The organism is Tritonibacter sp. AK171, assembly GCF_030127025.1.
GTDB classification, from domain to species: domain Bacteria; phylum Pseudomonadota; class Alphaproteobacteria; order Rhodobacterales; family Rhodobacteraceae; genus Epibacterium; species Epibacterium mobile.
The window spans coordinates 1,069,532-1,298,705 of sequence record NZ_CP126134.1 but is presented as its reverse complement, the minus strand read 5'-3'; the positions used below and the strand labels follow the sequence as shown (position 1 = coordinate 1,298,705).

The window sequence follows — 229,174 nt, the reverse complement described above, 5'->3', positions numbered from 1 at the left end:
AACCGGCACGCGTCAATTATGCTAGCCTTAGAGGCCACGCTGGAGGCGATGCAAACCGCACAAAAGGCCGACTGCGCCTGACCTGCCGCGGTGCCATTCTCTCCTAAACAGCAGTAAACAAGAAAAAACCGCCGCACATCCGGGCAGATGGCGGCGGTAAGTCAAAGCGCAGTCATGCGGGACCCGGGAGACACCAAACACCGGAGGGAAAACTCTGGTGCGGATCGAACAGGCAATCGATCCTTACGGGACTTGAGGCTGGTGCCCCCGGCATGACAGCACAAAGGAAACTGTGAACGGGTTACAAAAGGCGTGAAGACGTCGTTTAGATCAGGCCCGGCAGATGCAGTCCGACGATCAGCATGACAACCAGAGACGCCGCGCCCAGAGCATCCTGCAACAGGGTGGACTGTGAATTGCGCAGTGCGGATTTGAATTGCGTAACCATCTGGAAACCTCCTCGATCTCTGTCATGCGTCCGCGACGCCTTGTTGTCCTTTTGTTCTCATTTTGCGCGAGTCGTGTAAAGAACTTTTTAAGAACATCTGCGAACAAAGTAGAACAAAGATGAGAACACATTCCCAGAGGAACGAATTATCCCACTGAAATCAGGCGGATAGCCTCATCCTGACGCAACAGCCACAATAGCGTGCGCGCCGCGCGCCCCCGGTCGCTGGTCAGATCCGGATCAGAGGTCATCAGGGCGCGTGCGTCGCTCTGGGCGATTGCCATCAGATCCGCCTGCCGTTCCAGATCCGCGATCCGGAAACGCGGCAGGCCGGATTGGGCGGTGCCGATCACATCACCTGCACCGCGCATTTGCAGGTCGGTTTCGGCGATGACAAAACCATCCTCGCTTTCGCGCAGTACCTCAAGCCGCCTGCGCCCGCCCTCGGTGAGCGGTGGCTGATACATCAACAGACAGGTGGATTGGGCCGTTCCACGCCCGACACGTCCGCGCAACTGGTGCAATTGCGCAAGGCCAAAGATCTCGGCGCGCTCAATTACCATGATGGAGGCATTGGGCACATTCACCCCCACCTCGATCACCGTCGTTGCCACCAGAACCCGGGTACGCCCTTCCTGGAAGGCGGTCATGGCGGCGTCTTTTTCTGCGGGGGGCATCTGACCATGCACCAGCCCCACCACATCATCGCCCAGCACCGCCCGCAGGTGTTTGAAACGCTCATCCGCAGCGGTCAGATCCATGACCTCGGATTCTTCGACCAGCGGACAGACCCAATAACACTGCCGTCCCTCGGCAATAGCGCGGCGCAGATGGTCCACCACCTCGGACATACGTTCGGTGCTGAGGATCGCGGTCTTGATCGGTTTGCGTCCCGGTGGTTTCTCGTCGAGGATCGAGACCTCCATATCACCGTATTGGGTCAGCGCCAGCGAGCGCGGGATCGGCGTCGCGGTCATCACCAGCACATCGGCACGCTTGCCCTTTTCAGCCAGTTCCATCCGTTGCCGCACACCAAAGCGGTGCTGTTCGTCGACAATGACCAACCGCAAATCGTCAAAGACAACATCCTGCTGAAACACCGCATGGGTGCCGACAAGGATATGAATATCGCCACGTTGCAGCGCCTCGGTCTTGGCGCGCCGGTCCTTGCCCTTGTCACGCCCTGTCAGGATCTCAAGCACCACACCGGCGTCATCGGCCAGGGGTTTCAGCCCCTCAAGATGTTGACGCGCAAGGATTTCTGTCGGCGCCATCATCACGCCCTGGCCACCGGCCTCCACGGCCACCAGCAGCGCCATAAAGGCCACCAGCGTCTTGCCCGCCCCGACATCGCCTTGCAGCAACCGGTTCATACGCCGCCCGGAGGCCATATCGGCTGTGATCTCTTCGATCGCGCGCCCCTGTGCGCCCGTGGGCTTATACGGCAGTGCAGAGAGCACTTTGCTTTGCAGTTTTCCCGTGGCGACAGAGCTGCGTCCCGGCTGTTCACGCTCCACCGAGCGGGCAATGGCCAGCGTCAGTTGATGGGCGAACAACTCATCATAGGCAAGCCGGGCCCGCGACGGGGCTTCGGGCTCCAGATCGCTCAGATGCCCCGGCGCATGGGCTGTGGCGATGGCCTCGTGCCAATCCGCCCAGCCCCGTTTGGCCTTATAGGATGCGTCCATCCATTCGGTGAGTTCGGGCACCCTTTGCAAGGCACTCTGCACCGCCTTGAACATGGTTTTCTGCGTGATGCCGTGGGTCAGGTGATACACCGGTTCGAAATCCGGAATATCGCCCGCCTCCTCCAGCGGCAGCATGTGATCCGGGTGGACCATCTGCGCCATGCCGTCGAACAGCTCCAGCTTGCCCGAAACCACACGGCGGGACCCTTCCGGCAATTGCGCGGTTAGATAGCGGCTCCGCCCGTGGAAAAAGACCAGTTGAAACTCCGTTTCCTGATCCGTCACATCGATCCGGTAGGCCCCGCCCTTATTGCGTGCGGGGCGATGGCGTCCGACCGTGATCTCAACCGTCGCCGTGGTGGGCAACTCAAGCCCCCGAATGGTCTCGCGCCGACGCCGATCCACGAGGCTATAGGGCAGAGAGAACAACAGATCCCGCGGTGCCGTGATCTGCAACTGTGCAAAGTGTTCGGCGGTTTTTGGACCGACACCTTGCAAAGTCTCCAATTCCGCAAAAAGCGGGAACAGTTGTTCCGGACGTCCGCTCATGATGCGCTCACGCCTGCCCGATCAAATCCAGCCATTGATCCTCATCCATGGTACGAACGCCAAGCTCAGCTGCTTTGGTCGCCTTGGACCCTGCCCCCGGACCAGCCACCAGAATATCGGTCTTTTTGGACACTGACCCGGATACCTTCGCACCCAAGGCTTCGGCACGGGCCTTGGCTTCGGCGCGGGTCATTTTCTCCAGCGTGCCGGTAAACACCACGGTTTTGCCCGCAACGGGGCTGTCCTCTGTCGGGGCGTCCGGTTCGATCACCTCCAGATGCGATATCAGCCGGTCAAAGGCCGCGCGTTCTTCGGGGTTGGCAAAGGCATCGGAGAGCGACAGCGCGACAGTCGGGCCAAGCCCATCGACGCTGATCAAATCATCCCAAGCCGCCTGCGCATCGGGGGCAACATCACAGGTGGCAATCGCCGCTTTGCGCACTTCGGAAATCCTGGCGCGGCGTTCCTCAGCCTGAGCGGTCTGCCGTTCCAACAGTTCCGCCTCATCTGCGGCCCGATGCGCCAGCGCTGCCGGGCGTGCCAGATCTGCGGCCTCGGCAAGCGCAGCCCAAGTGCGGAAATGCAGGGCAAGATCTTTCGCGGCCACCTCGCCCACATGGCGTATGCCGAGGCCAAAGATCAGCCGCGCAAACTCTATGCGCCGCTTGTCCTCAATGGCCGCAAACAAGGCGGATGCAGATTTGTCGCCCCAGCCTTCGCGGTTCTTGAGCTGCTGCATCCCGCTGCCATATCTTTCTTTTAGTTCAAAGATATCGGCGGGCTCTTTGATCCAACCGTCGCTGTGAAACTGCTCGACCTGCTTGGCGCCCAAGCCTTCGATGTCAAAGGCCGCGCGGGAGACAAAATGTTTGAGCTTTTCGACGGCCTGTGCCGGGCAGATCAACCCGCCGCTGCACCGCCGCACCGCGTCGCCCTCCTCACGCACTGCAGGGCTGTTGCAGCGCGGACAATGGGTCGGGAATGCATACACTTCTGCGCTGTCGGGACGCCGGTTCAAGTCGACATCAGCAACCTTCGGGATCACATCGCCCGCGCGATAGATCTGCACCCAATCGCCGACGCGGATGTCCTTGCCCTCCCGGATTGTCGCTCCCTTGGAGTCGAGGCCCGCGATGTAATCCTCGTTGTGCAACGTCGCGTTGGACACGACCACACCGCCCACCGTCACCGGCTGCAATCGCGCCACCGGGCTAAGCGCCCCGGTCCGCCCCACCTGAATGTCGATACCGTCGAGGCGTGTCCAGGCCAGTTCGGCCGGGAATTTATGCGCAATGGCCCAACGTGGTGTGGTGGAGCGAAAGCCGAGACGCTCCTGAAGCGCAAGGTCGTTTACCTTGTAGACCACGCCATCGATGTCATAGCCCAGATCCGCGCGCTGTTCCTCGATGCTATGATAATGCGTCAGTAATTCCGCAATGGTCTGACAGCAGCGGGTCAGCGGGTTGGTCTGGAAACCGAGGGGTTTAAATCTCTCAATCGCGTCAATTTGCGTTTCTGCGAGAGGTTCGGACAGTTCACCCCAGCTGTAGGCAAAGAACCGCAAAGGTCTGGCGCGGGTGATCTCGGCGTCAAGCTGGCGCAGGGACCCGGCGGCCGCGTTGCGCGGGTTGGCAAAGATCTTGCCACCGGTTTCCGCGTGGCGGGCGTTCAGCGCCTCAAAATCCGCGTGGCTCATATAGACTTCGCCACGCACCTCCAGCACCGCCGGTGCGCCGGTGATCTGCTGCGGAATATCTTCGATGGTGCGGGCATTCTCGGTGACATTTTCACCCACAGCACCGTCCCCCCGCGTCGCCGCCTGCACCAGCGTGCCATTCTCATAGCGAAGAGAAAGCGACAGACCGTCAATTTTAGGCTCTGCCGTAAAGGCAAGCGGGGCGTCGGAGGACAGGCCAAGGTAGCGGCGCAACCCGGCGGCAAAATCCTCAACATCCTGATCTTCAAACGCATTTCCCAGCGACATCATGCGCACAGCATGCGCAACCTTGCCAAATCCGGAAGCGGCGGGCGCACCTACGCTCTCAACACGCGTGCCTTCTTCGGCGAGTTCTGGAAAGGCCTCAGCAAGCGCCAGATATCGCCGTTTCAGACGGTCATACTCCGCATCCGACAGAGTGGGCGCGTCTTTTTGGTGATAGTCGAGATCCGCGGCTTCAATTTTGGTTTGAAGCGCCTCAAATTCTTTGCGCGCGTCGGTCACATTCATCGACCGGGGATCCTGCTCTGTCATCCTGGCTCCGCCCTTCGGGGTATCTGTCTTATCTTGGTGATAGTGCCCGATATGGAGGAGGTCCAGTGCCAGATCCAAGACACGAAAAACCCCGCCGGGATGCTCAGCCCGGCGGGGTTTAGAAAACGAATGCTCGCTAATGCGCGGTGCGCTTAGGCGCCTACTGCCATCCGTGGACCACCTGTGGCGTGATCTTCTTGCGGATCGCGCAGCACATAGCCACGGCCCCAAACGGTTTCGATGTAGTTGTCACCATCGGTTGCCGTACTGAGTTTCTTACGCAGCTTACAGATAAAGACGTCGATGATTTTCAGCTCTGGCTCATCCATGCCACCGTAGAGGTGGTTCAGGAACATTTCCTTGGTAAGGGTTGTGCCCTTCCGCAGGGAGAGAAGCTCCAGCATCTGGTATTCTTTACCAGTCAGATGCACGGATTTACCTTCAACGTCCACAGTCTTGGCATCAAGGTTAACCGAGATTTTGCCCGTCTTAATGATCGACTGGGAATGTCCCTTAGAGCGACGGATGATCGCGTGGATACGCGCCACCAGTTCTTCGCGATGGAAAGGTTTGGTCAGATAATCATCCGCCCCAAAACCAAAGCCCTTGATCTTATTCTCGGTGTCATCAGCGCCAGAGAGGATCAGGATCGGGGTCTCGATGCGCGACAAACGCAGCTGACGCAGAACCTCATGACCGTTCATATCTGGCAGGCCCAGATCCAGCAGGATCAGGTCATAATCGTAAAGTTTTGCCAGATCGATGCCCTCTTCGCCGAGGTCAGTCGTGTATACGTTCAAGTTTGCATGAGTCAGCATCAGCTCGATGCTTTTCGCCGTCGTGGGATCATCCTCGACCAGAAGAATGCGCATATTGGGTCTCCGCCTGTACTCTGTTGTCCTCAGGTTGCGTTAACCTTGCTGGGAAAAGGTTAATGTCCCGTTACCATGTTGGTTAATTTTCGCAATTCGTACAAGTTAACACGGCGGTTTTTACCTTAGGGATTACGATAATCCTTCAACCGGGTGGTTTTCAGCGCGTCTTCTCCATGGTCTGCAACCGCCGCGACCCAGCTTCTGAACTCTTCTTCGCTCAGATTATAGAGACGTAGCGCTTCGGTTTGGGGAATCAATCCATACAAAACGCCACGAACGACCGCCGCTTTACGCGACGCCACCCATCGTTTTGTTGTCTGAGGCGGCAAATCCGCACGAGTCATGACTGTTCCGTCCGGTAGAGTGACCGCACGGGGGCCATCAACTTTCTTTAAAAACATCGCTATGCCCTTACTAGGATGCGTATTCAGCTTGGTCAGGGCAGAGTGGCGTGGAGGCATTAACGGTAAGTGAAATCGGCCCCTTGAGAATACTTAGCATTTTCCTATATTCTTCGATGCTTTCCATCTCCTCTTCCGGACCCGTAAGGAGTACGCCATGGCACTGGACAATGAGGCACCAGTGAATTCGCTAGGTTTTGCAAAATCTCCCGCCGAGACGCGCGTCGTCGTTGCTATGTCTGGCGGCGTCGATAGCTCTGTTGTGGCGGCATATCTGGCGGAACAGGGCTATGATGTGGTCGGAGTGACGCTACAGCTTTATGACCACGGGGCGGCGCTCGCCAAAAAAGGCGCGTGTTGCGCCGGCATTGATATTCACGACGCCCGCCGGGTCGCGGAGGAGCGCGGCTTTCCACATTATGTTCTGGATTATGAGAACATTTTTAAGGATGCCGTGATTGACGAGTTCGCCGACAGCTATTTGGCCGGGGCGACGCCGGTGCCCTGCATCCGCTGCAACGAGCGCGTGAAGTTCAAGGATCTGCTGGAAACCGCCAAGGATCTGGAGGCCGACTGCATGGCAACCGGTCACTATATCCAGCGCAAGATGGGCGAACATGGACCGGAGCTGCATTCCGCTGAGGATGCCAACCGCGATCAGAGCTATTTCCTGTTCTCCACCACGCCCGAGCAGCTCGATTTCCTGCGCTTTCCGCTGGGCCACCTACCATCCAAGGACGCAACGCGTGAGATGGCGGCGCAATACGGCCTGTCGGTTGCGGATAAACCGGACAGTCAGGACATCTGTTTTGTGCCCAATGGCGACTACGCCTCGGTGATCGAGAAACTGCGCCCTGGCGCGGCGGAGCCGGGACAGATCGTGCATGCCGATGGCCGCGTGCTGGGCGATCACAACGGTGTCATTCACTACACCATTGGTCAACGTCGCGGCCTTGGCATCGGCGGGCTGAGCGAGCCGCTTTATGTGGTAAAGCTCGATGTGGACCAAAAGCAGGTCATCGTCGGACCAAAGGACATGCTGGCCACCCGCCGGGTGCCGGTGCGCGAGATTAACTGGCTGGGGGATGAGCCTTTTACCAGCCGCACGGAATGGCATCTGAGCGTCAAGGTGCGCTCTACCCGCCCCCCGCGCGATGCGATCATTCGGCCGATCTCGGACACCGAGGCGGAGGTGGAGCTGTTCTCCGCTGAGGAAGGCATTTCGCCCGGTCAGGCCTGTGTGTTCTATGATCCAAACGGCAGCCGCATTTTTGGCGGTGGCTGGATCTGGAGAGGTCACTAAAACGAGGGAGCCTCCGGGCTCCCTTTTGATTTGTTCAGACCCTTTAGTGTCGCCTCAAACCTGCGGCAATCGCTCAAGGACCGCACGCGCGGCACGCAGGCCGGGGGCATCGCCGCCCTCGCCAACCCGGTCCATCGTCAGGCGCATAGCATCCTGTTGTGCGTCAGGCGCGTTCAGCACCTGATCGAGACGTGCCGCAATATTTTCGGCGGTGCATTCGGGACCAAGGCATTCCGGCACCACGCGGGTTTCGCTCACCAGATTGACCAATGTCACCGTATCAATCAGCGCCATGCGCTTCATGATCTGCCACGTGAGCCAATTGAAGCGATAGGCAATCACCATCGGCGTGCGCGCGGCGGCAAGTTCCAAAGACACCGTTCCCGATGCGGCCAGTGCCAGCCCCGCGGAGGCAAAGGCAGCGCGTTTATGCGCGGCGAACTCAGCGACCGCATGATCAGCAGGATCGAGCACGATGCAGCCCTCTGGCCAATCCACGAGTTTTTCACGCACCAAGGACGCCACATGCGCGGCCGCCGGAACAACGATCCGGTGCTCCGGGTGTTTGGCGTGGAACTCACGCAGGGCTGCGCCGAACACATCCGCAAGCCGTGCAACCTCGGAGCGGCGCGACCCCGGCAGGGCCAGCAGAACCGGCGCATCGCCCAGATCGAATGCCGCACGGAACGCCGCAATCTCAGCCTCTGTCGCCTGAGGTTCCGCCACCACCGGATGGCCGACAAAATCGCACTCCATCCCGGCGGCTTCCATATAGGGCGGCTCGAACGGCAACAGCGCCAGCACATGGTCGATGACCTTCGCCATCTTTTTCGCGCGCCCCGGACGCCAGGCCCAGACGGAGGGCGCAACATAGTGCACGGTGCGAATATCGCTGGCGTCTTTCACCAGCTTTGCAACGCGCAGGGAGAAATCCGGGCTGTCGATGGTGATCATCACGTCGGGCTGCATTGCCACCACCGCATCGGCGGTTTCCTGAATACGGCGCTTGAGGTCAAAATACTTTGGCAGAACCTCGGCGATCCCCATGACGGAGAGTTCCTCCATCGGGAACTGCGACCTGAGCCCCTCGGCCTGCATCAGGCTGCCGCCGATGCCTTCAAAGGACACAGCCGGAGACAGGTCCTTGAGACCGCGCATCAATGCGGCACCAAGCCGGTCGCCCGAAGGCTCACCAGCGAGGATAAAGACCCGAAGGCTCATGCGATCAGGCCTGACGCAGCCAGAGGAACATGCCCCGGCGGTCGCAAGCGGCGATGACCTCTTCGCGGTCCAGAACGATCACGCCCTCAGCCTCGAGGACAATGCCGTTCAGACCAGCCATGGCCGCACCTTCGACGGTGGCCGGGCCGATGGTCGGCAGATCGGCGCGCCGGTCCTGCCCGGCTTTTGGGGCCTTGTAGAACAGACCACCCTGCCCGTCCGGACGATTGGCGAGGCTCGCGAGCATCCAATCCGTGCCAAACAAGGTCTCGATTGCAATCGCCTGACCAGACCGCACCGCGCAGGCCTGCCCGATGTCGGCGGCACTCAGGCCAAAGGCGATGACCGAGGCACGCTCTGCATCCGCCTTGTCGATCTCGCCCGGCTGCACCTTGGTCGGAACACCCTCATCCATCAACAGATCCGGCGCAATCTCATGGGCGGCCTTCACGGCAAAGCCGCTCTGTTCGAGAATACCGATCACCGCCCGCAGCGCCCCATCGTCGCCTGCGGCAATGGCCGCCTGCAACACCGGCACCAGTGGCAAAGTGGCAGCATCAATCGCACCCGGATCAATCTGAGGTCGCGTCACGGCACCCGCCAGGCAGACCTCGCTCACACCTTGGCTTTTTAGCTGTTCCAGAAAGCTGCCGAGTTGTTCGAGGCGAAAGGTAATGTCCGCCTCGACGAGGTCGGGTTCAGACCCTGCCATGGCACACACCATGGGGCGCTCCGGCAAACGTGCAATCAATTCTGCGGGCAAGGCCCCGCGTCCGGCAATCAGTGCAATCATGTCGGGACCTTTCTCAGCCGCCGGGGGTCAGAAAATGGCGGTCGCTCTGACCGGTAATAAAGGCGACGATTTCCTGCACATATTCGCTGTCATTTTCGTCGCCCAATCGGCGGGCGCGTTCGGAAAACGTCCCCTCGCCCTGCGCCAGCATCTGAAACGCTGCCCGGAGCGCGGTGATGTCGGCACGACTCACCCCACGACGTTTGAGGCCAACAAGGTTCAACCCGTCAAGCTCCCCGCGTGAGGCCTGCACCAGACCGTAGGGAATGACGTCATTGGTCACCATGGTCACAGCGCCGATGATGGCGCCACGGCCGATGCGCACCCATTGGTGAATGCCCGAAAGCCCCCCAATGATAACATCGTCCTCGAGCACGCAATGGCCGGCCACGGCGGCAGAGTTCACAACGATCACCCGATCCCCGATCTGAGCATCATGCGCAATATGGCAACCCGCCATAAACAGCCCATCATCACCGATACGGGTAATGCCACCACCGCCCTCGGTGCCCGCATTCACAGTCACATGCTCACGGATACGGTTGCGCTTGCCGATGACGGTACGGCATTTCTCGCCTTTGAATTTCAGATCCTGCGGGATTTCGCCTAGCACAGAAAATGAAAATACAACGGTGTCATCGCCGATCTCGGTGTCGCCGGTGACCACCACGTGGGATTTCAGGACCACGCGGTCGCCCAACACCACCTCAGCGCCGACGATGCAAAACGGGCCGATCTCGCAGCCTTCGCCGATTTTGGCGCCATCCTCGATAATGGCGCTGGGGTGAATAGTGTTCATCAGCCGTCCTTTCCGTCCCGGTCGATCATCGCGGTAAACTCGGCCTCAGCCGCCAGTTCACCATCAACAGTGGCGCGACCGGAGAATTTGAAGATCTTGCCACCGGGCTTGCCGCGCACCGTTTCCACATGCATTTCCAGCACGTCTCCGGGGACAACCTTGCGGCGGAATTTGCATTTGTCGATATTCATGAAATAGATCAGCATATCGGTGCCGATCAGATCCATGCCAACCCCCAGCATCACGCCCGAGGTCTGCGCCATGGCCTCAACGATGGTGACACCCGGCATGATCGGGGTGCCCGGGAAATGGCCCTGGAAATGCGGCTCGTTCATGGTGACGTTCTTGATGCCACGCGCGGATTGATAGCCGTCGATATCAACCACCTTGTCCACCAGCAAAAACGGGTAGCGATGCGGCAGGATTTGCTGGATCAGGCCGATGTCGGCGCTCTTGAGGTCGGGATTGGCGTCAGCACTCATGGGTCAAGTTCCGTTGGTTTCATCAGATGTGTGTCGTAGCAATTGCAGCTATTTGGAGCAAGCTCAGGGCTGGTTGCTGTCGGGAGCGTCCTCATCGAGCCCTTCCCCAAGGATAGCATCGATTCGCGCGATGGCGAGGTCGGTGACATCAATGGAGTCAGCGCTCAAGAGAACTGTAGATTGCTCGAGAATAGCCGCTGCACCCGTCTCCGCCATGATCTGCTCAAGGATCGGGATCGAGGTTTGCCGAAACTCACGCCGTGCCTCATCGCGGGCATTGGTGATTTCGAGAAACTTCGCTTCTTGTGTGCTGCGCGTTTCCTGAACTTTTTGATCGAACGACTGAGCAAGCGCTCTGAAAGCATCCGGATCCGTTGTGGATCGCCGCTCTGCCAGATCAAGCTCTTCGGCGCGCAACTCCGCCTCTATACGACGGTTTTCGGCCATTAGGACAGCGCTACGCCCTTCCATTTCGCGCGCGATGCGCTGACCATATTCACTCTCGGAGAACATGCGATCAGAATGGATTGTGAGCAGCAAGCTTTTGGGGATACCGAGGTTCTGTTCAAGAGAGAACCCACCCAACCCGACATTGGGCGCTGCCTCTTGCGCTTGCAAAATGCTGCTGGACAGCAGGGTCACAACCCCCGCTGTCCAGATGATTTTTAGTGGTCTAACGCGTCGCAACAGGGTCAGAACCGCGCCTGAATGGTCAGGTCGAAGTTGCGCTCCTTGTCAAAGTCTTCCTTGACCAGCGCTTTAGAGAAGTTGAACCGCAGTGGGCCAAGACCCGTGGTCCACAAAAGTGAGAAACCGACGACATGGCGGAAAGAGCCATCGCGACCAACGACATTACCGACGAGGTCCGCGTTTGAGTCGTCGAGTCCCCAGAGGTTGCCAACGTCATAGAAGACACCGCCACGCAGACCGAGTTCTTCTGGAAGTCCCAACGGGAACTCCGCGTCAAAACGTGCAACCGCATAAAGGTTCCCGCCCAGAGCGTCGTCATAGCTGCCACTCATGTCGCGTGGGCCGATACCGCCCGGCTCAAAACCGCGCAGTGTCTCCGATGTTAGCAGGAAACGGTCGACGGTGCGGCTTCTGTTATCGCCCAGCCACCCGAGATACCCGGTCTCAACTGTGGCCCGCAGCGTGACCTCTTCGTTGAACACGAGCTTTTGCGCGACGATTTTACTGGTTGCGCGGATATATTCGTTGTCACCGCCAAGGCCCGCGTAATCGACGCCACTTTGGATCAGGAAGCCAGCGGTCGGGTTAAGACCGGTACGACGGCTATCGTAGGTGAAAGTTGCACCAATCGAACTGGTGGTGCGCTTACCTGCTGCGATCTCTTCTTCGAGCACGCGTCCCACACGAGATCCGCCGCTGCTATTTGGCCCGCGGCTTTCCATTTCGTTTTGCTCAAAACCATAGCGCAGCTGCAGCGATGTAGTGTCGCTCGCATCAAAGGTGATGGACGGACGGAAGATCACCGATTTGGTGTCATATTCCGAATAGCTCGATTCCGTCTCGCTCAGACCCAAGTCGATTGCAAACTGCAGATCACGGCCCAACAGCTTGGGCTCAACAAAGCGCATGTTATACGCCTCGGTGTCCTGTGCGGTCGAGATATTGAACGACAACTGCTGACCACGGCCCAAGAAGTTATTCTCGGAAATACCAATGGCGACACCGATACCGTCATCAACCGAGTAGGACCCACCTAGGGTGAAAGACCCCGTTGGCTGTTCCTCAACGTCGACGTCAACAATCACCTCACCCGGTGTGCTGCCCTGACGCACGTCCACTTCCGACTGGGAGAAGAACCCCAGTGCTTTGATACGCTCTGCACTGTTACGGATCTCACGCTGGTTGAGCGGATCGCCTTCAACAATGTTGAACTGACGGCGGATCACCCGATCAAGCGTCGTGGTATTGCCCTCGATATCGATGCGCTCAACAAAGATACGCGGACCGCGCACCATCGCGAATTCGACATCGAGTGTCAGATCACGGTCATTGCGGGTCACGCGTGGCTCAACCCGCAGGAAATCGATCCCCTGCCGCACCGCCAACTGTTCCAACGTCTGAATGGCGTTCTCAATAACTAGCGGCGAGTAGGTCACACCCCGTTTGACGCGCAACTGACTGCGGTACACATCCGGATCAGCATCGGCAAATTCGCTGGTGACGGTAATATCACCGAACTCGAATTTCTGCCCTTCGGTGACATCCACCACGAGGAAGGCCGCGTCGCGTTCCTTGGTGACTTCAGCGTTGACGCTGTTAACCCGGAAATCGACATAGCCGCGTGAGCGATAGAAATCAGTCAGGACCTGACGGTCGAACTGAATGCGATCTTCGATCAACGTGTCGCGGTTGATCAGTGCACGAAGGAAGGTCGCCTGTTTGGTTTCCAGCACGCGGCGCAGGCGGCGGTCGGAATAGGCACGGTTCCCCACAAAGGACACGCGTTCGACTTCGACGGTGTCACCTTCGGAAATTTCAAAGACGAGATCGACGCGGTTGTCGTTACGACGGATGATGCGCGGCGTCACACGCGAGGCCAAACGCCCCTGTGCGCGATAAAGCTCCGCAATCGCACCAGCATCGCGTTCCGCCTGATCGGCACTGAACACACGACGGGGCGACGACTGAATCACCTCGGCCAAAGCATCATCTTTGAGGCGTTTGTTGCCTTCAAAATTAATCCGGCTGATGGTCGGATATTCGACCACTTTGATCACCAGCGTATTGCCACGCGGAACCAGTTCAACCGACTCGAACAATCCGCTGTCGAACACGCCGCGATAGGCATCATTCAACGCACCACCGCTCACCCGCTCGCCACTCGACAGCCCAGTGTAGGCAACGATGGTCGAGCTTTGGATTCTCTGGTTCCCTTCGACGCGCACGTTAGTGAAACGGTACTCTTGGGACTGAACCGGCAGAGGCGCTATACCAAGCCCAACCGCAAGAACCGCAGAAAGCGCGGTAGAACCAAGAAAGCCTTTAAAAGAAACGGACATAGCACTCTCCCGGCGCACTTCGCGGGCAAGTGCCGCGTTTTTCCCCCAGACCATCAATTATAACCCAATTATTATAGCAGCTTGATAAGCTGCGTACCGGGTTTGGACCCGGTTGTCAAAAACAAGAAAAGCAGCGGGCACCATGCCGCTGCTTTAGTGTTTCACGTAACACGTTTTGCGTCCGGTGAAATCCGCGTTTCACCCCCGTTGATCAAAGAATGGACGCGATCCAGATACCTGACAGTATTGCCGCCGAAATCGCCCCTACGAACAGGAAACGGTCGGCGTTGAGGCGGACCAACAGGTCCAGCCCTGCATAAGATTGCTGCAGCGATTGCATGCTTGCTCCCACTATTCACGTTAGATCCCGATTTGATCGGAATCGCTCTCCCGTGGATCAGTCTAGGCAAGATTTGTGGCGACATCTGGGCAGGAGAAAGGCGAGCCCGCCTCATCCTGCCCGGATACCCGCCAGATAAATCGTCAGATTTAGCAGAACAACAGATCGTTGCTGACCGAGAAGATCATCAGACCAAGGATCAGCGTGAGGCCAATCATCATCAGGATCTGCATGGCGCGATCATTGGGGGGCTTTCCGGTCACTGCCTCATAGGCAAAGAACACCAGATGCCCGCCGTCCAGCACTGGCACTGGAAATAGGTTCAAAAGCCCAATGCCCGTCGACAGGGCCGCAATCAACCAGATGAAGTTCATTGCGCCCTGACTGGCCAGCGTCCCGGAGATTTCCGCAATCGCCACTGGACCGGAAAGATTACAGGTACTGATCTGCCCGGTAATCATATGCTTCAACCCAGAGAGGGATTGTTCGATCATGATCCAGACCTGCGTGACCCCCTGCCCGACAGCCGCGAGCGGCGACACAGATTCGCGGGCCGGATCAAACGCCAGACCGCCAGCAATGCCGATCCGCCAATTGGTTTGGAAACCACCCTCGGCAGTGGGCTCATCGGTGCGCCGTGGGCTTAGGATCAGGTCGCGCGTTTGCCCGTTATTCCAGACGGTCAGTTCCAGTGGTTCGCCCGCGCCAGTCTCAACCCGTTCCTTCAAATGAGAAAAGGCAAAGATCTCCTCGCCATCGACCGCAACAATCACATCACCCTCGCGCAATCCGGCGTCCGAGGCCGCGCTGCGGGGCGCAACGCCGGTTACGATGCTGGGCGTTAGATATGGCCCCTGCGCGATGGTCTCCTGACCATTGCGAGACACGCGGTACTCCAGAACCTTTTCGACCGGAATGCTGTCTTCAAAAGCGGCCCATGCAACGCCATCGGCGAAATCAGGTGTATCAATCCCTGCAACTGCAAGAATCTCATCTCCGGGCTGCAAGGTATAACCCGCTGCAGGCAGGCCTTTGACCGCCCCCACCGCGAGTGGCTCCTGCATCTGCCCCCGGCTCAGGTTCACACCCGTAAAGATGATGGCCGCAAGGATGAAATTGAACACCGGACCCGCAGCAACTGTCGCGGCACGCGCCCAGAGCGGGGCTCCATGCATGGTCTTGCGCAGCATTTCGGGATCATTCTGCGCCGCAGTTATCGCGCCGGAATCCTTGCCCGACGCGGCATCCGCATCGCCAAGGAATTTCACAAACCCGCCAAAGGGAAACGCCGCCAGTTGCCAGCGCGTGCCGCGCTTATCGACCTGGCTGGCCAATACCGGACCAAATCCAAGCGAAAAGACCTCCGGATGAATGCCACTCCAGCGCCCAACGATATAGTGTCCGTATTCATGTACGAACACGATGATCGAAAGCACCACGACAAAGCTGCCAATCGTGTAGAGGAACCCGCCCAGTTGCGAGACCAGAAATACTGCGTCCAAAACTCTATCCTGTTCGTTGCGTCACGACCTGATCCGCCGCCTGCCGCGCCAGATCGTCAACTTGGGTGACGTTTTCAAGTGTCATTGAGGCGTCAATAAGGCCCGGCTGAGCCTCAAGCGCCTCCAACACCTGTTCAGTTATGGTGGCCATATCGAGAAAGCCAATGCGCCCCGCGATAAAGTGATCAAGCGCCCGTTCTTTGGCCCCGTTAAAGGCCGCGCCACTCAACCCGCCGCGCGCCATCACGTCCTGCGCCAGCCGGAGCGCCGGATAGCGCTGCAGGTCAGGTTTGCGAAATTCAAGCTGCCCGACAGCCGCCAGATCCAGTCTCTCAACCGGCAGTTCCTTGCGATGCGGCCAATGCAACGCATATCCAATAGCGTGGCGCATATCAGGCGCGCCAAGGTGGCTCATCAACGCACCATCGCGAAAGCCCACCAGCGCATGCACCAGCGATTGCGGATGCACCAAAACCTCAATCTGCTCGGGCGAGACACCAAAGAATTCTCTGGTTTCAATGACTTCGAGCGCCTTGTTGAACATAGACGCGCTATCTATGGTGATCCGCTGCCCCATATCCCAGTTGGGATGCGACGAGGCCTGCGCCAGCGTTGCGGTTTTTAAATCCGCAAGCGGCCAATCCCGAAATGCCCCGCCAGAGGCCGTGATGATGATCCGCTCCACATCTTCGATTTGTTCGCCGACAAGCGCCTGAAACACTGCGGAATGCTCGCTATCCACGGGCAGGATGCGCGCGCCATGCTGTGCGGCGGTTCGCATCAACAACTGTCCCGCGCAGACCAGCGATTCCTTATTGGCAAGCGCCAGTGTCGTTCCTTGCTCCAGCGCCTTTAGGCCCGGTGCAAGCCCTGCTGCGCCCACAATCGCTGACATGATCCAATCAGCCGGGCGGCTGGCAGCCTCCACCAAGGCCTGCGCGCCCGCGGCGGCCTCCACGTTGCTTCCGGCCAACGCAGCGCGCAGTTCCGGCAAGCGCGCTTCATGCGCGGTGATCGCAATCTCCGCGTTCAGCTCGATTGCATCACGCGCCAGTTGCGCCACATTGTGACCACCGCTCAATGCCACGACATCATAGGCTTCCGGCGCCCGGCGGATCAGGTCAATCGTGCTCTGACCAATAGAACCCGTTGCACCGAAAATGGATATTTTTCTCATCTAGAACCTATTCGTCATCGTCCTCTCCCCGGTCTCCCGAGGGTGAGGTCATCCCCAGATGACAGCGATCAAAAAGCAGAGCGCGCCTGCCCCCAGCATCCCGTCAAAGCGATCAAACACGCCGCCATGACCGGGAATAAGCTGGCTGGAGTCTTTGACATCCATGCGTCGCTTCAGAGCGCTTTCGGCGATATCGCCTGCTTGACTGGCCATCGACACGAGGACTGAAATCCAGATGAGGTTTGCAGGCAATCCAGCGAAAACAGAGAAGATCAAACCGACAGCAGCTGCAGCCACCCAACCGCCAGCGGTGCCGGACCATGTTTTCTTGGGGCTGACAGCTGGCCAGAACTTTGGCCCGCCGAAATATTTCCCGGCAAAATAGCCAGCGACATCGGTCGCCACCACCACGCAGATTAACCAGACAGTCCAACTGACCCAGAAGGCATCACGCAGCCATACCAGCCCAAAGCCACCCAGCAGCACCCATGCGAGAATGACGAGAAAGGATGTCTTTCGCTGCTCCAGAACACGAATACCGAGCAACAGAGGCAGCGCGAGAACCGGCACCGCCACAATCAGCGGCATAAAACAGGCAAGAAACACCAAAGCAGCAGCTGCAACGCCGTATCCAACAGCGGCCAAGCTGTTGTCTTTGCGATACATTCGGGTCACTTCCCAGAACACCGCACCGACGCTCAGCGATACAAACAACGCAAAGGCCACCCCGCCCAGATAGCTGGCACCTCCACCCACCAAGAGCAAAACCAGAGCCGACGCCGTGCGCGGCCCCAGATCCGCCCAACGACTGGATTTCACAGCGTGCGAGGACATGGAGTTCTTCATTTCTTTACAGCCCCGAAGCGTCTGTCGCGATTGCCAAAATTCTGGCAGAGCCGCGCCAGTTCATCTGAGGAGAAATCCGGCCAGAGCGTGTCGATAAACTCATATTCCGAGTAGGCCGACTGCCAGAGCAGAAAGTTCGAAATCCGCGCTTCGCCGGATGTGCGGATCACCAGATCCGGGTCCGGTAAAACATGAGTATCGAGATATCGCGGCAGTGTTTCCTGATCCACATCAGCAGGGTCGAGTTTGCCATCGGCCACATCCTGCGCCAGACGCTGGGTGGCACGGGCCACCTCATCGCGACCGCCATAGTTCAGTGCAATGGTCAGATGGGTGCCATCGTTGCCTTCGGTTTCGTGCTCCAACGCATCCATCAGCTGCACAAGCTTAGTGTCCAGCCGCACCCGGTCTCCGATGAACCGCACGCGCACGTTCTTGGCCGCCAATGCCTTCATTTCCTTGGAAATATAACGGCGAAACAAGCTCATGAGCCCCGCGACTTCAACTTGGGTGCGTTTCCAGTTTTCGGTCGAGAACGCAAATATCGTCAGATATTTGATGCCCAATGCGGGACAGCATTCCACCACTTCGCGCACACGACGCGCACCTGCGTGATGCCCAAAAAGCCGTGGCCGCCCGCGCGCCTGCGCCCAGCGGCCATTGCCGTCCATAATGATCGCAACATGTCTAGGCCCGTCACCGATACCCGGCGCCGCATTCTCCGCACCAGCCGCAGCCGGGGTTTCGCTATCCGTGACGAGTGACATATGCGCTGATCAAACCTGCATGATTTCGGCTTGTTTGGTCTCCAGCGCGGCGTCCACGGCCTTGATCATCTTGTCGGTCAGATCCTGCACCTCGGCTTCCCAGAACTTCTGGTCATCCTCGGACATACCCTCGGACTTGGCTTTCTTGATCTGGTCCATCCCGTCACGGCGCACGTTACGAACCGAGACGCGTGCGTGTTCAGCGTATTGGCCCGCAACTTTGGTCAGCTCACGGCGGCGCTCCTCATTGAGCTCCGGAATCGGCAACATAATGATGGTACCGTTGAGCTGAGGGTTGATGCCAAGGCCAGACTCGCGGATGGCTTTTTCCACCTTACCGACGAGACCCTTGTCCCAGACGTTGATGGTCACCATGCGCGGCTCAGGCACGTTCACGGTGCCGACTTGGTTGATCGGAGTCTGCGATCCATACGCGTCAACCATCACGGGCTCCAGCATCGAAGCGGAGGCACGACCGGTTCGCAGGGACGCGAATTCGGTTTTCAGGTTGGCCATCGCGCCATCCATGCGGCGTTTCAGATCGTCGGTGTCCAGTTCAAACTCTTCAGACATGCTGCTCTCCCCTTGCTTGAGGCGGTCTTGAGGACGGCTCTTACGCCATCACATGTGTATTGTATAGCGATCTCGGCGGACAAACACCCGCGAAACCTTCGGAACTCGGTGAAATCCCACGCAAAACACGCGCCAGATTGCCGACGCGTGTCGCAGGGTGTCAGCCTCGCGGGGTTAGCCATGCACCTTGGTATAAGTGCCCTCGCCTGCCAGAACGCCACGGAAACCACCGGGTTCATCCAGACCAAACACAATCAGAGGCAGATTGTTGTCACGCGCCAGCGCAATAGCCGAAGCATCCATGACCTTCAGGCGTTTGGCCAAAACATCGTCGTAGCTCACGCTGTCATACCGCTTGGCATCGTCGTTGGTTTTGGGATCTTTGTCGTAGACCCCATCAACGCCGTTCTTACCCATGAAGATGGCTTCGCAATTCATTTCATTGGCGCGCAGGGTCGCGGCGGTATCGGTGGTGAAATAGGGGTTACCTGTGCCCGCAGCAAAGATGCAGACCCGTTTCTTCTCAAGGTGGCGCACGGCCCGGCGTCGGATATAGGGTTCCGCCACCTCGTCCATGCGAATAGCCGAAATCACCCGGGTATAAACGCCCAGATCTTCGAGCGCGGATTGCATCCCCAGCGCGTTCATCACCGTGGCAAGCATCCCCATGTAGTCCGCAGTGGTGCGTTCCATACCCTGCGCAGAACCCGACAGCCCGCGAAAGATATTGCCGCCCCCGATCACCATACAAATCTCAACACCGAGATCGTGAACGGATTTCACTTCTTCGGCGATTCTGCGAACGGTCGGCGGATGCAGGCCAAAACCCTGCGTTCCCATCAGGGCCTCGCCGGAAATCTTCAGCATCACACGTTTATAACTAGCGGCCGTTGAGACGTCCGGCTGATCAGGGCTCTGGGGCATGTTGCGCTCCGCAATATGTCGGGGTTAAAACTCGCGGCAAAATGAAGCAAAAGCCGCCGAGGATCAATCCAACCTGCCGGATAATTGCCGATCTTCTTCAGAACGCCTCTCGCAAACACAGGCCGCCTTACATATGCGCAGCGGAAAGCCTTGATGGACATAGATAATATCCCCGCCGACAGGCCTGTACTCATCGCCGGACCCACCGCGTCGGGGAAGTCGGAACTGGCACTACGCATCGCGGAGCGAGATGGCGGAGTCATAATCAACGCCGATGCCAGTCAGGTATATGACTGCTGGCGCGTGGTGACCGCGCGCCCATCCGCCCAGGACGAATCCCGTGCGCCGCATCTGCTCTATGGTCATCTGGCCTATGATGCACCCTACTCCGCCGGGCACTGGCTGCGCGAGGTGACGCCCCTGCTGAACGGCCCCGAACGCCCAATTATCGTTGGCGGCACCGGGCTTTACTTTTTGACGCTGACCGAAGGCATGGCCGAAATTCCCGCCACGCCAGCTGCGATACGGGCGGAAGGGGACCAGATGTCGCTTGAAGCGCTCAGTGATGCCTTGGATGACACCACCCGTATGCGGATCGATATGAAGAACCGTGCTCGCGTTCAGCGCGCATGGGAGGTCCTTCGCGCCACCGGGCGCGCGCTTGCCGATTGGCAGGATGACACCCCGCCACCGGTTTTGCCCTATGAAAGTTGCACCGCCTTGATGGTTGAGGCCGATCGGGACTGGCTGGAAGCGCGTATCAGACGCCGCTTTTCGATGATGATTGCCAATGGCGCGCTTGAAGAAGCGCGCGCGATGCAAGGGCGCTATGATCCCAACCTGCCGTCCTGCAAGGCAATTGGCGTGCCGGAACTCATGGCCCATCTCAACGGCGATCTTAGTCTGGCCGAGGCCGAAGAAAGCGCCTCTGTCGCCACCCGCCAATATGCCAAACGTCAACGCACATGGTTCCGTTCACGCATGAAGAAATGGCAAAGGGTCAGCCCTTCGCCATAAGCGCAGCGCGATAGATGCGTAAAAATCAGCCCTTACTCGCCTTTCTTGAACAAATTTTGCAAAAAAATTGAACGAATCACCGGCACAGGCCAATCTCGATTTCAACGAGAATAAGAACAGCTATTCACCGCAAGATGCCATTTGATCCAAACACCCATGGGCCTTTAGATGTAAGCCCGCTGCTGCGGCTTATGTCGGCTGGCAATTGGCAGATTGAGCTCGCGCATGAGCGCGACTGTCATCTGGTAATCTGGGTGACCCGTGGTCAGGGACGTATGCTACTGGATGGCCAATGCCGGGGGTTTGGTCCGCATACCGCCATCTGCGTTCCTGCGCGCACTTTATTTTCGCTTGAGCTTGGCCGACAAAGCATCGGTCAGGTTCTCCAGATCGGCGAAGATATCCCCTGCGGCCTGCCAGATACGCCCATGCAGATCCGTATCAATGATATGCAGGAACAGGCCCGCATCAATTCCCTGTTTGATGCAGCACTGCGCGAACAACAGGTGAGCGACGACCACACGGCTCAGGCAATCAGAAGTTACGCCGACCTGATTGGGATTCACATGCAGCGTCTGTGGCAGACCGCCCCAGAAAACAGCAAACTTTCCGCGGCGCGCAAACTCTGCCGTGCCTACTGCGCGCGATTGGCCGAGGATAGCGAAGGTGCCTATAACATGGCCGGGCACGCAGCGGCACTGGGCGTCACACCGACACATCTAACGCGTGTCTGCCGACAAGAGACAGGAAAGACCGCTGCCGCGTTGCTCACGGAGCGCCAATTGCACGCCGCGCGGAGCCTTCTGATCCGCACCTCCCTGCCGATGCGTGACATTGCACAAAGCCTTGGCTTTGGCAGCGCTGCCTATTTCACCCGGTTCATCACGCAGCACACCGGCAGCACACCGAGCGCTTTGCGCAAGAAAGCGCGCCGCCCAGCGACCAGCGTCTCCGCGCATCACTGACTCGCTGAAATTTTCAGATTTCTGGACACAAGTGTCTTTTTGTCAAAAGCGACAGGAAAAATGTCGCTTTTATACACTTTCATGCCGATACTGTGCATTGACCTGCCCGCTCAACTGGTGCCGTATAGTGGGGATGGGGAAACTTTGTGACAATTCAAACACCTCAGCACGATGCCCGCCTGCCAACGTCAGGATGGTGTCATGCGACAGGTCGCCGCCCCACGACGCTCTAGACAGGGAGACATATATGACCACCACCAAACTCAAGAGCTCGACGACCCACCATTGGGCGGCAGAGATGCATGCGCAGGAGTTGAAGGCCGGAAAGATCTCGCGCCGCGAGTTCCTGACCCGCGCCACTGCGCTGGGCGTTTCAGCCACTGCGGCCTATGGTATGATCGGCCTGAGTGCCCCGGCCCGCGCCGCAGAAGGCATGAAAGAAGGCGGCACGCTGCGCGTCCAGATGGATGTACGTGGCCTGAAAGATCCGCGCACATTCGACTGGTCCGAAATCGGCAACGAGATGCGCGGCACGCTCGAGTATCTGGTTGAGTACAACAACGATGGCTCTTTCACCCCGATGCTGCTGGAAAGCTGGGAAGTGAACGACAGTGCCGACGAATATATCCTGAACGTCCGCAAGGGTGTGAAGTGGAACAATGGTGATGACTTCACCGCCGAGGACGTGGCGCGCAATCTCAAAGGGTGGTGCGACAAGGACATGGAAGGCAATTCCATGGCTGGCCGTTTTGGCAGCTTGATCGATCCTGACACCAATCAGGCGCTGGAAGGCGCGATTGAAGTCGTCGACAGCCACACCGTGAAGCTGAACCTGCCCAATTCCGATATCTCGATCATTCCGGGCATGGCGGATTATCCGGCAGCAATCACCCACGCGAGCTTTAGCGCCGATGACGCGCAGAATGCGGTGGGCACCGGACCCTACCTGATTTCCGAACTGGAAGTCGGCGTAAAATGCACCCTCACGCGCAACGAGAACCACACATGGTGGGGCGAAGAGGTGTTCGGCAAACCTGCGCTCGACAGCATCGAATATATCGATTTCGGCACCGACCCGTCATCGTGGCTGGCCGCACTGGAATCCGAAGAAGTTGACATGCTCTATGAATCCGTTGGGGAATTCATCGACGTGATGGACTCGCTTGGCTTTGTGAAGTCCGAAGTTGTTACCATGTCCACCATCGTGGTGCGCCCGAACCAGCTCGCTGAAGTGGACGGCAAGAACCCTTACGCGGATCAGCGCGTCCGCAAGGCGCTGCAGATGGCCGTCAATAACGACATCTGCCTTGAACTTGGCTATGGCAACCGCGGTGTCACGGCCGAAAACCACCACGTTGGTCCGGCGCATCCTGAATATGCCGAACTTCCGAAACAAGAAGCGGATCCCGAAGGCGCCCGCGCGCTGATGGAAGAAGCAGGCATGATGGATTTCGAGCATGAGCTGATCTCCATCGACGATGACTGGCGCAAGAACACCACCGATGCGGTAGCAGCACAGCTGCGGGATGCCGGCTTTAAGGTAAAGCGCACGGTTCTGCCCGGCTCTACCTTCTGGAACGACTGGACCAAATATCCGTTCAGCTCCACCAACTGGAACCACCGCCCGCTTGGCGTTCAAATTTGGGCGCTGGCCTATCGCACTGGCGAGGCATGGAACGAGTTTGGCTGGTCCAACCCGGAGTTTGACGCGATCCTCACCGAGGCACTTGCCATCGCGGATGTCGATAAACGTCGTGAAGTCGTCGCCAAGGGCGAAAAGCTCATTCAGGACGAAGGCGTTACGATCCAACCTTACTGGAAGTCACTCTTCCGCCATATGCGCGAAGGCGTGAAAGGTGCCGATATGCACATCGGCTATGAGCACCATCATTACAAATGGGGTTGGGCGGCCTGATCGCCTGAACCGCAATTCAAAAAGCCTGCTCTCGGTGACCCTCACCGGGAGCAGGCCAACAAGAACAAGAATAAGCTCACGACAACGAGGCCCCCACGGTTCTGTGCGCCCAGCACCGAACGACCTCAGGGCCAGCTGACCGCCAGTCTGCAGGGGAACACATGGGACTATTCATATTGCGCCGCTCGGGCGTGATGATCATTACGGCGTTGTGCCTGACGTTCATCGTGTTCGTGATGACCAACCTCTACCCGAACCTCGAAAAGCTCGCCAAAACCGAGGGCAATTTCCGAATGTCGGACGAAGCCGTTGCAAGCTGGCTGGACAAGAATGGCTACGGCCAGCCGATGCTGGTCAAATATGGTCAATGGCTCGGTGTTGTGCCGGGGTGGCAACGCCTGAGCGATGAGGGCGTCACCGGACGCTGTATTGATGGTGCCGTTTCAGAAGATGAGGCCGCGCAAGCCCCACGTTTCTGCGGTATCCTGCAGGGCGATTGGGGGTACTCCACCCGATTTAAGACTGATGTGAGCGAGATCATCCAGACCCGGCTTGGCAACACCGGCTATCTGATGATGTGGGTTTTGATCCTGATGGTGCCTTCGGCGCTCATTATTGGTGTGCTGGCGGGCATGCGAGAAGGCTCTGCCACCGATCGGTCGCTGTCAACGCTGTCCATCATGACCACCGCAACGCCGGAATATGTCTCCGGCGTGATCTTCATTGCTGTGTTCACCTCCTCCACCGTGGGGCTCAAGTGGTTCAAGGGCACCGCCACCTCAGCGATGGAAAACCCGACGTTTGAGAACTTCTTCCTGCCGGTTCTGACCATTGCGCTTTATGGCATGGGGTATATCGCGCGCATGACACGCGCCTCGATGACCGAGGTGATGACCGCGCAATATATTCGGACCGCGCGCCTTAAGGGGGTGAGCTTTCCCAATATCGTCCTGAAGCACGCCCTGCGCAACGCGCTGATTGCCCCATTTACGGTCATCATGTTGCAGTTCCCATGGCTGTTGAACGGTGTGGTGATCGTCGAAAGCCTGTTCAATTACAAAGGTTTCGGCTGGTCGCTGGTAGAGGCTGCGAGCAACAATGACATTGAGCTTCTACTGGCGATCTCCGTTGTCTCTGTCGTCGTGGTTCTGCTGACGCAGCTGATTTCCGACATCGGCTACATCTTCCTGAACCCTCGCATTCGCATCTCATAAGGCAGGAGGCATCTCATGGACCCTTTGACTTGGACAGGCTCTCTCGCCTTCATCACTCCGATCTTTATGATCGCATTGCTTTTATTGGCAGCAACCATCGCCATCTGGATTGTTGTCTCGATCTTCAGCGCTGGCACCCGTCATGTGGCAAATGCCGATGGCACCATGTCGCTTGCGGGCAATCCGCAGGCGATGGCGGCACTGGGGGTGCGTCTGGCCTTTCTCGCCGTCGCAGCCCTCGGGTTGACCTATCTGGTCATGGGCCTGATCATGGGCACAGAGGCCGGAATTGTTGGGGCCATGTCGCGACAGATGTGGCCCACATGGCTGGCGCTCGTAACGCTGTTTAGCCTGTCGATCCTCTTTAAACGTCGCTTGGGTCTTTATGGAAAGCTGTTTGACAGCCCCATTGGCATGGTCGGTTTTACCCTTGTGATGTTCTGGGTCTTTACCGGTGTGTTTGCGGCGATGGATCTGATCGCCACGCACGATCCGCTGGCGCAAGCTTCTGGCATGAAAAACAAAGTACCCGGCACGCCATTACGCGGTGCGGAGGCAGGCGAATATGCGTGGTATCTCTTGGGCGGCGACAATCTCGCACGAGATGTGTTCTCGCGTATGGTCAAGGGCGCTTGGGAGGTTCTTAAATACGCGCCGCTTGCAACGCTCTTTGCCTTTATGGTCGGGATCACGCTGGGCCTGCCCGCTGGGTATTACGGGGGGAAACTCGACACCTTCCTGTCCTTCCTCGCCAACCTCATTCTGGCCTTTCCGGTGATCTTGCTGTTCTACTTGCTGGTCACACCTGAGATTGTCGCAACCGGCTTGCCACAGTTTATGGCGGTCGTGCTTTTCGCCTTTCCGATGGTGTTTTGCGGCGTGCTGATCCATTCGAGGTTTCGCACGCAACCGGCGAAAAACACCTTCTGGCTGCTGCTGGTTCTGGGGCCAATCTTTCTTCTCTATATGTCTCTGATCAACGCCCAAGGCTCCAAGATCGACTTCTGGCCTTTGGACTTCTTTGACATTCCGGGCGGCGTGTTGGTGGTTTTTGTGTCGGTGGTTTTCGTGAACTCACCCACTGTGTTTCGGATCGTGCGTGGCCTTGCGATGGACATCAAGACCCGAGACTATGTGGCAGCGGCACAAACCCGTGGCGAGCGCCCGTGGTATATCATGCTCTGGGAGATCCTGCCCAATGTGCGTGGGCCGCTGATTGTCGATTTCTGTTTGCGCATCGGCTACACCACCATCCTCTTGGGGACGTTGGGCTTTTTCGGTCTTGGCCTGCCCCCTGAAAGCCCGGACTGGGGGTCCACCATCAATGATGGGCGCAAACTCCTGTCGATCTACCTGCACCCGGCCCTGCCGCCTGCGGTGGCGTTGATGAGTTTGGTGCTGGGGCTGAATTTGCTGGCGGACGGCCTGCGCGAAGAAAGCCTCCGGGACTGATGAAAGCACTGCCGGGGGCGCTGCCCCCGGACCCCCGAGATATTTTGGGTTAGAAGAGGTTGATCACGCCTCATTCCGCCCACCAGGGAGACCAAAATGAGCAAACTTGCAGATTATGACGGCCCGATCCTTGAGATTGACAAGCTGTCGATCTCCTTCTTCACCCGCTTGCGCGAAATTCCGGCGGTGATGGATTTCTCTGTCGCGGTGCAACCGGGGGAAGCCGTGGGGCTGGTGGGAGAATCGGGTTGCGGGAAATCCACCGTGGCGCTGGGCGTGATGCAGGACCTTGGCAAGAACGGACGCATCGTTGGCGGGTCGATCAAATTCAAAGGGCGCGATCTGGCCCAGATGAGCGCCGATGAGCTGCGCGATGTGCGCGGCAATGAGATTGCGATGATCTATCAGGAGCCGATGGCCTCGCTCAATCCGGCGATGAAGATCGGCAAACAGCTGATGGAAGTGCCGATGATCCACGAAGGTGTTGGCGAAAAAGAGGCCTATGCCCGCGCCCTGGAAGTGGTGACAGACGTTAAGCTACCGGACCCCAAGCGGATGCTGAATTCCTATCCGCATCAGCTCTCTGGCGGTCAGCAGCAGCGGATCGTTATTGCGATGGCGTTGATGTCGAAACCGTCGCTGCTGATCCTCGATGAGCCGACCACCGCACTGGACGTGACGGTGGAAGCGGCTGTAGTGGAACTGGTCAAGGATCTGGGCAAGAAATACGGCACCTCGATGCTGTTTATCTCTCACAACCTCGGGCTGGTGCTGGAGACCTGCGACCGGATTTGCGTGATGTATTCAGGCGAGGCGGTGGAGCGTGGCTCAATCGAGGATGTGTTTGATCACATGCGTCACCCCTACACGCAGGCGCTGTTTCGGTCGATCCCGCTGCCCGGTGCGGATAAGAACGCACGCCCACTGGTGGCAATTCCCGGCAACTTTCCCCTGCCCCACGAGCGCCCAAAAGGCTGCAATTTTGGGCCGCGCTGCGATTACTTTGAGGCTGGGCGCTGTGATGCAGGAGACATCCTGATGGAACCCGTACCCGGCAATGAGCGCCACCATACGCGCTGTCTGCGTTTTCAGGAGATCGACTGGGACGCGCCCATCGCACTGGGCGAACAAAAGGCCAAGAATGAGCCGGGGCGCGTTGTGCTTAAGATGGACAAGCTCAAGAAATATTATGAGGTTACCGCCAATGCGCTGTTTGGCGGTGGCGCCAAGAAAGTGGTCAAGGCCAATGAGACGCTGAGTTTCGAGGCGCGCGAATCCGAAACCCTAGCGATTGTCGGTGAATCGGGTTGCGGCAAATCCACTTTTGCCAAAGTGCTGATGGGGCTGGAGACCGCCACCGACGGCGAAATCCTTCTGGACAATCGCAACATCGAGGATGTCCCGATTGAGGCGCGCGATCCCAAGACGATTTCCGATGTACAGATGGTGTTTCAAAACCCGTTTGACACGCTCAACCCGTCCATGACCGTGGGGCGTCAGATCATCCGGGCACTGGAGATCTTTGGCATCGGTGACAATGACGCGGCCCGCAAACAGCGGATGCTGGAGTTGTTGGATCTGGTAAAACTGCCGCGTGCCTTTGCCGACCGGATGCCCCGGCAGCTTTCGGGCGGGCAAAAGCAGCGGGTGGGTATTGCCCGCGCTTTCGCCGGTGGGGCACGGATTGTTGTCGCGGATGAACCCGTATCGGCACTGGATGTTTCGGTTCAGGCCGCCGTCACCGATCTGTTGATGGAAATTCAGCGCAATGAGAAGACAACGCTGTTGTTCATCAGCCATGATCTGTCGATTGTACGCTACCTGAGCGACCGGGTTATGGTGATGTATCTCGGCCATGTGGTTGAACTCGGCGACACCGAACAAGTGTTCTCGCCCCCTTATCATCCTTATACCGAGGCGCTGTTGTCGGCGGTTCCCATCGCCGACACCTCGGTCGAGAAAACCCATATCGTGCTGGAAGGCGATATCCCGTCGGCCATGAACCCACCATCGGGTTGCCCGTTTCAGACCCGATGCCGCTGGAAATCAAAGGTGCCCGGCGGGCTTTGCGAGGTTGAGGTCCCACCGATTCAGACACTTGCCGGTGGGCACCAAATCAAATGCCACCTGAGCGATGAAACGCTCGAGAGCATGGAGCCGGTGATCAAAATCGCTGCCGAGTGATTTGGCTCCGCACCTGCCCTTGCAGGGTAAATCGCGACGTAAAAAGGCCTCACCTGTTCGGGTGAGGCCTTTTTATTTTCTTACATTCCGGTGAATGCAGCAGGGGCGTATCTATACGCGGCCTGCCAAGCCGTCACAGGATCAGCGCAGCGTTGCGTCAAAGGTTTCCCATGCCGACACCCAGCGCTCGCCGCCAAGCTCATCAAAGACAGGCTTTAGCTGGGCCTCATAGGGCTGCCACTGGTTTTGGGTCTCAGTGGAAAGTTCCTCCTGACCCAGCATGGTGGCGATATTGTCCACATCACACAGCGCGTTTGGCTTTAGACATGCTGCGTTGAACTCCAGACCTGCATGCTCCAGCAGCAGGCTGATTTCGCGCTCCGAGTTCTGCACCAGCGCCTCGTAGGACTGAAGACGCATGGTGTCGCCAAGTTTCGCGGCATAGTTGGTCGCGGAGGAATAGACAGTCCGCATCACCTGCGCGATCCATTCCGGACGTGACGCAAGCGCATTTCCGTTCAGCACGTTAGACGCGATATTGGCGAGCGCTGTCTCCATCGGATGGCGCGACATAAAAACAAACTTCGCCTCCGGGAACAGGAACTGCGCCAGACCAAACTCCAGGCACCCCAGCGGGTGTGCGTCAACAATGGTCTTGCCACCGGCAACCTGACCACCCAGAGCACGCTCCAGATAATACTGGCGGAAGATGTCGATTTCTTCAGCGCTCAGTTGCTCCAACCAATCCCAGTAGTTACAGGGACGACCGGTTTTTGCCAGATGCATACGGATGGCGCCGTGGGTGCGCGACAGAGCCGTGTTTTCCCCAACGCTAAAGACGCCCGGATGCTGCGCCATGATACGATCAACCAGACCGGTGCCCGCCATCGGCATACCGCCGACAAAGACCAGCTTGGGCAGAAGAGAGGCATCCTCAGAGGCCGGGCGCGGCTCAAACATCTGTTCCTGTTCAGCGACCATTTCGTCAAAGATGGCCGGAGCGAAGGGACCAGCGACTTCTTGACGCGCGGATTGGAACAGGGTGAAGGCAGCATCCACCTCGCCCGCGGCATGGGCAATTTGCGCCAGCGCATAATGGATCAATGCGCGATGCTTGCTGTCGAGGTTTTCACGCTCGGACAGAGAAATCATGCGCTGCGCATAGAGGCTATCGACAGCGAACGTCTCAATCCCGTTGAGCGCAGTCAGCGCCGGGATAGAATTGGGATCGCGTTTCAGAACCTCTTCAAAGGCCTGTTCTGCGCCCAGCAGATCGCCCTTGGTCTGCAGCATCAGTCCGAGTTTACCCCAGGCGGATGTATCATCAGGTGCGTTTTCGGTGATGTGGCGCATGACGTTGACAGCGTTGTCGTAATCACGCATCTCAAAAAAGCAATCGGCGGTGCGATCAAGCAGGCCAGCATCCAGCTCACCTGATTGAACAAAGGGCAGCATCACGCTGAGAGAGCGCGCATATTTGCCCGTGGCCATCAGACCGTCGACTGTTGCAAATGCCTCGGTCAAGGCATCAGGAGTGTGGCTGTTTTCTACCAGCATGTGTTGTTCGCCCTTCTGTAACGATGGGCCGAAATTGCTGGACAGAAGTGAATCCTCGGTAAAGCGCTTGGTTCGAAAATGTGTCTTTTTCTTGGAATTTAACGCCCAACTCGTTGATGAGAGGTGACCTACTCTTTCAGGAGCGCCTCATAACGGGAATCAGTGAGCGTTTTTAGAAAGGCAACCAGCGCATCGATCCGTCGGTCATCCAGCGCAGGCCCATGCGTCAGCTCTGTTTCGGATAGTGTCTCTGCCACCGGAATATCGCCCCAAGGCGCGCCGGTTTCCGGGTTGATCTGCGCGCTCTCGGCTTTGCTGTTGTAGCGATTATAAAACGCAACAACCGTGCGCAGATCCTGAAAGACCCCATTATGCATATAAGGACCGGTCACCGCCACATTGCGCAGGGTCGGCGTCTTGAACTTGCCGCGCTCCTTTGGATCATTCACCAAAGGATTATCGAGCAACCCGTTGTCGACCCAATCCGCAGCGACCCCGTTTTCGGATCGCCCAGCAAGGTTCGCAGGCACGCCGATATTGTGATAGCGGAAATCAGTGAAAGGCTCAGCCGGGTCCATCGCACTCCGGCGCAGCTGGTGACATTGATTGCAGTTGGTGAACTGCTGCGAGAAGAACAACAGCCGTCCTAATTCTTCTTCGTTTGTCAGTTCCGCCGCGCCGCGAAGAAAACGGTCATATTTGCTGTCAAAGCTCTGAAAGGTCTCAGTGCTCTCGAAACTTGCAAGCGCTGCGGTGAGCGCCTCAAACCCTGCCTCTACATCCTTTGTAATGTCGACGTCATAGAGGGTTTGAAAGGCGGTGACATAATCTTCCTGCTCGGCCAGACGGGCCATCGCATCCGCTTCTGTCGCAAGCCCGAGTTCAATCGGGTTGAGGATCGGCCCTCCGGCTTGCGCCGCGAGGTCAGCGGCCCGCCCATCCCAGAACTGCCCGCCCACCCATTCACCATCTGCGTTTTGATGAAATGCCGGCGACAGCATTGCATAGGCCGCAGTCGGCGCATGGCGCGCGCCGAGCGACTGGCCGTCGTCTCCGCGTGAAAACGCGCCCTCAGCGTCCCGGCGCGGGTCAGCAAAACCGGCATTTGGATCATGACAGCTGGCACAGGATTGGGTGCGATTAAGTGAGAGGTCCGTTTCAAAAAACAGTGCCTCCCCCAACTCCTCGGCCGTCTTAAAGGGGGCCGCAGCCAAAGGAACAGCGCTCAGCAACAGGCACGTGGTTTGGGACAGAAGCTTGAACATCGTAGTCTCCGGGATCGCCTAGGCGGTCTAGCGCAGCTCCGGGCCAAATTCCAGATGTAGAAAGGACGCAGCCCTTAGAGAGCTGCGCCCTTTCTCACTCCCACAGTCCCACCCGCGGGTATTCTCACTCTCTGGTGCTCAGACCAGATAAACAATCAACACGGTCAGCAGGTTGATCGACGCAAATTGCAAAAGTTCAGGATTGGACTTTGCCCGCATGGCACCCAGAACCGCCGCCAACACAGCGGCTGCAAAACCGCCAAGCGCCAGCGCACCGATCACATCGCCAAAGAAGCCCGTGCCCGCGCCCCAAGGTGAGCCATCAAGCCCCATCCCTTTTAAGAGAAGTCCAAGCAGCGCTCCCAGTGCGACCCCAAGCAGAGACGGGCCAATGTCGCGGCCTGCATCATGACCGTGATGATCAAGAATCCTGTCAACCAGTTCAGGACGCGGTCTTGCGCCGGGTTCCCAACCCATGCGTGACACCTGACCTTCAAACGATTTCCCACTCACTGCACTTCCCTCCGTGTTGAGGGAGAGATTTACGTCTGATTAAGGCAGATTAATGACCCGTTAACGAAGGTCGCGGGGCAAATGGTTAACGCGTCGTAACTTTTTGACTTCCAGCGCCCGAACTTCGGCAGAATCCCGCCAGCGTTTTGCGGTTGTTTGCCGATTAGCTGCCGAGAATTTTGCGCACGTAGTTTTGGGTTTCCTTGTAAGGCGGCACGCCTCCGTGGCGCGTCACAGCCTCCGGTCCCGCATTATATGCCGCCAGTGCAAGCCGCCATGAGCCGAACTTGCGATATTGTTGCGCGAGGTATTTGGCACCGCCGCGCAGGTTCTCTGCGGGCACCAACGGGTCGACCCCCAGTATACGAGCGGTCTGCGGCATCAACTGGGCCAGTCCCAGCGCCCCTTTGTGCGACTGGGCGGCAGGGTTCCAATTGCTCTCTTGCTGCACCAAACGCAGGAAAAGATCCTCAGGAACACCATTTGCACGCGCCGCACTGCGGGCCACCTCAAGATACTCGCCACGATAACTGCCCCGGTAAATGGGCAAGACATCGTCCTTGAGACTGTCTGGTTTCAGCCGTTCTGAGCCGCGATACTGGCTGGCACCGCGGGTGTCCAAAAATTTGGTTTGTGCCGCAAATACTTTGCGCTTGGTATTGTTGTTGAACAGATCAGCGGCCACAGCAGGTGTGGCCAGAACCGTCACGATGAGGGCAGCAGTCGAAATACGTTGCATGTGATAAATCGAAAACTCGTCGGTTTAGCTGGCGACAATATAGCGACCCGGTCCGTAAAATGAAAGGTAACAGCACCACCCTGCCGCTGTGTGGCCCTGACAACAGCGTAAATCTGGTGTTTGACCGTCAATCCCGCGCCTGATGCTCTTTCATCGCACGGTCAGGCTCGTTACTCTGCCCTGCAGACAATGGGCGGGATTCGACATGCCGCTCCGGCGATGCGCCGCAATCGCTCACGAATAGATAAGAAACAAAGGACAGGACCCACATGGCCGGATCCCTGAACAAAGTAATGCTCATCGGCAACCTTGGCCGCGATCCGGAAGTGCGTAGCTTCCAGAACGGCGGCAAGGTCTGCAACCTGCGGATCGCGACGTCGGAGACGTGGAAGGACCGCAACACCGGTGAGCGCCGTGAAAAAACCGAATGGCACTCTGTTGCGATCTTCAACGAAGGTCTGGTGCGTGTCGCAGAGCAATTTCTGCGCAAAGGGTCCAAGGTCTACATCGAAGGCCAGCTGCAAACCCGCAAGTGGCAGGACCAGAGCGGTCAGGACCGGTATTCTACCGAAGTCGTGCTGCAAGGCTTTGGCTCGACGCTCACCATGCTAGATGGTCGCGGCGAAGGTGGCGGCGGCGGTGGCTTTGGTGGTGGTCAAGGCGGTGGCGATTACGGTGGCGGCGGTGGCGGCTACGGTGGTGGTGGCAGCTACGGCGGCGGCGGTGGCGGCGGCAACCAAGGCGGTGGCTTTGGTGGCGGTGGCCCCTCGCAAAACATTGACGACGACGAAATCCCGTTCTGATCGTCAGACACCTACGCCAAATAGATCAAGGGCCGACAAGTGTCGGCCCTTTTTTATTACCTGATATTCTGTTGCCTGACGTTCTATCGCCGGCCTACAGCGAGCGTTTGAGCTTATCCGCGCATGCGTGCGCCGTCCGCATCAAACAGTGGTTCTGTAATCAGGCGAGCCGCATGTTTCTTGCCAAGGATTTCAATCTCGACCGTCAGCCCTTCGCGAGCGCGCTCCACCGGCACAAACCCAAGCGCAATGGATTTCTGTGCGAAGTGGCTGTAGCCGCCAGAGGTGCAGAACCCCACCACGTCGCCGTCCAGCCAGATCGGCTCATAAGCGACCACATCCGCATCATCTGCATCGACCTCAAAGGCACAGAGCTTGCGGCTGACACCTGCATCCCGCTCCGCTTCGGCTGCGGCGCGACCGATAAAATCAACCGGTTTCTTAAAGGAGATAAAGCGGTCCAGACCGGTCTCTGCAGCGGTGTAGTCCGGTGAAAACTCCGACAGCCAAGAGCCGAAGAACTTGTCGAGCCGCAGGGACATCATCGCGCGCATGCCGAAAGGTTTCATGCCATGGTTTTGCCCCTCGCCCCACAGAACACCCCAGAGCGCGCGCTGACTGGGAAGGTCACAATAGATCTCGTATCCAAGATCGCCGGTGTAGCTCACCCGTTGCACCACGCACTCCACCATGCCCACGGTCAGGCGGCGCACATCTAGAAAACGCATATCGGAGATATCGCTGCGCGTGCAGGCCTGCAGCACCTCGCGCGCCTTGGGGCCAGCGATCTGAAAGCCGTTCACCTGATCGGAGACATTGTCGACCGTCACACCCTCATCGAGGTTCTGCAGGAACCAACGCATGTGGTAGGCCTGCGCGCCATAGGACGCCGTGAGCTGGAAATCACCTTCGCCAAGGCAAGAGATGGTGAAATCCCCAATCAATCGCCCCTTCGGCGAGAGCATCGGCGTCAGGCTGAGGCGCCCCTTTTGCGGAACACGCCCCGCCATGATCCGATCGAGCCAAGCGCGGGCACCCGCGCCTTTGACACGGTATTTCCCGAAGTTGTGGATCTCATTGATCCCAACCGCCTCGCGCACCGCCTTTACTTCCCGCGCTGTGGCATCAAAAGCGTTGGAGCGGCGGAATGAGGGTATCTCGTAGCGGGCCTCGCCGTCAGCCGCGAAATAGTTCGGGATCTCCATGCCGTATTGGTGGCCCCAGACCGCGCCCATATCGTCAAAAATGTCGTACATCGGCGTTGTGCGGAAGGGACGCGCCGCTGGAAGTTCCTCGTTCGGATAAGCGATGGAAAACCGTTTCTGGTAGTTCTCGATCACTTTGGGTCGGGTGTAGCCGGGTGTGATCCAATTGCCGTAACGTGCAACATCCATGGCGGCGGTGTCGCGTTCACATTCGCCGGTTGTCATCCATTGCGCCAGCATCAACCCGACGCCACCACCCTGAGAGAACCCCGCCATCACCGCACAAGCCGACCAGTAGTTTCGCACGCCCGGCACCGGTCCAACCAGCGGGTTGCCATCGGGTGCAAAGGTGAACGGTCCGTGGATCACCGATTTCACTCCCGCCTCAGCAAGCGCTGGGAAACGTTTATACGCAAAATCAATGCTGTCTTCGATCTTGTCAAAGTCGTCGGGCAACAATTCATGGCCGAAATTCCACGGCGTGCCATCTACGGCCCAAGGACGACAAGGCTGCTCATAAAAGCCGATGCAAAGCCCGCGACCCTCTTGCCGCAGATAGCTTTCGCCCGCCGGGTCCATGACATGGGGATGTTCGCCGCCGCCGTCGATGATCGCGGCAATCATCGGCACCTCGTCAGTGACGATATACTGGTGTTCCATCGGGTGCAGCGGGAAGTAAATTCCCGCCATCGCGCCAACTTCACGCGCCCAGAGGCCACCCGCATTGACGATATGTTCAGCGTGGATGGTGCCTTTTTCGGTTACCACATCCCATGTGCCGTCCGCACGCTGGTTGGTCTCAATCACCTTGCAGTGGGTCTCGATGCTGGCTCCCCCCATGCGCGCGGCCTTGGCATATGCGTGGGTCGTACCAGAGGGATCAAGGTGGCCATCAAGCGGGTCGTAAAGCCCACCGATGATCCCGTCGATATTGGTAACAGGTGCGATTTTCTTTATTTCTTCGGGGCTTACGATCTCAGTTTCAAGCCCCATAAAACGGTGCTTGGCCCGCTCCGCCTTCAACATGTCAAAGCGTTCCTGATTGTCCGCCAGTGTCACACCGCCCACATGGTGCAAGCCACAGGACATGCCGGTAATCGCCTCCAGCTCTTTATAGAGCTTAATGGTGTAGCCCTGCAGCGCTGCCATATTGGTGTCGCCATTAAGCGTGTGAAAGCCCCCCGCAGCATGCCATGTCGAGCCAGAGGTCAATTCCGATCGTTCGATCAGCATGACATCGGACCAGCCGAGTTTGGTGAGGTGGTAAAGAACGGAGCAGCCGACAACGCCGCCCCCGATAATGGCCACGCGGGTGGTGGTTTTCATGGGTCCGTCTCCCTGTCAGGATCGCATTTCCTTTCATTCTGGACACATGTGCCCATTAGTCCAGTCAAAAAACGACACTGCATGTCGCTCAGACATATCGCCCCTCCCGCCCGGCAGACCTATCCCTATCGGGATAGCCGTTCCGGTTGGGCCAAGCGCCGCGCGCCCCGAAGGGGCGCGCGGCGCTGGTCGCTTCGGGCAAAGCCCGAAGCGAAACACCTCTACAGAGATCGGCGCGAATTGCTTGTTAGCTGTTCAGGGGGCGGATTTTCAGACCGGTCACGCGATTGCCCTCTCGCGCCGTGACCTCGAAGCGGAAGCCATGGAAAGAGAACACTTGCCCCACGGTCGGGATCATCTGCGCCTCGTGAATAACAAGGCCCGCGACCGTGTTCGCCTCAAGGTCGGGCAGGTTCCACTCCATCGCCCGGTTCAGGTCGCGTATGGTGGTGGCACCTTCAACGATGAAGTTGCCGTCCCCGGTTTTGCGCGCAAAACTCTGTTCCGCCGGATCAAATTCATCCGTGATTTCGCCCACGATCTCTTCGAGGATGTCCTCGAGCGTGATCAGACCCTGCAACGAACCGTACTCATCCACCACCAGCGCAAAATGCGTTCGCATCCGTAAGAACTGGCGCATCTGATCATCAAGCGTGGTGGTCTCGGGAACGAAATATGGGGGTTTGCACACCTCAGCGATCTGAAAATCGCGCAGCGCCGAGGCATCCCCATCGGGACCGCCGATCTTGGCATACATCTGACGCAAAAGATCCTTAGCGTGCACAACACCGATAATGTTTTCCTGATCCTTGCGAAACAGCGGCAACCGTGTGTGCGAGGAGGTCAGACATTGCTCCAAAATGGCTTCGGGGTCTGCCTCGGCATCAATCATCTCAATCTTGGAGCGATGCAGCATGATCTCTTCGACGAAGCGGTCAGAGAGGTCGAGCGCCCCTAGAATGCGGTCGCGGTCTTCTTTCTCAACCACCCCCTCGGAATGGCCGATCTGAAGCGCGCCGACAATTTCCTCACGCACTGCCATGATGTGGCTGTCCGGGTCGATCTGAACACCAAAGATCCGCAGCACACCTCGCACAAAGAACCGCACAGCCCCCACGATGGGTGCCAGAATTTTTACAAGCGTCGAAATGATCGGCGCAACAGCGGCAGCTGCTTTTTCAGAGTTGGTGATGGCGTAGGTCTTGGGCAGAACCTCAGCGAAAATCAGCACCAGAAGGGTCATGACCAATGTCGCCAGCGCCACGCCGCTTTCGCCGAATATCTTGGTAAACAGAGACGTAGCAAGCGACGCTGCGAGAATGTTCACGAGGTTATTGCCCAAGAGAACCGAGCCAATCAGTCTCTCATTGTCCTCGGTGACTTCCAACGCCACCTCGGCACCGCGCGATCCCTTGTCGGCCTGACTGCGCAGCTTGCCGCGCGAGGCCGCCGTCAGCGCGGTTTCTGACCCTGAAAAGAACCCGGAAAGCACCAGCAACAGGACAATGCCGCCGGCAGTGATCCAGAAGGAAGTGTCAAGTACGGTAGCAGCGCTGTCCATTATTGGGTCCTGATGAGCGTGGGATTTCTGTGGTTATGGGGTGCAAGACGCTGTGGTTCAAGCGGCGCAGGCCTCTAATTCACTGGGAATCGTCGTCTTTTGTTGCAAGCGGATGATGCCGATGCACCAGTTCAGCCAGCCGCGCGTCCAGCACATGGGTGTAAATCTCGGTGGTGGCAATATCCGCATGCCCCAAAAGCGCTTGGATAGCCCGCAGATCTGCGCCGTTTTGCAACAGATGCGTGGCAAAGGCGTGGCGTAAAGTATGCGGCGTGACCTTTTCCGGCGAGACACCTCCCGCGACCGCAAGTTCCTTGATCAACAGGTAGAACCTGTGGCGGGTCAGATGGCCCTCTTTGCTGCGCGATGGAAACAGGAACCGAGAGGGCTTATGCCCCTGCCCTTCGCGCTTGTCTTCAACTGCGTCGCGCACCTCAATCCATGTGCTAAGCGCCATACGTGCAGGCGGTGACAGCGGCACCATCCGTTCCTTGCCGCCCTTGCCAAGGATCAACAGCATATTGGGATCGCCGCGTGCTGCCGAAACGGGCAAGGAGACCAACTCGCTCACCCGCATACCTGTGGCATAGAGCAGTTCCATCAGGCAGGTGTTTCGCAGCCTGTCGGCCTCGGTCCGGCCGACCGTGCGTGCGGCCCCAAGCAGCCTGTCGACCTCATTCTCATCAAGGGTCTTCGGCAGTGATTTTTCTCGCCCCGGCCCTTTGATCTGCAGTGCCGGGTTGTCTTGCCGCCACCCTTCCTCAAAGGCGAAACGATAGATCTGTTTGATCGCAGACAAGCGGCGGGCACGTGTGGCGCGGCTAAGACCCTCGGCGTCGCAAGAGATCAAGTAGGCCTCAATATCGCTCTGCTGCATCTGCGCAAACGACGTGCCTTTATGTGCCATCCAAGCTGCGACATTGCGCAGGTCGCGCCCATAGGCGAGCAGCGTGTTATGCGCGGCACCGAGTTCGGCGGCCTGCGCATCCAGAAAGGTGGAAATCCATTGCAGATCATCGTCAGGCGCGCGCATCTGTCAGCTTCCTCGCGGCAACAGCAACAGTTGCAGGGCAGCCCGGCGCGCAATGTCTTCAAGCCCCATCAGCCTGAACGCCGCAAGCGACAAGGCAGCCGCTTCCAGATTGCCATCCGCCCCGTGGCTGAAACTCTTCATGGTGACCAAAATGGCCTCTCCCAACCGTCCCTGATCCAACAACAGCTTCTGCGCGGCGGGCATTTCGCTCTCTTGCGCAAAGCCACGCACAATCGCCTTTTCCTGCGGGCTCGCCGCGAGATCCGATGCAGGCTCTCCCTTCGCAAGCGTGGCGAGGAAACGGCTCTGGCGGGTTTGATCCGGTGGCGTTGCGGCGGCGCTTTCGTACTCTGACGACAACAGACGCAAGCGCCATGCAATCACGGCTGCTTTCCCATCAAGTTTAATCTTGGCCAAGCGCGGCGCAAAGAGATCAGCCATCGCCATCTCAAGCCCCGCAGCCTGCGCCGCCGACCAGAATGCGGGCAAGGTTTTCCGCACGGCTTCCGCGCTTTGGGTATTCAGCGCGGTATCAAATCTCTGCACCGCTTCGACGCGGTCCCAAATCCCACCAGAAGCAGCGGGTTTGCGGTCCGTAAACAGGCCAAGCAGCTGGTTTGGGTTCATCGCGCGGCTGCGGGTCAGACGCTCGGCGGCCTCAAGCTGCGCTTTCCATCCCGCGATGTCACGCAGGTCCGCACTTGCGAAGGCACGGGGCAGCATTGTTGTGGGCATCGGCTCGCCAATCGCTTCGAACATACGAAACTCCAGCGGCGTGGGGCTTGCCGGTAGCGGCAGCGGTGGCATCCCTTCGTAAATGTCGGGATTAAGGAAGCGATCCAGAATCGCCATATCCTGTTTGCCAATGAGGGACAGCGCATCGGCTGTCTCCAGCATCAGGGCTGCGGTCGGCCAATCTCCCCGGCGCGCGGCACAGAAAATGCGCGCGGAATAATCCTGCATCAAATAAGGATCAGCCGTAAGCGCGGCGCAGCTGCGCTCTTCATCGCCATTTAGCAGTGTCGCATCAAACCACCGATCAAACCGCGCGGGGCTTTGGGTGGGCCCGGCCTCTTGGACCAAGGCCTGCACGGGTTCCGTCGCTCCCAATTCACGCAGCCGGTCCAGCCGCGCCAGCAAGATCTGATCATCATCGCGAAACGGCGGCCGTGCTTCCGTGAGTAAGAGCGTCATCAGCAGGGACTGCATCGCGGGCAGGTCATAGACCGGCACATCCCGGATAAGAGCGGCCAATTGATCCGCAGGACTGCCCTGCCAGAGGGTAATCGGCAGTCCCGTTCTGGCCTCAGGCACCAACCCCACCGGCGGCAACAATCGCTCCAGCGGGGTTACGGTAATATCGGGGCCATGCGCGCTCTGCGCCACGGGCGGCTCTTGCAAAAGTGTCGGCGGAATATTGGCAACCGGAGGAGCGGTATTCAGCCAATCAATCGCAGCCAGCGGTTCTCGCGCCAGCGCCGATGTCGCCGTCAGCAAAAATGCGCCAAGAGCCAGCGAGACGGTCTTAGTCGGCATTGAGCACCACAGGCTTGCGCACCTCCTCGGAGGGTGCTGAGAAATCCGCACCGAACCAAGGCCCTACGTAGGCATATGCAATCAACGCGATTGCCGCCAATAGGATGAGGATAGCCAAGTATTTTATTAAACGTGCCATGGGGGTCCCGGAGCCTGCTTCTTTGTGTGTTTTGAGAGTTTTATATATGGCCTTTTTGCCAATATCACGTCATTCACAGAAGAATGAGCGAAAATCACCAAATCACCAATGCGACGGCAGAAAGTTGCGCGCCGGGAAAATTGAAGAAGACCATTGTGCTGGTGGGGATGATGGGTGCCGGGAAAACCGCCGTAGGTCGGGCTTTGGCTGCGCGGCTGGATGTGCCGTTTCTCGACAGCGATCACGAGATCGAAGCCGCCGCCAATATGTCGATCCCCGAGATATTCGCCCGCGATGGTGAGCCGTTTTTTCGCGAGAAGGAACATCAGGTCATCACCCGTCTTCTAAAAGAAGAATGCGGGGTCCTGTCGACCGGTGGCGGTGCCTTTCTGGCGGAGCGAAACCGAACAGTGATGTCAGAAGCTGGTGTGTCCGTCTGTCTGCAAGCTGACCTTGAGGTGCTCTGGAAGCGCGTCAAAGGTCGCGACACACGTCCGCTGCTCCGGTCCCCCGATCCATACAAATCGCTCTCGGATCTTTATCACGCGCGGGTGCCGATCTATGCGCAGGCGGACCTCAAGGTGATCTCCGACGGGCAGGTTTCGATCGACAATATGGTGGACCGGGTGCTCGAGGCACTGCGCGCCCGTCCCGATGTACTGGAGTTTAATTGATGGAACAGATCGTTCATGTCCCTCTTGGTGCGCGCGCCTATGACGTGGTGATCGGACCGGATCTGGTGGCAGAAGCCGGTAAGCGGATTGCGCCCTTTGTAAGCCGCAAAAAAGTGGCGGTGCTGACGGATGAAACCGTGGCCGCACTCCATCTTGAGGCTTTGCGCGCAGGACTTGCCGCCGAGGGCATCGAAATGGAAGCGCTCGCCCTGCCCGCGGGCGAAGCCACCAAAGACTGGCCGCAATTTACGCGCGCGGTTGAGTGGCTGTTGGAAAAACGGGTTGAACGCGGCGATATTGTCATCGCCTTTGGTGGCGGCGTCATCGGTGATCTTGCAGGGTTTGCGGCATCTGTCCTGCGCCGGGGCGTGCGTTTCGTGCAGATCCCTACATCGTTGTTGGCGCAGGTCGACAGCTCTGTTGGCGGCAAAACCGGCATCAACGCTCCGCAAGGTAAAAACCTGATTGGTGCGTTCCATCAGCCCACCTTGGTGCTTGCAGATACTGCGATCCTTGGCACGCTCACGGAGCGTGACTTTCTCGCAGGCTACGGCGAGGTGGTGAAATACGGGTTGCTTGGAGATGCCGCGTTTTTTGACTGGCTAGAGGTCAACGCGCCCGCCATGGCGGCTGGCGACATGGCGCTGCGGGTCGAGGCGGTGGCGCGATCCGTCCAGATGAAAGCTGATATCGTGGCCCGTGATGAGACAGAACAAGGGGACCGGGCGCTGCTGAACCTCGGGCATACCTTCTGCCACGCGCTCGAAGCGGCAACAGGGTATAGCGACCGCCTGTTGCATGGCGAGGGCGTCGCCATCGGCTGCGCATTGGCGTTTGAGCTTTCGGCCCGTCTCGGGCTGTGCAGCCAAGAAGACCCCAGCCGTGTACGTGCGCACCTAAAAACCATGGGTATGAAGACCGATCTGGCCGATATCCCCGGCGATCTGCCCCCGGCTGAAGAATTGCTCCGACTGATGGGACAGGACAAGAAAGTGGTCGATGGCCAGCTTCGCTTTATCCTCGCGCGCGGCATTGGTGAGGCTTTTGTGACCGCCGATGTGCCACAGGATAAGGTGCTGGAGGTCCTGAACGACGCGCTGGCCCAGAGCCAACCCGCTTAGGTCTCACTATCCATTGAGTGTCAGGACGCCTTGCGGATAAGGTTGCCGTCAGAACAAGGTCGCCCATGACACTCAACCCCACATCTGGTGACGCAAATCTTGTGATCCTGCTGCTTGCTGCGGGTGCTTCAACGCGTATGCGAGGGGGCGATAAGCTGATGGAATGCGTCGCAGGTCAGCCGCTCATTGCGCATTTGGCGCAGCAAGCACGGGCAACCGATTTTGCTCTTTTTGTCACCCTACCCGACCTGGATCATCCGCGCGCAGGTGCCATTCACGGGGCAAAACTGATCCCAGTCTCCGGCGCAGACCAGGGCATGAGCGCGTCAATCCGCGCGGGGGTATCGAATCTTCCCGATGACACGGCGGGTGTGATGATCCTGCCCGCAGACATGCCGGAGATCACCACCGCAGATTTTCACGCGCTCGCGGATCAGTTTGATGGACCGAACGGCACGATCCTGCGCGCGAGCAGTGTGGACGATCAGGGCCAGCCTCACCCCGGTCATCCGGTCCTGTTTCCACGGCGCTGTTTTCACGCACTCAAAACCCTGACAGGCGACAGCGGTGCCAAGGCGCTTTTGAGGGTAGAATCGGTGAGGCACGTCCCCCTGCCCGGCCGCCACGCGCTGACGGATCTGGATACGCCGGAGGATTGGGCGGCGTGGCGCGCGGACCAAAATCGCTAGTGCCACGATGCAAAATTAGTGCAGCAACATCCGCGCTTCGCGTTCTTTCAGCTCACGGCGCGCAGAAGGATAGGCTTTTTGCCCCTCCTGTGTGCGAAGCTCTGGGAACAGTTCGAAAATCTCGTTGCGCTGGGCGTTGTCCAACCCACGCAGCGATTGGTCTACCGGTTGAAAACTCTCGGTCCACGCACCGTCAGACAGCACCACCTCGTGTTGATTGAACATGAAGTGAATGTAGGTCACCGCCGTGGTCACAATTGCATCGATCCCGGTCAGGCCGGTCAGATGTTTTGCCGCCACCAAGACCTCGCGATCCTCAAAATAGAGCGCGGTTTTATCGTTGGCGACCAACACACGGTGGTTGGGGCTGACCATCATATCGCGTTCTGGTAGACCGTTGCCCAATGCCCCCTGACGGATCAGGATTGGCTGCAAATGCGCGGCATGTGACAGATCTTCTTGCCCCATAGCGTTGTGGCCAAACCAGCGGATTTCCTGAATGCCATTGTCGCGGGTAATAACCCGATCCCCAACCCGCAGGTTTTCCACAAGGCGTTCACCACGCGGCGTTGCAATCAGTGTGCCGGGGGTAAAGCAGGGAGTGACCCGTTCGCAGCCCTGAGCCGAATTATGCCCCCCAGACGACGGCCTTTTCGGCGCGTTGTCGTGTGATTTGGCCATGCTGCGGTCTCCTTCACTGTCGTTAGGTCGAGGTTTGCCCCCGTTCCACCTCGCCCGCCATCATTCATGGCTGTGGCAAGGTTCCAAAGACATACCGGAGCTGAGGCAGTGCACCTAGCCGAAACGCCAGCGCCCGCCCTCCACAAGCATAGAGCAGCCACGAAATAGGTGAGTGTACTTCTCTTCTATTGTTTCCGTGAAACCACCGCTTTGCGGCATTGAGCTCGGCTGATCCACTAAATTTGGCTAAAATTTGCGCCTAATTCGCGCAGAGCGACAATGAGCGCGCCCATGACAGATCATTTGTTTCCGGTTCCGAAACTTGCGCCAAACCGGCACTGGGGTCTGATGCATTCAACGCATGCTCAATTCGGTGAAATCGATTGTTGCCCGGTTTGCTGGAAATCTCGCACCATGCCCGCTTCTGTTTCTCACCTATACGAAAAACACGCCCGAATCATCGCATCTTTGTGATCCGGGCGTCGAGGGCATAGCATTTGACGGTGAAAACCGGCGCGGTACAGGATCACTCGCCTGTCCAGTCCGGCATCGGAGATTTTGAGATAAACGCCCCGATCCCTGCCTCGGCATCGCGCGCCATCATGTTTTCGGCCATGGCCTGCCCTGCGTAGGCATAGGCGTCCGACAAAGACATCTGGGCTTGCTCATAAAACGCCGTTTTCCCGATCTTGATCGCTGCCGGAGATTTATCGGCGATGCGGCGGGCCAGATCCATGGTCTCTCGGCTGAGGTCTGCCAGTGGTACAACCCGATTGACGAGCCCCATCTCAGCCGCCCGCTGCGCGGAGATAAACTCTCCAAGCAACAGCATTTCCATAGCATGTTTGCGAGACAGGTTGCGGGTGAGCGCGACCATTGGCGTAGAACAGAACAAGCCAATGGTGACACCGGATGTTGCAAAACGGGCATCTTCAGCGGCGACCGCCAGATCACAGGTTGCAACCAGTTGGCAGCCCGCTGCGGTTGCGATGCCTGAAACTTCGGCAATCACTGGCTGCGGCAGCTCCACAATGGTCTGCATCATCCGCGAGCACGTGGCAAACAGCGCCTGGAAATAGTCATAGCCACCATCGCCCTGCTCACGCGCCGCAGTCATTTCCTTGAGGTTATGACCGGCGCAAAAGTGATCCCCCGCCCCGGAGAGGATCACCACACGCACACTGCGGTCCTTGGCGATGTCATCAAGCATCGATTGCAGCGCCTTCAGCATCGCCTCGGAAAGGGCATTGATACTACGCGGCTGATTGAGCGTCAGGCGCGCAACACCTGCGTCATCCTGCCGGGTGATCAATTGATTATCCTCTGACATGGCACTCCTCCCTATCGCCGGATGGAGCCTAGAACAGGCAACTGCCGCCGCCAAGAGACAGGGTTAACGCAGGCCAAGCTCCGATATGACCTCATCGCGCAACTGCTGACCGGTGGCGACCGTCAGATGCCCTTGGGTGAATTCAGGCGCATAATCACGACCATCAGAGAGTTGCGCATGTCCCCCCGCTTCCAACGCGGCCAACACGCCTGCAGCATGATCCCAGCAGTTCAGCCCTTCGGTCTGGACAAAGTCCACATGCCCTTGCGCCATCATTCGGTACTCATGGCAAGAACAGAACAAGGATGTCACGCGCTTTGCCCGTGCCATCCCCTGGACCACTGCCAGTTGATCGTCTTTGGCAAACATGAAGTGCGGTACAAATCCATTCGCCTCACTAAAGGCGCGCTGGGGTGCAACCTGCAGACGGCGCGGATCAAGGCCCGGAGACGCCATCCACGCGCCGCCCCCTAAGCTGGCCTGAACCCAGTCATCATTTACCGGGTCATAAAGGAGGCCAAAAACGGTTTTACCGCGCACCGTCACCGCAAGAATGACACCAAAGGTGGAAAGCCCATGCGCATAGTTCCAAGTGCCATCAATCGGGTCGACGATCACAGCAACCTCTGCGTCTGCGACCTGATCCAGAATGGCAGGATCTGCTGACACCGCTTCTTCGCCAATAACAACCGCGCCCGGAAGGATTGTCTGCAACGCGCGGGTTACATGTTCTTCTGCGGCGACATCGGCAACGGTCACCAAATCGATTGACGACGATTTCGCGGTGATCGCCCCAGCAGACAGATTGCGAAAGCGCGGCATGATCTCGATGCGCGCAGCATCTCTGACCATGGAAATAAGAGCGTTTTCAATGTCGTGATCCAACCGCATGCGACCTGTGCCTTCTGTAGGTGTCGATGCAATGGTCCTAGCGCCTCATGCAGAGAAGTTCACGCCCAAGAATGCGGACTTCTATGAAGTTTTGACGACACTTCAGCCAAGAGGCGCGCATCAAGGCAAATGCAACTTGCCTGATCACACGATCAAACTCAGGACACAGTCATTTTGGGGTTATGGCGGAGAGACAGGGATTCGAACCCTGGAGACGGTTTCCCGCCTACACACTTTCCAGGCGTGCGCCTTCGACCACTCGGCCACCTCTCCGTGGAGGCGACTTTTGATGCATTACGGAGGGGATTGCAATAGGCTTTCTAAGAAAAAGTTCAGTTTTTTTCCAATCCGTCCATTTCGCCCTAAGTATTTGTGAAGATGGAGTTAATCATCTGGTTTCCGGAGCAGTTCGCGCAGTGAAGCTTGCGGCTCCCCGCTCCGTTTCAGATAAAAAAACGCCGCTGCAGGAGATCCTGGCAGCGGCGTTATTTGTGCATCGGTTCTGTGGTCCTACCGGTCCGCGTCCCCATCTTCGCCGGGCGAAAGATCCGCGAGATCCGGCTTTGGCGGCGCCGACGTCTGTGGCTCTGATACCGGGGAGGAAGGCGTGGTTTTTATCTCCGGCGCAGATGTGCCGGACTGCAGCGCCTCGGGATTTCGAATCCAGATATCGCGCTGTGCGAATGGGATCTCGATCCCTTCTTCATCGAACCGTTTGGCGATCTCGTAGTTCATGTCGGATTTGACCGAGAGCACCCAGTTTACATCCCGTAGGATCGCCCGGATCTCGAAATCAAGACTATCTGCGCCAAAGCCCTGAAACACCACCGATGGCGGTGGGTTCATCAGCACCATCGGATGCGATTTCGCCACTTCGGAGAGGATCTCCTCAACCTTGCGAGGGTTGGTGCCATAGGCCACCCCGACAGGCACAATCACCCGCCCCACGGTATTGCCACGGGTGTAATTGGTCACTGTGCCCGAAATCAGATCCGAGTTCGGAACAATCACATCGGTGCGGTCAAAAGTCTCAATCCGGGTGGAACGCACAGAGATATCGCGCACATAGCCCATGAGACCGCCCACTTCGATCCAGTCCCCTTTGGAAACCGGGCGCTCGATCAACAAAATGATGCCCGACACAAAGTTCGACACGATGGTCTGCAGGCCAAAACCGATCCCGACTGATAGCGCACCAGCCACAATCGCCAGCGAAGACAGATCCAGCCCTGCAGTCGACACCGCGATCAACGCCGACAGGAAAATCCCGATATAGCCAACACCCGACACAATGGCGTTCTGCCCGCCGGGATCGATCTTGGTTTTTGGCAAGAGTGACGAGCGCAGGCTGCCTTGCAGGAGCCGCGTCAGCACATAGCCGCCCGCAAAGATCACCACAAAAGTCAGGAAGATCGTCGGAGAAATCTTGGTATCCCCGATGTCAAAGCCCTCAAGGAAGCGCGACCAAAGCTCGGTGAGATCAGAGGTCCGCGCGCCCCAGATCAGCGCAAAGAACGGCAGCGAGACCAGAGCCAGCACAAAGCCGGTCATTACCGCAAACAGCGAATCCTCTGCCCCTTGGCTGTTGCGCGTCACCCATCCGTAGATATCGGATAGGAAACGCTGCAAAATCATCAGGGTCGTGACCAGCGCAAGCGTCAAGATCACAGGATAAACGATTGCGATTGCGGCATTAATATACCCCAGCGCGCCTAAAACCGGAGCGATGAGTGCCAAAACAAACACCACGCGACGCAAGAGCGACATCGCCCGGCTTGCACCGGCAGCGATTGCGCCTTCGTCATCGTCACTGCCGTTATCACGTTCTTCCTGACGGCGTTGACGCACGCGGATGCGGTTCAACCGAACCAAGAGCAGCGAAGCCAGCAGGATGAGCGGCCAACTCAGGACCGCATAGGTGCCATCTGCAAAATTCTCGATCGTATCGAGCCGATCCAGCATCAGCTGCATCACCAGCACCAGCGCCAGAGATACAAGGATAACCCGGACCTGCCGTTGAAAACGCGGCTCAAACGGGATCAGCTCATTGGTGATTTCATAGACATAAAGCCGTTCCCCCAACCAGTGAGAGGCAAACAGGATCAGGGACCAAAGCGGCACATCGTCCAACAACAGCGTACCGCGCACCCCAAGGATTCCCGACAGATCAATGGCCCGGACCAGCAGCACCGTCCCGACATAAGGCAACAGGACCTGCAGAAGAGATACGATAAAACGCCATACCCCGGTGCCACGCCATCCCAACTCGCGCAGGTAACTCCCGGCCCGCCGCGCCCAATGGCGTCCACGGCCCAGCAACAGCAAAGCGCCCGCTGTTAGCAGAAGGATCACCGGCAAACGGCTGCGAATGCTCTCCCGCGTCGCAGGGTTCGAGAGAAGCCCTGCCGTCTCATGCCAAAACGCGCCCAGTACTTTTGCGGTATCCGCAAGAGCCGCTGGCCAGTTTTCAGGGTTCAACGGCATCGGGACGCGTTCCAACAGCGTGCGTGTGGCACGCTCCCGGATCAGCTTGTCAATCTCGGTGATCAGCCCCTGCGCCCGGCTGTAGCCCAGATCAGCCAAAACCTGAGGCGCGCTCAGTGTTGCAAGCTGTGACTGAAGCTCCTGGCGCAGTTTGGCGATATTTTCTGGCTCGCTGCCGCTGTCATCCGGAGCAGGCCCGAGCGCATCAATCTGCGCCCGCAGCGTTTTTAGCCGATCTGCATTCTGGTTTCCGGCGTCCAGAAACTGCTGGCGGTATTCGGTCAACTCGACCCGCAGCGCCTCCAGTGCACCGTTTGAGGCGCGACGGGCATCCAGCACCCGCTCTGCCCGATCAGCAGTGCGCTGCCACGCGTCGTAGTATTCGCCCAATTCGCCGGACGCCACGGTTTGAGCCAGATCTCGCGCTTCGGTCAGGCGCGTTTGATCACCATCGGTTTGCGCAGCAGCCGCAAGTGGCACAAGAAAACAGGTCAGCCATAGAAGGCCGACCTGAAGAAACGTTCTAAAGTTAGTCATTGGGTTCAGACGTCCTCGAACACGCCCGGAATAGATGCCGGGGTATGGGTCATCCAGTCCGGAACTGGCAGGCCCTTGTCCTTTAGGAATTCGGGGTTAAAGAGCTTGGATTGATAGCGGGTGCCATAGTCACACAGCACGGTGACGATGGTGTGACCTGGCCCCATTTCTTTCGCCAGACGCACCGCACCGGCGATATTGATGCCGGAAGAGCCCCCCAGAACCAAGCCTTCATCGTGCAGCAGATCAAAGACATAAGGCAGCGCCTCTGCATCAGGGATCTGGTAATTAAAATCAGGCTTCAACCCTTCAAGGTTCTTGGTGATGCGCCCCTGACCGATTCCCTCGGTGATGGAGGAGCCTTCGGATTTTAGCTCGCCTGAGGTGTAGTAGGAATAGAGGGCCGCGCCGTTAGGATCCGCAAGGCCGATCTTCACGCCCTTGGGCTGCAGCGCCTCGGCGATACCGGCAAGCGTGCCGCCAGAGCCAACCGCACAGATAAAGCCATTGACCTTGCCACCTGTCTGCTCCCAGATCTCGGGACCAGTGGTTTCGACATGCGCCTGACGGTTGGCGATATTGTCGAACTGGTTTGCCCAAATGGCCCCATTTGGTTCGGTTTTCGCAAGCTCATTTGCCAAACGTTCCGAATAGCGGACATAATTGTTCGGATTTTTATAGGGTGCTGCGGGCACCTGTACCAATTGCGCGCCCGCCAGACGCAGCATGTCTTTCTTTTCTTCAGACTGGGTTTCCGGGATCACAATCACCGTCTTGAACCCCATCGAGGCCCCGACCAGCGCCAGTCCAATACCGGTGTTACCCGCCGTACCTTCGACAATGGTGCCACCGGGTTTCAAATCACCACGGGCGATGGCGTCCTTGATAATATAGAGCGCAGCGCGATCCTTGACGGATTGGCCGGGGTTCAGAAACTCCGCCTTGCCAAGAATTTCGCAGCCGGTATCTTCGCTGACTTTGTTCAGTCGGATCAGAGGGGTATGACCGACAGCATCGGCCAGATCGCGTGCAATGCGCATGAAATTCCCTTTCGCTCGTTCCCTTTTGATGTAGCCGGGGGCACGCACGATCACAAGGGTCGTCAGCAGCCACAGGCAAGCCTTTGCGATGTCTTCGACCTTTTGCGCGCGAAGACGGTTCCATCGCGGCGTGCGCCACCGCAAAACCATCATCTGAAGACTGCCCCAAGTGGTACATTGTCCATGAATGGAATGAATTCACAGAACGCGCTGACTTACCTGCGGAGTTGCGATGTTTTCATGACACCACATCAGTCTGGCAGGTGTTTCACTTCCAGCGTTTACTGGCAAACTCGGTCACCAGCCCCACCAATGTTCCGCCAACAACCAAAGTGACGAGAACGGTCGGAACGGCCATCACAAAGAAATACTCAAGCGCGATGGTAAATATCGCAGCCAGTGCTTCAAACGGTCCATCGTAAATATTCCGCTTCGCAAGGCGAAACATTTCAACCGCACCCTGAATGATCAAAGCCCAAATCACCAAGACCGCCATCCCGGTCAGACCGTTGTTGATGCCGGGCACGAAACCGCGCCCGGCACGCGGTCCCATTACTTTCCAGCCGGCCACCAGAGCGAGCCCTACATTTACATGGGTAAAATAGCCAAAATCTGTGGATTCGGGCATCAAAGGCATGATTTGCCCTGAAACGACGAACGCCAATAGAGCGAGGGCAACAGAGGCCACGAGGTGTGCGGCGGTAGGCATGGATTTGATTTTCCTGATGTCTGCTCGATTGCCCGTAAGGCTAAGCGCAGCTGAGCCACAAATCCAGCGCAAACCCCAAGTCGCCGCGCGCTTTTATCTGTGGCTCAGGGCCAAATGCGATCAGCTTTTGTCCCTGCTGTCGTGATACGCCTCCAGCGCCCGTTCACGGCCGCGTTTGAGATCGATAATCGGCTGCGCGCGCGCGTCTTTTGGACTCAAACCCCAACTTAGCGGCGTGGCTGCAAAGAAATCCGTCGCAGTCTGGGGCGGGTCCGACTGCCCTTCTGCCAACCAATTGCGTACGTAGCGCCCTTTGGGGTCGAATTTCTCCAACTGGCCATCGGGGTTGAAAATCCGAAAGAAAGGCGCGGCATCCGGCCCCGATCCTGCCACCCATTGCCAGCCCATGGCATTGGACGCAGGATCCCAGTCCACCAAACAATCCTCAAACCACTGCATCCCGAATTTCCAATGGATCATCAGATGCTTGGTGAGGAAACTTGCCACAATCATCCGGGCGCGATTGTGCATTTTACCGGTGACATAGAGCTCTCGCATCGCCGCATCGACAAAATCATAGCCCGTTTGCCCTTGCTGCCAGCGCAAGAGCGCCTCGCCCGGATCGTCTTGCCATGGGAAACCGTCCCATTCCTCGCGCCAGTTGCGAGTCAGGATATGCGGCGAGTGATACATCAGGTGATAGGCAAACTCGCGCCAGACCACCTCTTTGAGGAAATGTTCCGCACCCTGTTTGCCGTCCCGCATCGCCTGCGCGCCCAGATGCCACATCCGGTGCGGACTGATTTCGCCCCAGGCCAGGTTTTCCGACAGCTCTGACGTGGCCGCGCGCCCCGGAAAGTCCCGGTCCGCCTTATAGGTGGCGACCCGCTCCTCAAGGAAGCGGTCCAGTTGCTCCAGCGCCGCGTCCTCACCCACCCGGCAATATCCTGCGACGATCTCAGCACCGCGGCGCATGGCGGCACTCATGTTGTAATCTGCAAGCTTGTCCGTTGCAGGCCACGCATCCGGCTTTGGCAGATGTGCGGGCGCATCAATCAGACCTTCGACCTCGCGGTCGCGCACGGCCTTCCAGAACGGCGTGTAGACCTTGTACATGCCGCCGTCTTTGGTCTCGACCGTCCAGGGTTCGAACATCAGCCGCCCCCCGGTGGATTTTACCGTAATATCAGCGGCTTTAAGCTGTTCCTTGATCTCGGTGTCGCGTTTGATCGCCTCTGGATCATAGAGCCGGGACCAGATCACATGACCGGCTCCGCTCTCCTTGATGACCTCGCGCAACACCGCAAGCGCGTCCCCCTTTCGCAGGGTCAATCGACTGCCGTGCCCCTTGAGCGTTTTGGCAAAACGCTCAAGCCCGAGGCCAAGCCGAAACTTTGGAGCAGCGCCCAGGGCCTCATCCTGCGGGTCGTGGATATAAAGCGGAATGATCGGTCCGCCCGTTTCCAGTGCCGCCGTCAGGGCCGGATTGTCACGCAGGCGCAGGTCGCGCCTGATCCACCAGATCACCGGTCGGGTGTCAGCCATGGTCAGTCATAGTCCTTGCTCAGTCAGATGTTACAGGACGCGATCTAGGGCCTCGATCAGCGCTGTCACCTCCGATTGATCGGTATAATGGGTAAAACTCAGCCGCAGCACGCCTTCGGACGGGTCCACCCCCATGGCGTTGAGCGCCCGCACCGCATAGAAATCACCGCCGCCGGCCATGATACCCAGCTCTGCCAGTTGCTTTGCCACCGGCTCTGCCGCACGTCCCAGCGCAAGCGCCACGGTTGGTGCACGATCCTCAGCCGCCGACGGGCCAAGCAACCGGATGTCGTTGCGATCCTTCACGGCGTCCAGAAGCGGCTGCAACAGGGCAATTTCGCGCTGCCGCATCAGGTCGTGCACAAAGGTCCCCATGGCTGCGCCCTTGGTTTCCGTCGCACCGTGATGGGCGGCGAGTGCTTCAAAATAGTCGACCATCCCGGCACAGGCGGCGACCTGCGCATGATCCGGTCCTGCCGGGGTAAAACGCTTGTAGGGCACATCCGCGTTGAAATAATGCGCCTGATTGGGCAGCAACTCTGCCAGCGCCGGGTTGATGACCATGATCCCCTGGTGCGGGCCATAGGTTTTATAGGCCGAAAACAGATAGATATCTGGCCCCAGCTCCACCACATTGGGCAGGCCATGGGGCGCGTAAGAGACCCCGTCGACACAGACAAAAGCGCCAGCGGCATGCGCCAGCGCGGTTATTTCGGTCACCGGATTGATCTCGCCCACCACGTTGGAACAATGCGGGAAACACACCAGACGGACGCTTTCATCCAGCAACGGCTCCAGCGTGGTTGGGTCAAGATGACCCGTCGCCGGATCAATCTGCCATTCCAGCACCTCGATGCCCTCGCCCGCCAAACGCCGCCAGGGGCCGGTGTTGGCCTCGTGATCCTGATTGGTGACGATGATCTTCTCGCCCGGTTTCAGAAACTTGCGAAAGGCCTGCGCCAGAACATAGGTGTTCTGGGTGGTCGACGGACCAAAGCTCACATCCTGGGCGCCCACACCCAAAAGCGCCGCCAGACGGCTGCGCGCTTCGTCCATCTCGGCCCCCGCAACCTGCGAGGCTGCATAAGGCGCGTAGGGCTGGACCTTGTGTTCTGTGTAAAACCGGAACAGGCGATCAATCACCTGACGGCAGGTATAAGACCCGCCTGCGTTTTCAAAAAAGGCCTGTCCTTGCAGGGCGGCCTGCTCAAAAGCTGGAAACTGTTTGCGGACAAAATCGATATCCATGGCGCGGCGCGTGCTCCCTTTGCGGATCAATGGCAGGAACAGTGCAATTTCGCGCCACAAGATCAAGCCCGGAAACGCCCCGTCGCGACGCCAGGACGCGCCGGGGCTGCATGTCACGCAGGTGTCAGCCGCCTTAGCCGTTCACATCGACCACAACGCGCCCCTTGACCTGCCCGGCAAGAATATCCGCGCCCAGTTGCGGCAGATCTGCTAGCGTCGCGGAGTGCACCATCGCGTCGAGCCTGTCCATCGGCAGGTCCGAGGCAATCCGCTGCCATGCCCGCTGGCGGTTCTCAAACGGCTGCATCACGGAATCGATGCCCAAGAGGTTCACGCCGCGCAGCAGGAACGGGATCACGGTTGCCGGAAGCGCCGCGCCGCCCGCCAGACCCACCGCCGCAACCGAAGCGCCGTATTTCATCTGGCCCAGCACCCGCGCCAACATGTCGCCGCCAACCGCGTCAACGCAGCCGGCCCAGGTCTCACTCTCCAGCGGGCGTTTGACGGTCTCGTTCAGATCCGCGCGTGGTACGATCTGCGTCGCACCAAGGCTCTTGAGGTAATCCGCCGTCTCCGGCCGCCCGGTGACCGCTGCCACCTCATAGCCCAGATGTGCGAGGATTGCTGTCGCCACCGATCCAACACCGCCCGCAGCACCGGTGACCAGCACCGGGCCCACCGGGCCGTTCCCCGGTTTCAGACCGTGATCTTCCAGCGCCATCACCGCCAGCATTGCGGTAAAACCAGCCGTTCCCACCGCCATGGCCTGACGCGCCGTGATCCCATCCGGCAGTGGCACCAGCCAATCCGCCTTGACCCGCGCCTTTTGCGCATATCCGCCCCAATGGGCCTCGCCCACGCGCCAACCGGTCAGCACCACCTTGTCGCCGGGTTTGTAGCGATCATCCGATGATGCCTCCACGGTGCCTGCAAAATCGATCCCCGGCACATGCGGATAATTGCGCACCAAACCGCCACCCTTGGCGCTGAGGCAGAGGCCGTCCTTGTAGTTCACGGTGGAATAGTCGACCGCAACAGTGACCTCACCGTCGGGCAACTGATCCTCGTTCAGCTCTTCAATGGCCGCAGAGGCCTTACCGCTGTCTGCGTCTTTCGTCATCACCAGTGCTTTGAACATGTTGATCTCTCCCGTTAATTCCAGAAATTCTCGTGGACGGTCGCATCGCGCATGCCGTCCGGTGTCTCGACCTCGACGCGAGAGCCCGCGTCCCATTGGGTCATCTTCACCATGCCGATGGCGACATTGGTGGCGTGATCGGGCGACCATGTGGCCGAGGACACCCGCCCCACCCGGCGGCCATTGGCATAGAGCGGCCAGAACCGGTCACAGGGCGGCACCGCGTCGCCCGCAATGGCGATGGGGCGGATCTGCTGCACCGGACCTTCCTTAGCCACCCGGAGAAGGGCGTCGCGGCCGATACAGCCGATCGCCGTATGGGTGTTGCAGAAGCGGCCCAGCCCGCATTCATGCGGCGTGTTGTCGTCGGTCATGTCGTTGCCATAGCTCAGCAGGCCACTTTCGATCCGCTCGATCAGGTTTGGACAGCCTGCCCGCACCTCCAGATCCGCGCCCGCCTCAAACAGCCGATGCCAGAGCGGCATGCCGATGTCGCTGCCTTCGACGTAGATCTCGAACCCACCCTGTTTCGAGTAACCCGAGCGCGCCACCACCAGGTCGCGCCCTTCGAACTGATAAACGCCAAAGCGAAAAAACCGGATCGCGCGCACGGTCTCGCCAAAGACCCGGGCCATCAAATCCTCGGCCTTGGGTCCCTGTATGGCCAGTGGCGAGACATCCGGTTCATCCACCAGCACATCCAGCCGCCAGCCATTGGCGATGCCCTTCACCCAATAGAGGAGATCACTGTCGGCGATGGAGATCCACCAGCGGTCCTCGGCCAGCTTCACCGCCACCGGATCGTTCAGCATGCCGCCGGTCTCATCCACGATGGGCACATAGTAGCACTGGCCGGGCATCATGCCGCGCAGATCGCGCGGGGTGAGCATTTGCATCAGCCGTCCCGCATCCGGGCCGCGCAACTCCACCTGCCGTTCACAGGCCACGTCCCAGACCTGCACATGGCGTTTGAGGTGGTGATAATCCGCCTCCACGCTTTCAAAAACGGTTGGAAGCAGCATGTGGTTGTAAACGGTGTAGCCTTTGACACCTGCGGCCTCGACCCCGTCGGAAAACGGGGTGCGGCGCAGGCGGCGGGACAGGGAGATGTTAGGTTGAATAACGGCCATGGCGATCCCTTTCATGGCACGAGTGTTGAGATGAGCGGCGCGCCAGTCTGGCCGCCGCCCGATGTCACCTTAGCGTGGACCTTTCCAGTCGATCTGGCAGATCTCGGCCGAGCGCCCGTCAAAATCCCATACCCGGCCAAAGGCGCGCACGCGGCCCTTGGTGGCGGTGGCAACGGTGATGTCCGGGCCCATCCAATACTCGGTGTTGGTGACCACAATGTCCTGTTCGCTGTCGGCCCCGCCCACCGGAACAACCTCACCGTGGATCTGCTTGCCCACGATCAGGCGGCGGGTCTTGCCTTCGGTTTCAAACAGCACCGGGGCGCGCTCCGCGCCGAGGAATTCGCTCACCAAAACCTTGAAGAGCCCCGTGGTTCCCCTTGCTTTTCCAGAGAAAATATCGATCAGACCGTCGTAGGCTTCTTCACTCGCGCGCTCGTCGATATAGGCTGCTGCCTTCCAGTTGCCGCGGGCCATCAATCCCGGGATTTCCAGGATCAGCCCGACATTCAGACCAGACAGATCGGCGTCGCCATAGTGCCCTTCATCGATGCGCACGCCCGCCCAAGCCTGACAGTAACCTTCGGTGGGCGGATGCTTGCCCAGCGACACCACGCAGGGGCAAAAGACCGTACAGTTGCAGTTCAGGATCAGCTCGCCCTTGATCGCCCAAGGCATGAGCTCGGGCGCCGATGCGGCTTGCGGATTTGCCATGTGATTTTTCCTCCCAATTCAAACAGATGTCACAAGAAGCCAAAGTCCCGACGCGCAGAGGACAACGCCCATCGGACGGGTCAGCCAGCGCCCGATCTCGGGCAGTTTTTCCAGAACCATAAAAACCGTCGCCAGCCCCATGAAGACGAGGTTCATGACCCCACCGACAAAGGCCAGAAGCATCAGCGCCCAGCAGCATCCCAAACAGACCGCACCAAGGCGCAGACCGTTGCGCAATGGGCCCTCCTCCCAATGCTGCATAAAGAACACCAGCGGGCGGCGGCATTTGGACAGGCAAGCGTCTTTGAGCGGCGTGAACTGGTAGCCCCCGGCAATCAGCAGGAGCACCGCCGACAGCAGGGACGAACGGCTGTCGCCAAAAACGCTGACCATACCCGCATGGACAAGCGCCAGCTGCAGAGCGGCTGCCAGCAGCGAAAATCCAATCCAGACCATCAGATAACCAAGAACCAGATCCCCAAACCGGGTTCCTTCCGCCGATTGGCTCAGATCATCGTAGGTGGCAAAGGCCGGCAGTGCCGTGGGCGCCATCATCGCCGCCGACATCAACACCCACATCAGTGCCATCTTGCCCGCACCTGCAGCATCCGGCGTCATGGTACATAGCGACACCCAGAAATCCGCACCATATAGCGCTCCCGCATCGCGCAAATTCTCCGGCACCGACATGGCAAACAACGCAGCCCAAGCCAGCAGAATACCACCAAAGAGCAAGAGCCAATGCAGGCCGCTCATTTGGCGAATACTCTCTGTCAGGCGTGCTTTAAGCATGGTTTTGCGATGACCTCCCCGTCTCGCTGCGACTCAATAGCTCTTGTGAATCAAATGTCAGACTTTTAAATGTCTGACAAATAAAAATTCCAAACACCCCGTCTGACGTGAGGGAAAACCGTTTTGAAGATCGACCCAAACAGCACCGCAGATCTCTCTGCCCAGATTGCCACCGCCATTCGTGATGCCATTGTTGCGGGCGATCTGATCGTCGACGAACGTCTGCCCTCGGAATCGGAATTGGCCGAGCAATTTCAAGTGTCTCGCGCAACCGTACGCGAAGGTTTGAAACGCCTCGCCGCGCAATCCCTGATCCGCACCCAACGCGGCGCGACCGGAGGGGCCTTCGTCAACCGTCTCAGTTTCGAGGACGCCTACAGCCAGCAGATCACCACCTCGACGCTGCTTCTGAGCATGAACGCGGTGAGTTTCGACACCGCCTGCGAGGCCCGATATGCGCTGGAACGGGCTTGTGCGCCGCTTTCGGCCAGCCGCCGAACCGCCGATCAGCTTGCGACCATGCGGGCAGAGATCTTTCGGCAGGGCCAACCCGGCCTCACGGATGAGGCCTTTTGTGCGTCAGATGTGGCTTTTCATCGCGCGTTGGTGGACGGGGCGCATAATCCGGTGCTGTCCTATCAGCTTGCCGGGGCCGTGGAGGCGATGCAGCCGCTGATGAACATGATCACCTTCACGGCGCGGGATCGTGCCACCATCCTTGCGCTGCACACCAGCATCACCGATGCCATCGAAGCCGGCAAGGGAGACGCGGCGGTCGCGGGCCTCAGCGCGCTGGAGGAGGAAACGCGCAACCTCGCCGCTAATGTCTTCGCCCGCCGCGCGGCAAAGCGCTGACCCTCTTCATCTTCTTTCAAATATCCCCGCCGGAGGCCACGCGCGTCAGCGCGTCAATTCCCCCTTTAACTCCACAGTGAACCACCCTATATTCAGTGTGTTCCTTCGGGAACTATGGACATAAACGCGCTCGTAATAAGCGGATCGGACCCGGGGGCGGTACCCGGCGGCTCCACCAAATATCCTTCGTTTGGGGATTATGGGGCCGAAACAGGATCGACGGACGTCTAAAGGGGTTAGCTTTGTCTCGGCTGTCTGCCACCGTTACCGGCGAAAACAGTACAATTGCAAACGACAATCGTGCTCCGGTTGCTCTGGCTGCGTAAGCAGTCCGAGTTGAACCGACTTTAAGCCCTAGCGCCTAGCAGCGTTAGGCGGGGTTCGCAGGTACCTGGCAACAGAAACCTGCACTTTCACTCCCCTGAAATAGCGATGCACCTCCCGACAAAAGGGCATGTCGTATACTCTTTTACGAGCAACTGCGGCTATCGTTAAACTTTGACGGGAAATTCCTGCCAATTTCCTTCCTTTTAACGCTAGCATTGCGAAGTTACAGCGATATGGCTCTCGACATTATATGTAACACGCCTGTAGGTGGCGCCTTCCGCAAATGTCAGAATGTGAAACTTCCCTGAAATGAAAAACAGCACTCTGCTGAAATACTGGTTCGAAGAAGTCTGGAATAAAGACAATCTGTCCGTCATCGACGACCTGCTTGATCCAGATGTCACTTTTAATGGGGCTCTGGATGGTGTCGTATCCCCCGGCGTCGACTACAAAGAGGTCGTTTGTGCCATCAAAGCGCTGCTCGATCAGCCTCATGTGATCATTACGCATAGTATGGATGATGGGGATCTTGCCATGGCGCGGGTGCAGGTTTCGGCTTTCGATCACAGCCGCACACGCAAGCTGGATTTCACCGGTCATGTGAGTGTGCGCGTCCATGATGGGCGGTTCATCGAGTTCTATACCAACTTCGACTACCTGCGCATGTTCGAACAACTCGGTCAGTTGCCCACAGACGCCCTGCCCGTCTGTCTGACAGGTGAGCGCCTCGTCTGGGTGGAATAGCCACCACGCCCCCATAGAAAAACAACTGCTTCAAAAGAAGCGCGAGCGCTGGTGATATTGCTGGGCTTTGATAAAAGGGCAAAGGTGAAAGCAACCGGGCAGCCGTGATGTCAAAGACCGCAACCTCGCATCCCACCTCGCCTTCCTGGTGGGTTTTGTTTCACTGTTTCGGCCTCATTGGTCTGCTGAGTTTCGGCGGTCCCGCGGCACAAATCGCGCTGATGCATCGTGAATTGGTCGATCGCCGCGACTGGCTCAGCGAAGAGCAATTCCTGCGCGGCTTGTCGTTTTGTATGCTGCTGCCCGGACCAGAAGCCATGCAACTGGCCACCTATACCGGTTGGCGGTTGCGCGGCATCGGCGGTGGGCTTTTGGCAGGGAGTTTGTTCATCCTGCCCGGCGCCTTCGTCATTTCCATATTGGTCTGGCTCTATGTGGCCTTTGGCACTCTGCCGGCGGTACAATCGGCCTTTCTCGGCATCAAAGCAGCCGTTGTGGTGATTGTCGTGCAGGCACTCTGGCGCATTTCTCGAAAAGCACTCAAATCAACCGGAGCTTGGCTGCTCGCATTAACCGGATTCGTGGCAATATTTGCACTCAACCTCCCCTTCCCGGTTGTGGTTCTGGGGGCGGGGATTATCGGACTATTTCAGAGTGCAGAGACGACCGACACCCCACCACCAGTGCAGCCCGTTGGCCCCAATCACTGGCGAGTCATTGTGTTGTGGAGCGCGCTGTGGCTGCTCCCCCTCCTCGGTCTCTCACTGATCGGAGCCGACTTTCTGGCCACAATTGGCTGGTTCTTTGCTAAACTTGCGGTTGTCACCTTCGGGGGCGCTTATGCGGTGCTTGCCTATATGACCCAGACGGTGGTCAGCGAGCATGGCTGGATCACAACAGGTCAGATGATTGATGCCCTCGGTCTGGCAGAAACCACGCCCGGCCCTCTGGTACTGGTGACCCAGTTCGTTGCAATGCTTGCAGGGGCTGAAGTGGGCGGTGCGATGTTGGCGCTCGCGGCAGGCGCTGTGGCGTTATGGGCGACCTTCACACCCTGTTTTTTATGGATTTTTGCGACAGCTCCGTTTGTGGAACGACTGACACATCAGCCCCGTTTGCGCGGCGCGCTTCAGGCCATTACTGCGGCTGTCGCGGGGATGATGCTTAACCTCTCTGTGTGGTTCTTGTTGCACTTGTTGTTTCAAAAGCAGACCTCTGTGATGCTCGGGCCTGTCACGCTCCCTGCGCCGGACATTCAAAGCCTCAATGTCCCGGCCCTCGCCCTCGTTGCTTTGGCACCGTTTGTTGCGTTGGCCTTGCGCGGGCGCATCCTGTGGTTGCTGGCGGCAATGGCCAGTCTCGGCCTGATTGCCGCTGGCTTCACGGTCGGCTAAAGACCGCTAGCTTGTCTTGCAATGCCTTCAAAATAGGTCCAAAACTGGAGGGGATAGGGTGTGGCCTCAAACCATGTTGTCAACGCCGCACCCCCAACTACAAAAGGTGAGGCGATGTCCCGTCAGATCGACTATGGAAACCTGATGCATCGTGCCATGCGTGGCCTGATCCGCAACGTCCTGGACGATGTTGCGGCCAATGGCCTGCCCGGAGCTCATCACTTCTTCATCACGTTTGATACCTCACACCCGGATGCCGAACTGGCCGATTGGCTGTCTGACCGTTATCCCGGTGAGATGACCGTGGTCATGCAGCATTGGTTCGACAATCTGAACGTCACCGACGAGGGCTTCTCCGTGACGCTGAATTTTGGCGACGCGCCCGAGCCGCTCTATATTCCCTATGACGCGATCAAGACTTTCGTCGACCCATCTGTCGAGTTTGGCCTGCGCTTTGAAAGCACTGGCGAGGATGACGATGAAGATCTGGCCCCCGTAGAGGTGGCGAGCGATTTGCCCGATGATGAGGATGAAGACGACGCCCCTGCCGCGAAGAAAGATGCGGATGTGGTGTCTCTGGACAGCTTTCGCAAATAGGCTGTCGCCCCTAGCACGGCATCAGAAGTTGCAGCGGCGCCCCCGATATCTCGGCGGCGCCGTTCTTATGTCGTCGCAACGCGCGTTCAGATCAATCTCTGGTCAGAAATGTCGAAACCTTGCGCGAAGGCATCCCATTGCGGTGTAACGAGAAATCCAGTTCCAATCCGCCGTCTGCCACGGTGCGATCATATTGCTGCATCAGGTAATCGCCGTTTTCGGCCACATAGAGCGAGAAGATCGTCAGCGTGTCACCAATCACGCGCGCCCAGACGAACGGCTCCCCCTTCATGGGGTTCATCTGAACCGTATGCCCAAACACATTTGTCTGCATCGCAGCGGAAAAAACCCCGTCGCGCTCTGACGGAATAAATTCGATCTTGTAGCTCTTGGTTTTTGCATCGCCATCCGCGCGCCGGATGGCCGTGCTCCACTGCACCTCGAACCCTTTATAGGTTTCGCGAATGGCGACACTCATATCGCGTTGCTCGACCGTACCGTCGATTTGCTCAACCTCGGCGCTCCCGGAATAAGATCCGACAAACCGGTTGAGCGTTTCCGCGCAAAAAGCGCTCTGAACGCTCAGGAACAATGCCGACAGCATCACAAGACACCACAGGGTCAAACGGGAGGTGTCAGGCATAGACCGAAGCTGGCTGAGGGTGATGCTGCGCATATCTTGGTTTCGAACTCCTGTTGGGGACACGGTCTGACGACTCTCTTTTGGTGTAATCTATGCATCTTACCCAAACTGGCAATGGCACTTGCGGAATTGGGACAGTATACCAGCCGCTGAGGACCCGTAAGATCGGTCAGGTGGCGCAGAACAATTGCGTCAGGCCGCCCGCGCGGGTACACGGCATACATCAGTATACCACTTGCGATATCCAAGTGGCCGAACCAGCGACGGAGACAGACACAATGTCGAACACCCGCACCGAAACCGACAGCTTTGGCCCGCTTGAGGTCCCTTCCGAAAAATACTGGGGGGCACAGACTCAGCGTTCGATCATGAACTTCCCGATTGGGTGGGAAAAACAGCCCGTCGCCATCGTGCGCGCGCTTGGCGTGATCAAGCAAGCCTGCGCCATGGCCAATAAGGCCTCCGGCAAGCTGGACGCAAAAATCGGCGATGCCGTTATTCAGGCTGCAGGTGAGGTGATTGAGGGCAAATTCGATGACAACTTCCCGCTGGTGGTCTGGCAAACCGGCTCTGGCACCCAGTCCAACATGAACTCCAACGAGGTGATCGCCAACCGCGCGATCGAAATCCTCGGCGGCGTGATCGGCTCCAAGGATCCGGTGCACCCGAACGACCACTGCAACATGGGCCAGTCCTCTAACGACACTTTCCCGACCGCAATGCACATCGCCACTGCGATGTCAGTGCGTGACGTGCTGGTGCCGGGCCTGACCAAACTGGCCGAAGGGCTGGAAGCCAAGGCAGCGGAATTCAAAGACATCATCAAGATCGGCCGCACCCATACGCAGGACGCCACGCCGCTGACACTGGGTCAGGAATTTGGCGGCTACGCGCATCAGATCCGTCAGGGTCTGGCACGGGTCGAGGCGGCAATGCCCGGCATCTATGAACTGGCACAGGGCGGCACCGCAGTTGGCACCGGTCTCAACACCGTGGAAGGCTGGGGCGAGGAAGTCGCTGCAAATATGGCCGAAATCACCGGCCTGCCCTTCGTGACCGCGCCCAACAAGTTCGAAGCATTGGCCGCACATGACGCGATGGTGTTCCTCTCGGGCGCCCTCGCGACCATTGCTGGCAGCTGCTACAAGATCGCCAACGACATCCGGTTCCTGGGCTCCGGCCCGCGCTCTGGTCTGGGCGAGTTGATCCTGCCTGAAAACGAACCCGGCTCCTCGATCATGCCGGGCAAGGTGAACCCAACCCAGGCCGAGGCGCTCACACAGGTGGCAGCGCACGTCATGGGCAACGACGCCGCGATCAAATTTGCGGGCTCTCAAGGTCACTTTGAACTGAACGTCTACAACCCGATGATGTCCTATAACCTGCTGCAGTCCATTCAGCTTCTGGGTGATGCTGCGGACAGCTTCACCGAGCGGATGCTCAATGGCATCAAGGCCAACGAGCCGCGTATCGATAAGCTGATGAAGGAAAGCCTGATGCTGGTGACCGCATTGGCCCCGACCATCGGTTACGACAACGCGACAGCCGTGGCAAAGACCGCCCATAAGAACGGCACCACCCTGAAGGAAGAGGCGGTCAAACTCGGTTTTGTGGACGAAGAGACCTTCGACAAGGTTGTCCGCCCCGAGCAAATGATCGGTCCAAAGGCCAAGTGATGGCAAAGCCGGTCAATCTAAACCGGTTTCGAAAAGAAAAGGCGCGGGCTGAGAAAAAGGCCCGCGCTGACCAAAACGCTGTGAAATTTGGTCGCACCAAAGACCAGAAAGAGTTAGACAAAGCCGCAAAACGGATCACAAAAGACCGTCTGGATGGGCATAAAATCGACGATTAGCGAAAACACGACTTCACGCGTTTTCACCCAATCATGCCCTCACAATTATTTTTGTTAGCAATTTCTTTACCTTTTTTGACTGGGCGCGCATAATTGCCCATCAAAAGCGCGCCAAAAAACTGAGCGCCGAGCAGTAGAATATTACGGAGGCGGCTCAGGCATGCCCACCCATCGCTATTTCGTCTACACGGCGGACGCCCTGAGTTTTTCCGGTGGCTCCGTGAGGCTTAGTTCAGACGTCGACCCTGATACAGATCGCCGAGTGGTGTCTATTTCAGATAATGACAACACCCTCGATGGCGATTTTACGCGGGACGAACGCGGCGCGGATACTAATCAACGTGGAACCGTCTATGAAAGCGACGGCAGCACACTGGCGCGTGTGGATGGAGATTACATCTACAATGATCGTATTTATGCCGAAAACCAGATCGTCCTCACCGGCGATGATGGCAGTCAAATCACACTATATGCATTGGAAAGCGGTGGTGAATTTATTGGCTATTTGCCGACGACGCCACTTTCGAGAAATGTAAATTACAGCTACGAGACCCACAATGTCATCAATGATGACGAGCTCACCGGGTACAACCGATATAAATATTGGCAATACGTCGGCGAAGACGAAACCGATGCCGGGTCTTATTCGGATATCGAAGGCGCAACGGTTGTCTGCTTCACGCCAAACGCGCAGGTGACAACACCCGAGGGTCTACGTCGCATTCGCAAGCTCAATATCGGCGATCAAGTGCTGACGCGCGACCGGGGCTATCAAACGGTGCGCTGGATTTACCGGCGCAGGCTCTCGCGTTTCGATCTACAAAAGAACCCGCATCTTGCGCCGATTGTGTTTGAACGCGATGCGCTTGGCCCCGGTTGCCCAAAGCGCAGGTTCAAAGTCTCTCCGCAGCATCGCATCCTGATCGAAACCCACATGAGCCATTTATTGTTTGCGAGCCATGCCATCCTCGCCCCTGCCAAAGGGCTGGTAAACGGGGGCACCGTGTATCAGGATCAAAGCTGCGCGCCGATTACATATGTGCACCTGATGTTCGACCAGCATGAAGTTATTGAAACCGACGGGCTTTACTCCGAAAGCTACCATCCCGGCGAGTGGGTCTTAACCGCATCACAAACGCATGTACGGCAAGAGCTTTTTCAGATTTTTCCAGAGTTGGAAACGAGTCTCAGCGCTTACGGGCCGACTTGCTACCCCTCTGTCAGCGTGCAAGAAGCACGTCTATTGATAGCATGAGATTATATGATGATTGGCGAACGGCCTAAAAAACGCTCTTTGACCCTGCGCGGTCACCGGACCTCTGTTTCTCTGGAGGATGCTTTCTGGGCTGAATTCCGACGCCTTGCCGCGGCAGAGGGGCGCGCCATCAATGAACTGGCGGCCGACATTGACGAAAAGCGCGGCACAGATTGCGGTCTGGCCTCTGCTATTCGCCTTTATGTGCTCATGGCGCTGAAGGCCGAGGCTGCGGGCTAGCGCTCTGTGAGGCGCAGCCAGATCCCATTGCGCGAGCGCACTGTCAGATGGGCAACAGGCTGCGGGTCGCGTCCTTCTACGCGCTCAACGCGAAAACGGTGCAGCAACTGGGCGAGGATCAAAACACCCTCCACCATCGCAAATCCCGCGCCTGTGCAGACCCGCGCCCCCGCTGAGAATGGCATATAGGCGTTCCGCGCGCAGGTCTTGCCATTCTCGGTCTGCCAGCGACCGGGATCAAAGTCATCCGGTCGCTCCCACAGCCGTTCGTGCCGGTGCAGGTGCCACGGGCTCAGCACCATTTGCGATCCTTTTGGCACCTCACGGTCGCGGAACCTCTCCGGGCATTGCGCCTCACGCACCATCATCGGCACCGGCGGATAGAGGCGCAGGGTCTCGCGAAACACATCCCGCGTCAGGCGCAATCGAGACACCGCCGCAAAATCCCCAGTGCCATGGTCCGCGACCTCTGCCGCCAGCTTTTCCTGCCACTCTGGATAAAGCGCCATCAAATAGAGCGCCCACCCCAGCGCCGACGCGCTGGTTTCATGCCCCGCCAAAAAGAAAATCGCCACCTGATCGACCATTTCCTCGGCATCAAAGCCAACGCCCGTGTCCGGGTCACGCGTCGTCATGATCTTGGTGGCGAGGTCATCGGGGGCGGTTCCGGCCTCGATCTCGGCCAGACGCGCGTGTGTCAGATCAGAGATCAGGCGGCGGATGTGGGCGGCATTTGTGCGCGTGCCTTTGGGATAGAAACGCGGCATCCAGCGCGGCACGGGCACGAAGGCCGCAAGATTCAGGATCGGTTGCGCCTGCTGATAGGCGCGAAAGCGGGCAAAGACCTCAGAAGCCACCTCATGTTCGATCTGGATGGAAAACAGGGTTCGAAAGATCACATCTGCCGCAATATGCGAGGTCTCGGCCTCAATCTCCAGCGGGGTGCCATCCGCGCGCGGCAACAGGCGCGCAACACCAGCCTCGGCTGCGGCATGCATCGCGGGAAACGTCTCGCGCAGCCGCCCGCCCTCGAATGCCGGATCAATGATGCGCCGTTGCCGTTTCCATGTTTCCCCATTGGTCAGAAAGACGGAGTTGCCCAAAAGCGGCCTCAGCCCCTCGCCCACGCGATCAGATTTTGGAAAATCATCCGGTCGCTGCTTTAACAGCACGTCCAGAAGCTCCGGCTGGTTCACCAGAAAGGAGCGAAAGAACGGTGTGCGAAACTCAGCCATCCACGCGCGATAAAGCCGCTGCGGCTGGGCTGACAGGATATCGGCGCGAAACAGCTTCAGATACCGCCAGAGCGAGACCTTGTCCGGACGTGCCGGGGGTTTGGGGGGCAGCCTGCTCATCTTTCACTCATGGAGCGATACCCGCTCACAGGTTCGGAAAGTCGTGACCGAGAATGCCCGCGGTCTCGCAACCGCTCGCCAAGGGTCAACGGCCCGGCAGTGATGCGAAAATAGTCGTAATCCTTGGGCTGGTCGAACGCGCAGAGGTACTGGAAATGCAGCCGAAAATAGCGCCGTTCCAATGCCTTCCAACGCGCGGGACTGAGCGTCTGGGTGAAGGCTGCAGAAAACACGATGGGCCAGCGCTGCGCTTGTGTGGCGACGCCCGTCACCGCAACAGGATCACAAAGCGCAAAGGCGCAGCCGTCGCCGGGGGCGGTGACATCATACCAGGGGGTCAATTCTTGCTCTGACATCTCTTGCAAATCCCGGCGCAGGCGCGTGGCACGCGGCAGGAAGGATACCATCGGCACCACCTGCCCCAGCGTGAGAAAACTCAAGTCGGGGCGGTCCTCCGGCAGGTCCGCGTGCAGAAGATCCGCCAGCACAGAGACGCCAATATGCGCCCCCGACGAATGCCCCACAACCAGAACCTCATCCACCGCGTCCTCTTCCAGTGCGGTGCGAATGGCAGCGGTGAACGCCTGCATGCGGGCCTCAAGCTCTGCCGGAACAGCGCCGCGCAGGCCCGCAGAATAGGCGTAGTCATGCATCAGATAATAGACGAAGAGCTTATTGTCGCGGGATTTGAACGCCACCAAAAGCGCCACAGCCGCGCCTGCGCCTGCGATAATCTGCGCGGCGCGCAGTACCAATTCCGGCACCACCACAAGCCCCGCCAGAGCCCCTAGCCCAGATGCCACCCCGGCCCCGAGCAGCGCCGCAAGTCCAGCCTGAAGCAGCAGGATCACCACCGGATAGAGTGCCGCGATCACAGGTCCTTTGCGCAAATGCATCAGGCGCCACAAGGCACCGGAGCCGATGTAGATCCAAGCCGTACGCAGAAGCTGCCAATAGGTTGCAACAATAGAGCTGTTCATGCTGTGTTTAACGAGGTCCGACCAGACCAGAACCTCCATATCCGTCTCGACCCGCTCGCCCTCTATCTCGGCCGAGACGTGCCAGCCAAATGGCCCCCCGGTCGTCTTGGGGCTGAGCGATAGAGCATAGCCGGAAATCTGCGCCTGTTCTGCGCCTTCGCTGCGATAAAGCTCGCGATACCGGCGCGGGTGGAACGGATCATAACCCGGAATGTAGAACACCCGACGCCGGCGCACCGGTCTTGTGCTGGAGTTGCTGCTCATGCCCGATCTTCTTGCCCCGATCTTTTGACCATGAGCCTAGCGCAGCTTTGCACGCAGCGTAAGACGGTGCGTGCAGCGGATCAGCCGAGTGTGGCAAGCGCGGGGAAGGTTTCCAGCAGCCAGAAGGAGAAGCTGGTGAACAATCCCGTCACCAGCATAAATCCAACAAGCAACAGCAACCCGCCCATCAGTTTCTCAATCAATCCCATGTGACGTTTGATGCGGTTCATCAGCGCCATGGAGCGGTTGAGGAAAACCGCTGCCAACAGGAATGGCACCCCAAGCCCCAACGCATAGACGCCGAGCAGGATCGTCCCCCGGCTGACGGAGGCCTCAGATGCGGCAAGCGACAGGATCGCGCCAAGTTGCGGGCCAATACACGGCGTCCAGCCAAAGGCAAAGGCCAACCCAAGAACATAGGCCCCAAGCGCCGAACCGCCGGTCTCACCCGTCTCCATGCGTGCTTCACGATCAAGGAGCGGAATACGGAATATGGACAGGAAATGCAGCCCGAACACGATAACCACCACGCCCGAGGCTTTAGCGAAAAGCTCCTGATTTTGCAGCACAAATGCCCCAAACGCCGACGCCGTGAACCCCAACAGCAGGAACACCGTCGACAGCCCCATCACAAAGAACAGCGCCGCCAAGATCGCCTTGCGCCGGGCTGCTGCCGTGCCTTGTATCTCACCAATGGTGACACCGCTCATATAAGCCAGATAGGGCGGCACAATCGGCAGCACGCAGGGGCTCAAAAAGCTGACGATGCCCCCGACAAGGGCCACGAACATGGCGGGCAAAAGGCTCGCGTCGATGATCTCGATTCCAAACATATCGTCTGCATAGTCGAAGCCATCAGCGGCGTCACCTGCACGGCATGTCACATCCTTGTGGACAGGCTGTAACACGGGGCTTATCTCGGAAGGTATGACAGATTTTGACGCCACGCTGGACGCCATCGGCCTCCTCTGCCCCCTGCCCGTACTAAAAGCCCGCAAACGTCTTGAGCCTCTTCCGGAGGGCGGTGTATTGCGCATTTTGGCCGATGATCCGGCGGCTATCATTGATGTGCCGCATTTCTGCGCCGAAGCCGGACACGGGTTTTTAGGCATGGAGGAAAGCGGCGCGTACCAGATTTACCTGATCCGAAAAGGCGCGGCCTGACAAACGGCGTGTCACTCTGACGCAGTCCATTGGCCGCGTTTGGGATCTGCAATAAGAAAAGGCGGCCCGGTGCGGGCCGCCTTTCTGTTTGTTCTGACCTGTGGCCTTAGCGGCCTGCCGACCACCAGCCGCGGCGCTTAGGCTTTGCAGGCTGCTGCGGTTCAGGTTCTGCCACAACCAGCTCCGGCTCGGGCTCCGGCGTGGCCTCTTCAGCAGGTTCCTCGGCAGGTGCGTCCTCGGCAGCGTTTGCGACAGGAGCGTCATCCTTCGCCACTTCCGCTTCAGCTGTTTCTGACGCTTGCTCTGCCTGATCAACTTCTGCATCCGCAATCGCAGGTGTTTCAACCTCGGGTTCTGGCGCAGGTTCCGCCTTCGGCGTCTCAGCAGCTGGTGCCTCTTCGGCCACGGCAACCTTTGCGACCTCATCAGCGGGGGCTTCTGCTACCGCATCTGCTGCTTGGGGCGCTTCGCTGTCTGCGGGCGCCTCAGTTGTCTGTTCCGCCTCAGGTTCTACCTTCTTGCGCGAACGGCTACGGGTCCGGGTGCGGGTTTTCTTTTTCTTCGGCTCGGCCTCAGTTTCACCTTCGACCTCAGCAGCACCATCTGCGGAGGGTTCAGCTTTCACCTCTGCTTCGCCACCGGTCTCAGCGTCCTTGCTCTCATCAGACGTCTCGGACTCTGCGGCGCTATTGTCGCCATTGTCCTGACCGTTCTCACCGTTGCCAGACTTCTTGCGACGACGACGACGACGCTTGCGCTTGGGTTTGCTTTCGCCTTCTGTCTCTTCCGTCTCGACAGGTGCTGCAGTGGGGGCCTCTTCGACCTCTTCCGCAACCTCTTCAATCGCATCGATCTGATCCATGATGGATGCATCGACAGATACCACAGGCGCAGTCACCGCCGGGATCGCGCGCGAGGCGGTTTTGAACTTCTCAAGCGAGAAATCGGGGCTGACCAGTGTCACATCGCCTTCGATACGGACCGACAGACCATACCGGGCTTCGATCTGCGCGATATGCTCGCGCTTTTGGTTCATCAGGTAGTTGGCAATATCCACCGGGCATTTCACCAACACCTCACGAGAGCGACGGCGGGTGCCCTCTTCCTCGATCTGGCGCAGGATCGACAGCGCCATGCTGTCATCCGAACGGATCAGGCCAGTACCGTGGCAATGCGGGCACGGCGCGGTGGTCGCCTCGATCATACCAGGGCGCAGACGCTGGCGCGACATTTCCATCAGACCAAAACCCGAAATGCGACCCACCTGAATGCGGGCGCGATCAGTCTTCAGCTTGTCTTTCATACGCTTTTCGACGGCGGCGTTGTTCTTGCGCTCATCCATGTCGATAAAGTCGATGACAATCAGACCGGCCAGGTCACGCAGACGCAGCTGACGCGCCACCTCTTCGGCGGCCTCAAGGTTCGTCTTCAGCGCGGTTTCCTCAATCGAGGCTTCCTTGGTCGCCCGACCCGAGTTCACGTCGATGGCCACCAGCGCTTCGGTCACACCGATCACGATATAGCCACCGGATTTCAGCTGCACGGTCGGATTGAACATCCCGCCGAGGTAGCTTTCCACCTGATAGCGCGCAAAAAGCGGCAACTGATCTTGGTAGTTTTTCACGTTCTTGGCGTGGGACGGCATGATCATCTTCATGAAGTCCTTGGCGATGCGGTAGCCGCGTTCGCCTTCGACCAGAACCTCGTCGATCTCACGGTTATAAAGATCGCGGATCGAGCGTTTGATCAGGTCGCCTTCTTCATAGATCTTCGCTGGCGCGATGGATTTCAGCGTCAGTTCGCGGATCTGCTCCCACATACGCTGCAGGTATTCATAGTCGCGCTTGATCTCCGCCTTGGTGCGTTTGGCTCCAGCGGTGCGCACGATGAGACCCGCGCCAGTCGGCACGTCCAGCTCTGCAGCGATCTCTTTTAGCTTTTTGCGGTCGACGGCATTGGTGATCTTGCGGGAGATGCCACCACCACGTGCGGTATTGGGCATCAATACGCAGTAGCGACCGGCCAGCGACAAATAGGTGGTCAGTGCTGCACCCTTGTTGCCGCGCTCTTCTTTTACGACCTGCACCAAGAGAACCTGACGAACCTTGATGACTTCTTGGATTTTGTAACGCTTAGGGCGCGGTTTGCGCGGCGGGCGAATATCTTCCTGATCATCGTCATCGGCAACCGACTCGATGCTATCATCTTTGTCAGCGGCATCGGACGAGCTATCTTTGGCCTCGGTTGCCTCAGCGTTTTCGTCATCGCTGTCGTCCGCCTCATCCTCAGAGGAGGTCTCTTCTGCCTCTTCGGCAGCATCAGCAATCACACTTTCAACTTCAGGCGCGTCGACAATAGTGTCGTCACCCTGCGCTTCGACAGTTTGGCTGTCGCTGGCCTGATCTTCACCCTTGGGTTCTTCGACCGGAGTTTCGGCGACGGTTTCCATCGGCGAGGTCGCCTCTGGCACCTCTGCCAAATCGGTAGTGTCGTCGCTCAGGTCGATGGTCTCCATGCCGGAGATTTCACCGTTGGAGGCCGCGACTTCCTTGGTCTCTACCGCATCAGCAGTCTTGGCTTTCTCAGCGCGGGTCTTGCTGCGCGAGCGCGTGCGGCGCTTGGGTTTTGGGTCCTCGTCTTCTTCGTCCCGTGCGCGCATCGCCTCGGCATAGGCGCGCTCTTCCTCCATCAGGGCCTCTCGGTCCGCAACGGGGATCTGGTAATAATCCGGGTGAATTTCGGAAAACGCGAGGAAACCATGGCGGTTTCCGCCATAGTCTACAAAAGCCGCCTGCAGCGAAGGTTCGACGCGGGTTACTTTTGCGAGGTAAATATTGCCAGCCAGCTGGCGTTTGTTTTCAGATTCAAAGTCAAATTCCTCAACTTTGTTTCCATCCACCACCACAACGCGGGTTTCTTCCGCGTGGGTGGCGTCGATCAGCATTTTCTTCGCCATTAGTCCTTAGATTGCACCATGCCAGCACAGGCCGCCGCCGGTCGGGGCGCATGGGACGCGAGGCGATTGCCCCTGATCCCGCGCCGGGTCCGGGTGGACGCGCATGTTGTGGGTGGTGTCTTGTCAGGGCGATATTCGACTGCGTGGCGGACCAAGAGATGCACGAAAGGGATTTCCGGCATATGTGCGGAAAGCCTGCGTTTGTGCTCAATAGTCTCGCGCGCGTCATCGCGGTTCTTCTCCGACAGGTGGGGGTATCCCGATCCCTGCCCGTTATTTCCTCTTTGATCTGACCGGGTTGCGGCCGCGTCAAAGCAGGCACTCTTCTGCCTCGCAATCTGCGAGACGATCTGGTCTGCCACTCGCGCCCCGGCTTAAGCCGGCCGGACATGAGGGCAGAAAATCTCATGTGTGAACACCTGTAGATGCAGTGTTCATTCATTCAGCATAAGGCCTGTGGATAGGTAATGACAATGGGCATTCTACGCCCAGACCCCTGTGAATGGTGTTTTCCATCCATCGGTGCAAATTTCAAAGGCAAGGTTAACAAGCGCAGCCTTTCCGACGTTTTGACGCAAAAAGGCCGGTCAACCGGCATCAATTCGTCAAGTCGAGCCGTGTCCTTTGCTGCCCGAAGTGCGCGCGTGCAGCCGCGACTGCGTCCTTGAGAGTTGGTGCAAATCGCTGACCTACCTCAGGAAACGCCCGCGATGCAGGGCGTAAATCCGGGATCTGCACCGCAAAACATCCAGCTCGCGCCGCTGCAGTGATGCCAAGATCACTATCTTCAAATGCCGCGCATTGCTCTGCTGCCACCCCAAGCGTGTCTGCACCCTGCAGATATGGTGCGGGGTCGGGTTTATTCGCCCGCACCTCATCCCCACCGATCACGGCGCGAAAACAGGGCAGCAGCCCGGCGCGATCAAGATGATGACGCGCTTTGTCGCCCAAGGTCGAGGTCACCACAGCCATCGCATGGCCCTCTGCGTGCAAGGTTTTGAGAGTGTCAGTGACGGTTGGTTTAACCGGAACTCCCTTGGCCATGCGTTTGTGGCTGTGGTGTTGCCACGCCTGATCCAATGCCACGAAATCGCGATCAGGGCCGATGAAGTCGCGCACCATCTGCTCGCCCTGTGCTTTGGCGGTGCCAATCAACCCCATAAAGAAGGGGCGCATCGCTTTGGGATCTAAATCAAACTCTGGCGCGCAATCGAGAAACGCATCCAGAGTGAGCTGCTCCGTATCAAGGAGCAGCCCATCCATATCAAAGAGATAGGCCGCAGGCATCAGCCGAGATAGTCCGAGCGCTGCAGGCCGTATTTCGCCATCTTTTCATTCAGCGTCCGGCGCGGCAGGCACAGCTCATCCATGACCGACGCAATGGAGCCTTTGTGGCGACGCATGGTGTTGTCGATCAACATACGTTCAAAGGCTTCGACATATTCCTTGAGCGGTTTGCCCTCGGTCGTCATCACCGGCTGCATGTCTTCGTGATCGCTCATCAACAGCGAGGCAATGGTGCCGGAGCCGCGCCGCGATTGCAGCACTGCGCGTTCCGCCACATTGATCAGCTGACGCACGTTGCCCGGCCAGGGCGCCTGCAACAGCTGCGCCGCTTCCTGCGCGGTCACTTGTGGCGCGTCACAGCCGTATTCCTCGGAGAATTGTTCTGAGAGACGCGTGAAGAGCGTCAGTATATCCTCGCCACGCTGCCGCAGTGGCGGAACAGTGATCCGCAAAGCGGCCAGACGGTAGAAGAGATCGGCACGCAGCACATCCTCGGAGGTTTTACCTGCCTCTTGCAGGTTGGAGATCGCGATGATGCGCGTCTCGCCCGGAATGCCCTGCTCATTGATGAAACTCAAGAGCTTGGCTTGCAAAGGCTCACTCAGCGCCTCGACATCCTCAAGCACCAGCGTGCCACCACGGGCCTCTTCCACGGCGGGGAGCATGCTGTCTTCGGGCTGCATCGGGCCGAACAGGCGTTTGGCGAGCGCCTCTTCTTCGAGCGCGGCACAGGACACCAGCACGAATTTCTTGCCTGCCCGGCTGCCCACAGCATGCAGCGCATGGGCCACCAAAGTCTTGCCGGTACCAGTTTCGCCGTCGATCAGCACATGGCCGTCGGCTTGGCCGAGATCAAGGATATCCTCGCGCAGACGGTCCATCACCGGGCTGGTGCCGATGAGTTTCTTCATGATCTGGCCGCCATCGGACAATTCACGCCGCAACGCGCGGGTGTCGAGCGTCAGACGACGTGCACCGGTTGCGCGTTTTGCCAGTTCTGACATGCGATCCGGATTGAACGGCTTTTCAAGGAAGTCGAAGGCGCCGACGCGCATCGCTTCGACCGCCATCGGCACATCGCCGTGACCAGTAATCATGATCACCGGCAGGGAGCTGTCCGATCCCATCAGCTTCTTCAGGAACTGCATCCCGTCCATGCCCGGCATCTTGATGTCGGAAATCACGATGCCCGGATAATCCGGCCCCAGCGCCTTTAGCGCGTCTTCAGCGCTGGCAAAGGTCTCAGTGTCATAGCCAGACAGTGCCAGCCACTGGCTGATCGACTGACGCATGTCCTGTTCATCATCCACAATCGCAATTTTCATGGCCTGTGCCATAAGTTGCCCTCCAGGTCGTGCCGCTTACTCAGCGGCCTCGATGCCGTCCACAAGGATCGGCAGTTGCATTTCAAACACCGCGCCACCCGCCTCGGAGTTGCGGGCCGTGAGGCGACCGCCTAGGTCGTTCACGATCCCCGAGGAGATAGCAAGCCCAAGACCAACACCGTCACCGGGTTGCTTGGTTGTATAAAACGGCTCAAACAGGCTGTCGAAGTCCTGAATGCCGTCACCATTGTCCCGCACGGTCAATGTCGCGGTTTCCCCGGCTGCGAGAATAATCTCCACCTCGGGTTCCTCGACGGATTTGGTGGCATCCAGCGCATTGCGCAAGAGGTTCACCATCACCTGCTCCAACCGCATCCGGTCTGCCATCACATAGACCGGTTCATCTGGAAGTATACGGGTAATTTGCACATGACGCTGGCGCAGCTGCGGTTCCATCATCGACAGGCTGGAGGCCAGCGCATCGCCCATGTTTACAGGGCTGAACGCGTCACCGCCCTTGCGCGCATAGGACTTAAGCTGGCGGGTGATCGCCCCCATGCGCTCAATGAGATCATCAATCCGCCCAAAGGAGGACAGCGCCTCGTCCGGGCGGTTGCGCTGCAACAACAGTCGCGCCCCGGCGAGGTATGTTTTCATAGCTGCAAGCGGTTGATTAAGCTCGTGACTGACCGCCGCAGACATCTCGCCCAATGCGGCCAGTTTTGAGCTTTGCGCGAGGCTCTGTTCGGCCACGGCAAGGGTCTCTTGCACCCGCTCGCGTTCGGCAATTTCTCGCTGTAGGCGCGTGTTCAACACGCGAAGCTCCGCCGACTCGCGCTGGAACAATGCCATCCTGAGCGCGGTCTTGCGGCTCAGCGCATAGAAGGCCAACGCCAGAAGGATCGCGAAGCCCATGATTTCGAGCGCAATTACTGCGTTCACCTGCTCTCGGATCGAATCATAAGTGGTGTAGGACATCATCCGCCAGCCCTGAAACGGCACGCGCGTCTCCAGCCGCATCACGGCCTCGCCCTGCAGGTAGACATCCGTCGGCAGCGCGGTCCAGTCAGCAGTTGCACGAATAGCACGCTGAATAGCCCCCTCTGGTGTTTGTTCCTTGAGCGCCTCCGCTTCCGACAGACCGCGCCAGCGTGCCTCGGTCGCCATCACCACCTTACCCGTGCTGTCAGCCACCATGACCGCATCGGAAATACCGGCCCATGCGCGTTCGAACTTTTGCAGATCGACCTCGACCATAATCGCGCCAAGGGTGCCGCTGCTGTCGACCAAACGGCGCGAATAGGTGAACTGATACCCACGCACCTCGCGCGGGATCACAGAAAACACGGTGGAGTTCGAACGGATCGCCTCCACAAAGAAGGGAGAGTTGCGATAAATCTCTCCCAGCCGAATGCGATCCGTCGCAGCAACCGTGCGCCCGTCCCGGTCCATCAATGTGATTGAGGCCGCGCCGATTTCGTCAACAAAGGAAATGAGCCGCTGAGTGGACAGAGAAAAGTCCTGGCTCTGTAACGCCGAGATCAAAGCCTGATCGCGCGACAAAAGCTGCGGCACAATCGCGTGGCGGCGTAACTCACTGACAAGGTTGCCAGAATACAGCGCCAACCGCAGCTCTGCCCGGTTACGCGTGGTTTCGGTAAAGCTATGGGTCAGCGTGGAGTTGGTGAACCACACAGTTGCACCTGCAACGGCCATAAACGCCACCAACGCAAAACGCACGCGCCAAGAAATGGTGCGCGAACGCGGTGCTGTGCGTTTGTCAGGGCGCTCAGATGGCGCACGCGGCTTTTGGCCGGAGGGTTCCTCAGGGGCAGTCATGACGCAACACTAGGTTTACCGCCCCTGAGGCTCAAGTCAGGCCTCGGTCAGAAGTCCGGACAATGCGCGGAACATCGCCGCACCATCGGTACCGCCATGGCCGTCATCCGCCGCCCGTTCCGGGTGGGGCATCATACCAAGCACGCGGCGGTTTTCCGACAGGATTCCCGCAATATCCGCGACAGAGCCGTTGGGATTGTCCACATAGGTAAAGGCGATCCGGTCTTGATCCTTCAGCGCCTGCACGGTGGCCTCATCGGCGTAGTAGTTGCCGTCGTGATGCGCAATCGGCACACCAATCACATCACCGGCGTTGTAGCCTTGGGTGAAGGCACTGTCCGAGGTCGCAACAGTAAGGTCCACGGTCTTGCAAATGTACTTCAGTCCCGCATTGCGCAACAGCGCCCCCGGCAGAACACCGGTCTCGGTCAGGATCTGAAACCCGTTGCAGACACCCAGCGCATATCCGCCGCGCTCGGCGTGATCGACCACGGCCTTGCAGATCGGCGACTGCGCCGCGATCGCACCGCAGCGCAGGTAGTCACCATAGGAAAAGCCACCGGGAACGCCGACGATGTCCACGCCTTCGGGCAGTTGGCTGTCCTTGTGCCACACCATTGAGACGTCGAAACCGGCCTGTTCAAAGGCCACGGCAAGGTCACGGTCGCAGTTGGAACCGGGGAAAACGACGACGGCAGCCTTCATCACTGGATCTCGACGCTGTAGGATTCGATCACGGTGTTGGCGAGCAGCTTTTCGCACATCTCGGTCACATCGGCCTCGGTGGCACCCTCGGCCAGCTCCAGATCGATGACCTTGCCCTGACGCACGCCTTCGACCTTGTCAAAGCCAAGCGCGCCAAGCGCGTGACGAACGGCCTCTCCTTGCGGATCGAGAACCCCGTTCTTCAGCATCACATGCACCCGTGCTTTCATCGCGTCTTTCCTCAAGTTCCTGCGGGCGGGAGCATCAGCGCCCTGCCCTGTTGCGCTATTGAAAAACCCGCAAGACCGGCTGAGCAGACCTTGCGGGCGAAATCTCTTAGTTCACCAGCTGGGGCTTACCCGGCGCTGGCGGATTGTTCGGCATGACGCCCAGACGGCGGGCGACCTCGGTATAGGCATCCGTGAGGCTGCCAAGATCGCGGCGGAACACGTCCTTGTCGAGTTTTTGGCCGGTCTTAATATCCCACAGGCGGCAGCTGTCGGGGCTGATCTCATCAGCCACCACAAGGCGCTGGAAATCACCGTCATAAACGCGACCGATCTCGATTTTAAAGTCGACCAGTCGGATACCCACGGCAAGCATCACACCAGACAAGAAGTCATTCACCCGCAGCGCCAGCGACAGGATGTCATCCATGTCCTGCTGACTGGCCCAGCCAAAGGCCGCGATATGCTCTTCGGTGACCAGCGGATCCCCAAGCGCATCGTCCTTATAGCAATATTCAACGATGGGACGCGGCAACTGTGTGCCCTCATCAATGCCCAGACGTTTGCACAGCGATCCGGCTGCATAGTTGCGCACAATGATTTCCAGCGGGATAATCTCGCAGGAGCGCACCAGCTGTTCGCGCATGTTGAGCCGTTTCAAGAAGTGCGTCGGCACACCGATCTGACCCAGACCCAGCATGAAGAATTCACTCAGGATGTTGTTCAACACCCCTTTGCCCTCGATCACGTCGTGTTTTTCGGCGTTAAAGGCCGTGGCATCATCCTTGAAGTACTGGACGATCGTGCCCGGTTCAGGCCCTTCATAGAGGGTTTTTGCCTTGCCTTCGTAAATCTTTTTGCGCCGCGCCATGGAGAGCCTTTCGGTATGGACCACCGGGAATCTGCCCCGATCCGTAGCGCTCTCATAGTGCAAGGGGCCTGATCCCGCAAGCACAGCGCAGAGCGATCACCGCCCCACACAGCCGCAATTTTGTGGAACCTATGCAAAATGCGCAAAATGAACGCAATTCCGCCCCAGATGTCCAAATTCGACTGCGCTTTCGCCCTTTGCGTTGACGCTTTATTCAAGAACCAGTGCTAATTTAGCTTCAACCACATACGGATGTCTACGGATGTCCGGCCTCCCGTGGTGGGACCCGGGGACGCGGTATCAGTGCACAGAATGGCACGCCGCACCCTTTCACAGATGTGACAGCACCTTGCTGTCTTGATGTGCTACCCTAAGCTCCGGGGCGAATGTGTGATCTGTTTACGCCCCACGGGTCCACAGCTTTGGGGAGGACAACAGATGACGACCTTTGACGACCGCGAGAAGGCGTTTGAAAATAAGTTTGCGCATGACGCGGAACTGAGGTTCCGCGCCGAGGCGCGTCGCAACAAGTTACTCGGCCTCTGGGCTGCAGATATCTTGGGGCACAGGGATGAAGCGGCAGAAGCCTATGCCCAGACCGTTGTGATCGCCGACCTGGATGAACCGGGCGACGAGGATGTTTTGAGAAAGCTGGCAGATGATCTTGATGGCAAGGTCGAGCGCGCAGCGATCCGGGACAAGATGACGGAACTGATGATGCAGGTGGCAGAAGAACTCTCCCACAAGGATACCTGACCACGACTGGCTGCCCGTTCATTCGCACTTAGGGGCATGTCCGTCTGACCCTGAACCGGCAGGTGCGGCACGCCTGAACCTGTGCCGCGCCCGCGAAGAATGGCGGAAGCTAGACATGCCGACACGCGCCCGACGCAAGCAAACCGTAGCAAACTCTCTGCGGGTGGTCACGCCATTGATCATTATGGCAGGCTGCCTCTTCGCCCTTACCAGACAGGCGGATCTGCCGCATATACATGACCTGTTCATCCTGTTGGGTCAGGTCCCTGCGCCCCATTGGATCGGCGCGCTAGGCGCCACGGTTCTGAGCTTTTGGGCCCTTGGGCGCTATGATGCCGTGGCGCATCGTCACCTCCGCACCGGTGTCGATGACCCCACGGCGCGGCGCGCGGGCATGGCGTCCATTGCGTTTTCACAAGCGGTGGGCTTTGGTCTTTTTTCCGGCTCGTTTGCGCGCTGGCGTCTGCTACCGCAGCTCAATCCGCTGCAATCTGCGCAGCTCACTGGTTTTGTCGGCATCACCTTTATGACGGCCCTTGCCGTGATTTGCGGTCTCTCTTTGCTGCTCGTTGGACCGTCATTGGGAATGCGAGCGTCTGGAGCGGGCATTTTGCTGGTTTCGACAGTTGCGTGTGGGCTGTGTTTTTTGCACCCAGAGTGGCGTATACGCGGGCTTCGGCTTCGCCTTCCCTCACTACAGGCCATTTTTGCGCTCGCCCTCTGGACGTTGATGGATGTTACCTTTGCCGGGGTTGCACTCTGGCTGCTCTTGCCTCTGGGTCATGACATCGGTCTTGGAGTAATGCTTCCAGCTTATTTTCTCGCGCTTGGCCTGGCGATTATCTCGTCTTCGCCTGGTGGCGCAGGTCCGCTGGAGCTTGCGATGCTCACGCTCCTTCCCGGCGCAGATCCCGCCATTCTGGTCGCAGGTCTTTTGGCCTTTCGCGCGGTCTATTACGCGCTACCGGCCGCGCTGGCCGGTGTGGTGTTGCTCTGGCCAAACCTGATGCGCCGCGGGCTACCCCTGCCGGATCACGCGGAGGATGACTACCTCGGCAGCGACGTGCGCCCCGCCGCCAGCCAGCCCTTCGTGCGACCTCAGGCGGAAACTGGGGTTATCCTGCAGAACGGCGGTCATGTCATGGCGTTTGGCCTCAATCAGGTGGCCATGCTCGACACCCCTCAGATCTCGGCGGTGCTGTTTGACCCGATCAGCGGGCGACGCGGCGAGATTCCAGATGCGCTTCGCGCCCATGCTCGTGCCAGAAACACAGCCGCCTGTTTTTATAAATGCAGCGCGCGCACTGCACTTGCGGCGAAAAAACAGGGCTGGAAAGTCTTGAAAGTAGCGCAAGACGCCATCCTCTATCCCGCAGAGTTTTCGGTGAACGGGTCGAAATTTCGCCAGCTCCGCCGCAAACTCCGCCATGCGGAAAAATCCGGCCTGCGTGTTGAGCCCGCATGGAGCAGCCTGCCACTGGTACAGATGGCAGAGGTCGATGAGGCTTGGACACGCCAGCACGGCGCCGCACGCGGCACCACCATGGGACAATTCGAACCCGGTTATGTTTCCATCCAGATGACCTGTCTGGCTTGGCTTGAGGACCGGCTGGTGGGCTTTATGACCTTTCACCGTGCCGCCGATGAATGGTGTCTTGATCTGGTGCGCCAACTGCCCGGTGCCCCCGACGGCACCGGGCACGCGCTTATCTGCGCCGCGATTGATGCTGCCCGCGATGCCGGGGTACGCCGCCTCTCCCTCGCTGCGGTGCCGGATCACCGTTTCAGTCAGCGTTTTGATGGTGGGTTACGTCAGTTCAAATCCTGCTTTGCCCCAAAGTGGGAACCTCGTTACATCGCCGCCCCCACTTGGCCGCAGATGGCGCTCGCTATTGCCGAAATGACCCGGCTTGTGCACCGTCCGGCGCGCCCGGAGGTTGAGATGCCGCAGGCGAACATGCCGGGATTTGAGAATCATGCTGATGTCGCTGAAAATACAGTTGCGGCAAAATGGACCGCATGACAAAGGGACCATCCTAACAGGGCCTGCGCGCCCTCCGTGCGGATATGGCAAGTGGATAAGAGCATGAGCAATAGTTTCCTTGAGCTTCTGGAAAGCCGTGAGGTGCTTCTGGCGGATGGCGCAACGGGCACCAACCTGTTCAACATGGGACTGCAATCCGGGGACGCGCCCGAATTGTGGAACACGGATGAGCCGGAAAAAATCAAAGCGCTCTATAAAGGCTCTGTCGACGCGGGCAGCGATCTGTTCCTGACCAACAGCTTTGGCGGCACCGCAGCGCGCCTGAAACTGCACGACGCGCAGGGCCGCGTGCGAGAGTTGAACCGCGTTGCTGCGGAACTTGGCCGCGATGTTGCAGACAAATCCGAGCGCAAGATCGCTGTTGCCGGTTCCGTGGGCCCCACTGGCGAAATCATGCAGCCCGTTGGCGAATTGAGCCACGCACTGGCAGTGGAAATGTTCCATGAACAGGCCGATGCGCTCAAGGAAGGCGGCGTTGATGTGCTGTGGCTGGAGACGATCTCCGCACCCGAAGAATTCGCCGCCGCCGCCGAAGCGTTCAAACTGGCCGATATGCCGTGGTGCGGCACCATGAGCTTTGACACCGCAGGCCGCACCATGATGGGTGTGACGTCAGCCGATCTTGCCAAACTCGTCGAAGATTACGATGTGCCGCCTCTGGCCTTTGGGGCGAATTGCGGCACCGGCGCCTCTGACATTCTGCGCACCGTGCTGGGCTTTGCCGCGCAGGGCACCGAACGCCCGATCATCTCCAAGGGCAATGCAGGCATTCCGAAATATGTCGACGGTCATATCCATTACGATGGCACACCGGAACTGATGGGCGAATATGCCGTGCTGGCCCGCGACGCCGGCGCAAAAATCATCGGTGGTTGCTGTGGCACCATGCCCGATCATCTGCGCAAAATGCGTGAAGCACTGGACAGCCGCCCGCGCGGTGACCGCCCCACGCTGGAACAGATCGTCGAGGTCCTCGGCCCCTTCACCTCGGCCAATGACGGAACCGAAGAAGGCAGCGACGCAGGGTCTGAACGCCGTGGTCGTCGCGGCCGCCGTCGCAGCTGATCCATTCTGCATCACAAGAGAGCCGGGCTAGCCACGGCTCTCTTGCTATTTTGAATTACGAAAACAGGCTCAGTTGATCGCCCGCCTGAGCGGGTTTCGCAAATAGGTCAGTTCTGAGCGGCGGTGATCGTTCCGCCAGCCCAAGCCGTTTACACGCAAGCCGAAAGCGCCGCGCGATCATATCCGCATATTCGCCCTCCCCCCGCATACGATGCCCCCATCGCGGATCGTAATCCCGTCCGCCGTGCATCTCGCGCAACCGGGCCATGACCTTGGCAGCACGGTCCGGCTCATGCTCCTGCAACCAATCCTGCCACAATTCCGACACCTCACGCGGCAGCCGCAGCATGATCCAACTGGCGGCATCCGCTCCCGCCTCTTGCCCCGCTGCCAAAAGCGCTTCTAATTCGTGATCGGTAAGCCCCGGCACCAGTGGCGACGTCATGATCCGAACCGGAATACCCGCCTCACTCAACCGACGGATGGTGGCCAGTCGGCGCGCCGGAGCGGGCACGCGCGGCTCCATGCGCCGCGACAGATCTGCATCCAACGTGGTCACGGAAACGCCCACCCGCACCAGACCTCGAGTCGCCATATCCGCAAGAATGTCGATATCGCGTTCGATCATCGCCCCTTTGGTCACAATCGCCACCGGGTGATTGAACGCCTGCAGCACCTCAAGACAGCGCCGCATCAGTTGATGGTCCCGCTCGCAGGGTTGGTAAGGGTCGGTGTTGGTCCCAATTGCCAGTGTCGCGACCTTGTAGCTGCGCGCAGATAACTCCTTGCGCAACACCTCTGCCGCATTGCTGCGCGCAATCAGTCGTGTTTCAAAATCCAGCCCCGGCGACAGACCAAGATAAGCGTGAGACGGCCGCGCAAAGCAATAGATACAGCCATGTTCACACCCGCGATATGGATTGATGGAACGATCAAACGGCAAATCAGGAGAGCGATTATAAGAGATCAGACTACGCGCCAACTCGCTGCGAATCTCTGTCGTGATCGACGCATCGGGCAGCTCTTGCTGCCAGCCATCATCCACGTTTTCGCGCAGCAAGTCAAAGCGACCTGCCGCATTGCTAAGCGCCCCGCGAGATTTGCGACGTTGGGTGGAAGATCGATCAGTGTTCTGCATACGTTCCAAATGACACACGCGCAGGAACAAATAAAGAACTTACTTCGCAAAACGAGCAAAACCCATGGGTTGAACCGATCAGACTATCCCAATTCTCCAGTCAAAGGTCGGTTCGAAACGCGTCAATGTCGCAATCGAAACAGTGGAGATCTGAACATCTGTCACAAACATATGAAATGGCCAATTCAGCCAGGCCCGCCAGCTAAGGAATGCAGATATGTCGGAAGAAGAAGACATCATCCTCTCAGAACTCGATGACGAGGAACTGGTCCAACAAATGTTCGACGACCTCTATGACGGTCTCAAGGAAGAGATCGAAGAGGGCGTGAACATCCTTCTGGAACGCGGCTGGGCACCTTATAAAATCCTGACCGAAGCCCTCGTGGGCGGTATGACTATCGTTGGCGCAGACTTCCGCGACGGCATCCTGTTTGTGCCCGAGGTACTGCTGGCGGCCAATGCCATGAAGGGTGGCATGACGATCCTGAAACCGCTTCTGGCGGAAACCGGCGCACCGCGCATGGGCTCCATGGTGATCGGCACCGTCAAAGGCGACATTCACGACATTGGCAAAAACCTCGTCTCCATGATGATGGAAGGTGCGGGCTTTGAGGTGGTCGACATCGGCATCAATAACCCGGTCGAAAACTATCTCGAGGCGCTTGAGGAACATAAACCCGACATCCTCGGCATGTCCGCGCTGCTGACCACCACCATGCCCTATATGAAAGTCGTGATCGACACGATGATCGAACAAGGCAAGCGCGACGACTATATCGTTCTGGTGGGCGGCGCACCCTTGAACGAGGAATTCGGCAAAGCCATCGGCGCCGATGCCTACTGCCGCGACGCAGCTGTCGCAGTGGAGACGGCAAAAGAATATGTCGCGCGCAAACACAACGCCATGAATGCCTAAAATGGCAGCCGCGTCCCTCAGACGCGGCCGAGCTGCCCGGCTATCACACCGGGCAGCCCTCCCCTTGCCCAGTGGCACATCCCTTGACGACAAAAGTCTTACGGAAAACGGCCTTGCTGCACCGGCACGCAAAACAGGCCGCATCCTGCTGATCGCCTGCGGCGCGCTCGCCCGCGAAATCCTCGACATCTGCAATGCAAACGGGCTGGATCACATCGATCTGACCTGCCTGCCCGCAAAGCTGCATCTTTACCCCGATCAGATCATCACGCATGTAGAGGCCGCAGTGGCAAAACATCGCGCGATCTACGATCAGATCTATGTGGTCTACGCTGATTGCGGCACCGGCGGACAGTTGCAGAAAAAATGTGCAGACCTCGGCGTCGAAATGGTGCCCGGCCCGCATTGCTACGCGTTTTTCGAGGGCAACACCCGGTTCGACACCCTGTCAGAGGCCGGTGAGATCACCGCTTTTTACCTCACGGATTTTCTCGTCAAACAATTCGACGCCTTCGTCTGGCGCCCCATGGGGCTTGATAAGAACCCAGAGCTGCGCGACATGATATTCGGAAATTACACCACCCTGATCTATCAGTCACAGATCCGCGACTCGGCGCTTTTGGATAAAGCACACGACTGCGCCAAACGTATGGGGTTGGACTTTATTCACCGCCACACAGGCTACGGCGATCTTGAGACCACGCTCAAGACCTGGGGCAAGTCCGCCCCCTCTTCTAACTAACAATATCCCGGGGTGAATTGGCCGCAGGCCAAGAGGGGCAGCGCCCCTCTTTAGGGATCAAACCTGCGCTGCAGCCGTGTCACGGATACGCTCAATCATGGCGCGCAACCCATTGGACCGCTGCGCCGACAAATGGTCATTTAGACCAAGGCGCTCCATTTCCGCCCGCGCATCCACCGCCAGCACCTCTTTGAGCGTCAACCCATTGTAGAGCTTGCGCAAAACCGCAATCAGCCCTTTGACGATCATCGCGTCGCTGTCGCCATCGAAATGGAACACCCCTTTTTCGATCTGCGGATGCAGCCAGACCTGACTTGCGCAGCCATCCACCTTGGTTGCTGGCACTTTCAGCGCCTCATCCAGAGGCGGCATGGCCTTGCCCTGCTCGATCACATGGCGGTAGCGATCTTCCCAATCCTCAAAGAACTCAAAATCCTCGACGATTTCCTCGAAGGCGGCACTGGCCATAGCAAACCTCATCTCGCAGTCATGTGGCAACAGATCGGACCTAGGCCAGAGCCTTAGTCTTTTCAACCGCTTTTCAACGCCGCTTCAATCGGGTAGTCAGTTTTGCAAGTAACTCTGACTGCGGCAGGTATTCATGCGTATCACTATCGGCGCCCTTCTGATTAGCACATTGGTCCTGTCGTCCTGCGGTGGATGGCGCGACTCGCGTGTCAACCCGACCAACTGGTTCGGCAAATCGCGCGAAACCACAAACACTGTGGATGAAAACCTGAACCCGCTGATCCCACAGGAAGAAGAAAAAACCAACCTTCTGGGTCGCAAGGATGACAAAGGCGAAGACCGCAGCCTCCCCATCGCAGTCATCAAGGACATGCGGATTGAGCGCACGTCGGTCGGGGCGATCCTCACTGTCGAAGGCGAAGCCGCCCGTAATGGTGCCTTTGACGCCAAACTGGTGCCTGCCGACCCACAAGAGCCGGGGCAGTTGGAATATACCTTCCGCGTGACCTACCCCAAGAAAGCAACCTATCAGGGCACCGTTGCAACGCGCACCATCCGCGCGGCGGTGAGCCTCTCTAATCAGGACCTTGCAGGTGTCCGTATCCTGCGGGTGGTGGGAAAAGAAAACGCCCGCGAAACCCGCCGCTAATGACGCCAACAGACAGCAACAAAAAACGCGCCACGGTCATCCGGGCGCGTTTTTTGTTGCTTGGTCACTTAGTCACGATGCGATCAGAGGTCGACAACCTTCACCAGCTGTCCCTTGGCTGCAAGCGCAATCTCACCATTGCACAGGCGCAGCGCATCTGAGCCGAAGACCTCATGACGCCAACCCTTGAGCGCGGGCACATCCCGCTCGCCTGCGGCGATGGCATCCAGATCTGCGGAAGGCGCAATCAACTTGGCCGCAACACCGGCGGTTTCGGTCTTTGCTTTCAAAAGCACCCGTAACAGATCCGCAAGCGCGCCATTGATCTGCATTTTTTCGCGCGAGCGATCCGCTTGAGGCATGTCCTCCTGCGGGCAATTCACGCCACGCTCCACCGCTTTTAAAATCCCCTCAGCAATCGCGCCCTTGCGCGCTTCACGCAGCAACAGGCGCGAGCCGCCCAGATCAGACGGTGTGCGCGGTTTGGTGGAGGCCAACTCCACCAGCGCGTCATCCTTGTAGACCCGGTTGCGGGGCACATTGTTGGTTTGGGCATATTCCTCGCGAAAGGCCGCAAGCTCACGCACCACAGCGAGGAACTTACCAGAATTGGTGCGGGTCTTCACCCGGCGCCAGGCCTCGCGCGGCTGAATATCATAGGTCGCGGGATCGGTCAGAACCTGCAACTCTTCCGCCACCCAATGGCTACGCCCGGTCTTGTCCAGTTCTTTGCGCAGGTGCTCATAGATCTGGCGCAAATGGGTGACATCTGCCAAAGCATAGGTTTTTTGAGCGTCGGATAGCGGGCGACGCGACCAGTCGGTAAAACGTGACGTCTTATCAAGGCCTTGCTTACAGATCTTGCGCACCAGCGTCTCGTATCCAACCTGTTCACCAAAGCCGCAGACCATGGCTGCGACCTGCGTGTCAAACAGCGGCTTGGGGAAGACGGATGCATCCACCCAAAAGATCTCCAGATCCTGACGCGCGGCATGAAAAACCTTGACCACATCCTCGTTGCGAAAGAGCTCGTACAAAGGCTCCAGCGACAAATCACTTGAGAGCGGATCGACCAGAACCGCATCTGTTTTGCCATCCCCCCGAAAGGCAATCTGGATCAGGCAAAGTTTGGAATAATAGGTGCGCTCTCGGAGAAACTCGGTATCGACCGTCACATAAGGATAATTCGCGGCCTCTTCACAAAAGGCGCGCAGCTCGTCGGTGGTGGTCAGAGTTTTCATCAAATGGGTCTTTATTAAGGGTTTCTGCCGCTCGGTCCCCCGTTGATACGACGAGTGCGAGCGGGTTGCAAACCCTCTAAGAGCAAGAAGGTTGCAGTTCAGCTCAGATGAAGGACGTCCCGCTCGCCGCGCAGATAACGTGCAAGCACCGCCGGATAAAGGCGATGTTCCTGCACCAATACGCGCGCTGCCAGATCATCCGGCGTGTCGCCGGGATTTACTGGCACCTCGGCTTGTCCCAGGATTGGCCCGTCATCCAAAAGCGGCGTCACCTCATGCACGGTGCAGCCGTGCCGGTCATCACCTGCCTCCAACGCGCGGGCGTGGGTGTGCAGGCCCTTATATTTGGGCAGGAGAGACGGGTGAATATTCAGCATCCGCCCCTCGAACTGACGCACAAACCCGGCGGTCAGTACCCGCATAAATCCCGCAAGACAGACCACATCGGCGCGCGCCTCGAGGATAGGCTTTACCAGCTCTGCCTCAAACGCCTCGCGATCTTTGCCAAAGGGGCGATGATCCACAACAGCCGTCGCAACGCCGCGCGCGGCGGCCTTCGTCAGCCCGCCGGCATCGGCGTTGTTGGACAGCACCAGACAGGGTTGGCCCGGATGATCGGCGTCCTTCAGCATGCTGTCGACGAGGGACACCATATTGGAGCCCCCGCCGGAAACCAGAATGGCGACGCGTTTCTTGTCGCTCACAGCAGCCCGCCTGTGTAGCGGATGCCCTCTCCGGCTGTCACGGTGCCGAGACGCGCGACGGTTTCGCCTTCGCCCTCCAGCACCTCGGTCAGCGCATCGGCGCGGTCAGCCTTCACCACAAGCATCATGCCGATGCCGCAGTTGAAGGTCTTGAGCATTTCGCCCTCTTCAATGCCGCCGGTTTCCGCCAGCCATTTGAAGACGCCCGGAAGCTCCCACGCACCAAGGTCGATATCAGCCCCCAGCCCCTCGGGCAGGACGCGCGGCAGGTTCTCAGTGAGGCCGCCACCAGTGATATGCGCCAGTGCATTGACGCCCCCCGCGCGTACCGCAGCCAAGGCCTGCTTCACATAAAGACGCGTCGGGGTCAGCAACGCCTCCCCCAGCTTGCCCGCGCCAAACGGGTTGTCGCCGTCCCAGCCAAGGCCGGAATATTTCACGATCTGGCGCACCAGCGAGTAGCCGTTGGAGTGCACACCATCAGAGGCCAGCCCCAAGAGCACATCGCCCTCGCTCACGCCTTCGGGCAGTGTGGTGCCCCGCTCCATCGCGCCAACGGCAAAGCCTGCGAGGTCAAAATCACCCTTGGGGTACATGCCCGGCATCTCTGCCGTTTCACCACCGATCAGCGCACAGCCAGAGCGCACGCAGCCCTCGGCGATGCCTTCGATGATTCGCGCCGCAACATCGGTTTCGAGTTTGCCGGTGGCAAAGTAGTCGAGGAAGAACAGCGGCTCTGCGCCCTGACAGACCAGATCGTTGACGCACATGGCCACAAGGTCGATGCCCACGCCATCCACCAGACCGGTGTCAATGGCGATCCGCAGCTTGGTGCCCACCCCGTCGGTAGCGCCGACAAGGATCGGGTCCTCGTATCCGGCAGCTTTCAGGTCAAACAGCGCGCCAAAGCCGCCGAGGCCGCTCATCACGCCGGGGCGGTTTGTTCGCTTTGCGGCCGGTTTGATCCGGTCCACAAGTTCGTTGCCCGCATCAATATCGACCCCTGCATCTGCATAGGTCAAACCGTTCTTGCCGCTGGTCATCGCATGGCTCCTTCGCAATGGTTGACGAGCGTTTAGCCTATAGGACGGGTGAAGGAAACTAGGGAATGTCCCCCTCCCACCGCAGAAATCTGCACAATGGGAGGGGTATTTGACTGATTGCTACAAAATCCGGCGCTCAGTGGACCAGATCAAAGCCCGAACTGCCATGGTGCCTGATCAAAGGCGTAAGCCGCGCCGTCGCGCTCCACCCGGCCCAGACCCGGGAAATCCAGATGCATGCCTGTCACCAACAGCTGATCTGCAGCCGCGCGATCAAACATCGCCTTGCGTGTCTGCGCCGCCAATGGCTGATCCGCATCAAACGGAATGGTCCAGTCCGGGTTCTTGAATTGCAGCGCAGTGCTGTGCACCACATCGCCCCAGAACAAGAGCTGCGCATCGCCCGCATCGAGCATAAAGCCACTGTGACCCGGCGTATGCCCCGGCAGTGGCATAGCGGTAAAGCCGGGTGCCACTTCGACCTCGCCAGTGAAGGGTTTTCTGCGCTCTGCATAGGGTGCCACCGCATCGCGCGCCATCTGAAAGAACCCACGGCTTCCTTCATCGACTGAAGCCATGATGGCATCATCGTACCAAAAGCCCCATTCGGTTTCCGCCACCACCAACTCTGCATTCGGGAAGGCGGCGCTGCCATCGGGCGCGATCAGCCCTCCCGCGTGGTCCGGGTGCATATGTGTCAAAAGGACAGTTGTGATCTGCTCTGCGGTGACGCCGGTTGCCGTCAGCGCCGCCATAAGACCACCAAGATCCGGCCCCATGAGCTGCGCCGTCCCGGTATCAATCAGCGTATATTGCCCCCCGCGCTCCACCAGATACCCGTTTACCGGAATTTCGAGCCCCTGCCCGCCTTCGCGATAAAAGCTACCCGCGAGGGTCTCTGCCACCTTAGCCGGATCGGACCCGGTAAAAATTGCCGAAGGAATGGCCAGATGACCATCCAGGAGTGCGGTGATGGTGGCGTCGCCAAACCGAAACCGATGCAAGACGGGTGCAGGGCCGGCAGGTGCAGCCTGTGCCATCATCCCAAACGACGGCAGTGCAAGGCTCGCACCGCCAAAGCCCAGGGATTTCAAAAGGGTTCTACGGGAAAGGGTCATAAGAGGCTCCAATATCCATGTCAGCGGATGTCGCCAACGAGATCGAGATAGTGTTTTGCGGTGGCCTTCTGCAGTCTTTGATGGCTAATAAGGGGTATTAGCATTTGCGATAGGAGTGCCAATGGACAGGCTGTCGCTACTTGAAACTCTGATCGTGGCCTTGGATGAGGGCAGCCTGAACCGCGCCGCAGCACGCCGGGAGATGACGCAATCCGCAGTGAGCCAGCAGATCAAACAGTTGGAAAGCCTCATCGGTCATCAGCTCCTGCATCGCACTGCACAAGGGGTGCGCGCCACGCGCTATGGCGAATTGGTCTACACCCATGCGCAAGGCCTGCTCAGCAACTATGATCGGATGACGGCAGAGCTTGATCAATTGCAAGAAGGGCTCTCGGGCGATTTTCGCATCAGCGTTAACAGCTTTCTTGGGCGTCACCTGATTGGTCCCATGCTAGTGGATCTGGATCGCAAACATGATGATCTGAACATCATTCTGCGCCTTGAGGATCGTCTGGTGGATGTGGTGCGCGAAAACTACGATCTGGCGATCCGCACCGGAAGACTTGGCGAAACCGATGGCGTGGGGCGCCGGATAGCCACGATGGAGACGGTATTGTTGGCGACGCCTGACTATCTGGACCGGATGGGCCGCCCCGATGGCCCCGAAGATCTGACACGGCTAAAGTATATTCAGTATTATGAGGACCAGACCAACGGTTTCTTCCCGCTCAGTCGCAACGGCGAAGAGGTGCTGGCACCGATCCGTGTGGGCTTTACTGCCGATGATCCCGATCTGATCCGCCACGCGGTCACCAACGGCACCGGCTATTCGCGCGTGCCGTTGTTCTTTGTGCAAGAGATGATCGAAGATGGCCAGTTTGAGCGCGTATTGCCCGAATGGGACGCGCCGGAGAAAGACGTATTTGCCGTCTACCCCTCGCGTCACGGCATTGATCGCCGCAGAGAGCTGGTCATAGAAGGTGTGGTTGCCAAACTAGACGAATTTCGCAGCCGCTGCCCTGCCCCGCGCCTGCAGGCGGTCACGGCCTGATTCCGTGCGTCATCTCGCAGAGTTTCCCTCCTATGTCAGTGGGATGCAACCGGGGATGCAATGGGTTCAATTTCTTGCACAGAACGGATTGCGAGGTCCGTGGTTCGGTTCTATAAGGCTGCTGGCGGGAGATTAGCTCAGCGGTTAGAGCAGAGCGCTCATAACGCTTTGGTCCAGAGTTCGAATCTCTGATCTCCCACCACCCTAGCTGCCGTTTTATGTGCAGCTGAATGCGCCTCCATAAAGTCCAGATTCAGAGTGCGATTACGATATCCGCCTGCAACCCGCCCAGTTCTTCACTGGTTCCGAGCCGTAACGTGCCACCATGCGCGCGGGCGATATCGGCCACAATCGCCAGACCCAACCCAACTCCGGTGCCCAGATCCTGATTGCGGGCCGGATCAAGCCGCGTGAAAGGGCGCATGGCATCGCCGCGCAGATCCTCGGGAATGCCGGGGCCATCATCTTCGACCCGGATACGCAGGGACTTTTGCATGACCGCCACCGACACCCGTGCCCGCGTGCCATAGCGCACCGCGTTCGAAATAAGATTGTCCAGCGCCCGGCGCACCGCCGCCGCACGAAGAGGCACAGTGCGATTGCCGACGGTCTCTACCAGATGCACCGTTTTTCCCTGCCGGGTCCAGTTATCGACCGCCTCCTCAACCAGCGCGCAGGGGTCCGTCTCCTCCATCGCACTGGTCGTTACCCCGCGCGAGAAATCGAGGAAGGCATTCACCATATCCTCCATTTCCTTGACATCTTGCAGCATCGGTTCTGCGTCGTCGTCTTCCAACATGGAAAGACTGAGCTTTAGCCGCGTCAACGGCGTGCGCAGATCATGGCTCACCCCCGAAAGCATCAATGTGCGTTGCTCAATCTGCCGATCAATCCGGGCGCGCATATCATTAAACGCGGCCCCCGCAGCCCGCACCTCGGTCGCGCCACGCGGCTGATAAGGGATCACCCGCCCACGCCCAAACGCCTCTGCGGCATCGGCTAGCCGTTTGATCGGGCGAAGCTGATTACGCATATAGGCCATGGCGATTACCACCAGCATAAAGCCAAACACCACAGTGATGACGATCAGCTGATGGGGGGCGGCGACCGTGGCGCGACGGCGGCTGAATTCGATCTCTGCCAGTCCGAATTTCGTCCCCATCACAATATAGCTTGCGTGGGACCGGGTGAACCGGATGGAGTGAAACTCTGGCAAGCTGCGCATCATTGTATCACGCACAACCCGGCCTGAAAGATCCTCAAACGGGATATAAGTTTGGGGTTCCGCCTCATCCGGCCCGATAAATCGCAGCTGAAAATTCAGGCGCAGCAGCAAGGGCTCCAACGCGTTCAATGCAGCCTCTTGCGTTGGCGCGGCCTCGATCTGATCATTGATCACAAACAGCTCTCGCACCACGGTATAGGACATCTGCTGCGTGATATCCTCAAGGTCGCGCCGGATAAACACAAAGGCCACAACCAGTTGCAGAACCACCACCGGCATCAGCAAAATAAGCGCAGCACGGCCGTAGATGCCGGTGGGCAGGCGTGGAACATAGTGTTTGAGATGAGGGAACTTCATGACTAAGCCTAGAGCGGGACAGGTTTACGCCCTCCGTCAAAGAGGATCATCATGAGCAGAACGCAAGCCACCGACGGGTTCAACCCCAAACCCGGCCATCCCGAAACGGTCGCCGCCGGTATTCGCAGAATTGTCGCGCCAAACCCATCGCCCATGACCTATCGGGGCACCAATACGTATTTGGTCGGAGACACCGAGCTTGCGGTGATTGATCCGGGCCCCGCGTCTGAGGCGCATCTGAACGCCATCCTTGCCGCGTGTCAGGCGGGCCAAACCATCAGCCATATTCTGGTGAGCCACAGTCATCTCGATCACTCCCCCCTCGCCAAGCGCCTAAGGGACGAAACCGGTGCACAGATCTATGCCTTCGGCGGCGCGGGTGCCGGGCGCAGCGCCATCATGCAAAACCTCGCCCTCACGGGTACGGCAGGCGGCGGCGAAGGGATCGATCATAGCTTTGCCTGCGACCACTGCCTTGAGGATGGGGAAATTTTACGCGGAGCTGACTGGCAGATTGAGGCGCTGCACACGCCGGGCCATATTGGAAATCACTTGTGTTTTGCCCTCGGCGACATCCTGTTTTCCGGTGACCATGTCATGGGGTGGGCCAGTTCGCTTGTCTCGCCTCCGGATGGGGATCTGACAGACTTCATGGCCTCTTGCCGCAAATTACAACAACGCGAATGGTCATTGTTCCTGCCCGGCCATGGCGCGCCAGTGGCATCGCCTCTTGCGCGACTTGACTGGCTGATCGCGCACCGTCTGGAGCGAGAGCGCGCGGTCCTTGCGCAGTTGAGGTCTGCGCCTGCAAACGCTGCGGATCTTGCGCGTGAAATTTACAAGGACACACCCGCAGCCCTGCTTCCAGCCGCAGAGCGCAACGTCTTTGCCCATCTGGTAGATCTGACCCAACGCGAGCGAATCCACCCAGACGGCCCATTGGCATTCTCAGCGACATTCATCTGTGTGGATTGATTTTTTTGACGGTTTTTTGTTTTTCGCACTGGACGCCCAGAAACGGCATCGCTATACGGTCGCTCACACTCCGGCGTAGCTCAGCGGTAGAGCAGTTGACTGTTAATCAATTGGTCGTAGGTTCGATCCCTACCGCCGGAGCCAAAATCCCAAACAGCATTAAGCCCAGCTAACAACACATTGATATGTTGGGATATTCATTTGGCCTTCAGGGGGCGGCAATCATCAGGATTGCGGTATATTCATCCCGGTATTTTCGACGCAACAAGGGCAGATCACTGTCTTTCATGGCGTTGGAAATCACCTGCACAAGGTGCTAAGATACGCCTTAACCAATGATTAGTCATAACACCCAAGACCTGTGGTGAAACCACCATCAGGAAGGGTTCTGTTAGGATATATCAGTTAGGTTGATCAACCACGAACTGTCCGACATTGGACCTGGTCACAGATGAAGTGGTAGACATAAATGTTTAAGCGAAAGCCCCAGAAAGCTGCATCGACCGATCTGAATGAGGATCGAAAACTGCGCGCTATGATCGAACGCACGCAGGCAGTTATCGAGTTCGAGGTGGATGGCACCATCCTGCGCGCGAACGACAACTTTTTGCAAACGCTGGGCTACACACTGGAGGAAATCCAAGGCAAGCATCACAGTATGTTCGTCTACCCCAGCTTCGTCAAAACTGATCGCTACAAAAACATGTGGCGTGAGCTGGCAGAAGGCAAACCGCAAACCGATCAGTTTCCCCGCCTGCGCAAAGATGGCGAAGTGGTTTGGATTCAAGCCACCTATGCCCCCTATCTGAACGAGGATGGGGCCGTTGAGCGCATCGTGAAGATCGCGACCGACATCACCAAACGCCGTATGGAAATCCTCGGCATTGCCGCAGCGCTGGAGCATCTGCGAAATGGTGATCTGACCCATCGATGCGCCCCTTCCGACATCGATGACATCGGACGCCTGTCTACCGCCTATAACGAGGCCGTGGACTCGTTGCAGACGGCGATCCGTACGGTGCGCGACGTGGCAGATGGCGTCAGTCGGACTGCGGGACAACTGAATGGTTCCTCTGCTGAACTGTCTCAACGCACGGAAAATCAAGCCGCAACGCTGGAAGAAACCGCAGCTGCGCTAGAAGAACTGACAGCAACCGTACGATCCGCAGCGGAAGGTGCGCGGGACGTCGAGGGCAACGTTCAAAACGCACGCGTCACGGCCGAAAAAAGCGGACAAGTGGTAAAAGATGCCGTCGAGGCGATGTCCAAGATCGAAGAGTCTTCGCAAGGCATTGCGAAGATCATCTCTGTGATCGACGATATTGCCTTCCAGACCAATTTGTTGGCACTGAACGCTGGTGTTGAGGCCGCGCGCGCAGGAGAAGCGGGTCGCGGTTTTGCCGTTGTGGCCTCCGAGGTACGCAGCCTTGCCCTGCGTTCAGCAGATGCGGCCGGTGAGATCAAAGGGTTGATCGAGCAAAGTACCCGACATGTGTCCGACGGTGTCACCCTTGTGGGGCGCGCCGGTACCGAGCTTGAGACGATCATCACCAGCGTGAACTCGATTTCGGAAAATGTAACCGATATCGCCCGTGGCGCTGAGGAGCAATCGATCACCTTGAATGAAATCAACACTGGCATCGGTCATCTGGACGAAGTGACACAGCACAACGCCGCAATGGTTGAAGAAACCACCGCAGCCAGCCAAACACTCTCGAGTGACGCAAATGTCATGACCCAAGAGATGGCAAAATTCGTGTCTGAAGGCGAAATGAAGATCGCAAAACATGTCGCGCCGATCCCGTCTGCCGCCAAAACGCCGCAAGCCGAGCCGGAACTGCGCACGGGCACCTAAACGAGAGCCTGCGCCCTTCGAACTGATGCCAATCCGGGCCTGTCCAAGGGGGGAAAGCAACGGTTCCTCTCGCCAGTGGACGACCGATGAGACCAAAAGGCCTGCACCGATAAGCGCGGTGCAGGCCTTTGATATGTTTGTGGCCGCGCGCATTGGCCGCATACGCGCTTCGTCTCAACATGCACTTCCCTCAGCGCGGGCGGGTTTTGTGCTTGTTGGGAATAATGACGCATTGCGCCTTCGCCGCACACAACGCTCCCCTGCGCCCAGCGCCTCACCAGTTTGTGATTTTTGCGCTGAGTTTATTATCTGCGCGCCTTACCGCTCTAAACCAGAACTTAAGAGAAACCTCATAAAACATTAGAATATAGAAATTTGTCCACCCGTTAACCAGCATTGGCTCCTTGTATCGGAGCCGGGAAGAGTAAGATGGCCACGATGAACTCCGGCCTTGGCGGCACGTCAGGCTATGGTGAAAACAGTTTTGTTGCCAACGGCCCCGACACTGGCACGCTTGATGATGGCAGTGTCTATGTCGACATCACGTCCGTTTTTGGCCCGGACGGGATCACACTCTTTGGTGAGAGCTACACCGGGTTCAACGTCGGCACCAATGGTGTCATCGGCTTTGATTGGGACAGCACCGGTTATTATCCGCAAGGGTTAGCAGGATTCAACGAAGGCCCTCTAATTGCCCCGCTCTGGACCGATATGGACCTCAGCAAAGGCGGCGACATACTGTGGGATCTCGACCCCACCAACGGCAAGGTCACAATCACTTGGTTGGATGTCGCGCCCTACTCCGGCACGGGGACCAACTCGTTTCAGGTGGTGTTGACGGATACGGGTGACGGGAACTTCGATCTCGAGTTCATCTACGAAGATATCCAGTTCGGGGATGGCTATCACCAAGGTAACAATATCGGCCTGACCGACGGCAACGGGAATGTCTACGAGCTGGAAGGATCCAGCGACCCGACCGTGACCGAACAATATGAGACCACTGATTTCGCAAGCGGCTCATCGGGGCATTTTGCCACCTCTGTGGTAGATGGCACACCGCAGGTCTATGTTGTGAACGGCAGCAATGGCGCCGATAATATGGACCTCGGCTATATTGATGGTGACGGTCAGGAGATCACCAATCACGACGACAGCATCGAGGGTGGCGCAGGCAACGACACCATCCAAGGCGGCGAAGGTGATGACACGATCATTGGTGGTGCCGGTGATGATGTCATCTACAGTGGCACCCATTCTAATGCCACAACCCCGACCTATCAAACCGTCCATACTGGCGCGAACTACCACGGCACCGCGGGACAGGATTTCTATCACTGGACTGCGGAAACCGGTGGCTATGCCACAATCCGCATGAACTACACCCCCTATGACGCGGGCGTCGGGGATGGTGAAGCGGATTATGTCGTTGTCGGCAGCACCAATCAGACTGGCACCTTGGAGATTGGGGACTTCGACATTGGCAATGACCGTATTGTCTTGCCCGAAGAATATTACTCGATCTCGATCAGCTCTTGGGAGACGACGTCATATCATTACGCCGATATTACGATCACCTACAACAATGGAAACACGCAGAATTTTCTCATCTACCACGATGGGACGACCCCGGTAACAGCCGCCGATATTTTCACCACCGAAGCTCCCACCGTCACAGCCAGTGACAACGACCTGCTGATTGGTGGCGAGGGGGACGATACGTTCATCCTTGAAAACAGCTTTGGTGATGACACCATCGACGGCGGCGCTGGCGAAGGCGACCAGATTGATGCCTCGAACCTGTCCTCGGGTGTCACGGTTACCTACACTGGCGACGAGTCCGGCGAGATCGACAGCGGCACCGACACCATTGCCTTCAGCGATATCGAGGAATTCACGCTCACCAATCGCGACGATTACTTTGATGCGAGCAATTCTACCACCGGCGTGGTGCTCGACGCCGGTGTCGGAAGCGACACGATCATCGGTTCGGATGGCAATGACACCCTCTCAAGTGGCAACGGCCACGACACTATAACCGGCGGTCTTGGTGATGACGTAATGATCAGTGCCGGCGGTGAGGATCTGTTCATCCTCACAACCAGCGGTGGCCGCGATACCATCACTGACTTTGGCATGGGTGATTTTGACGGCGACGGGCGCTACAACGATCAGCTTGATGTGTCCGATCTTGCGGGGGGCACCGGCCCTGACGGCGCTGTCACCATTTACGATATTGTCGTAACCGATGATGGCAGCGGCAATGCGGTCATGACGTTCCCGGAAGGGGAGCAATTGGTTCTGGAGGGCGTTCCTCCCTCCAGCCTGTCAACACCCGCAAGCCTTTATTCAGCAGGTATCCCGTGCTTTACGGCGGGGACACTCATTAAGACCGCACGCGGCCCCTGCCCTGTAGAGACACTGCGTGTTGGCGATCTGTTGCAAACCGCTGACAACGGTCTGCAACAGGTGATGTGGGTTGGCATCTCTCACATCGAAAGCGCAGCACTGCGCGCCAATCCGCGCCTGCGTCCGATCACATTGCAACCGGGGGGCATTCTTAACCTGCCTCACCCCATGACGGTGTCGAGACAGCACCGCTTTGTTTTAAACGACACCGATCAGGCGGAGCTTTTCCTGCGGGCAAATCAATTGCATCAGCTTGCGCCCGAACAGGCTCCGTCTCATTGCCCTCAACATGGGGTGACCTATGTCCACGTCTTACTGGAACGCCATGAGGTGATCTTCGCAGGTGGCATCCCGACAGAGAGCTTCTACCCCGGCCCGTGGTCCCTGCGAGGCCTCTCAAATGATGCACAGGCGGAGCTGACGTCATTGCTGCCCGATCTACGCGCCCTTCGTCCGCTGCATCCACGTTTGGCACGTATTGCCACCGATAAGATTTACTCTCCCTTGGCCCGTAAAGAGATCTCTACTGCGGATCTAGGAATGAGGATAACGCCGGAACGATTGCAACGCCGCGCCTGAGCGGCGCATTGCCGCGCACCTTTGTAATGAGGCAATGCGTATTGCAGAGCCTGTCGGACGCATGAGATACCCTGACCCGCACCAGACCTGACAGTCACCGTGAGGACGTTTCATGCCGCCCTATCCCCTCTCAATGTCGCAAGCGCCGCATGTTGAAGGCTTCTTTGATCCCGCCACCAACACGGTCAGCTATCTTGTGAGCGACCCGCACACCGGCACTGCTGCGGTGATCGACAGTGTGATGGACATCGACTATGCCGCAGGGCGGATTACCTATGACCACGCCGATCGGATCATTGCCTGCATCATCGAGCGCGAGCTGAGGCTCGACTGGATTATTGAGACCCATGTTCACGCCGACCATCTGAGTGCCGCCCCCTATATTCAGAACCGTTTGGGCGGCAAAATCGGCATTGGCGCCCGGATTATGGAGGTTCAGGAAACCTTCGGAAAGATCTTCAACGAGGGCACCGAGTTCCAGCGTAACGGCAGCCAGTTCGATAAATTGTTTGAGGACGGCGACACGTATATGGTGGGCGACATCGCCTGTTTCGCCATGGCAACGCCCGGCCACACGCCCGCTTGTATGGTGCATGTGATCGGCAACGCAGCCTTTGTCGGGGATACGCTGTTTATGCCCGATGGGGGATCGGCGCGGGCGGACTTTCCCGGCGGAGATGCGGGCGAACTTTATGACTCGATCCAAAAGGTACTGGCGCTTCCGGATGAGATGCGCCTGTTCATGTGCCATGATTACGGCCCCAATGGGCGCGATATCCGCTGGGAGACCACCGTCGCAGAAGAAAAGGCGCATAATATCCACGTGGGCGGTGGCAAGAGCCGCGAGGAGTTCATTCGTTTCCGCACCGCACGTGACGCGCAACTGGCGATGCCAAAACTGATCATCCCCTCGCTGCAGGTCAATATGCGCGCAGGTGAGATGCCCACGGATGACGATGGAACCCCGATGCTGAAGGTCCCAATCAATCGTCTCTGATAGGCTGCGCGGAATCGCCGCAGCCGTGAAGACCCGCATTTGCGCCCTGTAAAGCCGCACAGGGGCCGTGCAATTGACAGTAAAATCCCTGTCTTATCTTGTAAAATTCGTCAAATTCCGGCGGAAATTTACAGTGTTACACCAAGCGCCGGAAAGAGATTTACAGGCAAGCCCTTATTTTAACGATGTTTATTCACATCTTTTCAACTTTGCTTATTATTACCGCAGAGGTTGGAGAACGTTTGACTCTTGGCGCGCTTCCATGTGGAGATCGCGCGCAAGAGAATATTGGAGGGAGGACATTCCATGACCACGCCCGAGAGCGCAGTGTACCCGCCGTCTGAGGACATCATTAAAAACGCGCATATTGATGCTGCGAAATATGATGAGATGTACGCGCAATCCATTCAGAACCCAGAGAAATTCTGGGCCGAACAGGCAGAGCGTATCACCTGGATCAAGCCTTTCACCAAGGTCAAAGATGTCTCCTACGACTTTGGCAATGTGAACATCAAATGGTTCGAAGACGGCCAATTGAACGTCGCCGCCAACTGCATTGATCGCCATTTGGCGACCCGTGGCGATCAGACCGCGATCATCTGGGAGCCCGATGATCCGAACGAGGATGCCAAGCATATCTCCTATAAGGAGCTGCATCTGAAGACCTGCCGCATGGCCAATATCCTAGAGAGCATGGGCGTCGGCAAAGGCGACCGGGTGGTGATTTATCTGCCGATGATCCCTGAAGCGGCCTATGCCATGCTGGCCTGCGCGCGCATCGGTGCCATCCACTCTATTGTGTTTGCAGGCTTTTCGCCGGACGCTCTGGCGGCGCGGGTCAATGGCTGTGATGCAAAGGTTGTTATCACCGCAGACGAGGCCCCGCGTGGCGGTCGCAAAACACCGCTGAAGTCAAACGCCGACGCCGCGCTCCTGCACTGCAAAGAGAGCGTCAAATGTCTGGTGGTGCGCCGCACCGGCGGCCAGACCACTTGGATCGATGGGCGCGACTACGACTACAACGAGATGGCACTGGAGGCGAACGACTACTGTAAGCCTGCCGAGATGAATTCCGAGGATCCGCTGTTTATCCTCTACACCTCCGGCTCCACCGGCCAACCCAAGGGTGTGGTGCATACCACCGGCGGCTATCTGACCTACGCAGCGCTGACCCATGAGGTGACTTTCGATTACCACGACGGCGACATCTACTGGTGCACGGCAGATGTGGGCTGGGTCACCGGCCACAGCTACATCGTCTATGGCCCCCTCGCCAATGGCGCGACCACGCTGATGTTTGAGGGCGTGCCCACCTACCCCGACGCCGGTCGGTTCTGGGCCGTCTGCGAAAAGCACAAGGTCAATCAGTTCTATACCGCGCCCACCGCCATTCGCGCATTGATGGGGCAAGGAACTGAATTTGTTGAGAAATACGACCTCTCCGATCTCAAGGTGCTGGGCACTGTGGGAGAGCCGATCAACCCGGAAGCGTGGAACTGGTACAACGACGTCGTCGGTAAGGGCAAATGCCCCATTGTCGACACTTGGTGGCAGACCGAAACCGGTGGCCACCTGATGACGCCGCTGCCCGGCGCACATGCCACCAAGCCCGGCGCAGCCATGAAGCCGTTTTTCGGGATTGAGCCAGTGGTGCTTGACCCGCAATCCGGCGCGGAAATCGAGGGCAATGGTGTCGAAGGTGTCCTGTGTATCAAGGATAGCTGGCCCGGTCAGATGCGCACCGTTTGGGGCGACCACGAACGGTTCGAGAAAACCTATTTCTCCGACTACAAAGGCTACTATTTCACGGGTGATGGCTGCCGCCGCGATGAGGGGGGTGATTACTGGATCACCGGTCGCGTCGATGACGTGATCAACGTCTCCGGTCACCGCATGGGCACCGCCGAGGTCGAAAGCGCATTGGTCGCACATGCCGCCGTGGCCGAGGCCGCCGTTGTGGGCTACCCGCATGAGATCAAGGGTCAGGGCATCTACTGCTATGTGACCCTCATGAACGATCGTGAGCCATCGGATGAGCTCATGAAGGAGCTGCGCCAGTGGGTGCGGACGGAAATCGGCCCGATTGCCTCACCGGATGTGATCCAATGGGCGCCGGGCCTGCCAAAGACCCGTTCAGGCAAGATCATGCGCCGCATCCTGCGCAAAATTGCGGAAAATGATTTTGGCAGCCTTGGCGATACCTCGACCCTCGCGGACCCATCCGTCGTGGACGACCTGATCACCAACCGCGCCAGCAAGGGGTAAGTGAACATGAGCACTGATGTGATGACCCGCCCAGCGGTATTGATCCTGCTGGGGCCTCCCGGTGCGGGCAAAGGCACCCAGGCCCGCATGTTGCAGGAAAAATACGGGCTTGTGCAGCTGTCCACCGGCGACTTGCTGCGTGCGGCGGTAGCCGCCGGAACGGAGGCCGGGAAACAAGCCAAGGCCGTAATGGACGCCGGAGGATTGGTGTCGGATGAGATCGTGATCGCCATTCTCAAGGATCGGATGAATGATGCGGATTGCAAAAACGGTGTCATCCTCGACGGCTTTCCCCGCACCACCGTTCAGGCAAAGGCGCTTGATGCGTTGCTGACCTCGACCGGACAACGCATCAATGCAGCCATTAGCTTACAGGTAAATGACGAGGCCATGGTCGAACGGATCTCGGGCCGTTCCACCTGTGCGGGATGCGGTGAAGGCTATCATGACACGTTCAAGCCGCCGTTGCCGGGGGACACCTGTGCCAAATGCGGTGGTACAGAACTGACCCGTCGTGCGGATGATCGCGCTGAAACCGTCGCCAGCCGGCTCGAGGCATATCATGCCCAGACCGCGCCTTTGATCACCTACTATGGGGATGCAGGGGTTCTGCAAACCGTTGATGCCATGGCAGAAATCAATCGCGTCGCCACTCAGATGTCATCTGTTGTGGAAACGGTTTTGCACTAAACCCTTTTTGACATGGGTCGCTTTTTGAACGCCTCCGTCCGCATGGCCGGGGGCGTTATTCTTAATTTCTTTTGCATCTTAGTGCAGAGGTTGAAATAAGGGCGTGGGCCGCACTGCGCCTTTCGCACCTGCAGCAACCAACACGGAAACGGAACCCCTGCTCTATGACCCAAACCAGCTTCATTCCCGGCCCAGACACACAAGCCGAGATGCGCGCTGCCTTGGGGTGTTTTGCAACCGGCGTTGTGGTGGTTACAACGCAAACCGAGCGCGGTCCTCTGGCGATCACCGTCAACAGTTTCACATCCGTGTCACTGACGCCACCACTGGTGCTCTGGTGTCCTGCCATCCAATCCCAGCGTCATGATCCATTTGTCAAAGCGCAGCATTTCTCCATCCATGTGATGGCAGAAACGCATATGGAGGCCGCCCTGCATTTTGCCCGCCACGGAGAGGTTTTCGACACCCATCCATGGAGCCGCAACGACGAAGGGAACCCGGTTCTGGATGACGCGCTCACGCGGTTGGATTGCCAACATCACGCAGCACATCCCGGCGGTGATCACACGATCCTTGTTGGCGAAGTCTTACGCGTTTCACAGCGCTCAGATCTGGGATCTGGTCTGGTGTTTCATCAGGGCAAATATGGCCGCTTCTCCGACTGACTGGCCTCAGGCGCTACGCTGAGCAGCGGGCAACGGCAGGATCGCCAGCACCCGCTCGGGACAAGCACTGGCGCACAGGCCACACCCCGTGCAGTGGCGATCCCGAATTTCCAACGTATCACCCTGTTCACCAAGGTGGATGGCATCGTTTGGGCAGGACCAGATGCAGTGTTGGCATAGGGTACAGCCCTCAGAGATGGTCACATAGCCCGCATTTGCCTCTGCACTGTCTTGTGGCTCCTGAGGTAAGGCCCGCGTCGTTTCTTCTGTCACGGGCTCTTCCAGCAACACAGCAAGTGCATTTTCAGAATGAAACAGGGCGACGGTTCCGTCCAAACCCGAGCAAGCCGCGATATCCTCAACGAGATTAAGCTGTCGGTGGATCAATCTGATATCAGGAGATAATTCTAAGAATACGCGCGAGAATCCATGGGCCAATGCGCCCAAGACATCCTCCGTTTGCAGGCAGGCCCCATTACAAACCGTGAGGTTTGTCACCGCATATGCACCGCGCAACTCCCCCGCAGGGTGCACTGGAACATTTGCATTGTAATACAGCACCAAAGCCTCTGGGCCGCCCCCCATTCGGGTGCGCATTCGCGCTTCGAGACAGGCCCGTTCAAGGGCTGCGGAGCGGCGAACGCTCGGCGACGCCGCCCCACAAAAACACACGTTACTGGTTAACTGGGACATCATTTCCCCCGTGACACGAGGGAGCAGATCCCCGCACACATTAACTCAAACGCCTATCCCCTTAACAGAAAGTTACTTTTTCTTAAAATTGACGATACCCAGCCAATGCTCTGGCTGGGTATCCTGATGTTTCACGATGGCTTCACTCGCCGAGAGGTTTAGTTCAACGCCGCATCCGTAATGGCATGGGTCCAAGCCCCTTCTGGTGTTTTGGTAATCACCGGATCAGACCCACCCGTAAGCAGTGTTTCCACGGTGCGCTCATAGTCTGCGACGTCCAGCGCGCCATTGCTGCCAGAGGTCAATTTTGCGATTTCGCCCATCATGCGTTTCTGGTGGGTTTCGGTCTGGGCACCGGAGGCATCATTGTCGAGCACGATTTCCGCGGCCTCATCCGGGTTGGTTTCCGCGTATTTCCAGCCCTTCATCGAGGCGCGCACAAAACGCTCCATCTTGTCGACAAAGGCCTCATCAGACAGGTTGTCTTCGAGCACATAAAGACCGTCCTCAAGCGTTGCGACGCCCTGGTCCTCGTATTTGAAGGTCACCAGCTCATCCGCCGACACGCCCGCATCAATCACCTGCCAATATTCATTGTAGGTCATGGTGGAAATGCAATCCGCCTGCCGCTGCAACAGCGGATCGACGTTGAACCCCTGCTTCAGCACCTCAACCCCCTCGGGTCCTTTGCCTTCGGTGGAAATCCCGAGCTTGCCCATCCAACTCATGAAGGGGAACTCATTGCCGAAGAACCAGACCCCCAGCGTGCGATCCGCCAGATCCGCAGGCTCGGAAATTCCGGTATCTTTCCAACAGGTCAGCATCATGCCCGAGGATTTGAACGGCTGCGCGATATTGACTAGGGGCAGGCCCTTCTCGCGCGCCGCGAGGGCCGCGGGCATCCATTCCACGGTGACATCCGCACCGCCGCCCGCAATCACCTGTGTCGGCGCAATGTCAGGGCCACCGGGCAGGATGGTCACGTCGAGGTCTTCTTCCTCATAAAACCCTTTGTCTAGTGCCACGTAATAGCCGGCAAACTGCGCCTGCGTGACCCATTTCAATTGCAGTTTGACCTCATCCGCAGCCTGTGCGGCGGAGGTTGCCATCAGTGCCATGGCGGCGGCTATCAGCACGTTTTTCATCAGTTCGAACTCCCTGTTGATTATGATGAAATCATGCGCAAGCTCATCTCGACACGCAAAAGTTTTGCTTCTTATTGACGGTCGAAACGGCGTCCTCGCGCATATATTGAGCACTGGCCAAGGCGGGGATTTATCCCTCTGTTCAAGGCGCTGCACCCAAAGGATGAAGCGCACCCGCAAAATGCGGAGGCGCCGGTAGTTTCAGCCCCGTTGAGACGGGTGCCAGAAGGTCAGCGTTTTCTCCAAAAGCGCCATCAGACCGTAAAAGAGCGATCCAGCAAGTGCTGCGACCACGATTTCGGCCCAGACCATATCGAGGGCGAGCTGCCCCACCGAGGTGGAGATGCGAAATCCCATACCGACGGTCGGAGAGCCAAAGAACTCGGCCACAATCGCACCGATAAGTGCCAGCGTGGTGGAGATCTTGAGCCCATTGAACACGAAAGGCAGCGCGGCTGGCAGGCGCAGCTTGAACAGGCTTTGCCAATAGGAGGCCGCATAGGTGCGCATCAGGTCGCGTTGCATCTGATCGGTTTCACGCAAACCCGCCACCGTGTTCACCAACATTGGAAAGAACACCATCACCACGACCACCGCAGCCTTGGATTGCCAATCAAAACCGAACCACATCACGAGGATCGGCGCGGTGCCAACGATGGGCAGTGCGGCGACAAAATTCCCGACCGGCAACAGGCCCCGCCGCAGGAAATCGCTGCGATCCACAAGAATGGCGGTCAGGAACGCCGCACCGCAGCCGATGACATAGCCGCCAAGCGCGCCCTTCAGGATGGTCTGGCTGAAGTCCGCCCAAAGGATCGGCAGGCTGGAGGCAAACCGCTCCGCGATCAGAGAGGGCGCGGGCAGGATCACCAGAGGCACCTCAAGGCCACGCACCAACAGTTCCCAGACGATGAGGATCGTCACGCCAAAGATCGCAGGCACCAAGAGCCCCACCGCACGGGTATTGGCCTTTGGTCCATTGGCCAGCCGCGCGTTGATCCACCAGCCCGCGATCCACACGAGCAGTGCAAGAAGAACCAAGGCCATCAGCACACCTCCTCCGTAGTCTGGATGCATCGGGCGGTCGATGTCAGCACATCGCTCATGACTTCACCCCCATGCGCCCCAGCAGCACCCGCTCCAGCAGCCCCAGAAGCGCAACCAGAGCCGCCGCCAGGATTGCCGCTGCAAAGAGCGCCGACCAGATCTGCACCGTTTGTCCGTAATAGCTGCCCGCCAGCAGTCGCGCACCAAGTCCGGCCACCGCACCGGTGGGCAGCTCGCCCACGATGGCACCGACCAATGAAGCCGCAATCCCGATCTTCAGCGAGGCAAAGAGATAGGGCATCGAGGATGGCAACCGCAGCTTCCAGAACACCTGCCCCTGAGACGCAAAATACGTCTTCATCAGGTCAAGCTGCATATGATCGGGACTGCGCAGCCCCTTTACCATGCCCACGACCACAGGGAAGAAACTGAGATAGGCGGCAATGATCGCCTTGGGCAAAAGCCCTTGCACGCCAATGGAATAGAGCACCACGATAATCATCGGCGCCAGCGCGATGATGGGGATGGTCTGGCTGACGATGGCCCAGGGCATCACCGACATATCCATCACCCGTGAATGCACAATCCCCACGGCAAGCAGGATGCCAAGCCCGGTGCCGATGGCAAATCCCATAAGCGTCGCCGAAAGCGTCACCTGCGCATGGTAGATCAGGCTGCGCTTGGAGGTGATCTTTTTCATCACCGTCGTGTCCCACAGCTCCGTGGCGACCTGATGCGGGGCGGGCAGACGTGGGCGCTCCACCGACCAGACGCGCGGAATAGCAAAGCTGTTCTGCGCCACGAGACCAAGCGCAGAGGCATCGCGCCGCTCTCTGGCAGTGCCAGGCGTCACCTGCTCCCCTGCCCGTTCAGCCGCATCCAAGACGCCCTTGATGTTCATCGGCACGCAGGCAAGATACCAGATCCCGATCAGCGTCGCGACAACGGTTAGAACGGCGAGAAAACTACGCATGCGTAACCCTCCATGCCCAAACAACCGCTCCCCAAAGAACAACTGAACAAACAAACAAGATTGAAAAGGCAGTCTGTGCGGAACTGCAATCTGGGCCTTCAATCAAGCTATCAAAGCAGCTGCTTTTCAAGTCCCCGTAAATCAGACTGCTGATGCCACTGAAGAAGACGGCCAAGGAAACCAAAACCAGAACTGCTTTCCTTTTCGTTCTTGCCAAGGAGTATTTTTCATCTGTTTGCTTAGTCATGCGCATGCCCCGCGCGCAGCCCCTCGCGGACGCGATGGGCGATTTCGATGAACTCTGGCGAGTCGCGAATATCGAGGGGGCGTTCCTTGGGCAGGGTGCTTTCTATCACCTCGTGGATGCGGCCCGGACGGGGGGACATCACCACGATCTTGGTCGACAGATACACCGCCTCGGGGATCGAGTGGGTGACAAAGCCGATGGTTTTATCCGTCCGCGCCCAGAGTTTCAGCAGCTGCTCATTGAGGTGATCGCGCACGATTTCATCAAGCGCCCCAAAGGGTTCGTCCATCAACAGCAGATCCGCATCAAAAGCCAGCGCGCGAGCAATGCTGGCCCGTTGCTGCATGCCGCCCGACAGCTGCCACGGGAATTTACCGCCAAAGCCAGAAAGCTCCACCAGCTCCAGCACCTCGGCCACGCGTTTGTCCTGCTCGGCCTTGGAATATCCCATGATTTCAAGCGGAAGCTTGATGTTCTTGGCGATGGTGCGCCACGGATACAACCCCGCCGCCTGAAACACATAGCCATAGGCACGCTGCTTGCGGGCGTCCTCGGGGGGCATCCCGTTCACGGTCAAGCTGCCGCCCGTCGGCGTTTCCAGCGACGCGACACATCGCAGGAATGTCGTCTTGCCACAGCCCGAAGGTCCAATGAAGGAGACAAACTCCCCTTTGTTGATCGTGAGGGTGATGTCCTTGAGCGCGTGAACGGAGGTCTCGCCCGTCCCGAACACAAGGTTCAGATTCCGGGCTTCGATCACTGCGGCATCCGGGGCTCGGTCCATGGCGCTGTCCACCCGTGAGGTCATTTGCATATTCATTTCATAGCCTTGGTCAAACGAACGGGGGCGCGCGGCCCCCGTTCCTGATGCAGTTAGACGCCAGTGGCGGGAATGCCGCTGCGCTCCACCGGGCGCGGCGCGGTCAGCTCCTTCCAGGTGCTGAGCGCCGTGTTGACCACAGTGTTGGGCGCGCGCTCCACAAACTTGCCGTGACCTTCCTGCGTCTTGATCTCGCCGTCCATCACAGCCACCTGACCGCGGGTCAGCGTGTAGCGCGGCAGGCCCTTGACCTCTTTGCCCTCGAACACGTTGTAATCAATGGCGGATTGCTGCGAGGCCGCCGAGATCGTTTTAGTCTTTGCAGGGTCCCAGACCACCAGATCCGCATCCGCGCCAACCAGAACCGCGCCCTTTTTGGGGTAGCAGTTCAGGATCTTGGCGATGTTGGTCGACGTGACCGCGACAAATTCATTGGCCGTCAGACGGCCGGTTTCAACCCCATGGGTCCAGAGCATCGGCATCCGGTCCTCAAGCCCGCCGGTGCCATTGGGGATCTTGGTGAAATCCCCCACACCATAGCGTTTCTGCTCGGTCGAGAAGGCGCAATGATCCGTCGCCACCACCGACAGGGAGCCCGACTGCAGCCCCGCCCAGAGGCTGTCCTGATGCTGCTTGTTGCGGAACGGCGGCGACATCACCCGGCGCGCGGCGTGGTCCCAATCGGCGTTGAAATACTCGCTTTCATCCAGCGTCAGATGCTGGATCAGCGGCTCCCCCCAGACGCGCTTGCCCTGCATGCGCGCACGGCGGATGGCCTCGTGGCTGTCCTCGCAGGAGGTATGCACCACATAGAGCGGCACGCCCGCCATATCGGCGATCATGATGGCGCGGTTGGTAGCCTCGCCTTCCACCTGCGGTGGCCGGGAATAGGCATGCGCCTCGGGGCCGGTGTTGCCCTGCGCCAGCAGCTTCGCGCTCAGTTCGGCGACCACATCGCCGTTTTCGGCATGCACCATGGCAATGCCGCCAAGCTCCGCAAGCCGCTGAAATGACGCATACATCTCGTCATCATTGACCATCAAGGCGCCCTTATAGGCCATAAAATGCTTGAAAGTGTTGATGCCGCGGGTCTCGATCACGGTCTTCATCTCGTCAAAGACCTGCTCCCCCCACCATGTCACCGCCATGTGGAAGGAATAGTCGCAGTTCGCCCGCGTCGATTTATTGTCCCAGCGTTTCAACGCATCCAGCAGGCTCTCACCCGGACTTGGCAGTGCAAAATCCACCACCATGGTGGTGCCGCCCGCCAGCCCCGCGCGGGTGCCACTCTCAAAATCATCCGACGAATAGGTGCCCATGAAGGGCATCTCCAGATGGGTATGCGGGTCGATCCCGCCCGGCATCACGTAGCAGCCGGTGGCGTCCAGCACCTCATCGCCCTTCAGATCCGGGCCAATTTCGGTGATGACGCCCCCCTCGACCAGCACATCTGCCTTATAGGTCAAATCCGCAGTGACAATGGTGCCGTTCTTGATGACTTTGGTCATATCAAACTCCCTGTGGTCCGACGCCTTGCGCGCCGTTGTCTTCAAATCCCGGGCGAGTTTCTTCTGACCCTAAATATCCCCGGGGGAGTCGCGCATGCGCGACGGGGGCAGCGCCCCCTCCATCTCAGCGGTTTCAGGCGACGATCTCTGCCGTCTCCAGCACCGCGTGCAGCATCACATCGGTGCCCGCTGCGGCCCAGTCCTTGGAAATCTCTTCCGCTTCATTGTGGCTCAGCCCATCAACGCAGGGGCACATGATCATCGCAGTGGGCGCCACATCATTGATCCAGCAGGCGTCATGACCCGCGCCGGAAACGATATCGAGATGGCTGTAGCCCAGACGCTCCGCCGCATTGCGCACCGCGCTGACACAGGTCTCGTCAAAGGTCACGGGGTCAAAATGCCCGACGGGTTCGATCTCCAGCCCAAGCCCCAGCTCATCGGCGATCTCCTTCGCCTTGGCCTCGAACTGCGCCCGCATCGACGTGAGTTTCTCCAGATCCGGCGAGCGGAAATCGGCAGTGAACACCACCTTGCCGGGGATCACATTGCGCGAGTTTGGGAAAACATCACAATGCCCCACCGCGCCGACGGCATGCGGCTGATGCGCCATGGCGATCTGATGTGCCGCTTCGGTCATCCGCGCCATGCCAAGCCCGGCATTCACCCGCATATTCATCGGCGTGGAGCCGGTATGCGCGTCCTTGCCGCTCACCGTGCATTGCAACCACCACAGCCCCTGCCCATGGGTCACAACGCCAATATCCTTGCCTTCGGCCTCAAGGATGGGGCCTTGCTCAATGTGCAGCTCGAACATCGCGTGCATCTTGCGCGCGCCGACTGTCTCATCTCCGACCCAGCCGATCCGTTTCAGCTCATCACCGAACGTCTTGCCCTCGGCATCCTCGCGCCCATAGGCCCAGTCCTGTGTGTGCTTGCCCGCAAACACGCCTGAGGCCAGCATCGCGGGCGCAAACCGCGTGCCTTCCTCGTTGGTCCAGTTCGTGACCACGATCGGGTGTTTGGTCTTGATCCCAAGGTCGTTCATCGTACGGATCACTTCCAACCCGCCGAGAACGCCCAGAACACCATCGTATTTGCCGCCCGTGGGCTGGGTATCCAGATGCGAGCCCATATAGACCGGCAGCGCGTCGGGATCTTCGCCGGGGCGGGTTGCAAACATGTTGCCCATGGTGTCACAGCCCATAGTCATGCCTGCCGCCTCGCACCAGGACTGAAACAGCGCCCGCCCCTCGGCATCCTCATCGGTGAGCGTCTGGCGGTTGTTGCCCCCCGCGACGCCGGGGCCGATCTTGGCCATCTCCATCAGACTGTCCCACAGCCGATCGCCGTTGATTTTCAGATTTTGTCCAAGCGCGGTCATCTCTGTTTGCTTCCTTCCCTGTGGTCTGCCTCACCCTCATGCATCGGGGCGGGGTCATGCGTGGCTTGTCCAGCCCGGGTCAGTGGCTCTCACTGTGCCGTTGGTTCTGGCCGGGTCGCCAAGACGGGCAAGGCCGGACATTTGACCAACTGGTCAAACTCACGCTATCACCAGATGAGTCTCAGTCAAGAAATTGCGCATCCTGAGAATTGGAATAGATTTTTGCAGCCCATCATCTGCGCAAAATTCAGGCAGCACCTCCAACCGCAAATAACAACAGAAAGCACCGGCACGACATGGCCACTGACCGCAGCCCCACGAGGATCCAAAAACGCAATCGCGCCAACATCCTAGAGGCCGCTCTGGATGTGTTTTCCCAGAACGGCTTTCGCGGTGCAACGGTCGATCAGATCGCCAGTGCAGCCGGTCTCTCCAAGCCCAACCTGCTCTACTATTACCCCTCCAAAGAGGCGATCTTCACCGAATTATTGTCAAAGCTTCTGGCAACCTGGCTGGCCCCTTTACGCGATATCGATCCGGAAGGAGACCCAATGGAGGAGATCCTCGGGTATGTGCAGCGCAAACTTCAGATGAGTCAGGACATGCCGCGCGAAAGCCGCCTCTTCGCCAATGAGATCGTACAAGGCGCGCCGCGCATGATCGACACGCTCTCGACGGAACTGCGCGAACTGGTGGATGCGACAGAGGTCATCTTTCGAGGCTGGATGGCGGCGGGCAAGATCGCCAGCGTTCATCCCCGGCATCTGTTGTTTTCGATCTGGTCCCTCACCCAGCATTACGCGGATTTCGAAGTTCAGGTACAGACCCTGATGACCCCCGAGGACCCTTTTGCCGCCGCGCCGGAATTTCTCGACACCCTTTACCGCCGCATGCTCACGCCCACGACCTGACACTCCGGACCCAACGCCCAAGTTGGGAGGCCACGAGGGGGATGGCGGGTCAATGGCCGCAAAGCGGCGGCGCGCAAGCGACGTTTACCCTTGAGGCGTCAGCGCCCGCCTCAGACTTGATCTGGTCCATCAGGACACATGTGCCCCTGATGGACCTCCCCAGCAAAATTCCGACCTCTCCCCAATAGCGCTCCGGCATCGTTTCTACGCCAAAGCGCCGCGCGAAGCGCGGCGCCGGGCCCAACGGGAGAGGATGCAGGTTTCCTGCATCCTCGACGGGCGGGATCCTCCCCGCCGTGGTCTATTCCGCCGCTGTCGCGGCCGGATTGTTCGGATGCTGTGTCCAGTTGCCATATTCGCCACTCACCACTTTTCCGGTGCGCTCATCAACAGCGCCGACGGCAACCTCCTCCATGGTGATGCAGCCCTCGACTGGGCAGACATTGACACAAAGGTTGCAGGCCACGCATTCATCGTCCTTTACGGTAAAGGTCCGATCCGCCGACATCGCAATTGCCTGATGCGAGGTATCCTCGCAGGCCGCAAAACAACGCCCGCATTTGATGCAATCGTCCTGAGAGATCTTCGCCTTGGTCACGTAATTCAGGTCCAGATACTGCCAGTCGGTGACATTGGGAACCGCCATGCCGCGGAAGTCCTCAATGGAGGAATATCCCTTCTGATCCATCCAGTCCGACAGACCCGAGATCATCTCCTCGACAACTTTGAACCCATAGGTCATCGCCGCCGTGCAGACCTGCACATTGCCCGCCCCCAGCGCAATGAACTCTGCCGCATCGCGCCAGGTGGTGACGCCGCCGATGGCGGAAATCGGCAGGCCAGCGGTCTGCGGATCGCGGGCGATCTCGGCGACCATATTCATCGCGATCGGTTTCACCGCCGGGCCGCAATAGCCGCCATGGGTGCCCTTGCCGCCGATCATCGGCTCAGGCGACATCGCATCAAGGTTCACCGAGGTGATCGAATTGATCGTATTGATCAGCGACACCGCATCCGCATTGCCGGCCTTGGCCGCGCGCGCCGGGTGGCGAATGTCGGTGATATTGGGCGTCAGCTTCACGATCACCGGCTTGTCGTAATATTGCTTGCACCACTCCGTGACCATCTGGATGTATTCCGGCACCTGCCCCACCGCAGAGCCCATGCCGCGCTCAGCCATGCCGTGCGGGCAGCCAAAGTTCAGCTCGATCCCGTCACAGCCGGTCTCTGCCACACGCGGCAGGATCGCTTTCCACGCGGCTTCTTCGCAGGGCACCATGATCGAAGCAATGAGCGCGCGATCCGGATAATCCTTCTTGACGCGGGTCATTTCCTCAAGATTCACATCCAGCGGGCGGTCGGTGATCAGCTCGATGTTGTTGAGCCCCAGAAGACGGCGGTCCGCGCCCCAGATCGCGCCATAGCGCGGCCCGTTCACATTCACCACCGGCGGGCCTTCGGCGCCCAGCGTCTTCCAGACCACGCCGCCCCATCCGGCCTCAAAGGCGCGGCGGACGTTGTATTCCTTGTCGGTGGGCGGCGCGGAGGCCAGCCAAAACGGGTTCGGTGATTTGATACCGAGGAATTCTGTTGTAAGATCAGCCATTTGATCTCTCCCTGTTTGCTAACTATGCGGCCTGCCCTGCAAGGCGGCACATAGCGGCTTCAGCCCATCAGGCTCGCGTGGATATCTTCGGCCGCGTCGCGGCCCTCGGCTACGGCGGTCACGGTGAGGTCATCGCCGCCGGATGCACAATCGCCCCCGGCCCAGACCCCGGACACGGAGGTGCGCCCGGTTTCAGAGACCTTGATCTTGCGCCCCTCCAGCGCCAGCGCCTCTGGCTGGCCTTCAAGCGTCTGACCGATGGCCTTCATCACCTGATCCGCGGCAAGTCGCACCGTCTCTCCGGTGCCGGTGACGCGCCCGTCCACAACATCAGTGTATTCCAGTTCGATCTCGACCGCAGACCCGTTGCCGTGGATTGCCTTTGGCATCACGTTGAACATCAGCTTCACGCCCTTGGAGGCCGCAAGATCCTGTTCAAACCGGCTCGCGCCCATGGCGTCCCGCCCCCGGCGATAGGCGATGGTGACATTTTCAGCGCCCAGGAGTTTGGACTGCACGGCGGCATCCACGGCGGTCATACCGCCGCCGATAACCACCACATTGCGCCCCACGGGCAGCGCGGTCAGATCCTCGGCCTGACGCAGCTCCGCGATGAAATCCACAGCATCGCGCACGCCGTCCTTGTCTTCGCCTTCCGCACGCAGTGCATTGACGCCCTGTAGCCCAACCGACAAAAACACCGCATCAAAGTCAGACTGAAGCGCCTCCAGCGTCAGCCCCATACCAAGTCCGCGCCCGTACTCGATGCTGATGCCACCGATTTGCAGCAACCAGTCCACCTCGCGCGCAGCGAAGTCATTGGTGGATTTATAGGCTGCGATCCCGAATTCATTTAGGCCGCCTGCCTTGGCCTTGGCCTCATAGACCGTGACCTCGTGACCGTACATCGCCAAACGGTGCGCCGCCGCAAGACCCGCAGGCCCCGCCCCCACAACCGCAACCCGCTTTCCGGTGGCCGCTGCGCGGGTGAAGGGGTGCACGTCCCGCTCCATCAGCATATCGGTGGCGTAGCGCTGCAAGCGACCGATTTCGACCGGCTTGCCCTCGGCCACCTCCCGCACGCAGACCTCTTCGCAGAGCGTCTCTGTCGGACAGACCCGAGCGCACATGCCGCCGAGGATGTTCTGCTCCAGAATGGTCTTGGCGGCACTTTCCGCATGCCCGCCCTGGATCTCGCGGATGAATTGCGGGATGTCGATGCTGGTGGGACACGCCGTCATACAGGGCGCATCAAAACAGAAATAACAGCGATCCGCCGCAACCGCGGCCTCATGCGCATCAAAGGGCGCGTGAAGATCCGCGAAGTTTTCGGCGATTTCCTGAGCGCTGAGCCGCTCTGGTCGCACTCCGGATACCTGGTGGCCTGCTGCCATTGGGTGTCTCCTTGCTGATACTGGACAGTCAATGATGTCTTCTTGTTGAAACCAGAGTGCCACAGGCGATTTTTTTATCAACTGGTAAAATTTAGAGAGGGCGTATTCTCACTGCTTGACGCCACAACAACGCCTCTCAATCACATGATTTTAATAAAAAAAAGATGCGTGATTAATTCTGATGCACATCGCTGGCAGGCACAAAGACACAGCTGAACAGCGCATTTTCAATGCAAAACGGGGACCTGAGTCCCCTCAGATCCCCGTTCGATAACGTCGGCGGATAGGTCCGCTTCAGGACATTCCAAGCGCTTCTTTGTACATTTCCAACACGGCCTCTTCTTCGGCGATGTCGTTTTCATCTCGCTTGCGCAGAGCGATAATCTTGCGCAGAACCTTGACGTCGTAACCGCGCCCTTTGGCTTCGGCCATAACCTCTTTCTGCTGCTCGGCAATTGCCTTCTTCTCTTCGTCCAGACGCTCGAACCGCTCCACAAACTGGCGCAGTTCGCCTGCGGTGACGCGGTAGTTTTCGCTCTTTTCGTCTTCGGTCATGTCCATGGGATGGCCCTCGTGCAAATTGCCTCAACTGCTCCGGTTTGGCACCGGTTGAGGCAGAGGGATACAGGGCTGCCGCGCGCCTCGCAAGACTGGAGTTGACATGCATCCGCTTGCAGTGTCGCAGCCACTCTTGTAGGCGCTATGCCACCGACATGGCACGCCTCGGCGGCGGTTGCCTGAGACAACCTGTGACAAGAGGTAGACGGAACATGGAATACCTGATCTGGGCCGGTGGTGCCCTGTCGATCCTTGGTATGCTGGGGCTTGCATGGTGTGTGCTGATCGTGGTGCGCGCCAAGCGCAAAGGGTTGAGCGAGGATGAGCTGCGCGCGGTCCTGCAATCGGTGCTGCCAAAAAACCTCGGCGCGTTGTTGCTGTCGGTCCTTGGGCTGATGCTGGTGATGGTCGGCCTGTTTCTGCGCTAACTGTCACAACCAACGCATCTATTTGGCGATCACAGGCGATTTTTAGAAACCGCCTGAATTCGCCAATTGGCCTCCGTCAGGTCACACTCAGACTTAGTCGACAAATGCCAAATCAAACCGGCATATTGTCAAACTGACGTTCCACCAGTTCGTCATTGAGCGCCTGCTCCGTTCGGCGCAAATGTCCGGGAACAGATTCCCCTGCCGCCTTAATATGCTGCAAGACACGCGAAAATTCTGGCTGCAGATCCAACCTCGCCACCTCAGAAGCGGTCCGGATTTGCTTTTCAAGGTGGCAGGCACGTTTCATCAACTGTTCTGTCGTCATTCGTTACTCTCCTCCCCTACAGGTCCAAAATAGGATCCTGTCCGCGCAGCGTAACACCTGCCGCGCAGGACCAGTTTACATCAGTTCAAGGGTGCAGCAATCATCGCGGCTGGGGAATACCGCAAATTGACGCATTCCAATCGTAAACCCTGCAATAATATTACCAATAAATTAGGCCACTCGCCTCTAAAGCCAAAACAATTGGCAGTGCCCAAACCCAACTTCGGAAACGAAAAATATCTGTCAGCAGTGCGTGTCGCCAACCCGAATGCCGACACCGGAAAACACAAGCAACAATCGGAGCTTTTCTGCCGATATGCATAGCGCCTATCGTGCGTGGCGGAGGACTCGCTTGGTTCTGGACCGCAGCCCAACAAAGGCTTAAACGGATTGCCATGGATGCACGCACATTGACCCCCCGTTACTCGGTTTCTCCGCAGATCTCCGTGGAGGATATTCCCGCAATCAAAGCTGCCGGTTTCACCACCGTGATCTGCAACAGACCTGACGCGGAAGTTCCGCCCAGCCACCAGGCGGAGACAATCCGCGCGGCGGCTGAAACGGCTGGTTTGAAATTTCAGGTCCTGCCGCTCACCCACCAGACCATGACGCCTGAGAACGTCGAGAAACAAGGCGCATTCATTGAGGCGTCAGATGGGCCAGTTCTGGCCTATTGCGCCTCTGGTACGCGGTGTTCGGTGGTTTGGGCGCTGGGTCAGGTGTCAAACCCTGACGTCTCGGTCGACGATATCATGACCACCACGCAACAGGCGGGGTACGATCTGTCCGGTCTGCGCCCGACGCTTCAGTCCCTCAAAGGCTAAAACATCGCCTTCACCTAAGTCAGAATGGTTTTGCGGCCCGCGGAGAATTCCGAGGGCCGTTTTTCTATCCTACTAGGATCATGTCCTGATGATGCGCAAAAGCCGCCGGATGCGCGCGTTAGGTGCCCGTCTCTGATAGATCTGACAACCCAGCCAATTCGGAAATCTCTGCTGCCGTATCATCGGCGTTAAAATCGCCAAGATCGTTCATTGGCAATCCTGGCAGGTCTCCCATGGCGTCAAAATCTCCCATCGGAAGATCACCACCATCAAGGCCTCCGCCCAGATCACCGCCCAAATCACCCCCCAAGCCACTGCCCAGATCGCCACCCAAGTCGCCGCCAAGATCACCTCCGAGGCCTCCGCCGAGGTCTCCACCCATCATGCCGCCAAGATCCCCGCCAAGCCCGTCGCCCGGATCTTGCAGACCATGCGCCGCAATCGACAGATCCAGCGTGTTGTCATCCATAGCCGGTGCTGCGCCCTGACCGATCCCATCGGAAAAGCTGCCCTGATTGTTTGGCACAAGCCGGGTGCGTTGCTGATCCAGGCGCACTGCGCGTGCGCCGTTCATCTGGCCAAGCCGGCCCTTGGCGATCGCCTGTCCATTGATGGCAATCAGGTCGGTCTCATAAAGATAAGCCTGATCCAGCGGCAGCAACTCACCGACCTTGAGCGCAGAGAATTGACGCAAGGGGATTCGCATTTTGCACAAAACCGCCGACAGCTCTGCACGCATAGATCCGACACTGGACCCCAAGCGCGGGCCGCGGACTGCATTTGCCTCGTCATATTCGTCAACCGAAGGTTCCGGCAGCACCAGACAGATCTCGCCCTGCATTTTGCCCGTCGCAAGATCCACGTTCAGGTTGATCACTCGGTAGTCGTCCGCTTCCATCCCAAGCACAAGCGTTCGGACATCCTCAACCTGAGCGCCGAATCTATATCCTTCAAAAATGCGCAGATCGCTCTGGTCTTCCAGCAGGTTGGTGACTTTGCCGAACAGCTTCTCCAGAAACTCCGCCACCATTGCGGCATCTGTTGGTGTGTAATTGCGCTCATCCCCGGACATGCCGAGGACCGTCCCCATGGTCTGCTGTTGAATAAGAGCTGTAACCGCAGCGGCATCCAGCGTCGCTGCGCCGATCCGCCCCTCGGGGCAATCGAGAACCACAAGGAGATGTTTGTCGGACAGAAGGCCAGTCAGATCTTCGGGCACGCGGTTGGTTTGACGCGCCGCGATCACTGCCATTGGCAATTCGCACAGATCCTCAGCGGCGCGCGCCACCGATCTGCGCAACGCCTTGAGCGTGAGCGACCCGCCTGTTCCGGCAGTCCCTTCTTTTGAGGCTGCAAGTTTACGCGCAAGTCCCCCGACCGCGCGCTTGCCATCCTCCGTTTGATCCTTGTCCGTCATAAATGAACCTGAAGCCTTCCGCACCCGTATGGACATGGTTCTAGCCCAGTGCTGGTTACCAAGACCTTTACAGAATTCAGCGGATTTCTTCTATTTTCAGTCGAATGGGCAGTGTGACCCGAAAAGCAGCCCCCTCCTGCTCCGACAAAAAGCTGATATCGCCGCCGAGCTTGCGCATGATTTCCTTGCAAATCGCCAGCCCAAGCCCCGCGCCACCAGCCCGCTCCGGGGTAACCCGCGAGAATTTCTCAAAAATCATCTCATGGAAATCCACCGGGATGCCTGCGCCATTGTCGGCAAGGTCCACCTCAACACGATCCCCGTTGCTGCGCACATGAATACGCAGTTCGGGGTCTGTGGCGGTGCAGTATTTTTGTGCATTGGCAATCAGATTGATAAAAACCTGTGACAAGCGATCCACGTCAGTCTCGACCTCGACCGCCTCTCTGTCACAATCCCGTATGATCTGCAGTGGCCCATCCGCCCCTGCCAGCGCTGAGGAGAGCGCATGATCCAACACGTCCCCAAGACGACGCGTCGACACGTTGAGCGACACCGCACCGCTTTCCAGCACGCTCAGATCAAGGAGGTCATTAAGGAGCCGCGTCAGCCTCAGCGCTTCGTCATGGATGATGGAGGCGTATTTATGCTGCTCCGCCGCAGTTAATCCCGGCTCATCACGCAAAATTTCGGAAAACGCACGCACCGATGTCATGGGCGTGCGCAGCTCGTGGCTCACCTGACTGAGAAACGCATCCTTTTGTTCCGAGAGTTGAGTCAGCTTCTGGTTGGTGTCCCGCAACTGAAGCGCGGTGCGCGACAGCTCTTTGGATTGTGCTTCCAGACGATTGGAATACTCCAGAAGTTGCGCCGATTCGTCCGCCACCGCGAGCAAATCCTCCACCGACACCGCAGCGCCGCTGACAATCTGGCCAATCATCGCATGGGCCGCAGCCGCACCGATAGATGCGCTCAGCTCGCGTTCCAATTGTTCAAGAAAACTTGGGGTCGGTTCCGGAAGCGGCCCCGGCCCGCCCTGTCGCCTCAACGCGGCCTGAAAGAAATTCTGTGCCTCCTCCGGCCCGAGGATGCGCTGGGACATGATCATCAGGTCTTCGCTCTGTGCAACAGACCCGGTCCAGCCGCCCGGCCCGGCGGAATGATCAAACACATGCACAAATTGCGCGCCCTGCAAACGCTCCATAGGGCTCGGAAAGCTCATGACCGACACCAGAGCAAACGCCGCCACATTGAGGCTCATGGACCACAACACACAATGAACAATCGGGTCGAACCCCTCAATGCCAAAGAGCGCCTGCGGGCGCAGCCAGCCAAGGCCAAATGGGCCATTGGCGAGTGTTGAGGCGGAAAACACCCCGCCTGCAACTTCGGGCAACAGCAGCGTATAGCCCCAGACCGCAAACCCGATGGTCAGCCCCGCCAATGCACCCGCGCGGGTCGCCCCGCGCCAGAAAAGCCCGCCCACCAGCGCAGGCAGGATCTGCGCGATGCCGGAAAATGAGATCAGCCCAATCGCTGCAAGCGCCGCGCCGCCACCCGAAATCTGGTAGTACGTATAGCCCAGCCCCATGATCGCCGCGATGGAGAACCGTCGCGCAAACAGCACCACAGAGCGCACATCCCCCGACACCGACGCCCCCTTGAAGGCCCCGGTAGAGCGCAGCCAGATCGGCATTACGATATGGTTTGACACCATGGTCGACAGGCTCATGGCGGCAACGATCACCATTGATGTGGCCGAGGAAAACCCGCCCAGAAACGACAGCATCGCCAGACCGTTTTGCCCCTGCGACAGCGGCAGCGTCAGAACAAAGAGATCGGGGTTGGAGCCTTGCGGCAACAGTTCCAGCCCGAGCGCAGCAATTGGCACCACAAAGATCGAGATCAGGAGCAGATAGGTGGGAAAGGCCCACGCAGCAGTGCGCAGATGGCGTTCATCCTCGTTTTCGACCACCATCACCTGAAACATGCGGGGCAGGCAGACAAAGGCCGCCGCCGCCAGAAATGTGATCGCGGTCCAGCGCCCGCCATCCACCTGCCAATGCCCAATGGGCGAGCGATCAATCCGTGCAAGCGTCTCCTCGATGCCGCCCGCCAGCCCCCAGACCACAAAGACTCCGACCGCGACCAAAGCGATGAGTTTCACCACTGCCTCAAGTGCGACGGCCATCACCACCCCGTGGTGGCGCTCATTTGCGTTGAGGTTGCGGGTGCCGAACAGGATTGCGAAACAGGCCAACCCCATCGCGATCCAGAACACTGTGCCGGATTCATTGTGACTGCGTGTCGGGTCGGCCTCAGCAAAGATCGCAACAGACAAGGTAATAGACTGCAATTGCAGCGCAATATAGGGCGTCACCCCAACCACGGCGAGCAAAGTAACCCCGATTGCCAGCACATTGGATTTGCCGTAACGCGCGGACAATAGGTCTGCAATGGAACTGATGCGTTGGCTTCGCCCCACCCTCACCAGTTTGCGCAGACCCCACCACCAGCCGATCATCACCAATGTCGGGCCGAGGTAGATGGTGACATATTCCATACCCGACCGCGCCGCATATCCTACCGCGCCGTAAAAGGTCCAAGCGGTGCAATAGATCGAAAGCGATAGCGTGTAGATCAGCGGCGAGCGCATAAAGCGCGCGCTGCGTCCTCGCAGCGCCTGCCGGTCGGCCCAAAAGGCAACCATAAACAGGATCGCTACATAACCGAGGCTGACTGTGGCCAGCAGGTTGAGCGAGGTCACAGTTGATCCTCCGGCCCTGTTGATGCAGGCGGGAGGGGCGCGGTTGAGGGAGACGTGTCGACTCGATCGTCGGCTCTGTCATCACCCGGTTGGCGCATGGCCAACACATCTGCGGTCTCTGTCGGGGCGCCAACGCCGGTCCAATGCACCGCCCAAAGCCGAACTGCGACCGAAAACGCCACCGAAAACAGGATCAGACCGATCCAGACACCGAATATATAAATCATCGCGGTGGACATGCTGCTTCCGGCGTCATGCCCTCTCCCTTCAGAGAGATGCTGCTCCGGCCACAACAGCGGCACCAGAAACAACAAGGCCCCGATCAGCGGCGCCAGACGGGCAATGTCCATGAGACGGCGGCGGCGATAGGTGCGGCGCTCCACAAAAGGGGTGCGCAGCTCGTCTTTACTGCCCGCGCCATCGGATCGGATCATCGCGGGCGGCTCAGCCTGCGTCGCGCACAGAAGAGGCCTGTGCCTGCCGTGCCTGCGCATTGAGATCGCGCACCGCGGTCAGCACCTCTGTGTTCGAGAACGGTTTGGTCATGAAACGGGTGACCCCCGCACGTTCCGCCATCTCGCGATCCTTCAGTTGACCACGCGCCGTGAGCATCAGGACGGGCAGATGAGACAATGCCTCTACCTCTCTGATTTCACGAATGATTTCCATGCCACTTTTGCCCGGCAGCATCAAATCCAAGATGACCAGATCAGGCTCTGCCGCCTCGATCACCGATAGCGCACTGCTGCCATCTGCATGTACATCAACCTGCCATCCCTCGCGCGAGAGCAGAAAGCGGATCGCCTCTGCAATATTGGCTTCGTCTTCAATCAAAACGACTCGTCCAGCCATTGATTTCTTTGTCCTCCCCAAGCACCACGCCGTTTGCCGGTTCCTCCGGGTGCGATAGCGATCTTTGCATGAAAGCAACACCGCTGTCACCCGGCAGTTACATCTGCATCAAACGCGCACCAGATGAATCACGCAGGATCGACGGCTCGCGACGTGCCGGGCAGCCTCTGCGAACACAGATCCGGCAACTGGCTCCAACCGGGCGCGAGTCCGCATGAGGTGGCTGATCCGGGTGCTCTGACGGCAGGATCAGCATCACCGAGCGCATCACCGGATCACGATCAAATCCGGGCTGCTCTGCCTGCCATGAAATCGCAAAACACTCACTGTCACGCGCCGCGCGCCCCTTTTGATGGATACGCCGCCGGATCGGCACCCCCGGCTGAGAGAGCGCCGTAAACAGCGGCCAGAGCGGACAAGAGGTGCCAAAACGCGGCAGCGGAAAACCCGCAACGGGCTTGCGCATCAAGATAGAGCCTGAGGCATCACAGATCACCAATCCGACCGGATGCCCAAGCACATCTTGAGGAACCATCGCCAGACGGCGCAAAAGACGATAGATTTCGACGTCCAGCGCCTGTGCCAGTTTTCCGGGAGCGAGCCCGTGGGTCTCGATAGCGGTGCGCAACGCAACCAGCGGCATGCGCTCGGCGTCCTCCTGATAAATCTGCAATCCCGCTTCTGCCAGCTTGCGCGCGGCGGTGCTTTCCAGTTCCGGGGCCGCCTTCACCACGTCACGCGGCTCGACGCTGCCCTTCTCAATCTCAGGGAAATGAAACTCCCGCGCGGTGAAAAACGCCTCCACTTCCTCTTGGGGAATGCCCCGGCGCTCACCGGCCTGATCGCTCTCATCCAGAAACCGCACCAACGCCCGGCTGCTGTCCGCAAGCCGCTGGGCATCCTGGTCGAGGTTTTTGTGAAACCGGTCTCGCCATTCGGCCTCCAACTCCCCCGGTTCCGCCAAGATACCTGCGGTAGAGCGGATCGCGGCTGCGGTAGAGAGCACTTCATGCAGCGAGGACGCCAGATGCGGATCATGCGTGAGCCGGTCCGAGAGAGATCTCACCGTGCGTTCCAATGCACCAATGCGCCCGTGGGTCTGTGCCAGAACTTCTGCCCAACCGGGAAACCGACCTGCGAATTCGTCCACGCGGTCCAGTTCCACCATCGGCGTCCGTGCCTCGGCCGCCGCTTCTCGCAATGAGGCCACCAACGTGGCCTCCACCCCTTCGGTCAAAAGCGATGGCTCAACATTGAGCACCTGCGCCAGCGTCACCAGCAATTTGCCGCCGATTCTGCGCCGATTGTGTTCGATCAGGTTGAGGTAAGAGGCCGATATCCCGGCGTCACGGGCAAGATCAGCCTGACGCAACCCTAGCATTAATCGCCTTTCACGAATGCGACTACCGGTCAGACTGTCACCTGCCATGGGTTTGCCTCCTCCTGCAAAACACCGGGTTATCAAGGGCTTTCTGCGCGGCAGAATAAGATAATTTACCGCAATACGCCCTTCACTGTATATTTCTTTACAGAAAAAACATTCAAAACAAGCGTTTTATTGCGGTGATTTACAACACACCCCCATACTGATTTTGCACAATGTTGCAAGGCAACGCGCGGAAGTGAGGAGTCGCGCCTCGCCTTTTACACTCAGGGAGGAACTTAAATGTCCAAGACAGACGTAAGCCGTCGTGGCCTGTTGAAAACCAGCGCCGTTGCAGGCGCAGGTCTCGCCGTGCCGACCATTTTCACGGCCCAAAGCGCAGCTGCTTTCACCAATAATCCAACCGGCGGCACCGTCACCCTCGGCTTCAACGTCCCGCAGACCGGACCCTATGCCGACGAAGGCGCGGACGAGTTGCGCGCATATCAACTGGCGGTTGAGCATCTCAACGGCGAAGGCGACGGCGGCATGCTGAACACCTTCAGCTCCAAGGCGCTTGAGGGCAGCGGTATCATGGGCAAGAAGGTGGAATATGTCACCGGCGACACCCAGACCAAATCGGATGCGGCCCGCGCCTCTGCAAAATCCATGATCGAAAAAGACGGCGCGATCATGATCACCGGCGGCTCCTCCTCCGGTGTGGCGGTTGCGGTTCAAGGCCTGTGCCAAGAGGCCGGCGTGATCTTCATGGCGGGCCTGACGCACTCGAACGACACCACCGGCAAAGACAAGAAAGCCAATGGTTTCCGCCACTTCTTTAACGCGTATATGTCCGGCGCGGCGCTCGCACCGGTGCTCAAGAACCTCTATGGCGATGACCGCAAGGCCTATCACCTGACTGCTGACTACACATGGGGCTGGACCCAAGAAGAATCCATCAAGGCCGCAACAGAGGCGCTCGGCTGGGAGACCGTCAACACGGTGAAAACCCCGCTCGCCGCGACTGACTTCTCGTCCTACATTGCACCTGTTCTGAACTCCGGTGCGGATGTGCTGGTTCTGAACCACTACGGCGGCAACATGGTGAACTCGCTCACCAACGCCGTGCAGTTCGGCCTGCGCGAAAAAGAAGTAAACGGTAAGAACTTCGAAATCGTCGTGCCGCTTTATTCGCGTCTGATGGCCAAAGGTGCGGGCGAAAACGTCAAAGGCATCCACGGCTCCACCAACTGGCACTGGTCGCTGCAGGACGAAGGCTCCAAAGCCTTTGTGCGCTCCTTCGGCACCAAATATGGCTTCCCGCCCTCACAGGCGGCGCATACCTGCTACGTGCAGACCCTGCTCTATGCAGACGCAGTGCAGCGCGCGGGTTCCTTCAACCCCTGCGCGGTGGCAGAAGCACTCGAAGATTTCGAGTTCGACGGCATGGGCAACGGCAAGACGCTCTATCGCGGCGAGGATCACCAGTGCTTCAAGGATGTGCTTGTGGTGCGCGGGAAAGAAAACCCGACATCCGAGTTTGACCTTCTCGAGGTGGTCGAGGTCACACCACGCGCGCAGGTCGAATACCCGGCGGATCACCCGATGTTTGCAGGGGGCCAACTCGGTTCCTGTAACCCGGGCGCATAACGCGAGAGCCCTATCACTGGTCGGGCGCGAAAGACGCGCCTGACCACCCTTCTCCCGCACAGCTTTGGTCTCTCTGATCCGCGCCCTCTTGGCGACCGGGCGTGACCTACTGTTGCATCCCGAAACCAGCCACCCAGACGAACCGGAAGGTGGGGATCATGGACGCATTCCTTCTGCAAATCCTAAACGGGCTCGACAAGGGCTCTGCCTATGCGCTGATCGCGCTCGGGCTTACACTTATTTTTGGCACGCTCGGCGTCGTGAATTTCGCCCATGGGGCGCTGTTCATGATCGGTGCCTTCTGCGCGGTGACGCTGCAAAAAATCTTCAGCCTCAGCTTTGAGACGGTCGATCCCGAAAAGACCGATTTCCTCGGCAACCCGCTGAAGGTCAAAACCCCTTATGTCGAGAGCTGGTTCGGACCGGAATTTGGTGGCGCGATCATCGACTGGTCAGTGCCGCTGGCGATCCTCTTTGCGATCCCAATCATGGTGGCCGTCGGCTTCATCATGGAGCGCGGGCTGATCAAGCATTTCTACAAACGCCCCCATGCGGACCAGATCCTTGTGACTTTTGGCCTCGCCATCGTGCTGCAAGAGGTCATCAAGTATTTCTACGGTGCCAACCCGATCCCCACGCCCGCGCCCGATGCGCTCAATGGCGTGGCCAATCTTGGCGCGGTGATCGGCATGGACCTGATCTATCCGGTCTGGCGTATCGTCTATTTCTGCTTTGCCTGCCTCATCATCGGTGCGGTCTTTGCCTTCCTGCAGTTCACCACCTTCGGCATGGTGGTCCGGGCTGGCATGGCGGATCGTGAAACCGTGGGCCTATTGGGTATCAACATCGACCGCCGCTTTACGATCATGTTCGGCATCGCGGCCGCCGTCGCGGGGCTTGCGGGCGTCATGTACACGCCGATCAACTCGCCCAACTATCACATGGGCATGGACTTTCTTGTGTTGTCCTTTGTGGTTGTGGTTGTGGGCGGCATGGGCTCCCTGCCCGGTGCGGTTCTGGCGGGCTTTGTGCTCGGCGTGCTTGAAAGCTTTGCCTCGATGGAATGGGCAATCAGCCTCATTCCCGGCATCAATCAGATCATCATCTACCTCGTCGCCATCATCATCCTTCTGGTCCGTCCACGCGGATTGATGGGGCGCAAAGGCGTGATGGAGGACTAAGATCATGTTCGGACTTGATAAAAGAGACACTACACTGCTTTTGATCGTAGCTGGACTGACGATCTTTGCTCCCTTCCTTCTAAATCCCTTTCCCACCGATAGCGGTCTGGCGCAGTTCAATGCGGGTTATCCCGACCTGATGCAGCGCTTTGTGATCTTTGGGATTTTTGCCATCGGGTTTAACATCCTCTTTGGCCTCACCGGGTATCTGTCCTTTGGTCACGCGGCCTTTCTCGGTGTGGGGTCTTACTCTGCGGTCTGGATGTTCAAACTCCTGAGCATGAACGTCTTGCCCGCCATCATCCTCAGCGTCATCATCTCGGGCCTTTTCGCGCTGGTGATTGGATATATCAGTTTGCGGCGCTCCGGCATCTACTTCTCGATCCTAACGCTGGCCTTTGCGCAGATGTCCTTCAGCCTCGCCTATTCGGTGCTAACACCGATCACCAATGGCGAAACCGGCCTGCAACTGACGCTGGATGATCCGCGCGTGCTGGGGGTTTCTGCCACGGCTGATGGCTCCATCCCTGTGACCAACCTCTTTGGCATGGAGATGCGCTCGACCTATCACCTGATCGTGGGGCCATGGGATTTCCAGTTCAACATGGGCTACTACCTATGTGCGCTGGTCATGATCGCAGCCTTTTATCTCTCGATCCGTATCTTCCGCTCTCCCTTCGGGATGATGCTGCGGGCGGTGAAATCGAACCAGCAGCGGATGAATTACACCGGCCTGAATTCCAAACCCTACACGCTGGCAGCTTTTGTGATCTCTGGCATGTATGCGGGCCTTGCCGGTGGGCTGATGGCATCGATGGACCCGTTAGCCGGTGCAGAGCGGATGCAATGGACCGCCTCTGGCGAGGTCGTCCTGATGACAATCCTTGGCGGTGCGGGCACGCTGATCGGGCCGGTTCTGGGCGCAGGCTTCATCAAATACTTCGAGAACATCTTCTCCAAGATCAACGACAACGTGCTGCACGGCTGGTTCAGCTTCTTGCCGGATGGGCTTGAGGACTTCGTGGTCTTCATCATCCACCCCTTCATCGGCAAAGGCTGGCATCTGACACTTGGTATCCTGTTCATGCTGGTGGTGATCTACCTCCCCGGTGGCCTTGTGGAAGGCGGACAGCGGATCGGCAACTGGTTCAAGGGGCGCAAGAAGTCTGACGCCCACCAGAGCAAAACCAACCCGGCGGAATAAGGAGACATCTTATGAGTATTCTCGAAGTCAAAAACGTCGGCAAACGCTTTGGTGGCCTGCAGGCGCTCTCGGATGTGAACCTCTCCGTCAAGGAAAACTCGGTTCACGCCATCATCGGCCCCAATGGCGCGGGCAAGTCGACGCTGCTGAACTGCCTTGTCGGCAAACTGATCCCCGACACCGGGTCGGTGATGTTTGACGGGCAGTCAGTGCTGGGGCGCGCACCCTACGAGATCAACCAGATGGGCATCAGCCGCGTCTTTCAAACGCCTGAAATATTTGGTGATTTGACAGTTCTTGAGAACATGATGATCCCCTGTCTGGCGAAACGGGACGGCGCATTTGAACTCAACGCCATCGCTTCGGTGATGTCGCAGCGCGACATTCTCGACAAGGCCGAGGCGATGCTAGTGGAAATGAACATGGCCGAGAAACGCCATATGCATGCCGCCTCGCTCTCGCGCGGGGATAAGCGGCGGCTGGAAATCGGCATGTGCCTCAGCCAGGAGCCACGTCTGCTGTTGCTGGATGAACCCACGGCAGGCATGGCGCGGGCCGACACCAACAACACGATCGACCTCCTGAAACAGATCTCGGATCAGCGCAATATCACCATCGCCATCATCGAACACGATATGCATGTGGTGTTCTCGCTCGCCAATCGGATCACCGTTTTGGCACAGGGCACCCCATTGGTAGAAGACGATCCGGAGAACATTCGTGGCAACCCGAAGGTGCGCGAAGCCTACCTCGGCGAAACCGCGTAAGGGGAAAGGAAAAGAAATGAACGTAAAACCCGACTTCTCCAAAGGCGCAAACCACGCCGCCACCGCGCCCGCATTTCTGTCGATCTGGGACGTGCATGCCTATTATGGCGAGAGCTATATCGTTCAAGGCATCAACTTTAACGTCCATGAAGGCGAGATCCTCGCGCTTTTGGGTCGCAACGGCGCGGGCAAGACCTCGACCCTGCGTTCCATCGCGCGCACCGGTTCGCCCATGGTGACGCGCGGCGAAATCTGGCTCGATCACCAACCGCTGCACTTGATGGAAAGTCACGAGGCCGCCGCTGCCGGGCTTGGTCTGGTGCCAGAGGATCGCCGCATCATCCCCGGCCTCACGGTCGAGGAAAACCTGCAATTGGCGCAGATCGCGCCCCCCATCGGCTGGTCCATCGAGCGTCTGTATGAGCTGTTTCCGCGACTTGGCGAGCGGCGCAAACAAGAGGGCGTCACACTTTCGGGCGGCGAGCAGCAGATGCTGGCCATTGCCCGCGCCCTTGCCCGCGACATCAAGGTTTTGTTGCTTGATGAGCCTTATGAGGGTCTTGCCCCGGTCATCGTGGATGAGATTGAGAAGACTCTGATCCACATCAAGGAACAGGGCATGACAACGATTATCGTAGAACAAAATGCCGTACGCGCGCTGCAACTGGCAGACCGTGCGGTCATCCTTGATACGGGCGGGATCGTTTTTGACGGCACCGCTGCCGAGGTTCTCGAGAATGAGGAGTTGCGGTCCGAATACCTCGCGATCTGATCTCCGGGTGCGCGGTTTGCGCATTTGACGTTTTACTCCGTGCTGCACGGCAATTCCCTGTCGCGCACACCTCCTGTGCCGGGCCTGTTTCAGGTCCGGCTTTTTTACAGACCGCACCGACCCTGTCGTAAACACAAGCGCCCTTCCCTTGCGCAGTGCCGCGCTTTAGAACCAGCCCATGTCTGATCCCGCTTTTGACTACGCGCCCGTAGGGCTTGCGCTTTTGGAACATCGCATCATCAAGCGGTGCAATCTGCAATTCGCCGACACTTTTGGAGCCACTCCCGCAGAGCTGTGCGAATTGCCCATCGCCGCACTTTATCCCAGCGTCGAGGATTACCAGCGTATTGGCGAGATTCTGCAGATGCCGGAATCACAAAGCGGGTTTTACCACGACGAGCGCATTATGCGCCGCACCTCGGGGGCGCTGTTTTGGTGCCGCGTGCGGGGGCGTTCGCTGGATGGGGCGCGTCCGTTCCAAACTGGTGTCTGGTCCTTTGCCGATCTCTCTGACGAACGCCCCGTCGTCAGCCTGACCCCGCGCGAACGCGAGGTGGCAATCCTCACCTGCCGGGGGTTGTCGGCCAAGGAAATCGGCCTGAAGCTCGATCTTTCCTATCGCACGGTTGAGACTCACCGCGCCCGCCTGCTGGATAAATTCAACGCCCGCAAGCTGCCCGAGCTGGTAGCAAAACTCAGCGGCATGCCCCTGTGACGGAGGCCGCAATGGGGATATTCCCCTGCAAAAACGATTGAAAATCGCCCCTCGCGCCCTCATCTTGTGAGGCAATCCAAGTACGCTTTCCTTATGGTCAGCTATGGCTTATAAGGCCGCAAATTTCCGCCCCGGATGCATTCGGGGCCAGACAGGACCCTGCCGAGGAACACAATGACAAATAAATCTCATGAAGCAGATGTAGCGTTCATCAAGGCTCTGGCAGAGCTTTTGCGCGAAAATGACCTGACCGAGCTGCAGGTAAAGCGCGACTACGCGGAAGATGACAGCCTGAACGTGCGCGTCTCCCGCCAATTCCCAGCACCCGTCGCGCCGGTTCAGGTCGCTGCCGCGCCTGCCGCAGCCCCGGTTGCAGCGGCTCCCGCTGCTGTTGCTGCCGCACCGGCTGCTGAGGCCGCCGTGTCTGACGATCCTGCCAACCATCCGGGTGCAGTGACCTCGCCTATGGTCGGCACCGCCTATCTGGCACCAGAGCCGGGTGCCTCTGCGTTTATCTCCGTCGGCCAGCAGGTCAATGAGGGCGACACGCTCCTGATCGTTGAGGCGATGAAAACCATGAACCACATTCCGGCCCCTAAGGCTGGCACCGTGAAGCGCATCCTCGTCGAGGATGGCGCAGCGGTTGAATTTGGTTCTCCGCTCGTCATCGTCGAGTAAGGCGGTCTCATGTTTGACAAAATCCTGATTGCGAACCGGGGTGAGATCGCGCTGCGCGTGATCCGTGCCTGCCGCGAGATGGGCATCCAGTCCGTCGCGGTGCACTCCACCGCCGATGCCGACGCGATGCACGTGCGCATGGCAGACGAGTCGATCTGTATCGGCCCCCCTTCTGGCACCCAAAGCTATCTGTCGATCCCCGCCATCATCTCCGCCTGCGAGATTTCCGGCGCGCAGGCGATCCACCCGGGCTATGGCTTCCTGTCTGAGAACGCGAACTTCGTGCAGATCGTCGAGGATCACGGGCTGACCTTCATCGGCCCCTCCGCCGAGCACATTCGCCAGATGGGTGACAAGATCACCGCAAAAGACACCGCAAAAGCGCTTGGCATTCCCTGTGTGCCCGGCTCTGACGGTGGCGTGCCCGACGTGGAGACCGCCAAGACTGTGGCCGCCGACATGGGCTATCCTGTTATCATCAAAGCCACCGCCGGTGGTGGTGGTCGCGGCATGAAAGTGGCGCAAACCGAGGCTGATCTGGTCCATGCGTTCCAGACCGCCCGCTCCGAGGCTAAGGCCGCCTTTGGCAACGACGAAGTCTATATGGAGAAATATCTCCAGCGTCCGCGCCATATCGAGATTCAGGTCTTTGGCGACGGCAAGGGCGGCGGTGTCCATCTGGGCGAGCGCGACTGCTCCTTGCAGCGCCGCCACCAGAAGGTCTTTGAAGAGGCTCCCGGCCCCTGCATCTCTGAGAAAGAACGCGCCCGGATCGGCAAGATCTGCGCCGACGCCATCGGCAAGATGGGCTATTCCGGCGCGGGCACTGTCGAGTTCCTTTATGAGGACGGCGAGTTCTACTTCATCGAGATGAACACCCGCCTGCAGGTGGAACACCCCGTGACCGAGGCCATCTTTGGTGTCGATCTGGTGCGTGAACAGATCCGCGTGGCCTCTGGCCTGCCGCTCTCGTTCGGTCAGGACGATCTGACCATCAACGGTCACGCCATCGAGGTGCGCATCAACGCCGAGAAACTGCCGAACTTCTCCCCCTGTCCGGGCAAGATCACCGCATACCACGCCCCCGGCGGCCTTGGCGTGCGGATGGATTCAGCGCTCTATGACGGCTACTCAATCCCGCCCTACTACGACAGTCTGATCGGCAAGCTGATCGTACATGGTCGCGACCGGGACGAGGCGCTGGCGCGTCTTAGCCGTTCGCTGGGCGAGTTGATCGTGGACGGGATCGACACCACCGTGCCGCTGTTTCATGCGCTCCTGCAGGAAAAGGACGTCCAAACTGGTGATTACAACATTCACTGGCTGGAAAAATGGCTTGAGGCCAACCTGCAGAAATAAAATACTTTTAAGGGCGGCGGTCGAAAACCACCGCCCTTGCTCATTCCTGTGCTAGGCTAACTTATGACGCTCAGCGCTGATCTTCTTCTTCATGCCTATGCCAGCGGCGTCTTTCCCATGGCGGAAAGCCGCGACGATCCAGAGGTGTTCTGGGTCGACCCCAAACGCCGTGGCATTCTGCCTCTTGATGGGTTTCGCATTTCCCGCTCGCTGGGCAAACGCCTGCGTCGCGACGATTATGAGATCTCGGTGAACCGAGATTTTGCAGGCGTCGTGCACGGCTGCGCCGATCGTGAGGAAACTTGGATCAACGAGGAAATCTTTGACCGCTATCTGGAGCTCCACCTGATGGGCTTTGCCCATTCCCTTGAGGTCTGGATGGATCGCGCGCTCGTCGGTGGGGTTTACGGCGTCTCTTTGGGGGCCGCTTTCTTTGGCGAAAGCATGTTTTCCCGCCGCCGCGATGCCTCAAAGATTGCACTGGCCTATCTGGTGGATCGGCTCAATGCGGGCGGCTATACCCTATGTGATACGCAGTTCATCACGCCCCACCTCGCCTCTCTGGGCGGAGAAGAGATCAGTCGTGCACGGTATCGCAGGTTGCTGGCAGAGGCTTTGGATCAATCCGGAGATTTTCTGTCCCCGGCAATCCCTGCACCTCAGTCGCTCTTGCAGCGCAGAACCCAAACGTCATAGCGGCGATGATCCAGCGCGCTCAGAGCGGGGCTTGAGGCGATCATCCAGCCATCAAAGAACACCTTCCCATCCTGACGATCACGGATCGTCAGATAGGCAAATGCATCGCCCGAGGGGTTCTCCGTTGGATAACGGCACTCACGCATGGTCACGATCAGACCAAAGACCTCAACCGAGCCACCGGTTTGCACGTCTACGTCCATGCTCTTGCCGTTGACCTTATCAAGGCCGCGCAAGCTCGCGATGCTGCCCTTTGTGGCTTCCACACGTTCCACATGCTCGCGGGTTTCAGGCACCCGAGGTTGCACCGGAGATGGCGCAAGTTCCTCAACCGAAATCGTTTGCGCCACAGCAGAGCTCGCAGCCACAAGGCAAAAGGCAAGTGTCGTCAGGCGCATCATCAGGACTCGTCACCGCCGCCGGAAACAAATTTTACAAGCAGCGAGATCAGGCTGACTGCGCCTTGCGTGTCGGTGATCTCATCCCCTGCTTCAAAGTTGAACGGCGACCCACCGGGCATCACTTCGACGAAGTTGCCGCCCAAAAGCCCCTCGGACGCAATCACGATGGCGCTGTCGTCGGGAATCATAATGCTGTTGTCGACGGAAAATGTGGTGTCGGCGCGAAAGGTTTCCGCATTCAGCGCCACATTGGTCACCGTGCCGATTTTAACCCCGGCGAGGCGCACATCTGTGCCGACACTCACCCCTTCGAGCGAACGAAAGGAGGCCGACAGCGGGTAGCTATCGCCCCCGCGCGAGAGGCCTGCAGCCTGGGCTGCGTAGAATGCAAAACCAGCCGCCACGGCCAGCACAAGGCCGCCGGTCAACACTTCGGTTGTGGAATGGGTCATTTATAACCTGCCTTTTGGCCAGATCACAAAAGGGCGGCCAACTCGGCTGCGCCCTTCTGGAAGTCACTTATTCGGGGCTCCAGGCCTCGTAATCGCTGCGCGGCTTTGGCGTACCGCCCGCGCGGATCGACCCGGCCGGAGCATAGGCCAACATGGTGCCTGTCAGGTTTTCCTGATGCGGCTTTTCCCATGTCTTATGCTTCAGCGGCTTTTCACTTGGAACCTCGTTAAAGGTCCGGTGCAGCCAGCCATGCCAATCGGCGCTCACACGAGAGGCCTCTGCCTCACCGTTGAAGATCACCCAGCGGCGGCTGTCATCTGCAGTGCGGTAGAACACATTGCCCTGTTCGTCTTCACCAACTTTCACACCCTTGCGGCGGGTGTAGATCATGGTGTTCAGGGTGGCGCCATTCCACCAAGTCACGGCCTGCAAAAGCGAATTCAGGATTCCCATCGGTCCCTCCGAAAATCTCTCTCCCGATATGGCCCATTCTCGCCATAAGGTCCAGTGGTTCGCGGCGAAGTGGTGAACAGACCGGCAGGAAACAGCAATATCGCCACGCTCTTTGCAGGCTTAGACGTGCCCTGTGCGCTGTTCACAAAAGCGCAAGCGGTTGCCAAACGGATCTGTCACCGAAATCTGCAGCCCCCACGGCATCGCATCAAGCGCAGGTTTGATATTGCGATAGCGCCGCTCCCCCAGTTCCTGATGCATCGCCATCGCAGCATTGATGGGGACAAAGCAGGTCGACCCCGGTGTCGCGTCCCCGTGATGTTCGCTCAGATGCAAGACACACCCCGACCGGGAGATCTGCATATATATGGGCGTGTCCTCTTCGTGGCGGTGCTCCCAATCAACACTGAAGCCAAGGTAGTCGAGGTAATATTCCCGTGCCTTTTCGAGATCAAAGATACGGATCACCGGGATGGCGGGGCGAATTGTCACCGTGCTGTCTGTGTTGTCCATCTCAGCCTCCTTACGATGATGCCGATGCCGCAAGGGCCGTCACTTCGATCTCAATGCGAAATTCCGGGGCGATCAGGTTGCACTCGATCATCGTGGCAGCTGGTGGGTTGGCTCCAAAGGTCTCGGCGAGGATCGGCCAGCAAGGTTCAAATTCCGCCGCATCCGGCAGGTAGTAATTGACCCGAACCACATCGGCGAAACCAACACCCGCCTTGGCCAGAGCAGTTTCGATAGTGGCAAGCGCAGAGCGGCATTGCGCCACCACATCCTCACCCTGCCCCACGGTTCCGGCCACATGGACAAAGCCTCCGGCCACAACGGCACGACAGTACCCAACCTTGGCCTCAAACTCTCCACCAGAGGAAATGCGTCTGATTGTCATGCGGTGTCCTTCCCTTTATCGCGTTACAAATTTGTGACTACTTAATTTGGTAAGCGATTAGCGGTGTCGGCAATATTGCAATATAAGCAACCCCGCTATGCATGCGCTGCGCGCTAATTCTGCAAGGTCTCGGCCAGAAATCCTGTGAGCGCCTCCCAAGCCCGCGCCGTCGCGCGCGCATTAAACATCATGCCGCCGTCGCGATCCTGTGCGTTTGGGTTGGTAAAGGCATGTCCTGTATGACCAAATCCCAAAACCTGCCAATCCGCACAATGTGCGCTCAATTCCGCTGCCAGCGCCTGCAAAGCCTCTGGTGGTGCAAGCGGATCGTCCCAGCCATGTAGCACCAGCACGGATGCATGGATGGTCTCCGTTTCAAAATTCGGGCGGTCATACACCCCGTGTAGCGGCGCACAGGCCCGGATATCCGCCCCTGTGCGCGCCAGATCCAACACCGCCTTGCCGCCCAGACAGTAGCCCATCGCGCCAACCCTGCCCGCATGCACCTGCGGCAGGGCTTTTGCCGCATCACATGCCGCAACCATGCGCCGGGCCAGAATTTTGCGATCCGCCTGCAGCCTGCCCATCAGGGCCTGCGCCTCGTCAATCGATCCTGCCCGTTTTCCGTTGCCGTAATAATCTACCGCGATGGCCACATATCCAAGTGCGGCCAGCTCCTCGGCACGCGCCCGTTCAAAATCACTCAGCCCGCCAAAAGCCGGGGCGATCAGTACAGAAGGCTGCGGGCCGTCCAACGTTTCATCCCACGCCAGATGACCAATAAAGTGATCTGCGCCATCGCTGTAATTGAATGCTTCGCTTTTCATAGCGTCCTCCTGAATATTTCGAACTGGCGCGTTTTGGATGTACGGTCAGCGTCAATCACCAAATCGAATGCGTGCAGCCAACCTCTGACGGGGGGCATAAATATACAGTGTCTCTCCAACTCGATCTCGATCAAACCAACTGCCGGAACTGCCGAGCGCAAATTTCAACTCCGTATAAAGTTCAGCCGACCAATATCGTCGACAAAACTCAAGGGCATCTCGCGTCGTCTCTCCTAGGAGAGGTGCCGGCGTCGGCTTCCAATCTCCGCCAAACTGATATTGCCACCCAAGCTCATTTCGCCACCCTCGCGTGGGTGGTTGTTCAAGCGCTGGCGCTTGCAATCGCACGATCGCGTAGGTGCAGTCCCAAGGCTCTGCTCCGCGTTGGTGCCACTTGCGCGATTGCAAAACCTCCTCGACCGGTAGCAGACCTGAAAACAGCTCGTCCGCATAAACGGGATCTTCCCGCGCGCGGAGACGTTCAGGCTGTCCAACCAAAAGCCACCATCCGCACCCATAGAAAAAGGCCAACGTCAGCAAGACATTGGCCATTCCCTTGAGTTTATTCACTTTCATGTCACCGGATTACCCGGCGGTGGCAGATTCCTTCTCATCGGCGTGGATCATCAGCGGCTGCGCCTCAGAGGTGACCGCCTCTTCATTCACAACCACTTTGGTGACGCTTTCCATTCCCGGCAGCTCGAACATGGTATCGAGCAGAATGTCCTCAAGGATGGAACGCAGACCCCGCGCACCGGTTTTACGCTCGATGGCCTTCTTGGCAATCGAAGACAGGGCTTCGTCGGTGAAGTCCAGCTCGGTATCTTCCAGTTCAAAGAGACGCTGATACTGTTTGACAAGAGCGTTCTTGGGCTTGGTCAGGATGGTGATCAGCGCGTCCTCGTCCAGATCTTCCAGCGTTGCCAGAACCGGCAAACGGCCGACAAATTCCGGGATCAGGCCGAACTTCAGCAGATCTTCGGGTTCCAGATCGCGGAAAGTCTCGCCCACGCCAGCGTCGCTCTCATCGCGCACATCCGCGCCAAAACCCATCGCAGAGCCCTTGCCACGTTGCTTGATGATGCGATCAAGACCGGCAAACGCACCGCCGCAGATGAACAGAATGTTGGTGGTGTCCACTTGCAGGAATTCCTGCTGCGGATGCTTGCGCCCACCCTGTGGCGGCACAGAAGCCACGGTGCCTTCCATCAGCTTCAGAAGCGCTTGCTGTACCCCCTCGCCCGACACATCGCGGGTGATGGACGGGTTTTCGGACTTGCGGGTGATCTTGTCGACCTCGTCGATGTAGACGATGCCGCGCTGCGCGCGCTCGACGTTGTATTCCGACGCCTGCAAAAGCTTCAGGATGATGTTTTCAACATCCTCACCCACATAGCCCGCCTCGGTGAGCGTGGTGGCATCCGCCATGGTGAAGGGCACATCCAGAATGCGCGCAAGGGTTTGCGCCAGCAGAGTTTTACCGCAACCCGTGGGGCCGATCAGCAGGATGTTGGACTTTGAAAGTTCAATATCATTGCCAGCCTTCTGGGCATGGTTCAGACGTTTGTAGTGGTTGTGGACCGCCACCGACAGCACACGCTTTGCCGTCGCCTGACCAATCACATAATCATCCAGAACATCGCAAATATCCTTTGGTGTTGGCACACCGTCGGTTGCTTTCATCCCGGAGGCTTTTGTCTCCTCGCGGATGATGTCCATGCACAGCTCAACGCATTCATCACAGATGAACACGGTCGGGCCTGCAATCAGCTTTCGCACCTCATGCTGGCTCTTGCCGCAAAAGCTGCAGTAAAGCGTGTTCTTGCTGTCGCCGCTCGAGTTCGTCGCCATGGTCTACCTTTCCATCCGCCTCGGGGCCAGCGCGTGTCAATTTGCCCCGATGTCCAGCCAGCTTAGGACAGCTCCCAACTGGCCACAATGTCAAATTGTGCTCCCTTGAACACATTGATGAAGGGAGCACAAAGCCCGTGCACAGACCGGCTTAGCTTTCTTCGTCTTCCGCTTTGACGCGGTTTTCGACGATTTCGTCGATCAGGCCAAATTCCTTGGCTTGTTCCGGCGACATGAAATTGTCACGTTCTAGCGCCTTTTCAATGGTGTCGTAGTCCTGACCGGTGTGTTTTACGTAAATCTCGTTCAGGCGACGCTTCAGTTTCAGCGTTTCCTCAGCGTGGATCATGATGTCCGTGGCCTGCCCCTGATAGCCACCGGACGGCTGGTGCACCATCACACGCGAGTTCGGCAGGCTGAACCGCATACCCGCCTCACCGGCAGTAAGCAGCAAGGAGCCCATGGAAGCCGCCTGACCGATTACCAGCGTCGACACCTTCGGCTTGATGTACTGCATGGTATCATAGATCGACAGACCCGACGTCACCACGCCACCGGGCGAGTTGATGTACATCGAAATTTCTTTCGACGGGTTTTCTGCCTCAAGGTGCAAAAGCTGCGCCACGATCAGCGAGGACATGCCGTCATGCACCGGACCGTTGAGGAAGATGATACGCTCCTTCAACAGGCGCGAGAAAATGTCATATGCGCGCTCGCCCCGGCTGGTCTGCTCAACGACCATCGGCACGAGTGTGTTCATGTATGTTTCTGTTGGATCAATCATTGGACCTGCCTGTCTTAGGATCATGACGGGCACCATACCCGACAGAGGATTACCCGAGTCTTAGTATTGCGAAAAATGGGCTGCAAGAGGTGCGCCTGCATTTTCGCTTAAGCGTGACGGTGGAATACCAATGAACACCCCGCCTCAGCATCTTTGCAGAAATAAGCAAGGTGTCGTAATTCGCCGTGCCAAGGTCGGATTATCCCGGCACCTGTCGCGACGGCGGCGATAGCTGATAAATGTGACAGAGATTTATCTTTGCCCGCAGCCAGTACCTCCCTGATGGACCAGCCCATGTCTGATGACAGTTTTGTTCAAAAAGGCGCAGCCGCCACGCTTTCGGTGCCGCACATAGGCGAGCCACAGGATTTCTATTTCCTGCTGCTGCCCAAAGCCACGATGCTGCCGGTCGCCGCCGCGATCGAACCTCTCAGAATCGCAAATCAAGTCACAAATACAAAGCTTTACCGCTGGTACATTATGACCGAGGACGGCGCGCCCCTACGCTGTTCTAACGGCATGGTGGTCACGCCCGACATGCCGCTTGCAGCGCTTCCGTCGGATGCGATGGGCTTTGTTTGCGCAGGCGTAGAGCCACAAGAGACCGCAAGCGATACCACCCTCAACTGGCTGCGGCGCGAGCATCGCTTTGGCCGCAAGCTTGGCGGTATTTGCACCGGTGCATTTGCGCTGGCACAGGCCGGCCTCATCAAGGATCAGCCTTTTACGCTTCATTGGGAAAACCAGCCCGGCTTTGTGGAGCGCTTTGAACACCTGAAGCCCTCGCCCAATATTTATGAAATTGCCGGAAATTTGATGACCTGTGGCGGGGGCAGCGCTGCAACCGACATGATGCTGACCCTGATTGAGCAACGCCATGGCAAGCAACTGGCGATTATTGTTGCAGATATGTGTCTACATGTGCGCTCCACCTCGGGGGCTGCGCCGCAAAAATCCAATTACGCCGTTGCCATCGGCAGCCGAAATCAACGCCTGCTGAGCGCTTTGCAACTTATGCAAGAATCAATAGAGGAGCCGCTGTCGATTGGCGCGCTCTGCACCCGGCTGGACATTTCGCGCCGGCAGTTGGAGCGGCTGTTTTCGCGTTATCTCGATCAAAGCCCGATGCATGTTTATGCCGACATGCGTCTGAGTCACGCCTTTGCGTTGATGAATGAAACCTCAATGTCCGTGACCCAAATCGCCTTGGCCTCCGGGTTCAATTCCGCCACGCATTTCTCGCGCCAATTCAAACGTAAATTCGGCGCAAGCCCGCATTTCTTCCGCAAAGGCTGGGCCTGATCCGTAATACACCGCACAGGTCATGCGCCAAACTTTCGGTCGGAGGAGGAATAAGGGGCTATGACGGGGCACCCACTGAAATGTGACGAGTATTTCAGCCACTTCGCGCGTAGACCATGTATCAACCCTCATTGAAGGAGCACACATGGTCCGCCCCCTTGCCCAACTCAAACGCCTCGGCGCAAGTCTCTTACTAGCTGCAACACTCGCCGCCCCTGTTGCGGCGGAAATCCCTGCACGCGAGGGCTGGGCAATCCATGCCAGCACCAAGGATTACCAAACACTGCTCGCCGATCTGAAAGCAGCGGTCAAAGCGCAGAACATGGCCGTGGTGACCGAGGCCGGGCCAACGGGCGCTGCCGCCGCCCGCGGCATCACCATCCCCGGAAACCGCGTCGTCGGGGTCTTTGCCAATGACTACGCGGTGCAGATCCTGGAACTCTCCACCGCCGCCATGATCGAGGCCCCCATCCGCTTTTACGTCACCGAAGAGGGCGACGGCACCGCGACGCTCTCCTATAAAACACCAAGCCATGTCTTTGCCCCCTATGTGCCAGAAGCAGGAGAGAAACTCTCTGCCGTGACCACACGGCTCGACGCGGTGTTCAGCGCGATTGCCACGGCCGCCCTGCGCGAATGATCATTTTGACGATAAACTGATACGGACTTCTGATGACCCAATCTCTTCGCGCCGCCGATGTTCTGGCCCGCCGTCTTTATGACGCAGGCTGCCGCCACGCCTTTGGCATGCCCGGCGGCGAAGTTCTGACCCTTGTGGACGCGCTCACCCGTGCCGGGATCCGTTTTCACCTCGCCAAACACGAAAACTGCGCCGGGTTTATGGGCGAAGGCGTGCATCATAGTGATGGCGCCCCCGCTATTTTGGTGGCAACACTTGGCCCCGGTGCGCTGAATGGGGTCAATGTGGTGGCCAATGCCCATCAGGACCGGGTGCCGATGCTGGTGCTGACCGGCTGCGTAGATGCGGATGAGGCGCAGACCTACACCCATCAGGTGCTCGACCAGCAGGCCGTTTTTGCGCCGATCACCAAGGCCAGCTTCCGCCTTGATGCAGCCGCTGCGGATGTGATCGCCGACAAGGCCGTCGCCATCGCCACCGAGGCCCGACAGGGACCGGTTCATATTGATGTGCCGATCACCGTGGCCAACGCCCCCGCCACAGAGCGCAACATCCGCCGCGCGCCTGCTGGAGCGACCGCGCCTGCAGGTGCGACACTGGCGCAGGCGCATGATTGGCTGAGGGAGGCCGCGCGCCCGCTTGCGGTCATTGGCCTGGATGCGCTCCTGCCCGGTGGCCCGGAGGCGGTCGCGGCCTTTGTCGAGGCCCGACAGATCCCCTTTGTCACCACCTACAAGGCCAAGGGCATCCTGTCTGAGGATCATCCCCTGTGTCTCGGTGGTGCTGGCCTCTCGCCGCTAGCGGACAGACATCTGCTGCAGATCGTGGAGGCCGCGGATCTCATCCTCTGCATCGGCTATGACCCGATCGAGATGCGCACCGGCTGGCGCGACGCCTGGGACGTCGCCCGCACCCGCGTGATCGACATCACACCAGAATCCAACACCCATTACATGCATCAATCCAGCCTGCCGCTGGTGGCCGACATCCCCGCCACACTGGCAGCCCTCGCGGTTGCACCCCAGCCCGCAACCCTCTGGTCCGGCGGCGAAATTCCCGACTCGCAAAAAGCCCTCGCCCAGGCCTTCCCTCGCTCTGACGACTGGGGCCCGGCGGGCGTGATCGCGCAATGCATCGAGAGCCTGCCCGCCGATACGCTGCTCACTGCCGACAGCGGCGCGCACCGTATTTTGCTCAGCCAGATGTGGCCCTGCACGGAACCGCGCCAACTGGCGCAATCCTCTGGCCTGTGCACCATGGGCTGTGCCCTGCCGCTCGCCATGGGGCGCAAGCTTGCAGATCCTGATCGCACCGTTGTCAGCTTCTCCGGCGATGCGGGGTTCCTGATGGTGGCGGGTGAGTTGGCAACCGCTGCGGAAATGGGTCTTGCGCCGATTTTCGTTGTCTTTGTCGATGCCTCACTTGCCCTGATTGATCTCAAGCAGCGCCAGCGCCAGCTCCCCAATGCGGGAGTGGATTTTGGCCGCCACGACTTTGCCGCCATCGGCCGCGCCTTTGGTGGTGAGGGCCATACGGTCCGCAACCGCAAGGAGCTAAAGACCGCCCTTGACCTCGCCGTCAAAGCAGAGACATTCACGGTGATCGCCGCTGAAATTGACAAGGAAGCTTACGATGGCCGCATCTGAATTCTCGCCCGCCGCCGCTCTGCCGCATGGCGCGCTCAAGGGCGTGAAGGTGCTCGATCTGTCGCGCATCCTCGCAGGCCCCACCGCGACGCAACTCTTGGGCGATCTTGGTGCAGATGTGATCAAGGTGGAAAACCCCTCCACCGGCGGCGACGACACCCGCCAATGGGGCAAGAGCGTCGCAGAAGACGCTGATCTTACGCCCTATTTCATGGCCGCCAACCGCAACAAACGCTCACTCGCGCTTGATATTTCCAAACCCGAAGGACAGGATATCATCCGCCGCCTTGCGGCGCAAGCCGATGTGCTGGTGGAGAACTTCAAACCCGGCGGGCTGGCCAAATACGGGCTGGATTACGCCTCCCTCCGCGAGAGCTGCCCCCGTCTGGTCTATGCGTCCATATCGGGCTACGGTCAGACCGGCCCGAACCGTGAAAAGCCCGGCTATGACCTGATGGCGCAGGGCTATGGTGGCATCATGTCCCTGACCGGCGAGCCCGAAGGTGCACCGGTCAAGGTCGGCGTCGGCATCGCGGATGTGATGTGCGGCATGTACGCGACCATCGGCGTCCTCTCGGCGTTGCGCCACCGCGACCTCACCGGCGAAGGCCAACAGGTGGAACTGGCGCTGGTGGACGCGCAGATCGCCTGGCTTATCAATGAGGGGGTGAGCTACCTCAATACCGGCCAAAAACCGCTGCGGCGGGGCAACGAACACCCCTCGATCATGCCCTATGGCACCTATGAAACCCGCGATGGCCATGTGATCCTCGCGGTGGGCAACGACAGCCAGTTCCGCCGTTTCATGGCCTTCCTCGCGCTTGAGGGGCTGTCAGATGATCCCCGCTTTGCCACTAACCCCGCCCGCCTTGAAAATCGCGGCGCGCTGAATGACATCCTGATCCCCGCAGTCCGGCGCTACAGCACCGATGAGGTGATAACGGCGATGGAGGCGGCAAAGGTCCCGGTCGGCCCGGTGAAAACCCTCGATCAGGTGTTTGAAACCGATCAGGTTGCGGCGCGCGATATGGTGGTGACTATGCAATCGGGTGACACCCCGCTGCGTCTTTTGGGCAATCCGCTCAAATTCTCACGCACCCCGGTGACATACCGCAAATCGCCCCCTATATGCGGCGCAGACAGTGACGAGATTCTCGCCACTGATACGCCTTTTAAGGACGACTAAAATAGACAGGATTGCTGCGGGCCCGCGGGGCGGTTTCGCAATGTTACAGAACCCGGTGCCATGGCGCTCGCGTGCTGCCTCAAACAGCGCAAGCTCGGGTATTTGTGCCGATTTTTGCTCATCTCAGCCCGTTTTCATGTCAGTTTCCTGCCGAAACCCACACGCGACTTCACCAAAGCGCGAGCGGGGGGCGCGCGGTGTAAGCCGCTTCGCTAGCATCACTTTTGACACCTGTATTTATCAGCTTGCGAAAGTGACCCGCCCATGACCCAGGATATCTTCGGACAGGATTGCAGCCTCACCGATCCCCGCGCGCTCAACGAGTGGAACGGGGCGCAACTGGGCGTGCTCGCCCACGCAGCGCGCACCGTAAACCATCTTGGTGCGGTGCTGGAGGCCGCCCCCGATTTTGCGCTGGGTCAGGCCATCAAGGGGCTGTCGCTCCTGATGCTGGGACGTGCGGAACTGGTGCCCACCGCGCGCGAGGCTCTTGCAACCGCAAAGACCGCCTATGAAGGCGCATTGCCGCGTGAACGCAAATATGTGGACGCATTGGAGGCATGGCTCGCCGGGCATCCCTCACGCGCAATTAGCTGCATGGAGGAGGTGCTGACCCACCACCCCTGCGACACGCTGGCGATGAAGCTGAGCCACGGCATCCGGTTTATCCTCGGGGATGCGCGCGGCATGCGGGCCTCAGTCGAACGTGTGCTGCCGGCCTATTCCACCGAACACGCAGGTCATGGCTACCTTTTGGGCTGTCACGCCTTCGCGCTGGAGGAAACCGGCGAATATGACCGCGCCGAGATCACCGGGCGCCAGGCGCTCTGGACCGCGCCGGATGACGCATGGGGCCTGCATGCGGTGGCGCATGTGCATGACATGACCGGCAATGCCAAAACCGGCCTTGGCTGGCTCAGCGGGCGCGAGGATGCTTGGGCGCATTGCAACAACTTCCGGTACCACGTCTGGTGGCACAAGGCCCTGATGCATCTGGACCTTGGCCAGATCGACGAGGTGATGCGGCTTTATGACGACGAGGTACGCAAGGACAAGACCGACGACTACCGCGATATTTCCAACGCCACGTCGCTGCTGATGCGGCTGGAACTGGACGGCGTCAATGTCGGGGATCGCTGGGACGAACTGGCAGACCTCTGCGACAAGCGGACCGAGGATGGCAGCCTGATCTTTGCAGATCTGCATTACCTGCTGGCGCTGGTCGGCGGAGATCGTGCATCGGCGACGAACCGCCTGATCCGGCGGATACACGCCGATGGTGCGCAAGCCTCCACTGAAGCCGCGCAAAGAATGGCCGACCCGGGCTGCATTGTTGCAAAGGGGCTTGAGGCTTTTGGGGAAGGCGACTACGGCACAGCTTTCGGTTACCTCGCTAAGTCACGGGATTCGTTGCAACTTGCAGGTGGCAGTCACGCCCAACGGGATGTCTTCGAACGAATGACAATTGACGCAGGGCTGCGGGCAGGCAACTGGACGCAAGTGGAGGCCATTCTCGACGACAGACGGGCCAAACGTGGGGGGGCTGAGGACAATTACGCGATTGCCCGTCGCACTTTGATTGCATCCGCACGGAACAACGGCGGGGCTCAGAGCGTTCCGGCGGAGTAATCCTTTAGGAGATTTGAAACAGATGGCAGACGTCGCGCCTTTCCCGGCGCCCGATAAGGGCAGCGCTTCCCGCGCCGCCGCCAACACAATGAGCGCGCCACCCGATGAAGCGGCCGCTCTTCCTCGCCCCCGCGATCCGCGTCTCGACTTTTATCGTGGCATCGCAATGTTTATCATCCTTTGCGCCCATATCCCCGGCAACCGCTGGACTGGCTGGATACCGGCCCGGTTTGGGTTCTCCGACGCGACCGAGATTTTTGTGTTCTGCTCGGGCATGGCCTCGGCCATCGCCTTTGGCGGGTCATTCGCCCGTCATGGCTGGTGGCTTGGCACCGCCCGCGTGGCCTATCGCTGCTGGCAGGTGTTCTGGGCCCATATTGGCCTGTTTTTCTTCCTCGCTATGTCGATGGCCGCGCTTGATCTCTATGGCGGTTTCGACAAGAGCTATATCGGCTCGCTGAACCTGCACCGGTTCTTCTCCAACACCACACAGCAGATCGTGGGGATCTTCACCCTCACCTATGTGCCGAACTACTTTGACATCTTGCCGATGTATCTGGTGGTTCTGGCCTTGATGCCTGCGGTGATGGGGCTCAGGAAAGCGGGGCTTTGGGCCGTGGCCGGATTTAGCATTGCGCTCTGGCTGCTCGCAAACCCCTATATCCTTGGTCTTGGCCCCAATGGCGTGTCACTGCCGGCAGAGCCATGGTCGGATCGCGAATGGTTCTTCAACCCCTTCGGCTGGCAGCTTTTGTTCTTCACAGGCTTTGCCTTCATGGCCGGCTGGCTGCCAAAACCACCGGTCAGCCGCACCCTCACCGTGATCGCTGCCGCCTTCCTGATCCTGTCGATGCCATTTGGATCGTGGAAAGTGTTCAGCTGGCTCAATGCCGCAGCGCCGGATCTGGGCGAGGCAATCCGCCCCGCATGGACCATCACCGACGAATGGCGCGAAAAGACAGACTTCGGCTTGCTGCGCTACATGCACTTTCTGTCGCTGGCGTATCTGGCGTGGCTTGTGGCCGGTGAAAACGGTCAAAACCTCATGGCGCGCGGCACATCGGCGCTCTCGCGCCTTTGGGGGCTCGTCATCGCGCTGATCACTAAGGTCGGCCAACAAAGCCTTGCAATCTTTGTGTTTTCCATGGCGCTCGCCCGTTTCATCGGCGCTGCACTGGATCAAACCGATCGCGGTATCCTCGTGACTGCCGCTGCAAACCTTGCAGGCTTCGCACTTATCATCGGCTGCGCTTATGGCGCAGCCTGGTTCAAATCCCAACCGTGGAGACGCAAACGATGAGCACAATCAGCCGTCGTTCCTTCCTTCAAACCGCATCTGCTCTGTCGCTCATGGCGATGGCGCCCGCTGCCCGTGCCACCACCGGCTCTGAGAAATTCTCCCGTGCCGATGTCGTCGCACGCGCCAAAGCCCTAGCCGAGCGCCCTTTCAAGGCGCGCAGCTCTGTACCGGATGACTGGCTCGCCATGAGCTACGACCAATACCGGTCGATCCAATTTGATGTCGACAAGGCGCTCTGGGCCAACACTGACCGCAGCTACAACGTGGATTTCTTCCTGCCCGGCCTTTATTTCGAACGCCCGGTACTAGTGCATGCAGTCGAGGATGGCATCTCAACCAGCATCCCCTTCGACATTGGCCGCTTTAAGACTCATCCGGAAATATCGCCCGAGCTTTCACAAGAAGGCCCGCTGGGGTATTCGGGCTTGCGCCTGCGCACAGACCTTGGCGACCGCGACCATCCGGGCAAGAAAACAGAGTTTTGTGTGTTTCAGGGCGCAAGCTATTTCCGCGCAATTGCCAATGGCAATAATTACGGCCTCTCGGCCCGGGGGCTGGCCCTGAAAACCGCCGACCCCGAGGGCGAGGAATTCCCAGAGTTTGTGAGCTTCTGGCTGGAGGCCCCCGGCCCCCTGCAGGACAACATGGTGGTGCACGCGCTGATGGACAGCCCGTCGGTAACGGGCGCCTATCGGTTCGACATCACCCCCGGCAATCCATGTGTGATGGATGTCGAAGCGACACTGTTCCCGCGCAAAGACCTCACGCACGCCGGGCTTGCGCCTTTGACATCGATGTTCCTGTTTGACGGCACCAATCATCAGCGCTTTGACGATTTCCGCCCCGCCGTGCATGACAGTGATGGCTTGCTGATGAAAAACGGCCAAGGCGAAGTGCTCTGGCGTCCGCTCGCAAATCCCACGCGCTTGCAAGTATCAAGTTTCGTGGATCAAAACCCCATGGGTTTTGGCTTGATGCAGCGTGCGCGCAAGCTTTCGGATTTTGCCGATCTTGAGGCACATTATCACCGCCGCCCTTCGCTATGGGTAGAACCCCGTGGCGATTGGGGGGCAGGCTCCGTGACACTGGTGGAAATCCCCGCCGATAAGGAAATCTACGACAATATCGTCGCCTACTGGCGGCCCAAAGATCCATATGCTGCAGGCACGCGTGTCGATCTGAACTACCGCCTCAGCTGGGGCGAAGGGCCAAAACTGGATTTGCCGCGTGTGATTGACACGGCATCAGGTGCCAAGATCTTTGGCGATCCCGGTCGCCTTATGGTGATTGATTTCGAGGCGCATCCCATCTTTGAGGCTGCGCCCGAGGATTTCGATATCCATATTTCCTCGCCGCATCTGGAAACCAGTGCAGGCATTCTTGAACGCAATCCGGAAACCGGCGGCATGCGGCTGGCGTTTTCCTTTGATCCGGGCGAGCAGACCCATGTTGAACTGCGCGCCCAGCTTCGCAAAGACGGCGCTGCCGCCTCCGAGGTCTGGCTTTATCGGTGGACTGTTTAAATGAGTGATGACCCTTCCATATTCACGCCCTCGCAACTGGTGCCACCAGAGGCTCCGCTGGCCATGCCGGCGCAGGACTTTGGCCGCCAGTTCCACGACACCAGCGCGCCGGCATCAGGTGAGGGCGACCAGCCCGGTGTTGCGCTTTGGCGCATCCTTGCATTTTCCCCTGCCATGGCGGCCACAGTCGCACTGGCTTGGGTGATGCAGGGCTGGTTTGCGGCTGACGGCACCACCCTTTTGGAATGGGTGCTTCTCACACTGATCGCCTTCAATTTCTTCTGGATCACCTTCACGGTTTCAACGGTTCTGCTGGGTCTTTACAGCCTGTCGCGCACCCGCCCCACGCCGCAACGCGGGCCACGCCGGTCAATGCGGGTGGCGCTTTTGGTGCCCGTCTATAACGAGGTGCCGTGGTATGTGCTGGGTAATGCCCGTTCCATGCTCGAAGAACTGCGCGCCATTGGCGGGGCACACCAGTATGAGATGTTCATCCTGTCCGACACCCGCGACCCGGAAATCGCCGCCCAAGAAGAAGAAAGCGTGCAAGCCCTGCGCGCAGAACTGCCCGAAGGCATTACGCTTTATTATCGCCGCCGTGAGAAAAACACTGCCCGCAAAGTGGGCAATATCCACGATTGGGTGACCCGCTGGGGCGGCGACTATGAGGCGATGCTGGTTCTGGATGCCGACAGCCTGATGACGGGCCGCGCGATTGTGCGCCTGACCGATGCGCTGTCGCGCGACCCAGCTGCAGGCCTCATTCAGAGCTTCCCGCAACTCATTGGTGCGCAATCCGTTTTTGGTCGCATGCAACAGTTTGCCAATGGCGTCTACGGTCTCGCCCTGGCCGAAGGGCTGGCGCGCTGGACCGGCCATGAGGGCAACTACTGGGGCCATAATGCAATCATCCGCACCCGCGCGTTTGCTGCCTGTGCGGGCCTGCCGGAACTGCCGACACTTACGGGCGGCACCTCCATCATCATGAGCCATGATTTTGTCGAAGCTGGCCTCTTGCGCCGGGCAGGCTGGCGGGTGCGGTTCCTGCCTCGTATTCGCGGCTCTTATGAGGAAACGCCCGCCACGCTGATCGATCACATTCAACGCGACCGGCGCTGGTGTCAGGGCAACCTGCAGCACCTGCGCATTTTGTCAGCCACCGGTTTTCACGCCATGTCGCGCTTCCATCTGGCGCATGGGGCCATTGGCTATTTGATGGCGCCTGTGTGGTTTGCATTGTTGGTGATCTGGGCGGTGATCGGCCGTGAAGATGGCGGATCCGTCATCACCTATTTCTCCGAGAAAAACCCCCTGCGCCCCAATTGGCCCGACATGAGCGAGCCGCGTCATGTGGCGGTGATCATCCTGATTTACGCGATGTTGCTGGCCCCCAAGATTCTGTCCGTGGCGGCCCTTCCGCTCACCGGGCGCAGGATTTCCGATTATGGCGGCGTGGGGCAGTTTTTGCTGTCGATGCTGACGGAAATCCTGCTGGCGATCCTCTATGCACCGATCCTGATGGTGCAACAGATGATTGCGGTTCTGCGCACGCTGTTTGGCTTGCAAAAAGGCTGGTCCCCGCAGGCCCGCGAAGGAGGGCACTACAGTCTTGCGACGCTGTTCAAATGCCATGCGCTGGAAACTGTCAGCGGTGTGGCACTGTGGATCGGGATTGCTTCTGGGCTGGTGTCACTCTGGCTCGCCCCCATCGCGCTGTCACTGGTGCTGGCAGTGCCGCTTTCGGCGCTTTCCAGTCTGCGCCTGCCACGCGGCTGGATGGGCACCGCAGAGGTGTTGAACGAGCCGCGCATCAACCGCGCCGCACGTCATTACCGCGGGTTGTTGCGGCAAAATCTAAAAGGTCCGGACGCGCCGGTTCAAGCCGCAGAATGATCTGGAAAATTGGGATCGCGGGGGCTCTGCCCCCGCACCCCCGGGATATTTCCAGTTAGAAGAAAACCCCCGTTCGCCCCGTATGTTCACTCCGTATCTGGTGTTGCAGGGGTTTGGGCCTCAATCCATGTGATGGCGCGGTCTGCCCAGCCGGAGGGCACCCGATGACCGCCGGGAAAGAGTTCAAACGTGAGACTGTGCCCTTCCCCGCAGTTCCAGCGGCGCAGGTGACGCGTATCATCTTGCCAGATCTGATCAGGCGCATGGGTGTCACAGCCTAACGTGTCGCGCCAAAGCTCTAGCCCTGCCCATATATCACCTTGGGTAAAGCGGCCTCCTCCCAGGATACGCCCTTCGAGTGGTACCACCTCATCTGACCAGCCGTGACTTTGGTAGAGAGACACCGGACCTGCACAGGTTTCAGGCTGCGGTCGCCAGAACCCGCCTGAGACGGGCAGATAGGCAGCAAAAGACTCGGGCTCTTTACAGGCGAGGTAATTCACCATGAAGGCCCCCGATGAAAACCCAGCCAGAACAGTGCGTTCCGGGTCAACATCAAAGCGCGTCGCGGCATCATTCAACACCTCTGGCAGAAAGCTAAAGTCGTCCCGCCCGCCGAATTCCGGCAAGAACGACCAACTGCGCGGACCGTTCGGGCGGCGCGCGCCGTTGGGGGCGATAACCGCATAGCCCCGCGCCGTGAAACTCTCGACCATTTCGCGCATGTTCAACACACCCGCAGCAGAGCCGCCGTGCCCGTGCAGGAAGATAACCGCAGGGATAGGACCGTTGTCTGTATCGGGCCGCGCGATGTGGTAGCTGCCTGCAGAGAGCGTACAGGGCGTCTCACCGCCGCAGTCCGCAACCGCGCTGCTGGCCAGCGCTGCGCTCATGATGGCGATGGCGATCAACCGTTCCATGGGCGCACCGGGAGGTTGGATTTGAGCCAGCCCGGCCCTGCCGCTGAACCATAGATGCCTTCGGGGATGTCGATGATCTGCTCAAACCCCGCCGCAAGCAATTGGCGGCTCAACCGTGCGGAACGCACGCCGCCCGCACAAATCAAGGCAAGAGGTCGATTTTCGGTTTGCACCAACAGAGACTGCAGTGACTTCATAAAATCATCACTGCGCATATCCAGTGGGACCGCACCTTCGGGTACTCCGGTCTGACGCCATTCACCGGGCGTGCGAATATCGACGAGTAAAATCGCGCCGCTTATGGCCTGAGCATGAGCCTGCGCCACGGTGAGCTGGCCGCCATCATGTTTTGGCCGATACCGGTAAAGCGCCCACCAGCCGCCGCCTGTCACAGCGAGAGCGCTGCCACAAACCAGCAGGCTGCGGCGCGAAATCAATGCACGGGGTTCGGTTTCTTGCATCTGCCCATCCGATTTTATCTGCGAAATCTAGCACAGCCGGTGGACACATGCGCGTCTGCCGCACACACTCGCCGTTCAAGATCCCGTCATAATCTCGCTGCGATGCAGCACCTGCGGATCAGCAAAAAAGGAGACCAAAAACATGCGGCGCAATGTCACATTTAGCGATTTCCGATCAGAAACGTGAGGTTATCCACCGGAAATTCTGGAACCCTACTGGAAATTTCCCTACTCAAATAACAGCTAGGGGCCTGTTGCCCGCCATAATAACAATCCGAAACTTGGAGAGTATGACGTGTCCCTTTTCCTGATAGCAGCCCTGCCATTTCTTGGTGCGCTGTTTCCCGCACTTTTGATCCGCGCCGGTCGCAATGCCTCGGCCTCATCTGCCGGGTTGGCGACGGGGCTTGCTTTCATTGGTCTGATGCTACACGCCCCCGCCATCCTGCGCGGCGAGGTTGTTCAGGTCGGCATCGACTGGCTGCCTGCTCTTGGGCTTTCGGCCAATTTCTTTCTGGATGGGCTTGGGTTTCTCTTTGCGACTTTGATCCTCGGGATTGGTCTGTTGGTCATCGTTTACGCGCGATTTTATCTGTCGCGGCAGGACCCGATGGGACAGTTTTACACGTATCTTCTGTTGTTTCAGGGCGCGATGGTGGGGATCGTCCTTTCGGACAATATCCTGCTTTTGCTTATTTTCTGGGAACTTACATCGCTGTCTTCGTTCCTGTTGATCGGCTATTGGAAGCACCTGCCCGAAGGGCGTCAGGGCGCGCGCATGGCGCTCACAGTGACCGGTATGGGCGGGCTTGCCATGATCGGGGGCATGCTGATCCTCGGCAACATCGCCGGATCTTACGACATCAGCGTGATCCTGCAGAACAAAGAAGCGATCCAATCTTCTGATCTCTACCTGCCCGCTTTGATCCTGATCCTGATCGGGGCATTCACCAAATCGGCGCAGTTTCCGTTCCACTTCTGGCTGCCACATGCGATGGCCGCGCCGACACCGGTTTCAGCCTATCTGCACTCCGCGACGATGGTGAAGGCTGGTCTGTTCCTGATGGCGCGGCTCTGGCCGGTGCTTGCGGGCACGCCGGAGTGGTTTTATATCGTCGCGACCACGGGTCTGATTACAATGGTGATCGGCGCTGTGATCGCTCTGTTCAAGGACGACCTGAAGGCGCTGTTGGCGTTTTCCACTGTTTCGCATCTGGGCCTGATCACCATGCTTTTGGGCATGGGAACAAAGCTCGCGGCAGTGGTCGCGGTGTTTCACATTATCAACCACGCCACCTTTAAGGCCGCGCTCTTTATGTCCGCAGGCATTGTCGATCATGAGGCACATACCCGCGACATCAAGCGATTGGGCGGGCTGCGCCATGTGATGCCCGTGACATTTGTGATCGCCACCGTGGCGTCGCTGTCAATGGCGGGCATTCCACCACTGAACGGCTTTTTGTCCAAGGAGATGATGCTGACAGAGGTGTCCGAAACCAACTGGTTGCAAAGCCCCTATGCCATGTCGATCCTTGCAACGATCGCCGCAGTGTTTTCCGCCGCTTATTCGTTCCGCCTGATTGCCCATGTGTTCTTGGGTCCCAAACGAGACGATTACCCGGCCAAGCCGCATGATCCCGGCTTTGGCATGTGGGCGTCGCCTGCGCTTTTGGTGGTGCTGGTGGTGCTGATCGGGTTGTTCTCGGCCAAGCTCGTCGGCCCGCTGGTCGCGGCCTCTGCCAGCGCGGTCATTGGTGGCGAGAAACTGCCTTATTATTCGCTAAAGCTCTGGCATGGGGTCAACGCGGCCCTCTACATGTCGATCATCGCAGTGGTTGGCGGTCTGGTCCTGCTGGCGCTTCATCGCCCGTTGGAGCGGCTATGGAACGCCCTGCCCCGCCCCGAAGCCAAAGTGATCTTTGACGCGATCGTGCGCGGCTTGACCGCGCTGGTACAGGGCGTGACCGCGCAACTTCATAACGGGTCGCTCACACGCTATGCGGCGATCATGGTGAGCTTTACCGTGGCGATCAGCCTTTACGCCTATGCCACCGGGACATTGGGTGCGCCGACGCGACAGATGCAACAGGCTGGCGTTATGCCGATGGTGGCGTGGTTCTGCCTTGCGATGGCGGCAATCTGCATCGTGATCTTCCACCGCCGTCGCTTTGTGGCACTGATCCTGATCGGCATTGTCGGCCTCATTGTGTCGATGTCGTTCAACTATCTCTCGGCCCCCGATCTGGCCCTGACGCAGATCTCGGTCGAGGTGGTGACGATCATCCTGATGCTGCTGGCGCTCAATTTCCTGCCCAAGGAAACCCCGGTGGAGACGCCGCTGTTTGCACGCCTGCGTGACGGGGGCATTGCCATCGTCGGCGGTTTGGGCGTTGGCGGGTTGATTTATGCGATGTTGGTTCGCGATTTTGCCTTCCCATCGATCTCTGGCTTTCACATCGAGAACTCCTACAAGGGCGGCGGCGGCACCAATATGGTGAACGTGATCCTCGTGGATTTCCGGGGCTTTGATACCTTTGGCGAGATCATCGTGCTGGGTATTGCAGCGCTGGTGATCTTTGCCCTGACCGAAGCGGTGCTGTCGACCCGCGTGCGGGCCTATCTCCTTAACCGCAAACCCGACATCGAACAGGCAGGCGACAGCCATCCGGGTATGATGGTGGTGGTCACGCGGATGATGATGCCGGTGGCTCTGATGGTTGCGGCCTATATCTTCTTCCGCGGTCACAACCTGCCGGGCGGCGGCTTTATCGCCGGTCTGATCGCAGCCATCGCGGTGATCATGCAATATATGGCGTCCGGGTTTGGCTGGGCGACCGAACGTCAACGCTTCCCCTATCACGGCATCATCGGCTCTGGCGTGCTGATCGCAGCTGCCACGGGGATTGGCGCGTGGTTCAATGGCCAGCCGTTCCTGACCTCTGCCTTCGGCTATGTGCATATCGCACCGCTCGAGGAGTTCGAGATTGCGACCGCAGCCCTCTTTGACCTTGGCGTCTTCCTCGCCGTGGTGGGCGCTGTGATGTTGGCGCTGGAAAGCCTGTCGCGCTTTGCGTGGCAGCCCGGCACCGCGTCAGAACACGCCATGGACATCAACCCTGCCCGCGATGACGCGGAACAAGACATGAAGGAGGCCTGAGAGTATGGAACTGCTCGTTGCTTCGGCCGTCGGCCTGCTCACTGCGGCGGGGATCTATCTGGTCCTGCGTCGCCGTACTTTTCCGGTGATTCTCGGCACCTCATTGCTGTCTTATGCGGTGAATGTGTTTCTCTTTGCCACCGGACGACTGGCGACCGACGCGCCGCCGATCCTCAACAAATATGCCGAGGTGGCCTATAGCGACCCGTTACCGCAGGCGCTGGTGCTGACGGCGATTGTGATTTCCTTTGGCATGACCGCCGTGGTGGTGATGGTGGCCCTTGGGGCCTACCTCAGCGCCCGTGACGACAATATCAACATGGACGACACTGCGCCTGCGCAGGGAGAGGACGCATGAACCACCTACTGATTGCGCCCATCGTGCTGCCTGCGCTGGTGGCACCCTTTATTATCATGACCTTGCGCTATCACATTGATCTACAGCGCATCTTCTCGCTGGCGACCAATGTTCTGCTGATCGCAATTGCGGCGGCGCTGGCGGTACAGGCGGCGGATGGCACCGTTCAGGTCTACGAGCTTGGTGACTGGCAGGCCCCCTTTGGGATCGTACTGGTGCTGGACCGGCTCTCGGCGATGATGGTTTTGCTGACCACGGTGCTTGCGCTCGCGGTGAACCTCTATGCGGTGGGCAGCAAATGGGACGCGCGCGGCGCAAATTTTCATGCGCTGTTCCAGTTTCAGCTGATGGGCATCATCGGTGCCTTCCTGACAGGCGATGCCTTCAACCTCTTTGTGTTCTTTGAGGTGCTGCTGATTGCCTCCTATGGTCTGATGATCCACGGCGGCGGCGCGCGGCGCTTTCAGGCGGGCGTGCAATATGTGGTCTTCAACCTCCTTGGCTCCACGCTGTTCTTGTTCGCACTTGGTACCATCTACTCGGTGACCGGGACGCTCAATCTGGCCGATCTTGCGGTCCGTGTGGCTGAACTTCCTGCAGAAGACAGCGCGCTTATTCGTGTGGGTGCGGTGATGCTGCTTTTGGTTTTTGCGATCAAAGCCTCACTCCTACCGCTGCATTTCTGGCTTCCTGCGTCTTATGCCAACGCTCCTGCCCCGGTAGCGGCGCTCTTTGCGATCATGACCAAAGTGGGGGCCTATTCCATCCTGCGCGTCTACACGCTGGTCTTTGGCCCTGATGTCGCGGTTGTTGAAGGGCTGGTGGATAATTGGCTCCTGCCCGCCGCGCTCATGACCATCGCAATTGGTGCCATTGGTGTCTTGGGATCAAAGGACATCGGACGCCTGATGTCCTTTGGCGCGATCACCTCTGTCGGCACATTGCTGACGGCCATCGCGCTCTTTACCCCCGAGGCCACGGCAGCGGCACTTTACTACACGGTGCACTCCACGCTGGCAGCAGCGGCCCTGTTCCTCGTGGCCGATATGGTGCGCGAACGCCAAGGCGGCGAGATCGCCCCCAAGCCCGTCATGGCGCAAAGCGGGCTGATCTCAGTGCTGTTCTTTGTGGCCGCAATCGCCACCGCAGGCATGCCACCGCTTTCGGGCTTTTTGGGCAAACTGCTGATCCTTGATGCGGCCCGAGACAGCACTCTTGTGGTCTGGGTCTGGGCGGTGATCTTGGTCAGCTCTCTCATCACCATCATGGGCTTTGCTCGCGCAGGCACGCTTATTTTCTGGAAGAGCCACGGTCTGACACAGGATCACAGCCTTGAAGAGCCTGAAATTGAGCTGGAACAAGCCGATCAAGCGGACGCACCACGCACTCCGCGCGCACCCGCGCTGCCATTTGTGGCGTGTTTCTCACTCCTTGCGGGACTTGCCGCGCTTACGCTTTTTGCCGGACCTGTGACACGCTACACCACCGCAACCGCCGCCGATCTCTTTGCGCCTCAGGCCTATATCGAGACGGTTTTGGCCAACCGGGATCGCCCCGTGGTGGAGCCGGATCAAACACCCGGAGACAAGACACTGGATCTCGACGCTGGTGACACCACTTCGGAGGAGAACCACTAATGAAGCTCCTGAACCGTCTTCTCCCGCACCCTCTGCTTACATTGATGCTGACGGTGATCTGGCAATTGCTGGTGAACAAGTTCTCGCTCAACTCGCTGTTGTTTGGATTTCTCCTCGGCCTGTTGATCCCGATTGCGACCCAGCCCTATTGGCCCAATCGTCCCAAGCTCAAAAGCCCGCTACGGCTGGCGACCTATGTGCTGTTGGTGTTCTGGGATATCGTGATCGCCAATATCACCGTGGCGCGGATCATCCTGTTCATGCCCAACAGCAAACGTCAGCCCACATGGGTTGAAATTCCGCTGGACATCCGTACGCCCGAGGCCATCGCGATGCTTGGTGGAACCATCACCATGACACCGGGCACCCTGACTGCGGACATCTCGGCTGATGGGCGTTATTTGCTGGTTCACTGCCTGCACGCGCCCGACACCGCCTCTGTCCGCGATGAAATCAAGACCCGTTATGAACGCCGCCTGAAGGAGATTTTCGAATGATCGAATACGCCTATATCTTTGCCTTCGGCTGTTTCGCCCTAGCGATGCTGATGAACCTGTGGAAAGTGGTAACCGGCACAGAGATCACCGACCGCATCCTTGCGCTTGATACGATGTTCATCAACTCCATCGCCTTGGTGGTGTTGTTCGGGGTGTTCCTAAGTTCGGAAATCTTCTTCGAGGCCTCGCTGATCATGGCCATGCTCGGCTTTATCTCCACGGTAGCCTATGCGCGCTTCTTGCTGCGCGGCAACATCATCGAGTGAGGAGGCAGACATGATAATCGAACTTCTCATCACCGGGTTCATCGTAATGGGTGGCTTTTTTGGCTTTGTGGGCTCCTTCGGCCTGCTCAAGCTCAACGACCCGATGTCGCGTATGCATGCGCCCACCAAGGCGACGACGCTTGGCGTCGGCGGTGTGCTTTTGGGCTCCATGCTACATGCGGTGGTCTATGAGGGCCGCCTCTCTGCTCATGAGCTGCTGATCACCCTGTTCCTGCTGGTCTCCGCTCCGGTCACGGCAAATTTCCTTGCCAAGGTGTTCATCAACCAGCAGACAAAGCCCAAAGACCTGCCCGTCCCTGGCGACTGCAAGCTCTGGGCGACGCATAACAAACCTGAACATCGTTCGGCCGACACGCCCGAAGCCTAGCGTTTTGGGACCGGCCACCACCCGGAGGCCCCGATGCACGCACCCCGTCTTCCCCTGACCCGCGATTTGGTTCTGGTGGGAGGCGGCCATACCCACGCGCTATTGCTGCGGATGTGGGGGATGCAGCCGCTGCCGGGCGTGCGTCTCACCTTGATCAACCCCGGCCCCACCGCGCCCTATTCAGGCATGCTTCCGGGGTTTGTGGCGGGTCATTACGACCGCGATGCGCTCGACATTGATCTTGTGAAACTCGCACGTTTTGCCGGGGCGCGGCTCATTCTGGGGGCCGCCGAAGAGATCGACCCCGAGGCCAAGCGCATTACCGTGCCGGGGCGCCCGGCCATCTCCTATGATGTGGCCTCGATCGATATCGGCATCACATCGGCCATGCCGGACCTGCCGGGCTTTGCCGATTTCGCAATTTCTGCCAAACCCTTGGGAGAGTTTTCTGCAAGCTGGGACGCCTTTCGCGCCGGCAGCGACCCCGCCCGGATCGCCTGCATCGGCGGTGGCGTTGCCGGGGTGGAGCTGATCCTTGCCATGTCGCATGCCCTGCGCCAGAAGAACCGTCTGGCGCAGGCGACCTTGATCGACAGTGACGCCGCGCTCTCGGTGCTGAGTTCTCAGAGCCAATCGCGCCTGCGCAAGGCGTTGCATGCGCAGGGTGTTACGGTTCTGGAACATGCGCCGATAGAGCGCCTGAGCGAAGGCCGTATTCACCTCAAGGACGGGCGCGACATCTCCAGCGATTTCATTGTTGGCGCTGCGGGCGCACGCGCCTATGGCTGGCTTGCGACCTCCGGGCTTGCGCTCCATGATGGCGCGCTTGTGGTCTCTGAGCGTCTGCAAACCTCTGACCCTCACGTCTTTGCCACCGGCGATTGCGCCTATATGGCGCATGCTCCGCGCCCCAAGGCAGGTGTCTATGCGGTGCGGCAAGCGCCCGTGCTCTTTCACAACCTCAAGGCCATGCTGGCAGGCGGTGCCTTCAAGAGCTATCAGCCGCAGCAGGATTACCTCAAACTCATCTCCATGGGCGGAAAAACCGCGCTCGCGGATCGCAACGGGCGCAGCTTTTCGGGTGGGCTGTTGTGGCGCTGGAAAGATCACATCGACCGTAAATTCATGGGGAAGTTCACGTCCCTGCCGGTCATGTCCCCGCCCGCCCTGCCCCGCGTCCACGCCAAGGGCATGCAGGAGGCACTTGGCTCAAAACCCATGTGCGGCGGTTGCGGCTCCAAGGTCGGGCGCACGGCGCTGCTACAGGGGCTTGGCGCATACCACGGCGCGCTGCGCCCGGATGTGACCCCGCTGCCGGGAGACGATGCCGCGCAGTTGATGGTCGGCGGGGCCATGCAGGTCATCAGCACCGACCACTTGCGCGCCTTTACCGAAGACCCAGTAGCGATGACCGCGATCACTGCACAACATGCGCTCAATGACATCTGGGCGATGGGCGCGCGCCCACAGGCCGCGACGGTCACCCTGATCCTGCCCCGCCAATCGCCCGAACTACAGGAACGGCTACTGTCCGAGATCATGGAAACCGCCCACCAAGAGATGAAAGCCGCGGGTGCCGCCATCGTGGGCGGCCACACCTCTTTGGGCGAGGAACTCACCGTCGGCTTCACCGTCACCGGACTTTGTGACGCGCCCCCCATCACCCTTGCTGGCGCAGGCGCGGGCGATCACCTGATCCTGACCAAACCCTTGGGATCAGGCACGATTTTAGCCGCCGAAATGACAGGACAGGCGCGCGGGGCCTGGGTTGCGGGGGCGCTTGATCTGATGTGTCAGAGCCAGCGCAACGCCGCCAAGGTCCTGCGCCCCGCGGCGCGCGCCATGACCGATGTCACGGGCTTTGGTCTGCTAGGTCACTTGCAGGGTCTGTGCGAAGCCTCACATCTGGGCGCAGAGATCACATGTGACGCGATCCCGCTAATGGAAGGTGCACGCGAACTGGCCGAGGCGGGCGTACGATCCACGATCTTTAACGACAATGCGACTCTTTTGCCCGGTATTGGCACCGCAGGCGCGCGGGCGCTGCTGTTTGATCCGCAGACCTCGGGCGGTCTCTTGGCCTGCGTCGCACCCGAACAAGCCTCGCAGGTGTTGGAGCAGCTTAGAAACCACGGCTACCGCGCTGCAAAGATTGGCGAAATGCGCGGTCCTGACGAGGGAATCGTGCTGCGGTAACCCAGCTCAAAGAGCTGCCATCACCTCCAATACGCGCGCTGCGGCCTGCGTGCGATCCGACGCACTCAATCCCGGCAGCGCAATCTGACGCTGGTTGCTCACCGCATAGCGGCTGCGGGCCTTGCGGTAGGCGGGGTCGTAATGATCCGCCATCAGCCGCGCCACCAGTGCTGGTTTATCCCCCGCCGCGATCAGCTTGAACCAGTCCTCCACCACCGCGCCAGAACGATGTTCCCTGAGAGGTTCGAGCTTTTCGCGCAGGTGGTCCGCGTCTGACAGAATGTCATCGTAAGCCTCGACCAGATAGGCGCAACGGGCCTCAAACGGCACCTCCAGATCAATCCTCGGCGCGGCTTTCATCGCCTCCCACAGGCTGGGCGGCAGGATACGCGCCCCGATCTTGCTGGCTTCGGCCTCCACCAGCACCGGGCGCGCCGGGTCCATCTGTGCAAGCGCGCAGGCGATATAGCTCTCGAACCGTTTCTGACTTGGCTGCCCTCCCGGCATCTCGCCCAAGAGCGAACCGCGATGCCCCGCAAGCCCCTCCAGATCCAGAACCTGACCGCCCATAGCGGCGACCAGCTGCAAAATCTCGGTCTTGGCGGTGCCGGTCAACCCGTCCAGCAAGATCAGCCGATGCGACAGCCCCGCCTCATAAAGCGCGGCATGCACCAGACGGCGATAGCTCTGGTAGCCGCCCTGAACCACCTCGGCCCGCCAGCCGATCTGGCTCAACATCCACGTAAAACTGCCCGAGCGCTGCCCGCCGCGCCAGCAATAGACCAGAGGTTTCCAGCTGCCGTCGTGATGGCTCAGCCGCTGTTCGATGTGGGTGGCGGCATTGCGAAACACCATCGCCGCGCCGATCTTGCGGGCGCGAAAGGGGCTTTCCTGCACATAGATCGTGCCCACCTCGGCCCGTTCCTCATTGTCGAGCACTGGCAGGTTGATCGCGCCGGGCACATGGTCCTCGGCATATTCCGCAGGGCTGCGCACATCGATCACCGTGTCATGCCCGTGCGAGAGAAATTCGGAAAGTGTTTGAAACGTCAGAGCCATGCTCCATTTCTTATAACCACAAGGCACACAACAAAACATGAAACCGCGCAACAGCACCAGAGCCTGCCACACACCAGACGGAATACCACGATGTCAGACACCGAATTGGAGATCGACACACAGCCCGCTACCCTGATCCGCCGCCTCAATCAGATTGCGGTGGCGCGGTTTGCATCCGTCATGGCGGCTGCTCAGCTGGACCTCACGCCGGTGCAATACGCGGCCCTTTCGGCCCTGACTGAACATCCGGGGGTTGATCAGGCAACATTGGCCACGCTTGTGGGGTATGACCGGGCGACCCTTGGCAAAGTAGTGGAACGGCTGGAGGCTAAATCGCTACTGGTCCGCGAGGTCGATCCCCGCGATCGGCGCGCACGCTGTCTGCGCATCACACAGGAGGGCGACTGGCTGGTCTCCAAGGCGCAGCCTCTCGTCAGCGCTCTTCAGCCGCAAATCCTAAACGGGCTCAACGCCGCCGAGCGTGAAGAGCTGATCTATCTGTTGAAAAAGGTGACCCGCGCGCAGGCAACCACCGCCCAGAGCGCGCATCCTGTACGCTAACCGGGCATCAGCCGCGTTTCCTTGCCAATTCCAGCCGTGCCTCTGTCATCGACAAATCCGCAATAATCTGGCGACGCTTGCTGCGATCCCCGGTTTCGCGCAGCTCTTCGCGCAAACGCGCCAATTCCCGGCTTAGCGAGACCACCTCCGGCACCGCGCCATTGTCTTTTAGAATACGGTTCATGACGGCGTTTTCCGGATCATCGCAGGGCGGCAAAGGTCGCCCGGCCCCTTCGAGATTATCAAAGGCTCCGTCTTTTTCCGCCGCAGCGATGCGCGCGTTGATCAGGTCAATCAGCGGATGGTCCATGGACAGGAAACTAGGAACTCTGCCCGCTGCTGGCAATAGCAGCGGACAGGTCAAAGCTACTTAACGCAATGCGTCGATGCGCGCTTGATCCGTACTCGGGAAGTCGGGATCTTCATAAATGCGCACGGCGCGGATCAGATCGCCCTCAAATTCAAAGACATTGCAAAACCGCCCCTGCGAGACGGTGCCATCAGGAAAAGCCGTGCCGTCCGACATCTCTCCCCACACACGCCCCTCGACAACCACTGTATCGCCTGCCTCGATGATGCGCAGACCTTCGATATCGTGCTTCAGCCAGTTGAGCATCGCACCCATTTTTTCACCAAACCGCTGCATGTCTGCCTTGCCTTTGCCGGCGCCAAACTTGGGAAAGAGCAACTCCACATCATCAGTGTAAAGATCCATCAATCGCACATCGCGATGATCCACATACTCAAAATAGAGACGTACGATGTCCTGCCGACTTAAGGGCATAACCTATTCCTTTTGCTTCATATTCTCCCTTGGCATGTGGACAGTGACTGGCACGCTTTCAAGTTGCGCCAATGAAATACCCCCGCCAGATCTCTCCAGCGGGGGTTAGGGGATATTGCGCTATAGTTTCACAGGTGAGACATCGGGTCAGGATTGCTGACCATGTCGGGCCTGAACTTACTTCTTGGTGATACGACCGTCGGTGTAGGCGCTATAGGGGCCAACCTCGGCAAGGTATTCGGCCACCACATCGGCCAAGTCAGGGCCAAAGTCATAGGCGTTTTTGTCGTCACCGGCGAAGACCTTGTAGCCGTCGCCACCGTTGCGCACGTAGTTGTTGGACACCACGCCGTAGGTTTTCGCCGGATCAATCGCGACCCATGCGTCCCCCTCCATGACCATTACGTCAGAGATCCGGGAACCCGGCTCTTTGGACGCATCAAAGGCGAACTTCATCCCGGCAACCTGTGGGAAGCGACCGGCGCCCTCTTCGATCTGACCAACACCGTTTTCCAATGCCTCAATCATCGCCTGACCGGAAACCTCGAAGGTTGAGAGCGTGTTCTGGAACGGCAGTACGCTCAGCACTTCGCCCATGGTCACCTCACCCGCATCGATCGAGGAGCGCAGACCGCCGCCATTCTGGATCGCGATGGTCACGCCCTGATCCTTGACCCGCGCCAGCATAGCGTCGGCAACCAGATTGCCCATTGAGCACTCGCCCGCCCGGCACACATCGCGTGACCCATCGACGATATCCTTGGTTTCAGCGACGATCCGGGTTTTCATTTCTTCAATCGGCGCGCCCATCTCTTTGATACGGGCCAACATATCCGCATCCGGGGTTACGGATGCATCCAGAAGGATCGGCTCACCTTCGGCAGAGACGACATTGCCCTCATCGTCAAAGGTCACGGTCAACTCACCGAGGTATTTGGAGTAGGCATAGGCTTGCACCACGGGCACATCACCAACCATGGTGGGGTAAGGGCCCGCCGCGCTGTCGGAGGTGTTGGACAGCAGGGTGTGCGAATGGCCGCCCACAACCAGATCCAGCCCCGGAACTTTCTCGGCAATCTCCATATCCTTGGCGAGGCCCACATGGGTCAGCGCGATGATCTTGTTCACACCTTCCGCCTGCAGCGCTTCGACATCGGCAGCCAGGCTGTCGATTTCATCCTGAAACACAACATTCGGCCCCGGCGAGGACGTCTCGACCGTGTCAGTCGCAAGCGCAGAGATGATGCCGATTTTCTCGCCGCCGACCTCAAGCACCACATGATTGCCGACTTTGCCCTTCAAGAGCGGCTCGGACGTGAGGTCAAGATTGCCGGAGATCACCGGGAAGGACACGGTGTCGACGAATTTCTCAAGCCCTGCCGGGCCGTCGTCAAATTCATGGTTGCCCACAGCCATAGCGTCATAGCCGATGTCTTCCATGAACTCGGCCTCGGCCGCACCTTTGTAGGTGGTATAGAACAAAGACCCTTGGAACGGATCGCCCGCATCCAACAGCAGGACATTTTGACCTTCGAGCGCAGAGCGCATCTCGTCGACCTTGGCTTTTACGCGCGCAATGCCGCCAAAGCATTTCCCCTCTGCTTCATCCTCGGCGCCGCAGGTGGAATCATATTTGTTGATCGACTCGATGCGGCTGTGAATGTCGTTGGTGTGCAGGATGGTCAGCTTGTATTCCGCCGCAGCCATACCCGCGGTCAGACCCAGCGCAGCTGCCGATGTCAGTAAACGTGAAATCATAGGATAAACCCTCACCTTTGTTATGCCACCTCTACCGGTGGTTGTTATGGTCTCAGTATTCGTGATCTTTGCCCAAACAGTCAAAACCAAACTTACGTGACAGACCGATGTAGACGCAGGGGAAACTTTGCCCTGCCCTTCGCACAAGCACTCTTGCGCAAAGGGGGCGTCTGAGGGCATGAGGTGGCCATGCTGATTTACAAGATTTTCCGTGACGACGAATGGCGCGCCTTTGAGGCCGCTGGTGAAACCGATGGCGCGCCCGTGGACCTTGCGGACGGCTTTATCCATTTCTCGACCGCACCGCAGGCGGCAGAGACCGCAGCCAAGCATTTTGCGGGCGCCGAGGGGCTCTGGCTTCTGGCTTTTGAGGCGGATCAGATGGGCGATGCGCTCAAATGGGAGCCGTCGCGTGGCGGTGCACTGTTCCCGCATCTTTATCGCCGGCTGCAACATGCGGAACTGATCTGGGCCAAGCCGCTGCCACTGGTTGAGGGTGTTCACCGCTTTCCCGCAGAGATGGTCTAAGCGCGCCAACGCGCAACAAAGGAGGCACGGCCAATGAAGCTGTCCGAAAAACTGGCGCTGGCCGTGATGCATCGCCTTGATCCCGAAACCGCCCATGGGCTGTCCATCAAGGCCCTGAAGTCCGGTCTCACGCCCTGCCCCGGCCCGGTGACATCGCCACGCCTCAAGACAGAGATTGCCGGTCTGACCCTGCCCAACCCGGTCGGGCTGGCCGCAGGGTTTGACAAAAATGCCGAAGCACTCGGCGCGCTCACGCAGGCCGGTTTTGGGTTTATCGAGGTGGGGGCCGCAACCCCGCGCCCACAACCCGGCAATCCCAAACCCCGCCTGTTTCGGTTGAGCGAAGATCGCGCGGCGATCAATCGTTTTGGCTTTAACAACGAGGGCATGGAGGTGATCGGCGCACGCCTTGCTCAGCGGCCCAAGAAGGGCGTAATCGGCCTCAACCTCGGCGCGAACAAAGACAGCGATGACCGCGCGCAGGATTTTGCCCGCGTCCTGAGCCATTGCGGCGCGCATCTGGACTTTGCCACCGTCAATGTCTCTTCTCCCAACACCGAAAAGCTGCGTGATCTGCAGGGCAAGGCTGCCCTTTCTGCGCTATTGGCTGGGGTCATGGAGGCACGAGAGGGCCTGAACCGCCCGATCCCGGTGTTTCTCAAAATAGCACCCGACCTGGATGAGGCAGGTCTTGATGATATCGCTGATGTGGCGCGCGAAAGCGGGATCGATGCGGTGATTGCAACCAATACGACGCTTGCCCGCGATGGTCTGAAAAGCGCACACCGCGACGAAATGGGTGGGCTCTCCGGCGCACCATTGTTTGAAAAATCCACCCGGGTACTGGCACAGCTCTCCACCCGGCTTGACGGAGCCGTGCCGATCATCGGTGTGGGCGGAATTTCCTCGGCTGAGGACGCCTATGCCAAGATCCGCGCGGGTGCATCAGCGGTGCAATTTTATACAGCACTGGTCTATGGCGGCCTGTCACTTGCAGCAGAGATCGCCAATGGCCTTGATGCGCTTCTAGCGCGCGACGGGCATGACAGCGTCGCGCAAGCGGTTGGCACCGATCGCGCAACTTGGCTCTAGTTATCCAAAGCAGCCGGGGACGCTCCCGCCCGTCAGGGATGCTTTTAAAAGCCCCCCTTCCCGTTGGGCCCGGCAGGCCGCGCCAAAGGCGCGGCCTGCCCCCGGCGATTTGCAAAGCAAAGCGCAAAACCTCACCTGTGATTTGCAATAGCAAATCTCAATTTGGCAGCCCGCACATCGCGCAGACGAGACGCAGCGCTTCATCCAGCAGATGCAACTGACGCTTCCAGTCGAGGGTATCGGGCCGCCAGCGTTGCCGCGCGGGCAGTATTCAACACCATCAAAGCAAGCCAAAGCCCGTGATTTCCCAGCACTGGCACAAAGATCACAAGCGCGATCACATAGATCCCCACCGCCTGGATCATTGCGATCCGCATGTCGCGGGTCCAGGTGGCACCAATGTAGATACCGTCGAACATGAAGCTCGCCACGCTGATCAACGGTGCCAGTGCCACCCAGATCAGATAGTGCCGCGCAGTCTCGCGCACCTGCGGCGCCGTGGCCATCAAATCAATCAGCGCAGGCCCGCCCCACCAGAAGACCAGCGCCAGCGCCACCGAGAACCCCACTCCCCAATAGCTCGACACAATGGCTGCCCGGCGCAGGCGCGCAGGATCCCTTGCCCCGACTGCCCCACCCACCAACGCCTCGGCGCTGAAGGCAAAGCCGTCCAGCGCAAATGCGGTCATCTGCAGAAGCTGGATCAGCACCTGATTGGAGGCCAATGTCACATCGCCAAGGTCCGCACCGAGAAACAGGAAGGTGGTAAATGACAGGTTCAGCAAGACCGAACGCACCATGATGTCGCCATTCACCTGCATCATCCGCTTGATCCGCAGGCGATCAAAGATCCGCGCCCAGTCGTGCCACTGATCACCGGCAAAGGCCGATCCGCACAGCCAGAGACCCAAGGCCAGCCCCGACCACTCCGCGATCAACGTCGCAGTCGCGACGCCTTCGACGCCCCAACCCAGCCCCAGCACGAACCACAGATCCAGCACGATATTGAGGCCATTCATCCAGATCTGCAGCAAGAACACTCCCCGCGTGCGCTCCATCGCGATCAGCCAACCTGTGACGGCATAAAGGCCGATGGTCGCAGGCGCACCCCAGATTCGGATTTCCAGATATTGCCGCGCCAGCCCCTCCACCTCGGCACTGGCAGGGGCCAGCGTAAAGGCTCCCCAAAAGACCAAAGCCTGCGCCAGAATGAAGAACAGTCCCGCGCCGCCCGCCAGGAGCAACCCTCGCATCAACAGCGCGCCGGTCTCGGCCTCATCGCCAGCACCGCGCGCCTGTGCCGCCAGACCGGTGGTGCCCATGCGCAAAAAGCCAAAGATCCAGTAGATCGTCGACAGGATGACCGCGCCTATGCCCACGGCACCAATGGGGGCGGCCTCGCCCAGCTGGCCCACCACGCCCGTATCCACCGCGCCGAGAATGGGCACGGTGGCATTGGACAAGACGATCGGCAGCGCGATTTTGAGCACCCGGGAATGGGTGATGGGGCCAGATGCCTCTGACATGAATAAAATTCCTTAGAATCAGTCGCCTGAACGGCGATCCTGCGGCATCAGGAAATGCCCCGTTGCCTGCGCGAAGAGCTTGTCCTTGTGATCCTGCCAGGCGGCCACATGCACCGACGCGTAGCGCCGCCCGGAGCGATTGACAGTCGCACGCGCATAAGAGTCCCGTGGCAAGCCCGAACGCAGATAGTCCACTGTAAAATCAATGGTTTTAGGCAGGCGCGGCATCTTGCCAGCCGCCATTGTCTCCACGTCCAGCTCGCCGCTTTCAAACTGCGGCCAGAGGTGGAACCACTGGAGGGTGATCACCGAGGTGACCTCCAGAAAGGCCGCCGTCGCCCCACCGTGGATCGCGGGCAGCATCGGATTGCCGATCAGAGTGTCGTGAAAATGCATGGTCGAGGTCAGCTCATCGCCACGCCGCTCAAAGGTGATGCCAAGAAACCCGATGTAGGGCACCGATTCCACCAAGGCCGCAAGGGCTGCATCGCGGCGTTGCTTGATCACTTGCACCGGCTCAGGACGGGGGCGGCTCATTGCTTTGGCTCCAGCGTGAAGGCGCCAGAGGCAGTTGCGACGGGCACTTCGGTTTCCTCATCCGTCGCCACCGCGCGCACAAAGGCGACATTGCGGGTCACGTGGTGACAGGTTGCGGTGGTGGTGATGGTCTGCCCCGGCGTCGCCCCGCGCATATAGTCGATCCGCAGATCGATGGTGGCGGTGCTCGACGGCTCGCTCGGGTGGCTCATCACCGCAGCGCCGCAGCAGGTGTCCATCAGGGCCGACACCGCGCCGCCGTGGATGACGCCGGTATCCGGATCTCCGATCAGCTTCTTGTCATAGGGCATCACAATCACCGCCCGGCCGTCACCGATCTCGGTCAATTCCATTCCCAGCGCCTTTGAGTGCGGGATCGCCTCAATGAACTGGCGCGCCAGTTGGGTTTTGTCAGCCATGACTTGCTCCTTGCCGGATTTGCCTCATTTATTCCGTGCATGGGGGCAAAGCGCAAGGCTTGCAAAACTCCCAGTTGCACCGCTCGGTTCAGATGCTTAGGTTGCCCGAGCAAGGGAGGACATGGATGACCGAAACAAAACTGTCATTCAAGGAGATGTGCGCCGAGTTCGATGTAACGCCGCGCACCCTTCGGTACTATGAATATATCGAGCTGTTGCAGCCCGAACGTCAGGGCCGCTCGCGGTTCTACGGCGCGCGCGAAGTGGCGCGGATGAAGTTGATCCTGCGCGGGCGCAAGTTCGGCTTTCAGCTCGAAGAGATCCGCCAATGGTTGCTGATCTACGACAAGGAAGGCGACGAAGCGCAAAACCGCGCCTTTATCGAGATGGCCGACCGGCAACTGAAGGAACTGGAACTCCAGCGCCAGCAGATCAACGAGGCGATGGAAGAGCTGACCGACCTGCGCAAAGTGACGCTGGATTTGTTGCCTGACTAGCGACTTCGCACTCTGAGAGCACTCGGATGGTCCCGCACCGCTGGATACTTAATTCTGAGCGTCCTAAGCAACTTCGGCGCATTTAAGGACATGCGGATATATGTTTGATCACCTCCTCTACCGAGTGAGGTGTGATTTCAGGCACTAAGCATTGAGAAAAACCAAGCTGTCGATACTCACGGATGCGTCGAAGATACTTTAATCTCACTGGCTCGTAGGACAGACCGTATCCGCGACCGACCTGACGCGTCGCAACGATCTGTGCGGCAATCTCATCCGACACATGGGGAACGATAAGAAGCACAATTGCGTCGGTTGCAATCGCAGTCACCAATTCTGATCGCATCGGCGCTTCCATATCGTGACTGAGCACCCCCGAAGACAAGGACAAGATCACGGGTCTTGGTATGCCAGACAATATCTCGAGGAGCAGTTGTCCGTTTCGCCGGGCGTATGCCGCATAGCCCTTTTCTCGGATAAATTCGCGAATGTTCTGAATGTCCCGACAGAAAACGTCGTCTAAGTCCACGTGTGGATGGCCGAGTTTTCGATTTAGTGTCTGGGCAAGCGTCGTTTTCCCCACGCCACCCGGACCAGTAAGAACAATGCGCTGTGGTATCACGTTGCTGCTCCCTCTCGCGCTGTGGCTGTATCTCATCGACAGATGCCTGTCATAGGGGCCTATTGGCCAACTTAAATCAGCCTGTTTGCGCAGGTATTGCAGATGCATAACGCTGATTTAACCTCTAAAATTTTTGGCTTTTCCCCAAAACGTCACGTCAAATCGCCCTGCCACCACGTCACCCCTCAAAATGACGCGGCGTCGGAGTTACGTAAACGTCAAGTTCATGTTGTAACTCTCGACAAGAGCCGCCAAGGTTTACGCAGACGACGCCAACGTAAAGCAACATCTGAGTGACGCCCCATGAGTGAAGACACCAAATCCATTCGCGAGATGTGCGACGAGTTCGGAGTAACGCCGCGCACGTTGCGATTTTACGAAGCCAAGGAATTGTTGTTCCCGATCCGGGACGGCCAAAAGCGGCTCTTTACCAAGCGCGACCGAGCGCGACTGAAACTGATCCTGCGCGGCAAGCGGTTTGGCTTCAGCCTTGAGGAAATCCGCCAGCTTCTCGACCTTTATCATATGGGCGACCAGCAACTGACGCAGCTGAGCCGCACCTATGAGATCGCGCAAGAGCGTCTGGCCGATATGGAGCGCCAGCGCGACGAGCTGACCGAGGCCATTGATGACCTGAAGGATCAGTTGAAATGGGGCGAGAAAGTCATCGCCTCGATGAAAACAAACGCCAAGGCGGCCGAGTAACCCTCACCGCCCTGCCCGCCAGATTGACCACGCAAACCGCACCACTCCAACCTTTGAGGACCGCGATGCCGAGCTATACCGCCCCCACCAAGGACACCCAATTTGTTCTGCATGACGTGCTGAACATCAAGGACGCTGGAATTCCCGGCTATGACGAGCTGGAACCAGATTTCACCGGCGCCGTTCTGGAAGAAGCCGGCAAGATCGCCCGCGACGTGCTGCACCCGCTGAATGTGGTCGGCGACACCGAAGGCTGCCGTCTGGAAAACGGTGTGGTCTACACCCCGACCGGTTTCAAGGCCGCGTTCGAGCAAGTGAAGGAAGGCGGCTGGCCCGGTCTCGACATGCCGGAACAATACGGCGGCCAGAACATGCCCTATGTGATCGGTACTGCGGTGGGCGAGTTCTTCTCCGGCGCGAACCAAGCGTTTACCATGTATCAGGGCCTGACCCATGGCGCGGCCTCGGCCATTCTGGCGCATGGCACCGACGCACAGAAAGACACCTATCTGCCCAAGATGGTCTCTTGCGAGTGGACCGGCACCATGAACCTGACGGAACCCCATTGCGGCACCGATCTGGGCCTGATGCGCACCAAAGCAGAACCGCAGGACGATGGATCTTATAAGATCACCGGTCAGAAGATCTTTATCTCCGCTGGCGATCACGACATGTCCGACAATGTGATCCATCTGGTACTGGCCAAGATCCCCGGCGGCCCCGATGGCATCAAGGGCGTGTCGCTCTTTATCGTCCCGAAGTTCATCGTGAATGAGGACGGCACCCCCGGCGAGCGCAACGGTGTTTCGGTCGGCAAGATCGAAGAGAAAATGGGCATTCACGGCAACTCCACCTGCGTGATGAACTACGACGCCGCGACCGGCTGGCTCTTGGGGGATATGCACAAGGGCATGCGCGCCATGTTCACCATGATGAACGAGGCCCGTCTGGGTGTGGGCATGCAGGGTCTGGCGCAGGCCGAAGCCGCCTATCAGAACGCGGTGGAATACGCCAAGGACCGCCTTCAGGGCCGTGACGTGACTGGCGCGAAAAATCCCGATGGTCCGGCCGACCCGCTGATCGTCCACCCGGACATTCGCCGTAACCTGATGGATCAAAAGAGCTTTGCCGAGGGCGCGCGGGCGTTCATCCTCTGGGGTGCGACCATGATCGACAAGGCGCATCGTTCTGAGGACAAGGACGCCGATGGGCTTATTTCCCTGCTCACGCCGGTCATCAAAGGCTTCCTGACCGACAAGGGCTATGACATGACCGTGCAGGCCCAGCAGGTCTATGGCGGCCATGGTTACATCGAGGAATGGGGCATGTCGCAATACACCCGCGACGCCCGTATCGCGATGATCTACGAGGGCGCAAACGGTGTGCAGGCGCTGGATCTGGTGGGCCGCAAACTGGCGCAGGATGGCGGCAAACATGTGATGGCCTTCTTTGATCTGGTCAAAGGGTTCTGCAAGGAAAACGCCGAGATTTCCGAAGACTACGCCAAGGACTTCATCGAGCCTCTGAAGGCAGCCTCCAAGGATCTGCAAGCGGCGGGGATGTATTTCATGCAAAACGGCATGAAGAACCCCAACAACGCGCTCGCTGGCTCCACCGACTTCATGCATATGTTCGGCCATGTCTGCCTTGGCCTGATGTGGGCGATGATGGGCAAAGCCGCACAAAAGGCGCTTGACGAAGGGGCTTCTGACGCGGCGTTCTACGAGACAAAACTCGCCACCGGCCGCTACTACATGGCACGTCAGCTGCCCGCGACCAAACTGCACCTTGCCCGCATCGAGACCGGTGCCGACACGGTGATGGCCCTCGACGCCGCACAGTTCTGATCGCGCTCTTTGACATGACATGGGATGTGCCCCTGCGGGGCATATCCACCCTTGGCCGCCGGGGCGCATTTGGAATTGAGAGGATCCGAATATGCCCAAACGCTTTCGCCTGACCCGCCGCTTTCCCGTCGCCATGACGGAGGATGGCTTTCGCAGGCTCAAACGCTTTGCCCAAGAGGCCGGACTGGATGAGGGAGAAGCGCTGTCGTTTCTGTTTGAGAATTTCGACAGCGTGACCAACCATGAAAACCTGACCCATCGGTTGCGGCTGTTCAACGCCGAGCTGGAGGATCGCAAACGCTAGCGCACGGCAAGGACTGCCACGCGCTTAAGGGGGGAGAGATGAGCGCAGAGCTGGATTTTCGCACATCGTCTGCATGGATGACCGACGAGCACAAAATGCTCGCCGATATGACGCAGAGCTTTATCACCAAGGAGTGGGCCCCGAAATTCGAACGCTGGCGCAAACAGGGCGAGATGGACCGCTCCACCTGGGCCGAGGCCGGTGAACTGGGACTGCTCTGCCCCTCCATCCCCGAGGAATACGGCGGCGCAGGCGGCGATTTTGGCCATGAGGCGGCGATCCTGATCGAGGCCAGCCGCGCCAATCTCGCCAGCTGGGGTCACGGCATCCATTCGGGCATTGTGGCGCATTACATCCTGTCCTACGGCACCGAAGAGCAAAAACAGCGTTGGCTGCCCAAGATGGTGTCCGGCGAGCTGGTCGGCGCGCTGGCGATGACGGAACCCTCAACCGGGTCTGACGTGCAGGCCATCAAGACCAAAGCTATCCGGGACGGCAATGTTTATCGGCTGTCCGGGCAGAAAACCTTTATCACCAATGGCCAGCACGCCGACCTGATCCTTGTGGCCTCAAAAACGGACCCCTCTCTTGGGTCAAAAGGCATCTCGCTGGTGGGGCTCGAAACGGATGGCGCCGACGGGTTCACTCGTGGCCGCAATCTCGAAAAGGTCGGCCTGCACGCAGCGGACACATCGGAGCTGTTCTTCGATAATATCGCGGTGCCCCCGGAAAACATCCTTGGCGGTGCCGAGGGGCAGGGCTTTTACCAGATGATGCAACAACTGCCGCAGGAACGGCTGATCATCGCCTGCGGCGCGGTTGGCGCGATGCAGGGCGCGGTCGAGCGCACCATCGCCTATTGCAAAGAGCGCGAAGCCTTTGGCGGGCCTCTGACCCAATTCCAGAACACCCGCTTCAAGCTCGCTGAATGCCTGACCAAGAGTAAAGTCGCCCGCGCCTTCCTTGATGAATGCATGGTCGAACACCTACGTGGGAACTTGAGCGTCGAAAAAGCGGCGATGGCCAAATACTGGATCACCGACACGCAAGGCGCTGTGCTCGATGAGTGTTTGCAACTGCACGGAGGATACGGGTTCATGCAGGAATACGCCGTGGCGGAAATGTGGACCGATGCCCGTGTGCAGCGCATTTACGGCGGCACCAATGAGATCATGAAAGAGCTGATTGCGAGGTCGCTGTGACAGTTCCAGTGCTTTCCCTCACCGCGTCTGACGGATGCCTCCGGCGGGGATATTTGAGAGAAGTTGAAGATATGGGGCGCGCCTGCCCCCGGGCTCTCCGCCTAATGGGCAAGCGCGCCTTCAGCTTCTGCGGTCATCGGCTTCCCAGCCTGTACCGCACTGCCATATTATCGCCATCTTGGTTAACAAACGCTGACTATCCTTCATCTTCTTAAAAATATCCCACGGGGGTGCGGGGGTGTGAAACCCCCGCCGCGACATCGCCACTGGGAGGGGCGATTTGATATGAAACTCTACTGTTTTGGCGAATCCGGCCATTCCTACAAGGCGGCGCTGGCGCTTGAGTTGGCAGGGCTTGCGTGGGAGCCAGTCTTTGTTGACTTTTTCAACGGCACCACACGCGGCGATGCGTTCCGAAGTGACGTCAATGAAATGGGCGAATGTCCGGTTTTAATTGATGGTGACGTAACGCTCAGCCAGTCCGGCGTGATTCAGCAGTATCTGTCCGAGACCTATGGCAAGTTTGGTGGAACCACCCCGGAAGAGAAACGGGAAGTCCTCCGCTGGCAGCTTTGGGACAATCACAAACTGTCTTCAAACGCGGGCCTGTGCCGGTTTTTGATGAATTTCCTGCCCGAAGACAAACGCCCGGCTGAAGTAATCGCCTTCCTGCAAGGACGCCTCAAAGCGGCCTACGCAGTTTTGGACAAACACTTGGAGGGCCGCGACTGGATCGTGGGCGAAAGCCTCACCAACGCCGACCTTACCTGCTGTAGCTACCTCTATTACCCGGAGCCTTTCGGCTTTGACCGCAAGGACTACCCCAATATCGACGCCTGGCTGTCGCGCCTCAGCGCCCTGCCCGGCTGGAAACACCCCTATGACCTGATGCCCGGCAACCCGTCGGATCGAGCTTGAGGAGACCAATATGACCGAAGCTTACATCTATGATGCCGTCCGCACCCCGCGCGGCAAGGGCCGCAAGGACGGCGCACTCCATGAGGTGACCTCCGTGCGCCTCTCTGCCCTGACCCTGAACGCGCTGAAAGAGCGCAACAACCTCGAAGGCCATGCGGTCGAGGATGTGATCTGGGGTAACGTCACGCAGGTGATGGAACAGGGAGGCTGTCTGGCGCGCTCTGCGGTGCTGGCCTCCGACCTGGATCAATCCATTCCGGGCCTTGCGATCAACCGCTTCTGCGCCTCTGGCATGGAAGCTGTGAACCTCGCTGCAAACCAAGTCAAAGGTGGCGCGGGAGATGGCTATATCGCGGGCGGCGTGGAGATGATGGGCCGTGTGGCCATGGGCTCTGACGGGGCGGCGATTGCCGTCGACCCAACCCTTGCGATGGACACTTATTTTGTACCGCAGGGGATCTCCGCCGATATTATCGCGACCGAGTATGGGTTTACCCGCGAGCAGGCCGATGCACTGGCGGTGGAATCCCAGCGCCGTGCCAAGGCCGCGTGGGATGAGAACCGCTTTGCCAAATCCGTCATCACCGTGCGCGACCAGAACGGTCTGGCGATCCTTGATCATGATGAATACATGCGGCCCGGCACCGATATGCAGGCACTTGGCGCGCTCAATGCGTCCTTTCAGATGATGGGCGAAGTGATGCCGGGCTTTGATGCCGTGGCAAAACTGAAATACCCGCATCTGGAAAAGGTCAACCACATCCACCACGCCGGGAACTCCTCGGGGATCGTGGATGGCTCTGCCGCGCTGTTGATCGGCAACAAGGAATTTGGCGAGCGTCATGGCCTGAACCCGCGCGCCCGTATCAAGGCGACTGCCAAGATCGGCACCGACCCGACCATCATGCTGACTGGCCCTGTACCTGTGACCGAGAAGATCCTCAAAGAGACCGGCATGAAGATCTCCGATCTGGATCTGTTCGAGGTCAACGAGGCCTTTGCCTCCGTGGTGTTGCGCTTCCAGCAGGCCTTTGACGTCGATCCGGCATTGGTGAACGTGAACGGCGGCTCCATCGCCATGGGGCACCCTCTGGGGGCGACCGGGGCGATCATCATCGGCACGCTGCTGGACGAGCTGGAGCGGCAGGACAAGGAATGCGGCCTTGCCACGCTCTGCATTGCATCCGGCATGGGTGCCGCCACCATCATCGAGCGCGTCTAAGCGACGCCTTCTCACCTGATAGGGTTGGAGACAAAGACTATGACCGATTTCAAATACGACGTAGACGCCGATGGCATCGCCATCATCACATGGGACGCCGAAGGCAAGAGCATGAACGTCCTCACCCGCGAGGCCTTTGGCCTGGTGGAGGAGTATATTGACCGCGCGCTTGGCGATGACGCCGTCAAAGGCGTGGTGATCACCTCCGGCAAGAAAGACTTTGCGGGCGGTATGGATCTGAACGTGCTGGCCACCATTCGCGAGGAATCCGGTGAAAACCCGGCTCAGGGCCTGTTTGACTTCACCATGAATGGCCACCGCATCCTGCGCAAGCTGGAGCGCGCCGGAATGGACGCCAAGACGAACAAGGGCGGCAAGCCGATTGCCTGTGCCATCAATGGCACCTGTGCGGGCATCGGCACCGAAATTGCGCTGGCCTGTCACTACCGCAGCATGACCGACAACCCAAAGGCCAAGATCGGCCTGCCGGAGATCCTGCTGGGCATATTCCCCGGTGGCGGCGGTACCATCCGGTACTCGCGCATGGTGGGCGCGGTGAACGCCGCCCCCGTGCTGCTCGAAGGCAAGATGCTGGATCCAAAGAAAGCCAAATCCGCAAGCCTCGTGGATGAGGTTGCCGCCGACCCGCTGGAAGCGGCGCGTCAGTGGGTGCTGAATGCCAAGGACGCCGATATCGTCAAGCCGTGGGACCAGAAGGGCTATAAAATGCCCGGTGGCGCGCCCTATCATCCGGCTGGGTTCATGAACTATGTCGGGGCCTCCGCCATGGTGCATGGCAAGACCCAAGGCGCGTTCCCGGCGGCCAAGGCGCTGCTCTCGGCGGTCTATGAGGGCGCGCTGGTCGATTTCGACACCGCCCTGCGCATTGAGGCGCGCTGGTTCACCCATGTGCTGATGAACCCGTCGTCCTCGGCGATGATCCGATCCCTGTTCATCAACAAACAAGCGCTGGAAAAAGGCGCGGTGCGTCCCAAGGGCATCGAGGATCAGACCGTCAAGAAGATCGGTGTGCTCGGCGCAGGCATGATGGGCGCAGGCATCGCGCTGGTCTCGGCGCAGGCTGGTATGGAGGTCGTGTTGATCGACCGCGACCAGGACGCTGCCGACAAGGGCAAAGCCTATTCCGCCGCCTATATGGACAAGGGCATCAAGCGCGGCAAAGCCACGCCGGAGAAAAAAGAGGCGCTGCTGGCGCAGATCACGGCAACACCGGATCTGGACGCCCTCAAGGGCTGCGATCTGATCATCGAGGCAGTGTTCGAAGACCCGAGTGTGAAGGCCGAGATGACCAAGAAGGTCGAGGCGATCATCCCCGAGGATTGCATCTTTGCCTCCAACACCTCCACCCTGCCGATCACCAGCCTGGCCGAGGCCTCGGTCCGGCCGGAGCAGTTCATCGGCATTCACTTCTTCTCGCCGGTGGAGAAGATGTTCCTGGTGGAGATCATCAAGGGCGAGAAGACCGGGGATCGCGCGGTGGCCAAGGCGCTGGACTATGTGCGCCAGATCCGCAAGACGCCGATCGTGGTGAATGATGCGCGGTTCTTCTACTGCAACCGCTGCATCATCCCCTACATCAACGAGGGCGCGCGGATGATCACCGAAGGTGTCTCGCCGGTGCTGATCGACAACGCCGCGCGTCAGTTGGGCTTCCCGGTGGGGCCGATCCAGCTCACCGATGAGACCTCGATCGATCTGGGCGCAAAGATCGCACGGGCCACCAAGGCGGCGATGGGCGATGCCTATCCCGAAAGCCCCGCGGATGATCTGATCTTCTGGATGGAAGACCAAGGGCGTCTGGGGCGCAAGGCCAATGCGGGCTTCTTTGATTATGATGACAAAGGTAAGCGCGTTGAGTACTGGAAAGGCCTTGGGGAGAAATACCCGCAAGCGGCAGAGCAGCCCGACCTGATCGAAGTGCAGGAGCGGCTGATGTTCGCGCAGGTCCTTGAGGCCGTCCGGGCGCTGGAAGAAGGCGTGTTGATGGATATCCGAGAAGGCGATGTGGGCGCTGTTCTGGCCTGGGGTTTTGCGCCGTGGTCCGGTGGACCGCTCTCGTGGCTCGACATTATCGGCACGCCCTATGCGGCGGAGCGCTGCGACCAGCTAGCAGAGGCATATGGCGACCGTTTTGCCTGCCCGCCGCTGTTGCGTGAGATGGCAGATAAAGGCCAGACCTTCTATGGCCGTTTTGCGCCGGAAGACGATCAGGCGGCCTAATCTCTGCACACATGTGATCTAAAAAGTCGCCCCTCACGGGGCGGCTTTTTTGTTCTGCGAGGCTCTGCCTCGCGCTCCGAGATATTTGTGAGAAGATGAAAGACAGGTGCGCGGTGATGCGCTATGAGGCGTGTGCGCTTGGCAAGACTGTCGCGCCACTTCCCCCCTGAAATTATGTGAGGTTGGTCATGGGTGACCATTTGTATGTCGTAACGGGTGGTCCCGGGTCCGGCAAAACGACATTGATAGAGGCGCTGGGTCGGCTGGGTATTGTATCGATGCCTGAGGCCGGACGCGCCATTATCCGCGATCAGACCGCTATCGGTGGACAAGCATTGCCTTGGGCGGATCGGGGTTTGTTTGCGCAAACGATGCTGAGCTGGGATATGCGCTCCTATCACGAGGCCGCAAAGCTGCTGGGGCCGGTTTTGATGGATCGCGGCATCCCCGATACCCTTGGATATCTCCGCCTGTGTAACCTGCCGGTGCCAGCGCATGTGGAAAAGGCGGCTGGGATGTTTCGCTACAATCCACGCGTGTTCATTGCGCCCCACTGGCCGGAGATCTTTGGTCAGGATGCGGAGCGCAAACAGGGTGAGGCGGAGGCACGTGCGACATTTGAGGTGATGCAGCGCACCTATCAGTCCTTGGGGTATGAGGTGATTACCTTGCCCAAGGCCCGCGTTGAAGATCGCGTGGCGCTGGTGCTTTCGCATCTCGGTCAGAGCTGAAACAGGGAAAACCCGCCGCCGAAAGGATCGGCTGGCGGGTCGTCTGCTCTGGAGGGGGTGAGAGAGAGCGTGTAATCAGGCGAAGGTTGCGTATTGCGGCTCGCCAGTGCCGCCGGTGCCTGCCATTGCGCCGGGGGTCCAGAAGCTGTCTTCGGTGATCATGTCGATCACCAGTTCACGAGCTTCGGAGGCGGAGAGGATGGTGTAAAGCTCCTCGGACTGAGCGGTCACGCAGTAGTGCATCAGGTCGTGATCTGCGGGGCAGAAGGCCAGAACGCCGGCCTCGATATAGACGACCTCATCCTCATCAAAGGTGAGAACGATGGTTTCCATGGTCACCTGCTGCGGTGCGCGGGTGATACCGCGGTACCCTTCGAGGGCGCAGGCGGGAACCACTGCAAAAGGATCTCCCAGCGCATCCTCAAGGAGGTCATGCTCCAGCAAGATGCCCTGCTCTGGCTTGACCCACATCGGGTTGCGGTTGCCGAGTGCATCGCGGGGGATGTAGATGGGCGCCATTTCCTGTGCGGAGGCGGTGTCGCCCAGAACCAGAATGCGGCGTTCAATGGATTTGACGGGGCGCATGCCGTGATCGAAGGTCAGAACCTCATCGCCGGTGGAGAGGGCTTCTACCGGGCGCCAACCAGTCGCAGTTGCAACCATGGTCCCTGCGAGAAAGCCCGCCTGACCTGTGGCCACCATCGGAAACTCGGTGGTGAATGCTTCTGCCATCGGGGAGGCATTCCGTTTTGCAAACCAATCCAGCATGTTCCTGTCCTTTCGACACTTAAGTTGCTCCGGACCTCGGGGGCTCGAAGCTCCAATCGCCGTTCCGTGAATTCTTTGTAGCAAACCGGGCGGGCCTGGGCGCGGTCTCTTAGGGAGCCGCTCTGTATCAAAGGGATAGGGGGTAATCGTTAAAAGAGTATTCAAATCGTCCGATTTCGAGGTGGCAGCACGTCCTTACGGCATCAATCGCCTGTGAATCATAGTAAATACGCCAGTCGGGATCGCGCCGCGACTCATTCACACGGGGCAATTCCAGTGCGAATCCCAAGTGATCGAACAAAGGTGCGGCATCCTTGGCGAAATGTTCGAGCCTTATGTAAAGGCTGCAATGCTCATACCCGTCCGACTGCATCATATAAGACGGAGCCGGTTGTGACTTGAGCGCGCGCATCACCAAAGGATCGGTCACAAAGCTGGTAAACGGCAGCGCATGCGCCAGCGGCACCATCGGATGATCAAAGGATTGCTCTTTGAGCCAGTGATAGAGGCTGACCATGCGATCAAAAGGATTGCGCACCAGCGTGAAGGCAAACATCTGCCGCAACTCTTCGCGGCTGGCGAGACCTTCGATATCGGCAAGGGTTGAATGTTTCCACAATCGCCCCCTCGTTTGGGTGCCATGCAGGCGGCGTCGGCGTTTCACGGCCTTCGGCGTGTCACCCAGCATCTCATCCCCGGCCATGGCGCGCGCCTCCAGCGCCAGCGCGAGCGCGGTGCCGCCGGTCTTGGGGATATGAATAAAGACGTAGTTGCGCCCGCGCGAAAGGATCATGCGCAGAGGCTAACCCATTACGGCGCAGTGGGAAACAACCAAGCGGAGGCGGCCTATGCAGCATAAATACCGCCAACGCACGCAATCTCTTTCAATTTTCATATCGCCAGCGCAATATTCGACCTCAGGGACATAACGGCAAGACCGGGGAGGAGGAACCATGGGATGGCTGGCAGATGAAACCGGGCTGGATCGGACGGCGGCGAACTATGTGCCGCTGACACCGCTGTCGCATTTACAGCGCGCGGCGCATGTCTTTGCCGAGGACACGGCCCTGGTCTACGGCCAAACGCGGCGCACCTATGCGCAGTATCACGATCGCTGTACCCGGCTGGCGGCGGCGCTGGCCGGCATGGGGGTGACGCCCGGCGATGTGGTTGCGACCTTGCTGCCGAATATCCCGGCGCAGGCCGAGGCGCATTTTGGCGTGCCTGCCTGCGGCGCGGTGCTCAATACGATTAACATCCGGCTGGATGTGGATACCGTCGCCTATATCTTTGAACACGGCGAGGCCAAAGTGGCGCTGGTTGACAGCGAGTTTCTGGAACTGGCCGAGGCCGCCAAGGCGCGGATGCAGGGCGATGGCCCGATCCTCATCGAGGTGCCAGACCCCGAGGCGGGTGTGCCCGCAAGCGGACGCCATGCCATCTATGATGAAATCCTCGCTGCGGCCACCGATGATTTTGACTGGATCATGCCCGAGGACGAATGGGAAAGCCTTGCGCTCAACTACACCTCCGGCACCACCGGGCGGCCCAAGGGCGTGGTCTATCACCATCGTGGCGCCTATCTGATGACCATGGGCACGGTGATCTCATGGCAACTGCAATTGCGCCCGATTTACCTGACCATTGTACCGCTGTTTCACTGCAACGGCTGGAACCACACATGGATGATGCCAGTGCTGGGTGGCACCGTGGTCTGCTGCCGTAACACAACTGCCGAGGCGATTTATAATGCCATCGCCGATGAGGGCGTGACCCATTTTGGTGGCGCGCCCATCGTGCTCAATATGATCGTCAACGCCAAGGATGCGGAGCGGCGCGCCTTTGATCACACGGTCGAGGTCTTTACCGCAGGCGCGCCCCCTGCCCCGGCCACGCTGGAAAAGATCGAACGACTGGGGTTTCACGTCACTCAGGTTTACGGTCTGACAGAAACCTATGGCCATGTCACCGAATGCCTCTGGAAGGGCGACAGCTGGAATACGCTCGACACCGCCGGGCGTGCCGCAATCAAGGCCCGTCAGGGTGTGGCCTTTCCGATGATGGACCATATCACAGTGGTCGACGCAGAAATGAAACAGATCCCGATGACTGGCACGGATCAAGGCCAGATCGTGATGCGCGGCAATTCCGTTATGAAGGGATACCTGAAAAACCCCGAGGCCACCGCAGAGGCCTTTGCAGGCGGCTATTTCCACTCCGGTGACATCGCCGTGCAGCATCCCGATGGCTATATCCAGATCGCCGACCGGGCCAAGGACATCATCATTTCGGGCGGAGAGAATATCTCCTCCGTGGAGGTCGAAGGTGTGCTAATGGGCCACCCGGATGTGAACCTTGCTGCGGTGGTGGCAAAGCCAGACGAAAAGTGGGGCGAAGTGCCCTGTGCTTTTGTGGAGCTGAAAGAGGGCGCAGAGGTGGACGGGGCCACCCTGATCGCCTTTGCCCGCCAGACGCTTGCCGGTTTTAAGACCCCGAAAGCGGTGGTTTTTGGGGAGTTGCCCAAGACATCAACCGGTAAGATCCAGAAGTTTGAACTGAGGAAACGCTTAGCAGGGGAGAGTTAAGGACAAGCGCCAGACGCGGATTGGGAACGCTTTTGTGAAATAAGACTGGATGGCAAAGATCTGTCAGACCGGGCGAGAAGCTGCGATTGCTGAATTTCACCACGCCATTCATAGATGGATACCACGCGGGACGAAGCATCATTTCGCTGCGGCTCCGCGAATGTCGACCTTCCTCTGTTAAGCGACCTGATCTTTCCTTGAGCACGCGTGATTTGCGAGATTGGCAATTTTTATTGCCTTTCTCCAGCTGATCCCTTCGCGTTGATCAACTGAAAGCGGATGGGAACTGTCCCAAAGATAGGCCTTTGGTCTTTGCCCTTTCGCATTCCATTGAATATCACATTCAAGGTGCTCAAGAGGAGCGCCAGCACCAGATAGATTGTAAAACGGCATGTCGACAGGCAACCACCCAAAGCTCCCGAGCGACGACTGATCTTGACCAAAGGTTTCGACGTATTTTTCGAAGCTATCTTTAGATTGAGTAACCCAAACTCCCCAGGTAAATGGGGCATCGACACCTTGGATCGGGATCTCAAGGACAACACGAATACAGAAAATCTCGTCGCCTTGGTCGTCATCTTTTGCAGGTTTAATGTAACAAAGATCATTCGAAGCGACAGTCCGATCTTTTCGTTCTCCCTCGGGGACATCAAAATAGTAGGTCGGAAACTGAAACGAGAACGACGGCGAACCTTGGTGAAGTTCACCACACGCGTTGCACTTGTACTGAAATTGTCGCTTGCCGAACAGTCGTTTGAACAATGGATAGCCCTTCCGCGCCGTAAACCAATTTGAAGCAGACATTGTGTTTGTATGCAATGGAGGTCGGTTCGGGCTCAGACCGTTCAGTTGTGAAACCCAACACAAATGAATGGTATCAAGTTCGACACATCATCCCGCCGTCTGCCTTAGGGGGCGCATGCGCCCTCTGGTGTGCCCATCAACAGGCAAATGGGACGTCTTGCGCAGCCACATCTGGCTCCATTCCACCTCAACGCCCTCTCAACGCTTAGAAAAACAACCAAACGCCGCCATTTGAACCGCAAAGCGGTTTGCCGCCGATGCGGCTTGCATGTTAAATAACATCTAGAACAACAGGAGCAGGCAATCCCGGTCGATGACGGTACTCCGTGAATTTCAGCGGCTTGAGGCGGTGGGCATCTGGCGGCCTTCGCCGTCAGAGCAGCGGCGCGACGTGATTGTCTCGCTCGGGGATGCGACGCTCACCATTACCGATATGCAAGATCGCCCCCTTGCCCATTGGTCGCTGGCTGCGGTCGAGCGGGCCAATCCCGGTGAGTTTCCTGCTCTTTATCATCCCGATGGCGACCCCGGCGAGACGCTGGAACTGGCCGAGGATGAGGTCACCATGCGTGAGGCCATCGAGAAGGTACAGACCGCAATCGAACGCGCGCGTCCGCATCCCGGACGGCTGCGGCTTTTTGGTGGGGTTGCAATTGTCACCTGCGTCGTGGCGCTGCTGGCGCTTGGCTTACCGCAGACCATGCGCAATCAGACACTGGCGGCGGTTTCAGAGGTGCATCGCAAAGCCATCGGTCAGGCGCTTTTGGGCCGTATAGAACGCGTATCAGGTCAGGCCTGCTCAACGCCGGAAGCTGACCCAATCCTGAAAAAGCTCGCGGATCGTACCGGTGTGCGCCGCGTGGTTGTGCTACGCTCCGGCATTGCCGAGAGCCTGACGCTGCCCGGCGGTATCGTGTTGATGCATCGCACCTTTGTCGAAGATTACGAAGACCCGGCCGTGGCCGCAGGGGCGGTGCTGGTCGAGCACGTCCGCGCACAGGCGCAGGATCCGATGGCAGAGATCCTTGATGTCGGAGGGTTTATGGCGACCTTCCGGCTGCTTACGACGGGGGAAATCAAACGCGAAACACTGGATCGCTATTCCGAGACCATGCTGTCCTCGCCCCGTGCGGCTGTGGATACTGAGGCGCTCTTGGCTGAATTTGCCCGCGCCGCCATCCCCTCGACACCCTATGCCTATGCGCGTGATGTCACAGGGGAAGCCACCATTGGCCTAATTGAAGCCGACCCAATGGCGGGGCGTGATCTGGCGCCAGTGCTGAATGACCGCGACTGGGTGCAATTGCAGAACATCTGCGGCTAACTATCTATCTTTCAATAAAAAAAGGCCGGGGCAGCCCGGCCATTTCTTCAAGACATTCTGGGGTTAGATTTACTTGCTGAGCCGCGCGCGGCTAAATCCCGCAGCGCGGATACGTTGCAGCGCCTGATCCGCACCAGCGGTAAAGGGTCCAGCCAAAACCACCTTCAGGGTCTGGCCATTGCGATTGAGCGTCCCGAGGCGCATCTGCAGACCTGTCGCCGCAGAAAGCTCGCGCGCGACACGCTTTGCCTCTTCTGTATTGGCGAGGGTTGCGGCGCGCACATAGCGTGGTGTGGCCGGTGTCTTGCTCGTCTCGGGCAAGGTTGCATCCGGTGCCGCACGGCTGGAGATGCGGGTGGTGGTCACAGGGCCGCCCCGGCGTGGCGGCACAATGCCGTATTTGGCCTTGGCATCCCACAGAATGAACGGGGTCTTATCAAGCGATTGTTCCACCTGACGGCGCGGCAGATTGTCCGTCCAGATCTGTGCCATCTGCTGATCGCCTTGCTGGGTGCGCTGCGCCCGGCGCGTGTTCATCCGGTTGTCCGAACGCTCCGCCAGAATGTAGCCCTCAGGCACGGCGGGCTGTTCGTTGATTACGGTTGGGCGGATGGTCTGCTCGACGCGATGAATGTTCAGCCGGTCGTCTTCCCACGCAGGACGATACCCTGCGGGCACCTGTAGCCCCTCGCTCTCGCGACGCAGCAGATAGACATGTACCGGCAAAATGCGGGTGTTCGGAGTGATCTGCGCAAGCGGATCACCAGATTTACGCAACCGGGTGCGCGGCGCGGTTGCAACGGTCGGCGCTGCAGGTGCAGGCGCTGCTGCAGCGCGCCGCGGTTTGGGTGGCGTCGCGCGCGCCGGGCGTGCTGGTGAGAGTGCCACGTTTTTTGCATCAGTCGAGGTCATCGCGGCAGTGCGCTCTGGTTTAATCGCTGCGCTGGGGGCTGTGCTACGGCTGCGCACCGCAGGCGGAGGCGTCACCCGCACGGGCGCAGGTTCATCGACACGACCCGCATCGGGGGCCAGTGTAATGATGTCTGGTCGCGGATCCTGAGCTGACGGCTGTTGGCGGGTAGATCCGGCGATATTGGAAGGCTCAGCACCACACAGCTGCTGACGGGCCCGGTTCACACGCGGAATCCACGCTACATTTCCATCGACACCGGCGCGGATGAAGATACAGCCACGACTGTCCACATATTGGCGCCCCTGATAGCTGGCTGGAGGAAACTCCGCCGGTTGCGCCGTCTTGGATGAAAGCTGCGCAAAAGCACCGGAGCCCAAACCGGATGCCAAGATGAGGGATACTGCCGTAATTGTAGTTATTTTCATCAACCTGCCCCACAATATATGGCGGTAGGATGCCTGAAAAGCGCAACTGAGTAAAGGCAATCTGGGCAACAATATGGCGCGATCCAGCGGATCGTCGCCATATTTCTCGATCACGTAACAGCGCTCGGCAGAACGCGTATAAAAGGCCGCTGCCTGCTATACAGAAGACGTTATTTGGTGCCGAACATCCGGTCGCCTGCATCGCCAAGACCGGGCATGATATAGCCCTTCTCGTTCAGCCCACGATCCAGCGAAGCGGTGATGATTTTCACATCCGGATGCGCTTCCTTCATGCGTGCGACCCCTTCGGGCGACGCAAGCAAGCACAGGAAACGAATGTTGTTGGCACCGGCCTCTTTCAGCAGGTCGATGGCAGCAACCGAAGAATTGCCGGTGGCCAGCATCGGGTCCACTGCAATTACCATTCGGTCAGAGATCTGCTGCGGCACCTTAAAGTAGTATTGCACCGGTTGCATCGTCTCTTCGTCGCGGTACATGCCAACAAATCCAACCCGCGCGGAGGGTACCAGTTCCAGAACACCGTCCAGCATCCCGTTGCCTGCGCGCAAGATCGACACCAACGCCAGTTTTTTACCCGCAAGGATCGGCGCTTCCATATCCTCCATCGGGGTCTCAATGGTGGTGGTGGTCAGTGGCAGCTCGCGCGTGACCTCATAGGCCAGCAGTTGGGTGAGTTCGCGCAAGAGTTGGCGAAACTCATAGGTGGAGGTTGCCTTGTCCCGCATGATGGTCAGCTTGTGCTGCACCAGCGGGTGGTCAACGACGGTCAGGTGGTCACTCATAAAGGACACTCCTTTTGGCTTTTTGTTCTCTTAAGCGCCGCGCCCTCGGACAAGCAAGGCGTTTTCCGTCCGAATGCGGCGTGGATCAGGGCAGGAAACTGCGCCCCGGTTCCTGTGACGGTACGTTAAGATGCGCCGCAACCGAGGCCGCAACATCGGCAAATTGCACAGCTCCGATCGTGCCGGTACCAGCGCCCGCAACAAGGACAGGCACCTGTTCGCGGGTGTGATCTATCCCCGGCCAACTCGGATCGTTGCCATGATCTGCGGTCAATATCATGAGGTCTCCATCGCGCAACTGATTCAGCACCCGCGCGATTTCCCGGTCGAACCACTCCAACGCCCGCGCATAGCCAGAGATATCGCGGCGATGCCCATAAAGGCTGTCGAACTCGACGAAATTTGCAAATGTCAGGCTGCCGTCCTCGGCCTGCTGAACCGCCTCGCTCAGATGCACCATCAGTGCCGCGTCAGAACCTTTCTCAAGCGTGTCAATCCCTTGCATGGAGAAGATATCGCCGATCTTACCGATGCCATGCACCCGGCCACCGCTTGCGCGAACCCAATCGGTGAGGATCGGTGCAGGCGGCCTGATCGCAAAATCGCGCCGGTTGGTGGTGCGGCTGAACCCTTCCTCGGGCGTGCCAACGAAGGGGCGCGCAATCACCCGGCCCACTTTGCGCGCATGCAGATAGGGCGCGACATCGGTACAGAGTTTCAGCAATCGCTCCAGTCCAAAGCACTCCTCATGGGCGGCAATCTGGAACACGCTATCGGCAGAGGTGTAGCAGATCGGCAGGCCAGTCTTCATATGCTCTGCGCCAAGGTCGGCGATGATGGTCGTCCCGGAGGCGTGACAATTGCCAAGGATACCTGTGGTCCCAGCCGCCTCAGCGACATGCGCCACCAACTCCTTATCAAAAGCCGCGCCGTCTTCGGGAAAATAGCTCCAATCCCAAGGCACCGGCAGCCCTGCCAACTCCCAATGGCCCGATGGCGTGTCCTTGCCCGCGCTCACTTCCGAGGCCGCGCCCCAGAGGCCCGTTGGTTTTGCATCCAGCCCCGGTGCGGGTTGATTGGACGCCAGCCGCACCGCCGCGCCCAGCCCCAGCGCATCCAATGTCGGCAATCGCAACGGACCATTGCGCCCCTCTTCGGCGCGCCCCTCCGCGCAAGCCTGCGCGATATGAGCAACCGTATTCGCCCCGAGATCGGGCAGATCCTTGTTGAAATACCGGCCCGCATCCGGCGCGCCACCGATCCCGACCGAATCCATCACCACCAGAAAAGCGCGCGCCATCATCCGATCCTTTCATGCACCAGTGGCGGCAGATCGGGCGCGGCAGGCGCTACGCTCACCGCCGCCCGCAAGGCCGACATCGCGTCTTGCGCGGCGTCCGTGTGGGCGGCATGGATGCGTGCGATGACGTCTCCTTTGGCAATTTTTGTGCCCAAGGGCAGCAGGTCAGAGATCCCCACCGCCGGATCGACCCGGTCGCTCTCAATCATACGACCACCGCCAAGACGCACCACCAAGAGCCCAAGCGCCTCACCGTCAATGGCGTTGACATAGCCTGCGCGTTCAGCCGTCACCTCCATAATCACCGGAGCCTCTGGCAAAACCCGCTGCCATTTTTCGGCAAAGCCGACGGGGCCGCCCTGCGCCGCCACCATTTTTGCAAACCGTTCCACCGCGCGCCCCTCTGCCAAGGTGGCCGCGATCTGCGCCTCACCGGCCTCAACGCTCTCAACCAGCCCGGCCTGACGCAACACCGCACCGCCAAGCGCCACGGTGATATCGATGATCGGCCCAGTGGTCGGCCCTTTCTGCGCGCCGGTCAATGCGCGCATCACTTCTGCAACTTCCAACGCATTGCCCAGCGACGGCACCAGCGGTTGGTTCATATCCGTGATCAGCGCCTGCGTCGGGCATCCGGCAGCGTTTGCGGTCTCCACAAGCGAAGTAGCAAGCGCACGCGCCGCCTCGGCGGTTTTCATAAACGCGCCAGAGCCGATTTTGACATCAAGCACCAAAGCCTCCGGGCTGGCCGCGAGTTTTTTCGACAGGATCGAGGCGGTGATCAGATCGAGGCTCTCGACCGTCGCCGTGACATCGCGCACCGCATAAAGCCGCTTATCCGCAGGCGCGATCCGCGCGGTCGCCCCTACAATGGCGCAGCCCACATCTGCAACGATCCCTGCCAGCCGGTCTTGTGTAACCTGCGTGCTGAGACCGGGGATGGCCTCCAACTTATCAAGCGTGCCGCCGGTATGGCCAAGGCCACGCCCGGAAATCATCGGCACAAAGGCCCCGCATTCCGCCAGGGCCGGTGCCAGCAACAGCGACACACAATCGCCCACCCCACCGGTCGAATGTTTGTCCACCACCGGCCCCGGCAGATCCCATGTCAGCACATCGCCACTGTCACGCATCGCCAGCGTCAGCGCCGAGCGTGCCTCAGAGGGCAGACCGTTGAGGCAGACCGCCATCGCAAACGCCCCCGCCTGCGCATCACTGACCGCCCCACTGGCAAGCCCCTCGGCAAACCACGAGAGTTCCTCAGCCGTGGGGATCTCTTTTTGTCGTAACCGGGCGATGACCGCACGCGCATCCATTCTGTCAGCTCCGCTCCATATGGCCCGCGTCAAAGGCACCGGGCAGCAGATCGCCAATGGTGGTTTTCATCTCCACCCCATCGGTGGTGGCAAGGGTCACCTCCACACCGGTTGCGCCAAATTCCTTGAGCTTTTGACGACAGCCTCCGCAGGGCGGCACCGGGCTGGGGCAATCGGCGATCACATAGGCCTCAAGGAGTTCCGTCTCCCCTGCCGCAACCATCGCTGCAATTGCGCCCGCTTCTGCGCAGGTGCCTTCAGGATAGGCGACATTTTCTACATTGCAGCCCACATAGACAGTACCAGATTTTGCCCGGATCGCCGCGCCGACTTTGAAGTTTGAATAGGGCGCATGGGCATTTTCGCGCACGGCCGCGGCGGGCGCGCGCAAGGGGTGGCTGTTTGCGGGATCTGATGCGGGCATGGGCGTACTCCGTCCTCGCCCCGGTTTTGGCCTGATCGGCCAACAGTTCTTTGGGGCGCTGTGTTGCTGTTCCCCACCAGTCTTTGCTGGTTTTGATCGGATGGTCAAATGTCATCTCGCGGCACCTGCGCGCCCGCTCACAGCAGCACAGTTGCCGCGTATCCAGCAATGGTGTCAGATGCAGACACCCGCCGAGCGAAGAGCGCGTATTCAAAAGCCTGTTCCCCTCGGCCCCAAGATAGTTTAGCACTAAACTATCACCATCAGGAGCGCCATTCATGCCCGATAAGACCTCGGAATCCCTGCGCGACGCGGCTCTGCGCTATCACGAGTTCCCGCGTCCCGGTAAACTGGAAATCCGCGCCACCAAGCCGTTGGCCACCGGAAACGACCTCGCCCGCGCTTATTCACCCGGCGTGGCTGAAGCCTGTCTTGAGATCAAAGACGATGAGGTCAACGCTGCGCGCTACACCGCACGCGGCAATCTGGTTGCGGTGGTCTCCAATGGCTCTGCGGTTCTGGGCCTTGGCAACATCGGCGCGCTGGCCTCCAAACCGGTGATGGAGGGCAAGGCGGTCCTCTTTAAGAATTTCGCCAATATCGACTGCTTCGATATTGAGGTGAACGAAAGCGATCCGGAAAAACTGGCCGATATCGTCTGTGCGCTGGAGCCGACCTTTGGCGCGGTGAACCTTGAAGACATCAAGGCACCGGATTGTTTTATCGTCGAAAAACTCTGTCGCGAGCGGATGAACATTCCCGTGTTTCACGACGATCAGCACGGCACTGCGATTGTCGTGGGTGCCGCTGCAAAAAACGCGCTGCATGTGGCCGGCAAGAAGTTTGAAGACATCAAGATCGTCTCTACCGGCGGTGGCGCGGCGGGGATTGCCTGCCTCAATATGCTGCTCAAACTCGGCGTGAAGCGCGAAAACGTCTGGCTTTGCGATATTCACGGGCTGGTCCATGAGGGCCGCGAAGAGGACATGAACCCGCATAAGGCGGCCTTTGCCCAGGCCTCTGACAAGCGCACTTTGGATGAGGTGATCGACGGCGCGGATCTGTTCCTCGGCCTTTCCGGCCCCAATGTGCTGAAGCCCGAGATGGTCGCAAAAATGGCCAAACGTCCGATCATTTTTGCGCTGGCAAATCCGACGCCAGAGATCATGCCAGATGTGGCGCGCAAGGTGGCACCGGACGCAATTATCGCCACCGGTCGCAGCGATTTTCCCAACCAAGTCAACAATGTACTCTGCTTTCCGTTCATCTTCCGCGGCGCGCTGGATGTCGGTGCGACCGAGATCAACGACGAGATGCAGATCGCCTGTGTCGACGGCATCGCAGAGCTGGCGCGCACCACCACCTCGGCCGAAGCCGCCGCCGCCTACAAGGGTGAACAGCTGACATTCGGGGCCGATTACCTGATCCCAAAACCCTTTGACCCGCGTCTGGTGGCAGTGGTGTCTTCGGCGGTGGCAAGTGCCGCCATGTCCAGCGGCGTGGCGAAGCGCCCGATGGAGGATCTTGGCGCCTATCGCGCAAAACTGAACCAGAGCGTGTTCAAATCCGCCCTTCTGATGAAACCGGTGTTCGAGGCCGCCCGCGCGGCCGCCCGCCGGATCGTCTTTGCCGAGGGCGAGGATGAGCGCGTGCTGCGGGCTGCGCAGGAAATCCTGCGCGAAACCACCGAAACTCCGATCCTGATCGGACGTCCCGAGGTGATCGAGAGCCGCGCCGAACGGCTTGGGCTGTCGATCCGTCCCGGACAGGACGTGCAGATCGTGAACCCGGAAAACGATCCGCGCTACCGCGACTATTGGACCAGCTATCACCGGATCATGGAGCGTCAGGGGGTGACGCCGGATCTCGCCAAGGCGATCCTGCGCACCAACACCACCGCCATTGGTGGCATCATGGTGCATCGCGGCGAGGCGGACAGCCTGATCTGCGGCACCTTTGGGGAATATCGCTGGCACCTGAATTATGTGCAGCAAATTCTGGGCGGCGGCTCTTATGCGCCGCATGGGGCGCTGTCGATGATGATTCTCGAAGATGGGCCACTGTTCATTGCCGACACGCAGGTGCGGATTGAACCCACCCCGGAAGAGATCGCAGAGACCGTTATCGGGGCCGCACGCCATGTGCGCCGGTTTGGTCTGACACCGCAGATCGCGCTCTGTTCTCAAAGCCAGTTCGGCAATATCCAATGCGACACCGGTGCCCGCCTGCGCGCGGCGCTGGAAATCCTCGATGATAAGCGTCGCGACTTTATCTATGAGGGCGAGATGAACATCGACACCGCGCTCGACCCGGAGCTGCGCGAGCGGATCTTCCCCAATTCGCGTCTGGAAGGGGCCGCCAATGTGCTGGTCTTTGCCCATGCAGATGCGGCCTCGGGCGTGCGCAACATTCTGAAGATGCGTTCCGGCGGACTTGAGGTCGGGCCGATCCTGATGGGCATGGGCAACCGCGCTCATATTGTGTCGCCCTCAATCACGGCGCGCGGCCTTTTGAACATGGCGGCCATCGCTGGCACCCCTGTGGCGCATTACGGTTAAGGCTCAGGATGACAAACAACAGTGAGGGGCAGCCTGCCCTTCACCTCTCGCGCTGATCTGACGTAAAGTGAGTCGGCCCATCAGATCGTGAAGTTTTCGCAAAATTAGCTTTGCAACTTTGCAGATCCACCAAATTTTCCCTGCAAAATTCGCGCCAGTTATGGGTTTGCAAAACTTTGCAACTCCACTTGGCAAAATCTACCGCTAACAGGTTTTTAAAACGCCGCAGCCCCCTTCGCCGCGCTTGCGAGATGTCTGTGCTTACGCCTAGGCTCTACCCCCAGAGGAGACAGGGAGGAGGACCCGATGACCTATTCTGAGGTGTATGCGCAGTGGAAATCAGATCCAGAGGGGTTCTGGATGGAGGCTGCAAACGCCATCAGCTGGGATAAGGCCCCGACCAAGGCGCTAAGCGATCTGGGTGGCGGGCTTTATGAGTGGTTTGCCGATACCAAGGTCAACACCTGCTATAATGCCGTCGACCGCCATGTTGAGGCCGGGCGCGGCGAGCAGACCGCGATCATCTACGACAGCCCCGTCACCCACACCAAGCGCGAGATTTCATTCGTTGAGCTGCGCAACCGGGTTGCGACACTGGCCGGTGCGCTGCGGGCCAAGGGGGTGGATAAAGGCGACCGCGTCATCATCTACATGCCGATGATCCCCGAGGCGCTGGAGGCGATGCTTGCCTGTTCCCGCATCGGCGCGGTGCATTCGGTGGTCTTTGGCGGCTTTGCCTCCTCGGAGCTTGCGGTGCGGATTGATGATGCCACCCCGAAGGCGATCATCGCCGCCTCCTGCGGGATCGAGCCGGGGCGGACCGTGCATTACAAGCCGCTCTTGGATGGGGCGATTGAATTGGCGACCCACAAGCCCGACTTCTGCGTGATCTTCCAGCGCGAGCAGGAAGTGGCAGAGCTGATCGAGGGCCGCGATGTGAACTGGCACGGGTTCCAGTATGGCGTGGAACCTGCGGACTGTGTACCGGTCGAGGGCAATCACCCCTCCTATATCCTCTATACCTCTGGCACCACCGGGCAGCCCAAGGGCGTGATCCGCCACACCGCCGGGCAGTTGGTGGCGCTCAACTGGTCGATGAAGAACATCTATAACGTCGACCCCGGCGATGTGTTCTGGGCCGCATCTGACGTGGGCTGGGTCGTGGGTCACAGCTACATTTGTTATGGCCCCCTCATCCATGGCAACACCACCGTGGTCTTTGAGGGCAAGCCCGTGGGCACACCCGATGCGGGCACCTTCTGGCGGGTGATTTCGGAACATAAGGTCAAGAGCTTCTTCACCGCGCCCACCGCCTTCCGCGCTGTCAAGCGCGAAGACCCCAAGGGCGAATTTGTCGGCAAATACGACCTTTCTTGTCTGGAGCAGGTCTATCTGGCAGGCGAACGCGCCGATCCCGACACCATCGTCTGGGCGCAAGACCAACTGGGCGTGCCGGTCATCGATCACTGGTGGCAGACAGAAACGGGCTGGTCGATTGCCGCTAACCCGCTTGGGATCGAGGAACTGCCGGTGAAACTGGGCTCGCCGGCGGTGCCGATGCCCGGCTATGACGTGCAGATCCTGGATGAGGGTGGCCATCCCATGCCACCGGGAGAGCTCGGCGCAATTGCGGTCAAACTGCCCCTGCCCCCCGGCACGCTGCCAAACTTGTGGAATGCCGAGGATCGGTTCAAGAAAAGCTACCTCACCACCTTCCCCGGCTACTACGAGACCGGCGATGCGGGGATGATGGATGCGGATGGCTATCTCTACATCATGGCGCGCACCGATGACGTGATTAACGTCGCGGGCCATCGCCTGTCGACCGGTGCGATGGAAGAGGTTCTGGCCAGCCACCCGGATGTGGCGGAATGTGCGGTGATTGGCGTGGCGGATCAGCTCAAAGGCCAGATGCCGCTTGGGTTCCTCTGTCTCAACGCGGGCTGCAACCGCCCCCACGCCGAGATCACCGCAGAGGTGGTGAAACTGGTGCGCGAGAAAATCGGCCCGGTGGCAGCGTTCAAACTCGCCTGCGTGGTGGACCGCCTGCCCAAAACCCGCTCGGGCAAGATCCTGCGCGCGACCATGGTGTCGATCGCCGATGGCACCGATTGGAAAATGCCTGCGACCATTGATGATCCGGTCATTTTGGATGAGATCACCGCGGCCCTGCAAACCCTCGGTTACGCCAGCCGGTAACCCAGCAACAGAAAAAGCGGCCCCGCTGAGGGCCGCTTCTTTTTATGGTAGCACCTGACGTGGGTGCCTCGGATCAGACGCGATCCTTCAGACGCTCCGCGAATTCATCAATCTGACGCTCCGCTTCATCTTTGGCCACGCCGTAGCGCTCCTGAATGATACCGGCGAGCTTTTCACGGTTGCCCGCAGCCTGATCGATCTCATCCTCGGTCAGCTTGCCCCACTGGGTCTGCGTTTCCCCTTTGAGCTGCTTCCACTTGCCTTCGATAATATCCCAGTTCATGATCTCTGCTCCTTGCGTTTCAGGTCGGATCACAGTGCGTTATCAAACGCTTGCTGCTTGACCGGATAACGTAGCAGCGCAGAAATTGTTCCCAATTACCGCCAGTTTATTATGTGACACGGCTCAATTTCTGTGCTCCGTCAAAGGGTTCTGCATGTTTCAGAAATATCCCCTTCCCAGCTCCGTGATGGCGCACTAGTCTCCCGATCAAGGAGATTGTTAACATGTCAAATCAAGAGCTTTGGCGCCTGAGCGCAGATGAATTATCCCCCTTGACCCGCAGTGGCGAGATCCGCCCCAGCGAGGCGGTTGCCTCCGCATTGGCGCGTATGGATGCGGTGAACCCGGCCCTCAACGCGGTGGTTGAGGATCTGCGGGATGAGGCGCTTGCACGGGCCGAGGTTCTGGACAGCACGCCAGAGCCCGCGCGCGGACCCTTGCATGGTGTGCCTGTGACGATCAAAATCAACGTGGACCAGACCGGCCACGCCACTTCCAACGGCATTCCCGCGCTCAAGGATCTGATCGCACCAGATGATGCCCCGGTGGTGCAAAATCTGGAACGTGCGGGCGCGGTTGTGATCGGACGCACCAACACGCCGGAGTTTTCCTTCCGCGCAGACACCGACAATCCGCTGTACGGGCGCACTCACAACCCTTGGGGGCAGCATATCTCTCCCGGCGGTTCTTCGGGTGGCGGCGGTGCCGCAGTCATCGCCGGGATCGGCCCACTGGCGCATGGCAATGACATCGGCGGCTCCCTGCGCTTTCCCGCGGCCGCCAATGGCGCGGTCACAGTCAAGCCGGGCTTTGGCCGCGTGCCAGCGTGGAACCCCAGCCAAAAAGCCGAACGCGGATTGTTGGCGCAACTGATGAGCGTGCAGGGTCTGATGACCCGGTCGGCGCGCGACCTGCATCTCGCCATGCCCGCGATGGTCGCACCGGATGTGCGTGACCCCTTCCATGCGCCGGTCCCATGGCAAGGCCCGAAACCCGATGCTCCGATTAAAGTGGCCTTCACCCGCAACACCCATGGCTATGATCTGCACCCGGAGGTCGAAGCCGCTCTGCTGGCGGCCCGCGACGCCTTGTCAGATGCAGGTTATATCGTCGAGGAGGTCGAGCCCCCCAATGTGTTTGAGGCCGGGCGCACCGGCTACCGCGCACTCATGGGCGAAGTCCATACACTCATGAAATCGGATGTCGATGCTGTTGGGTCCGAGGTGATCCGCACCATGTTCGACACTTATTTTCAGGAATTCCCACCTTTCCTCGGCGAAGACCTCCTCAAGATGTACGCCAAACGCAGCCACTACGCCCGTCAGTGGGCGATGTTCATGGCGGACTACCCGCTGGTGCTGACGCCTTTCCTGCCGCATCCGTTCTTTGCGCCGGATCGTGACCGCGAAGGCGTTGAGGGCGCGCATGATGTCCTCGGCTGTGCGGTCTATTCTTACGCCATGAACTATATGGGTCTGCCCGCCGCCTGCGTACCGTCCCGGCTGGCGCAACTGCCCAAAGGCCCACAACCCATCAACGTGCAGATCGTGGCCCAACGCTGGCGCGAGGATATGGCCGTGGACGCCGCCATCGCCATCGAGGATCGCATCGGCCAGATGGCTCCGCTGTTGTGGGAGCGGATGTGACACAGGGGCCCGCCCCTCTGCCCTTCATCTTTTCGTAAAATACCTCCGCCGGAGGCATCGGCCCCGGACCAAAAGGTCCGGGGCTAAACATGTCGCGCGCCAGCGCGCCCGCTTAGACGCGATCTCAGTTGAACTGCTCGGAGATCAGCCGCTCTTCCAGCCCATGTCCGGGATCAAACAGGATCTTATGGCTGATCCCGCGCTCCGTCTGAATTTCGACCCAATCGATTTCCTTGAACGACACCGAATCCGCTTCCGCCATCACAGGCCGCTTGGCCGCATCGATCACGTCAAACCGCACTGTCGCACCACTTGGCAGCAATGCTCCGCGCCAGCGCCGCGGGCGAAAGGCTGCAATCGCGGTCAGGGCCAGTACATCCGCCCCGATCGGCAGGATCGGACCGTGGGCTGAGAAATTATAGGCGGTGGAGCCCGCCGGCGTGGACACCAGTGCTCCATCGCAGACCAGCTCCGCCATACGCTGGCGTCCATCCACCGAGATCTTCAACTTGGCCGCCTGCGGTCCCTGCCGCAACAGCGAGACCTCGTTGATCGCCATTGCCTCATGCAATTTGCCCGCACGATCTTTTGCGTGCATCCGAAGAGGGTGGATGATTTCCTCATTGGCAGCCTCCAGCCGCTCCAGAAGCTCCCCCTCACCATAAGAGTTCATCAAGAACCCAACCGTGCCGCGGTTCATCCCGTAAATCGGAATATTCAGATTCACAGTGTCCCGCAACGTGTGCAGCATAAAGCCATCGCCACCCAGGGCGACGATCACATCCGCCGCCTCCACCGCGACAGAGCCGTAGCGCTTGCTCAGCACTTGAAGAGCCGTCTGCGCCAAAGGGGCCTCGCTGGCCAGAAATGCGATTCTCATATGGCGCGATCCTGTTTCCGGTAGGGTCCAAACGGTTCCGAAACAAGCACAGGTTTTCCCCGTTGACCAGAGTTGCCGTTCACCTGATGCGTTTCGTCGCTTTACAGCCTTTCAGATCTGTGAAGTTTCCTATAGGAAATCTCGCAAATATCAGCCCCAACCAGACGGAGCCAACATGACTGACGCGACCCGCGACCCCGGTTTCTTCACCCAAAGCCTCTCGGAACGTGATCCCGAGCTTTTCGGCGCAATCACAGACGAGCTGGGCCGCCAGCGCGATGAGATCGAACTGATCGCTTCCGAGAACATCGTCTCCGCCGCTGTCATGGAAGCACAGGGCTCTGTGCTGACCAACAAATACGCCGAAGGCTATCCGGGCCGTCGCTATTACGGCGGCTGCCAATATGTCGACGTGGCGGAAAACCTTGCCATCGACCGTGCCAAGCAGCTGTTCAACTGCGAATTTGCCAATGTGCAGCCGAACTCTGGCAGCCAGGCCAACCAAGGCGTGTTTCAGGCGTTGATCAAGCCCGGCGACACCATCCTCGGCATGGATCTCGCATCCGGCGGTCACCTGACCCATGGTGCCGCGCCGAACCAGTCCGGCAAATGGTTTAACGCGGTTCACTACGGCGTGCGCGAATCCGATTGCCTGATCGACTACGATCAAATTCAGGCGCTCGCGACCAAACACCAGCCCAAGCTGATCATCGCCGGTGGCTCCGCCATCCCGCGTCAGATCGACTTTGCCAAGTTCCGCGAAATCGCTGACAGCGTCGGCGCATATCTGATGGTCGACATGGCGCATTTTGCCGGTCTCGTGGCCGCAGGCGAGCACCCCTCGCCCTTCCCCTATGCGGATGTCGCCACCACCACCACGCACAAAACCCTGCGCGGTCCGCGCGGTGGTATGATCCTGACCAACAACCCCGATATCGCCAAGAAGGTGAACTCCGCCATCTTCCCCGGTATTCAGGGTGGTCCTCTGATGCATGTGATCGCAGGCAAGGCGGCCGCGTTCGGCGAAGCGCTGAAGCCTGAGTTCAAATCCTACCAAAAGCAGGTGCGTGCAAACGCGGTTGCGCTGGCGGATGAGCTGATCAAGGGCGGGCTGGACATTGTGACCGGTGGCACCGACACCCATGTGATGCTGGTGGACCTGCGTCCCAAGGGCGTGACCGGCAACATCGTCGACAAGGCACTGGGGCGCGCGCATATCACCACCAACAAGAACGGCATCCCGTTCGACCCGGAAAAGCCCACCGTGACCTCCGGCATTCGTCTGGGCACCCCGGCAGGCACCACCCGTGGTTTTGGCGAGTCTGAGTTCCGCGAAATCGCGCAGTTGATTGTCGAAGTGGTCGACGGTCTGGCTGCCAACGGCGAAGACGGCAACAGCGCGGTTGAAGAAGCGGTGCGCGGCAAAGTCGCGGCATTGTGCGCCCGTTTCCCGCTCTACCCGAACCTCTGATCGATCCCCACTACGGGTAAAAATCAAACCGCCGCGCCAAATAGCGCGGCGGTTTTTTTGTTGTCTGATCGCATGATCCAGGAGGGAACTTACCCCTCGGACGTCGGCTCTTTCAGCGCGTCTTCCAGCATGCGCTCGTTGCGAATGTCTTCAATGCGGCGAATACGGTCTTCGCTCTGGCGAATGTCAAAGCGGTACTTCACCACGTTAATGAGGCTCAGGGTCAGCAGAAGGATACCCATCCCCCAATACCCTTTGGTCGACAGCGGCACATCGGTCGAGAGCCAGAGCGAAATGCCGAGCATCCCATAAGCGATGACGACGCCAGCAATGTTGAGGTTGGTGATCAGGGCGTTTTCGTTGCGCATGTTAGACATAAGTTAGGTCCTTTGATTTGAAATTAGTCAGGTAAAACCGGGCGTTTGCCCATATGAAGTGGGGCGTCTTTGCCCCGGAGAGATTTCAGGTCAGCTGTCGGATTTCAGACGGCTCAGCACATCATTGGCAGTGCTGCGGGTGGCCGCGCCAAAGCCCGCGTCTGACAGTTGGTCTGCAACGGAATGGGGCGTCAGGCCGGTTTCAATCTCGTTGAGGATTTCCGAGGCCTCAAAGGGATCTTCCTGCCCCAGCACCTCCTGAATAAGCTCTGCCGCCTCATCCATTGGCCGCCCGTGGAGCGCCCGTCCAAGAGAGGCCTGCGCGCGATGCTCGCCCCGCACGGCTTTGGCGGCGATGGCCCCCTGACGCAGGTCGATCAAACGGCGGCTGGCGGTGTCCACGGATTGGCGCAGACGCAGAATGCGGGCTTCCAGTCGCGCTTGTGTCTCCTGACGCAAGCGACGTTCGTTCTCCATCTCGGCGATGGCGGCTGCGGCGGTTGTCGCCAGATCGTCGCGCCCATCTGCCAGTGCGGCTTTGGCGCGGAGGGTCAGATCATTGATCCGCGTTGTCAGCGTTGCAATCTGACGCCCTTCGGCGCGTTCCTTCTGGATCAGGCTGACCAATGTGGATTTGGCCGACTTCAGATCATCATTGGCCTGGGCGATCTTTTCCTCGATCAACTCGATGGAAAATTGCTGGCGCACTTGGGTCTCGGCGCGGCGGTTTGCACCGACCATCAGGGTTTTGAGCGTTGAGAACACGATCATTCCTCCATTCGTGAACATCGTTCATATGGAGGATGTACGGCATTCCTGAACGCCGTTCAAGAATAAAAATGAACAATGTTCACAAAGGTAGGGTTTACCTTACCGTCAGCTGTGACAGCACCAGTGCAATCATGCGCCGGATCTCTTGCGGGGGCACGCCAGAGATGCGGTTTTCCAATCCCAGCAGCACAATGCCATGCACAGAGGAAAACAGCGCCCGCACGGTCAACGCCTGCTGCGCACGGGGCTGATCGGGAAACAGCTCGGCCACCGGGCCGGCAATATGTTGAAACAGGCGATCAAGTGCGGTGCGATACCAATCGGGCACCGCCCCGTCTGCTGGCAGCTCCAGATCGAACAAAGCGCGCCACAGGCGATTGTTGGCGCTGGCAAAGTCCAGATAGGCCTCGCTCATCCGGATCAGCCGTTCACTGGCGGCGGCGCCCTGTGATGCGGCAACGGCGGCCTCGACCTCTGCCCCGAGGCGCTGAAATGTGCGCCCGTTTACTGCCATAACCAAGGCTGTCATATCGTCAAAGGCGTTGTAGATCGCCCCCACCGCGCAGCCTGCATCCTTGGCCAGATCCCGCGCCCTGAGCGATGTCACGCCTGCGTCGCGAATACGCGCCTCTGCTGCATTCACCAGCTTCTCACGAAGGTCCGCCCTGCGCTGCTCTGCCTTTGTTGTCATCTTACCCATCCGATTTCTTGAACCGCGTTCACGCTACATCCGTCTATAGGCCGCATGTCCCCCCAAATGCAAATCCCGGCTTCAAAGACCCTCCGCGCGTCAAAAGCACATAGACTTCAAGTCCGTTTTGCAGTCATTTCGCTCATATGACCCAGCAGACACCCCATCCGCCCGCCAGCGTCACCCGCACACGCCGCCTTGAGCGCGCCCTTGGGGACTGGATGCGCGCGCGGCTGCCGCATTATCTGTCGGAATTCGTGATGTTCACCCTGAAACAGGGCTGGGCTGCGATCTTTGGTATCCTGCTTTTGGGTGGGCTGTTGATCTCCAGTCGCATCTGGCAAGCGGACTGGGCATTGGCGCGCTATGATGCGCTTTTGATCTATGCGCTGGGGCTTCAGGCGGTGTTTCTGGCCACTGGCATGGAAAGCTGGCGCGAGGTGCGGGTAATCCTGTTGTTTCACCTCACCGGCACGATCATGGAAATCTTCAAGGTCGATGCCGGCAGTTGGGCCTATCCCGGTGATGGTCTGGCGAAACTCTGGGGTGTGCCGTTGTTCTCGGGTTTTATGTATGCCTCGGTGGGATCCTATATGGCGCGAGTGATCCGCCTGTTTGACATGCGCTTTGCCCCCTACCCGCCGCTCTGGATGGCAACGGGCGTTGCGGTGGCGATCTATGTGAATTTCTTCAGCCACCATTTCCTGCCCGATATCAGGCTGGCCTTGTTTGTTGCCACGGTGGTGATTTTTATCCGCACCCGGATCTGGTTCTACATCGGCGGCCATGCCTATTGGATGCCACTGCCACTGGCGGCCTTCCTGTCTAGTTTCTTCCTCTGGGTGGCGGAAAACGTCGGCACCCGCACGCGCACATGGCTCTATGCCGGGCAAGACAGTGACCACTGGGTCAGCCTGGCCAAAATGGGCAGCTGGTATCTGCTGTTATATGTGAGTTTTGTCACCGTCACCCTGGTGGTGCGCGACGCGCTCTCACACGCGCCTTACCGCCCGGTCGGGTCACACGGGATCAGACGAACCCCCGCCAGCGCAGCACGACCACCAGAAGCGCTATGACGCACAATACGGCAAAGGCAGAGGTGGCGGCGATATCCAGAAGGCGCCCCTTGCGCCTGTCCTTGAGGTCGAGCTCAGCAAGATAAGCCCGCAGGCGACGCGTTTTCTTGACCAGTCGGTCTTCGTCCAGCGCCGCAGCCAGACGTGGATGGGCAAAGCTCTCCTCAGCAGATACAAGATCATCCGCCGCTTTGCGTAACCGATGCGGCAAATGACGCCGGGCACGGCGCAAACTCTCCGAGAGCTCACCCGAGAGTTTCAACCGCTTTTCCAGCAACGCGCGAAGTTGACCCAACTCACTCTCAAGTGTTTCGCTCATGGGGAGAAGTCCTTAACGGCAACGCTACAGCAGGCGTGACCATAGCGGCAGCCTTGCATGATCTCAATGGCCAGGCTGGTAGTGGAACGCATACTGCGTGCGTACGATGACGAATGGGATCGGCTGTCCCCCCCTGACATGGTCGAAGGCTCACTCAAGTAATGCAAACTTGGCGCATAAATCCATGAAGGTGGTGGGGCCTGTGTTATCTGATGCTGCTTTTCACACCACAGACCGCAACACTCAGGCAAACTGCCTTACGCCCTTTCTATAGCTGCAAAATATCTCTTTAGTCCGTTTGATAAGGGGTATCAGCAGGAGATCCAGCATGATCCGTCCAGCGGCGGTTCCCGCTCTCCCTGTCGAAGTGCAAAATGCGGTTGTGATCGGGATAGGTCACAACGTCACGCGGAGACCTCGTACCAATCACAAGATACCGAACCTCTGTGCCACTGTTGTTTTGCATACAATGTCCGACTGGATCACCGGCTTTGAATGTTGCGGCGTCGCCCGGACGCATAACGACGCTGTCGTCGCCTTCGTGAAGAGTGACCTCGCCTTCAAATACATAAACCATCTCGTCCTCCCCCGCATGCCAGTGCTTAACAGACGAAGAAGACCCCGGAGGCAGGATTTCTTCAAAAGCACCAAACTGCGTCAAGCCCCCGCTGTCGCTAAACAAAAGCGCTCGGTATGGACCACACGGATCCCCTTTGCCATCACTGCTGTCGGTTTTGGCGGTTTCCTTGCTGAACACTGGCATCACAGTTTGTCCCGAAATAGTTTTGTCTTCGACAGTATTATCATCTGCAACTTAGGTTCATATGCTTTGCTGTTGGAGTAGGTGATTTCCCTTTCCCAGTAGATTGTCCATATCTGCAGCATTGCGTGATCAGGTTTTGCTCTAGACACAATTCCAGAGGTCGCTTGATCGGCCTGCACGCAAGAGCCATGCACGGTTGGGGGCTGACACCGTCGCTTGTTGTGGCTATCACCGCGGTATGTTGAACACGATCCTACATGGCACCCCGACGGACCAACCACCTCTGTTAATTGCGCATGGCCTCTATGGCTCCGGGCGCAACTGGGGGGTGATTGCCAAGCGGCTTTCGGACGAACGGCGGGTGTTTGCCGTGGATATGCGCAACCACGGCCTCAGTCCACAGACGGAGAGCCACACCTATGTCGATCTGGCCGAGGACCTGGCAGAGGTGATCGCCACCCATGGCGGTCGCATGGATGTGGTGGGACATTCCATGGGCGGCAAGGCGGCGATGGTACTGGCACTCAACCACCCGGAGGCCGTGAACCGTCTGGTGGTCGCCGATATTGCGCCGGTGAGTTACCAGCACACACAGGCGCATTTCATCACCGCCATGCGCAGTGTGGATCTGTCGCGCGTGACACGCCGTTCGGACGCGCAAGAACAGCTGGCAGAGGCTGGCGTGGACGCAATGTTGCAGAGCTTTTTCACCCAGTCCCTTGATGTGGAAAACAAATGCTGGCGGTTGAACCTCGACACATTGGAGCGCGAGATGCCGCATATCCTGTCGTTTCCGGAGATTGAAACCCATTGGGACGGCGCGGCCTTGTTCCTGACCGGGGCCAATTCGGAATACGTGCTGGCAGAACACCGCGGCCGTATCAAATCGCTGTTTCCGGGCGCTCGCTTTGCCAAGATCCCCGGTGCAGGCCATTGGCTGCACGCCGAAAAACCGCGTGAGTTCGAAGCTACGGTACGCAGCTTCCTGAACGCGTGATCGCGGCACCGGTATTGGGGGCGCTGCCCCCGGCCCTTTGGGGGCCTCCCCCGGGATATTTGGGGTTAGAAGAGGCGAGGGTCAGTAGGTGAGGAGCAACCGGTCCCGCACCACCTCTGTCTCCATCCGCTGACCGCTCATCTGGAAACGCTTTAGCATTGACTGGCCCATATTGACGAGGATCTCGCGGTCAAACAGCCCCCGTGGGATTGGAATATCGCAGTAGATATCGCCGGATTTCTTGGTACCGTCGATTGACATGGCCACCCGCACCCCGCGCGCTTTGCAGGCTGCGATCGTGGCGAAGAGTTCTTCGAGCCGAAACGCCTGCGCACCGTAAAGGATGGTTTGCGAATGCGCATAGGGCGGATCGCAGTAGATCACGTCGCCTGCCCGCGCCTGCGCCATGGCGGCACGGTAATCCAGACAAGCGAAACGCGCGCCTGACATGCGGTCGTGCCACATCTCGACCCGTTCCGCGAATTTATGCGGCTTCATCACCGGATGGCTGCCGCAGGGCGTGGACATATAGCCATCCTTGCGCCGAAAGCGCACCACACCGCCGTAGCAGGCACGGCACAGGAACAGGAAATCCGCACCATTGGGAGCAGCGTTATAGCGCGCTTTGATCGCCTCATATGTGGCGACGCGGTCGCCCGCCATAAAGCTCTGATAGCGGGTCTGATACCAGCGATTGAGACGATCCGGATCGTCGTGCAAGGCCTGCCAGATGTCGATGAGCGGGGCATAGATATCAGAGCCCACCGCACGATGCGGGCGCAGGTTTGCCATCACGCCGCCTGCCCCGAGAAATGGTTCGAAATAAGTGCCGTAGTCTTTTGGCAAATGCGCCACGATCTCATGGGCGAAGCGCTGTTTGTTGCCGACCCATTTGAGCAGTTGCGTCTTGAAGGGCGGTGGTGGGCTGGGATCGCTCACCCGCGGCAAATCCGTGGTTTCAGATGTCATCCGCGCCCTCTGGTCTAACGCATGGGTTTGCGGAGAAATACGCGATCTCTTCGCAACCTGCCAGAGCGATGAGGGCAAGTGCAAAACATCAAAGAAAAAAGAGGCCACTCTCGTGGCCTCTTTTTTAGGGTTGAGCGCTGGTCAGAAGCGCAGGCTGTAGTCGATGGTCAGGCCGAAATCCTTATAGCCGTCGCTGCCAAGCCCATCGTAGCGCGCGGAGATGGCGAAACGACTACCGCTGGCCCATTGATAGCGGACACCAAGGTTCACTTTGGCCCGCCAGCCCGTATAGGCTGGGATTACCGTTTCAGCGACGGCTGTCCCACTGGTGGCAGACCATACCCCGGCCAGACCACCGGTCAGTTCGGCCATAGCGTCGCCTCCGGTTGCGAAAGGACGTGCAAAACCCACACCGAAGGTCGCCTGTCGCAGATGGATTTTCTGCGCGCCAATGGTGTTGCCGAGGCTGTCGATATAGGCTTCTTGCTCCTCATTGGCATATGCGGCGTCCACATAGGGGGTGAAGGTGGTCTCGCCATGTTCCACCTCACCGGCAAGACGCAGTTGGGCCAGCATGCGAGTGGTGTCGAAATCATCCTCATAGGTACCAAAGGGCGAGATGGTGTTGGCCGATTGCCCGTAGAGGACGCGTGCCTCCAGATAAAGCGCCTGATCCGAGAGTTGCGCGACCGCGTACGGACCTGCCAGCCAGCCAGTCCCTTCGATACGGCGCGCCCCTTCGTCCTGATTGAGGTGGTCGAATTGCAGCATCGCCCCCAGCAAGAACCGGTCACTGACATTCAGATGGCCACCGACGGCACCAAACGCATAGCGTGTCTCAGATTGGTCTTCTTCGCTCCAACTGCCTTGCAGGCGGAACCAAATTGGCAGGCCGGACCGAGAGGTCAGGTTGAAGTCACCCGCGCCTCGGGTGACATGTGCCTGCATTGCCCCCGCCCCCGCATCAGAGTGCGATAGAAAGCCGATCAATTCTGGTTGGTTGGCGATCAGTTGGTTGGCGCGAGTATAGAGGAACCCGGCGATCTGCTCCTGTGTTTCGACAATCGTGCGATCGTCAATGCGCAAGATATTGGATGCGGTGGTTGCGTTTCCTGCGGCATCTTCTGCGGCACCTGCAGGGATCTGCACGGTTATCGCACCGGAACCGGAGGCACGCAATTGCGCGATGTAATCGGTGCCCGACCCTGAAACAGACAGCACTCTTGCATTTTGGGTCACGATGTCTGACGTCGCAAAGCCCGTCACCGCTTCACTAAAAGTCACGGTGATTGCAAAACTCTCCTGCGCGCCGATGCCATCACTTGGCCCGCCGCTCAACACCACATCGGGGGATGTCGTGTCCACCGTCACAGTCGCGGTCGCCGAGGCACCACCACCGCTTGTGGAGGCCACTGCGGTGACGGACCCACTGGGCTGAGCAGAGGCAGATGTTGCAGAATAAGTCCCGGTGGTGACAGCATAGCTGCGGGCAGAATCTGCAGTTGAGGATTGCGCTGAGCCTGAGGCCGTCGTCTCCACCGATGTGCCATCGGGGAATGTCACCGTGACCGTCGCACCGGATTGCGCCGTTCCGCTCACTGTCACGGTTTTATCTGAATTGATGGTCACGTCGCTGATGGTTGGCGGCGGCGGCGGCGTCCCGTCCAGAACCGTCACGGTAAAGGACACTTGAGTGGCATCATTGCCCGCTGCATCACTGGCATCCATTGTCACAGTGGTTTCGCCAATCGGGAAGTCATAAGCCCCGGTCAGAACGGTGCTGCCAACCCGGTAGGTGATCGACAGGCTGCCAGAGACATTGTCACTCACAGACCCAAGCGCAGTAACATCCAAAGACACGGTGCTCTCGCCCGATGCGGTTGTGGCGCTTTGATCTTCTGGAGGGGTCAATACCGGCGCGGTGCCATCATCGACAGTCACGGTGAATGAGACCTGGGTGGCAGCATTACCGGCCGCATCGCTGGCGTCCATTGTCACCGTGGTGACACCGATCGGGAAATCATAAGTTCCGCTCAGGACCATGTCGCCGGCCTGATAGGTGATCTCGACCTCTGTATCGACATCATCGCTCACCGAGCCCAGCCCGGTAACATCCAGCGAAGCCGTATCCTCTCCGGACGCGGCGGTTGCGGACTGGTTGGACGGCGGCGTCAACACTGGCGCGGTGCCATCGGAAACTTTCACGATAAAGGACACCTGGGTGGCATTATTGCCCGCTGCATCACTGGCGTCCATTGTCACAGTGGTTTCGCCAATCGGGAAGTCATAAGCCCCGGTCAAAACGGTGCTGCCAACCCGGTAGGTGACCGCAACGCTGGTGTCATAATTGTCGGAAACCGAACCCAAAGCGGTCACATCCAAAGAGACTGCGCTGGCACCGGTGGCCGCTATCGCAGTCTGTTGTGCGGGTGCAGTCAGGACAGGTGCTGTTCCATCCGCCACGGTCACGGTGAATGAGACCTGCGTGGCATCGTTGCCCGCCGCATCAGTGGCATCCAGTGTCACCGTAGTTTCACCGATTGGGAAATCATGTGCTCCGCTCAGGACCGTGCTGCCGACCTGATAGGTGATTGCGAGATCATCATCGACATTGTCGCTTACGGAGCCGAGGTCTGTGACGTCAACAGACACGCTATTGTCGCCAGATGCCGCGGTGGCCGTCTGGTTTGTGGGTGCGGTAAGGACAGGGGTTTCATCATCTGAAACCCGCACAATAAAGCTCACTTGCGTGGCATCGTTCCCCGCCTCATCGCTAGCGTCCATCGTCACGGTGGTGTCGCCTAGCGGAAAATCATGCGCGCCGGTCAGTGTGGTACTGCCGATCTTATAGATAATGGCAACCGTGCTGTCGCGATTATCACTCGCCGACCCGAGCGACGTCACATCTAACGACGCCGTTGCCTTACCTGTATCGGTGCCAAGGTTACGAGTTGTCGGTGCGGTCAGCACGGGGGCTGTGTTATCTGCGGTAACCAAGGAGCTGCGTGCGGTCGAGAATTCATAGCTCCCTGCATCCATATAACTGGTTTCTTGAAGCAGATCGAAACTAATGCCCATGTAGGTGTCGTCATCAAACGACGTTACCGCACCAGTTTGTGTAAAGTTGCTAATGTTGGAAACATCCGTATCTAAGCACCCAGCGAGTTCGGTCGCTGATATCGGGCTATATGATGTATCCAAGTATCCACCTGAGCTATGATATGCACCGCCAGATACTTGAGTCGTCGAAGCCGCATTGATCCAAACGGCTGCGAAATCACTGCTAGATCTCACTTGGGCATTAAATATACACCCTGTTCCTTCAACTGAAAAACTGCGGGTGACATCATCGCTCGCAGAAAACGAATATGCCAATGTCGGCAGTACGATAATCGCACCAGAAGCGCTTAATCTGGCCAGTGTTTTTAGGGTCAATGCTGTCTCCATTTTATACCGGCCGCAGCACTCGCTGCCTCATATTTCAAATATTGAAATGTGAGACAACATCAGCTGGTGCCATCACTTGCTTTGTGAAGGGAAATTCCTGGTAGCGATGTAAGGGTGAACACTTAAATATGAGTGAACAATTTCAGAGCACTGAACAAAATATGCTTACGTATAGATGGACGCAATTCTATCTTATGAAGCGGGGTTCCTACGGCCAGACTTTGGCTCAAGCGGCGTATGAACCTTCCGCCTCAAATTCCAATTTTGTACATCTGGAGACGAGACTTCAGTCTCTAGATGCTCAGGTCATGACGCCGAAATGCTCCCCCTCACCCTAGGACAGATACGTCTGCGCTGATCGGGGTGACAGGTCCTGTCTTCTTCTGACAGCCTATTGACGCTCAACACGAATGCGGCGGTGCTTAAACTCGGTTCGTGGCGGGCAGCCAACACGTATGTCAAGCACGGGCAAAGAGACCTCAAGTCGCTGCGCAAGTTTCTGCAGCGCATGCGCAACCTCGGTTGTGGCCCCCTCGGTCGGATGATCCAGCCAAACGGTGAGCACGCCCTGTTTCTCAATGATGGAATAATCCCGTACGGAGGCCCGCATCGCGGCAATCGCGCTGCGAATGGCCTCTGCCGGGACCATTTTGCGGCCATTCTCGCCCTGCCACCACAGCATGTCATCCTCGCGCCCCTCAATCCGGGCGATCCGGACACAGGCGGACCCGCACGCACAGGGGGCAGGGTCAGGCAGGAGAACGTCATTCAGACGATAGTTCAAAATCGGCAGGCTCTCTCGGGTAAAGTCATGAATGATCGGACAAAATGCACCCGTGTCCGGATCGATCACATCCCGGTCAATTTGCAACCATCCCTCATTGAGGTGCAGCGACCCTGCAGGACAGGTAAAGGCCAGCACCCCCTCCGTCGCCTGATAGACCTCATCGAGCCTGCAGCCAAACGCCACCTCGGCCAAAGCTTTGTCATCGGGGCAAAGCGTCTCCGCGACGGAGATGATTTTGTGCGGAGCGATCCCGATACGTCCGTCGCTCTGCGCCTGCGCCAGATGACGCATCAGGCTTGCGGGCGCGATCACTACCGTTGGCGCAAGGGTGTTCAGCCGGCGTAGATGCGCCTCAAACGGGCTGAGCATGTCGAAGAACTCAAACCGCACCAGTGGATTGCTCAAAGTTCGGTACAACGCATTGTCCGCACGCATAAAAAACGCAACGCGCTGGCGCTGCATAAGATTTGGCCAAAACCGCCCCATCAGGATCGCAGCCCACAGGCGCCGCTCTTGGGGGGTCGCCAGAAACAGCCCCCGCTGCCCCGAGGTACCCGTCGACAGGCCCACGGACACCTCGCCGAGGGTGGGGCTGAAATCACGGCTGCGTTCTGCTTTCAACGCGACATGCAGCGCCTCATCATAAGCGATCCCGCAGGTGTTGATCCGAGAGAAACTCTGCATCAGCCGCGCCTTGTTCATGGGCGGCAAATCCTGCAGGGGCCAATCCGCGTACGCGGCATAGAACGGCGAGCGCGGCATCACTTTGACCCGAAAGCGCGCAAAGCCAGCGCGTTGATGCGCCTCAATCGCCGCACGTGTGCGCCAGCCTGCGCCATACCGGGTCCGCACAAAAGCCCCGAGGCTCATGTGATCGCCTCCCGGCAGTGCGACGGCACAAAGGTGATATCGGGCCGCGCGCCCATCAGCCGCCGCAACCGTGCAAAAGTGTCGCGATACCGCGCGGCATCCCCTAAACGATGCAGCACAAAAGCGGGGGGCATGCGGCCCGTGCGCAGCGCTTCGCGTCCATAGGCGGCGTCGGCAATCAGGAAATGGGCCGTCTGCGGCACCCAGATCCCGATCTGCCCAACACCATGCCCGGGCAAGGGAATGGCGATTATCTCGCCCGTGCCGAGCAGATCACGCCCCTGCGGAAATTCTGGTAACTCGGTTTCAATAAGGTCTTGGTCTTCAACGGGCTGCGGCGCGCGGGCCATAACCCCATCACGCAAGATCGGAGGACAGGCCTCAAGCGTGGCTTTCACCCCGCGCAATGTCGCCAAATGGGCAATTGCCGCGCCCGACGCACAGACCGGAACATCGTGCGGTAAATCCATCAGCCCTGCCACATGATCCCCGTGCAAATGCGTCAACACGATCAGATCCGGGCGACAATCGAGCTGAGACGTGATGTGCTCATGATCGGGCAATTGAACCGGCGTTGCGATCCGGTACGCCCGCGCGGGAAAGCGATGCGTGGCGTCAAAAAACGCCGGACCGTAGCCGCAATCAACCAGCACGCTGGCGTTTGGGGTTTCAATCAGCGTGGCCAAAGCAGGCAAATCGACTTTTCGCCACCCAGCCAGCCCCGCTGCAAACGGACGCACGCGGCAACTGCCGACGCGCATAGATGTCACGCGAAGCATTCCGACAGCCCCTCTTCCAATGTCACCAAAGGTTGATACCCGAGGTCTCGGCGCGCGGCACTGATATCAAGCGTCAAAGAGCGCCCCAGCGACACCACCGCCTGACGGGTCAAAGCTGGCTCACCCGCGCCCATCCAAAGCGCGCGCCGCTCAGACAACGAGGCGATTGCATAGGCCAGCGGATAAGGGAGCGGCAATCGTCGCGGCTGATAGCCACCATGGCGGGCCACCAGATCTGCCAGCATGCGAAAGCTGAATACCTCGCCAGAGGTGATGTTCCATACGCCACCTGCAGGACCTGCCGCTGCCAATCGCATTGCACGGGCGGCATCGCTGCGGTGGGTCAGGTCAATCTTGGCCTGACCTCCTGATATCATCGGAACAAACCCGCGCGCCATGACGGCGCTCAGGCGCGGCAACAATGCACGATCATGGCGGCCATAAATGGCGCGCGGACGGATAGCAGTGCAACGCATCTCTCCATTCGCGGCCAAGACCAACGCCTCTGCGTGACGCTTGGTCTCTGCATAAGGCGACAGAGCGCGCGGCGGGAGTTCGGCATCTTCGCTGAGGTTCAGCCGATCTCGCCCATCCGCATAGATGCTTGGCGTTGAGGCAAAAACAAAACGCGCGACGCCTGCTTTTTTCGCAGCCCGCAGCAAACGCTGCGTTGCAGTAACATTCACGGCCTCAAACTCCACCGGACTGCCCCAACCGCCACTAAGGGCCGCGCAATGAAACACAGCATCCATGCCTTGGGTCAGCGGCAGGAGATCATCAGAAACCAAATCTGCAGGGTGAAAATCGGGCAGATCAGCAGGCACGCGCGCCGTGGTGCGCAGCTGCCAGCCATGACCCGAGAGTTCATCGACCAAGGCGCGACCCAAACAGCCGCTCGCCCCTGTGATCAGCGCACGCATCAAAACTGCACCACAGTTCCGCCAATCGAAATCCCGGCAGAGGTTCCGATCAACAAGGCCTTGTCGCCACGCTGCAAACGCCCATTTCGGACCGCGTAGTCCAGAACCGTGGGAATGGAGGCCGCCACCTGATTGCCGTGGTTGCAGAAGATATCCACCACCTTGCTTTGTGGCAGGTGCAATGCGCGCGTCATCAGACGCAACGCCTGAGCACTAGCCTGATGCGGCAAGACGGCATCCAGTTCATCACGCTCAAGCCCTGCGCGTTTGAGCAGATCGGTCAGAAAGTCCGGCAGATAGCGTGCGGCCAGTCGATAGGCTTGTGCGCCATCCATCTGGAAACAATCGTCGCCCTCATCGCTGCCCCGCACCGGGTTTACCCGTGTGCCACCCGCTGCCAACACGCAGGCCTCCTTGCCCTCAGCATAGGTCGCAAAGCCATGTGACAGCACAGCCCCCTCGCCCGCGCCAACCACAACCGCCCCTGCCCCATCGCCAAAGATCGCGGCACTCTCGGGGTGCGACCAGTTCAACCCCACCGATGCGATATCGGCAGAGAAGATCAGCACACGCCGCGCGCGTCCCGCAGCCACCCAGAGGCCGGCCACATCGAGCGCTTGCAAGAACCCAAGGCAGGTCGCATTGATATCAAAGGCCGGAATGCCGGATTGCCCCAAACCAAGGCGATCCTGCACCAGCACGGCCGTTGACGGAATCGGCTGCTCCATCACGCCACAGGCACCCAGGATCAAGTCCAGATCCTCCGGCCCGCAGTCGGCCATGTCCATTGCGCGGCGCGCAGCTTCTGTCGCCATCATCGAACTGGTTTCATCAGGCGTTGCAACCGCGCGGCTCTCAAGACAAAACCGCGCCTGCACTTGCCCGTCCTGCCAACCAAGGCGGCGATCGATCTCCGTACTGAGACGTTTATTTTCAGGCAGATAGCTACCTGTTCCTTGAATGGTAAGCGCGATCGGAAACATATAAACAATCCATTTCTGAACATCGTTCTAAAATATTGACATATGCGAGCGGATCGTCAAGATCATTTCAGAACATTGTTCAAATACCCAGCGCCCATTCCAATTATGGGCCCTTCCAAAACTGGAGATCCACATGGCACGGCCCCGGCAATATGATCCCGAAACACTGCGGGCCGCGGTGGTCTCCGCCGCCCGAGCGTTGCTGGAAGAAGGTGGTCCGCCTGCCCTGACGGCGCGCGCATTGGCGCAGGCCTCAGGTGCTACGAGCGGCACGATTTACGCAAGCTTCGGGGATCTCCACAGCGTGCTGATCGAGGTAAACCGCGACACCTTTCGGGAACTGGGCGAAATGATTGATGCCTTGCCGGATGCTCCGCCGGAACCTTGGCTTTATGCGCTGGCGGAGGCCTATGTGGACTTTATGTTAGAGCGCAAAGGGGTCTGGCGCGGCCTTTTTGAGGGCGATCGGGTCACGGATGTTTTTCCGCAGTGGTACATGGCCGCTATCAATGCCCTGCTGGCAAAAATTGCGCATCCCATAGCAGCGCTGGCCCCCTCAGAGAATGCAGCCGAACGCGCTGAGGAGTTGTTCATAGCTGTTCACGGCGTGGTCGCATTGGCCGCGATTGGGCGTCTGGATATGGTGTCCCCAAGGTCGCCAAAGGCGTTGGCACACGCGGCGGTGAACACAATGCTGAGCGCGCTCAAGGATGCAAGCGATGCATAACCCTGCTCACAAGCTGGCGGGTGGATTCATCCTTGGCTCCGCCCGATGTGGTTCAACTTTGGTTTCTGATATTCTGCGGCTGCACCCTGCGATCCTGTCGCTGTCGGAATTGTTCTCGACCGTTGGACCAAATGCCTTTCGGCAAGATCAACTGACCGGAGAGACATTCTGGCGCAATCTGTCCAAACCCTCGCGCGCCTTATCACAGATCGGCAACCCCGACAGTGCGCCCAATGAGTTCCTCTATGGGCGCGTCAATGCCCCAGCGCATGACCCGTGGTTCTGCCCTCCCATTTTAGCGATCACCTTGCCGCACCTCTCGCAGTCTCCGGACGCGCTGTTTGCCCAACTCGCCTCCGAGGTCCCACAGTGGAACCGTAAGGACGTAGGTGATCAGTATCGGGCGCTATTTCAAAGCCTTGCGAATAGTCAGGGCGGCAAGCAGATCTGGGTCGAACGCTCTGGAGGCTCATTGGTGGCCGCCAAGACGCTCCTCGAGATGTTTCCCGAAGCGCGCCCGGTTTTGTTGTTGCGAAATGGGCCTGACACGGTGCTCTCGATGCGCGACTACCCGGCCACCCGCGTGGCAATCTGGATGTGGCGGCACCTACGCCCATTTGGGATCGATCTTCTCGATCCTCAAACCCACTACGGTCGCGGCGCACTATGGCCCGTGATCGAACGTTTCGGCGGCGTATTTGGCCTGCGCAGTATCTTGGCAAAGCGCCCGAGCCTGACCGACAGCGCGGCCTTCTGGTCGGCGATGATGGAAACCGGCCTTCAAACCCTGATGGGGCGGGATCTGATGGTGCTTTCCTACGAAGAGCTTTGCGCTGCGCCACGACAGGAAATCACCCACCTTGGCCAATATCTCTTGGGCGATGCGCCTGAGGCATGGGTTGCGGCCGCGAGCCATTTGCCAGAACAGCGCCCATCCAAGATAGCTACCCTGACAACCACGGAACGTGAGGCTCTTTATGCGGGATGCGCCCGCGGTGAATTGGCCATACGAGAGTTTCAATCGCGCAGGCCATCGTCGCGCACCGACGGTTAAACCGACATCTCAGGTTGGTTTTCCATCTTGATACAACCACTTGGCTCGCATCCATCACCACATCCCCTCGCGGCGCAACGCGGTCAAAACACATTCGGAAAGTAACTGTATTTTGACTTGCTGACGTCACAATGGAGGCCGGAACGGTTTGTTGTGTGTTGCGAGTGAGTGCTCATGTCAGAAATTGACGCTGTCTGGATGCTAATTTCAGCGCTTCTTGTGCTTGTCCTGCAATCCGGGTTCCTCTGCCTAGAGTCCGGCACCGTCCGGACGAAGAACGCCGCCAATGTTGCGCTCAAAAATATGGCGGATGTCTGCGTCGTCAGCACATGTTTCTGGCTGGTTGGTTTTGGTCTGATGTTCGGCACCAGCTTTGGGGGCCTCTTTGGGACCAGTGGTTTTTTGCCCCGGCTCGACAACGCCACGGGTCATTCAGCCGCGATCTTCTTGTTTCAAATGGCCTTTGCTGCCACCGCCACCACCATCGTCTCCGGCGCGGTCGCCGAGCGGGAGCGGTTCTTGGGCTATATGATTGTGTCGATCGCACTCAGCGCCTTCATCTACCCGATTGCCGGTCATTGGATCTGGAATGAGGCGGGCTGGCTCCGACAACTCGGTTTCATCGATTTTGCCGGTGCAACGGTGGTGCATAGCGTGGGCGGATGGACGGCCTTGGTCGCCGTGATCTTCTTGGGTCCAAGGCTTGGGCGCTACGGTCGAAAGAACCGCTTTTTTGAGGAAAACTCCATCTCGCTGGTCACACTGGGCGGGCTGCTGCTTTGGGTTGGCTGGGGGGCTTTCAATGGCGGATCGGCGCTGGCCTTTAACACGAATGTCGGCCCTGTCATCGCCCGTACAATGCTATCTGCAGCAGGCGCGGGTTTGGCCAGCATCGCCATCGGCCTTGGCATCTTTCGCTGTGTCAGGGCGGAACTCTTGGTCAATGGCTTCCTCGGTGGACTTGTAGCAAGCACCGCTGGCATCCATCTGCTATCCGGGCTGACAGCCTTCTTGATTGGCGCCGCTGGCGCCATAGCAGTCATTGTGGCGCGCGATATATTGGACGCACTGGAAATCGATGACGTTGTTGGCGCAATCCCTGTTCATCTTGCGGCGGGTCTTTTGGGCACGCTGGCAGTGGCCTTCGCGGCTCCACTGGATGCACTGCCTGCAGGCAGCCGGATTGCCCAGCTTGGCGTACAGGCTTTTGGCGCAGCTGTCGTCGGGATTTGGGTCATATCCTGCATGACGCCCTTGATCCTGCTCTTAAAAGCGCGCGGCCTCCTGCGCGCGCGCCCCCGAGATGAAGTGCGCGGCCTCAACCTAGCAGAAAACAACCAGCGAAACATGTTGTTGGAATTGCTGGAAGAAATGAAACGTCACCAGCGAACCGGATCTTTTAGCAGCCGCGTGCGCATCGAACGCTCGTCAGAATTGGGCGTGCTGGCCTATCGCTACAACCGTGTTCTCGACCGGGTTGAAGAAGAGATTGACCAGCGCATGGCCTCAATCCGCAAGGAGCGTATGAGCCGAGAGATGGCGGAAGAAGCCTTTGAGGCGATGCGCGCGGCTCAGGAGGAGAGCGCCTGGTCGGCTCGACATGACAAACTCACCGGTCTGGGCAATCGCAAGCACCTTGAGGAAATTGCCTCAGCGCCTGCGACAGCTCAGCAGGCCGGAACGCTGGTTATCGCGCTTGATCTGGACCGTTTCAAATATATCAACGACACCTATGGCCACGAAGTGGGCGATCTGGTCCTAGAACAGGGTGCACGGCGAATTTCGGACAAGATCCAGCCCGGATGCGATTTCGCTTTCCGCATCGGAGGGGATGAGTTTGCCTTGCTGGTGGAATTTTCCGGAAGCGAGGCAGAGGCGTTTGAGTATTGCTCCGACCTACTGTTCGAACTGCTTCAGCCGGTGCGCTACAAGGACGTCGAGCTTGAGGTTGGTGTCTCCATTGGGTTTGCACTCTGCGAGCGCGATGAAACGCTTCTTTCCGCGCTGCGGCGCGCCGATCTGGCTCTTTATGCGTCAAAGGCCGACGGGCGATCCTGCGTCAACGCGTACTCCACCGACATTGGCGCGGCGCATGATGAAAAAATGGATCTGATCCGGGACTTTAAGCAGGCGTTCCGAAACGATGAAATCAAAGTGACCTTCCAGCCGCAAATCGATGGGAAAACCGGGGCAATTGCTGGCTGTGAAGCTTTGGCCCGCTGGCACCACCCCAAGCGCGGCATCGTCGGCCCAGATGTTTTTGTATCCGTTGCCAAAGAAGTGAACATGCTGGCGGAACTGGATCGGCGAATTTTGGACCTTGCCCTCGCTGCCTATTGGGAATTCGCCCAACATAACATTCACTTACCTAGCATATCGGTGAATGTCTCTGCAGAACGGCTGGGGCATCCGGGTTTGATTGAAGAGTTAAAGCAACGCACTGACCTCCCGGCCAGCGGCTTGGCTTTTGAACTCCTAGAGACAGTGTTTCTGGATCATGTCGACGAGGATTACGCCAAGCAAATCGACGCCCTGAAAGCGATGGGCATTGGGATCGAAATTGATGACTTTGGCACGGGACATGCCAGTATCGCAGGCGTGCTGGCGCTGCGCCCCGACAGGCTCAAGATTGATCGTATGTTCACGAGCGATATCGACAGCAAACCTGCGCGCAGAGACCTGATGCGTGGATTGATCGAAATGGCCACAAGCGCAGGTGCTGCAACGGTTGTGGAGGGCGTGGAAACTGAGGCCGAAGCCAAGATACTCTCTGATCTTGGGGCCGACGTCTTGCAAGGATATGCATTCGCGCGCCCAATGGATCGCGACAGTTTTCTTGCTTGGGCTCAGGATTGGAATTCTGGTCAGTCGTTCATGCAGGTCGGCTAAGGACGCCCCAATTCCTGAGCACAGGACACGCGCCGTTACGGTCCGTTTATGATCTTGCAAAGGATATCTCTGTCCGCGCCGGGCCGAAAAGCTCATCTGATCGGAGCAATACCACCCCAAAATCGCGCCGAAATCATATGAGGCTCAAATGAAACGCCTTTCGTCAGCCCCTCGTTTGTGAAACAAATCCAGAACGTGGAGGAGTGCAGCGCATTGGCCCGGTTAAAAATTGACAATCACACCGCCCGCGCCCTGTGGCTCGGATCGCATGGTCTCGCGCAGGCGCCGACGGGGCCCTTGGACACGCCGCAGTTGATAAAACAGCTGGGATTTGTGCAAATCGACACCATTCAAGTTGTGTCCCGTGCCCATCACCATATCCTGTGGAGCCGCAATCAGAACTATCGCGAACACATGTTGGACCCTTTGCTTCGCAGCACACGGCAGGTGTTTGAACATTTCACCCATGATGCTTCTGTTTTGCCCATGGAATTCCTCCCCATGTGGCAGCGTCAATTCTCGCGCAAAAAAGCTCAAGTCGGTCGCTCAAACTGGTTTGGCAAGTATCTCGAACCAGAACTGATCGACGAGGTTCTGCGTCGGATTGGAGAACACGGCCCTCTCTCGACAAAAGACTTTGAGACCAAAATTTCAGGCGCAAAGACGATGTGGAAACGTCCGCCTCACAAGATGGTGCTCGATTATCTTTGGTACTCTGGCGAATTGGCGACATCGCATCGCGACGGGTTTACCAAATACTATGACCTGGCCGAACGCGTGTATCCACAAGATATGCCCGAACTCAGCGACACGGAGCAAATCACCCAGCTCTGCCGCACCGCAGTTAACAGGATCGGTTTTGGGACTTTAGGTGAAATCCATAAATTCTGGGAGGCCTGCGAGAGAGCGGAAGTCCAATCTTGGGGAACTAGTGATGCCAAAAACCTGATCGAAACTGAAATACAAGGCGCAGATGGCAGTTGGACCAAAGCAGTGGCCTGTGCAGATATCGAGGAGCGGATCAGAACACTGCAAAACCCCACGTCCCGACTGCGCATACTCAACCCGTTTGATCCGGCCATTCGTGACCGCAAGCGCCTCGCGAGACTATTTGGTTTTGACTATACCGTCGAAATGTTTGTCCCGGCCATGAAACGAAAATGGGGGTATTACATTTACCCTTTGCTGGAGGGGAACCGCATGGTCGGCCGTGTAGAGGTCAAAGGCGATCGCGCAAAAGGCACACTTACGCTGACCAAGTTTTGGACCGAAGACGCACGCCTGCGGACGAAACAACGCACAGACAAGCTCGAGGCGGAATTGAAGCGGCTCGCCAAACTCGCGGGCTTGAGTGAGGTCATCTGGGCGCTGGAATAAAAAGCCATATCTGGCTGATCGAGCGTCTACTCAACAGCCAACCGACTGCCATCTCATTGCTTGGCATATTGTGGAGGCGAGTACCGGAATCGAACCGGTGTACACGGATTTGCAATCCGCTGCGTCACCACTCCGCCAACTCGCCGCCTTTAGCACCTGATGTGGCGGGTGGTGTCCGGCCACTTGGTGTGTTTCGCTTTTTATGGAGGTTGCATGCGGGGTGCAAGAGCCAAAACTACATTGAGATGCGAAAAAATCCGCCATCAAGCGCCGCTCAGGATCACCCCTTTGAACAAAAACAGCCTCCCTTATGTCACAGGGCTCATCTCCGCTTAATCGACCCGGATTTGCGCCAGTGGCAGATGGGTGGTGGATTTGATTTCCTCCATCGACAGGAGCGCCGTCACATTGTGAACCCGCACTTCTGAGATCAGCGCCTGATAGAATTTGTCGTAGGCCCGCGCATTCTTCACCCGCACCTTCAGGATGTAATCGATATCCCCTGCAAGGCGATGTGCCTCCTGAACTTCGGGGCGTTCTTGCAGTGCTTTGAGAAACTTCGCCTGCCACTCGGCCTCATGTTCGGACGTGCGGATGAGAACAAAGAAACAGGCCTCAAACCCCAGCGCTTCGGCATCAAGGATCATGGTCTGGTTGCCAACCACTCCGGCCTCGCGCAACTTGCGGATACGATTCCAGACAGGCGTCTTTGAACTGCCCACTTGCTTGGCGATTTCGTCCAGCGACTGCCCCGCGTCGCGCTGGAGTTCCGCCAGAATTTTCCGGTCCGTGGCGTCGATCCGCACTGTCATTCCAAAATTCTCCTAAGTTTAGGACGCGCGGACCTCACGGCGAAATGCAGTGAGACATGTGTCCTTATTTCCCAGCCCATATAGCACAGAGCGAGGAATATTTCCTATATCTACAATCACGTCAAACAGCAAAAAATGGACCGAGAGATGCCCCGCGACACGCATTACATCCCGCCCCTCACGCCGCCCCTGCCGGGAGCCGCTGGCGTGATGTGTCCGGGCGTTGTGGCATTTGCGGGCTCCGGTCCCGGCGATGCCGACCTGCTGACCCTCAAGGTGTTGAAGGCGCTGAGGGAGGCGGATGTGATCCTCAATGATCGTCTGGTCAGTGATGAGATCATGGCGCTCGCCCACGACGACGCAATTCTGGAAGACGTCGGCAAAGAGGGCTTTGGCCCCTCCATGGCACAAGAAGAGATCTGCGCGCGGCTGGTGTATCACGCCAAACGTGGCCTCAAGGTGCTGCGGCTAAAGTCGGGTGATCCCACCATCTTTGGCCGTCTCGACGAGGAACTCTCGGCCTGCAAGGCTGCTGATGTGGACACCCAAATTCTGCCGGGCATCACTGCTGCCTCGGCTGCAGTTGCCGCCATCGGGCAGAGCCTGACCCAGCGGGGGCGCAATTCCTCGGTGCGGTTCCTGACCGGGCACGACATGAAGGGCTTTGCCGATCATGATTGGGCGCAGCTTGCCCGTCCGGGCGAGGTGGCCGCCGTCTATATGGGCAAGAAATCCGCCCGCTTTGTTCAGGGGCGCATGTTGATGCATGGTGCGGACCGCGCAACGCCCGTGACCGTGGTGGAGAACGCCTCGCGCGCGGATCAGCGCGTGCTCGCCACGACTCTCGATCAACTGCCCGCCGATCTGGCCGCTGCGAATTTTGCTGGCCCGGCGCTTACTTTCCTTGGGCTGGCGCCGCGTGCCGCGTCTGCCGCCCACACCGAAATTCAGATGGAGCTTGCCTGATGGCCCGTGCATTCACCCCCAAAGTCGTCACCGCCAACGACCTGCTGGAAGGCGATGTGATCTATCTCACCACCTCTGGCAATTGGACCCGCGACCTGCGCGACGCAGAGCTGATCACCGATGAGGCGGAAGCGCAGCTGCGCCTTCTTGATGCACAAAGCCAGCCGCAAATCGCCGTTGGCGCCTATCTCGCCGACGCAAAAGCAGGCGAGCAAGGCCCCGAACCCACCCATTTCCGCGAGGATTTCCGGCGTACCGGTCCCACGAACTATGCCCACGGTAAGCAAGAAGCCAAACTGGAGGCCACCGCAGATGTATAAGTATAACGACTTCGACTCCGCCTTCCTCGCCGAACGCAACCGCCAGTTCCGCACTCAGGTGGAGCGCCGCATCGACGGTGCCCTCACTGAGGATGAGTTCAAGCCGCTGCGCCTGATGAACGGTCTCTACTTGCAACTGCACGCCTATATGCTGCGGGTCGCGATCCCCTATGGGACGCTCAATCCCGATCAGATGCGCGCGCTCGCCTTGCTGGCCCAGAAATGGGACAAGGGCTATGGCCATTTCACCACCCGTCAGAATATCCAGTACAACTGGCCAAAGCTGAAGGACGTGCCGGACATGCTGGACGCGCTGGCGGAGGTGAACCTGCACGCCATCCAGACCTCGGGCAATACCATCCGCAATGTGACCGCAGACCATTTCGCCGGTGCCGCCGCCGATGAGATCGAAGACCCCCGCCCCATCGCGGAACTGATCCGACAGTGGTCCACTGATCATCCTGAATTCCAGTTCATGGGCCGCAAGTTCAAGATCGCCGTCTCTGGCGCCTCCAACGACCGCGCGGTGCTGAAAGCGCATGACCTTGCGGTAAAGATCGTCAAGAATGACGACGGCGAGATCGGCTATCAGGTGCTGGTGGGCGGTGGTCTGGGCCGCACCCCGATGATCGGCAAAGTTCTGAATGAATTCGTCGTCGCCGATGACTTGCTGCCCTACATTGAGAGCGTGATTTCGGTGTGGAACCAACTGGGCCGTCGCGACAACAAGTATAAGGCCCGCATCAAGATTACCGTGCACGAGCTGGGTCTGGAGAAAATCCGCGAGCTGACCGAGGAACGCTTTGCCCAAGTGCGCCCGACCTTTGGCGGTGCCGATCAGGCGCTGTTTCAGGACATCAAGCGCCATTTCGCTGCGCCGGAGTTCCGCACCGGCGGCACCGAGGCCTTTGACGCCGCTTACGACTCCGATCCGGTGTTTCGCGCATGGGCCGACACCAACCTCGCCGCGCACAAGGCACCGGGGCATGCCATCGCAACCATCTCGATCAAGAAACACGGCGCGACACCGGGCGATGCAACTGCCGATCAGATGCGCGCCATGGCCGATGTTGCCGAAGAGTTCGCCTATGGCGAGCTGCGCATCAGCCACGAGCAGAACGTGATCCTTCCGCATGTGCACAAGAACGACCTGCCCGCGATCCATGCGCGCCTCAAAGCAGCGGATCTGGCCACCGCCAACATCGGGCTGATCTCGGACATCATCGCCTGCCCCGGCATGGATTACTGTGCGCTGGCCACCGCGCGTTCAATCCCCGTCGCGCAGGAGATCGCCACCCGGTTCGAGGATCTGAAGATGGAGCATGATATCGGCCATCTGCAAATCAAGATCTCTGGCTGCATCAACGCCTGTGGACACCACCACGTCGGCCATATCGGCATCCTTGGTCTGGATCGCGCAGGCGTCGAGAACTACCAGATCACGCTGGGTGGTGACGCGACCGAAACGGCAGCGATCGGCACCCGCACCGGACCCGGCTTTGCCTATGACGAAATCGTCCCCGCAGTCGAGCGCATCGTGGAGACTTATCTGGAGCAGCGCGAGAGTGCGGGGGAGGAATTCCTTCAAACCTATCGCCGCGTCGGCATGGAGCCCTTTAAGGCGGCGCTCTACCCGGCAGCAGAGAAAAAGGTGGCCTGAGCCATGACCCGCATCGACCATGACATCCATGGTCACCCCGCTGCCCCGCGCAGCGAGGAGGCCCTGGCCGAACAAGTGGCCGCGCTCAATGCCCGCTTCAAACACCACTCGGCCACCTCAGTGATGGAAGGCGCTTTGCGTGATGCTGGAAACATCGCGCTGGTGTCCTCCTTTGGCGCAGAATCGGTCGTGCTTTTGCATATGGCCGCCGTCATCGACCCGATGGTGCCAGTGTTGTTTGTGGACACAGAACTCTTGTTCACCGAAACGCTGGTTTACCAACAGGAGGTGAGCGAGCGTCTGGGGCTAAAGAACGTGCGCGTCATCAAAGCCGATGATATCGCCGAAAAAGACCCCTATGGCGCGCTCAGGTTTTCCGACACCGATGCCTGCTGCACCCTGCGCAAAACCATCCCGCTGCAAAAGGCGCTGGCGGGCTATGACGGCTGGATCACCGGTCGCAAGCGGTTCCAATCCGGCACCCGCGCCGCGCTTGATTTCTTTGAGGTCGAGGACGGAACGGGGCGGATGAAGATCAATCCGCTGGCCCATTGGGCGCCCGAGGATGTGCGCGCCTATATGGATGAAAACCGCCTGCCCCGGCACCCGCTGGTGGCAAAGGGCTATCCCTCGATCGGTTGTGCCCCCTGCACCAGCCCGGTCGCAGAAGGCGAAGACCCCCGCGCTGGCCGCTGGCGCAACCAGAACAAAGTCGAGTGCGGCATTCACGTAGTGGATGGCAAATTCGTCCGTACAGGAGCTTGAATGATATGAGCGTTATCGTAACCGACGCGGGCTTTGCCCATGACGACTGGACCGGCGGCTTTGAGGGCGCAAATGTGCTCGATCTGGCGTCTGACACGGATCCTGCCACCCTAAAAGGCCAACTGGACGGCATAGAGATGATCCGAGTGGATTTCCCTTCTTTTGCCGACGGACGCGGATTTACCATTGCACGGATGCTGCGCCTGATGGGATATCAGGGACGCCTGCGCGCGCATGGCCATGTGATCTCGGATCAATACGCAATGGCGCGCCGGGTTGGCTTTGACGAGGTGGAGATTTCCGACGATCTCGCCACCCGCCAGCCCGAAGGCGAGTGGTTGTTCCGTGCCAATTGGCAAAGCCACAACTATCAGGCCCGCCTGCGCGCGCAATCGAACGCCGCGCGCTAAGCCAGCCCCACGACATCGCCGTCAGGCCCCGCGCCGTTCCCGGTCCACCCTTATGCTGGACCAGTGGGAACGACACCCTGCGCAAGATTGCCGCAGAGGGGGTTCCCCTGACTTGGATCAAAGACTAATCAGAGGTGCCGGCCTATCCCCGCTGGCAGAGACATGATGAACGAGATTTCGCCCGTGAGTGAGCCTGTGACCGAAGCTGCCGCGCCTGCAAAGGCCAAACCCGCCCTGCCCGACGCCCAGACCGTAACGGAGGTCAAGCACTGGACCGACCGGCTGTTTTCCTTCCGCTGCACGCGGCCTGCATCCTTGCGCTTTCGCTCAGGCGAATTCGTGATGATTGGCCTGATGAATGACCCCGACCCAAAGACGGGCAAGGTAAAGCCCTTGCTGCGCGCCTATTCCATCGCATCGCCCTCTTGGGATGAGGAAATGGAGTTCTATTCGATCAAGGTGCAGGACGGCCCACTGACCTCGAAGCTTCAGCACATTAAGGTCGGTGACGAAATCATCCTACGCCCCAAACCCGTCGGCACCCTGGTGCATGATGCGCTGGTCCCCGGCAAGCGGATCTGGTTCTTTGCCACCGGCACCGGCTTTGCGCCTTTTGCCTCGCTGCTGCGCGAGCCGGAAACCTACGAGAAATTCGACGAGGTCATCATCACCCACACCTGCCGCGAGGCCGGTGAGCTGACCTATGGCCGGGAGCTGATCGAGAGCCTCAAGGACGACGAGCTCCTGAATGAGGTGATCGGCGAGGGCTTCTGGAAGAAGATCAAATACTACCCCACCACCACCCGCGAAGAGAGCGCCAAAATGGGCCGCATCACCGACCTGATGCGCTCGGGCGAGGCGTTTGAGGATCTGGGCGTGCCGCCGCTGAACCCGGAAAGCGACCGTGCGATGATCTGCGGCAACCTTGCCTTCAACCTCGAACTCAAGGATCTCTTTGAGAACACCTACGGTCTGGAAGAAGGCGCGAATTCCAAACCTGCGCATTTCGTGGTGGAAAAAGCCTTCCTCGACTGATTACTGATCACTCGAGTTGAATTTGAAACGCCTTCGCAGATCAATTGCGGGGGCGTTTTTCTTTTGCAAGTCCGACCCTGACACCCACACAAAAAAACGCCCCGAAAACTCGGGGCGTCTCTCGGGGCGTCTCATTGTGTGCTCTGTCCTAAGACCTAAATCTCAGAGACCCAGTGCGGAACGCGCTGCCTGCAGGGCTGATTTCAAGAGCTCTGGATTGTCGCGCGCCTGAGTGATCGCCGATTTCACGGCGGTCTTTTTCAGCGGGTCCAGTTCCGAGCCATCAATCAGTTCGATCACGCGGTCGTAGTTGAACCCTTCGGGCGTCAAAAGCTCCGAAGGCGTTGCAGCTTCTGCCTCTGCGGTGGCCTCTGCTGTGGTCTCCGGCGTGACGGCCTCTGTGACCGCATCTGCCGTAGCTTGCGCGGCATCTTGCGTCTCAGTCTGCGCCTCAGTGGCCAGATCGCTCGCCCCTTCGGTCACAGCGTTCACCGCGTCAGACGCTGTTGTCTGAGCGGCCTCTACAGCACTGGCTGCCCCCTCTTGTGCAGCCTCAACTGCGGCGGCGGCGCCTTCCACGGCTGTTGCAGCGCCTTCCTGTGCTGCTTCAACCGCTGCGGTGGCCTGTTCTTGGGCCGCCTCGACGGTTTCAGTCGCGCCATCCACAAGATTTCCTGCCGCGTCAGAGGCGGCCTCTGTCGCGCTCTGAACTGCCTCAGAAGCCTGGTCGGCAACGGCTTGTGCCGTTTCCTCAACCGTGGTGGCTGCTTCTTCTGCTGCCGCCTCGGCCTGTTCTTGCAAATCGGTGGCCTCGGCCTCACCGGTTTCGACTTCAGCCGCTTCGGTCTCTTCAGCAACGACAGGCGCTGCCTCATTTGCAACCTCAGCCGGTGTGTCAGTCACGGCCTGTTCGTCTGGCTGGTTCAAATACCACACGGCACCTGCAACCACGACCAAACCAATTGCTGCGCCCACTCCTGCGATTTTCATGGCAATATCCTTCCATGCTAACGTCCCGACGTGGGACGGATTGCAGATGTACTTCTGCTTAATTGACGGATACAACAAGGGGGAAGTCCTTGCACACGCTCCCCTCGGCCATGCTTTGCCAGCACATCCGGCTTATGCGTGAAATCTCTTGCCAATCGCAAAAACCCTTGTGTTTCCGGCTTGCAAGACTGTGAGACACCGATTAAATTCCCGGCTCAAATTTCTGCAATTATCAAAGGATAGAACCCATAGCTCGCAGACCTCATAACGCGCCGCCGACCCGTGACACTGGCCCGCGCGTAAACGACAAAATCCGCGCTCCCGAAATCCGCCTGATCGGTGCAGAAGGCGAAAACGTAGGCGTTGTGCATCCCGCAAAGGCGATGCAGATGGCCGAAGAGGCTGGTCTCGACCTTGTTGAGATCTCGCCCAATGCCACGCCCCCGGTCTGCAAGATCATGGACTTCGGTAAGTTCAAGTATGAACAGCAAAAACGCGAAAGCGAAGCGCGCAAGAAGCAGAAGATCATCGAGGTCAAAGAGGTCAAGTTCCGTCCCAACACGGATACCCACGACTATGACGTGAAGATGCGCAACGTGATCAAGTTTCTGGAAAACGGCGACAAGGTGAAAGTCACCCTGCGCTTTCGTGGCCGCGAAATGGCACACCAGAACCTTGGTCGTGAACTGCTGCAGCGCGTGGCCGAAGACATCAAGGAACTCGGCAAGGTCGAGAATATGCCAAAGATGGAAGGTCGTCAGATGATCATGATGATCGGCCCGCTTCCGACGAAGTAATGCGCATCGACCGCTCTTGAGCCGGTTGAACGAAAACCCGAATAAAAAGCCTCCCCCGAGATTTTGGGGGAGGCTTTTTTATTTTTTCCAAAACTGCTGCGGTGGGGTTAGCCCGCCGCAGTCACCGCCCGCTTGGTCATCACTCCGACCAGATGCGCGCGATACTCTTTGGTGCCATGGATGTCACCGATCATGCCCTCAGCTTCAACGGTCAGGCCGGATATCGCATCGGCGTTGAAATTGGCCGACAGCGCCGCTTCGGCCTCCGCCCAGCGGAACACGCCCTCCTCAGACGCACCTGTAACCGCCACCCGCACACCATCCGCAAGTTTGGCGACAAAAACGCCAACCATGGCAAAGCGCGACGCCGGTTGCAGGAACTTCTGGTAGTTCGCCACCTCCGGCACCGGAAATTTGACGGCGGTGATGATCTCACCTTCCTCCAGCGCGGTGGTGAACATACCTTGGAAATAGTCATCCGCTGCAATCTCGCGGGCATTGGTCACAATGGTTGCGCCCGACGCCAGCGCCGCCGCCGGGTAGCAGGCGGCGGGGTCGTTATTGGCCAAAGATCCGCCGATGGTGCCCCGATTGCGCACCGCTGGATCACCAATCTGCCCGGCCAGCGCGGCCAGTGCCGGATAGGCGCTCGCACCTTCCGCAACCTCAGTATGGGTGGTGCCACCTTTCACAACCACCTCACGCCCCGAGGCAGAAATACCTTTCAACTCAGAGATGCCGCCCAGACTCACCAAGGTCGTCGGCATCGCCAGACGTTGCTTCAGCGTCGGGATCAAAGTCTGCCCGCCGCCCAGCGCCTGCGCATCCTCTTCGCGCAGCGCCGCGACGGCCTCCGCGACACTCGATGGTCGCGCGAATTCAAACTCATACATCGCTCTTCCTTTCCGAAGGATCGCCCTTGGGCTCCTTCATCTTCTCATAAATATCCCGGGGGTGCGGGGGCTGGCCCCCGCTCCGCCGTCTCAACCTTGCATCGCCGCCCAGACCCGCGCGGGGGTCAGCGGCATGTCGATATGGGTCACATCCTTGCCAGCGGAGCGCAGCGCATCCACCACCGCATTGACGACTGCTGGCGGCGAGCCGATGGCCCCGGCCTCGCCACAGCCCTTCACCCCCAACGGATTGTGGGTGCAGGGCGTCTGACAGGAATGATCCACCTGATAGAACGGCACATCGTCGGCGCGTGGCATGGCGTAGTCCATGAAACTCGCGGACAAGAGCTGACCATCTTCGTCATAAACACAGCCCTCTAAAAGCGCCTGACCGATCCCCTGCCCCAAACCGCCATGCACCTGACCGTCGACGATCATCGGATTGACGATATTGCCAAAGTCATCGGCGGCGGCAAAGCGTTCAATGGTGACCTTGCCGGTATCGGGATCAACCTCAACCTCGCAGGCATAGGCCCCCGCCGGGTAAGTGAAATTGGCCGGATCGTAAAACGCCGTCTCCTCCAGCCCCGGCTCGATCTCCTCCAGCGGGTAGTTATGCGGCACATAGGCGGCGAGCGTCACATCTCCCCAAGCCACGGATTTATCCGTGCCCACAACCGAAAACTTGCCGTCCTTCAGCTCGATATCGGCATCCGCGGCCTCCATCAGATGGGCGGCGATCTTCTTGGCCTTCGAAATGATCTTCTCTGTTGCCCGCACCATGGCAGAGCCGCCCACCGCAAGGGAGCGCGAGCCATAGGTGCCCATGCCCATCGGCGTATTGGCGGTATCACCGTGTTCAATCTCTACCATATCCTCGGGGATGCCGATCATCTCGGCGATCACCTGCGGAAAGGACGTCTCATGCCCCTGCCCGTGGCTGTGGCTGCCGGTCATCACCACGATGCCGCCGGTGGCGTTGACGCGTACCGTGGCGCTCTCATAGAGGCCCGCGCGGGCGCCCAATTGTCCGACGAGGTTCGAGGGCGCGATGCCGCAGGCCTCGATATAGCAGTTCACACCCAGACCGCGCAGCTTACCGGATTTCTCGCTCTCGGCGCGACGCGCGGCAAAGCCTGCAATATCCGCGATCTCTTCGAGCTTATCCATCGTCGCTACATAGTCGCCGGTGTCATATTCCACCGCCACAGGCGTGGCATAGGGGAACTCGGTGACAAAGTTCTGCCGCCGGAGCGCTATGGGGTCGACATCCAGCTCTCGCGCCGCCTTGTCGATGACACGTTCCAGCTGGAAGGTCGCCTCTGGCCGCCCAGCGCCGCGATAGGCATCGACAGGCACCGTATTGGTGAACACCGCCTTGACGTTCACATAGATCAGCGGCGTCTTGTAATTGCCGGCCATCAGCGTGCCGTGCAGCCAGGTGGGCACCGAGGGCGCGAAGGTCGACAGATACGCCCCCATATTGGCGTAAGTTTCCGTGCGCAGCGCGGTGAAGTTGTTGTCTGCATCCAGCGCCAGTTCGATCTTGGTCACATGATCGCGGCCATGGGCGTCGGACATAAAGGCCTCGGACCGCGAGGAGGTCCATTTTACTGCACGATTGAGCGCCTTGGCGGCAAAGGTGCAGAACGCCTCTTCCGCGTAGTGGAAGATCTTGGAGCCAAAGCCGCCCCCCACATCGGGTGCCACCACGCGCAATTTATGCTCCGGGATGCCAAGCACAAAGGCCCCCATCAAAAGCCGGATCACATGCGGGTTCTGGCTGGTGGTATAAAGTGTGCTCTCGCCGGTGGCGCGGTTGAAATCCCCCACCGCCACGCGCGGCTCCATCGGGTTGGCGACCAGACGGTTGTTGACCAGCTCCAGCGTGGTGACATGGGCGGCGGCGTCAAAGGCCTTGGCGACCGCCTCCTTGTTTTCCTCCACAAAGCCCCAGTCATAGCAGAGGTTGGAGGTCAGATCGTCATGCACCTTCGGCGCGCCGTCCTGCAGCGCCGCCTTCATGTCGATCACGGCGGGCAGCTCGTCGATCTCCAGCTCGATCGCCTCGGCGGCATCGCGGGCCAATTCGGCGCTCTCGGCCACCACGGCGGCGATGGGATCGCCCACATGGCGCACCTTACCCTGCGCCAGCACCGGATGCGCCGGTTCCTGCATCACCTCGCCAAAGCGGTCGGTGACTTGCCAGCCGCAGGGCAGCCCACCAACGCCTTCGAAATCCGCGCCGGTGAACACTCGCAGCACGCCAGGCATCGCCGAAGCCGCCGCGGTATCAAGCGAAGTGATCCGCCCATGCGCCACATCCGAGCGCAGGAAATGCACATAGGCCTGACCGTTTACATGAATGTCGTCGGTATAATTGCCGGTTCCCGTCAGGAACCTGATGTCTTCGCGCCGTTTGGTGGCGGCACCGATGCCGCTCTCCTTGGCGTCAATATCTTTAGGCATTCTGACTTCCTCCCTTGAGGACTTTTATCGTCTCACCGGGCTCCTCTTCCCTGTGAACGACAAAGTTCAGTTGTTAGATGCATCTTGGTCTGGCCTGTTTTTCGGATTTCTGCGCGTACATGATCCAATGGCCAAAATGACGATTACCATCAGAGCTTTTCCCACCAACTCTAAGGACTGCTGATGATGAGACGCATAATCTATGCGCGTCATGACAAAGCCTGTCCAAAATTGCTGGGTTCCAATTCCGAGTCCTACGAGCAGGACCCAATACGCTATTTCACGGATAATCCTCATTTTTGATGCGAATTTGGCTCACTCCGCTGCGATGGCAGAGACATCCTGACCGGAGGCTGCCATGATCGCCTTGACGATATTGTGGTAGCCGGTGCAACGGCAGAGGTTGCCCTCCAGATAATGGCGGATATCGGCCTCGGAAGGTTTTGGGTTCTCCTTCAGCAATGCCGCTGCCGACATCACCATGCCGGGCGTGCAAAATCCGCACTGAAGCCCGTGGTGTTCCTGAAACGCCGCCTGAATCGCGTTGAGTGTGCCGTCAGGAGCCGCCTGCCCCTCGATGGTGGCAACCTCCTTCCCTTCGGCCTCAAGCGCCAGCATGGTGCAGGATTTCACCGCCTTGCCGTCCACATGGACAACACAGGCTCCGCATTGGCTGGTGTCGCAGCCCACATGGGTGCCGGTGAGCCCCTGCTGATCCCGCAGAAATGACACAAGTAATGTACGACCTTCGACATCCCCGGACATGGGGGTGCCATTCACGGTCATCGAGACCTTCGTCATAAATTCCTCCCTAGCTTGAAATTCTTTGTCTGGCTGAGATCAGTTAATCACGGGTCAGAAGATGGCGCGAGGATTTTATGCGGCAAGGGAGGGCGAAGGAGATTGCGGATTTGCATGCTTCGTCCGACCGAGAGGTCGGACAACGCCTGACCTTCGCTCCGGGAAGGCGCTTCTTGCCTCGCCCCGCCTCTGCAAAGTCAGGCACGGTCCTTGGTGTTACTCCCCATCCCGCCGTGGCCGCGGCCGGGTCGGGATTTCCTTCAACAGACCGCCAACACCCATCATCGCAATATCCGCCGACGTCACATCTA

Annotated in this window: 210 protein-coding genes, 4 tRNA genes and 1 other RNA gene (2 of these 215 cut by a window edge); 96 read left to right on the top strand and 119 right to left on the bottom strand. The window is 58.9% G+C overall.

Annotated elements, in window-relative coordinates; all coding sequences use genetic code 11:
- Positions 1-81, top strand: partial view of an iron-sulfur cluster assembly scaffold protein gene (locus QNI81_RS06170; protein ID WP_283967706.1) — the 3' portion only. It extends 372 nt beyond the left edge of the window; 81 of the gene's 453 nt are visible here — the last part of the coding sequence; the start codon falls outside the window, past its left edge; the stop codon is at positions 79-81.
- 244 nt (positions 82-325) lie between these two features.
- Here the strand turns inward: QNI81_RS06170 and QNI81_RS06165 are convergent, their stop codons facing one another.
- From QNI81_RS06165 to sciP, 5 genes are all read right to left on the bottom strand, one after another.
- Entirely contained in the window at positions 326-448 is a 123-nt protein-coding gene (locus QNI81_RS06165) for a hypothetical protein (protein WP_255729556.1), read from the bottom strand.
- A 146-nt stretch (positions 449-594) separates the two neighbouring features.
- On the bottom strand, positions 595-2,685 hold the full coding sequence (gene recG / locus QNI81_RS06160; RefSeq protein WP_283967705.1) for an ATP-dependent DNA helicase RecG: 2,091 nt from the start codon (positions 2,683-2,685) through the stop codon (positions 595-597).
- A 7-nt stretch (positions 2,686-2,692) separates the two neighbouring features.
- Positions 2,693-4,912, bottom strand: coding sequence for an NAD-dependent DNA ligase LigA (gene ligA, locus QNI81_RS06155; protein WP_283967871.1), 2,220 nt, complete (start codon positions 4,910-4,912; stop codon positions 2,693-2,695).
- 176 nt (positions 4,913-5,088) lie between these two features.
- Positions 5,089-5,808 (bottom strand): response regulator transcription factor CtrA, encoded by a 720-nt coding sequence (gene ctrA, locus QNI81_RS06150; RefSeq protein ID WP_005611702.1) that lies wholly within the window; start codon positions 5,806-5,808, stop codon positions 5,089-5,091.
- 125 nt (positions 5,809-5,933) lie between these two features.
- Positions 5,934-6,212 carry a CtrA inhibitor SciP gene (sciP, locus tag QNI81_RS06145; protein ID WP_005611705.1) on the bottom strand — a complete coding sequence of 93 codons (279 nt, stop codon included), beginning with the start codon at positions 6,210-6,212 and terminating at the stop codon, positions 5,934-5,936.
- Between the two features lie 157 nt (positions 6,213-6,369).
- Between sciP and mnmA the strand changes: the two genes are divergently transcribed.
- Positions 6,370-7,515: a tRNA 2-thiouridine(34) synthase MnmA gene (mnmA, locus tag QNI81_RS06140; RefSeq protein ID WP_126136924.1), complete on the top strand. Its 1,146-nt coding sequence runs from the start codon at positions 6,370-6,372 to the stop codon at positions 7,513-7,515.
- Positions 7,516-7,569: 54 nt separating this feature from the next.
- Here the strand turns inward: mnmA and lpxB are convergent, their stop codons facing one another.
- The 13 genes from lpxB to pyrH all read right to left on the bottom strand — a co-directional run bounded on the left by lpxB (position 7,570) and on the right by pyrH (position 19,968).
- Positions 7,570-8,736 carry a lipid-A-disaccharide synthase gene (lpxB, locus tag QNI81_RS06135; RefSeq protein ID WP_283967704.1) on the bottom strand — a complete coding sequence of 389 codons (1,167 nt, stop codon included), beginning with the start codon at positions 8,734-8,736 and terminating at the stop codon, positions 7,570-7,572.
- Between the two features lie 4 nt (positions 8,737-8,740).
- Entirely contained in the window at positions 8,741-9,529 is a 789-nt protein-coding gene (locus QNI81_RS06130; protein WP_283967703.1) for an LpxI family protein, read from the bottom strand.
- 13 nt (positions 9,530-9,542) lie between these two features.
- A complete protein-coding gene (gene lpxA, locus QNI81_RS06125; RefSeq protein WP_065329343.1) occupies positions 9,543-10,328 on the bottom strand; it encodes an acyl-ACP--UDP-N-acetylglucosamine O-acyltransferase in 786 nt (261 codons plus the stop codon).
- Positions 10,328-10,810 (bottom strand): 3-hydroxyacyl-ACP dehydratase FabZ, encoded by a 483-nt coding sequence (gene fabZ / locus QNI81_RS06120; protein ID WP_005617880.1) that lies wholly within the window; start codon positions 10,808-10,810, stop codon positions 10,328-10,330. The genes lpxA and fabZ overlap by 1 nt, the downstream gene beginning before the upstream one ends.
- 63 nt (positions 10,811-10,873) lie before the next feature.
- The gene (locus QNI81_RS06115; RefSeq protein ID WP_009176946.1) at positions 10,874-11,452 is read right to left on the bottom strand and encodes an OmpH family outer membrane protein; all 579 of its coding nucleotides are present in this window, start codon (positions 11,450-11,452) and stop codon (positions 10,874-10,876) included.
- 50 nt (positions 11,453-11,502) lie between these two features.
- Positions 11,503-13,839 carry an outer membrane protein assembly factor BamA gene (bamA, locus tag QNI81_RS06110; protein ID WP_283967702.1) on the bottom strand — a complete coding sequence of 779 codons (2,337 nt, stop codon included), beginning with the start codon at positions 13,837-13,839 and terminating at the stop codon, positions 11,503-11,505.
- Between the two features lie 211 nt (positions 13,840-14,050).
- Complete coding sequence (locus tag QNI81_RS06105) at positions 14,051-14,179, bottom strand: hypothetical protein (protein ID WP_009177217.1); 129 nt, start codon at positions 14,177-14,179, stop codon at positions 14,051-14,053.
- A 149-nt stretch (positions 14,180-14,328) separates the two neighbouring features.
- Positions 14,329-15,681, bottom strand: coding sequence for an RIP metalloprotease RseP (gene rseP, locus QNI81_RS06100; RefSeq protein ID WP_283967701.1), 1,353 nt, complete (start codon positions 15,679-15,681; stop codon positions 14,329-14,331).
- A 4-nt stretch (positions 15,682-15,685) separates the two neighbouring features.
- Positions 15,686-16,858, bottom strand: coding sequence for a 1-deoxy-D-xylulose-5-phosphate reductoisomerase (gene dxr, locus QNI81_RS06095; RefSeq protein WP_283967700.1), 1,173 nt, complete (start codon positions 16,856-16,858; stop codon positions 15,686-15,688).
- Between the two features lie 48 nt (positions 16,859-16,906).
- Positions 16,907-17,692: a phosphatidate cytidylyltransferase gene (locus QNI81_RS06090; protein ID WP_283967699.1), complete on the bottom strand. Its 786-nt coding sequence runs from the start codon at positions 17,690-17,692 to the stop codon at positions 16,907-16,909.
- Positions 17,693-17,700: 8 nt separating this feature from the next.
- A complete protein-coding gene (gene uppS / locus QNI81_RS06085) occupies positions 17,701-18,375 on the bottom strand; it encodes a polyprenyl diphosphate synthase (protein ID WP_235859494.1) in 675 nt (224 codons plus the stop codon).
- Between the two features lie 105 nt (positions 18,376-18,480).
- Positions 18,481-19,044, bottom strand: coding sequence for a ribosome recycling factor (gene frr / locus QNI81_RS06080; RefSeq protein ID WP_005617897.1), 564 nt, complete (start codon positions 19,042-19,044; stop codon positions 18,481-18,483).
- Between the two features lie 174 nt (positions 19,045-19,218).
- Positions 19,219-19,968 (bottom strand): UMP kinase, encoded by a 750-nt coding sequence (gene pyrH, locus QNI81_RS06075; protein ID WP_009176732.1) that lies wholly within the window; start codon positions 19,966-19,968, stop codon positions 19,219-19,221.
- Positions 19,969-20,121: 153 nt separating this feature from the next.
- On the opposite strand from pyrH, the gene miaA reads away from it, so the two are divergent.
- The 6 genes from miaA to QNI81_RS06045 all read left to right on the top strand — a co-directional run bounded on the left by miaA (position 20,122) and on the right by QNI81_RS06045 (position 28,715).
- Positions 20,122-20,985: a tRNA (adenosine(37)-N6)-dimethylallyltransferase MiaA gene (gene miaA, locus QNI81_RS06070; RefSeq protein WP_283967698.1), complete on the top strand. Its 864-nt coding sequence runs from the start codon at positions 20,122-20,124 to the stop codon at positions 20,983-20,985.
- Between the two features lie 134 nt (positions 20,986-21,119).
- Positions 21,120-21,950, top strand: coding sequence for an AraC family transcriptional regulator (locus QNI81_RS06065; protein WP_065329337.1), 831 nt, complete (start codon positions 21,120-21,122; stop codon positions 21,948-21,950).
- A 247-nt stretch (positions 21,951-22,197) separates the two neighbouring features.
- Complete coding sequence (locus QNI81_RS06060; protein ID WP_168577425.1) at positions 22,198-23,865, top strand: ABC transporter substrate-binding protein; 1,668 nt, start codon at positions 22,198-22,200, stop codon at positions 23,863-23,865.
- A gap of 161 nt (positions 23,866-24,026) precedes the next feature.
- Positions 24,027-25,079 (top strand): ABC transporter permease, encoded by a 1,053-nt coding sequence (locus tag QNI81_RS06055; RefSeq protein WP_005617913.1) that lies wholly within the window; start codon positions 24,027-24,029, stop codon positions 25,077-25,079.
- A 15-nt stretch (positions 25,080-25,094) separates the two neighbouring features.
- Positions 25,095-26,531: an ABC transporter permease gene (locus QNI81_RS06050; protein WP_283967697.1), complete on the top strand. Its 1,437-nt coding sequence runs from the start codon at positions 25,095-25,097 to the stop codon at positions 26,529-26,531.
- 96 nt (positions 26,532-26,627) lie between these two features.
- Positions 26,628-28,715 (top strand): dipeptide ABC transporter ATP-binding protein, encoded by a 2,088-nt coding sequence (locus QNI81_RS06045; protein WP_114963722.1) that lies wholly within the window; start codon positions 26,628-26,630, stop codon positions 28,713-28,715.
- Between the two features lie 141 nt (positions 28,716-28,856).
- Here QNI81_RS06045 and QNI81_RS06040 read toward each other — a convergent pair whose 3' ends face one another.
- From QNI81_RS06040 to QNI81_RS06025, 4 genes are all read right to left on the bottom strand, one after another.
- Positions 28,857-30,272, bottom strand: coding sequence for a tetratricopeptide repeat-containing sulfotransferase family protein (locus QNI81_RS06040; protein ID WP_009176204.1), 1,416 nt, complete (start codon positions 30,270-30,272; stop codon positions 28,857-28,859).
- A gap of 128 nt (positions 30,273-30,400) precedes the next feature.
- Positions 30,401-31,537, bottom strand: a complete 1,137-nt coding sequence (locus QNI81_RS06035) for a cytochrome-c peroxidase (protein WP_283967696.1) — start codon at positions 31,535-31,537, stop codon at positions 30,401-30,403.
- A gap of 138 nt (positions 31,538-31,675) precedes the next feature.
- The gene (locus tag QNI81_RS06030) at positions 31,676-32,050 is read right to left on the bottom strand and encodes a hypothetical protein (RefSeq protein ID WP_283967695.1); all 375 of its coding nucleotides are present in this window, start codon (positions 32,048-32,050) and stop codon (positions 31,676-31,678) included.
- Between the two features lie 163 nt (positions 32,051-32,213).
- Positions 32,214-32,789 carry a lytic transglycosylase domain-containing protein gene (locus tag QNI81_RS06025; RefSeq protein WP_005617923.1) on the bottom strand — a complete coding sequence of 192 codons (576 nt, stop codon included), beginning with the start codon at positions 32,787-32,789 and terminating at the stop codon, positions 32,214-32,216.
- Positions 32,790-33,058: 269 nt separating this feature from the next.
- On the opposite strand from QNI81_RS06025, the gene ssb reads away from it, so the two are divergent.
- A complete protein-coding gene (gene ssb / locus QNI81_RS06020; RefSeq protein WP_009176836.1) occupies positions 33,059-33,592 on the top strand; it encodes a single-stranded DNA-binding protein in 534 nt (177 codons plus the stop codon).
- Between the two features lie 113 nt (positions 33,593-33,705).
- On the opposite strand, the gene QNI81_RS06015 is transcribed toward ssb, so the two are convergent.
- The 4 genes from QNI81_RS06015 to QNI81_RS06000 form a co-directional block, all read right to left on the bottom strand.
- On the bottom strand, positions 33,706-36,123 hold the full coding sequence (locus tag QNI81_RS06015) for a GcvT family protein (RefSeq protein WP_283967694.1): 2,418 nt from the start codon (positions 36,121-36,123) through the stop codon (positions 33,706-33,708).
- 247 nt (positions 36,124-36,370) lie between these two features.
- Positions 36,371-37,684, bottom strand: a complete 1,314-nt coding sequence (locus tag QNI81_RS06010; RefSeq protein WP_126136909.1) for an HlyC/CorC family transporter — start codon at positions 37,682-37,684, stop codon at positions 36,371-36,373.
- A 79-nt stretch (positions 37,685-37,763) separates the two neighbouring features.
- Positions 37,764-38,717, bottom strand: coding sequence for a site-specific tyrosine recombinase XerD (locus QNI81_RS06005; protein ID WP_283967693.1), 954 nt, complete (start codon positions 38,715-38,717; stop codon positions 37,764-37,766).
- Positions 38,718-38,720: 3 nt separating this feature from the next.
- Positions 38,721-40,253 carry a hypothetical protein gene (locus QNI81_RS06000; RefSeq protein ID WP_065325882.1) on the bottom strand — a complete coding sequence of 511 codons (1,533 nt, stop codon included), beginning with the start codon at positions 40,251-40,253 and terminating at the stop codon, positions 38,721-38,723.
- Between the two features lie 222 nt (positions 40,254-40,475).
- Here QNI81_RS06000 and QNI81_RS05995 point away from each other — a divergent pair, with 222 nt between their 5' ends.
- From QNI81_RS05995 to QNI81_RS05985, 3 genes are all read left to right on the top strand, one after another.
- Positions 40,476-41,066 (top strand): shikimate kinase, encoded by a 591-nt coding sequence (locus tag QNI81_RS05995; protein ID WP_283967692.1) that lies wholly within the window; start codon positions 40,476-40,478, stop codon positions 41,064-41,066.
- Entirely contained in the window at positions 41,066-42,187 is a 1,122-nt protein-coding gene (aroB, locus tag QNI81_RS05990; protein WP_283967691.1) for a 3-dehydroquinate synthase, read from the top strand. The genes QNI81_RS05995 and aroB overlap by 1 nt, the downstream gene beginning before the upstream one ends.
- A 65-nt stretch (positions 42,188-42,252) precedes the next feature.
- Complete coding sequence (locus tag QNI81_RS05985) at positions 42,253-42,876, top strand: nucleotidyltransferase family protein (protein ID WP_283967690.1); 624 nt, start codon at positions 42,253-42,255, stop codon at positions 42,874-42,876.
- A gap of 15 nt (positions 42,877-42,891) precedes the next feature.
- Here the strand turns inward: QNI81_RS05985 and QNI81_RS05980 are convergent, their stop codons facing one another.
- The 13 genes from QNI81_RS05980 to QNI81_RS05920 all read right to left on the bottom strand — a co-directional run bounded on the left by QNI81_RS05980 (position 42,892) and on the right by QNI81_RS05920 (position 57,115).
- Positions 42,892-43,557 (bottom strand): Hint domain-containing protein, encoded by a 666-nt coding sequence (locus tag QNI81_RS05980; protein WP_110364294.1) that lies wholly within the window; start codon positions 43,555-43,557, stop codon positions 42,892-42,894.
- 526 nt (positions 43,558-44,083) lie between these two features.
- Positions 44,084-44,887 carry an enoyl-CoA hydratase gene (locus tag QNI81_RS05975; RefSeq protein WP_283967689.1) on the bottom strand — a complete coding sequence of 268 codons (804 nt, stop codon included), beginning with the start codon at positions 44,885-44,887 and terminating at the stop codon, positions 44,084-44,086.
- A 63-nt stretch (positions 44,888-44,950) separates the two neighbouring features.
- Positions 44,951-45,778, bottom strand: a complete 828-nt coding sequence (locus QNI81_RS05970; protein WP_283967688.1) for an inositol monophosphatase family protein — start codon at positions 45,776-45,778, stop codon at positions 44,951-44,953.
- Between the two features lie 183 nt (positions 45,779-45,961).
- Positions 45,962-46,051 (bottom strand) — tRNA-Ser (locus QNI81_RS05965).
- A 237-nt stretch (positions 46,052-46,288) separates the two neighbouring features.
- A complete protein-coding gene (locus QNI81_RS05960) occupies positions 46,289-48,799 on the bottom strand; it encodes a DUF3772 domain-containing protein (protein ID WP_283967687.1) in 2,511 nt (836 codons plus the stop codon).
- A gap of 5 nt (positions 48,800-48,804) precedes the next feature.
- Positions 48,805-49,839 carry a cysteine synthase A gene (locus QNI81_RS05955; protein WP_283967686.1) on the bottom strand — a complete coding sequence of 345 codons (1,035 nt, stop codon included), beginning with the start codon at positions 49,837-49,839 and terminating at the stop codon, positions 48,805-48,807.
- 268 nt (positions 49,840-50,107) lie between these two features.
- Entirely contained in the window at positions 50,108-50,548 is a 441-nt protein-coding gene (locus QNI81_RS05950) for a TrgA family protein (protein WP_005638858.1), read from the bottom strand.
- A 120-nt stretch (positions 50,549-50,668) separates the two neighbouring features.
- Positions 50,669-52,093: a cryptochrome/photolyase family protein gene (locus QNI81_RS05945; protein ID WP_283967685.1), complete on the bottom strand. Its 1,425-nt coding sequence runs from the start codon at positions 52,091-52,093 to the stop codon at positions 50,669-50,671.
- Between the two features lie 30 nt (positions 52,094-52,123).
- On the bottom strand, positions 52,124-53,341 hold the full coding sequence (locus QNI81_RS05940; protein ID WP_283967870.1) for an aminotransferase class V-fold PLP-dependent enzyme: 1,218 nt from the start codon (positions 53,339-53,341) through the stop codon (positions 52,124-52,126).
- Positions 53,342-53,474: 133 nt separating this feature from the next.
- Positions 53,475-54,479, bottom strand: coding sequence for an acryloyl-CoA reductase (acuI, locus tag QNI81_RS05935; protein WP_283967684.1), 1,005 nt, complete (start codon positions 54,477-54,479; stop codon positions 53,475-53,477).
- Between the two features lie 14 nt (positions 54,480-54,493).
- Positions 54,494-55,609, bottom strand: coding sequence for a dimethylsulfoniopropionate demethylase (locus QNI81_RS05930; protein ID WP_283967683.1), 1,116 nt, complete (start codon positions 55,607-55,609; stop codon positions 54,494-54,496).
- 69 nt (positions 55,610-55,678) lie between these two features.
- The gene (locus tag QNI81_RS05925) at positions 55,679-56,323 is read right to left on the bottom strand and encodes a DUF1326 domain-containing protein (protein ID WP_126136896.1); all 645 of its coding nucleotides are present in this window, start codon (positions 56,321-56,323) and stop codon (positions 55,679-55,681) included.
- Between the two features lie 18 nt (positions 56,324-56,341).
- Complete coding sequence (locus QNI81_RS05920; RefSeq protein WP_283967682.1) at positions 56,342-57,115, bottom strand: DUF2182 domain-containing protein; 774 nt, start codon at positions 57,113-57,115, stop codon at positions 56,342-56,344.
- A gap of 123 nt (positions 57,116-57,238) precedes the next feature.
- Here QNI81_RS05920 and QNI81_RS05915 point away from each other — a divergent pair, with 123 nt between their 5' ends.
- From QNI81_RS05915 to QNI81_RS05895, 5 genes are all read left to right on the top strand, one after another.
- A complete protein-coding gene (locus QNI81_RS05915; RefSeq protein ID WP_283967681.1) occupies positions 57,239-57,970 on the top strand; it encodes a FadR/GntR family transcriptional regulator in 732 nt (243 codons plus the stop codon).
- A 60-nt stretch (positions 57,971-58,030) separates the two neighbouring features.
- Positions 58,031-58,382, top strand: a transfer-messenger RNA (tmRNA) gene (gene ssrA, locus QNI81_RS05910).
- A gap of 224 nt (positions 58,383-58,606) precedes the next feature.
- Positions 58,607-59,041, top strand: a complete 435-nt coding sequence (locus QNI81_RS05905) for an ester cyclase (RefSeq protein WP_283967680.1) — start codon at positions 58,607-58,609, stop codon at positions 59,039-59,041.
- Positions 59,042-59,148: 107 nt separating this feature from the next.
- Complete coding sequence (gene chrA / locus QNI81_RS05900) at positions 59,149-60,435, top strand: chromate efflux transporter (RefSeq protein ID WP_283967679.1); 1,287 nt, start codon at positions 59,149-59,151, stop codon at positions 60,433-60,435.
- Between the two features lie 114 nt (positions 60,436-60,549).
- On the top strand, positions 60,550-61,032 hold the full coding sequence (locus QNI81_RS05895) for an SspB family protein (RefSeq protein WP_005606136.1): 483 nt from the start codon (positions 60,550-60,552) through the stop codon (positions 61,030-61,032).
- A 91-nt stretch (positions 61,033-61,123) separates the two neighbouring features.
- Here QNI81_RS05895 and QNI81_RS05890 read toward each other — a convergent pair whose 3' ends face one another.
- Positions 61,124-61,708, bottom strand: a complete 585-nt coding sequence (locus QNI81_RS05890; RefSeq protein WP_283967678.1) for a hypothetical protein — start codon at positions 61,706-61,708, stop codon at positions 61,124-61,126.
- 245 nt (positions 61,709-61,953) lie between these two features.
- Here QNI81_RS05890 and fumC point away from each other — a divergent pair, with 245 nt between their 5' ends.
- The 4 genes from fumC (at position 61,954) to QNI81_RS05870 (ending at position 65,022) form a co-directional block, all read left to right on the top strand.
- A complete protein-coding gene (gene fumC / locus QNI81_RS05885; RefSeq protein WP_283967677.1) occupies positions 61,954-63,351 on the top strand; it encodes a class II fumarate hydratase in 1,398 nt (465 codons plus the stop codon).
- The gene (locus QNI81_RS05880) at positions 63,351-63,527 is read left to right on the top strand and encodes a DUF4169 family protein (protein WP_283967676.1); all 177 of its coding nucleotides are present in this window, start codon (positions 63,351-63,353) and stop codon (positions 63,525-63,527) included. Before fumC ends, QNI81_RS05880 begins: the two co-directional genes overlap by 1 nt.
- Positions 63,528-63,687: 160 nt before the next feature.
- The gene (locus QNI81_RS05875; RefSeq protein ID WP_283967675.1) at positions 63,688-64,782 is read left to right on the top strand and encodes a Hint domain-containing protein; all 1,095 of its coding nucleotides are present in this window, start codon (positions 63,688-63,690) and stop codon (positions 64,780-64,782) included.
- Positions 64,783-64,788: 6 nt separating this feature from the next.
- A complete protein-coding gene (locus QNI81_RS05870; protein ID WP_283967674.1) occupies positions 64,789-65,022 on the top strand; it encodes a ribbon-helix-helix domain-containing protein in 234 nt (77 codons plus the stop codon).
- On the opposite strand, the gene QNI81_RS05865 is transcribed toward QNI81_RS05870, so the two are convergent.
- From QNI81_RS05865 to QNI81_RS05855, 3 genes are all read right to left on the bottom strand, one after another.
- Positions 65,019-66,377, bottom strand: a complete 1,359-nt coding sequence (locus tag QNI81_RS05865; RefSeq protein WP_283967673.1) for a cytochrome P450 — start codon at positions 66,375-66,377, stop codon at positions 65,019-65,021. The two genes, QNI81_RS05870 and QNI81_RS05865, sit on opposite strands and share 4 nt — an antisense overlap.
- Entirely contained in the window at positions 66,374-67,621 is a 1,248-nt protein-coding gene (locus tag QNI81_RS05860; RefSeq protein ID WP_283967672.1) for a hypothetical protein, read from the bottom strand. The genes QNI81_RS05865 and QNI81_RS05860 overlap by 4 nt, the downstream gene beginning before the upstream one ends.
- An 80-nt stretch (positions 67,622-67,701) precedes the next feature.
- Positions 67,702-68,454 carry a cytochrome c biogenesis CcdA family protein gene (locus tag QNI81_RS05855; protein ID WP_283967869.1) on the bottom strand — a complete coding sequence of 251 codons (753 nt, stop codon included), beginning with the start codon at positions 68,452-68,454 and terminating at the stop codon, positions 67,702-67,704.
- A 94-nt stretch (positions 68,455-68,548) separates the two neighbouring features.
- Here QNI81_RS05855 and QNI81_RS05850 point away from each other — a divergent pair, with 94 nt between their 5' ends.
- Complete coding sequence (locus QNI81_RS05850; RefSeq protein ID WP_283967671.1) at positions 68,549-68,785, top strand: sulfurtransferase TusA family protein; 237 nt, start codon at positions 68,549-68,551, stop codon at positions 68,783-68,785.
- Between the two features lie 106 nt (positions 68,786-68,891).
- Here the strand turns inward: QNI81_RS05850 and QNI81_RS05845 are convergent, their stop codons facing one another.
- The 7 genes from QNI81_RS05845 to purC all read right to left on the bottom strand — a co-directional run bounded on the left by QNI81_RS05845 (position 68,892) and on the right by purC (position 77,995).
- Complete coding sequence (locus QNI81_RS05845) at positions 68,892-71,741, bottom strand: Rne/Rng family ribonuclease (protein WP_283967670.1); 2,850 nt, start codon at positions 71,739-71,741, stop codon at positions 68,892-68,894.
- Positions 71,742-72,338: 597 nt separating this feature from the next.
- Positions 72,339-73,028: an HAD family hydrolase gene (locus QNI81_RS05840; RefSeq protein WP_283967669.1), complete on the bottom strand. Its 690-nt coding sequence runs from the start codon at positions 73,026-73,028 to the stop codon at positions 72,339-72,341.
- The gene (locus QNI81_RS05835) at positions 73,028-74,365 is read right to left on the bottom strand and encodes a sigma-54-dependent transcriptional regulator (RefSeq protein ID WP_005607057.1); all 1,338 of its coding nucleotides are present in this window, start codon (positions 74,363-74,365) and stop codon (positions 73,028-73,030) included. The genes QNI81_RS05840 and QNI81_RS05835 overlap by 1 nt, the downstream gene beginning before the upstream one ends.
- Before the next feature lie 24 nt (positions 74,366-74,389).
- Positions 74,390-76,192 carry a sensor histidine kinase gene (locus tag QNI81_RS05830; protein ID WP_502999212.1) on the bottom strand — a complete coding sequence of 601 codons (1,803 nt, stop codon included), beginning with the start codon at positions 76,190-76,192 and terminating at the stop codon, positions 74,390-74,392.
- Between the two features lie 36 nt (positions 76,193-76,228).
- Positions 76,229-76,897, bottom strand: coding sequence for a phosphoribosylformylglycinamidine synthase subunit PurQ (gene purQ / locus QNI81_RS05825; protein ID WP_065321927.1), 669 nt, complete (start codon positions 76,895-76,897; stop codon positions 76,229-76,231).
- A complete protein-coding gene (gene purS / locus QNI81_RS05820; protein WP_005607046.1) occupies positions 76,897-77,127 on the bottom strand; it encodes a phosphoribosylformylglycinamidine synthase subunit PurS in 231 nt (76 codons plus the stop codon). The genes purQ and purS overlap by 1 nt, the downstream gene beginning before the upstream one ends.
- Positions 77,128-77,233: 106 nt before the next feature.
- Positions 77,234-77,995, bottom strand: a complete 762-nt coding sequence (gene purC, locus QNI81_RS05815) for a phosphoribosylaminoimidazolesuccinocarboxamide synthase (RefSeq protein ID WP_005607038.1) — start codon at positions 77,993-77,995, stop codon at positions 77,234-77,236.
- 438 nt (positions 77,996-78,433) lie between these two features.
- Here purC and QNI81_RS05810 point away from each other — a divergent pair, with 438 nt between their 5' ends.
- The 3 genes from QNI81_RS05810 (at position 78,434) to bmt (ending at position 81,860) form a co-directional block, all read left to right on the top strand.
- Positions 78,434-78,751 (top strand): DUF1476 domain-containing protein, encoded by a 318-nt coding sequence (locus QNI81_RS05810; protein ID WP_009176930.1) that lies wholly within the window; start codon positions 78,434-78,436, stop codon positions 78,749-78,751.
- A 115-nt stretch (positions 78,752-78,866) separates the two neighbouring features.
- Positions 78,867-80,774 carry a phosphatidylglycerol lysyltransferase domain-containing protein gene (locus QNI81_RS05805; protein ID WP_283967668.1) on the top strand — a complete coding sequence of 636 codons (1,908 nt, stop codon included), beginning with the start codon at positions 78,867-78,869 and terminating at the stop codon, positions 80,772-80,774.
- Between the two features lie 63 nt (positions 80,775-80,837).
- Positions 80,838-81,860 (top strand): betaine--homocysteine S-methyltransferase, encoded by a 1,023-nt coding sequence (bmt, locus tag QNI81_RS05800; protein ID WP_168577630.1) that lies wholly within the window; start codon positions 80,838-80,840, stop codon positions 81,858-81,860.
- Between the two features lie 55 nt (positions 81,861-81,915).
- Here the strand turns inward: bmt and QNI81_RS05795 are convergent, their stop codons facing one another.
- Positions 81,916-82,998: a PA0069 family radical SAM protein gene (locus QNI81_RS05795; RefSeq protein ID WP_283967667.1), complete on the bottom strand. Its 1,083-nt coding sequence runs from the start codon at positions 82,996-82,998 to the stop codon at positions 81,916-81,918.
- Between the two features lie 217 nt (positions 82,999-83,215).
- Between QNI81_RS05795 and QNI81_RS05790 the strand changes: the two genes are divergently transcribed.
- Both QNI81_RS05790 and QNI81_RS05785 read left to right on the top strand, forming a co-directional pair.
- Entirely contained in the window at positions 83,216-83,914 is a 699-nt protein-coding gene (locus QNI81_RS05790; RefSeq protein ID WP_005622625.1) for a cobalamin B12-binding domain-containing protein, read from the top strand.
- Between the two features lies 1 nt (position 83,915).
- A complete protein-coding gene (locus QNI81_RS05785; RefSeq protein ID WP_283967666.1) occupies positions 83,916-84,656 on the top strand; it encodes a DUF1638 domain-containing protein in 741 nt (246 codons plus the stop codon).
- Positions 84,657-84,713: 57 nt separating this feature from the next.
- Here QNI81_RS05785 and QNI81_RS05780 read toward each other — a convergent pair whose 3' ends face one another.
- Positions 84,714-85,124 (bottom strand): SufE family protein, encoded by a 411-nt coding sequence (locus tag QNI81_RS05780; RefSeq protein ID WP_283967665.1) that lies wholly within the window; start codon positions 85,122-85,124, stop codon positions 84,714-84,716.
- A 133-nt stretch (positions 85,125-85,257) separates the two neighbouring features.
- On the opposite strand from QNI81_RS05780, the gene QNI81_RS05775 reads away from it, so the two are divergent.
- On the top strand, positions 85,258-85,773 hold the full coding sequence (locus QNI81_RS05775) for a hypothetical protein (RefSeq protein ID WP_283967664.1): 516 nt from the start codon (positions 85,258-85,260) through the stop codon (positions 85,771-85,773).
- Positions 85,774-85,856: 83 nt separating this feature from the next.
- On the opposite strand, the gene rnd is transcribed toward QNI81_RS05775, so the two are convergent.
- The 4 genes from rnd to rmmL form a co-directional block, all read right to left on the bottom strand.
- Positions 85,857-87,014, bottom strand: coding sequence for a ribonuclease D (rnd, locus tag QNI81_RS05770; protein WP_009176463.1), 1,158 nt, complete (start codon positions 87,012-87,014; stop codon positions 85,857-85,859).
- Between the two features lie 98 nt (positions 87,015-87,112).
- Positions 87,113-87,667, bottom strand: coding sequence for a phosphoribosylglycinamide formyltransferase (gene purN / locus QNI81_RS05765; protein ID WP_206027162.1), 555 nt, complete (start codon positions 87,665-87,667; stop codon positions 87,113-87,115).
- Between the two features lie 47 nt (positions 87,668-87,714).
- Positions 87,715-88,761 carry a phosphoribosylformylglycinamidine cyclo-ligase gene (gene purM / locus QNI81_RS05760; protein ID WP_283967663.1) on the bottom strand — a complete coding sequence of 349 codons (1,047 nt, stop codon included), beginning with the start codon at positions 88,759-88,761 and terminating at the stop codon, positions 87,715-87,717.
- Positions 88,762-88,910: 149 nt separating this feature from the next.
- On the bottom strand, positions 88,911-89,879 hold the full coding sequence (gene rmmL / locus QNI81_RS05755) for a quorum-quenching N-acyl-homoserine lactonase RmmL (RefSeq protein ID WP_283967662.1): 969 nt from the start codon (positions 89,877-89,879) through the stop codon (positions 88,911-88,913).
- 121 nt (positions 89,880-90,000) lie between these two features.
- On the opposite strand from rmmL, the gene QNI81_RS05750 reads away from it, so the two are divergent.
- Positions 90,001-90,930: a LysR family transcriptional regulator gene (locus tag QNI81_RS05750; protein ID WP_283967661.1), complete on the top strand. Its 930-nt coding sequence runs from the start codon at positions 90,001-90,003 to the stop codon at positions 90,928-90,930.
- 126 nt (positions 90,931-91,056) lie between these two features.
- A tRNA-Ile gene (locus QNI81_RS05745) sits at positions 91,057-91,132 on the top strand.
- Positions 91,133-91,183: 51 nt separating this feature from the next.
- Here the strand turns inward: QNI81_RS05745 and QNI81_RS05740 are convergent.
- Complete coding sequence (locus tag QNI81_RS05740) at positions 91,184-92,512, bottom strand: ATP-binding protein (protein ID WP_283967660.1); 1,329 nt, start codon at positions 92,510-92,512, stop codon at positions 91,184-91,186.
- Positions 92,513-92,563: 51 nt separating this feature from the next.
- Between QNI81_RS05740 and QNI81_RS05735 the strand changes: the two genes are divergently transcribed.
- The 8 genes from QNI81_RS05735 (at position 92,564) to QNI81_RS05700 (ending at position 102,947) form a co-directional block, all read left to right on the top strand.
- Positions 92,564-93,487: an MBL fold metallo-hydrolase gene (locus QNI81_RS05735; protein ID WP_283967659.1), complete on the top strand. Its 924-nt coding sequence runs from the start codon at positions 92,564-92,566 to the stop codon at positions 93,485-93,487.
- A 69-nt stretch (positions 93,488-93,556) separates the two neighbouring features.
- Positions 93,557-93,631: transfer RNA gene (locus QNI81_RS05730), tRNA-Asn, on the top strand.
- 325 nt (positions 93,632-93,956) lie between these two features.
- Positions 93,957-95,342 carry a methyl-accepting chemotaxis protein gene (locus QNI81_RS05725; RefSeq protein WP_283967658.1) on the top strand — a complete coding sequence of 462 codons (1,386 nt, stop codon included), beginning with the start codon at positions 93,957-93,959 and terminating at the stop codon, positions 95,340-95,342.
- 429 nt (positions 95,343-95,771) lie between these two features.
- Entirely contained in the window at positions 95,772-98,330 is a 2,559-nt protein-coding gene (locus QNI81_RS05720; RefSeq protein ID WP_283967657.1) for a Hint domain-containing protein, read from the top strand.
- Positions 98,331-98,442: 112 nt separating this feature from the next.
- A complete protein-coding gene (locus QNI81_RS05715; RefSeq protein ID WP_283967656.1) occupies positions 98,443-99,327 on the top strand; it encodes an MBL fold metallo-hydrolase in 885 nt (294 codons plus the stop codon).
- A 306-nt stretch (positions 99,328-99,633) separates the two neighbouring features.
- The gene (acs, locus tag QNI81_RS05710) at positions 99,634-101,592 is read left to right on the top strand and encodes an acetate--CoA ligase (RefSeq protein WP_065325920.1); all 1,959 of its coding nucleotides are present in this window, start codon (positions 99,634-99,636) and stop codon (positions 101,590-101,592) included.
- Positions 101,593-101,598: 6 nt separating this feature from the next.
- Positions 101,599-102,282, top strand: a complete 684-nt coding sequence (locus QNI81_RS05705; RefSeq protein WP_283967655.1) for an adenylate kinase — start codon at positions 101,599-101,601, stop codon at positions 102,280-102,282.
- 164 nt (positions 102,283-102,446) lie between these two features.
- Positions 102,447-102,947, top strand: a complete 501-nt coding sequence (locus tag QNI81_RS05700) for a flavin reductase family protein (protein WP_126136867.1) — start codon at positions 102,447-102,449, stop codon at positions 102,945-102,947.
- Between the two features lie 6 nt (positions 102,948-102,953).
- Here the strand turns inward: QNI81_RS05700 and QNI81_RS05695 are convergent, their stop codons facing one another.
- From QNI81_RS05695 to QNI81_RS05665, 7 genes are all read right to left on the bottom strand, one after another.
- On the bottom strand, positions 102,954-103,334 hold the full coding sequence (locus QNI81_RS05695) for a 4Fe-4S dicluster domain-containing protein (RefSeq protein ID WP_283967654.1): 381 nt from the start codon (positions 103,332-103,334) through the stop codon (positions 102,954-102,956).
- Positions 103,335-103,798: 464 nt separating this feature from the next.
- On the bottom strand, positions 103,799-104,785 hold the full coding sequence (locus QNI81_RS05690; RefSeq protein WP_283967653.1) for an ABC transporter substrate-binding protein: 987 nt from the start codon (positions 104,783-104,785) through the stop codon (positions 103,799-103,801).
- 201 nt (positions 104,786-104,986) lie between these two features.
- Entirely contained in the window at positions 104,987-105,832 is an 846-nt protein-coding gene (locus tag QNI81_RS05685) for an ABC transporter permease (RefSeq protein ID WP_219230908.1), read from the bottom strand.
- A gap of 55 nt (positions 105,833-105,887) precedes the next feature.
- Positions 105,888-106,805, bottom strand: a complete 918-nt coding sequence (locus QNI81_RS05680; RefSeq protein ID WP_283967652.1) for an ABC transporter permease — start codon at positions 106,803-106,805, stop codon at positions 105,888-105,890.
- A 239-nt stretch (positions 106,806-107,044) separates the two neighbouring features.
- Positions 107,045-107,872, bottom strand: coding sequence for an ABC transporter ATP-binding protein (locus tag QNI81_RS05675; RefSeq protein WP_283967651.1), 828 nt, complete (start codon positions 107,870-107,872; stop codon positions 107,045-107,047).
- A 53-nt stretch (positions 107,873-107,925) separates the two neighbouring features.
- The gene (gene hydA, locus QNI81_RS05670; RefSeq protein WP_283967650.1) at positions 107,926-109,380 is read right to left on the bottom strand and encodes a dihydropyrimidinase; all 1,455 of its coding nucleotides are present in this window, start codon (positions 109,378-109,380) and stop codon (positions 107,926-107,928) included.
- 133 nt (positions 109,381-109,513) lie between these two features.
- A complete protein-coding gene (locus QNI81_RS05665) occupies positions 109,514-110,764 on the bottom strand; it encodes a Zn-dependent hydrolase (protein ID WP_168577393.1) in 1,251 nt (416 codons plus the stop codon).
- 296 nt (positions 110,765-111,060) lie between these two features.
- Here QNI81_RS05665 and QNI81_RS05660 point away from each other — a divergent pair, with 296 nt between their 5' ends.
- Positions 111,061-111,675, top strand: a complete 615-nt coding sequence (locus tag QNI81_RS05660; protein ID WP_283967649.1) for a TetR family transcriptional regulator C-terminal domain-containing protein — start codon at positions 111,061-111,063, stop codon at positions 111,673-111,675.
- Between the two features lie 301 nt (positions 111,676-111,976).
- Here the strand turns inward: QNI81_RS05660 and preA are convergent, their stop codons facing one another.
- The 3 genes from preA to QNI81_RS05645 form a co-directional block, all read right to left on the bottom strand.
- Positions 111,977-113,281: an NAD-dependent dihydropyrimidine dehydrogenase subunit PreA gene (gene preA / locus QNI81_RS05655; protein ID WP_219230913.1), complete on the bottom strand. Its 1,305-nt coding sequence runs from the start codon at positions 113,279-113,281 to the stop codon at positions 111,977-111,979.
- 59 nt (positions 113,282-113,340) lie between these two features.
- Positions 113,341-114,675, bottom strand: coding sequence for an NAD(P)-dependent oxidoreductase (locus tag QNI81_RS05650; RefSeq protein WP_283967648.1), 1,335 nt, complete (start codon positions 114,673-114,675; stop codon positions 113,341-113,343).
- A 294-nt stretch (positions 114,676-114,969) separates the two neighbouring features.
- Positions 114,970-115,236 carry a DUF2312 domain-containing protein gene (locus tag QNI81_RS05645; protein ID WP_005609905.1) on the bottom strand — a complete coding sequence of 89 codons (267 nt, stop codon included), beginning with the start codon at positions 115,234-115,236 and terminating at the stop codon, positions 114,970-114,972.
- Positions 115,237-115,445: 209 nt separating this feature from the next.
- On the opposite strand from QNI81_RS05645, the gene QNI81_RS05640 reads away from it, so the two are divergent.
- Positions 115,446-115,661, top strand: coding sequence for a hypothetical protein (locus QNI81_RS05640; RefSeq protein WP_005609908.1), 216 nt, complete (start codon positions 115,446-115,448; stop codon positions 115,659-115,661).
- A gap of 112 nt (positions 115,662-115,773) precedes the next feature.
- On the opposite strand, the gene QNI81_RS05635 is transcribed toward QNI81_RS05640, so the two are convergent.
- The gene (locus QNI81_RS05635) at positions 115,774-115,989 is read right to left on the bottom strand and encodes a hypothetical protein (protein ID WP_283967647.1); all 216 of its coding nucleotides are present in this window, start codon (positions 115,987-115,989) and stop codon (positions 115,774-115,776) included.
- A gap of 395 nt (positions 115,990-116,384) precedes the next feature.
- Here QNI81_RS05635 and QNI81_RS05630 point away from each other — a divergent pair, with 395 nt between their 5' ends.
- Complete coding sequence (locus QNI81_RS05630) at positions 116,385-116,813, top strand: protein tyrosine phosphatase family protein (RefSeq protein WP_114961238.1); 429 nt, start codon at positions 116,385-116,387, stop codon at positions 116,811-116,813.
- A 118-nt stretch (positions 116,814-116,931) separates the two neighbouring features.
- Here the strand turns inward: QNI81_RS05630 and QNI81_RS05625 are convergent, their stop codons facing one another.
- The 5 genes from QNI81_RS05625 to QNI81_RS05605 all read right to left on the bottom strand — a co-directional run bounded on the left by QNI81_RS05625 (position 116,932) and on the right by QNI81_RS05605 (position 123,278).
- Positions 116,932-118,230 carry a FliM/FliN family flagellar motor C-terminal domain-containing protein gene (locus tag QNI81_RS05625; protein WP_283967646.1) on the bottom strand — a complete coding sequence of 433 codons (1,299 nt, stop codon included), beginning with the start codon at positions 118,228-118,230 and terminating at the stop codon, positions 116,932-116,934.
- Positions 118,231-118,306: 76 nt separating this feature from the next.
- Positions 118,307-120,997 carry an ATP-binding protein gene (locus QNI81_RS05620; protein ID WP_283967645.1) on the bottom strand — a complete coding sequence of 897 codons (2,691 nt, stop codon included), beginning with the start codon at positions 120,995-120,997 and terminating at the stop codon, positions 118,307-118,309.
- Positions 120,994-121,431 (bottom strand): hypothetical protein, encoded by a 438-nt coding sequence (locus QNI81_RS05615; RefSeq protein ID WP_283967644.1) that lies wholly within the window; start codon positions 121,429-121,431, stop codon positions 120,994-120,996. Before QNI81_RS05615 ends, QNI81_RS05620 begins: the two co-directional genes overlap by 4 nt.
- Positions 121,432-121,441: 10 nt before the next feature.
- Positions 121,442-121,849: a response regulator transcription factor gene (locus QNI81_RS05610; RefSeq protein WP_283967643.1), complete on the bottom strand. Its 408-nt coding sequence runs from the start codon at positions 121,847-121,849 to the stop codon at positions 121,442-121,444.
- 97 nt (positions 121,850-121,946) lie between these two features.
- On the bottom strand, positions 121,947-123,278 hold the full coding sequence (locus QNI81_RS05605) for a short-chain fatty acyl-CoA regulator family protein (protein ID WP_283967642.1): 1,332 nt from the start codon (positions 123,276-123,278) through the stop codon (positions 121,947-121,949).
- Positions 123,279-123,515: 237 nt separating this feature from the next.
- Here QNI81_RS05605 and QNI81_RS05600 point away from each other — a divergent pair, with 237 nt between their 5' ends.
- The 9 genes from QNI81_RS05600 to aat all read left to right on the top strand — a co-directional run bounded on the left by QNI81_RS05600 (position 123,516) and on the right by aat (position 132,234).
- Positions 123,516-124,862 (top strand): substrate-binding protein, encoded by a 1,347-nt coding sequence (locus QNI81_RS05600; protein WP_005609928.1) that lies wholly within the window; start codon positions 123,516-123,518, stop codon positions 124,860-124,862.
- Positions 124,863-125,020: 158 nt separating this feature from the next.
- Positions 125,021-126,043 carry a branched-chain amino acid ABC transporter permease gene (locus QNI81_RS05595; protein WP_005609930.1) on the top strand — a complete coding sequence of 341 codons (1,023 nt, stop codon included), beginning with the start codon at positions 125,021-125,023 and terminating at the stop codon, positions 126,041-126,043.
- Between the two features lie 4 nt (positions 126,044-126,047).
- Positions 126,048-127,247, top strand: coding sequence for a branched-chain amino acid ABC transporter permease (locus QNI81_RS05590; RefSeq protein WP_114961245.1), 1,200 nt, complete (start codon positions 126,048-126,050; stop codon positions 127,245-127,247).
- Between the two features lie 11 nt (positions 127,248-127,258).
- Positions 127,259-128,014 (top strand): ABC transporter ATP-binding protein, encoded by a 756-nt coding sequence (locus QNI81_RS05585; RefSeq protein ID WP_005609935.1) that lies wholly within the window; start codon positions 127,259-127,261, stop codon positions 128,012-128,014.
- Positions 128,015-128,030: 16 nt separating this feature from the next.
- Entirely contained in the window at positions 128,031-128,786 is a 756-nt protein-coding gene (locus QNI81_RS05580; RefSeq protein WP_005609938.1) for an ABC transporter ATP-binding protein, read from the top strand.
- A gap of 178 nt (positions 128,787-128,964) precedes the next feature.
- Positions 128,965-129,501 carry a PAS and helix-turn-helix domain-containing protein gene (locus QNI81_RS05575; protein WP_009176299.1) on the top strand — a complete coding sequence of 179 codons (537 nt, stop codon included), beginning with the start codon at positions 128,965-128,967 and terminating at the stop codon, positions 129,499-129,501.
- A 174-nt stretch (positions 129,502-129,675) separates the two neighbouring features.
- Positions 129,676-130,179, top strand: a complete 504-nt coding sequence (gene accB, locus QNI81_RS05570; RefSeq protein WP_009177003.1) for an acetyl-CoA carboxylase biotin carboxyl carrier protein — start codon at positions 129,676-129,678, stop codon at positions 130,177-130,179.
- A gap of 9 nt (positions 130,180-130,188) precedes the next feature.
- Positions 130,189-131,538 (top strand): acetyl-CoA carboxylase biotin carboxylase subunit, encoded by a 1,350-nt coding sequence (accC, locus tag QNI81_RS05565; protein ID WP_283967641.1) that lies wholly within the window; start codon positions 130,189-130,191, stop codon positions 131,536-131,538.
- 63 nt (positions 131,539-131,601) lie between these two features.
- On the top strand, positions 131,602-132,234 hold the full coding sequence (aat, locus tag QNI81_RS05560; RefSeq protein ID WP_283967640.1) for a leucyl/phenylalanyl-tRNA--protein transferase: 633 nt from the start codon (positions 131,602-131,604) through the stop codon (positions 132,232-132,234).
- Here the strand turns inward: aat and QNI81_RS05555 are convergent.
- The 8 genes from QNI81_RS05555 to QNI81_RS05520 all read right to left on the bottom strand — a co-directional run bounded on the left by QNI81_RS05555 (position 132,198) and on the right by QNI81_RS05520 (position 137,898).
- Positions 132,198-132,635 carry a DUF2155 domain-containing protein gene (locus QNI81_RS05555; protein ID WP_283967639.1) on the bottom strand — a complete coding sequence of 146 codons (438 nt, stop codon included), beginning with the start codon at positions 132,633-132,635 and terminating at the stop codon, positions 132,198-132,200. The two genes, aat and QNI81_RS05555, sit on opposite strands and share 37 nt — an antisense overlap.
- Positions 132,635-133,087, bottom strand: coding sequence for an outer membrane lipid asymmetry maintenance protein MlaD (mlaD, locus tag QNI81_RS05550; protein ID WP_005639701.1), 453 nt, complete (start codon positions 133,085-133,087; stop codon positions 132,635-132,637). The genes QNI81_RS05555 and mlaD overlap by 1 nt, the downstream gene beginning before the upstream one ends.
- Positions 133,088-133,154: 67 nt before the next feature.
- Entirely contained in the window at positions 133,155-133,541 is a 387-nt protein-coding gene (locus QNI81_RS05545; protein WP_005639704.1) for an NADH:ubiquinone oxidoreductase subunit NDUFA12, read from the bottom strand.
- 120 nt (positions 133,542-133,661) lie between these two features.
- Positions 133,662-134,054, bottom strand: coding sequence for a glyoxalase superfamily protein (locus QNI81_RS05540; RefSeq protein ID WP_283967638.1), 393 nt, complete (start codon positions 134,052-134,054; stop codon positions 133,662-133,664).
- A gap of 10 nt (positions 134,055-134,064) precedes the next feature.
- Positions 134,065-134,436, bottom strand: a complete 372-nt coding sequence (locus tag QNI81_RS05535; RefSeq protein WP_005639708.1) for a RidA family protein — start codon at positions 134,434-134,436, stop codon at positions 134,065-134,067.
- 113 nt (positions 134,437-134,549) lie between these two features.
- Entirely contained in the window at positions 134,550-135,263 is a 714-nt protein-coding gene (locus QNI81_RS05530; protein WP_283967637.1) for a dienelactone hydrolase family protein, read from the bottom strand.
- Between the two features lie 585 nt (positions 135,264-135,848).
- Complete coding sequence (gene clpX, locus QNI81_RS05525) at positions 135,849-137,114, bottom strand: ATP-dependent Clp protease ATP-binding subunit ClpX (protein WP_005639713.1); 1,266 nt, start codon at positions 137,112-137,114, stop codon at positions 135,849-135,851.
- A 151-nt stretch (positions 137,115-137,265) separates the two neighbouring features.
- Positions 137,266-137,898, bottom strand: a complete 633-nt coding sequence (locus QNI81_RS05520) for an ATP-dependent Clp protease proteolytic subunit (protein WP_005639716.1) — start codon at positions 137,896-137,898, stop codon at positions 137,266-137,268.
- A 294-nt stretch (positions 137,899-138,192) separates the two neighbouring features.
- On the opposite strand from QNI81_RS05520, the gene QNI81_RS05515 reads away from it, so the two are divergent.
- From QNI81_RS05515 to mdoH, 8 genes are all read left to right on the top strand, one after another.
- Positions 138,193-139,200: a GlxA family transcriptional regulator gene (locus QNI81_RS05515; protein WP_005639718.1), complete on the top strand. Its 1,008-nt coding sequence runs from the start codon at positions 138,193-138,195 to the stop codon at positions 139,198-139,200.
- A 145-nt stretch (positions 139,201-139,345) separates the two neighbouring features.
- Complete coding sequence (locus QNI81_RS05510) at positions 139,346-139,840, top strand: DUF302 domain-containing protein (protein ID WP_283967636.1); 495 nt, start codon at positions 139,346-139,348, stop codon at positions 139,838-139,840.
- 32 nt (positions 139,841-139,872) lie between these two features.
- Complete coding sequence (locus QNI81_RS05505) at positions 139,873-141,486, top strand: thiamine pyrophosphate-binding protein (RefSeq protein WP_283967635.1); 1,614 nt, start codon at positions 139,873-139,875, stop codon at positions 141,484-141,486.
- A complete protein-coding gene (locus tag QNI81_RS05500) occupies positions 141,473-142,672 on the top strand; it encodes a CaiB/BaiF CoA transferase family protein (RefSeq protein ID WP_283967634.1) in 1,200 nt (399 codons plus the stop codon). Before QNI81_RS05505 ends, QNI81_RS05500 begins: the two co-directional genes overlap by 14 nt.
- A gap of 264 nt (positions 142,673-142,936) precedes the next feature.
- Complete coding sequence (locus QNI81_RS05495; RefSeq protein WP_283967633.1) at positions 142,937-144,301, top strand: tetratricopeptide repeat protein; 1,365 nt, start codon at positions 142,937-142,939, stop codon at positions 144,299-144,301.
- 22 nt (positions 144,302-144,323) lie between these two features.
- Positions 144,324-145,601, top strand: a complete 1,278-nt coding sequence (locus QNI81_RS05490) for an OpgC family protein (RefSeq protein ID WP_283967632.1) — start codon at positions 144,324-144,326, stop codon at positions 145,599-145,601.
- Entirely contained in the window at positions 145,598-147,124 is a 1,527-nt protein-coding gene (locus QNI81_RS05485) for an OpgD/OpgG family glucan biosynthesis protein (protein ID WP_283967631.1), read from the top strand. Before QNI81_RS05490 ends, QNI81_RS05485 begins: the two co-directional genes overlap by 4 nt.
- A complete protein-coding gene (mdoH, locus tag QNI81_RS05480; RefSeq protein ID WP_283967630.1) occupies positions 147,125-149,017 on the top strand; it encodes a glucans biosynthesis glucosyltransferase MdoH in 1,893 nt (630 codons plus the stop codon). It abuts the gene before it with no gap.
- An 86-nt stretch (positions 149,018-149,103) separates the two neighbouring features.
- Here the strand turns inward: mdoH and QNI81_RS05475 are convergent, their stop codons facing one another.
- Positions 149,104-149,937, bottom strand: coding sequence for a CE1 family esterase (locus QNI81_RS05475; protein WP_283967629.1), 834 nt, complete (start codon positions 149,935-149,937; stop codon positions 149,104-149,106).
- Positions 149,925-150,398 (bottom strand): rhodanese-like domain-containing protein, encoded by a 474-nt coding sequence (locus tag QNI81_RS05470; protein ID WP_283967628.1) that lies wholly within the window; start codon positions 150,396-150,398, stop codon positions 149,925-149,927. Before QNI81_RS05470 ends, QNI81_RS05475 begins: the two co-directional genes overlap by 13 nt.
- 295 nt (positions 150,399-150,693) lie before the next feature.
- Here QNI81_RS05470 and QNI81_RS05465 point away from each other — a divergent pair, with 295 nt between their 5' ends.
- The 7 genes from QNI81_RS05465 to selD are packed head-to-tail and all read left to right on the top strand — an operon-like array spanning position 150,694 to position 158,897.
- On the top strand, positions 150,694-153,555 hold the full coding sequence (locus tag QNI81_RS05465; protein ID WP_283967627.1) for a monovalent cation/H+ antiporter subunit A: 2,862 nt from the start codon (positions 150,694-150,696) through the stop codon (positions 153,553-153,555).
- Positions 153,556-153,559: 4 nt separating this feature from the next.
- Positions 153,560-153,913, top strand: coding sequence for a Na+/H+ antiporter subunit C (locus QNI81_RS05460; RefSeq protein WP_065321974.1), 354 nt, complete (start codon positions 153,560-153,562; stop codon positions 153,911-153,913).
- Positions 153,910-155,550, top strand: coding sequence for a monovalent cation/H+ antiporter subunit D (locus QNI81_RS05455; protein WP_283967626.1), 1,641 nt, complete (start codon positions 153,910-153,912; stop codon positions 155,548-155,550). Before QNI81_RS05460 ends, QNI81_RS05455 begins: the two co-directional genes overlap by 4 nt.
- Positions 155,550-156,047: a Na+/H+ antiporter subunit E gene (locus QNI81_RS05450; RefSeq protein ID WP_005616393.1), complete on the top strand. Its 498-nt coding sequence runs from the start codon at positions 155,550-155,552 to the stop codon at positions 156,045-156,047. Before QNI81_RS05455 ends, QNI81_RS05450 begins: the two co-directional genes overlap by 1 nt.
- A complete protein-coding gene (locus QNI81_RS05445) occupies positions 156,044-156,313 on the top strand; it encodes a K+/H+ antiporter subunit F (RefSeq protein ID WP_009176513.1) in 270 nt (89 codons plus the stop codon). Before QNI81_RS05450 ends, QNI81_RS05445 begins: the two co-directional genes overlap by 4 nt.
- A gap of 10 nt (positions 156,314-156,323) precedes the next feature.
- Positions 156,324-156,701, top strand: coding sequence for a Na+/H+ antiporter subunit G (locus QNI81_RS05440; protein ID WP_005616396.1), 378 nt, complete (start codon positions 156,324-156,326; stop codon positions 156,699-156,701).
- A 33-nt stretch (positions 156,702-156,734) separates the two neighbouring features.
- Entirely contained in the window at positions 156,735-158,897 is a 2,163-nt protein-coding gene (gene selD / locus QNI81_RS05435; RefSeq protein WP_283967625.1) for a selenide, water dikinase SelD, read from the top strand.
- A gap of 6 nt (positions 158,898-158,903) precedes the next feature.
- Here the strand turns inward: selD and mnmH are convergent, their stop codons facing one another.
- On the bottom strand, positions 158,904-159,956 hold the full coding sequence (gene mnmH / locus QNI81_RS05430) for a tRNA 2-selenouridine(34) synthase MnmH (RefSeq protein ID WP_283967624.1): 1,053 nt from the start codon (positions 159,954-159,956) through the stop codon (positions 158,904-158,906).
- A 90-nt stretch (positions 159,957-160,046) separates the two neighbouring features.
- Here mnmH and QNI81_RS05425 point away from each other — a divergent pair, with 90 nt between their 5' ends.
- Positions 160,047-160,517: a MarR family winged helix-turn-helix transcriptional regulator gene (locus QNI81_RS05425; protein WP_126136832.1), complete on the top strand. Its 471-nt coding sequence runs from the start codon at positions 160,047-160,049 to the stop codon at positions 160,515-160,517.
- Between the two features lie 7 nt (positions 160,518-160,524).
- On the opposite strand, the gene QNI81_RS05420 is transcribed toward QNI81_RS05425, so the two are convergent.
- The 3 genes from QNI81_RS05420 to QNI81_RS05410 all read right to left on the bottom strand — a co-directional run bounded on the left by QNI81_RS05420 (position 160,525) and on the right by QNI81_RS05410 (position 163,059).
- Positions 160,525-160,827, bottom strand: coding sequence for a DnaJ family domain-containing protein (locus QNI81_RS05420; protein ID WP_005619478.1), 303 nt, complete (start codon positions 160,825-160,827; stop codon positions 160,525-160,527).
- A 60-nt stretch (positions 160,828-160,887) separates the two neighbouring features.
- On the bottom strand, positions 160,888-161,301 hold the full coding sequence (locus QNI81_RS05415) for a nuclear transport factor 2 family protein (RefSeq protein ID WP_165808412.1): 414 nt from the start codon (positions 161,299-161,301) through the stop codon (positions 160,888-160,890).
- A gap of 177 nt (positions 161,302-161,478) precedes the next feature.
- The gene (locus QNI81_RS05410) at positions 161,479-163,059 is read right to left on the bottom strand and encodes a bifunctional metallophosphatase/5'-nucleotidase (RefSeq protein WP_225263436.1); all 1,581 of its coding nucleotides are present in this window, start codon (positions 163,057-163,059) and stop codon (positions 161,479-161,481) included.
- A 189-nt stretch (positions 163,060-163,248) separates the two neighbouring features.
- Between QNI81_RS05410 and QNI81_RS05405 the strand changes: the two genes are divergently transcribed.
- Together QNI81_RS05405 and QNI81_RS05400 are read left to right on the top strand one after the other, a co-directional pair.
- Positions 163,249-163,587 (top strand): DUF952 domain-containing protein, encoded by a 339-nt coding sequence (locus tag QNI81_RS05405; protein WP_065325956.1) that lies wholly within the window; start codon positions 163,249-163,251, stop codon positions 163,585-163,587.
- A gap of 33 nt (positions 163,588-163,620) precedes the next feature.
- Positions 163,621-164,679: a quinone-dependent dihydroorotate dehydrogenase gene (locus tag QNI81_RS05400; RefSeq protein WP_283967623.1), complete on the top strand. Its 1,059-nt coding sequence runs from the start codon at positions 163,621-163,623 to the stop codon at positions 164,677-164,679.
- Between the two features lie 200 nt (positions 164,680-164,879).
- Here QNI81_RS05400 and QNI81_RS05395 read toward each other — a convergent pair whose 3' ends face one another.
- Genes QNI81_RS05395 through QNI81_RS05385 form a run of 3 tightly spaced genes read right to left on the bottom strand, consistent with a single transcriptional unit; the run spans position 164,880 to position 167,161 of the window.
- Positions 164,880-166,205 (bottom strand): MATE family efflux transporter, encoded by a 1,326-nt coding sequence (locus QNI81_RS05395; RefSeq protein ID WP_283967622.1) that lies wholly within the window; start codon positions 166,203-166,205, stop codon positions 164,880-164,882.
- A gap of 18 nt (positions 166,206-166,223) precedes the next feature.
- Positions 166,224-166,742 (bottom strand): PaaI family thioesterase, encoded by a 519-nt coding sequence (locus tag QNI81_RS05390; protein ID WP_283967621.1) that lies wholly within the window; start codon positions 166,740-166,742, stop codon positions 166,224-166,226.
- Positions 166,739-167,161, bottom strand: a complete 423-nt coding sequence (locus QNI81_RS05385) for a PaaI family thioesterase (protein ID WP_283967620.1) — start codon at positions 167,159-167,161, stop codon at positions 166,739-166,741. Before QNI81_RS05385 ends, QNI81_RS05390 begins: the two co-directional genes overlap by 4 nt.
- 125 nt (positions 167,162-167,286) lie before the next feature.
- On the opposite strand from QNI81_RS05385, the gene QNI81_RS05380 reads away from it, so the two are divergent.
- Positions 167,287-167,658, top strand: a complete 372-nt coding sequence (locus QNI81_RS05380) for a MerR family transcriptional regulator (protein WP_283967619.1) — start codon at positions 167,287-167,289, stop codon at positions 167,656-167,658.
- 82 nt (positions 167,659-167,740) lie between these two features.
- Here the strand turns inward: QNI81_RS05380 and QNI81_RS05375 are convergent, their stop codons facing one another.
- The gene (locus QNI81_RS05375) at positions 167,741-168,280 is read right to left on the bottom strand and encodes a shikimate kinase (RefSeq protein ID WP_283967618.1); all 540 of its coding nucleotides are present in this window, start codon (positions 168,278-168,280) and stop codon (positions 167,741-167,743) included.
- A 303-nt stretch (positions 168,281-168,583) separates the two neighbouring features.
- Here QNI81_RS05375 and QNI81_RS05370 point away from each other — a divergent pair, with 303 nt between their 5' ends.
- From QNI81_RS05370 to QNI81_RS05335, 8 genes are all read left to right on the top strand, one after another.
- Positions 168,584-168,985, top strand: a complete 402-nt coding sequence (locus QNI81_RS05370) for a MerR family transcriptional regulator (RefSeq protein WP_009176619.1) — start codon at positions 168,584-168,586, stop codon at positions 168,983-168,985.
- A gap of 65 nt (positions 168,986-169,050) precedes the next feature.
- Positions 169,051-170,832, top strand: coding sequence for an acyl-CoA dehydrogenase C-terminal domain-containing protein (locus tag QNI81_RS05365; protein ID WP_283967617.1), 1,782 nt, complete (start codon positions 169,051-169,053; stop codon positions 170,830-170,832).
- Between the two features lie 91 nt (positions 170,833-170,923).
- Positions 170,924-171,136 (top strand): hypothetical protein, encoded by a 213-nt coding sequence (locus QNI81_RS05360; protein ID WP_005629582.1) that lies wholly within the window; start codon positions 170,924-170,926, stop codon positions 171,134-171,136.
- Positions 171,137-171,174: 38 nt separating this feature from the next.
- Positions 171,175-172,338 (top strand): acyl-CoA dehydrogenase family protein, encoded by a 1,164-nt coding sequence (locus QNI81_RS05355; RefSeq protein WP_283967616.1) that lies wholly within the window; start codon positions 171,175-171,177, stop codon positions 172,336-172,338.
- 285 nt (positions 172,339-172,623) lie between these two features.
- Positions 172,624-173,256 carry a glutathione S-transferase family protein gene (locus QNI81_RS05350; protein WP_039982817.1) on the top strand — a complete coding sequence of 211 codons (633 nt, stop codon included), beginning with the start codon at positions 172,624-172,626 and terminating at the stop codon, positions 173,254-173,256.
- 10 nt (positions 173,257-173,266) lie between these two features.
- Positions 173,267-174,478: an acetyl-CoA C-acetyltransferase gene (locus QNI81_RS05345; RefSeq protein ID WP_283967615.1), complete on the top strand. Its 1,212-nt coding sequence runs from the start codon at positions 173,267-173,269 to the stop codon at positions 174,476-174,478.
- 39 nt (positions 174,479-174,517) lie between these two features.
- On the top strand, positions 174,518-176,719 hold the full coding sequence (locus QNI81_RS05340) for a 3-hydroxyacyl-CoA dehydrogenase NAD-binding domain-containing protein (protein ID WP_283967614.1): 2,202 nt from the start codon (positions 174,518-174,520) through the stop codon (positions 176,717-176,719).
- Between the two features lie 188 nt (positions 176,720-176,907).
- Entirely contained in the window at positions 176,908-177,450 is a 543-nt protein-coding gene (locus QNI81_RS05335; RefSeq protein ID WP_283967613.1) for an AAA family ATPase, read from the top strand.
- 75 nt (positions 177,451-177,525) lie between these two features.
- On the opposite strand, the gene QNI81_RS05330 is transcribed toward QNI81_RS05335, so the two are convergent.
- On the bottom strand, positions 177,526-178,218 hold the full coding sequence (locus QNI81_RS05330) for a Hint domain-containing protein (protein ID WP_065329244.1): 693 nt from the start codon (positions 178,216-178,218) through the stop codon (positions 177,526-177,528).
- A 127-nt stretch (positions 178,219-178,345) separates the two neighbouring features.
- The gene (locus QNI81_RS05325) at positions 178,346-179,011 is read right to left on the bottom strand and encodes a sulfotransferase family 2 domain-containing protein (protein ID WP_283967612.1); all 666 of its coding nucleotides are present in this window, start codon (positions 179,009-179,011) and stop codon (positions 178,346-178,348) included.
- Between the two features lie 160 nt (positions 179,012-179,171).
- Here QNI81_RS05325 and QNI81_RS05320 point away from each other — a divergent pair, with 160 nt between their 5' ends.
- Positions 179,172-180,803, top strand: a complete 1,632-nt coding sequence (locus QNI81_RS05320; RefSeq protein WP_283967611.1) for an AMP-binding protein — start codon at positions 179,172-179,174, stop codon at positions 180,801-180,803.
- A 177-nt stretch (positions 180,804-180,980) separates the two neighbouring features.
- Here the strand turns inward: QNI81_RS05320 and QNI81_RS05315 are convergent, their stop codons facing one another.
- Positions 180,981-181,565 carry a DUF2199 domain-containing protein gene (locus QNI81_RS05315; protein ID WP_283967610.1) on the bottom strand — a complete coding sequence of 195 codons (585 nt, stop codon included), beginning with the start codon at positions 181,563-181,565 and terminating at the stop codon, positions 180,981-180,983.
- A gap of 355 nt (positions 181,566-181,920) precedes the next feature.
- On the opposite strand from QNI81_RS05315, the gene QNI81_RS05310 reads away from it, so the two are divergent.
- Positions 181,921-182,931: a hypothetical protein gene (locus QNI81_RS05310; protein ID WP_283967609.1), complete on the top strand. Its 1,011-nt coding sequence runs from the start codon at positions 181,921-181,923 to the stop codon at positions 182,929-182,931.
- Positions 182,932-183,000: 69 nt separating this feature from the next.
- On the opposite strand, the gene QNI81_RS05305 is transcribed toward QNI81_RS05310, so the two are convergent.
- The 5 genes from QNI81_RS05305 to QNI81_RS05285 form a co-directional block, all read right to left on the bottom strand.
- Positions 183,001-184,269, bottom strand: a complete 1,269-nt coding sequence (locus QNI81_RS05305; protein ID WP_283967608.1) for an SPOR domain-containing protein — start codon at positions 184,267-184,269, stop codon at positions 183,001-183,003.
- A 170-nt stretch (positions 184,270-184,439) separates the two neighbouring features.
- Positions 184,440-185,072: a uracil phosphoribosyltransferase gene (upp, locus tag QNI81_RS05300; protein ID WP_005651217.1), complete on the bottom strand. Its 633-nt coding sequence runs from the start codon at positions 185,070-185,072 to the stop codon at positions 184,440-184,442.
- Between the two features lie 85 nt (positions 185,073-185,157).
- Positions 185,158-186,372 carry a phosphopentomutase gene (locus QNI81_RS05295; RefSeq protein ID WP_283967607.1) on the bottom strand — a complete coding sequence of 405 codons (1,215 nt, stop codon included), beginning with the start codon at positions 186,370-186,372 and terminating at the stop codon, positions 185,158-185,160.
- Positions 186,372-187,688 carry a thymidine phosphorylase gene (locus QNI81_RS05290; RefSeq protein WP_283967606.1) on the bottom strand — a complete coding sequence of 439 codons (1,317 nt, stop codon included), beginning with the start codon at positions 187,686-187,688 and terminating at the stop codon, positions 186,372-186,374. The genes QNI81_RS05295 and QNI81_RS05290 overlap by 1 nt, the downstream gene beginning before the upstream one ends.
- A 4-nt stretch (positions 187,689-187,692) precedes the next feature.
- On the bottom strand, positions 187,693-188,112 hold the full coding sequence (locus QNI81_RS05285) for a cytidine deaminase (protein ID WP_005653388.1): 420 nt from the start codon (positions 188,110-188,112) through the stop codon (positions 187,693-187,695).
- A gap of 278 nt (positions 188,113-188,390) precedes the next feature.
- On the opposite strand from QNI81_RS05285, the gene QNI81_RS05280 reads away from it, so the two are divergent.
- Positions 188,391-190,670, top strand: coding sequence for an NADP-dependent malic enzyme (locus tag QNI81_RS05280; protein WP_283967605.1), 2,280 nt, complete (start codon positions 188,391-188,393; stop codon positions 190,668-190,670).
- Between the two features lie 306 nt (positions 190,671-190,976).
- On the top strand, positions 190,977-192,869 hold the full coding sequence (gene prpE, locus QNI81_RS05275) for a propionate-CoA ligase PrpE (RefSeq protein ID WP_283967604.1): 1,893 nt from the start codon (positions 190,977-190,979) through the stop codon (positions 192,867-192,869).
- A 73-nt stretch (positions 192,870-192,942) separates the two neighbouring features.
- Here the strand turns inward: prpE and QNI81_RS05270 are convergent, their stop codons facing one another.
- Positions 192,943-193,152: a CsbD family protein gene (locus tag QNI81_RS05270; protein ID WP_005653381.1), complete on the bottom strand. Its 210-nt coding sequence runs from the start codon at positions 193,150-193,152 to the stop codon at positions 192,943-192,945.
- A 224-nt stretch (positions 193,153-193,376) separates the two neighbouring features.
- Between QNI81_RS05270 and QNI81_RS05265 the strand changes: the two genes are divergently transcribed.
- On the top strand, positions 193,377-194,798 hold the full coding sequence (locus QNI81_RS05265) for an amidase family protein (RefSeq protein ID WP_283967603.1): 1,422 nt from the start codon (positions 193,377-193,379) through the stop codon (positions 194,796-194,798).
- A 124-nt stretch (positions 194,799-194,922) separates the two neighbouring features.
- Here the strand turns inward: QNI81_RS05265 and QNI81_RS05260 are convergent, their stop codons facing one another.
- Positions 194,923-195,678, bottom strand: a complete 756-nt coding sequence (locus QNI81_RS05260) for an NAD kinase (protein WP_114961289.1) — start codon at positions 195,676-195,678, stop codon at positions 194,923-194,925.
- A 175-nt stretch (positions 195,679-195,853) separates the two neighbouring features.
- On the opposite strand from QNI81_RS05260, the gene glyA reads away from it, so the two are divergent.
- Positions 195,854-197,149 (top strand): serine hydroxymethyltransferase, encoded by a 1,296-nt coding sequence (glyA, locus tag QNI81_RS05255; protein WP_283967602.1) that lies wholly within the window; start codon positions 195,854-195,856, stop codon positions 197,147-197,149.
- A gap of 89 nt (positions 197,150-197,238) precedes the next feature.
- On the opposite strand, the gene QNI81_RS05250 is transcribed toward glyA, so the two are convergent.
- From QNI81_RS05250 to QNI81_RS05240, 3 genes are all read right to left on the bottom strand, one after another.
- A complete protein-coding gene (locus QNI81_RS05250) occupies positions 197,239-197,526 on the bottom strand; it encodes a YiaA/YiaB family inner membrane protein (protein WP_065325980.1) in 288 nt (95 codons plus the stop codon).
- Between the two features lie 90 nt (positions 197,527-197,616).
- Positions 197,617-198,297, bottom strand: coding sequence for a PspA/IM30 family protein (locus QNI81_RS05245; protein WP_283967601.1), 681 nt, complete (start codon positions 198,295-198,297; stop codon positions 197,617-197,619).
- Positions 198,298-198,391: 94 nt separating this feature from the next.
- Positions 198,392-198,988, bottom strand: a complete 597-nt coding sequence (locus QNI81_RS05240) for a TetR/AcrR family transcriptional regulator (protein WP_283967867.1) — start codon at positions 198,986-198,988, stop codon at positions 198,392-198,394.
- Between the two features lie 146 nt (positions 198,989-199,134).
- Between QNI81_RS05240 and QNI81_RS05235 the strand changes: the two genes are divergently transcribed.
- Entirely contained in the window at positions 199,135-200,064 is a 930-nt protein-coding gene (locus QNI81_RS05235) for a DUF817 domain-containing protein (protein ID WP_283967600.1), read from the top strand.
- Here QNI81_RS05235 and QNI81_RS05230 read toward each other — a convergent pair.
- Complete coding sequence (locus tag QNI81_RS05230; protein WP_283967599.1) at positions 200,018-200,383, bottom strand: hypothetical protein; 366 nt, start codon at positions 200,381-200,383, stop codon at positions 200,018-200,020. The genes QNI81_RS05235 and QNI81_RS05230 overlap by 47 nt on opposite strands.
- Positions 200,384-200,672: 289 nt before the next feature.
- The gene (locus QNI81_RS05225) at positions 200,673-201,146 is read right to left on the bottom strand and encodes a cupin domain-containing protein (RefSeq protein WP_283967598.1); all 474 of its coding nucleotides are present in this window, start codon (positions 201,144-201,146) and stop codon (positions 200,673-200,675) included.
- A 238-nt stretch (positions 201,147-201,384) separates the two neighbouring features.
- Here QNI81_RS05225 and QNI81_RS05220 point away from each other — a divergent pair, with 238 nt between their 5' ends.
- Complete coding sequence (locus QNI81_RS05220; protein WP_283967597.1) at positions 201,385-202,143, top strand: alpha/beta fold hydrolase; 759 nt, start codon at positions 201,385-201,387, stop codon at positions 202,141-202,143.
- A gap of 81 nt (positions 202,144-202,224) precedes the next feature.
- On the opposite strand, the gene QNI81_RS05215 is transcribed toward QNI81_RS05220, so the two are convergent.
- From QNI81_RS05215 to QNI81_RS05190, 6 genes are all read right to left on the bottom strand, one after another.
- Positions 202,225-203,112: a DNA adenine methylase gene (locus QNI81_RS05215; protein ID WP_126136801.1), complete on the bottom strand. Its 888-nt coding sequence runs from the start codon at positions 203,110-203,112 to the stop codon at positions 202,225-202,227.
- A gap of 141 nt (positions 203,113-203,253) precedes the next feature.
- Positions 203,254-206,190 (bottom strand): HYR domain-containing protein, encoded by a 2,937-nt coding sequence (locus QNI81_RS05210; RefSeq protein ID WP_283967596.1) that lies wholly within the window; start codon positions 206,188-206,190, stop codon positions 203,254-203,256.
- A 760-nt stretch (positions 206,191-206,950) separates the two neighbouring features.
- Positions 206,951-208,216: a F390 synthetase-related protein gene (locus QNI81_RS05205; RefSeq protein WP_283967595.1), complete on the bottom strand. Its 1,266-nt coding sequence runs from the start codon at positions 208,214-208,216 to the stop codon at positions 206,951-206,953.
- Positions 208,213-208,995, bottom strand: coding sequence for an MBL fold metallo-hydrolase (locus tag QNI81_RS05200; RefSeq protein ID WP_283967594.1), 783 nt, complete (start codon positions 208,993-208,995; stop codon positions 208,213-208,215). Before QNI81_RS05200 ends, QNI81_RS05205 begins: the two co-directional genes overlap by 4 nt.
- Complete coding sequence (locus QNI81_RS05195) at positions 208,983-209,915, bottom strand: NAD-dependent epimerase/dehydratase family protein (protein WP_283967593.1); 933 nt, start codon at positions 209,913-209,915, stop codon at positions 208,983-208,985. Before QNI81_RS05195 ends, QNI81_RS05200 begins: the two co-directional genes overlap by 13 nt.
- Positions 209,915-210,898, bottom strand: coding sequence for a 3-oxoacyl-[acyl-carrier-protein] synthase III C-terminal domain-containing protein (locus QNI81_RS05190; protein ID WP_283967592.1), 984 nt, complete (start codon positions 210,896-210,898; stop codon positions 209,915-209,917). Before QNI81_RS05190 ends, QNI81_RS05195 begins: the two co-directional genes overlap by 1 nt.
- Positions 210,899-211,031: 133 nt before the next feature.
- On the opposite strand from QNI81_RS05190, the gene QNI81_RS05185 reads away from it, so the two are divergent.
- From QNI81_RS05185 to QNI81_RS05170, 4 genes are all read left to right on the top strand, one after another.
- Positions 211,032-211,625, top strand: coding sequence for a TetR/AcrR family transcriptional regulator (locus QNI81_RS05185; RefSeq protein ID WP_283967591.1), 594 nt, complete (start codon positions 211,032-211,034; stop codon positions 211,623-211,625).
- The gene (locus QNI81_RS05180) at positions 211,618-212,679 is read left to right on the top strand and encodes a sulfotransferase (RefSeq protein ID WP_283967590.1); all 1,062 of its coding nucleotides are present in this window, start codon (positions 211,618-211,620) and stop codon (positions 212,677-212,679) included. Before QNI81_RS05185 ends, QNI81_RS05180 begins: the two co-directional genes overlap by 8 nt.
- A 174-nt stretch (positions 212,680-212,853) precedes the next feature.
- On the top strand, positions 212,854-215,568 hold the full coding sequence (locus QNI81_RS05175; RefSeq protein WP_283967589.1) for an EAL domain-containing protein: 2,715 nt from the start codon (positions 212,854-212,856) through the stop codon (positions 215,566-215,568).
- Positions 215,569-215,781: 213 nt separating this feature from the next.
- Positions 215,782-216,945: a winged helix-turn-helix domain-containing protein gene (locus QNI81_RS05170; protein WP_283967588.1), complete on the top strand. Its 1,164-nt coding sequence runs from the start codon at positions 215,782-215,784 to the stop codon at positions 216,943-216,945.
- 71 nt (positions 216,946-217,016) lie between these two features.
- Here QNI81_RS05170 and QNI81_RS05165 read toward each other — a convergent pair.
- Together QNI81_RS05165 and QNI81_RS05160 are read right to left on the bottom strand one after the other, a co-directional pair.
- Positions 217,017-217,090, bottom strand: a tRNA-Cys gene (locus tag QNI81_RS05165).
- Positions 217,091-217,277: 187 nt separating this feature from the next.
- The gene (locus QNI81_RS05160) at positions 217,278-217,757 is read right to left on the bottom strand and encodes an Lrp/AsnC family transcriptional regulator (RefSeq protein WP_005647105.1); all 480 of its coding nucleotides are present in this window, start codon (positions 217,755-217,757) and stop codon (positions 217,278-217,280) included.
- A gap of 147 nt (positions 217,758-217,904) precedes the next feature.
- On the opposite strand from QNI81_RS05160, the gene cobA reads away from it, so the two are divergent.
- From cobA to QNI81_RS05130, 6 genes are all read left to right on the top strand, one after another.
- Positions 217,905-218,723 (top strand): uroporphyrinogen-III C-methyltransferase, encoded by an 819-nt coding sequence (cobA, locus tag QNI81_RS05155; RefSeq protein WP_502999210.1) that lies wholly within the window; start codon positions 217,905-217,907, stop codon positions 218,721-218,723.
- Positions 218,723-219,043 carry a DUF2849 domain-containing protein gene (locus QNI81_RS05150; RefSeq protein WP_283967587.1) on the top strand — a complete coding sequence of 107 codons (321 nt, stop codon included), beginning with the start codon at positions 218,723-218,725 and terminating at the stop codon, positions 219,041-219,043. The genes cobA and QNI81_RS05150 overlap by 1 nt, the downstream gene beginning before the upstream one ends.
- Positions 219,036-220,703, top strand: coding sequence for a nitrite/sulfite reductase (locus QNI81_RS05145; RefSeq protein ID WP_283967586.1), 1,668 nt, complete (start codon positions 219,036-219,038; stop codon positions 220,701-220,703). Before QNI81_RS05150 ends, QNI81_RS05145 begins: the two co-directional genes overlap by 8 nt.
- 3 nt (positions 220,704-220,706) lie before the next feature.
- Complete coding sequence (locus tag QNI81_RS05140) at positions 220,707-221,468, top strand: phosphoadenylyl-sulfate reductase (RefSeq protein ID WP_065322039.1); 762 nt, start codon at positions 220,707-220,709, stop codon at positions 221,466-221,468.
- A gap of 5 nt (positions 221,469-221,473) precedes the next feature.
- Positions 221,474-221,878, top strand: a complete 405-nt coding sequence (locus QNI81_RS05135) for a DUF934 domain-containing protein (RefSeq protein ID WP_283967585.1) — start codon at positions 221,474-221,476, stop codon at positions 221,876-221,878.
- Positions 221,879-222,040: 162 nt separating this feature from the next.
- The gene (locus QNI81_RS05130) at positions 222,041-222,913 is read left to right on the top strand and encodes a ferredoxin--NADP reductase (RefSeq protein WP_502999209.1); all 873 of its coding nucleotides are present in this window, start codon (positions 222,041-222,043) and stop codon (positions 222,911-222,913) included.
- Between the two features lie 162 nt (positions 222,914-223,075).
- Here QNI81_RS05130 and QNI81_RS05125 read toward each other — a convergent pair whose 3' ends face one another.
- On the bottom strand, positions 223,076-223,903 hold the full coding sequence (locus QNI81_RS05125; protein WP_283967584.1) for a hypothetical protein: 828 nt from the start codon (positions 223,901-223,903) through the stop codon (positions 223,076-223,078).
- A 206-nt stretch (positions 223,904-224,109) separates the two neighbouring features.
- On the opposite strand from QNI81_RS05125, the gene infC reads away from it, so the two are divergent.
- On the top strand, positions 224,110-224,700 hold the full coding sequence (gene infC / locus QNI81_RS05120; protein ID WP_074712547.1) for a translation initiation factor IF-3: 591 nt from the start codon (positions 224,110-224,112) through the stop codon (positions 224,698-224,700).
- A gap of 107 nt (positions 224,701-224,807) precedes the next feature.
- Here the strand turns inward: infC and QNI81_RS05115 are convergent, their stop codons facing one another.
- The 4 genes from QNI81_RS05115 to QNI81_RS05100 all read right to left on the bottom strand — a co-directional run.
- Positions 224,808-225,593 (bottom strand): FAD binding domain-containing protein, encoded by a 786-nt coding sequence (locus QNI81_RS05115; RefSeq protein WP_283967583.1) that lies wholly within the window; start codon positions 225,591-225,593, stop codon positions 224,808-224,810.
- Between the two features lie 90 nt (positions 225,594-225,683).
- Positions 225,684-228,062, bottom strand: coding sequence for a xanthine dehydrogenase family protein molybdopterin-binding subunit (locus tag QNI81_RS05110; RefSeq protein ID WP_283967582.1), 2,379 nt, complete (start codon positions 228,060-228,062; stop codon positions 225,684-225,686).
- Positions 228,063-228,377: 315 nt separating this feature from the next.
- Complete coding sequence (locus tag QNI81_RS05105) at positions 228,378-228,863, bottom strand: (2Fe-2S)-binding protein (RefSeq protein ID WP_283967581.1); 486 nt, start codon at positions 228,861-228,863, stop codon at positions 228,378-228,380.
- A 216-nt stretch (positions 228,864-229,079) separates the two neighbouring features.
- A protein-coding gene (locus QNI81_RS05100; protein ID WP_283967580.1) for a molybdopterin-binding protein crosses the window boundary here: on the bottom strand, positions 229,080-229,174 show its end. 928 nt of this gene lie beyond the right edge of the window; only the last 95 of its 1,023 coding nucleotides appear in the window; the start codon falls outside the window, past its right edge; its stop codon occupies positions 229,080-229,082.

Excerpts from the sequence above, each read along its gene's own strand:
- QNI81_RS06165 (WP_255729556.1), bottom strand. The coding sequence starts at position 448 with ATGGTTACGCAATTCAAATCCGCACTGCGCAATTCACAGTCCACCCTG.
- recG (WP_283967705.1), bottom strand. The coding sequence starts at position 2,685 with ATGAGCGGACGTCCGGAACAACTGTTCCCGCTTTTTGCGGAATTGGAG.
- ligA (WP_283967871.1), bottom strand. The coding sequence starts at position 4,912 with ATGAATGTGACCGACGCGCGCAAAGAATTTGAGGCGCTTCAAACCAAA.
- ctrA (WP_005611702.1), bottom strand. The coding sequence starts at position 5,808 with ATGCGCATTCTTCTGGTCGAGGATGATCCCACGACGGCGAAAAGCATC.
- sciP (WP_005611705.1), bottom strand. The coding sequence starts at position 6,212 with ATGTTTTTAAAGAAAGTTGATGGCCCCCGTGCGGTCACTCTACCGGAC.
- mnmA (WP_126136924.1), top strand. The coding sequence starts at position 6,370 with ATGGCACTGGACAATGAGGCACCAGTGAATTCGCTAGGTTTTGCAAAA.
- lpxB (WP_283967704.1), bottom strand. The coding sequence starts at position 8,736 with ATGAGCCTTCGGGTCTTTATCCTCGCTGGTGAGCCTTCGGGCGACCGG.
- QNI81_RS06130 (WP_283967703.1), bottom strand. The coding sequence starts at position 9,529 with ATGATTGCACTGATTGCCGGACGCGGGGCCTTGCCCGCAGAATTGATT.
- lpxA (WP_065329343.1), bottom strand. The coding sequence starts at position 10,328 with ATGAACACTATTCACCCCAGCGCCATTATCGAGGATGGCGCCAAAATC.
- fabZ (WP_005617880.1), bottom strand. The coding sequence starts at position 10,810 with ATGAGTGCTGACGCCAATCCCGACCTCAAGAGCGCCGACATCGGCCTG.
- bamA (WP_283967702.1), bottom strand. The coding sequence starts at position 13,839 with ATGTCCGTTTCTTTTAAAGGCTTTCTTGGTTCTACCGCGCTTTCTGCG.
- QNI81_RS06105 (WP_009177217.1), bottom strand. The coding sequence starts at position 14,179 with ATGCAATCGCTGCAGCAATCTTATGCAGGGCTGGACCTGTTGGTCCGC.
- dxr (WP_283967700.1), bottom strand. The coding sequence starts at position 16,858 with ATGAGAAAAATATCCATTTTCGGTGCAACGGGTTCTATTGGTCAGAGC.
- QNI81_RS06090 (WP_283967699.1), bottom strand. The coding sequence starts at position 17,692 with ATGTCCTCGCACGCTGTGAAATCCAGTCGTTGGGCGGATCTGGGGCCG.
- uppS (WP_235859494.1), bottom strand. The coding sequence starts at position 18,375 with ATGGACGGCAATGGCCGCTGGGCGCAGGCGCGCGGGCGGCCACGGCTT.
- frr (WP_005617897.1), bottom strand. The coding sequence starts at position 19,044 with ATGTCTGAAGAGTTTGAACTGGACACCGACGATCTGAAACGCCGCATG.
- pyrH (WP_009176732.1), bottom strand. The coding sequence starts at position 19,968 with ATGCCCCAGAGCCCTGATCAGCCGGACGTCTCAACGGCCGCTAGTTAT.
- miaA (WP_283967698.1), top strand. The coding sequence starts at position 20,122 with ATGGACATAGATAATATCCCCGCCGACAGGCCTGTACTCATCGCCGGA.
- QNI81_RS06065 (WP_065329337.1), top strand. The coding sequence starts at position 21,120 with ATGCCATTTGATCCAAACACCCATGGGCCTTTAGATGTAAGCCCGCTG.
- QNI81_RS06060 (WP_168577425.1), top strand. The coding sequence starts at position 22,198 with ATGACCACCACCAAACTCAAGAGCTCGACGACCCACCATTGGGCGGCA.
- QNI81_RS06055 (WP_005617913.1), top strand. The coding sequence starts at position 24,027 with ATGGGACTATTCATATTGCGCCGCTCGGGCGTGATGATCATTACGGCG.
- QNI81_RS06050 (WP_283967697.1), top strand. The coding sequence starts at position 25,095 with ATGGACCCTTTGACTTGGACAGGCTCTCTCGCCTTCATCACTCCGATC.
- QNI81_RS06045 (WP_114963722.1), top strand. The coding sequence starts at position 26,628 with ATGAGCAAACTTGCAGATTATGACGGCCCGATCCTTGAGATTGACAAG.
- QNI81_RS06040 (WP_009176204.1), bottom strand. The coding sequence starts at position 30,272 with ATGCTGGTAGAAAACAGCCACACTCCTGATGCCTTGACCGAGGCATTT.
- QNI81_RS06035 (WP_283967696.1), bottom strand. The coding sequence starts at position 31,537 with ATGTTCAAGCTTCTGTCCCAAACCACGTGCCTGTTGCTGAGCGCTGTT.
- QNI81_RS06025 (WP_005617923.1), bottom strand. The coding sequence starts at position 32,789 with ATGCAACGTATTTCGACTGCTGCCCTCATCGTGACGGTTCTGGCCACA.
- ssb (WP_009176836.1), top strand. The coding sequence starts at position 33,059 with ATGGCCGGATCCCTGAACAAAGTAATGCTCATCGGCAACCTTGGCCGC.
- QNI81_RS06015 (WP_283967694.1), bottom strand. The coding sequence starts at position 36,123 with ATGAAAACCACCACCCGCGTGGCCATTATCGGGGGCGGCGTTGTCGGC.
- QNI81_RS06010 (WP_126136909.1), bottom strand. The coding sequence starts at position 37,684 with ATGGACAGCGCTGCTACCGTACTTGACACTTCCTTCTGGATCACTGCC.
- QNI81_RS06005 (WP_283967693.1), bottom strand. The coding sequence starts at position 38,717 with ATGCGCGCGCCTGACGATGATCTGCAATGGATTTCCACCTTTCTGGAT.
- QNI81_RS06000 (WP_065325882.1), bottom strand. The coding sequence starts at position 40,253 with ATGCCGACTAAGACCGTCTCGCTGGCTCTTGGCGCATTTTTGCTGACG.
- QNI81_RS05995 (WP_283967692.1), top strand. The coding sequence starts at position 40,476 with ATGAGCGAAAATCACCAAATCACCAATGCGACGGCAGAAAGTTGCGCG.
- aroB (WP_283967691.1), top strand. The coding sequence starts at position 41,066 with ATGGAACAGATCGTTCATGTCCCTCTTGGTGCGCGCGCCTATGACGTG.
- QNI81_RS05985 (WP_283967690.1), top strand. The coding sequence starts at position 42,253 with ATGACACTCAACCCCACATCTGGTGACGCAAATCTTGTGATCCTGCTG.
- QNI81_RS05980 (WP_110364294.1), bottom strand. The coding sequence starts at position 43,557 with ATGGCCAAATCACACGACAACGCGCCGAAAAGGCCGTCGTCTGGGGGG.
- QNI81_RS05975 (WP_283967689.1), bottom strand. The coding sequence starts at position 44,887 with ATGTCAGAGGATAATCAATTGATCACCCGGCAGGATGACGCAGGTGTT.
- QNI81_RS05970 (WP_283967688.1), bottom strand. The coding sequence starts at position 45,778 with ATGCGGTTGGATCACGACATTGAAAACGCTCTTATTTCCATGGTCAGA.
- QNI81_RS05960 (WP_283967687.1), bottom strand. The coding sequence starts at position 48,799 with ATGACTAACTTTAGAACGTTTCTTCAGGTCGGCCTTCTATGGCTGACC.
- QNI81_RS05955 (WP_283967686.1), bottom strand. The coding sequence starts at position 49,839 with ATGCGCATTGCACGCGATCTGGCCGATGCTGTCGGTCATACCCCTCTG.
- QNI81_RS05950 (WP_005638858.1), bottom strand. The coding sequence starts at position 50,548 with ATGCCTACCGCCGCACACCTCGTGGCCTCTGTTGCCCTCGCTCTATTG.
- QNI81_RS05945 (WP_283967685.1), bottom strand. The coding sequence starts at position 52,093 with ATGGCTGACACCCGACCGGTGATCTGGTGGATCAGGCGCGACCTGCGC.
- QNI81_RS05940 (WP_283967870.1), bottom strand. The coding sequence starts at position 53,341 with ATGGATATCGATTTTGTCCGCAAACAGTTTCCAGCTTTTGAGCAGGCC.
- acuI (WP_283967684.1), bottom strand. The coding sequence starts at position 54,479 with ATGTTCAAAGCACTGGTGATGACGAAAGACGCAGACAGCGGTAAGGCC.
- QNI81_RS05930 (WP_283967683.1), bottom strand. The coding sequence starts at position 55,609 with ATGGCCGTTATTCAACCTAACATCTCCCTGTCCCGCCGCCTGCGCCGC.
- QNI81_RS05925 (WP_126136896.1), bottom strand. The coding sequence starts at position 56,323 with ATGGCAAATCCGCAAGCCGCATCGGCGCCCGAGCTCATGCCTTGGGCG.
- QNI81_RS05920 (WP_283967682.1), bottom strand. The coding sequence starts at position 57,115 with ATGCTTAAAGCACGCCTGACAGAGAGTATTCGCCAAATGAGCGGCCTG.
- QNI81_RS05905 (WP_283967680.1), top strand. The coding sequence starts at position 58,607 with ATGAAAAACAGCACTCTGCTGAAATACTGGTTCGAAGAAGTCTGGAAT.
- chrA (WP_283967679.1), top strand. The coding sequence starts at position 59,149 with ATGTCAAAGACCGCAACCTCGCATCCCACCTCGCCTTCCTGGTGGGTT.
- QNI81_RS05895 (WP_005606136.1), top strand. The coding sequence starts at position 60,550 with ATGTCCCGTCAGATCGACTATGGAAACCTGATGCATCGTGCCATGCGT.
- QNI81_RS05890 (WP_283967678.1), bottom strand. The coding sequence starts at position 61,708 with ATGCGCAGCATCACCCTCAGCCAGCTTCGGTCTATGCCTGACACCTCC.
- fumC (WP_283967677.1), top strand. The coding sequence starts at position 61,954 with ATGTCGAACACCCGCACCGAAACCGACAGCTTTGGCCCGCTTGAGGTC.
- QNI81_RS05880 (WP_283967676.1), top strand. The coding sequence starts at position 63,351 with ATGGCAAAGCCGGTCAATCTAAACCGGTTTCGAAAAGAAAAGGCGCGG.
- QNI81_RS05875 (WP_283967675.1), top strand. The coding sequence starts at position 63,688 with ATGCCCACCCATCGCTATTTCGTCTACACGGCGGACGCCCTGAGTTTT.
- QNI81_RS05870 (WP_283967674.1), top strand. The coding sequence starts at position 64,789 with ATGATGATTGGCGAACGGCCTAAAAAACGCTCTTTGACCCTGCGCGGT.
- QNI81_RS05865 (WP_283967673.1), bottom strand. The coding sequence starts at position 66,377 with ATGAGCAGGCTGCCCCCCAAACCCCCGGCACGTCCGGACAAGGTCTCG.
- QNI81_RS05860 (WP_283967672.1), bottom strand. The coding sequence starts at position 67,621 with ATGAGCAGCAACTCCAGCACAAGACCGGTGCGCCGGCGTCGGGTGTTC.
- QNI81_RS05855 (WP_283967869.1), bottom strand. The coding sequence starts at position 68,454 with ATGTTTGGAATCGAGATCATCGACGCGAGCCTTTTGCCCGCCATGTTC.
- QNI81_RS05850 (WP_283967671.1), top strand. The coding sequence starts at position 68,549 with ATGACAGATTTTGACGCCACGCTGGACGCCATCGGCCTCCTCTGCCCC.
- QNI81_RS05845 (WP_283967670.1), bottom strand. The coding sequence starts at position 71,741 with ATGGCGAAGAAAATGCTGATCGACGCCACCCACGCGGAAGAAACCCGC.
- QNI81_RS05840 (WP_283967669.1), bottom strand. The coding sequence starts at position 73,028 with ATGCCTGCGGCCTATCTCTTTGATATGGATGGGCTGCTCCTTGATACG.
- QNI81_RS05835 (WP_005607057.1), bottom strand. The coding sequence starts at position 74,365 with ATGGCACAGGCCATGAAAATTGCGATTGTGGATGATGAACAGGACATG.
- QNI81_RS05830 (WP_502999212.1), bottom strand. The coding sequence starts at position 76,192 with ATGACTGCCCCTGAGGAACCCTCCGGCCAAAAGCCGCGTGCGCCATCT.
- purQ (WP_065321927.1), bottom strand. The coding sequence starts at position 76,897 with ATGAAGGCTGCCGTCGTCGTTTTCCCCGGTTCCAACTGCGACCGTGAC.
- purS (WP_005607046.1), bottom strand. The coding sequence starts at position 77,127 with ATGAAAGCACGGGTGCATGTGATGCTGAAGAACGGGGTTCTCGATCCG.
- purC (WP_005607038.1), bottom strand. The coding sequence starts at position 77,995 with ATGGCGCGGCGCAAAAAGATTTACGAAGGCAAGGCAAAAACCCTCTAT.
- QNI81_RS05810 (WP_009176930.1), top strand. The coding sequence starts at position 78,434 with ATGACGACCTTTGACGACCGCGAGAAGGCGTTTGAAAATAAGTTTGCG.
- QNI81_RS05805 (WP_283967668.1), top strand. The coding sequence starts at position 78,867 with ATGCCGACACGCGCCCGACGCAAGCAAACCGTAGCAAACTCTCTGCGG.
- bmt (WP_168577630.1), top strand. The coding sequence starts at position 80,838 with ATGAGCAATAGTTTCCTTGAGCTTCTGGAAAGCCGTGAGGTGCTTCTG.
- QNI81_RS05795 (WP_283967667.1), bottom strand. The coding sequence starts at position 82,998 with ATGCAGAACACTGATCGATCTTCCACCCAACGTCGCAAATCTCGCGGG.
- QNI81_RS05790 (WP_005622625.1), top strand. The coding sequence starts at position 83,216 with ATGTCGGAAGAAGAAGACATCATCCTCTCAGAACTCGATGACGAGGAA.
- QNI81_RS05785 (WP_283967666.1), top strand. The coding sequence starts at position 83,916 with ATGGCAGCCGCGTCCCTCAGACGCGGCCGAGCTGCCCGGCTATCACAC.
- QNI81_RS05780 (WP_283967665.1), bottom strand. The coding sequence starts at position 85,124 with ATGGCCAGTGCCGCCTTCGAGGAAATCGTCGAGGATTTTGAGTTCTTT.
- QNI81_RS05775 (WP_283967664.1), top strand. The coding sequence starts at position 85,258 with ATGCGTATCACTATCGGCGCCCTTCTGATTAGCACATTGGTCCTGTCG.
- rnd (WP_009176463.1), bottom strand. The coding sequence starts at position 87,014 with ATGAAAACTCTGACCACCACCGACGAGCTGCGCGCCTTTTGTGAAGAG.
- purN (WP_206027162.1), bottom strand. The coding sequence starts at position 87,667 with ATGGTGTCCCTCGTCGACAGCATGCTGAAGGACGCCGATCATCCGGGC.
- purM (WP_283967663.1), bottom strand. The coding sequence starts at position 88,761 with ATGACCAGCGGCAAGAACGGTTTGACCTATGCAGATGCAGGGGTCGAT.
- rmmL (WP_283967662.1), bottom strand. The coding sequence starts at position 89,879 with ATGACCCTTTCCCGTAGAACCCTTTTGAAATCCCTGGGCTTTGGCGGT.
- QNI81_RS05750 (WP_283967661.1), top strand. The coding sequence starts at position 90,001 with ATGGACAGGCTGTCGCTACTTGAAACTCTGATCGTGGCCTTGGATGAG.
- QNI81_RS05740 (WP_283967660.1), bottom strand. The coding sequence starts at position 92,512 with ATGAAGTTCCCTCATCTCAAACACTATGTTCCACGCCTGCCCACCGGC.
- QNI81_RS05735 (WP_283967659.1), top strand. The coding sequence starts at position 92,564 with ATGAGCAGAACGCAAGCCACCGACGGGTTCAACCCCAAACCCGGCCAT.
- QNI81_RS05725 (WP_283967658.1), top strand. The coding sequence starts at position 93,957 with ATGTTTAAGCGAAAGCCCCAGAAAGCTGCATCGACCGATCTGAATGAG.
- QNI81_RS05720 (WP_283967657.1), top strand. The coding sequence starts at position 95,772 with ATGGCCACGATGAACTCCGGCCTTGGCGGCACGTCAGGCTATGGTGAA.
- QNI81_RS05715 (WP_283967656.1), top strand. The coding sequence starts at position 98,443 with ATGCCGCCCTATCCCCTCTCAATGTCGCAAGCGCCGCATGTTGAAGGC.
- acs (WP_065325920.1), top strand. The coding sequence starts at position 99,634 with ATGACCACGCCCGAGAGCGCAGTGTACCCGCCGTCTGAGGACATCATT.
- QNI81_RS05705 (WP_283967655.1), top strand. The coding sequence starts at position 101,599 with ATGAGCACTGATGTGATGACCCGCCCAGCGGTATTGATCCTGCTGGGG.
- QNI81_RS05700 (WP_126136867.1), top strand. The coding sequence starts at position 102,447 with ATGACCCAAACCAGCTTCATTCCCGGCCCAGACACACAAGCCGAGATG.
- QNI81_RS05690 (WP_283967653.1), bottom strand. The coding sequence starts at position 104,785 with ATGAAAAACGTGCTGATAGCCGCCGCCATGGCACTGATGGCAACCTCC.
- QNI81_RS05685 (WP_219230908.1), bottom strand. The coding sequence starts at position 105,832 with ATGGCCTTGGTTCTTCTTGCACTGCTCGTGTGGATCGCGGGCTGGTGG.
- QNI81_RS05680 (WP_283967652.1), bottom strand. The coding sequence starts at position 106,805 with ATGCGTAGTTTTCTCGCCGTTCTAACCGTTGTCGCGACGCTGATCGGG.
- QNI81_RS05675 (WP_283967651.1), bottom strand. The coding sequence starts at position 107,872 with ATGAATATGCAAATGACCTCACGGGTGGACAGCGCCATGGACCGAGCC.
- hydA (WP_283967650.1), bottom strand. The coding sequence starts at position 109,380 with ATGACCAAAGTCATCAAGAACGGCACCATTGTCACTGCGGATTTGACC.
- QNI81_RS05665 (WP_168577393.1), bottom strand. The coding sequence starts at position 110,764 with ATGACCGCGCTTGGACAAAATCTGAAAATCAACGGCGATCGGCTGTGG.
- QNI81_RS05660 (WP_283967649.1), top strand. The coding sequence starts at position 111,061 with ATGGCCACTGACCGCAGCCCCACGAGGATCCAAAAACGCAATCGCGCC.
- preA (WP_219230913.1), bottom strand. The coding sequence starts at position 113,281 with ATGGCTGATCTTACAACAGAATTCCTCGGTATCAAATCACCGAACCCG.
- QNI81_RS05650 (WP_283967648.1), bottom strand. The coding sequence starts at position 114,675 with ATGGCAGCAGGCCACCAGGTATCCGGAGTGCGACCAGAGCGGCTCAGC.
- QNI81_RS05645 (WP_005609905.1), bottom strand. The coding sequence starts at position 115,236 with ATGGACATGACCGAAGACGAAAAGAGCGAAAACTACCGCGTCACCGCA.
- QNI81_RS05640 (WP_005609908.1), top strand. The coding sequence starts at position 115,446 with ATGGAATACCTGATCTGGGCCGGTGGTGCCCTGTCGATCCTTGGTATG.
- QNI81_RS05635 (WP_283967647.1), bottom strand. The coding sequence starts at position 115,989 with ATGACGACAGAACAGTTGATGAAACGTGCCTGCCACCTTGAAAAGCAA.
- QNI81_RS05630 (WP_114961238.1), top strand. The coding sequence starts at position 116,385 with ATGGATGCACGCACATTGACCCCCCGTTACTCGGTTTCTCCGCAGATC.
- QNI81_RS05625 (WP_283967646.1), bottom strand. The coding sequence starts at position 118,230 with ATGACGGACAAGGATCAAACGGAGGATGGCAAGCGCGCGGTCGGGGGA.
- QNI81_RS05615 (WP_283967644.1), bottom strand. The coding sequence starts at position 121,431 with ATGATCCGATCCGATGGCGCGGGCAGTAAAGACGAGCTGCGCACCCCT.
- QNI81_RS05610 (WP_283967643.1), bottom strand. The coding sequence starts at position 121,849 with ATGGCTGGACGAGTCGTTTTGATTGAAGACGAAGCCAATATTGCAGAG.
- QNI81_RS05605 (WP_283967642.1), bottom strand. The coding sequence starts at position 123,278 with ATGGCAGGTGACAGTCTGACCGGTAGTCGCATTCGTGAAAGGCGATTA.
- QNI81_RS05600 (WP_005609928.1), top strand. The coding sequence starts at position 123,516 with ATGTCCAAGACAGACGTAAGCCGTCGTGGCCTGTTGAAAACCAGCGCC.
- QNI81_RS05595 (WP_005609930.1), top strand. The coding sequence starts at position 125,021 with ATGGACGCATTCCTTCTGCAAATCCTAAACGGGCTCGACAAGGGCTCT.
- QNI81_RS05590 (WP_114961245.1), top strand. The coding sequence starts at position 126,048 with ATGTTCGGACTTGATAAAAGAGACACTACACTGCTTTTGATCGTAGCT.
- QNI81_RS05585 (WP_005609935.1), top strand. The coding sequence starts at position 127,259 with ATGAGTATTCTCGAAGTCAAAAACGTCGGCAAACGCTTTGGTGGCCTG.
- QNI81_RS05580 (WP_005609938.1), top strand. The coding sequence starts at position 128,031 with ATGAACGTAAAACCCGACTTCTCCAAAGGCGCAAACCACGCCGCCACC.
- QNI81_RS05575 (WP_009176299.1), top strand. The coding sequence starts at position 128,965 with ATGTCTGATCCCGCTTTTGACTACGCGCCCGTAGGGCTTGCGCTTTTG.
- accB (WP_009177003.1), top strand. The coding sequence starts at position 129,676 with ATGACAAATAAATCTCATGAAGCAGATGTAGCGTTCATCAAGGCTCTG.
- accC (WP_283967641.1), top strand. The coding sequence starts at position 130,189 with ATGTTTGACAAAATCCTGATTGCGAACCGGGGTGAGATCGCGCTGCGC.
- aat (WP_283967640.1), top strand. The coding sequence starts at position 131,602 with ATGACGCTCAGCGCTGATCTTCTTCTTCATGCCTATGCCAGCGGCGTC.
- QNI81_RS05555 (WP_283967639.1), bottom strand. The coding sequence starts at position 132,635 with ATGATGCGCCTGACGACACTTGCCTTTTGCCTTGTGGCTGCGAGCTCT.
- mlaD (WP_005639701.1), bottom strand. The coding sequence starts at position 133,087 with ATGACCCATTCCACAACCGAAGTGTTGACCGGCGGCCTTGTGCTGGCC.
- QNI81_RS05545 (WP_005639704.1), bottom strand. The coding sequence starts at position 133,541 with ATGGGAATCCTGAATTCGCTTTTGCAGGCCGTGACTTGGTGGAATGGC.
- QNI81_RS05540 (WP_283967638.1), bottom strand. The coding sequence starts at position 134,054 with ATGGACAACACAGACAGCACGGTGACAATTCGCCCCGCCATCCCGGTG.
- QNI81_RS05535 (WP_005639708.1), bottom strand. The coding sequence starts at position 134,436 with ATGACAATCAGACGCATTTCCTCTGGTGGAGAGTTTGAGGCCAAGGTT.
- QNI81_RS05530 (WP_283967637.1), bottom strand. The coding sequence starts at position 135,263 with ATGAAAAGCGAAGCATTCAATTACAGCGATGGCGCAGATCACTTTATT.
- clpX (WP_005639713.1), bottom strand. The coding sequence starts at position 137,114 with ATGGCGACGAACTCGAGCGGCGACAGCAAGAACACGCTTTACTGCAGC.
- QNI81_RS05520 (WP_005639716.1), bottom strand. The coding sequence starts at position 137,898 with ATGATTGATCCAACAGAAACATACATGAACACACTCGTGCCGATGGTC.
- QNI81_RS05515 (WP_005639718.1), top strand. The coding sequence starts at position 138,193 with ATGTCTGATGACAGTTTTGTTCAAAAAGGCGCAGCCGCCACGCTTTCG.
- QNI81_RS05510 (WP_283967636.1), top strand. The coding sequence starts at position 139,346 with ATGGTCCGCCCCCTTGCCCAACTCAAACGCCTCGGCGCAAGTCTCTTA.
- QNI81_RS05505 (WP_283967635.1), top strand. The coding sequence starts at position 139,873 with ATGACCCAATCTCTTCGCGCCGCCGATGTTCTGGCCCGCCGTCTTTAT.
- QNI81_RS05500 (WP_283967634.1), top strand. The coding sequence starts at position 141,473 with ATGGCCGCATCTGAATTCTCGCCCGCCGCCGCTCTGCCGCATGGCGCG.
- QNI81_RS05495 (WP_283967633.1), top strand. The coding sequence starts at position 142,937 with ATGACCCAGGATATCTTCGGACAGGATTGCAGCCTCACCGATCCCCGC.
- QNI81_RS05490 (WP_283967632.1), top strand. The coding sequence starts at position 144,324 with ATGGCAGACGTCGCGCCTTTCCCGGCGCCCGATAAGGGCAGCGCTTCC.
- QNI81_RS05485 (WP_283967631.1), top strand. The coding sequence starts at position 145,598 with ATGAGCACAATCAGCCGTCGTTCCTTCCTTCAAACCGCATCTGCTCTG.
- mdoH (WP_283967630.1), top strand. The coding sequence starts at position 147,125 with ATGAGTGATGACCCTTCCATATTCACGCCCTCGCAACTGGTGCCACCA.
- QNI81_RS05475 (WP_283967629.1), bottom strand. The coding sequence starts at position 149,937 with ATGGAACGGTTGATCGCCATCGCCATCATGAGCGCAGCGCTGGCCAGC.
- QNI81_RS05470 (WP_283967628.1), bottom strand. The coding sequence starts at position 150,398 with ATGCAAGAAACCGAACCCCGTGCATTGATTTCGCGCCGCAGCCTGCTG.
- QNI81_RS05460 (WP_065321974.1), top strand. The coding sequence starts at position 153,560 with ATGGAACTGCTCGTTGCTTCGGCCGTCGGCCTGCTCACTGCGGCGGGG.
- QNI81_RS05455 (WP_283967626.1), top strand. The coding sequence starts at position 153,910 with ATGAACCACCTACTGATTGCGCCCATCGTGCTGCCTGCGCTGGTGGCA.
- QNI81_RS05450 (WP_005616393.1), top strand. The coding sequence starts at position 155,550 with ATGAAGCTCCTGAACCGTCTTCTCCCGCACCCTCTGCTTACATTGATG.
- QNI81_RS05445 (WP_009176513.1), top strand. The coding sequence starts at position 156,044 with ATGATCGAATACGCCTATATCTTTGCCTTCGGCTGTTTCGCCCTAGCG.
- QNI81_RS05440 (WP_005616396.1), top strand. The coding sequence starts at position 156,324 with ATGATAATCGAACTTCTCATCACCGGGTTCATCGTAATGGGTGGCTTT.
- selD (WP_283967625.1), top strand. The coding sequence starts at position 156,735 with ATGCACGCACCCCGTCTTCCCCTGACCCGCGATTTGGTTCTGGTGGGA.
- mnmH (WP_283967624.1), bottom strand. The coding sequence starts at position 159,956 with ATGGCTCTGACGTTTCAAACACTTTCCGAATTTCTCTCGCACGGGCAT.
- QNI81_RS05425 (WP_126136832.1), top strand. The coding sequence starts at position 160,047 with ATGTCAGACACCGAATTGGAGATCGACACACAGCCCGCTACCCTGATC.
- QNI81_RS05420 (WP_005619478.1), bottom strand. The coding sequence starts at position 160,827 with ATGGACCATCCGCTGATTGACCTGATCAACGCGCGCATCGCTGCGGCG.
- QNI81_RS05415 (WP_165808412.1), bottom strand. The coding sequence starts at position 161,301 with ATGCCCTTAAGTCGGCAGGACATCGTACGTCTCTATTTTGAGTATGTG.
- QNI81_RS05410 (WP_225263436.1), bottom strand. The coding sequence starts at position 163,059 with ATGATTTCACGTTTACTGACATCGGCAGCTGCGCTGGGTCTGACCGCG.
- QNI81_RS05405 (WP_065325956.1), top strand. The coding sequence starts at position 163,249 with ATGCTGATTTACAAGATTTTCCGTGACGACGAATGGCGCGCCTTTGAG.
- QNI81_RS05400 (WP_283967623.1), top strand. The coding sequence starts at position 163,621 with ATGAAGCTGTCCGAAAAACTGGCGCTGGCCGTGATGCATCGCCTTGAT.
- QNI81_RS05395 (WP_283967622.1), bottom strand. The coding sequence starts at position 166,205 with ATGTCAGAGGCATCTGGCCCCATCACCCATTCCCGGGTGCTCAAAATC.
- QNI81_RS05390 (WP_283967621.1), bottom strand. The coding sequence starts at position 166,742 with ATGAGCCGCCCCCGTCCTGAGCCGGTGCAAGTGATCAAGCAACGCCGC.
- QNI81_RS05385 (WP_283967620.1), bottom strand. The coding sequence starts at position 167,161 with ATGGCTGACAAAACCCAACTGGCGCGCCAGTTCATTGAGGCGATCCCG.
- QNI81_RS05380 (WP_283967619.1), top strand. The coding sequence starts at position 167,287 with ATGACCGAAACAAAACTGTCATTCAAGGAGATGTGCGCCGAGTTCGAT.
- QNI81_RS05370 (WP_009176619.1), top strand. The coding sequence starts at position 168,584 with ATGAGTGAAGACACCAAATCCATTCGCGAGATGTGCGACGAGTTCGGA.
- QNI81_RS05365 (WP_283967617.1), top strand. The coding sequence starts at position 169,051 with ATGCCGAGCTATACCGCCCCCACCAAGGACACCCAATTTGTTCTGCAT.
- QNI81_RS05360 (WP_005629582.1), top strand. The coding sequence starts at position 170,924 with ATGCCCAAACGCTTTCGCCTGACCCGCCGCTTTCCCGTCGCCATGACG.
- QNI81_RS05355 (WP_283967616.1), top strand. The coding sequence starts at position 171,175 with ATGAGCGCAGAGCTGGATTTTCGCACATCGTCTGCATGGATGACCGAC.
- QNI81_RS05350 (WP_039982817.1), top strand. The coding sequence starts at position 172,624 with ATGAAACTCTACTGTTTTGGCGAATCCGGCCATTCCTACAAGGCGGCG.
- QNI81_RS05345 (WP_283967615.1), top strand. The coding sequence starts at position 173,267 with ATGACCGAAGCTTACATCTATGATGCCGTCCGCACCCCGCGCGGCAAG.
- QNI81_RS05340 (WP_283967614.1), top strand. The coding sequence starts at position 174,518 with ATGACCGATTTCAAATACGACGTAGACGCCGATGGCATCGCCATCATC.
- QNI81_RS05335 (WP_283967613.1), top strand. The coding sequence starts at position 176,908 with ATGGGTGACCATTTGTATGTCGTAACGGGTGGTCCCGGGTCCGGCAAA.
- QNI81_RS05330 (WP_065329244.1), bottom strand. The coding sequence starts at position 178,218 with ATGCTGGATTGGTTTGCAAAACGGAATGCCTCCCCGATGGCAGAAGCA.
- QNI81_RS05325 (WP_283967612.1), bottom strand. The coding sequence starts at position 179,011 with ATGATCCTTTCGCGCGGGCGCAACTACGTCTTTATTCATATCCCCAAG.
- QNI81_RS05320 (WP_283967611.1), top strand. The coding sequence starts at position 179,172 with ATGGGATGGCTGGCAGATGAAACCGGGCTGGATCGGACGGCGGCGAAC.
- QNI81_RS05310 (WP_283967609.1), top strand. The coding sequence starts at position 181,921 with ATGACGGTACTCCGTGAATTTCAGCGGCTTGAGGCGGTGGGCATCTGG.
- QNI81_RS05305 (WP_283967608.1), bottom strand. The coding sequence starts at position 184,269 with ATGAAAATAACTACAATTACGGCAGTATCCCTCATCTTGGCATCCGGT.
- upp (WP_005651217.1), bottom strand. The coding sequence starts at position 185,072 with ATGAGTGACCACCTGACCGTCGTTGACCACCCGCTGGTGCAGCACAAG.
- QNI81_RS05295 (WP_283967607.1), bottom strand. The coding sequence starts at position 186,372 with ATGGCGCGCGCTTTTCTGGTGGTGATGGATTCGGTCGGGATCGGTGGC.
- QNI81_RS05290 (WP_283967606.1), bottom strand. The coding sequence starts at position 187,688 with ATGGATGCGCGTGCGGTCATCGCCCGGTTACGACAAAAAGAGATCCCC.
- QNI81_RS05285 (WP_005653388.1), bottom strand. The coding sequence starts at position 188,112 with ATGCCCGCATCAGATCCCGCAAACAGCCACCCCTTGCGCGCGCCCGCC.
- QNI81_RS05280 (WP_283967605.1), top strand. The coding sequence starts at position 188,391 with ATGCCCGATAAGACCTCGGAATCCCTGCGCGACGCGGCTCTGCGCTAT.
- prpE (WP_283967604.1), top strand. The coding sequence starts at position 190,977 with ATGACCTATTCTGAGGTGTATGCGCAGTGGAAATCAGATCCAGAGGGG.
- QNI81_RS05270 (WP_005653381.1), bottom strand. The coding sequence starts at position 193,152 with ATGAACTGGGATATTATCGAAGGCAAGTGGAAGCAGCTCAAAGGGGAA.
- QNI81_RS05265 (WP_283967603.1), top strand. The coding sequence starts at position 193,377 with ATGTCAAATCAAGAGCTTTGGCGCCTGAGCGCAGATGAATTATCCCCC.
- QNI81_RS05260 (WP_114961289.1), bottom strand. The coding sequence starts at position 195,678 with ATGAGAATCGCATTTCTGGCCAGCGAGGCCCCTTTGGCGCAGACGGCT.
- glyA (WP_283967602.1), top strand. The coding sequence starts at position 195,854 with ATGACTGACGCGACCCGCGACCCCGGTTTCTTCACCCAAAGCCTCTCG.
- QNI81_RS05250 (WP_065325980.1), bottom strand. The coding sequence starts at position 197,526 with ATGTCTAACATGCGCAACGAAAACGCCCTGATCACCAACCTCAACATT.
- QNI81_RS05245 (WP_283967601.1), bottom strand. The coding sequence starts at position 198,297 with ATGATCGTGTTCTCAACGCTCAAAACCCTGATGGTCGGTGCAAACCGC.
- QNI81_RS05240 (WP_283967867.1), bottom strand. The coding sequence starts at position 198,988 with ATGACAACAAAGGCAGAGCAGCGCAGGGCGGACCTTCGTGAGAAGCTG.
- QNI81_RS05235 (WP_283967600.1), top strand. The coding sequence starts at position 199,135 with ATGACCCAGCAGACACCCCATCCGCCCGCCAGCGTCACCCGCACACGC.
- QNI81_RS05230 (WP_283967599.1), bottom strand. The coding sequence starts at position 200,383 with ATGAGCGAAACACTTGAGAGTGAGTTGGGTCAACTTCGCGCGTTGCTG.
- QNI81_RS05225 (WP_283967598.1), bottom strand. The coding sequence starts at position 201,146 with ATGCCAGTGTTCAGCAAGGAAACCGCCAAAACCGACAGCAGTGATGGC.
- QNI81_RS05220 (WP_283967597.1), top strand. The coding sequence starts at position 201,385 with ATGTTGAACACGATCCTACATGGCACCCCGACGGACCAACCACCTCTG.
- QNI81_RS05215 (WP_126136801.1), bottom strand. The coding sequence starts at position 203,112 with ATGACATCTGAAACCACGGATTTGCCGCGGGTGAGCGATCCCAGCCCA.
- QNI81_RS05210 (WP_283967596.1), bottom strand. The coding sequence starts at position 206,190 with ATGGGCATTAGTTTCGATCTGCTTCAAGAAACCAGTTATATGGATGCA.
- QNI81_RS05205 (WP_283967595.1), bottom strand. The coding sequence starts at position 208,216 with ATGAGCCTCGGGGCTTTTGTGCGGACCCGGTATGGCGCAGGCTGGCGC.
- QNI81_RS05200 (WP_283967594.1), bottom strand. The coding sequence starts at position 208,995 with ATGCTTCGCGTGACATCTATGCGCGTCGGCAGTTGCCGCGTGCGTCCG.
- QNI81_RS05195 (WP_283967593.1), bottom strand. The coding sequence starts at position 209,915 with ATGCGTGCGCTGATCACAGGGGCGAGCGGCTGTTTGGGTCGCGCCTTG.
- QNI81_RS05190 (WP_283967592.1), bottom strand. The coding sequence starts at position 210,898 with ATGTTTCCGATCGCGCTTACCATTCAAGGAACAGGTAGCTATCTGCCT.
- QNI81_RS05185 (WP_283967591.1), top strand. The coding sequence starts at position 211,032 with ATGGCACGGCCCCGGCAATATGATCCCGAAACACTGCGGGCCGCGGTG.
- QNI81_RS05180 (WP_283967590.1), top strand. The coding sequence starts at position 211,618 with ATGCATAACCCTGCTCACAAGCTGGCGGGTGGATTCATCCTTGGCTCC.
- QNI81_RS05175 (WP_283967589.1), top strand. The coding sequence starts at position 212,854 with ATGTCAGAAATTGACGCTGTCTGGATGCTAATTTCAGCGCTTCTTGTG.
- QNI81_RS05160 (WP_005647105.1), bottom strand. The coding sequence starts at position 217,757 with ATGACAGTGCGGATCGACGCCACGGACCGGAAAATTCTGGCGGAACTC.
- cobA (WP_502999210.1), top strand. The coding sequence starts at position 217,905 with ATGCCCCGCGACACGCATTACATCCCGCCCCTCACGCCGCCCCTGCCG.
- QNI81_RS05150 (WP_283967587.1), top strand. The coding sequence starts at position 218,723 with ATGGCCCGTGCATTCACCCCCAAAGTCGTCACCGCCAACGACCTGCTG.
- QNI81_RS05145 (WP_283967586.1), top strand. The coding sequence starts at position 219,036 with ATGTATAAGTATAACGACTTCGACTCCGCCTTCCTCGCCGAACGCAAC.
- QNI81_RS05140 (WP_065322039.1), top strand. The coding sequence starts at position 220,707 with ATGACCCGCATCGACCATGACATCCATGGTCACCCCGCTGCCCCGCGC.
- QNI81_RS05135 (WP_283967585.1), top strand. The coding sequence starts at position 221,474 with ATGAGCGTTATCGTAACCGACGCGGGCTTTGCCCATGACGACTGGACC.
- QNI81_RS05130 (WP_502999209.1), top strand. The coding sequence starts at position 222,041 with ATGATGAACGAGATTTCGCCCGTGAGTGAGCCTGTGACCGAAGCTGCC.
- QNI81_RS05125 (WP_283967584.1), bottom strand. The coding sequence starts at position 223,903 with ATGAAAATCGCAGGAGTGGGCGCAGCAATTGGTTTGGTCGTGGTTGCA.
- QNI81_RS05115 (WP_283967583.1), bottom strand. The coding sequence starts at position 225,593 with ATGTATGAGTTTGAATTCGCGCGACCATCGAGTGTCGCGGAGGCCGTC.
- QNI81_RS05110 (WP_283967582.1), bottom strand. The coding sequence starts at position 228,062 with ATGCCTAAAGATATTGACGCCAAGGAGAGCGGCATCGGTGCCGCCACC.
- QNI81_RS05105 (WP_283967581.1), bottom strand. The coding sequence starts at position 228,863 with ATGACGAAGGTCTCGATGACCGTGAATGGCACCCCCATGTCCGGGGAT.